The 224,976-nt window shown below is 66.2% G+C and carries 223 protein-coding genes and 2 pseudogenes (2 of these 225 cut by a window edge); 97 read left to right on the top strand and 128 right to left on the bottom strand.

Annotated features, from left to right (window positions below; all coding sequences use genetic code 11):
* Together lepA and hemW are read left to right on the top strand one after the other, a co-directional pair.
* Positions 1-1,354 carry the 3' portion of a translation elongation factor 4 gene (gene lepA, locus ACFVTM_RS06995; protein ID WP_390202670.1) on the top strand. It extends 500 nt beyond the left edge of the window, so 1,354 of the gene's 1,854 nt are visible here — the last part of the coding sequence; its start codon lies off the left edge, out of view; it ends in the stop codon at positions 1,352-1,354.
* Positions 1,355-1,399: 45 nt separating this feature from the next.
* The gene (gene hemW, locus ACFVTM_RS06990; RefSeq protein WP_390202669.1) at positions 1,400-2,638 is read left to right on the top strand and encodes a radical SAM family heme chaperone HemW; all 1,239 of its coding nucleotides are present in this window, start codon (positions 1,400-1,402) and stop codon (positions 2,636-2,638) included.
* Positions 2,639-2,772: 134 nt separating this feature from the next.
* On the opposite strand, the gene ACFVTM_RS06985 is transcribed toward hemW, so the two are convergent.
* Both ACFVTM_RS06985 and ACFVTM_RS06980 read right to left on the bottom strand, forming a co-directional pair.
* Positions 2,773-3,192, bottom strand: a complete 420-nt coding sequence (locus ACFVTM_RS06985) for a DUF4870 domain-containing protein (RefSeq protein ID WP_390202668.1) — start codon at positions 3,190-3,192, stop codon at positions 2,773-2,775.
* A gap of 146 nt (positions 3,193-3,338) precedes the next feature.
* Entirely contained in the window at positions 3,339-4,190 is an 852-nt protein-coding gene (locus tag ACFVTM_RS06980) for a DUF3097 domain-containing protein (protein ID WP_390202667.1), read from the bottom strand.
* 316 nt (positions 4,191-4,506) lie between these two features.
* On the opposite strand from ACFVTM_RS06980, the gene hrcA reads away from it, so the two are divergent.
* From hrcA to ACFVTM_RS06965, 3 genes are all read left to right on the top strand, one after another.
* Entirely contained in the window at positions 4,507-5,520 is a 1,014-nt protein-coding gene (gene hrcA / locus ACFVTM_RS06975) for a heat-inducible transcriptional repressor HrcA (protein WP_390202666.1), read from the top strand.
* 77 nt (positions 5,521-5,597) lie between these two features.
* The gene (gene dnaJ, locus ACFVTM_RS06970; protein ID WP_390202665.1) at positions 5,598-6,728 is read left to right on the top strand and encodes a molecular chaperone DnaJ; all 1,131 of its coding nucleotides are present in this window, start codon (positions 5,598-5,600) and stop codon (positions 6,726-6,728) included.
* A 2-nt stretch (positions 6,729-6,730) separates the two neighbouring features.
* Positions 6,731-7,504, top strand: coding sequence for a 16S rRNA (uracil(1498)-N(3))-methyltransferase (locus tag ACFVTM_RS06965; RefSeq protein WP_390202664.1), 774 nt, complete (start codon positions 6,731-6,733; stop codon positions 7,502-7,504).
* Between the two features lie 84 nt (positions 7,505-7,588).
* On the opposite strand, the gene ACFVTM_RS06960 is transcribed toward ACFVTM_RS06965, so the two are convergent.
* The 4 genes from ACFVTM_RS06960 to cls form a co-directional block, all read right to left on the bottom strand.
* Positions 7,589-8,509: a GerMN domain-containing protein gene (locus tag ACFVTM_RS06960; protein WP_390202663.1), complete on the bottom strand. Its 921-nt coding sequence runs from the start codon at positions 8,507-8,509 to the stop codon at positions 7,589-7,591.
* A gap of 281 nt (positions 8,510-8,790) precedes the next feature.
* Positions 8,791-9,909 (bottom strand): hypothetical protein, encoded by a 1,119-nt coding sequence (locus ACFVTM_RS06955; protein ID WP_390202662.1) that lies wholly within the window; start codon positions 9,907-9,909, stop codon positions 8,791-8,793.
* 266 nt (positions 9,910-10,175) lie between these two features.
* The gene (locus ACFVTM_RS06950; RefSeq protein WP_390202661.1) at positions 10,176-10,805 is read right to left on the bottom strand and encodes a hypothetical protein; all 630 of its coding nucleotides are present in this window, start codon (positions 10,803-10,805) and stop codon (positions 10,176-10,178) included.
* Between the two features lie 624 nt (positions 10,806-11,429).
* On the bottom strand, positions 11,430-12,896 hold the full coding sequence (gene cls, locus ACFVTM_RS06945) for a cardiolipin synthase (RefSeq protein ID WP_390202660.1): 1,467 nt from the start codon (positions 12,894-12,896) through the stop codon (positions 11,430-11,432).
* A 251-nt stretch (positions 12,897-13,147) separates the two neighbouring features.
* Between cls and ACFVTM_RS06940 the strand changes: the two genes are divergently transcribed.
* On the top strand, positions 13,148-13,453 hold the full coding sequence (locus ACFVTM_RS06940) for a hypothetical protein (protein WP_390202659.1): 306 nt from the start codon (positions 13,148-13,150) through the stop codon (positions 13,451-13,453).
* Here the strand turns inward: ACFVTM_RS06940 and ACFVTM_RS06935 are convergent.
* Positions 13,448-14,104, bottom strand: a complete 657-nt coding sequence (locus ACFVTM_RS06935; RefSeq protein ID WP_390202658.1) for a class I SAM-dependent methyltransferase — start codon at positions 14,102-14,104, stop codon at positions 13,448-13,450. The genes ACFVTM_RS06940 and ACFVTM_RS06935 overlap by 6 nt on opposite strands.
* Before the next feature lie 220 nt (positions 14,105-14,324).
* Between ACFVTM_RS06935 and ACFVTM_RS06930 the strand changes: the two genes are divergently transcribed.
* The 7 genes from ACFVTM_RS06930 to ACFVTM_RS06900 all read left to right on the top strand — a co-directional run bounded on the left by ACFVTM_RS06930 (position 14,325) and on the right by ACFVTM_RS06900 (position 21,150).
* Positions 14,325-14,840: a flavin reductase family protein gene (locus ACFVTM_RS06930; protein WP_390202657.1), complete on the top strand. Its 516-nt coding sequence runs from the start codon at positions 14,325-14,327 to the stop codon at positions 14,838-14,840.
* Positions 14,837-15,118, top strand: a complete 282-nt coding sequence (locus tag ACFVTM_RS06925) for a hypothetical protein (protein ID WP_390202656.1) — start codon at positions 14,837-14,839, stop codon at positions 15,116-15,118. The genes ACFVTM_RS06930 and ACFVTM_RS06925 overlap by 4 nt, the downstream gene beginning before the upstream one ends.
* A 518-nt stretch (positions 15,119-15,636) precedes the next feature.
* Positions 15,637-16,725 carry a PhoH family protein gene (locus ACFVTM_RS06920; RefSeq protein ID WP_390202655.1) on the top strand — a complete coding sequence of 363 codons (1,089 nt, stop codon included), beginning with the start codon at positions 15,637-15,639 and terminating at the stop codon, positions 16,723-16,725.
* A complete protein-coding gene (gene ybeY, locus ACFVTM_RS06915; protein ID WP_390202654.1) occupies positions 16,722-17,195 on the top strand; it encodes an rRNA maturation RNase YbeY in 474 nt (157 codons plus the stop codon). The genes ACFVTM_RS06920 and ybeY overlap by 4 nt, the downstream gene beginning before the upstream one ends.
* A complete protein-coding gene (locus ACFVTM_RS06910; protein WP_390202653.1) occupies positions 17,192-18,523 on the top strand; it encodes a hemolysin family protein in 1,332 nt (443 codons plus the stop codon). Before ybeY ends, ACFVTM_RS06910 begins: the two co-directional genes overlap by 4 nt.
* The gene (gene era / locus ACFVTM_RS06905) at positions 18,507-19,466 is read left to right on the top strand and encodes a GTPase Era (protein ID WP_390202652.1); all 960 of its coding nucleotides are present in this window, start codon (positions 18,507-18,509) and stop codon (positions 19,464-19,466) included. The genes ACFVTM_RS06910 and era overlap by 17 nt, the downstream gene beginning before the upstream one ends.
* 121 nt (positions 19,467-19,587) lie before the next feature.
* Positions 19,588-21,150 (top strand): LCP family protein, encoded by a 1,563-nt coding sequence (locus ACFVTM_RS06900; protein ID WP_390202651.1) that lies wholly within the window; start codon positions 19,588-19,590, stop codon positions 21,148-21,150.
* A gap of 80 nt (positions 21,151-21,230) precedes the next feature.
* Here ACFVTM_RS06900 and ACFVTM_RS06895 read toward each other — a convergent pair whose 3' ends face one another.
* A complete protein-coding gene (locus ACFVTM_RS06895; RefSeq protein WP_390202650.1) occupies positions 21,231-23,183 on the bottom strand; it encodes a M13 family metallopeptidase in 1,953 nt (650 codons plus the stop codon).
* Between the two features lie 254 nt (positions 23,184-23,437).
* Between ACFVTM_RS06895 and leuA the strand changes: the two genes are divergently transcribed.
* The 3 genes from leuA to ACFVTM_RS06880 all read left to right on the top strand — a co-directional run bounded on the left by leuA (position 23,438) and on the right by ACFVTM_RS06880 (position 26,996).
* On the top strand, positions 23,438-25,177 hold the full coding sequence (gene leuA, locus ACFVTM_RS06890; RefSeq protein WP_390202649.1) for a 2-isopropylmalate synthase: 1,740 nt from the start codon (positions 23,438-23,440) through the stop codon (positions 25,175-25,177).
* A gap of 194 nt (positions 25,178-25,371) precedes the next feature.
* Positions 25,372-26,124 (top strand): DNA repair protein RecO, encoded by a 753-nt coding sequence (gene recO / locus ACFVTM_RS06885; RefSeq protein ID WP_390202648.1) that lies wholly within the window; start codon positions 25,372-25,374, stop codon positions 26,122-26,124.
* Positions 26,125-26,144: 20 nt separating this feature from the next.
* The gene (locus ACFVTM_RS06880) at positions 26,145-26,996 is read left to right on the top strand and encodes an isoprenyl transferase (RefSeq protein ID WP_390202818.1); all 852 of its coding nucleotides are present in this window, start codon (positions 26,145-26,147) and stop codon (positions 26,994-26,996) included.
* Between the two features lie 36 nt (positions 26,997-27,032).
* On the opposite strand, the gene ACFVTM_RS06875 is transcribed toward ACFVTM_RS06880, so the two are convergent.
* Both ACFVTM_RS06875 and ACFVTM_RS06870 read right to left on the bottom strand, forming a co-directional pair.
* Positions 27,033-28,007, bottom strand: coding sequence for an alpha/beta hydrolase (locus ACFVTM_RS06875; RefSeq protein ID WP_390202647.1), 975 nt, complete (start codon positions 28,005-28,007; stop codon positions 27,033-27,035).
* A gap of 74 nt (positions 28,008-28,081) precedes the next feature.
* The gene (locus ACFVTM_RS06870; RefSeq protein WP_390202646.1) at positions 28,082-29,776 is read right to left on the bottom strand and encodes an FAD-binding dehydrogenase; all 1,695 of its coding nucleotides are present in this window, start codon (positions 29,774-29,776) and stop codon (positions 28,082-28,084) included.
* Positions 29,777-29,927: 151 nt separating this feature from the next.
* Between ACFVTM_RS06870 and ACFVTM_RS06865 the strand changes: the two genes are divergently transcribed.
* Positions 29,928-31,001 (top strand): quinone-dependent dihydroorotate dehydrogenase, encoded by a 1,074-nt coding sequence (locus ACFVTM_RS06865; protein WP_390202645.1) that lies wholly within the window; start codon positions 29,928-29,930, stop codon positions 30,999-31,001.
* Positions 31,002-31,114: 113 nt separating this feature from the next.
* Here the strand turns inward: ACFVTM_RS06865 and ACFVTM_RS06860 are convergent, their stop codons facing one another.
* Positions 31,115-31,714, bottom strand: a complete 600-nt coding sequence (locus ACFVTM_RS06860) for a DUF3043 domain-containing protein (protein ID WP_390202644.1) — start codon at positions 31,712-31,714, stop codon at positions 31,115-31,117.
* 105 nt (positions 31,715-31,819) lie between these two features.
* Between ACFVTM_RS06860 and ACFVTM_RS06855 the strand changes: the two genes are divergently transcribed.
* The 5 genes from ACFVTM_RS06855 (at position 31,820) to ACFVTM_RS06835 (ending at position 37,023) form a co-directional block, all read left to right on the top strand.
* Positions 31,820-33,250 carry a dipeptidase gene (locus tag ACFVTM_RS06855; protein ID WP_390202643.1) on the top strand — a complete coding sequence of 477 codons (1,431 nt, stop codon included), beginning with the start codon at positions 31,820-31,822 and terminating at the stop codon, positions 33,248-33,250.
* 171 nt (positions 33,251-33,421) lie between these two features.
* Complete coding sequence (locus ACFVTM_RS06850; protein WP_390202642.1) at positions 33,422-33,811, top strand: HesB/IscA family protein; 390 nt, start codon at positions 33,422-33,424, stop codon at positions 33,809-33,811.
* A 209-nt stretch (positions 33,812-34,020) separates the two neighbouring features.
* On the top strand, positions 34,021-34,893 hold the full coding sequence (gene coxB / locus ACFVTM_RS06845; protein ID WP_390202641.1) for a cytochrome c oxidase subunit II: 873 nt from the start codon (positions 34,021-34,023) through the stop codon (positions 34,891-34,893).
* Between the two features lie 10 nt (positions 34,894-34,903).
* The gene (ctaD, locus tag ACFVTM_RS06840) at positions 34,904-36,625 is read left to right on the top strand and encodes a cytochrome c oxidase subunit I (RefSeq protein WP_390202640.1); all 1,722 of its coding nucleotides are present in this window, start codon (positions 34,904-34,906) and stop codon (positions 36,623-36,625) included.
* Positions 36,622-37,023, top strand: coding sequence for a cytochrome c oxidase subunit 4 (locus tag ACFVTM_RS06835; RefSeq protein WP_390202639.1), 402 nt, complete (start codon positions 36,622-36,624; stop codon positions 37,021-37,023). Before ctaD ends, ACFVTM_RS06835 begins: the two co-directional genes overlap by 4 nt.
* A 179-nt stretch (positions 37,024-37,202) precedes the next feature.
* On the opposite strand, the gene ACFVTM_RS06830 is transcribed toward ACFVTM_RS06835, so the two are convergent.
* On the bottom strand, positions 37,203-37,496 hold the full coding sequence (locus ACFVTM_RS06830) for an HPr family phosphocarrier protein (RefSeq protein ID WP_390202638.1): 294 nt from the start codon (positions 37,494-37,496) through the stop codon (positions 37,203-37,205).
* A 261-nt stretch (positions 37,497-37,757) separates the two neighbouring features.
* Between ACFVTM_RS06830 and ACFVTM_RS06825 the strand changes: the two genes are divergently transcribed.
* Positions 37,758-38,549, top strand: a complete 792-nt coding sequence (locus ACFVTM_RS06825) for a GntR family transcriptional regulator (protein WP_390202637.1) — start codon at positions 37,758-37,760, stop codon at positions 38,547-38,549.
* A gap of 76 nt (positions 38,550-38,625) precedes the next feature.
* Here the strand turns inward: ACFVTM_RS06825 and ACFVTM_RS06820 are convergent, their stop codons facing one another.
* From ACFVTM_RS06820 to ACFVTM_RS06805, 4 genes are all read right to left on the bottom strand, one after another.
* Positions 38,626-40,302 (bottom strand): cytochrome bc complex cytochrome b subunit, encoded by a 1,677-nt coding sequence (locus ACFVTM_RS06820; protein ID WP_390202636.1) that lies wholly within the window; start codon positions 40,300-40,302, stop codon positions 38,626-38,628.
* A complete protein-coding gene (locus ACFVTM_RS06815; protein ID WP_390202635.1) occupies positions 40,280-41,353 on the bottom strand; it encodes a Rieske 2Fe-2S domain-containing protein in 1,074 nt (357 codons plus the stop codon). The genes ACFVTM_RS06820 and ACFVTM_RS06815 overlap by 23 nt, the downstream gene beginning before the upstream one ends.
* Positions 41,354-41,455: 102 nt before the next feature.
* Positions 41,456-42,244, bottom strand: coding sequence for a c-type cytochrome (locus ACFVTM_RS06810; RefSeq protein ID WP_390202633.1), 789 nt, complete (start codon positions 42,242-42,244; stop codon positions 41,456-41,458).
* Positions 42,245-42,331: 87 nt separating this feature from the next.
* Positions 42,332-42,970, bottom strand: a complete 639-nt coding sequence (locus ACFVTM_RS06805) for a heme-copper oxidase subunit III (protein ID WP_390202632.1) — start codon at positions 42,968-42,970, stop codon at positions 42,332-42,334.
* Between the two features lie 148 nt (positions 42,971-43,118).
* On the opposite strand from ACFVTM_RS06805, the gene trpD reads away from it, so the two are divergent.
* Positions 43,119-44,180, top strand: coding sequence for an anthranilate phosphoribosyltransferase (gene trpD, locus ACFVTM_RS06800; protein WP_390202631.1), 1,062 nt, complete (start codon positions 43,119-43,121; stop codon positions 44,178-44,180).
* Between the two features lie 125 nt (positions 44,181-44,305).
* Here the strand turns inward: trpD and ACFVTM_RS06795 are convergent, their stop codons facing one another.
* Positions 44,306-44,587 carry an Lrp/AsnC family transcriptional regulator gene (locus ACFVTM_RS06795; RefSeq protein ID WP_090580900.1) on the bottom strand — a complete coding sequence of 94 codons (282 nt, stop codon included), beginning with the start codon at positions 44,585-44,587 and terminating at the stop codon, positions 44,306-44,308.
* 87 nt (positions 44,588-44,674) lie between these two features.
* Positions 44,675-45,118, bottom strand: a complete 444-nt coding sequence (locus ACFVTM_RS06790; RefSeq protein ID WP_390202630.1) for a DUF3054 domain-containing protein — start codon at positions 45,116-45,118, stop codon at positions 44,675-44,677.
* A 175-nt stretch (positions 45,119-45,293) separates the two neighbouring features.
* Here ACFVTM_RS06790 and ACFVTM_RS06785 point away from each other — a divergent pair, with 175 nt between their 5' ends.
* From ACFVTM_RS06785 to ACFVTM_RS06760, 6 genes are all read left to right on the top strand, one after another.
* Positions 45,294-45,770: a VOC family protein gene (locus ACFVTM_RS06785; RefSeq protein WP_390202629.1), complete on the top strand. Its 477-nt coding sequence runs from the start codon at positions 45,294-45,296 to the stop codon at positions 45,768-45,770.
* Positions 45,771-45,944: 174 nt separating this feature from the next.
* Complete coding sequence (locus tag ACFVTM_RS06780; RefSeq protein ID WP_390202628.1) at positions 45,945-46,100, top strand: hypothetical protein; 156 nt, start codon at positions 45,945-45,947, stop codon at positions 46,098-46,100.
* A gap of 208 nt (positions 46,101-46,308) precedes the next feature.
* Complete coding sequence (locus tag ACFVTM_RS06775; RefSeq protein ID WP_390202627.1) at positions 46,309-46,683, top strand: PLD nuclease N-terminal domain-containing protein; 375 nt, start codon at positions 46,309-46,311, stop codon at positions 46,681-46,683.
* Positions 46,684-46,836: 153 nt separating this feature from the next.
* Positions 46,837-47,220, top strand: coding sequence for an SHOCT domain-containing protein (locus ACFVTM_RS06770; protein ID WP_390202626.1), 384 nt, complete (start codon positions 46,837-46,839; stop codon positions 47,218-47,220).
* 104 nt (positions 47,221-47,324) lie between these two features.
* The gene (locus ACFVTM_RS06765; RefSeq protein ID WP_390202625.1) at positions 47,325-47,561 is read left to right on the top strand and encodes a hypothetical protein; all 237 of its coding nucleotides are present in this window, start codon (positions 47,325-47,327) and stop codon (positions 47,559-47,561) included.
* Positions 47,562-47,635: 74 nt separating this feature from the next.
* Entirely contained in the window at positions 47,636-48,295 is a 660-nt protein-coding gene (locus ACFVTM_RS06760; RefSeq protein WP_390202624.1) for a cyclodeaminase/cyclohydrolase family protein, read from the top strand.
* A gap of 100 nt (positions 48,296-48,395) precedes the next feature.
* On the opposite strand, the gene ACFVTM_RS06755 is transcribed toward ACFVTM_RS06760, so the two are convergent.
* From ACFVTM_RS06755 to ACFVTM_RS06740, 4 genes are all read right to left on the bottom strand, one after another.
* Positions 48,396-48,638, bottom strand: a complete 243-nt coding sequence (locus tag ACFVTM_RS06755) for a hypothetical protein (protein ID WP_390202623.1) — start codon at positions 48,636-48,638, stop codon at positions 48,396-48,398.
* A 191-nt stretch (positions 48,639-48,829) separates the two neighbouring features.
* On the bottom strand, positions 48,830-49,543 hold the full coding sequence (locus tag ACFVTM_RS06750) for a GAF and ANTAR domain-containing protein (RefSeq protein ID WP_390202622.1): 714 nt from the start codon (positions 49,541-49,543) through the stop codon (positions 48,830-48,832).
* A 9-nt stretch (positions 49,544-49,552) separates the two neighbouring features.
* Positions 49,553-50,260 carry a GAF domain-containing protein gene (locus ACFVTM_RS06745; protein WP_390202621.1) on the bottom strand — a complete coding sequence of 236 codons (708 nt, stop codon included), beginning with the start codon at positions 50,258-50,260 and terminating at the stop codon, positions 49,553-49,555.
* 188 nt (positions 50,261-50,448) lie between these two features.
* On the bottom strand, positions 50,449-51,435 hold the full coding sequence (locus tag ACFVTM_RS06740; RefSeq protein ID WP_390202620.1) for an aldo/keto reductase: 987 nt from the start codon (positions 51,433-51,435) through the stop codon (positions 50,449-50,451).
* A gap of 183 nt (positions 51,436-51,618) precedes the next feature.
* On the opposite strand from ACFVTM_RS06740, the gene ACFVTM_RS06735 reads away from it, so the two are divergent.
* Positions 51,619-52,011: a VOC family protein gene (locus tag ACFVTM_RS06735; RefSeq protein WP_390202817.1), complete on the top strand. Its 393-nt coding sequence runs from the start codon at positions 51,619-51,621 to the stop codon at positions 52,009-52,011.
* A 181-nt stretch (positions 52,012-52,192) separates the two neighbouring features.
* The gene (locus ACFVTM_RS06730) at positions 52,193-52,450 is read left to right on the top strand and encodes a DedA family protein (protein ID WP_390202619.1); all 258 of its coding nucleotides are present in this window, start codon (positions 52,193-52,195) and stop codon (positions 52,448-52,450) included.
* Positions 52,451-52,519: 69 nt separating this feature from the next.
* Here the strand turns inward: ACFVTM_RS06730 and ACFVTM_RS06725 are convergent, their stop codons facing one another.
* The 9 genes from ACFVTM_RS06725 to ACFVTM_RS06685 form a co-directional block, all read right to left on the bottom strand.
* Positions 52,520-52,996 (bottom strand): DUF4862 family protein, encoded by a 477-nt coding sequence (locus ACFVTM_RS06725; RefSeq protein ID WP_390202618.1) that lies wholly within the window; start codon positions 52,994-52,996, stop codon positions 52,520-52,522.
* A gap of 379 nt (positions 52,997-53,375) precedes the next feature.
* The gene (locus ACFVTM_RS06720) at positions 53,376-54,326 is read right to left on the bottom strand and encodes a sugar kinase (RefSeq protein WP_390202617.1); all 951 of its coding nucleotides are present in this window, start codon (positions 54,324-54,326) and stop codon (positions 53,376-53,378) included.
* On the bottom strand, positions 54,323-55,009 hold the full coding sequence (locus ACFVTM_RS06715) for a bifunctional 4-hydroxy-2-oxoglutarate aldolase/2-dehydro-3-deoxy-phosphogluconate aldolase (protein ID WP_390202615.1): 687 nt from the start codon (positions 55,007-55,009) through the stop codon (positions 54,323-54,325). Before ACFVTM_RS06715 ends, ACFVTM_RS06720 begins: the two co-directional genes overlap by 4 nt.
* A 97-nt stretch (positions 55,010-55,106) precedes the next feature.
* On the bottom strand, positions 55,107-56,498 hold the full coding sequence (locus tag ACFVTM_RS06710) for an MFS transporter (protein ID WP_390202614.1): 1,392 nt from the start codon (positions 56,496-56,498) through the stop codon (positions 55,107-55,109).
* Positions 56,499-56,574: 76 nt separating this feature from the next.
* On the bottom strand, positions 56,575-57,627 hold the full coding sequence (locus ACFVTM_RS06705; RefSeq protein WP_390202613.1) for an NAD(P)-dependent alcohol dehydrogenase: 1,053 nt from the start codon (positions 57,625-57,627) through the stop codon (positions 56,575-56,577).
* Positions 57,624-59,147, bottom strand: coding sequence for a mannitol dehydrogenase family protein (locus tag ACFVTM_RS06700; protein ID WP_390202816.1), 1,524 nt, complete (start codon positions 59,145-59,147; stop codon positions 57,624-57,626). The genes ACFVTM_RS06705 and ACFVTM_RS06700 overlap by 4 nt, the downstream gene beginning before the upstream one ends.
* A 2-nt stretch (positions 59,148-59,149) precedes the next feature.
* Complete coding sequence (manD, locus tag ACFVTM_RS06695) at positions 59,150-60,367, bottom strand: D-mannonate dehydratase ManD (RefSeq protein WP_390202612.1); 1,218 nt, start codon at positions 60,365-60,367, stop codon at positions 59,150-59,152.
* On the bottom strand, positions 60,364-61,344 hold the full coding sequence (locus tag ACFVTM_RS06690; RefSeq protein ID WP_390202611.1) for a 2-hydroxyacid dehydrogenase: 981 nt from the start codon (positions 61,342-61,344) through the stop codon (positions 60,364-60,366). The genes manD and ACFVTM_RS06690 overlap by 4 nt, the downstream gene beginning before the upstream one ends.
* A 2-nt stretch (positions 61,345-61,346) precedes the next feature.
* Positions 61,347-62,336 carry a LacI family DNA-binding transcriptional regulator gene (locus ACFVTM_RS06685; RefSeq protein ID WP_390202610.1) on the bottom strand — a complete coding sequence of 330 codons (990 nt, stop codon included), beginning with the start codon at positions 62,334-62,336 and terminating at the stop codon, positions 61,347-61,349.
* A 219-nt stretch (positions 62,337-62,555) separates the two neighbouring features.
* Between ACFVTM_RS06685 and ACFVTM_RS06680 the strand changes: the two genes are divergently transcribed.
* The 3 genes from ACFVTM_RS06680 to ACFVTM_RS06670 all read left to right on the top strand — a co-directional run bounded on the left by ACFVTM_RS06680 (position 62,556) and on the right by ACFVTM_RS06670 (position 64,269).
* On the top strand, positions 62,556-63,332 hold the full coding sequence (locus tag ACFVTM_RS06680; protein WP_390202609.1) for a MerR family transcriptional regulator: 777 nt from the start codon (positions 62,556-62,558) through the stop codon (positions 63,330-63,332).
* 113 nt (positions 63,333-63,445) lie between these two features.
* Complete coding sequence (locus tag ACFVTM_RS06675) at positions 63,446-63,865, top strand: cupredoxin domain-containing protein (protein ID WP_390202608.1); 420 nt, start codon at positions 63,446-63,448, stop codon at positions 63,863-63,865.
* Between the two features lie 50 nt (positions 63,866-63,915).
* The gene (locus ACFVTM_RS06670) at positions 63,916-64,269 is read left to right on the top strand and encodes a hypothetical protein (protein ID WP_390202607.1); all 354 of its coding nucleotides are present in this window, start codon (positions 63,916-63,918) and stop codon (positions 64,267-64,269) included.
* A 59-nt stretch (positions 64,270-64,328) separates the two neighbouring features.
* Here the strand turns inward: ACFVTM_RS06670 and ACFVTM_RS06665 are convergent, their stop codons facing one another.
* Together ACFVTM_RS06665 and ACFVTM_RS06660 are read right to left on the bottom strand one after the other, a co-directional pair.
* Complete coding sequence (locus tag ACFVTM_RS06665; protein WP_390202606.1) at positions 64,329-64,973, bottom strand: hypothetical protein; 645 nt, start codon at positions 64,971-64,973, stop codon at positions 64,329-64,331.
* Between the two features lie 146 nt (positions 64,974-65,119).
* Positions 65,120-65,233 (bottom strand): annotated as a pseudogene (locus tag ACFVTM_RS06660) (GlsB/YeaQ/YmgE family stress response membrane protein); the annotation flags it as partial.
* Positions 65,234-65,332: 99 nt separating this feature from the next.
* On the opposite strand from ACFVTM_RS06660, the gene ACFVTM_RS06655 reads away from it, so the two are divergent.
* Positions 65,333-65,683, top strand: a complete 351-nt coding sequence (locus ACFVTM_RS06655; protein ID WP_390202605.1) for a hypothetical protein — start codon at positions 65,333-65,335, stop codon at positions 65,681-65,683.
* A gap of 19 nt (positions 65,684-65,702) precedes the next feature.
* Here the strand turns inward: ACFVTM_RS06655 and ACFVTM_RS06650 are convergent, their stop codons facing one another.
* The 4 genes from ACFVTM_RS06650 to ACFVTM_RS06635 form a co-directional block, all read right to left on the bottom strand.
* Positions 65,703-66,209: a hypothetical protein gene (locus tag ACFVTM_RS06650; RefSeq protein ID WP_390202604.1), complete on the bottom strand. Its 507-nt coding sequence runs from the start codon at positions 66,207-66,209 to the stop codon at positions 65,703-65,705.
* Positions 66,210-66,278: 69 nt separating this feature from the next.
* Complete coding sequence (locus tag ACFVTM_RS06645; RefSeq protein ID WP_390202603.1) at positions 66,279-66,704, bottom strand: GNAT family N-acetyltransferase; 426 nt, start codon at positions 66,702-66,704, stop codon at positions 66,279-66,281.
* 45 nt (positions 66,705-66,749) lie between these two features.
* Positions 66,750-69,416 carry a PEP/pyruvate-binding domain-containing protein gene (locus ACFVTM_RS06640; RefSeq protein WP_390202601.1) on the bottom strand — a complete coding sequence of 889 codons (2,667 nt, stop codon included), beginning with the start codon at positions 69,414-69,416 and terminating at the stop codon, positions 66,750-66,752.
* A gap of 452 nt (positions 69,417-69,868) precedes the next feature.
* A complete protein-coding gene (locus ACFVTM_RS06635; protein ID WP_390202600.1) occupies positions 69,869-70,402 on the bottom strand; it encodes a hypothetical protein in 534 nt (177 codons plus the stop codon).
* A 204-nt stretch (positions 70,403-70,606) separates the two neighbouring features.
* Here ACFVTM_RS06635 and ACFVTM_RS06630 point away from each other — a divergent pair, with 204 nt between their 5' ends.
* On the top strand, positions 70,607-70,963 hold the full coding sequence (locus tag ACFVTM_RS06630; RefSeq protein WP_390202599.1) for a hypothetical protein: 357 nt from the start codon (positions 70,607-70,609) through the stop codon (positions 70,961-70,963).
* Between the two features lie 2 nt (positions 70,964-70,965).
* Here ACFVTM_RS06630 and ACFVTM_RS06625 read toward each other — a convergent pair whose 3' ends face one another.
* Positions 70,966-71,601: a class I SAM-dependent methyltransferase gene (locus ACFVTM_RS06625; RefSeq protein ID WP_390202598.1), complete on the bottom strand. Its 636-nt coding sequence runs from the start codon at positions 71,599-71,601 to the stop codon at positions 70,966-70,968.
* Positions 71,598-72,566, bottom strand: coding sequence for an NAD(P)/FAD-dependent oxidoreductase (locus ACFVTM_RS06620; protein ID WP_390202597.1), 969 nt, complete (start codon positions 72,564-72,566; stop codon positions 71,598-71,600). The genes ACFVTM_RS06625 and ACFVTM_RS06620 overlap by 4 nt, the downstream gene beginning before the upstream one ends.
* A 97-nt stretch (positions 72,567-72,663) precedes the next feature.
* On the opposite strand from ACFVTM_RS06620, the gene ACFVTM_RS06615 reads away from it, so the two are divergent.
* Complete coding sequence (locus tag ACFVTM_RS06615; RefSeq protein ID WP_390202596.1) at positions 72,664-73,254, top strand: helix-turn-helix domain-containing protein; 591 nt, start codon at positions 72,664-72,666, stop codon at positions 73,252-73,254.
* 22 nt (positions 73,255-73,276) lie between these two features.
* Here the strand turns inward: ACFVTM_RS06615 and ACFVTM_RS06610 are convergent, their stop codons facing one another.
* From ACFVTM_RS06610 to ACFVTM_RS06580, 7 genes are all read right to left on the bottom strand, one after another.
* Positions 73,277-74,026 (bottom strand): GAF and ANTAR domain-containing protein, encoded by a 750-nt coding sequence (locus tag ACFVTM_RS06610; RefSeq protein WP_390202595.1) that lies wholly within the window; start codon positions 74,024-74,026, stop codon positions 73,277-73,279.
* A gap of 156 nt (positions 74,027-74,182) precedes the next feature.
* Positions 74,183-75,412 carry an arabinogalactan endo-beta-1,4-galactanase gene (locus tag ACFVTM_RS06605; protein ID WP_390202594.1) on the bottom strand — a complete coding sequence of 410 codons (1,230 nt, stop codon included), beginning with the start codon at positions 75,410-75,412 and terminating at the stop codon, positions 74,183-74,185.
* A 23-nt stretch (positions 75,413-75,435) separates the two neighbouring features.
* Positions 75,436-77,211: a glycosyltransferase family 2 protein gene (locus tag ACFVTM_RS06600; protein ID WP_390202593.1), complete on the bottom strand. Its 1,776-nt coding sequence runs from the start codon at positions 77,209-77,211 to the stop codon at positions 75,436-75,438.
* Complete coding sequence (galE, locus tag ACFVTM_RS06595; RefSeq protein WP_390202592.1) at positions 77,208-78,254, bottom strand: UDP-glucose 4-epimerase GalE; 1,047 nt, start codon at positions 78,252-78,254, stop codon at positions 77,208-77,210. The genes ACFVTM_RS06600 and galE overlap by 4 nt, the downstream gene beginning before the upstream one ends.
* Before the next feature lie 18 nt (positions 78,255-78,272).
* Complete coding sequence (locus ACFVTM_RS06590; RefSeq protein ID WP_390202591.1) at positions 78,273-79,589, bottom strand: UDP-glucose dehydrogenase family protein; 1,317 nt, start codon at positions 79,587-79,589, stop codon at positions 78,273-78,275.
* Positions 79,590-79,656: 67 nt separating this feature from the next.
* Entirely contained in the window at positions 79,657-80,688 is a 1,032-nt protein-coding gene (locus ACFVTM_RS06585) for a UDP-glucuronic acid decarboxylase family protein (RefSeq protein WP_390202590.1), read from the bottom strand.
* Positions 80,689-81,120: 432 nt separating this feature from the next.
* Entirely contained in the window at positions 81,121-81,813 is a 693-nt protein-coding gene (locus tag ACFVTM_RS06580; protein ID WP_390202589.1) for a hypothetical protein, read from the bottom strand.
* Positions 81,814-82,027: 214 nt separating this feature from the next.
* Between ACFVTM_RS06580 and ACFVTM_RS06575 the strand changes: the two genes are divergently transcribed.
* Positions 82,028-83,449, top strand: coding sequence for an MFS transporter (locus tag ACFVTM_RS06575; protein ID WP_390202815.1), 1,422 nt, complete (start codon positions 82,028-82,030; stop codon positions 83,447-83,449).
* Between the two features lie 53 nt (positions 83,450-83,502).
* Positions 83,503-83,916: a MarR family transcriptional regulator gene (locus tag ACFVTM_RS06570; protein WP_390202588.1), complete on the top strand. Its 414-nt coding sequence runs from the start codon at positions 83,503-83,505 to the stop codon at positions 83,914-83,916.
* 58 nt (positions 83,917-83,974) lie between these two features.
* Here the strand turns inward: ACFVTM_RS06570 and ACFVTM_RS06565 are convergent, their stop codons facing one another.
* A complete protein-coding gene (locus ACFVTM_RS06565; protein WP_390202587.1) occupies positions 83,975-84,841 on the bottom strand; it encodes a class II glutamine amidotransferase in 867 nt (288 codons plus the stop codon).
* 176 nt (positions 84,842-85,017) lie between these two features.
* On the opposite strand from ACFVTM_RS06565, the gene ACFVTM_RS06560 reads away from it, so the two are divergent.
* Complete coding sequence (locus ACFVTM_RS06560; protein ID WP_390202586.1) at positions 85,018-85,344, top strand: ArsR/SmtB family transcription factor; 327 nt, start codon at positions 85,018-85,020, stop codon at positions 85,342-85,344.
* Entirely contained in the window at positions 85,341-86,165 is an 825-nt protein-coding gene (locus ACFVTM_RS06555) for a cation transporter (protein ID WP_390202585.1), read from the top strand. The genes ACFVTM_RS06560 and ACFVTM_RS06555 overlap by 4 nt, the downstream gene beginning before the upstream one ends.
* 83 nt (positions 86,166-86,248) lie before the next feature.
* Here the strand turns inward: ACFVTM_RS06555 and ACFVTM_RS06550 are convergent, their stop codons facing one another.
* From ACFVTM_RS06550 to ACFVTM_RS06535, 4 genes are all read right to left on the bottom strand, one after another.
* Entirely contained in the window at positions 86,249-86,779 is a 531-nt protein-coding gene (locus tag ACFVTM_RS06550) for a DinB family protein (RefSeq protein WP_390202584.1), read from the bottom strand.
* A gap of 34 nt (positions 86,780-86,813) precedes the next feature.
* Positions 86,814-87,299, bottom strand: coding sequence for a GNAT family N-acetyltransferase (locus ACFVTM_RS06545; RefSeq protein ID WP_390202814.1), 486 nt, complete (start codon positions 87,297-87,299; stop codon positions 86,814-86,816).
* A gap of 35 nt (positions 87,300-87,334) precedes the next feature.
* Positions 87,335-87,685, bottom strand: coding sequence for an ArsR/SmtB family transcription factor (locus ACFVTM_RS06540; protein ID WP_390202583.1), 351 nt, complete (start codon positions 87,683-87,685; stop codon positions 87,335-87,337).
* A 70-nt stretch (positions 87,686-87,755) separates the two neighbouring features.
* Positions 87,756-88,496, bottom strand: a complete 741-nt coding sequence (locus ACFVTM_RS06535) for an aquaporin (RefSeq protein ID WP_390202582.1) — start codon at positions 88,494-88,496, stop codon at positions 87,756-87,758.
* A 45-nt stretch (positions 88,497-88,541) separates the two neighbouring features.
* Here ACFVTM_RS06535 and ACFVTM_RS06530 point away from each other — a divergent pair, with 45 nt between their 5' ends.
* From ACFVTM_RS06530 to ACFVTM_RS06520, 3 genes are all read left to right on the top strand, one after another.
* On the top strand, positions 88,542-89,216 hold the full coding sequence (locus ACFVTM_RS06530) for a metalloregulator ArsR/SmtB family transcription factor (protein WP_390202581.1): 675 nt from the start codon (positions 88,542-88,544) through the stop codon (positions 89,214-89,216).
* Positions 89,217-89,361: 145 nt separating this feature from the next.
* On the top strand, positions 89,362-89,784 hold the full coding sequence (locus tag ACFVTM_RS06525) for an arsenate reductase ArsC (RefSeq protein WP_390202580.1): 423 nt from the start codon (positions 89,362-89,364) through the stop codon (positions 89,782-89,784).
* A gap of 199 nt (positions 89,785-89,983) precedes the next feature.
* The gene (locus tag ACFVTM_RS06520; protein WP_390202579.1) at positions 89,984-91,360 is read left to right on the top strand and encodes an FAD-dependent oxidoreductase; all 1,377 of its coding nucleotides are present in this window, start codon (positions 89,984-89,986) and stop codon (positions 91,358-91,360) included.
* A 73-nt stretch (positions 91,361-91,433) separates the two neighbouring features.
* Here the strand turns inward: ACFVTM_RS06520 and ACFVTM_RS06515 are convergent, their stop codons facing one another.
* The 5 genes from ACFVTM_RS06515 to ACFVTM_RS06495 form a co-directional block, all read right to left on the bottom strand.
* Entirely contained in the window at positions 91,434-92,072 is a 639-nt protein-coding gene (locus tag ACFVTM_RS06515) for a LysE family translocator (RefSeq protein ID WP_390202578.1), read from the bottom strand.
* Positions 92,073-92,250: 178 nt separating this feature from the next.
* Positions 92,251-94,728, bottom strand: a complete 2,478-nt coding sequence (locus tag ACFVTM_RS06510; RefSeq protein ID WP_390202577.1) for a PEP/pyruvate-binding domain-containing protein — start codon at positions 94,726-94,728, stop codon at positions 92,251-92,253.
* Between the two features lie 39 nt (positions 94,729-94,767).
* On the bottom strand, positions 94,768-95,703 hold the full coding sequence (ppk2, locus tag ACFVTM_RS06505; RefSeq protein WP_390202576.1) for a polyphosphate kinase 2: 936 nt from the start codon (positions 95,701-95,703) through the stop codon (positions 94,768-94,770).
* A gap of 228 nt (positions 95,704-95,931) precedes the next feature.
* Positions 95,932-96,699 carry an SDR family NAD(P)-dependent oxidoreductase gene (locus tag ACFVTM_RS06500; protein WP_390202575.1) on the bottom strand — a complete coding sequence of 256 codons (768 nt, stop codon included), beginning with the start codon at positions 96,697-96,699 and terminating at the stop codon, positions 95,932-95,934.
* Between the two features lie 79 nt (positions 96,700-96,778).
* The gene (locus tag ACFVTM_RS06495) at positions 96,779-97,366 is read right to left on the bottom strand and encodes a ferritin (protein WP_390202574.1); all 588 of its coding nucleotides are present in this window, start codon (positions 97,364-97,366) and stop codon (positions 96,779-96,781) included.
* 181 nt (positions 97,367-97,547) lie between these two features.
* Between ACFVTM_RS06495 and ACFVTM_RS06490 the strand changes: the two genes are divergently transcribed.
* Positions 97,548-98,285 carry a VOC family protein gene (locus tag ACFVTM_RS06490; RefSeq protein WP_390202572.1) on the top strand — a complete coding sequence of 246 codons (738 nt, stop codon included), beginning with the start codon at positions 97,548-97,550 and terminating at the stop codon, positions 98,283-98,285.
* A gap of 116 nt (positions 98,286-98,401) precedes the next feature.
* Here ACFVTM_RS06490 and ACFVTM_RS06485 read toward each other — a convergent pair whose 3' ends face one another.
* Positions 98,402-98,749 (bottom strand): SRPBCC family protein, encoded by a 348-nt coding sequence (locus tag ACFVTM_RS06485; RefSeq protein ID WP_390202571.1) that lies wholly within the window; start codon positions 98,747-98,749, stop codon positions 98,402-98,404.
* A gap of 104 nt (positions 98,750-98,853) precedes the next feature.
* Positions 98,854-99,240: an ArsR/SmtB family transcription factor gene (locus ACFVTM_RS06480; protein WP_390202570.1), complete on the bottom strand. Its 387-nt coding sequence runs from the start codon at positions 99,238-99,240 to the stop codon at positions 98,854-98,856.
* A gap of 349 nt (positions 99,241-99,589) precedes the next feature.
* On the opposite strand from ACFVTM_RS06480, the gene ACFVTM_RS06475 reads away from it, so the two are divergent.
* From ACFVTM_RS06475 to ACFVTM_RS06450, 6 genes are all read left to right on the top strand, one after another.
* Positions 99,590-100,066, top strand: coding sequence for a YegP family protein (locus tag ACFVTM_RS06475; RefSeq protein WP_390202569.1), 477 nt, complete (start codon positions 99,590-99,592; stop codon positions 100,064-100,066).
* Positions 100,067-100,112: 46 nt separating this feature from the next.
* On the top strand, positions 100,113-100,790 hold the full coding sequence (locus ACFVTM_RS06470) for a PAS and ANTAR domain-containing protein (RefSeq protein ID WP_390202568.1): 678 nt from the start codon (positions 100,113-100,115) through the stop codon (positions 100,788-100,790).
* A gap of 138 nt (positions 100,791-100,928) precedes the next feature.
* The gene (locus ACFVTM_RS06465) at positions 100,929-101,498 is read left to right on the top strand and encodes a TetR/AcrR family transcriptional regulator (protein ID WP_390202813.1); all 570 of its coding nucleotides are present in this window, start codon (positions 100,929-100,931) and stop codon (positions 101,496-101,498) included.
* Positions 101,499-101,685: 187 nt separating this feature from the next.
* A complete protein-coding gene (locus ACFVTM_RS06460; protein ID WP_390202567.1) occupies positions 101,686-102,093 on the top strand; it encodes an ArsR/SmtB family transcription factor in 408 nt (135 codons plus the stop codon).
* The gene (locus tag ACFVTM_RS06455; RefSeq protein WP_390202566.1) at positions 102,090-103,070 is read left to right on the top strand and encodes a TIGR03086 family metal-binding protein; all 981 of its coding nucleotides are present in this window, start codon (positions 102,090-102,092) and stop codon (positions 103,068-103,070) included. Before ACFVTM_RS06460 ends, ACFVTM_RS06455 begins: the two co-directional genes overlap by 4 nt.
* Positions 103,071-103,124: 54 nt before the next feature.
* Entirely contained in the window at positions 103,125-103,463 is a 339-nt protein-coding gene (locus ACFVTM_RS06450) for a hypothetical protein (protein WP_390202565.1), read from the top strand.
* Here the strand turns inward: ACFVTM_RS06450 and ACFVTM_RS06445 are convergent.
* The 3 genes and pseudogenes from ACFVTM_RS06445 to ACFVTM_RS06435 all read right to left on the bottom strand — a co-directional run bounded on the left by ACFVTM_RS06445 (position 103,433) and on the right by ACFVTM_RS06435 (position 104,876).
* The gene (locus tag ACFVTM_RS06445) at positions 103,433-104,137 is read right to left on the bottom strand and encodes an ATP-binding cassette domain-containing protein (RefSeq protein WP_390202564.1); all 705 of its coding nucleotides are present in this window, start codon (positions 104,135-104,137) and stop codon (positions 103,433-103,435) included. The genes ACFVTM_RS06450 and ACFVTM_RS06445 overlap by 31 nt on opposite strands.
* 91 nt (positions 104,138-104,228) lie before the next feature.
* Positions 104,229-104,357, bottom strand: a pseudogene (locus ACFVTM_RS06440) (ATP-binding cassette domain-containing protein); the annotation flags it as partial.
* 54 nt (positions 104,358-104,411) lie between these two features.
* Positions 104,412-104,876: a hypothetical protein gene (locus tag ACFVTM_RS06435; RefSeq protein WP_390202563.1), complete on the bottom strand. Its 465-nt coding sequence runs from the start codon at positions 104,874-104,876 to the stop codon at positions 104,412-104,414.
* Positions 104,877-105,223: 347 nt separating this feature from the next.
* Between ACFVTM_RS06435 and ACFVTM_RS06430 the strand changes: the two genes are divergently transcribed.
* The 5 genes from ACFVTM_RS06430 (at position 105,224) to ACFVTM_RS06410 (ending at position 110,523) form a co-directional block, all read left to right on the top strand.
* Complete coding sequence (locus tag ACFVTM_RS06430) at positions 105,224-106,279, top strand: ABC transporter substrate-binding protein (protein WP_390202562.1); 1,056 nt, start codon at positions 105,224-105,226, stop codon at positions 106,277-106,279.
* Positions 106,276-107,214, top strand: a complete 939-nt coding sequence (locus tag ACFVTM_RS06425; protein ID WP_390202561.1) for an ABC transporter ATP-binding protein — start codon at positions 106,276-106,278, stop codon at positions 107,212-107,214. The genes ACFVTM_RS06430 and ACFVTM_RS06425 overlap by 4 nt, the downstream gene beginning before the upstream one ends.
* A complete protein-coding gene (locus ACFVTM_RS06420) occupies positions 107,214-108,119 on the top strand; it encodes an ABC transporter permease (protein ID WP_390202560.1) in 906 nt (301 codons plus the stop codon). Before ACFVTM_RS06425 ends, ACFVTM_RS06420 begins: the two co-directional genes overlap by 1 nt.
* Before the next feature lie 68 nt (positions 108,120-108,187).
* Positions 108,188-109,135 carry a TauD/TfdA dioxygenase family protein gene (locus ACFVTM_RS06415; protein ID WP_390202559.1) on the top strand — a complete coding sequence of 316 codons (948 nt, stop codon included), beginning with the start codon at positions 108,188-108,190 and terminating at the stop codon, positions 109,133-109,135.
* The gene (locus tag ACFVTM_RS06410) at positions 109,132-110,523 is read left to right on the top strand and encodes an LLM class flavin-dependent oxidoreductase (RefSeq protein WP_390202558.1); all 1,392 of its coding nucleotides are present in this window, start codon (positions 109,132-109,134) and stop codon (positions 110,521-110,523) included. The genes ACFVTM_RS06415 and ACFVTM_RS06410 overlap by 4 nt, the downstream gene beginning before the upstream one ends.
* A gap of 95 nt (positions 110,524-110,618) precedes the next feature.
* Here the strand turns inward: ACFVTM_RS06410 and ACFVTM_RS06405 are convergent, their stop codons facing one another.
* From ACFVTM_RS06405 to ACFVTM_RS06360, 10 genes are all read right to left on the bottom strand, one after another.
* The gene (locus ACFVTM_RS06405; protein ID WP_390202557.1) at positions 110,619-110,879 is read right to left on the bottom strand and encodes a hypothetical protein; all 261 of its coding nucleotides are present in this window, start codon (positions 110,877-110,879) and stop codon (positions 110,619-110,621) included.
* A gap of 42 nt (positions 110,880-110,921) precedes the next feature.
* Positions 110,922-111,674, bottom strand: coding sequence for an SDR family NAD(P)-dependent oxidoreductase (locus ACFVTM_RS06400; protein WP_390202556.1), 753 nt, complete (start codon positions 111,672-111,674; stop codon positions 110,922-110,924).
* On the bottom strand, positions 111,671-112,444 hold the full coding sequence (locus ACFVTM_RS06395) for an SDR family NAD(P)-dependent oxidoreductase (RefSeq protein WP_390202555.1): 774 nt from the start codon (positions 112,442-112,444) through the stop codon (positions 111,671-111,673). Before ACFVTM_RS06395 ends, ACFVTM_RS06400 begins: the two co-directional genes overlap by 4 nt.
* Positions 112,444-113,925, bottom strand: a complete 1,482-nt coding sequence (locus tag ACFVTM_RS06390; protein ID WP_390202554.1) for a gamma-aminobutyraldehyde dehydrogenase — start codon at positions 113,923-113,925, stop codon at positions 112,444-112,446. The genes ACFVTM_RS06395 and ACFVTM_RS06390 overlap by 1 nt, the downstream gene beginning before the upstream one ends.
* Positions 113,926-114,027: 102 nt before the next feature.
* A complete protein-coding gene (locus ACFVTM_RS06385) occupies positions 114,028-115,095 on the bottom strand; it encodes a proline racemase family protein (RefSeq protein WP_390202553.1) in 1,068 nt (355 codons plus the stop codon).
* On the bottom strand, positions 115,092-116,003 hold the full coding sequence (locus ACFVTM_RS06380; RefSeq protein ID WP_390202552.1) for a dihydrodipicolinate synthase family protein: 912 nt from the start codon (positions 116,001-116,003) through the stop codon (positions 115,092-115,094). Before ACFVTM_RS06380 ends, ACFVTM_RS06385 begins: the two co-directional genes overlap by 4 nt.
* A 62-nt stretch (positions 116,004-116,065) precedes the next feature.
* Positions 116,066-117,328 carry an NAD(P)/FAD-dependent oxidoreductase gene (locus tag ACFVTM_RS06375; RefSeq protein WP_390202550.1) on the bottom strand — a complete coding sequence of 421 codons (1,263 nt, stop codon included), beginning with the start codon at positions 117,326-117,328 and terminating at the stop codon, positions 116,066-116,068.
* Between the two features lie 42 nt (positions 117,329-117,370).
* The gene (locus ACFVTM_RS06370; RefSeq protein WP_390202548.1) at positions 117,371-118,156 is read right to left on the bottom strand and encodes an amino acid ABC transporter ATP-binding protein; all 786 of its coding nucleotides are present in this window, start codon (positions 118,154-118,156) and stop codon (positions 117,371-117,373) included.
* A 59-nt stretch (positions 118,157-118,215) separates the two neighbouring features.
* Positions 118,216-118,968, bottom strand: a complete 753-nt coding sequence (locus tag ACFVTM_RS06365; protein ID WP_390202546.1) for an amino acid ABC transporter permease — start codon at positions 118,966-118,968, stop codon at positions 118,216-118,218.
* 19 nt (positions 118,969-118,987) lie between these two features.
* The gene (locus ACFVTM_RS06360) at positions 118,988-119,836 is read right to left on the bottom strand and encodes a substrate-binding periplasmic protein (protein ID WP_390202544.1); all 849 of its coding nucleotides are present in this window, start codon (positions 119,834-119,836) and stop codon (positions 118,988-118,990) included.
* Positions 119,837-120,633: 797 nt separating this feature from the next.
* Between ACFVTM_RS06360 and ACFVTM_RS06355 the strand changes: the two genes are divergently transcribed.
* Positions 120,634-122,178, top strand: coding sequence for a CoA-acylating methylmalonate-semialdehyde dehydrogenase (locus ACFVTM_RS06355; RefSeq protein WP_390202543.1), 1,545 nt, complete (start codon positions 120,634-120,636; stop codon positions 122,176-122,178).
* A gap of 51 nt (positions 122,179-122,229) precedes the next feature.
* On the opposite strand, the gene ACFVTM_RS06350 is transcribed toward ACFVTM_RS06355, so the two are convergent.
* On the bottom strand, positions 122,230-123,777 hold the full coding sequence (locus ACFVTM_RS06350) for a PucR family transcriptional regulator (RefSeq protein WP_390202542.1): 1,548 nt from the start codon (positions 123,775-123,777) through the stop codon (positions 122,230-122,232).
* A 126-nt stretch (positions 123,778-123,903) separates the two neighbouring features.
* On the opposite strand from ACFVTM_RS06350, the gene ACFVTM_RS06345 reads away from it, so the two are divergent.
* The 4 genes from ACFVTM_RS06345 to ACFVTM_RS06330 all read left to right on the top strand — a co-directional run bounded on the left by ACFVTM_RS06345 (position 123,904) and on the right by ACFVTM_RS06330 (position 127,537).
* Complete coding sequence (locus tag ACFVTM_RS06345; protein WP_390202541.1) at positions 123,904-125,232, top strand: aspartate aminotransferase family protein; 1,329 nt, start codon at positions 123,904-123,906, stop codon at positions 125,230-125,232.
* A 212-nt stretch (positions 125,233-125,444) separates the two neighbouring features.
* Positions 125,445-125,873: a universal stress protein gene (locus tag ACFVTM_RS06340; RefSeq protein ID WP_390202540.1), complete on the top strand. Its 429-nt coding sequence runs from the start codon at positions 125,445-125,447 to the stop codon at positions 125,871-125,873.
* Between the two features lie 138 nt (positions 125,874-126,011).
* Complete coding sequence (locus ACFVTM_RS06335) at positions 126,012-126,635, top strand: helix-turn-helix domain-containing protein (protein WP_390202539.1); 624 nt, start codon at positions 126,012-126,014, stop codon at positions 126,633-126,635.
* A complete protein-coding gene (locus tag ACFVTM_RS06330; RefSeq protein ID WP_390202538.1) occupies positions 126,632-127,537 on the top strand; it encodes a DMT family transporter in 906 nt (301 codons plus the stop codon). The genes ACFVTM_RS06335 and ACFVTM_RS06330 overlap by 4 nt, the downstream gene beginning before the upstream one ends.
* 142 nt (positions 127,538-127,679) lie before the next feature.
* Here the strand turns inward: ACFVTM_RS06330 and ACFVTM_RS06325 are convergent, their stop codons facing one another.
* The 3 genes from ACFVTM_RS06325 to ACFVTM_RS06315 all read right to left on the bottom strand — a co-directional run bounded on the left by ACFVTM_RS06325 (position 127,680) and on the right by ACFVTM_RS06315 (position 132,607).
* Complete coding sequence (locus ACFVTM_RS06325) at positions 127,680-129,500, bottom strand: amino acid permease (RefSeq protein WP_390202537.1); 1,821 nt, start codon at positions 129,498-129,500, stop codon at positions 127,680-127,682.
* A gap of 474 nt (positions 129,501-129,974) precedes the next feature.
* Positions 129,975-131,333, bottom strand: a complete 1,359-nt coding sequence (locus ACFVTM_RS06320) for an MFS transporter (protein ID WP_390202536.1) — start codon at positions 131,331-131,333, stop codon at positions 129,975-129,977.
* Positions 131,330-132,607, bottom strand: a complete 1,278-nt coding sequence (locus ACFVTM_RS06315) for a lyase family protein (RefSeq protein WP_390202535.1) — start codon at positions 132,605-132,607, stop codon at positions 131,330-131,332. The genes ACFVTM_RS06320 and ACFVTM_RS06315 overlap by 4 nt, the downstream gene beginning before the upstream one ends.
* Before the next feature lie 173 nt (positions 132,608-132,780).
* On the opposite strand from ACFVTM_RS06315, the gene ACFVTM_RS06310 reads away from it, so the two are divergent.
* Positions 132,781-133,545, top strand: coding sequence for an IclR family transcriptional regulator (locus tag ACFVTM_RS06310; RefSeq protein WP_390202534.1), 765 nt, complete (start codon positions 132,781-132,783; stop codon positions 133,543-133,545).
* A 140-nt stretch (positions 133,546-133,685) separates the two neighbouring features.
* On the opposite strand, the gene speB is transcribed toward ACFVTM_RS06310, so the two are convergent.
* Together speB and ACFVTM_RS06300 are read right to left on the bottom strand one after the other, a co-directional pair.
* Positions 133,686-134,645 (bottom strand): agmatinase, encoded by a 960-nt coding sequence (speB, locus tag ACFVTM_RS06305; protein ID WP_390202533.1) that lies wholly within the window; start codon positions 134,643-134,645, stop codon positions 133,686-133,688.
* A 126-nt stretch (positions 134,646-134,771) separates the two neighbouring features.
* Complete coding sequence (locus ACFVTM_RS06300) at positions 134,772-136,217, bottom strand: amino acid permease (RefSeq protein ID WP_390202532.1); 1,446 nt, start codon at positions 136,215-136,217, stop codon at positions 134,772-134,774.
* Positions 136,218-136,445: 228 nt separating this feature from the next.
* Here ACFVTM_RS06300 and ACFVTM_RS06295 point away from each other — a divergent pair, with 228 nt between their 5' ends.
* Complete coding sequence (locus tag ACFVTM_RS06295) at positions 136,446-137,396, top strand: LysR substrate-binding domain-containing protein (RefSeq protein ID WP_390202531.1); 951 nt, start codon at positions 136,446-136,448, stop codon at positions 137,394-137,396.
* Between the two features lie 183 nt (positions 137,397-137,579).
* Here ACFVTM_RS06295 and ACFVTM_RS06290 read toward each other — a convergent pair whose 3' ends face one another.
* The 3 genes from ACFVTM_RS06290 to ACFVTM_RS06280 all read right to left on the bottom strand — a co-directional run bounded on the left by ACFVTM_RS06290 (position 137,580) and on the right by ACFVTM_RS06280 (position 139,957).
* A complete protein-coding gene (locus tag ACFVTM_RS06290; protein ID WP_390202530.1) occupies positions 137,580-138,173 on the bottom strand; it encodes a short chain dehydrogenase in 594 nt (197 codons plus the stop codon).
* Complete coding sequence (locus tag ACFVTM_RS06285) at positions 138,170-138,913, bottom strand: GntR family transcriptional regulator (RefSeq protein ID WP_390202529.1); 744 nt, start codon at positions 138,911-138,913, stop codon at positions 138,170-138,172. The genes ACFVTM_RS06290 and ACFVTM_RS06285 overlap by 4 nt, the downstream gene beginning before the upstream one ends.
* Before the next feature lie 126 nt (positions 138,914-139,039).
* Positions 139,040-139,957, bottom strand: a complete 918-nt coding sequence (locus tag ACFVTM_RS06280) for a DMT family transporter (RefSeq protein WP_390202528.1) — start codon at positions 139,955-139,957, stop codon at positions 139,040-139,042.
* 69 nt (positions 139,958-140,026) lie between these two features.
* Here ACFVTM_RS06280 and ACFVTM_RS06275 point away from each other — a divergent pair, with 69 nt between their 5' ends.
* From ACFVTM_RS06275 to ACFVTM_RS06255, 5 genes are all read left to right on the top strand, one after another.
* Positions 140,027-140,935, top strand: a complete 909-nt coding sequence (locus tag ACFVTM_RS06275) for a LysR family transcriptional regulator (protein WP_390202527.1) — start codon at positions 140,027-140,029, stop codon at positions 140,933-140,935.
* A 125-nt stretch (positions 140,936-141,060) separates the two neighbouring features.
* Positions 141,061-141,363 carry a DUF4193 domain-containing protein gene (locus ACFVTM_RS06270; RefSeq protein WP_390202526.1) on the top strand — a complete coding sequence of 101 codons (303 nt, stop codon included), beginning with the start codon at positions 141,061-141,063 and terminating at the stop codon, positions 141,361-141,363.
* Positions 141,364-141,457: 94 nt separating this feature from the next.
* Positions 141,458-142,210, top strand: coding sequence for a lytic transglycosylase domain-containing protein (locus ACFVTM_RS06265; protein ID WP_390202525.1), 753 nt, complete (start codon positions 141,458-141,460; stop codon positions 142,208-142,210).
* Between the two features lie 60 nt (positions 142,211-142,270).
* A complete protein-coding gene (locus ACFVTM_RS06260; protein ID WP_390202524.1) occupies positions 142,271-142,855 on the top strand; it encodes a histidine phosphatase family protein in 585 nt (194 codons plus the stop codon).
* A gap of 166 nt (positions 142,856-143,021) precedes the next feature.
* Positions 143,022-143,840, top strand: coding sequence for a CPBP family intramembrane glutamic endopeptidase (locus ACFVTM_RS06255; RefSeq protein ID WP_390202523.1), 819 nt, complete (start codon positions 143,022-143,024; stop codon positions 143,838-143,840).
* A gap of 176 nt (positions 143,841-144,016) precedes the next feature.
* Here ACFVTM_RS06255 and ACFVTM_RS06250 read toward each other — a convergent pair whose 3' ends face one another.
* The 6 genes from ACFVTM_RS06250 to ACFVTM_RS06225 all read right to left on the bottom strand — a co-directional run bounded on the left by ACFVTM_RS06250 (position 144,017) and on the right by ACFVTM_RS06225 (position 150,891).
* Complete coding sequence (locus ACFVTM_RS06250) at positions 144,017-145,741, bottom strand: CocE/NonD family hydrolase (RefSeq protein ID WP_390202522.1); 1,725 nt, start codon at positions 145,739-145,741, stop codon at positions 144,017-144,019.
* Positions 145,734-146,702, bottom strand: coding sequence for an MBL fold metallo-hydrolase (locus tag ACFVTM_RS06245; RefSeq protein WP_390202521.1), 969 nt, complete (start codon positions 146,700-146,702; stop codon positions 145,734-145,736). Before ACFVTM_RS06245 ends, ACFVTM_RS06250 begins: the two co-directional genes overlap by 8 nt.
* Positions 146,699-147,649, bottom strand: a complete 951-nt coding sequence (locus ACFVTM_RS06240; RefSeq protein WP_390202520.1) for an alpha/beta hydrolase — start codon at positions 147,647-147,649, stop codon at positions 146,699-146,701. Before ACFVTM_RS06240 ends, ACFVTM_RS06245 begins: the two co-directional genes overlap by 4 nt.
* A gap of 5 nt (positions 147,650-147,654) precedes the next feature.
* On the bottom strand, positions 147,655-148,797 hold the full coding sequence (locus tag ACFVTM_RS06235; protein ID WP_390202519.1) for an FAD-dependent monooxygenase: 1,143 nt from the start codon (positions 148,795-148,797) through the stop codon (positions 147,655-147,657).
* Positions 148,798-148,875: 78 nt separating this feature from the next.
* Positions 148,876-149,829, bottom strand: a complete 954-nt coding sequence (locus ACFVTM_RS06230) for a phosphotriesterase (protein ID WP_390202518.1) — start codon at positions 149,827-149,829, stop codon at positions 148,876-148,878.
* Between the two features lie 51 nt (positions 149,830-149,880).
* Positions 149,881-150,891, bottom strand: a complete 1,011-nt coding sequence (locus tag ACFVTM_RS06225) for a phosphotriesterase (RefSeq protein ID WP_390202517.1) — start codon at positions 150,889-150,891, stop codon at positions 149,881-149,883.
* 305 nt (positions 150,892-151,196) lie between these two features.
* On the opposite strand from ACFVTM_RS06225, the gene ACFVTM_RS06220 reads away from it, so the two are divergent.
* The 5 genes from ACFVTM_RS06220 to ACFVTM_RS06200 all read left to right on the top strand — a co-directional run bounded on the left by ACFVTM_RS06220 (position 151,197) and on the right by ACFVTM_RS06200 (position 156,179).
* A complete protein-coding gene (locus tag ACFVTM_RS06220) occupies positions 151,197-152,933 on the top strand; it encodes an MFS transporter (protein WP_390202516.1) in 1,737 nt (578 codons plus the stop codon).
* Between the two features lie 63 nt (positions 152,934-152,996).
* Positions 152,997-154,169, top strand: coding sequence for a cytochrome P450 (locus ACFVTM_RS06215; RefSeq protein WP_390202515.1), 1,173 nt, complete (start codon positions 152,997-152,999; stop codon positions 154,167-154,169).
* A complete protein-coding gene (locus ACFVTM_RS06210; RefSeq protein WP_390202514.1) occupies positions 154,166-154,360 on the top strand; it encodes a ferredoxin in 195 nt (64 codons plus the stop codon). Before ACFVTM_RS06215 ends, ACFVTM_RS06210 begins: the two co-directional genes overlap by 4 nt.
* Positions 154,357-155,538 (top strand): NAD(P)/FAD-dependent oxidoreductase, encoded by a 1,182-nt coding sequence (locus ACFVTM_RS06205; RefSeq protein ID WP_390202513.1) that lies wholly within the window; start codon positions 154,357-154,359, stop codon positions 155,536-155,538. Before ACFVTM_RS06210 ends, ACFVTM_RS06205 begins: the two co-directional genes overlap by 4 nt.
* Before the next feature lie 26 nt (positions 155,539-155,564).
* A complete protein-coding gene (locus ACFVTM_RS06200) occupies positions 155,565-156,179 on the top strand; it encodes a TetR/AcrR family transcriptional regulator (RefSeq protein WP_390202512.1) in 615 nt (204 codons plus the stop codon).
* Positions 156,180-156,278: 99 nt separating this feature from the next.
* Here ACFVTM_RS06200 and ACFVTM_RS06195 read toward each other — a convergent pair whose 3' ends face one another.
* On the bottom strand, positions 156,279-156,857 hold the full coding sequence (locus ACFVTM_RS06195; protein ID WP_390202511.1) for a TetR/AcrR family transcriptional regulator: 579 nt from the start codon (positions 156,855-156,857) through the stop codon (positions 156,279-156,281).
* Positions 156,858-156,943: 86 nt separating this feature from the next.
* Here ACFVTM_RS06195 and ACFVTM_RS06190 point away from each other — a divergent pair, with 86 nt between their 5' ends.
* Positions 156,944-157,285 (top strand): hypothetical protein, encoded by a 342-nt coding sequence (locus tag ACFVTM_RS06190; RefSeq protein WP_390202510.1) that lies wholly within the window; start codon positions 156,944-156,946, stop codon positions 157,283-157,285.
* 37 nt (positions 157,286-157,322) lie between these two features.
* Here the strand turns inward: ACFVTM_RS06190 and ACFVTM_RS06185 are convergent, their stop codons facing one another.
* From ACFVTM_RS06185 to ACFVTM_RS06165, 5 genes are all read right to left on the bottom strand, one after another.
* Positions 157,323-158,522 (bottom strand): phospholipase, encoded by a 1,200-nt coding sequence (locus tag ACFVTM_RS06185; protein WP_390202509.1) that lies wholly within the window; start codon positions 158,520-158,522, stop codon positions 157,323-157,325.
* A gap of 307 nt (positions 158,523-158,829) precedes the next feature.
* Entirely contained in the window at positions 158,830-159,579 is a 750-nt protein-coding gene (locus ACFVTM_RS06180) for a maleylpyruvate isomerase family mycothiol-dependent enzyme (RefSeq protein WP_390202508.1), read from the bottom strand.
* Positions 159,579-160,403: a fumarylacetoacetate hydrolase family protein gene (locus tag ACFVTM_RS06175; RefSeq protein ID WP_390202507.1), complete on the bottom strand. Its 825-nt coding sequence runs from the start codon at positions 160,401-160,403 to the stop codon at positions 159,579-159,581. The genes ACFVTM_RS06180 and ACFVTM_RS06175 overlap by 1 nt, the downstream gene beginning before the upstream one ends.
* Positions 160,403-161,545 carry a cupin domain-containing protein gene (locus ACFVTM_RS06170; protein WP_390202506.1) on the bottom strand — a complete coding sequence of 381 codons (1,143 nt, stop codon included), beginning with the start codon at positions 161,543-161,545 and terminating at the stop codon, positions 160,403-160,405. The genes ACFVTM_RS06175 and ACFVTM_RS06170 overlap by 1 nt, the downstream gene beginning before the upstream one ends.
* Before the next feature lie 235 nt (positions 161,546-161,780).
* Positions 161,781-162,602 carry an IclR family transcriptional regulator gene (locus ACFVTM_RS06165; protein WP_390202504.1) on the bottom strand — a complete coding sequence of 274 codons (822 nt, stop codon included), beginning with the start codon at positions 162,600-162,602 and terminating at the stop codon, positions 161,781-161,783.
* A gap of 48 nt (positions 162,603-162,650) precedes the next feature.
* Between ACFVTM_RS06165 and ACFVTM_RS06160 the strand changes: the two genes are divergently transcribed.
* From ACFVTM_RS06160 to ACFVTM_RS06130, 7 genes are all read left to right on the top strand, one after another.
* A complete protein-coding gene (locus ACFVTM_RS06160) occupies positions 162,651-164,012 on the top strand; it encodes an MFS transporter (RefSeq protein ID WP_390202503.1) in 1,362 nt (453 codons plus the stop codon).
* Positions 164,005-165,276, top strand: coding sequence for an FAD-dependent oxidoreductase (locus ACFVTM_RS06155; RefSeq protein ID WP_390202502.1), 1,272 nt, complete (start codon positions 164,005-164,007; stop codon positions 165,274-165,276). Before ACFVTM_RS06160 ends, ACFVTM_RS06155 begins: the two co-directional genes overlap by 8 nt.
* 166 nt (positions 165,277-165,442) lie before the next feature.
* Positions 165,443-166,465, top strand: a complete 1,023-nt coding sequence (locus ACFVTM_RS06150) for a LacI family DNA-binding transcriptional regulator (protein WP_390202501.1) — start codon at positions 165,443-165,445, stop codon at positions 166,463-166,465.
* 177 nt (positions 166,466-166,642) lie between these two features.
* A complete protein-coding gene (locus ACFVTM_RS06145; RefSeq protein WP_390202499.1) occupies positions 166,643-167,938 on the top strand; it encodes an extracellular solute-binding protein in 1,296 nt (431 codons plus the stop codon).
* 81 nt (positions 167,939-168,019) lie between these two features.
* Entirely contained in the window at positions 168,020-168,982 is a 963-nt protein-coding gene (locus ACFVTM_RS06140) for a carbohydrate ABC transporter permease (protein ID WP_390202498.1), read from the top strand.
* Between the two features lies 1 nt (position 168,983).
* On the top strand, positions 168,984-169,862 hold the full coding sequence (locus tag ACFVTM_RS06135) for a carbohydrate ABC transporter permease (RefSeq protein ID WP_390202497.1): 879 nt from the start codon (positions 168,984-168,986) through the stop codon (positions 169,860-169,862).
* 59 nt (positions 169,863-169,921) lie between these two features.
* On the top strand, positions 169,922-171,445 hold the full coding sequence (locus ACFVTM_RS06130) for a glycoside hydrolase family 32 protein (protein WP_390202495.1): 1,524 nt from the start codon (positions 169,922-169,924) through the stop codon (positions 171,443-171,445).
* 91 nt (positions 171,446-171,536) lie between these two features.
* Here ACFVTM_RS06130 and ACFVTM_RS06125 read toward each other — a convergent pair whose 3' ends face one another.
* From ACFVTM_RS06125 to ACFVTM_RS06090, 8 genes are all read right to left on the bottom strand, one after another.
* Positions 171,537-172,475, bottom strand: a complete 939-nt coding sequence (locus ACFVTM_RS06125; protein WP_390202493.1) for a C2 family cysteine protease — start codon at positions 172,473-172,475, stop codon at positions 171,537-171,539.
* A gap of 300 nt (positions 172,476-172,775) precedes the next feature.
* Positions 172,776-173,228, bottom strand: coding sequence for a group II truncated hemoglobin (locus tag ACFVTM_RS06120; RefSeq protein ID WP_390202491.1), 453 nt, complete (start codon positions 173,226-173,228; stop codon positions 172,776-172,778).
* 99 nt (positions 173,229-173,327) lie between these two features.
* Positions 173,328-173,939: a glyoxalase gene (locus ACFVTM_RS06115; RefSeq protein ID WP_390202490.1), complete on the bottom strand. Its 612-nt coding sequence runs from the start codon at positions 173,937-173,939 to the stop codon at positions 173,328-173,330.
* Positions 173,940-174,414: 475 nt separating this feature from the next.
* Complete coding sequence (locus tag ACFVTM_RS06110; protein WP_390202489.1) at positions 174,415-174,735, bottom strand: hypothetical protein; 321 nt, start codon at positions 174,733-174,735, stop codon at positions 174,415-174,417.
* 69 nt (positions 174,736-174,804) lie between these two features.
* Positions 174,805-175,125: a hypothetical protein gene (locus ACFVTM_RS06105; protein ID WP_390202488.1), complete on the bottom strand. Its 321-nt coding sequence runs from the start codon at positions 175,123-175,125 to the stop codon at positions 174,805-174,807.
* A 42-nt stretch (positions 175,126-175,167) separates the two neighbouring features.
* Positions 175,168-176,466 (bottom strand): Y-family DNA polymerase, encoded by a 1,299-nt coding sequence (locus ACFVTM_RS06100; protein ID WP_390202487.1) that lies wholly within the window; start codon positions 176,464-176,466, stop codon positions 175,168-175,170.
* A gap of 24 nt (positions 176,467-176,490) precedes the next feature.
* Complete coding sequence (locus ACFVTM_RS06095) at positions 176,491-176,922, bottom strand: LexA family protein (RefSeq protein ID WP_390202486.1); 432 nt, start codon at positions 176,920-176,922, stop codon at positions 176,491-176,493.
* A gap of 539 nt (positions 176,923-177,461) precedes the next feature.
* Entirely contained in the window at positions 177,462-178,052 is a 591-nt protein-coding gene (locus tag ACFVTM_RS06090) for a dihydrofolate reductase family protein (protein ID WP_390202485.1), read from the bottom strand.
* A 195-nt stretch (positions 178,053-178,247) separates the two neighbouring features.
* Here ACFVTM_RS06090 and ACFVTM_RS06085 point away from each other — a divergent pair, with 195 nt between their 5' ends.
* A complete protein-coding gene (locus tag ACFVTM_RS06085) occupies positions 178,248-179,762 on the top strand; it encodes an FAD-dependent monooxygenase (protein WP_390202484.1) in 1,515 nt (504 codons plus the stop codon).
* Here the strand turns inward: ACFVTM_RS06085 and ACFVTM_RS06080 are convergent.
* Positions 179,728-180,393, bottom strand: a complete 666-nt coding sequence (locus ACFVTM_RS06080; protein WP_390202483.1) for a dihydrofolate reductase family protein — start codon at positions 180,391-180,393, stop codon at positions 179,728-179,730. The two genes, ACFVTM_RS06085 and ACFVTM_RS06080, sit on opposite strands and share 35 nt — an antisense overlap.
* 1,343 nt (positions 180,394-181,736) lie before the next feature.
* Here ACFVTM_RS06080 and ACFVTM_RS06075 point away from each other — a divergent pair.
* Positions 181,737-182,834 carry an AAA family ATPase gene (locus tag ACFVTM_RS06075; RefSeq protein WP_390202482.1) on the top strand — a complete coding sequence of 366 codons (1,098 nt, stop codon included), beginning with the start codon at positions 181,737-181,739 and terminating at the stop codon, positions 182,832-182,834.
* A 38-nt stretch (positions 182,835-182,872) separates the two neighbouring features.
* Here the strand turns inward: ACFVTM_RS06075 and ACFVTM_RS06070 are convergent, their stop codons facing one another.
* The 3 genes from ACFVTM_RS06070 to ACFVTM_RS06060 form a co-directional block, all read right to left on the bottom strand.
* The gene (locus ACFVTM_RS06070) at positions 182,873-185,266 is read right to left on the bottom strand and encodes an ATP-binding cassette domain-containing protein (protein ID WP_390202481.1); all 2,394 of its coding nucleotides are present in this window, start codon (positions 185,264-185,266) and stop codon (positions 182,873-182,875) included.
* A 125-nt stretch (positions 185,267-185,391) separates the two neighbouring features.
* A complete protein-coding gene (locus ACFVTM_RS06065; protein WP_390202480.1) occupies positions 185,392-185,811 on the bottom strand; it encodes a VOC family protein in 420 nt (139 codons plus the stop codon).
* Positions 185,808-186,257 (bottom strand): helix-turn-helix transcriptional regulator, encoded by a 450-nt coding sequence (locus tag ACFVTM_RS06060; RefSeq protein WP_390202478.1) that lies wholly within the window; start codon positions 186,255-186,257, stop codon positions 185,808-185,810. The genes ACFVTM_RS06065 and ACFVTM_RS06060 overlap by 4 nt, the downstream gene beginning before the upstream one ends.
* 103 nt (positions 186,258-186,360) lie before the next feature.
* On the opposite strand from ACFVTM_RS06060, the gene ACFVTM_RS06055 reads away from it, so the two are divergent.
* From ACFVTM_RS06055 to ACFVTM_RS06030, 6 genes are all read left to right on the top strand, one after another.
* On the top strand, positions 186,361-187,608 hold the full coding sequence (locus ACFVTM_RS06055) for a type III polyketide synthase (protein WP_390202477.1): 1,248 nt from the start codon (positions 186,361-186,363) through the stop codon (positions 187,606-187,608).
* 98 nt (positions 187,609-187,706) lie between these two features.
* Positions 187,707-188,384, top strand: a complete 678-nt coding sequence (locus ACFVTM_RS06050; RefSeq protein WP_390202812.1) for a methyltransferase domain-containing protein — start codon at positions 187,707-187,709, stop codon at positions 188,382-188,384.
* Positions 188,377-189,540, top strand: a complete 1,164-nt coding sequence (locus ACFVTM_RS06045) for an FAD-dependent oxidoreductase (RefSeq protein WP_390202476.1) — start codon at positions 188,377-188,379, stop codon at positions 189,538-189,540. Before ACFVTM_RS06050 ends, ACFVTM_RS06045 begins: the two co-directional genes overlap by 8 nt.
* 357 nt (positions 189,541-189,897) lie before the next feature.
* Positions 189,898-190,059 carry a hypothetical protein gene (locus ACFVTM_RS06040; protein ID WP_390202475.1) on the top strand — a complete coding sequence of 54 codons (162 nt, stop codon included), beginning with the start codon at positions 189,898-189,900 and terminating at the stop codon, positions 190,057-190,059.
* Between the two features lie 46 nt (positions 190,060-190,105).
* Positions 190,106-191,110, top strand: a complete 1,005-nt coding sequence (locus ACFVTM_RS06035) for a hypothetical protein (RefSeq protein ID WP_390202474.1) — start codon at positions 190,106-190,108, stop codon at positions 191,108-191,110.
* A 9-nt stretch (positions 191,111-191,119) separates the two neighbouring features.
* Positions 191,120-191,827 (top strand): peptide deformylase, encoded by a 708-nt coding sequence (locus tag ACFVTM_RS06030; protein ID WP_390202473.1) that lies wholly within the window; start codon positions 191,120-191,122, stop codon positions 191,825-191,827.
* Here ACFVTM_RS06030 and ACFVTM_RS06025 read toward each other — a convergent pair.
* Positions 191,788-193,857: a S9 family peptidase gene (locus tag ACFVTM_RS06025; protein ID WP_390202472.1), complete on the bottom strand. Its 2,070-nt coding sequence runs from the start codon at positions 193,855-193,857 to the stop codon at positions 191,788-191,790. The two genes, ACFVTM_RS06030 and ACFVTM_RS06025, sit on opposite strands and share 40 nt — an antisense overlap.
* 180 nt (positions 193,858-194,037) lie before the next feature.
* Between ACFVTM_RS06025 and ACFVTM_RS06020 the strand changes: the two genes are divergently transcribed.
* From ACFVTM_RS06020 to ACFVTM_RS06005, 4 genes are all read left to right on the top strand, one after another.
* Positions 194,038-194,919: a methyltransferase domain-containing protein gene (locus tag ACFVTM_RS06020; RefSeq protein ID WP_390202471.1), complete on the top strand. Its 882-nt coding sequence runs from the start codon at positions 194,038-194,040 to the stop codon at positions 194,917-194,919.
* A 171-nt stretch (positions 194,920-195,090) separates the two neighbouring features.
* Complete coding sequence (locus tag ACFVTM_RS06015) at positions 195,091-195,552, top strand: NfeD family protein (RefSeq protein ID WP_390202470.1); 462 nt, start codon at positions 195,091-195,093, stop codon at positions 195,550-195,552.
* Positions 195,553-195,642: 90 nt separating this feature from the next.
* Positions 195,643-196,599 carry an SPFH domain-containing protein gene (locus tag ACFVTM_RS06010; protein ID WP_390202469.1) on the top strand — a complete coding sequence of 319 codons (957 nt, stop codon included), beginning with the start codon at positions 195,643-195,645 and terminating at the stop codon, positions 196,597-196,599.
* Positions 196,600-196,964: 365 nt separating this feature from the next.
* Complete coding sequence (locus ACFVTM_RS06005; RefSeq protein ID WP_208748926.1) at positions 196,965-197,312, top strand: RNA polymerase-binding protein RbpA; 348 nt, start codon at positions 196,965-196,967, stop codon at positions 197,310-197,312.
* Between the two features lie 117 nt (positions 197,313-197,429).
* Here ACFVTM_RS06005 and ACFVTM_RS06000 read toward each other — a convergent pair whose 3' ends face one another.
* The 18 genes from ACFVTM_RS06000 to ACFVTM_RS05915 form a co-directional block, all read right to left on the bottom strand.
* Entirely contained in the window at positions 197,430-198,167 is a 738-nt protein-coding gene (locus tag ACFVTM_RS06000) for a polyprenol monophosphomannose synthase (RefSeq protein WP_390202468.1), read from the bottom strand.
* A 533-nt stretch (positions 198,168-198,700) separates the two neighbouring features.
* Positions 198,701-200,368, bottom strand: coding sequence for an amidohydrolase (locus ACFVTM_RS05995; protein WP_390202467.1), 1,668 nt, complete (start codon positions 200,366-200,368; stop codon positions 198,701-198,703).
* 168 nt (positions 200,369-200,536) lie between these two features.
* Positions 200,537-203,485 (bottom strand): DEAD/DEAH box helicase, encoded by a 2,949-nt coding sequence (locus tag ACFVTM_RS05990; RefSeq protein WP_390202466.1) that lies wholly within the window; start codon positions 203,483-203,485, stop codon positions 200,537-200,539.
* Positions 203,486-203,509: 24 nt separating this feature from the next.
* The gene (gene tatC, locus ACFVTM_RS05985; protein WP_390202811.1) at positions 203,510-204,304 is read right to left on the bottom strand and encodes a twin-arginine translocase subunit TatC; all 795 of its coding nucleotides are present in this window, start codon (positions 204,302-204,304) and stop codon (positions 203,510-203,512) included.
* 48 nt (positions 204,305-204,352) lie between these two features.
* Positions 204,353-204,622, bottom strand: a complete 270-nt coding sequence (gene tatA / locus ACFVTM_RS05980; protein WP_390202465.1) for a Sec-independent protein translocase subunit TatA — start codon at positions 204,620-204,622, stop codon at positions 204,353-204,355.
* 35 nt (positions 204,623-204,657) lie between these two features.
* Complete coding sequence (locus ACFVTM_RS05975; RefSeq protein WP_390202464.1) at positions 204,658-205,059, bottom strand: hypothetical protein; 402 nt, start codon at positions 205,057-205,059, stop codon at positions 204,658-204,660.
* Positions 205,060-205,064: 5 nt separating this feature from the next.
* Complete coding sequence (locus ACFVTM_RS05970; RefSeq protein ID WP_390202463.1) at positions 205,065-207,113, bottom strand: helix-turn-helix transcriptional regulator; 2,049 nt, start codon at positions 207,111-207,113, stop codon at positions 205,065-205,067.
* Between the two features lie 115 nt (positions 207,114-207,228).
* The gene (locus ACFVTM_RS05965) at positions 207,229-207,624 is read right to left on the bottom strand and encodes an FKBP-type peptidyl-prolyl cis-trans isomerase (protein WP_018772903.1); all 396 of its coding nucleotides are present in this window, start codon (positions 207,622-207,624) and stop codon (positions 207,229-207,231) included.
* 39 nt (positions 207,625-207,663) lie between these two features.
* Complete coding sequence (locus ACFVTM_RS05960; protein ID WP_390202462.1) at positions 207,664-208,599, bottom strand: FKBP-type peptidyl-prolyl cis-trans isomerase; 936 nt, start codon at positions 208,597-208,599, stop codon at positions 207,664-207,666.
* Between the two features lie 111 nt (positions 208,600-208,710).
* Positions 208,711-210,075 (bottom strand): Pup--protein ligase, encoded by a 1,365-nt coding sequence (gene pafA, locus ACFVTM_RS05955; protein ID WP_390202461.1) that lies wholly within the window; start codon positions 210,073-210,075, stop codon positions 208,711-208,713.
* A 1-nt stretch (position 210,076) separates the two neighbouring features.
* On the bottom strand, positions 210,077-210,784 hold the full coding sequence (prcA, locus tag ACFVTM_RS05950; RefSeq protein ID WP_390202460.1) for a proteasome subunit alpha: 708 nt from the start codon (positions 210,782-210,784) through the stop codon (positions 210,077-210,079).
* 1 nt (position 210,785) lies between these two features.
* Positions 210,786-211,628: a proteasome subunit beta gene (prcB, locus tag ACFVTM_RS05945; protein ID WP_390202459.1), complete on the bottom strand. Its 843-nt coding sequence runs from the start codon at positions 211,626-211,628 to the stop codon at positions 210,786-210,788.
* Between the two features lie 86 nt (positions 211,629-211,714).
* Entirely contained in the window at positions 211,715-211,918 is a 204-nt protein-coding gene (locus ACFVTM_RS05940; RefSeq protein WP_026266331.1) for a ubiquitin-like protein Pup, read from the bottom strand.
* 91 nt (positions 211,919-212,009) lie between these two features.
* Positions 212,010-213,683 (bottom strand): depupylase/deamidase Dop, encoded by a 1,674-nt coding sequence (gene dop, locus ACFVTM_RS05935; protein ID WP_390202458.1) that lies wholly within the window; start codon positions 213,681-213,683, stop codon positions 212,010-212,012.
* The gene (arc, locus tag ACFVTM_RS05930) at positions 213,680-215,491 is read right to left on the bottom strand and encodes a proteasome ATPase (protein WP_390202457.1); all 1,812 of its coding nucleotides are present in this window, start codon (positions 215,489-215,491) and stop codon (positions 213,680-213,682) included. The genes dop and arc overlap by 4 nt, the downstream gene beginning before the upstream one ends.
* Positions 215,492-215,575: 84 nt before the next feature.
* Positions 215,576-216,655, bottom strand: coding sequence for a tRNA (adenine-N1)-methyltransferase (locus ACFVTM_RS05925; protein WP_390202456.1), 1,080 nt, complete (start codon positions 216,653-216,655; stop codon positions 215,576-215,578).
* A 103-nt stretch (positions 216,656-216,758) separates the two neighbouring features.
* Positions 216,759-217,946 carry a site-2 protease family protein gene (locus ACFVTM_RS05920; RefSeq protein WP_390202455.1) on the bottom strand — a complete coding sequence of 396 codons (1,188 nt, stop codon included), beginning with the start codon at positions 217,944-217,946 and terminating at the stop codon, positions 216,759-216,761.
* Positions 217,939-218,724: an HAD family hydrolase gene (locus tag ACFVTM_RS05915; RefSeq protein ID WP_390202454.1), complete on the bottom strand. Its 786-nt coding sequence runs from the start codon at positions 218,722-218,724 to the stop codon at positions 217,939-217,941. The genes ACFVTM_RS05920 and ACFVTM_RS05915 overlap by 8 nt, the downstream gene beginning before the upstream one ends.
* Positions 218,725-218,877: 153 nt before the next feature.
* On the opposite strand from ACFVTM_RS05915, the gene ACFVTM_RS05910 reads away from it, so the two are divergent.
* Positions 218,878-219,783: a PAC2 family protein gene (locus ACFVTM_RS05910; RefSeq protein ID WP_390202453.1), complete on the top strand. Its 906-nt coding sequence runs from the start codon at positions 218,878-218,880 to the stop codon at positions 219,781-219,783.
* A gap of 23 nt (positions 219,784-219,806) precedes the next feature.
* Here the strand turns inward: ACFVTM_RS05910 and mshC are convergent, their stop codons facing one another.
* Both mshC and ACFVTM_RS05900 read right to left on the bottom strand, forming a co-directional pair.
* The gene (gene mshC / locus ACFVTM_RS05905) at positions 219,807-221,096 is read right to left on the bottom strand and encodes a cysteine--1-D-myo-inosityl 2-amino-2-deoxy-alpha-D-glucopyranoside ligase (protein WP_390202452.1); all 1,290 of its coding nucleotides are present in this window, start codon (positions 221,094-221,096) and stop codon (positions 219,807-219,809) included.
* Positions 221,097-221,111: 15 nt separating this feature from the next.
* Positions 221,112-221,945, bottom strand: coding sequence for an undecaprenyl-diphosphate phosphatase (locus ACFVTM_RS05900; protein ID WP_390202451.1), 834 nt, complete (start codon positions 221,943-221,945; stop codon positions 221,112-221,114).
* Positions 221,946-221,997: 52 nt separating this feature from the next.
* Between ACFVTM_RS05900 and ACFVTM_RS05895 the strand changes: the two genes are divergently transcribed.
* On the top strand, positions 221,998-222,933 hold the full coding sequence (locus ACFVTM_RS05895; protein ID WP_390202450.1) for an aldo/keto reductase: 936 nt from the start codon (positions 221,998-222,000) through the stop codon (positions 222,931-222,933).
* Positions 222,934-223,002: 69 nt separating this feature from the next.
* On the opposite strand, the gene ACFVTM_RS05890 is transcribed toward ACFVTM_RS05895, so the two are convergent.
* Positions 223,003-223,278 carry a hypothetical protein gene (locus ACFVTM_RS05890; RefSeq protein WP_390202449.1) on the bottom strand — a complete coding sequence of 92 codons (276 nt, stop codon included), beginning with the start codon at positions 223,276-223,278 and terminating at the stop codon, positions 223,003-223,005.
* Between the two features lie 39 nt (positions 223,279-223,317).
* On the opposite strand from ACFVTM_RS05890, the gene ACFVTM_RS05885 reads away from it, so the two are divergent.
* Complete coding sequence (locus ACFVTM_RS05885; protein WP_018772920.1) at positions 223,318-223,551, top strand: DUF5703 family protein; 234 nt, start codon at positions 223,318-223,320, stop codon at positions 223,549-223,551.
* Here ACFVTM_RS05885 and ACFVTM_RS05880 read toward each other — a convergent pair.
* Both ACFVTM_RS05880 and ACFVTM_RS05875 read right to left on the bottom strand, forming a co-directional pair.
* The gene (locus ACFVTM_RS05880) at positions 223,548-224,708 is read right to left on the bottom strand and encodes an acyl-CoA dehydrogenase family protein (RefSeq protein WP_390202448.1); all 1,161 of its coding nucleotides are present in this window, start codon (positions 224,706-224,708) and stop codon (positions 223,548-223,550) included. The genes ACFVTM_RS05885 and ACFVTM_RS05880 overlap by 4 nt on opposite strands.
* Positions 224,709-224,723: 15 nt before the next feature.
* Positions 224,724-224,976 carry the 3' end of a M20/M25/M40 family metallo-hydrolase gene (locus tag ACFVTM_RS05875; RefSeq protein ID WP_390202447.1) on the bottom strand. 1,064 nt of this gene lie beyond the right edge of the window, so only the last 253 of its 1,317 coding nucleotides appear in the window; the start codon falls outside the window, past its right edge — the gene reads right to left on this strand; the stop codon is at positions 224,724-224,726.

Here is a 224,976-nt window from a genome sequence, read left to right as displayed (position 1 = left end):
CGACCCCGACGACGTGCTGCGCGTCTCCGGCAAGACGGGCATGGGCGTCGAGGTCCTGCTGGACAAGATTGTCCGCGACCTGCCGGCCCCGGTGGGAGACCCGAACGCCCCCGCCCGCGCCATGATCTTTGACTCGGTCTACGACACGTACCGCGGCGTGGTCACCTACGTCCGCGTGGTGGACGGCATGCTGCACCCGCGCGAACGCATCCAGATGATGTCCACCCGCGCCACCCACGAACTCCTCGAGATCGGCGTGAGCTCCCCGGAGCCCACCCCCTCCAAGGGCCTCGGCGTCGGCGAGGTCGGCTACCTCATCACCGGTGTGAAGGACGTCCGCCTGTCCAAGGTGGGCGACACCGTCACCAACCTCGCCAAGCCGGCCACCGATTCACTCCCCGGCTATGCGGATGCCAAACCGATGGTCTTCTCCGGCCTGTACCCGCTGGACGGCACGGACTACCCGGTGCTCCGCGACGCGCTGGAGAAGCTGATGCTCAACGACGCGGCGCTGGTGTACGAGCCCGAAACGTCCGCGGCCCTGGGATTCGGCTTCCGGGTGGGATTCCTGGGCCTGCTGCACCTGGAAATCACCCGCGAGCGGCTCGAGCGCGAATACAACCTGGACCTGATTTCCACGGCCCCCAACGTGGAATATGAGGTGACGCTGGAGGACAAGAAGGTCGTCCACGTCACGAACCCCAGCGAATACCCCACCGGCAAGATCGCCGAGGTCCGCGAGCCGATGGTGTCCGCCACCATCCTTGCGCCGAACGAGTTTGTCGGCGCCATCATGGAGCTGTGCCAGAGCCGCCGCGGCGTCATGGGCGGCATGGACTACCTCTCCGAGGACCGGGTGGAAATCAGGTACCGCCTGCCGCTGGCCGAAATCGTCTTCGATTTCTTCGACATCCTCAAGTCCAAGACCCGCGGCTACGGGTCGCTGGACTGGAAGGCCGACGGCGAGCAGGTGGCCGACCTCGTCAAGGTGGACATCATGCTCCAGGGCGAACAGGTGGACGCCTTCTCCGCCATCACCCACCGTGACAAGGCTTACGCCTACGGCGTGATGATGACCGGCAAGCTGCGCGAACTCATCCCGCGCCAGCAGTTCGAGGTGCCCATCCAGGCCGCCATCGGCTCCAGGATCATCGCCCGCGAAAGCATCCGCGCCATCCGCAAGGACGTCCTCGCCAAGTGCTACGGCGGTGACATCACCCGAAAACGCAAGCTGCTGGAAAAGCAGAAGGAAGGCAAGAAGCGCATGAAGATGGTGGGCCGCGTCGAGGTCCCGCAGGAAGCCTTCATCGCAGCCCTCACCACGGACGAGTCCAAGGACAAGGCCAAGAAGTAGCGGTGCCTGTCATGACTGTTGCTGCTGTGCCGGCGGGCCGGGCCCATGCCTAGCGTTCTTCCCCTCGGCGACCCTGCGCCGCCGGACGGGCTCCTGCCCGCCCAGGCTCGCCAGGGCGCCGATGAACGTGCCTTCGGGCTGTACGTGCACATCCCGTTCTGCGCGGTCCGCTGCGGATACTGCGACTTCAACACCTACACCGCCACCGAGCTGGGCGGCGGGGCCTCCCAGGACGCCTACGCCGCCACCGCGATCGCGGAGGTGGAATTCGCTGCCCGCGTCCTGAAGGAGTCAGGCCTGCCGGACCGCGCCCTCAGCACGGTCTTCTTCGGCGGCGGCACACCCACGCTGCTCCCGGCCGAGGACCTGGCGCGCATCCTCACCGCCGCCATCGGGGCCTGGGGCCTGCAGCCAGGCGCCGAGGTGACCACCGAGGCGAACCCGGATTCCGTCACCCCCGAGTCCCTGCAGCTGCTGGCCGACGCCGGGTTCACCCGGGTGTCCTTCGGGATGCAGTCGGCCGTGCCGCACGTGCTGAAGGTCCTGGACCGCACCCACACGCCCAGCCGCGTGCCCGACGTGGTGCAGTGGGCACGGGAGGCCGGCCTCGCGGTCAGCCTCGACCTCATCTACGGCACTCCGGGGGAGTCGCTGGAGGACTGGCGCTACTCGCTCGAGACCGCGCTGTCCTACGCGCCCGACCACATCAGCGCCTACGCGCTGATCGTTGAAGACGGCACCAAGCTCGCGGCCCAGATCCGCCGCGGCGAAGTCCCGCAAATCGACGACGACGACCACGCCGCCAAATACGAACTCGCCGACGAACTGATTTCCGCGGCCGGGCTCGCCTGGTACGAGGTCAGCAACTGGTCCCGCACGCCCGAGCAGGCCTGCAGTCACAACCTGGCCTACTGGCGCGGCGACGACTGGTGGGGCATCGGGCCCGGGGCTCACTCGCACGTCGGGGGTGTGCGGTGGTGGAACGTCAAGCACCCCACCGCCTACGCCAACCGCCTCGGCACGGGCGCCTCACCGGCCGCCGGACGAGAAACGCTGGACAGCGAAACCCGCAACGTGGAACGCGTCATGCTCGAGGCCCGACTGAACTCCGGACTCGACATCCCGAGCCTCGGAGGTCTGGGGGACACCGGCCGGCACGCCGTCGCGGGGCTGATCGCGGACGGCCTGGTGGACCCTGCCGCCGCTTTCAAGGGCCGGCTGGTGCTCACCCTCAAGGGCCGCCTGCTGGCCGACGCTGTGGTCCGCAGGATCCTGCCGGACTGAACAGCTGCCGGGCTGAACGCCTGCCGGACCGATTTGCCGTAAACAAAGAGCCGGCCGCTACGCCCTGAGGGGCAGCGGCCGGCTCTACTGTTCTGGCCTATATCGGTGCGGCCCTTTTGGCTGGGCAGGCTGGACTATTTGATCCAGCGCAGGTTGAACTCGTAGCGGTGCGGCTGGCCACGGTTGACGTGGATGCCGGCCGCCACCGAGAAGCAGGTCACGGCGATCCAGATGACGGTGGCGAGCACGGCGAAGAGGTTGCCCACCACGGGAATGAAGACCAGCAGATTCGCGAGAACTGCGGCAATGGTCGGCGGCAGCGTGAAATTGAGGGCTTCCTTGGATTCCTGCGCCGTGAACGGGCCGCGGTCCTTGAAGATGAGGTAGATCAGCAGCGAAGGCACGCAGCCCAGGATGCCGCCGAAGTGCGCGAGCGTGGCCCACTGCCGGTCCTCGCTGGCCGTCAACGGCAGCGCATTTGCCGGAACGCCATGGTACGGGGGCTGGCCTTGGCCGTGCTGGTTGCCCGTGTGTTCGCGTGCGTTATCTGCCACGGTGAAGCCCTTCGGATTGCGGTGATGCGTTGCTGCCTGGGTTGTGCCTGGAATAGCCGGGACCGTGCTGGGTGCGCGGCCGCCGTTCCAAGAATACTTGCTCGGGCGCGGAAATGGAGATCAGGGGGCGGCCGAGCTTGCGCCGGCTAAGGCACGGTGAGGAAGTCAATGACCTCTTCCACGCGGCCCAGCAGGGACGGCTCCAGGTCCGCGTAGCTGCGCACAGCCCCCAGGAGTTTCTGCCAGCCGAGGCCGATGTCCTCCTTCGTCGAGTGGGGCCACCCGAAAGCCATCAGGATCCCGGTCTTCCAGTCGACGCCGCGGGGGATCACGGGCCACTGCTCGATCCCCAGGACCGCCGGCCGGATGGCCTGCCACACATCCACGTAGGGATGGCCCACAATCAGGACGTTGCCGGCGGCGCCCGGTGAGGCCATGACGGCGTCGGCGATCCGCGACTCCTTGGAGTCGGCCACTAGGTGGTCAACGAGCACGCCGAGCCGGCGGCCCGGGCCGGGCCCGAACTCCGCCACGGCGGCCGCGAGGTCGTCAATGCCGTGCAGGGGTTCGACGACGATGCCCTCCACCCGGAGGTCATCGCCCCAGACCTTCTCCACCAGTTCGGCGTCGTGCTTGCCTTCCACCCAGATGCGGCTGGCCTTGGCCACCTGCGCGCGCTGCCCCGCCACCCGGACCGAGCCCGACGCCGTGCGGCCGGCTCCGGCGGCCGGTGTCGCCTTTTTGGGGGCCGGAGGCATGAGCCGGATCGGCTGTCCCTCCAAGAGGAAGCCAAAGCCGAGGCGGAAGGAGCGGGACTTGCCCCGCCGGTCCTCCAGCGCCACGACATGCATGCCGCCGGACTTCTCCACCCGGGTTACGGCACCCACCCAGCCGGACTGGACCTCTTCGAGGACCATCCCGCGTTCCACCGGGACTTCCGGCAAGGCGGTCTTGGCGGGGGCGGACAGGTCCTGGGGTCCCCAGTTCTGGTACGACATCTCTACACGCTAACTTTGCACTCGGAATGTACGGCGGTCAGTGGAACTCTCCGTGGCCTTCGCCGGACCACAAGGGCCCGGCGCCTGCAGCAGTTGCCACGGTCCCGGCGCCCGGTGTGACGGGAAACGCGATCCCGCGGGCCACGCCTGGAGCGAATCCAATGCTAACAACGCGGCGACTCATATTAGACTGGTTAGCACTTAGGCATGTCGAGTGCTAACACTTGACCCGTTGCGGGCCACGCGCACCAGTATTGGGCGCGAACCGGACAACGCGGGCGGCACCGACTGCGGGACAGTCGATTGGAGGTGGAGCGTGAGCGAACCGCGCAAACTCGAAGTGCTGCGCGCCATCGTGGAGGACTACGTCCATTCGCGTGAGCCCGTTGGTTCCAAGGCGCTCGTGGAGCGTCACCATCTTGGTGTTTCCAGTGCCACGATCCGCAATGACATGGCGGCGCTGGAGGACGAAGGCCTGATCACGGCTCCGCACACGAGCGCCGGCCGGATCCCCACCGACAAGGGCTACCGGCTCTTCGTCGACCAGATCTCAGCGGTCAAGCCCTTGTCCCTGGCCGAACGCCGGGCCATCCAGGCGCTGCTGGAAGGATCCGAGGACCTCGACGACGTCCTCGACCGGACCGTGCGGCTCCTGTCCCACCTGACCAACCAGGTCGCCGTCGTACAGTATCCCCTGCTGAGCCGCGCACGGGTGCGGCACATTGAGTTCGTGCTGCTGGCACCCCGGAAGGTGCTGATCGTCCTCATTGCGGACACCGGCAAAGTGGAACAGCGCGTCATCGACGTCGGGCAGGACATTCCCGACGACGCCCTCGCGGAACTGCGCACAAGTTTCCTGACGAGCCTCTCCGGAACACCGTTGAGCCTTCTGCCCCAGCTTCTGCCCACGGTGGTCGACAGCGGCCCGCCGGCGCGCCGTGGAGCAGCCCACGCCCTGGCTCGTGGCCTTGAAGCCCTGGCCACGAGCAGCCGGGAAGAGCGGATGGTCATGGCCGGTACGGCCAACCTCGCACGCTCCAACGTGGACTTCCCGCTCAGCATCGGCCCAGTGCTGGAGGCGCTCGAGGAACAGGTGGTCATGCTCCGCCTGCTCAGCGAAATGGCCGAAGACCCGCGCGGCGTAACCGTCAGCATCGGCCGGGAAAACCCCTACGACGGCCTGGCCGAGGCCTCCGTCGTGGCCACCGCCTACGGGCCGGACGCCACGGCCAAGGTCGGCGTCCTTGGGCCCACCCGGATGGACTATCCCACCACCATGGCCGCCGTGCGCGCGGTGGCCCGCTACCTTTCGAGGATCCTGGGGCCCTGACGGGCCCGGACCCAGCACGACTTCTTGCCCCGCAGGCAGTGCCCCACAGGCAGTACAACAAGGAAGAGATACACACTTTGAGCAGCCACTACGACGTTCTTGGAGTCTCCCGCGACGCAACGGGGGAGGAGATCAAGAAGGCCTACCGGAAACTGGCCCGGACCCTGCACCCCGACGTGAACCCGGGAGAAGACGCCTCAGACCGGTTCAAGGCCGTCACCCACGCCTACGAGGTCCTTTCCGACCCGCAGAAGCGCCGCGTCTACGACACCACCGGCAACGAGAACGGCACCGACAACGGCTTCGGCGGCGGCAGCTACTCGGGCCAGGGCTTCGCCTTCCAGGACATCTTCGAGACCTTCTTCGGCGCCGGCGGCGGCCAGGGCGGGCCCGCGTCCCGGGTCCGCCGCGGCCAGGATGCGCTGATCAGCGTCCGGATCGACCTCCGCGACGCGGTGTTCGGCGTCAACAAGAAGCTCGAAGTCGACACGGCTGTGGTCTGCCCCACCTGCGAGGGTTCCTGCTGCCGCGAGGGCACCCACCCGGTGCGCTGCGACATCTGTGGCGGCAGTGGCCAGGTCCAGCGCGCTGTGCGCTCCATCCTGGGCCAGGTCATGACCTCGGCCCCCTGCGGTTCCTGCGAGGGCTTCGGCACCGTGATCCAGGACCCCTGCAACGAATGCAGCGGCCAGGGCCGGATCCGCAGCCGCCGCTCGCTGACCGTCAAGGTTCCGGCCGGCGTCGGCACCGGCACCCGCATCCAGCTCTCCGGGCAGGGCGAGGCAGGGCCCGCCGGCGGCCCGTCCGGTGACCTGTACGTGGAGATCCGGGTCAACAACGATGCCACCTATGTCCGCGACGGCGACGACCTGCACGCGAGCCTCAACATCCCCATGACGGCCGCCGCCCTTGGCACCGAGATTTCCCTCGACACCTTCGACGGGCAGCAGGAGATCGACGTCAAGGCCGGCACGCAGTCGGGCGAGGTCATCACCCTGCGCGGACTCGGCGTCACGCATCTGCGCGGCCACGGGCGTGGCGACCTGAAGGTGCACCTGCAGGTGGAAACGCCGGGGAAGCTCGATGCCGCCCAGGAAGACCTGCTCCGCCAGCTGGCCAAGCTGCGCGGCGAACACTTCACGGCAGGAAAGCTCGCGGCCAGCGGCGGCGTCTTCGCGAAACTCCGGGACCGGCTCGGTAACCTGTAGCGGTGAGTAACCCGGTCTTCTTCACCGCCCCAGGCACCCTGGACCAGCAGGTCCCCGGCTCCGCCTTCGTCCTTGAGGGCGCTGAGGCCCGCCACGCCGTCACCATCAAGCGGATCGCCGTCGGCGAGGCCGTGGACATCGCCGACGGCGCGGGCAAGCGCCTGACCGGCACGGTAACCGCGGTCGCGCCCGGTGAGCTGACCGTCCAGTGCGTGGATGTTGCGGACGAGCCGCGGCCCGGGATCCGGCTGGTGCTTGTGCAGGCACTCGCCAAGGGCGACCGCGACGAACTTGCGGTCGAAACAGCCACCGAGCTGGGCATCGACGCCGTCATTCCTTGGCAGGCGGAGCGGTCCATTGTGCGGTGGAAGGCCGAACGGGCCGCGAAGGCACACGCCAAGTGGCAATCGGTGGTAACGGCGGCAGCCAAGCAGGCGCGCCGGGCCTGGATCCCGGAGGTCCGGGCGGCGGTCGACGGCGCCGGGCTGCAGGCTGCCGTGGCTGCCGCGGATCTGGCCGTCATCCTGCACGAAGACGCCGTCCGCCCGCTGCGGGACGTCCTGGAATCGTGGCTGGAAACCGCGCCCGCCGCCGACTCCGGATTCAGTGAAGTGCTGCTGATCGTGGGCCCCGAAGGCGGCATCAGCCCGCGTGAAGTGACCCGGTTGTGCGACGCCGGGGCCGTCACGGCCCTCTTGGGGAACCACGTGCTGCGCTCGTCCACCGCCGGGCCGGCCGCGACCGTACTGGCCAACGACATCCTCGGCCGCTGGTAGCCCGTGGCCGGTAGCCAGCTGACGGTATGCGGGCCGTATCTTCGTGACGTTGACTAGTTGAAAGCGGCTGTTGGACGGCGAAGGCTATTTGACTTCGAAACCGCGGGTGTCCTGGAAAACTTCCTTGGCGCTGTCCGACAAATCCACCTGGGACACATGGACCTCGTAGCGTCCGGGGCCGAGGTTCACGGACAAGGTGAACAACCCGGACTGGGTGGAATCGGACGACGCCGTCGCGCTGCCGTTGAGATAAGCGGTCTTGGCGTTGTCGCCGTCGACCTTGAGGATCTGCCAGCGGAGTTTCCCGCCCGTCACAGTGCTCCGTCCGCTGATCTTGACAGAACCATCGGCCACGGACGTGCCTTCCTGCGGATCAATGATCCACACGGGGGCCACCATCCCGGCGCTGCGTGAGGTTGGCGCGCCCAGCCGGACATGGTTGAAGGCGACGTAGTCCGTATGACCGTCAACCAGCACAACCACCTGGACCTGCTGGCCGGAATCGATTAGGCCCGCGCTGGCCGCGGCAGCCGTCGCGGTGTATACGAGCTGCTGGATGGCGCGCTCGGCCATGGCCGCATCCACGTTGCTGTTGAAGGCATCCGCGGAGACGTCCACTGTGATGACGTTCTTGCCGGATATCGACGTCGTCAGCTTCTTCGGGTTCTGCCACGGCGTAAAGAAGTCCGGGTCCAGCGGCTTCTGGGACATCATCACGCGCAGGGCGCGCGTGACAGGATTGTCCTGGTCCGGGACATCGCGAAACTCGCGGTACAGGAATGCGTTGTCGTTGCTGCGGCCGATCCAATACACCGGAGCCTTGTTCGACGTCTGGGCCGTTTCGAGCGGCGCGCTCGTGGTGGGGACGCCCGAGGCCGGGACAGGAATGAGTTCCGAGGGGCTGCTGGAGTTCGTGATGCCGCTCTGCGGTGTGGCCACGCAGCCGGACAGCAGCAGGGCGGCGGGCAGCACGAGCGCCAGTGCGCCGCGGCGGGCGCGCCCCACTGATGACTGCTGAACTCCACGCTTCCTGATGCCGCTGTGCCTTTCCTCTAGCGCCCCGCGATCCGCGGCGATGATCCGTTTTTGTAGCCGTTGTAGACCGCTGGTGGCCGCCCAACCTTGGCGTGCCGGACACCGGCACGGCGGTCTGGGGGACAACCGGATTCCAGCATGGCACACCGGCGGGGCCCGTCTGGCTGGTTTGGGCCACGGCGCCGGAACTGCAACGGGAACGATATGAGGCCGATACAAAGTTGATACCTAACTCGCTCCGGAGACGAGCGCTATCCCGCGATGAGCTCCTTGGTTGGTCCCTCGTGCAAGGCCAGGTAAGCATCGTCTCGGATCTGATTCGCCTCTGGGTCCGTCATGGTCCGAGCGAGAGGGCGGAGTACCAGTCGAATCAGCGCGTTGGCCTGGCCTGCGCGAATATGCAGGCGTTCCTGCGCTGCCGGGGGTAGCTCTCCATACGGCGTTAGGGCCAAGAGTTCGACGCTTTCCAGGTCGTCGGCCTTCTCTCGTAATGCCGTTCGCACTATGTCGCCGAGCACCTCGGTGTCCATGTCCGCGGGCACCACGATGGAGATGTCCCTGCGGATGGATGGCATTTGAGAGACCGGCTTCCACCGGGACAGGTCCAGCATCTGAAGTTTGATTCTCTGGTCCGTAGACCTAAGCAGCCTGATGTCGGGGATGCCCTTGCGGAGCATCAAGGCCCGGTCCAGACCCATCCCCAGAGCCAGCCCTGACCATTTTGCGGGATCCAGGCCAGCTTCGGAATATAGATGCGGGGCCATGAGCCCGCATTCCGCGAGTTCGAGCCACGCTCCATCCATGAGGACATCGACCTGCATGCCCTTTCTGGTGTAGGGGTGAACGGCTGGAACGGTGCGCCACTGCGCCCCCGGAAGCACCGCATGCACCAGTGTTCCGATCATGTCCTGCAGGTCGTCTGCGTCGAGTTGTTCCCGCGAACTGACCCGCCATAGGTCCACCTGGTGGGGAGTTCCCACGTGCGTGCGGTCGATAGAATCGCGTCGGTAGACCAGGCCGGGCATGGCCCACAGTTGATCCATGGAATCGTCCGTATCCAGGGCCCGCAGCAGCGACGGGATGGAAGCCGACGTGTGGCTGCGGAGCATGACCGTGGGGCTGACGTAACGGGAGTACTTTTGGTCCCGCGTGACGTCCGAGTCGCTGAACCCCAAACGGTCGTAGTTGTCGGCCACGCTCACCAAGGGGCTGTCGCGGACGATTCGTTCCGGCACGCCCCACGAGTTGCGGAGCGCTTCGATGACGCCATCCAGCAGTGCCTGCATCGCATGCGGTTGATGGTCCGGATTTGAGAGGTCGCGGATGGTCAAAGCTTCGTGGAGCTCTGACGGACTGAGATAACTGGGCATTAAAGGTCCTTAGTTCGGATTCGAGTGGCGGCTTCCTTCCCCCCGACTCAATCCGGCGCCAGGACCTAGGCGCGCGCCTCAGAGCCCTCGCGACGGGACACCGGTCGGGGGCAAGTAAATCGACGCATTGAAAGCATGCGGCGACTATACCGCACGGCGCCTCCACGGCGCGGTTTCTCGGGGCAGGATGGTCTGTTTCCAGCCGGCTCGGAGCCTACCCGAGGGCGGATTCGACCCCGCGACCAGGGCTGTCTCATCTCGCGCAGTCAGGCATTGGTTACGGCTGCCAGTTTGACGTTGTCCTGTTGTCCTTCCCAGATACCGGTCAATGTCAGCGGCCCGGCCGGTTGCGCATCAAGATCCAGCTTTCTGACTACGAGTAAGTGGAGGTCTGCGGCCTCGATTGCGGTGCCGTCGGCGGCGTCGCGTGGGGTAGCTGAAGAGACGCTGGCTACTGCCTTGAGTGTCGGCCCGGTGCTCTGCACGAAGACCGACTCGGCCAGGATTTCGAGTTTTCCCTTCACGTCGAGGTATTGCTTTGCTTGGGGGCGGCCGAGCATGATGCTCGCTGCCAATGCCGTCACGTAGACGGGATCGGCGCAGGCATCGTAAACCCATCTCTGGCCGAGAACCGAGTGCTGCATGGTTCCGACCAACCATGGTTCCGCGCCGGCCAAGGGCTGGGCCCTGTACGTGAGCGGTACTTGAAAGGTGGAGCCCGCCGCAGAGACGAGAATCGTCTCGATCCCGACCTCGCCAGCAGGGTCGTCGAACCGGTAGGAGCCGACTTTGCTCAGCCCCGCAGCGGACTCCGGGAACCACGGCTGACTGGGCAGCCACTCTTCGAGGAGTTCGAGTTTGGTTGGCTGCAGTTCTGCTTGGTGGATGATAGCCATGACTGCAAGCCTAATCGCGGCCGCCCGCACCGGATACGGCGTCGCTGGATCAGAGTTCAACCGGCCCATGGTCAAGCCTTCTTCGGCGACGGGCGGAGATCAGGTTCGCGATGACTGTTCCGATAAGTGCAAGGATGAACGGCGACGTAGCGCCGTTGATAAGACTGAACAGCGCGACCGGCTGCGGCTCCCCGTCCGTTGGGAGTGGTTGTGACGCGTTGGCGCCGGCGAAGACAGCCGTAATCAGGACAACGAGAGTCACAACTTGAGCCGCCCCAGTGCGGACCGCCACGCGGTATCCCAGAATCGCGCCCAAAGCGAGTAGCACGAATGCCGCCCGAACTAAGTACGGCGACCATTCAGCCAATCCGGGGACCGGACGTGCGTTGAAGTCCAGAAAAGGAGCGCCGGCCTCTGATAGCTGCAGCTGGATCGTTAAGTATCCGGTCAGGAAGATAACGCACAGGGACCCGACCACGGCGGCGACGATAGAAAGGATCGGTAGGGATTGGGGTCAGCGTCCGGTGACCGACTTGAGGGATGCTGAATAGGGCCGGGGGCACTCAGTAGCTGGCGCCGTTGTCCTCCTGGGCGCAAGGTCCCCCTGGCGGGTTCGCCAATTCCCTATTGGAGGGAGGCGGTCAGGCGCGCCAGGTTGTCGAATACTTTTTGGGCTATGGGCCGCCGGAGCCAGTCCTCGAGCTGCAGCTCACGACTTTCCACACGGTACCCGTCTTCGATCCCACGAATCGCGTCCACAAAACCGCGCCCGTGTACCAGTACGGATACCTCCATGTTGAGGCTGAAGGAACGGACATCCATGTTGCTGGACCCAATTACCGCAACTTCCTCATCGATGGTGAAGTGTTTCGAGTGCAGCACCTTGGGCGCCCTGTAAAGGTAGATTCTGACGCCGGCGCGGAGCAGTGCCTCGTAGTATGAACGCTGCGCATGGTAGACCATGCTCTGGTCTCCGACCTCGGAAACAAAGAGCTCGACGCTGAGCCCCCGCGCGGCTGCCGTGACGATGGCCATCAGGATGGATTCGTCCGGGACAAAGTATGGACTGGTGATGCTGACACGCCGCTCAGCTTTGTGGATGAGCGTCGCGTAGAGCTTCAAATTGTTGTCGTTGTCGAAACTGGGACCGCTGGGCAGGACTTGCGCGTCAATGAGCACGGAACTGTGGCTGACGCCTATTGGGCTTGAATCCAGTGGCAGTATCACATCCGTTTCGCTGTACCAGTCTGTCGCGAAGACCGCATCCAGTTCCCGGACCACAGGTCCCTCAACGCGCATCATTAGCTCGTGCCACTGGAGCCCGCGCTTCAGGTTGGCCTTCGTGTCGTAGCTCGCGTCGATGACATTCTGGGATCCAGTGAATCCCACGCTGCCATCGACGACCAAGATCTTCCGGTGGTTGCGCAGGTCCGGCCTCTGCCATTCGCCCCGCCACGGCCGCACCGGCAGCATGGGGCGATATTCCGCCCCTATCTCCTGGAGGAAGACCAGGGTTTCTTTCCGGCCGGGGAACTTCAGGCCAGCCAGATGATCGGACAGAACCCGGACGTCGACGCCGCGTCGTCTTGCCCGGGACAACGCCTCGAAAAACGGCGCCGTCGTTGCGTCCAGCACCAGGATGTAAAACTCCACGTGCACGTATTTGGTGGCCGAATCAATCTCAGCAATCATGGCATCGAAAGCGCCGTTGTAGTCGCCCAATAGGGTCGCACTATTGTCCGCGACCATAGGGAGCGCACCAAGGTTGCTGTTCAACACCACCGCCGAATGCAGCCAGTCCGGCCAGTCAAGGCCGCGGCTAACCAGCGGGCTGCCTTCAGTCCGAGCCAGGACCAGATCGTTAATTTTGCGCTGTTTGTCGCGGCGCGCCTTTGGCAGTTTCGAGTAACCGACAAAGAAAAACGCAACGGCGCCAAGGACCGGTATGAAAATTATGGCGAGCACCCACGCAATAGCGGAGGATGGACGGCGATTCATCGACACGAGGACAGTTGCGACGGTCACGAGGAGTATATGGAGCGCCAGGAGGAGCAAGGCAAACGTTTCAGCGTCCTGGAAGAATTCGCGCACTGATTCCTAGCCGTTCTGGCCCCTCAGCCCTGTCAGTGGAGGGTATGACCATTGTTAGCGTCAGGCCCGGGATGGGCCTCACCCGCCGCGGGTGAAATCCCGGAAATGCCGGAGGCGAATCCCGGGCCAGGGGGCTAGCATGTTGGCGGTCAGGGTGAGCCGCCAGACGCTACGTTGACGCCGCCGGCAACCACGTCAATTCCGATGTGCCGCCGCGCTTTGGTGCACCCGTTCTCGAGAGCAACCCCACCATGAGGCCCGGCGCGGGGGACTACGACTCCCGGGAAGGCTACGGCGCCCAATGCCCGACAGATCGCGGCAGCAGTCGCCCGGCACCTCGGGTGCTCAGCACGAAGGCCTCCCTTGACATCGGCTATGAACCCGTCGGGACCTACGTCCAGACCATCCCGCATCAGGTGGACTGGCTGGTGAAGGCGGCAGCAGCCGGAGCCGTGCCGGGCGCGGACGATCCCTCCTTCGGGCACTATGTCGACTACGCCCGGGAGGAGCAGTTCACCGGCAGTTGTCCCGGGCGGACACGTCACCGACCCCTATGAGGGCACACACGGTTTGTCGACGAGGATGGCGGCCTGCGGGTGCTTCTCCACGGATCTCGGTGCGCGCACAAGCTGTGCGCGCATCTTAAATCCTTGCTCGGTGAACCTCAGCGCCACGTCGTCGGGGGCGTGCAGTTCCGCACGGAGTTGGACGTCGTGTCCGTAAGCGCGGTCAACAGTGCGGTGGCCGCTGCCGGCCTGGAACGCGATGAGCGCCGAGCCGCCCGGGCGGAGCGCTCTCCAGAACTCCCGCGCGATCGCTGGCAGGGTTACCGGGGGAGAGTGGATGACCGAGTACCAGGCGAGGATGCCGTCCGCGGACGCGTCGGCCGCCGGCAGGTCAGTCAGCTCTCCCACCTCGAAGGGCAGTCCGGGATGAAGCCGTTGCGCGACCCGGACCATTTCGGGCGACAAGTCGACGCCGCTGACGTTCAGGCCGGCGTGGCTCAGGTAGCTGCTCATCCGTCCGGCACCGCATCCGACGTCGATCACCAGCCGGTCCGCCGTGGCGCGCATGTGCGCTGCGAAGTGGTCCACCATGGCCAGATCCAGAGGCGCCTCGAAGCTTGTATCCGGGATCACCGTTGAATAAGCCTCGGCAACTGTGTCGTACGCGGATCGGACGGCTAGCAGGGTCTCGTGATTTGCCATTGATCGAGCCTACCGTCCGTGGCTGGCCCATCCCTGATCCCTCACGAGGACCCGTGATCGGACTTGGGGAGCTAATCCAGGCCCCGGCCGCGGCCGAATTCTTACGTCGTGCAACGGGCGGTGACGCGCTGTGTCGCTGCGCGACTGTGCGTTTCAACCGGGCTTGGGAACCCGTGTCCGGGGTGGTTGATTAGGGCTACCAGCGTCGAAAGGACTCGCCATGACGGAACAAACGGATCTCAGCCCGAAGACACTCCGCCGCATTCTTGGACACTTCGCCACCGGACTGACGGTGATCACGGCAGCAACAAAGCACGGACCCGCCGGGTTTACGTGCCAGTCCTTCGCGTCCCTGTCCCTGGAGCCGGCCCTGGTCACGTTCAGCCCGGCACGGACCTCCAGCACCTGGCCGCTGCTGCGCGAGGCGGGCCGGTTCACCGTCAACATCCTGTCCGCAGAACACCAGCACCTGGCGGCGCAGTTCGCCCGCTCGGGAGCGGACAAATTCGCCGGCGTTGACCATGCGCCCTCGCCCCTGGGCAACCCCGTCCTGGACCAGGCGCTGGCCTGGGTCGATTGCGAACTGCACCAGGAGTACGACGGCGGCGACCACACCATCGTCGTGGCCGCCGTCCGCGCCCTGAGCGCCCGCCCCGACGCGGAGCCCCTGCTCTTCTTCAAGGGCGACTATGTGGGCGTCCGGTCCCGGGCGGGCGCGCTGGAAAGCGTGGCATGACCATGCTGCAGTCACCGTCCCGCCGCGGGGGCCGCCGCGGAACCCCGCTGCCCGAGACAACGGACGCTTGGGTTTCTCCGGAGGACTGGAGCTCAATCGAGGTCGGATCCACTGTTGAAGTGGTCATCTCGGCGCACCACTCCCATGTGGGCCGGGTGGATGCGAAGACGCCCGACTCAACCATTGTGTGGGTGGTCAGTGCAACGGGCCACGGACGCCAGATGTACGGGCACCGCGACGGAATCCGACTGCGCCCAGTGCCCCTGGGCACCGAATGAGCACGGCCTGGATCATCGTGGCTTGTGGAGTCCTGCTGGCCGGCGCAGTCCTGTGGGCGGCGTGGCCTTGGAGACCGGCAGGGCCATCCGTGCCGGTGCAGGGGCACGCTCCAGAGGATGCGGAACCGCCGTTTCCGAGGACCGGGGCTCACTGGCTTGATGGATATGTCATCTTCGGGAACACCTACCTGTAGGCACCTATTCGTCGTCCCGGGCGCCATCGGCGAATCGATGACCAACGATCCCGGGATCTTCGACGCGGCCCTCTGACGAGGCCGGCACCTTTACCACTCCCGCATGGAGATTCTTGCGGTCCCGTCCCGGTTCCGGTGCCTGTTCCCCGCCCGCCCGGCGCCCGAGGCATCACCGCATGCCGACCGGCGTCGGGCGCGCCGCGCTGGCGTAAGATGGAAGGACCCGCTGACCCGGGCCGCGGACGGTGCAAACCGCCCAGGTACGGATCGCGGCGACAGACCATATTCATACTGGAGGGGACCAGAGGCCCGCGGGCCAACACCATGACTGAAGCAGCGAACGGCAAGGCCCGGTTCAGCGCCGGAGAGCGCACCGCAGGGGAATTCCCCCACTCCCTACCAGGGTTGCGGACGGAGGTGGTCTTGTTCGACGACTCAGAACAGATGGTCCAGTCGCTGGGCAGCCATGACGAAGCCTTGCGGTTCATCGAAAACCAGTTCCCCGCCGTCGATTTCCATGTCCGGGGGAACGAGCTCGCGATCAGCGGACCGGCCGCCGACGTGCCGCGGATCATGCGGCTGCTCAACGAGGTGCGCGGGCTGGTGGCCCGGGGCACCGTCATTACCCCGGCCGTCCTGCAGCAGCTCGTCTCGCTGCTCCGCAGCCAGTCGCTGCAGAACCCGGTGGAAGTGCTGACCACCAACATCCTCTCCACCCGCGGCAAGACCATCCGGCCCAAGACGCTGAACCAGAAGAATTACGTGGACGCGATCGATGCCAACACGGTGATCTTCGGGATCGGGCCGGCCGGTACCGGCAAGACCTACCTGGCGATGGCCAAGGCCGTCCAGGCTCTGCAGCAGAAGGAAGTCAGCCGGATCATCCTGACCCGTCCCGCCGTCGAGGCGGGGGAGCGGCTCGGCTTCCTGCCGGGCACCCTGAGCGACAAGATCGATCCCTACCTGCGGCCCCTGTACGACGCCCTGCACGACATGATGGACCCGGAATCCATTCCGCGCCTCATGGCCGCCGGCACCATCGAGGTGGCGCCGCTGGCCTACATGCGCGGCCGGACGCTCAATGATGCCTTCATCATCCTCGACGAGGCCCAGAACACCACGCCGGAACAGATGAAGATGTTCCTGACCCGCCTGGGCTTCGGCTCCAAGATGGTGGTCACCGGCGACGTCACCCAGGTGGACCTTCCGTTCGGCACCCGCTCGGGGCTGAGGATCGTCGAGGAGATCCTGCAGGGCATCGAGGACGTCAACTTCTCGGTACTGGACGCCTCCGACGTCGTCCGGCACCGCCTGGTGGGGGACATCGTCAACGCCTACAGCATCTGGGATGAAGTCCAAAGGAACCGGGTCAAGCACTCCGTTGCCCGGGAATCGCGGGGAGAACGCGCATGAGCATTGAGGTCAACAACGAATCCGGCGTCGTCGTCGACGAGGCTGAACTCGTGGCCCTGTCGCGTTTCATTTTCGAACGCCTCTACATCCACCCGCAGGCGGAACTGTCCATCCTGCTGGTGGACGAACCGGCCATGGAAAAGCTCCACCTGGAACTGATGGACGAGCCCGGCTCCACCGACGTCCTTTCCGTGCCCATGGACGAGCTGACCCCGGGCACCCCGGACAAGCCGACACCGCAGGGCATGCTCGGCGATATTGCCATCTGCCCCCAGGTGGCCAAGGTCCAGGCCCGCAACGCTGGCCACTCCACTCAGGACGAGATGCTGCTGCTCACCACGCACGGCATCCTGCACCTGCTGGGCTATGACCACGCCGAGCCGGAAGAGAAGGAAGAGATGTTCGGGCTGCAGCGCGAACTGCTGACTGCCTTCACTGGCAAAGCGGCCCCGTCCGAGACGATTCAGTGACCCCACTGATCCTCGCCGGCATGGCGCTGGTGTTCCTCGGCTTTGCCGCGGTCCTGACCGCTGCCGAGTCAGCCTTCAACTTCCTGCCCCGGCACGACGCAGAGCAGGCGGTCCTGCACAGCAGGGGCACGTCGCTCAAACGCATCCTGGCGCAGCCCGTGGGGCACATGCGCGCCCTCCGGTTCTGGCGGGTCTGGTTCGAGATGGCTGCCGCCGTCGCGGTGACCGTCCTCCTGTCCAGCCTGCTGGACAACGTCTGGCTCGCCGGCCTGGTGGCCACGGGCATCATGGCGCTGCTCGGGTTCGTGATCGTCGGGGTGTCCCCGCGGCAGCTCGGCCGGGTCCATTCCGCCGCCCTGGTCCGGTTCAGCGCCCCGCTGGTCCGGTCCCTCTACGCCGTGCTCGGCCCGATCCCGGGCTGGCTGGTGCGGCTTGGCAGCGTTGTGGCCCCCGGCGCGCCCGCCGACAGTGAGGCGTTCTTCAGCGAAGAGGAATTCCGCGAACTCGTGGACCGTGCCACGGAGTCTGACGTGATCGAGGACAACGAGGCCGAGCTGATCCAGTCGGTCTTCGACTTCGGCGACACCCTGGTCCGCTCCGTCATGGTCCCGCGGACCGACATCCTCACCATCGATTCCGGGTCCAGCCTGCGGCGCGCGATGTCGCTGTTCCTGCGCTCCGGGTACTCCCGGATCCCGGTCATCGGCGAAAACACGGACCAGATCCTGGGCATTGTGTACCTCAAGGACGTCGCCGCCGCGCTGCACAACCTCGGCCCGGACGACCAGCCCCCGGTGGTGGACGAACTCGCCCGCGAGGTCCGCTACGTGCCGGACTCCAAGCTCGTCAGCGACCTGCTGCGCGAGCTCCAGAAGGAATCCACGCACGTCGCGATCGTCATCGACGAATACGGCGGAACGGCAGGACTGGTCACGCTCGAGGACCTCATCGAGGAGATCGTCGGTGAGATCGTGGACGAATACGACACCGAAAGCGCCGAGGCCGTGGCGCTCGGCGACGGAAGCTACCGGGTCAGTGCCCGCATGAGCATCGATGACCTCGGGGAGCTCTTTGACCTGGAACTCGACGACGACGAAGTGGACACCGTCGGCGGCCTGCTCGCCAAGGCCCTCGGACGGGTGCCGATTGTCGGCAGCGCCGTCCAGGTCCACGGTCTGACCCTCCGCGCCGACCGGCTCGAGGGCCGGCGGAACCGCGTCAGCCACATCATTGCGGCCGCCGTGGCAAAAGAAGAAACTGACCTTGAAGACCTCCTCGACGAGGCCGCACCAATCCAACAGGGAGTCTCACGTGAGCAAGCAGAATAAGTCCGACGGCGGCGCAGCCCAAAGCGGCTACCGCGCCGGTTTCTCGGTGCTGGTCGGGCGGCCCAATGCGGGCAAGTCCACCCTCACCAACGCCCTGGTCGGCCAAAAAGTCGCGATCACCTCGGCCAAGCCGCAGACCACGCGCCACACCATCCGCGGCATCGTGCACCGGGACGACGCCCAGCTGATCCTCGTCGACACCCCGGGTCTGCACCGCCCGCGCACCCTGCTGGGGAAGCGGCTGAACGAACTCGTCGCCGACACCCTCGCCGAGGTCGACGCGATCGGCTTCTGCCTGCCGGCCAACGAGAAGATCGGCCCCGGTGACAAGTTCATCGCCGCCCAGCTCGCCGCCGTCGGCAACAAGCCGATCATCGCGATCGTGACCAAGGCCGACACCGTGGACCGCCAGGCCCTCACCGAGCAGCTTCTCGCCGTCGCCGCCCTGGGCCGCGAGGTCCTCGGCGAGGACGGCTGGAAGGACATCGTCCCGGTCTCCGCCACCGACGGGTTCCAGGTCGACACGGTCGCCGATGTGCTGATCAGCCACATGCCGGCGTCGCCGGCGCTGTACCCGGACGGGCACCTGACAGACGAGCCCGAAGCCGTGATGATCGCCGAACTGATCCGGGAGGCCGCCCTCGAAGGCGTCCGCGACGAGTTGCCGCACTCCCTGGCCGTCGTTGTCGACGAGATCGTTCCGCGTGAAGGCCGGCCCGAAGACCGGCCGTTCCTGGACGTCCGCGTCAATCTGTTCGTCGAGCGCCCCTCCCAGAAGGCCATCATCATCGGCAAGGGCGGCGCCCGGCTCCGCGAGGTTGGAACCAACGCACGCAAGGCGATCGAGGCGCTCCTGGGCGCCCGCATCTACCTCGACCTGCACGTGAAGGTCGCCAAGGACTGGCAGCGGGACCCGAAACAGCTGGTCAAACTGGGCTTCTGAGCTGGGCCTTTACCGGGCCCCCGGCCCGCCCCGCCGCTCCCAAGAGCGGGACCATCGGGGTTTTCTCAGATTCGGACACTAAAATGGGCAGACTCCCCGTTCGTGAAGGAAGGCTCAACAAGTGGTTCGACCCCGTGACAACCGTGCCGACGGTTCCGCCCCGCCGGCCCGGGCAGCTGCCGCTGCCCGGCACACGGCCGACCTCGCGGTTGGCCCGGCACGGCACCTCGGCGCGGCTCGACGAACCCCCACGTGGCTGAAAGTCACCACGGGAGTCATCGCGGTGCTCCTGGTGGGCGTGGTCGCGTTCGGCGCCTACTGGGCCATCCGGCTCCAGGGCAACCTCACCAAGGCGCCGCTGAGCGCCGGCAGCGTCCAGTCCGGGGCCGCCGTGAACGACTCGACGGACAGGATGCAGATCCTGATCCTCGGCTCGGACACCCGTGACGGAAAGAATTCGCAGTATGGCACCAGCGATGACTCCACCGGCTATGGCCACTCGGACGTGATGATGCTCATGGACATCTCCGCGGACAACAAGCGCGTCAATGTCATCAGCTTCCCGCGCGACCTCCTGGTCGACATCCCGCAGTGCACGGATCCGAAGACGAACAAGGTCTACCCGGCCCAGAGCGGCGTCATGATCAACTCGGCGATGTCCGAGGCCGGCATCGGCTGCGCGGTGGACACCGTCAACAAGCTCACCGGCCTGCAGATCGACCACTTCATGATGGCCGACTTCAACGCCGTCAAGGAACTCTCCAACGCCGTCGGCGGTGTGGAGGTGTGCGTCAGCGACGCCGTGTATGACCCCGATTCGAAGCTGAGGCTGCCCAAGGGCACCTCCACGGTCCAGGGTGAGCAGGCGCTGTCCTTCGTCCGCACGCGGCACGCGTTCGGCGACGGCGGCGACCTTGGCCGCATCAAGGCCCAGCAGGGCTTCCTGTCCTCCCTGACCCGGAAGATCAAGGACGACGGCACCCTCACCAACCCGGCCCGGATGCTCGGCATCGCGGACGCGATCACCAAGAACCTGACCATCGACGACGGCCTCGCCTCGGTGCCGACCCTGCTGACGGTGGGCAACCGGCTCAAGAACATCGACGTCGGCAAGGTTGCCTTCGTGGCTACGCCGACCGTCCCGGCCGAAACCGACCCCAACCGTCTGCAGCTGGCCGAGCCGGCGGCGTCCGAGTTGTTCGACGCCATGCGCAGGGACGTTGACCTGACCGATCCGACGGCGACGCCGGGTGCCTCACCGAGCGCAAGCGCCACGCCGACGCCCACCGCCACGGTGCCGTCCTACGACAAGACCCTGCAGCCCATCACTGTGGCCAACGGCTCCGGCGCGCCGGCGCGGACCCAGGAAATCGTGCAGGCCATCAAGGCCGACGGCTTCACTCAGGTGGGCCAGCTGGCGGCTCGGCCGGTCGCGAAAACGGCTGTGTATTATGGCGCGGAGTACGCCGACGTGGCCGCGGACGTGGCGGCCCTGCTCGGTGTGGCGCCGGGCCAGGTGCTCCCGGCCGCCGGCGTCGCCGGAGTCCAGGTCTACCTGGGCAGCGACTTCGCCAACGGGACGCCGACGGCAGATGCCACGCCGCAGCTGCCCGCGGACATCGTCAACCAGACGGCCGGCGACACGGTCTGCCAGCAGGCGAATCCGGCGCTGATCACCCAGTAAGCCCCACCCGCGCGGAAGGCCCCCGTTCAGATTTCGACTGAACGGGGGCCTTTACGCATGGTCAGCGGCCGGACGCCGGGTCACCAGATGCTGACGCGCTCCTGTGGCTCCATCCACATGCCGTCCCGGTCGGTGACGCCGAAAGCCTCATGGAAGGCGTCCAGGTTCTTGGCGATCTCGTTCGTGCGGAACTCGTTCGGGGAGTGCGGGTCAGTCGCCAGCCGGCGGATGGCCTCTTCATTCCGGATGACCTGCCGCCATCCTGCCGCCCAGGACGCGAAGAAGCGCTGGACCCCGGTCATGCCGTCGAGCACCGCGGAATCCTGCCCGTCGAGGCTGATCAGGTAGGCCTTGTACGCAATCGTGAGGCCGCCGAGGTCCCCGATGTTCTCGCCCAGGGTCAGTTTGCCGTTGACGTTGTGGCCCGGAGCGGCGGTGGGGGAGAGCGCATCGAACTGCGCCACCAGCCTGGAGGTCAGGGCTTCGAAGGCGGTGCGGTCGTCCTCGGTCCACCAGTTGCGCAGCAGGCCGCTGCCATCGTACTGCGAGCCCTGGTCATCGAAGCCGTGGCCGATTTCATGGCCGATCACGGCGCCAATCCCGCCGTAGTTGACCGCGTCATCGGCGTCGGCCGTAAAGAACGGAGGCTGCAGGATGGCGGCGGGGAACACAATCTCGTTCAGCAGCGGATGGTAGTAGGCGTTGACCGTCTGCGGAGTCATGAGCCACTTCTCCCGGTCCACGGGCTTGCCCACCTCGTCGAGGTGACGGTCGACGTCGGCGCTGTGCGCGCGCTCCACGTTCCCGAGCAGATCGGCGGGATCAACCTGGACCGCGGAGTAGTCGATCCACTTGTCCGGGTAACCGATCTTGGCGCGGAAGGAGTCCAGCTTTTTTAGCGCCTCGAGCTTGGTGGCCTCGCCCATCCAGGCCAGCCCGGTGATGGATTCCCGGTACGCCTCAATCAGGTTGGCCACGAGGGTCTGCATGCGTGCCTTATGGCCTTCGGGGAAATGCTCGGCCACATAGATCTGGCCGACGGCCTCACCGAGTGCCGCCTCGACCACCGCGACGCCGCGCTTCCAGCGGTCCTTGATCCGCGGCGTACCGCTGAGCGTGGTGCCGTAGAACGCGAAGTTCGCGTTCACGAACGCCGAGGACAGGTACGGGGCGGCCGAGCTGACCACGCGCATGGCGAGCCATTCCTGCCAGGCCGCCAGCGGTTCGGTCTCCAGCAACGACGCGGCGCCCGAGAAGAAATCGGGGGTGCTCATCACGAGTTCGGCGCGCTTCTCCGGTTCGATGCCGGCGGCGTCGAACCAGTCGGAAAGCAGCGGGAACAGCTCCGCCGCCTCCCCGGCGGACTTCAAGTTGTACGTCTTTTGCGGATTCCGCAAGGTCACGTTGTCCCAGTGGTGCGAGGCCAGCGCGGTTTCCAGCGCCACTACGCGTGCGGCCGCGCCCTCGGCGTCGGGCACGTCCGCGAGGCCGAGCATGGCCTGGACGTGGTCACGGTAGGCCTGGACCATCGGGGCGAACTTCTCTTCCCGGTAATACGACTCATCCGGCAGGCCGAGGCCGCCCTGGCCGGTGTACAGCAGGATCCGGTCCGGGTTCCCTGCGTCCGGGGCCGGGTAGATGTAGAACAGCCCCGAGACGTCGGCGCGGAACAGCCGCCCGGCCAGGGCAACCAGCCCGGCCACGGACTCCGTGGCGAACACCTCCGCGAGCCGGGCACGCAGCGGGTCCAGCCCCTTGGCCTCCACCGCGGCTTCGTCCATGAAGCTGTTGTATAGGTCACCGATTTTCCGCTCGATGCCGGTCGCGTCGGCGCCGCGCGCGGCGGCCCGCTCGATGATCTCCTTCACGGCGAGCTCCGACGCATCGCGCAGCGCAGTGAACGTTCCCTCCAGCGGCCGGTCGTCCGGGATGACAGTGCTCTTGAGCCAGCCGCCGTTCACATGCTGGTACAGGTCATCCTGCGGACGGACGCTGGCGTCGATGGTGGACAGGTCGATCCCCGAAAGTGGCACGTAGGCTCCTTTGAGAGGCAGTCCGGCACCGGAGCGTGTGTCGGTGCATGGTCTGCATGGTGGACGTTGCGGTGGTCTGGCTCCTTCATCTTACGCACCCGTGTTACTGTGAAATGGTGCGCGCAGAACTGCTTCTCCTTAGCTGCCGCGGCGAGGCCTCAGACGCGATCTAGCGCAAGGCCCACCCTCGCTGCGGAGTTTGTGTTGCCCGGCCACCCTTTCACCAAGAATCACAGAAAAGGCCCCGATAAGTAATGCGAAACGCACAGAAGCCCTCAGGAATGCCGGTCCACCGCTACGTCCCGTTCCAGGACCAGATCACCGTTGAACTGCCGGACCGCACCTGGCCGGACAAGCTCATCACCAAGGCCCCGCGCTGGTGCGCCGTGGACCTGCGCGACGGCAACCAGGCCCTCATCGACCCCATGAGCCCGGCCCGCAAGCTGAAGATGTTCCAGCTGCTGGTCCAGATGGGCTACAAAGAGATCGAGGTCGGTTTCCCCTCCGCATCGCAGACGGACTTCGACTTCGTCCGGCAGCTGATCGAGGGCAACCACATCCCCGATGACGTCACGATCCAGGTGCTGACCCAGGCCCGTGAACACCTGATCGAGCGGACCTACGAGTCCCTGGTCGGCGCGAAACAGGCGATCGTGCACCTCTACAACTCCACGTCCGTCCTGCAGCGCCGCGTGGTGTTCAACCAGGACGAAGACGGCATCCTGGACATCGCCCTCCAGGGCGCCCGGCTGTGCAAGAAGTACGAGGAAACCCTCGTCGATACGCACATCACCTACGAATATTCGCCGGAGTCCTTCACCGGGACCGAGCTGGCGTACGCCGTTCGGGTCTGCAATGCGATCGCCGACGTCTTCGAGGCATCGGCCGACAGCCAGGTCATCATCAACCTGCCCGCCACCGTGGAGATGGCCACCCCGAACGTCTACGCCGACTCCATCGAGTGGATGAGCCGGAACCTGCACCCGCGGGAGGGCATCATCCTCTCCCTGCACCCGCACAACGACCGCGGCACCGGCGTCGCCGCCGCCGAGCTGGGCTACCTGGCGGGCGCAGACCGGATCGAGGGCTGCCTATTCGGCAACGGCGAGCGGACCGGCAACGTGGACCTGGTGACCCTGGGCCTGAACATGTTCGTCCAGGGCATCGACCCCATGATCGATTTCTCCGACATCGACGAAATCCGCCGCACGGTGGAGTACTGCAACCAGCTGCCCGTGGCCGAGCGGGCCCCCTACGGCGGAGACCTCGTCTTCACCGCGTTCTCCGGCTCGCACCAGGACGCGATCAAGAAGGGCCTGGAGGCACTCGAAAAGGATGCCGCCGCGGCCGGCAAGGACGTCGCCGACTACACCTGGCAGGTCCCGTACCTGCCGGTGGACCCGAAGGACCTGGGCCGGAGCTACGAGGCGGTCATCCGGGTCAACTCGCAGTCCGGCAAGGGCGGCGTCGCCTACCTGCTCAAGAACGAACACAGCCTGGACCTGCCGCGCCGCGCCCAGATCGAATTCTCCGGCGTCATCCAGAAACGGACCGACACGGTGGGCGGGGAAGTCAGCGGACCCCAGCTGTGGCAGGTCTTCCAGGACGAATACCTGCCCTCCGGTACCGCCGACGCGCAGTGGGGGCGCTACGCCCTCGGCTCGATCAGCACCGAGACTGACGAGGACGGCGCCATGACCCTGACCGCCGCCCTGAAGATCGACGGAAACCAGGTACGCCGGACCGGGACCGGCAACGGCCCCATCGCGGCCCTGTTGAGCATCCTGCGGGAGGACGGCGTGGATGTCCGGGTCCTGGACTACAGCGAACACGCACTTTCCGAGGGTGGCAGTGCACTGGCCGCCGCATATGTCGAATGCGCCGTGGGCGAGCGCGTGCTCTGGGGCGTGGGGATCGATGCCAACACCAGCACGTCCGCCCTCAAAGCCGTCATCTCGGCCGTGAACCGCGCCATCCGGGACGCCCGCGCCTGATTCTGTCCGCCGACACGGCAAGCACCCCTGACTGACGCCTTGCTAAGGAACACTGCGCCGCCGGATCTTCCCGGCGGCGCAGTGCTGTTCGCCAGCAGTGGTTTTGTCCAGCAGTGTTTGTGCCCGGCAGTGTTTTCGCCCCGGCAGGGCGTTGCCCATGCCGTGTTTCAACAGAGACAGTGCGAAGATTAACTGTGGCCCAACAATCCTTCGCAGCGCGCGCCTACCGTGATGACGCCGTCGTATTGCGTACCCACAAGCTGGGCGAGGCGGACCGGATCATTACCCTGCTGACGAAGTACCACGGCCAGGTGCGTGCGGTGGCGAAGGGCGTCCGCCGCACCAGCAGCCGATTCGGCGCCAGGCTGGAACCGTTCATGGTGGTCGATCTGCAGCTGATTTCCGGGCGCAGCCTGGATGTTGTCACGCAGGCCGTGGCCAAGGGCGCCTATGGCGGAAACATCGCGGCGGACTATGGCCGGTACACGGTGGCGGCCGCCATGACCGAGACGGCGGAGAAGCTCACGGACGTCGACGGCGAGGCCGGAACCGCCCAGTACAACCTGCTGGTGGGTGCGCTGGCGTCCCTGAGCCGGGGGGATCACGCCTCCGAGCTCATCCTGGATTCCTACCTGCTCCGCGCCCTCGCGACCGGCGGCTGGGCGCCCAGCTTTACCGACTGCGCCAGATGCGGTGCGCCGGGCCCGCACACCGCGTTCTCCGCGCCGCTGGGCGGCATGGTCTGCCCCGGGTGCCGGCCGCCGGGGTCCCCGGCGCCGGCCCCGGAGACGGTGCTCCTGCTGGGTGCGCTGCTGACCGGGAACTGGACGACGGCGGATGCCTCGCAGCCCGTCCACCGCCGGGAAGCGGCCGGCCTGGTGGCGGGCTACCTCCAGTGGCACCTGGAACGAGTCCTGAAATCCCTCAAACATGTGGAGCGAACGTAAAAGTGGCATTGGGAAGAAGTCTGGGAAGGAACCTGGAGAAGAGCCAGGCGAAGCAGGGCAAAGTCCGGCAGCGGACCGCGCCGGTGGTGGCTCCCTATCCGCACGCGTCCGGCGCTGTGCCGCCTGCCATCCCCGCGGAGTTCATTCCGAGGCACGTGGCGATCGTGATGGACGGCAACGGGCGCTGGGCCAACCAGCGCGGCCTCCCCAGGATCGAGGGCCACAGAGCGGGGGAGCCTGCCCTGCTGGACGTCATGGCCGGCGCGATCGAGCTGGGTATCGAGCACGTCAGCGTGTACGCCTTCTCCACTGAGAACTGGCGGCGGTCCCCCGAAGAGGTGCGGTTTCTCATGGGCTTCAACAAGGACGTGCTGCGCCGGCAGCGGAACCAGCTCGACGAGTGGGGCGTGCGCATCCGCTGGTCCGGGCGGCGTCCGAAACTGTGGGGCTCGGTGATCCGCGAACTCGAAGAGGCCGAGGACTACACCCGGGGCAACAGCACGTGCACCCTGAACATGTGCGTCAACTACGGCGGACGCGCCGAGATTGCCGACGCCGTGGCCGCGATCGCCGAGGAAGTGGCGCAGGGCCGGCTCAAGCCGGGCGCCATCACCGAGCGGACCATCCAGAAGTTCCTGGACGAGCCGGACCTGCCGGACGTTGACCTGTTCCTGCGCAGCTCCGGGGAACAGCGGCTGTCCAACTTCATGCTCTGGCAGTCGGCCTACGCCGAGTTCGTGTTCCTGGACACCCTGTGGCCGGACGTGGACCGCCGGACCCTGTGGGACGCCGTGGAGATCTATGCCCAGCGGGACCGCCGGTACGGCGGAGCTGTCGACGCCGCTCCCGCCGTGGGCAGCGAGGGGTCCTGACCGCTGCGCCGGTGATGGCCGCCGTCGTGGTTCGCGTCAGTCAAACACGTATGCCCTGAGCCACCGCGACAGCCGGGAATAGGCGTCCGCGCGGACACGGGGTGCGGACAGGAAGACGTCATGCAGGGCGCCGTCAATCCGCTCCAGCGTGACGGTGCGGCCCAGGCTCAGCGCGCGCAGGGCGATCGTGTTCACGTCCAGGACCGCGTCGGTGCGGCGCATGGACTCCTTCCAGAACATCCCGTTGGCGCTGGCACCGGAAATCAGCACGAGGATGGGCACCTCGATATTCAGGCCGCGCGCCACCTTGGACTGTCCGCTCAGCACGGCGCTGAGCCAGCCGGCGCGGACCGGAAAGGCGTGCGGCGGACGGTAGGCATCGTCCAGGGCCCATTCGCCTTCCGCGGCGTTGCTGATGCTGCGCCAGTAGAAGGCACGCTCGGGCAGCCGGATCACCGACTCCGGCCAGAACCGGGCGAACGGCTCCACCATGGTCCGCGCGGCCCGGCGCAGGGCCGGACTGCCGTGGACCTCCAGCCACGGGCTGTCCAAGACCAGGTGTGATGCCACGCCGGGATGACGGTCGGCCCACAATGCCGCGATCAGGCCGCCGGTGGAGTGGCCCATGAGCGTCAGCTGCGGCGCCGCACCGGCCGGCCGGAGCGAGCCGATGATGCCGATTGCCGCGGTGATTTCGGCGTCGTAGTTGTCCAGGTCCGCGACGTATCCGCCGTGGGTGCCGGGCCGCAGGCTGCGGCCGTGGTTGTGCATGTCGAGGGCGAAGAACTCAAATCCCTGCCCGGCCCAGAACTCGGCGAGTTCCTCGTTGAAGAAGTAGTCACTCCAGCCGTGCAGGAACAGCACGGCTCGGGCCGGCAGCGCGGCGGGCTGCGCCGGTCCGAGCGGGGTATGGCGGACCAGGGTTGCGGTGCGCAGCACGCCGTCAGGGCCGGCCGCCTCGAAGGAGCACGCCTGGAAATCCTCTCCCAGTATGTCCGTCCGCCACTGCATCGACTCTTCCTCCTGCGCTGGTTTCCTGCGCTGCCTTCTTGGCCTGCTTGCCGGGCCGCCGACCTATGCCGCCCCTATGCCGCCGACGCCGCGGCGCGGCCGGCCGAACGTCCGGAGAAGAGACATCCGCCCAGGAACGTCCCCTCGAGTGCCCTGTAGCCGTGGATTCCGCCGCCGCCGAACCCGGCGGCTTCACCGGCGGCGAACAGCCCGGCTACGGGTTGCCCGGCGGCATCCAGGACCCGCGATCGCAGATCCGTGTGCAGGCCGCCGAGGCTCTTTCGCGTCAGGACCGAGAGCCGGACAGCTAGCAGGGGACCGTGGCGCGGATCGAGCAGCCGGTGCGGCGGCGCGACCCGCATGATCTTGTCGGTGGCGAAGCGGCGTGCGGCCCCGATCGCCGCCAGCTGCGGATCCTTGCCCAGCCCACTGGAAAACTGCCGGTCCCGGGCGCGGATCAGGCGGTCGAGGGACGCGGGGTCGATGAGCTGTCCGCCTGTCAAAGCGTTCATTTGCTCGGCCAGCCCGGCGGGATCCGCTGCCTGCAGGAAGTCGATTCCCTGGTCCAGGAACCGCTGCAGCGGGGTTTCGCTGCCGGGCTTCAGCCGTGCGGCCAGCAGCCGGACATCCTTGCCGGTGAGATCGGGGTTCTGCTCCGATCCGGACAGCGCGAATTCCTTCAGCGCGATGGTCCTGTTGAGGACGAACCATGAATGGGCATGTCCCGTGGCCAGGATGTGCCGGAGTGCCCCGAGTGAATCGAAGCCGGGAAACAGGGGAGCGGGGAGCGGCCGCCCCGTCGCGTCCAGCCAGAGGGCGGAGGGTCCGGGCAGGATCCTGATGCCGTGCTGCGGCCAGACCGGGGCATGGTTGTGGATGCCCTCCGGGTAGTGCCACATCCGGTCGCCGTTGATCAGGCTGCCGCCGGCCCGACCCACGGCCGGGAGGAAGTCCCCGTCCACGGAAGCAGGCACACCGCTGAGCATCCGTTCCGGCGCCACACTGCCCGGCCACTGCTTGCGGACGGAATCGTGGTTGCCGCCGATGCCGCCGCTGGTCACCACCACGGCCGCGGCCGCAGCCTCAAAACTGCCGGCCGGGCGCCGTGACGACTGTTCGCCCCGCCGCGCGCTGCTGGCCTCGAGCAGTTCGCCGCGGACACCGCTCACCCGGCCGGCGGTTTTCAGGAGCCCGGTGGCGCGGTGCCGGAAGTGGAAGGACACGCGCCCGGCGGCTTCGCCTTCGCGCAGTTTGGCCAGGAACGGGGCCACGAGGGCAGGACCCGTGCCCCACGCGACGTGGAAGCGCGGGACAGTATTGCCGTGGCCGTCGGGGCCGTAGCCGCCGCGTTCAGCCCACTGCACCAGGGGAAACAGCCTGACGCCCAGGGCGGCGAGCCAGGCACGTTTCTCCCCGGCGGCGAAGTTCACGTACGCCGCCGCCCACTCCTTCGCCAGCGCGTCCTCCGGCCTGTCGAATCCTGCGGACGCGTGCCAGTCGGCGAGGGCCAGCTCCTCGCAGTCCCGCACCCCGAGCCGCCGCTGTTCGGGGGAGTTGACCAGGAAGAGGCCGCCGAAGGACCAGTGCGCCTGGCCGCCGACGGAGGCCTCGGGTTCCTGGTCGAGCACAGCCACCCGGCGGCCGGCGGCATAGGCCTGGGCCGCCGCGACAAGTCCGGCCAGGCCCGCACCGACCACCACCACATCGGCCTCGATCAACCGGCCCGACGCCCCGCGGCCGCCCGTTCCGACACCATCATTGCTGGTCATGGCTTCATGCTAACTCGCGCCGGCGCAGTTCCGCGGCCCGTCCTGGTGCAGTCACAACCGGCAGTCACACCGGCAGTCACACCGGGTGTCATAACCGCAGCCGCCGGTGCGTTGGTTTGGTCTGCGCGGGCCGAACCGGAAAACTAGAGGCATGCGCGTATATCCCACATTCTTCCGGCTCGCCTTCTCGTGGATGGACGCCGAACGCGCCCATAAGATCGGGTTCAAGGCGATCCGGCTCGCCCACAGCTGCGGTGCCGGGCCACTGCTGCAGAAGTTCACCGCACCCGCGGCGTCCCTGCAGACCCAGGCGTTCGGCCTGACCTTCCCGTCGCCGTTCGGGCTTGCGGCCGGCTTCGACAAGGAAGGCCACGGCATTGAAGCGCTGACCGAACTGGGCTTCGGCCACATTGAAGTCGGCACCATCACCGGCCAGGCCCAGCCCGGGAACCCGGCGCCGCGGCTGTTCCGCCTGGTGGAAGACAGGGCCGTGATCAACCGGATGGGATTCAACAACGACGGCGCGGCGGCGGTCGCCCCGCGGCTGAAGTCCGCCCGGGCAGCCCTGCAGCGGCACTACCCCGGCGTGCGGCCCGTGATCGGGGTGAACATCGGCAAGAGCAAGGTGGTTGGGCTCGAAGACGCGGTGTCCGATTACCTAATCAGCGCCCGCAGCCTGGCCCCGGCAGCGGACTACCTTGTGGTCAACGTCAGCTCGCCCAACACGCCTGGCCTCCGGCTGCTGCAGGACGTTGAAACGCTTCGCCCGCTGCTGGCCGCTGTGGGCGAGGAGGCGGACAAGGCGGCCGGCCGCCACGTGCCGCTGCTGGTCAAGATCGCGCCAGACCTCAGCGATGAGGACATCGACGACGTCGCGCGCCTGGCGCTGGACCTGAAACTGGACGGCATCATCGCCACCAACACCACAATCGCCCGCAGCGGGCTCGCCTCCAGCCCGGACAAGGTCGAAGCGTGCGGTGCCGGCGGACTTTCCGGGGCGCCGCTGAAGGCGCGGTCCCTGGAGGTGCTGGCCCGGCTCAAAGCCGCCACCGGCGGCGCGCTGACCCTCGTCTCGGTAGGTGGGGTCGAAACGGCCCAGGATGTGCAGGAACGGCTGGACGCCGGCGCCACCCTCGTCCAGGGCTACACGGCCTTCCTGTACGAGGGACCCTTCTGGGCCGCCCGCATCAACCGGTTGCTGGCCAGCCACCCGAGCCGCCGCTAGGCATTCCCGGGCGGGCCCCAGCGGAACACAGGCCCCGGGTTAAACAGGGAAGCCCCCGGCAGTTCATTGAACTGCCGGGGGCTTCCCCGTTGAAGGCTTCTAGGAGCGGATGATCAGGCGGGGAACTCGCCGCGGTTGACCTGGGGCTTGGGCAGGCGCAGGCGGCGGAACTGCAGGGAGCGCATGGAGCCGTACCAGACGGTGCCGCGCTCCACCTCGCCAAACTTTTCGCCGAGCCGCTTCTTGAGCTTGCGGGAGAGGATGAAGACGTCCACGAAGACCGCCAGGAACATGACCCAGAAGCCGCCCAGGACGTAGATCATCTGTTCGCTGGAAGCCGGCACCAGCAGCGAGATGACAACGAACAACAGGGCGCCGAACATGAGGTACTCGCCCAGGCTGAAGCGCGCGTCGACGTAATCACGGGCGAAACGCTTCTGCGGACCCTTGTCGCGCACGGGCAGGAACTTCTCGTCACCGCTGTCCATGGCCTGCCGCATCTTGAGCCGCTGGTCCGCGACGGCGGCGCGCTCGGCGGCCTTGGAAGCCTTGCGGTCCTCCGGCACGAGCGGCCGCTTCCGGGCTGCTTCCTGGGCGCTCCGCTTGGGCGTGGGTGCGCCCTTGCCGGTCACGGCGCCCCGGGCTGCTGCCTCGGCCGCCTGTTGGTCAACTACGTCCTGCGCCGTTGGCGCTTCCTTTTTACGTCCAAACACCCCTAAAGAATACCCCGCAGACACACGCGCGAGACCCAGCCCACACGGCATTGGGCCGGTGATTGCGCTGTTTGCCGTGATCCAGCGCACGGTAGTGTTTTGGCCATGACATCATCTACCGCGGGGAACCCGCAGACCGCCCTGGACCACGCCGGCACCATCGACGCCGAAGCTCTCCGCCAGGCCGTTACCGAATCGTTCGACAAAACGATCAGCCAATTGACGGATCTTGTTGCCATTCCGGGCATCGCCTGGCCCAGCTTTGATCCTGCCCCGCTGGACCGCAGCGCCGACGCCGTCGCTGGCCTCGTGCGTGCCAGCGGTTTCGACGACGTCCGGATCCTCCGCTGCGACAAGGAAGACGGGACGCCCGGCGGGCCCGCCGTCGTCGCACGCCGCCCGGCCGCCGAGGGCAAGCCCACGGTTCTGCTGTACGCCCACCACGATGTGCAGCCGACCGGCGACCTGGCGCTGTGGGACACCGACCCGTTCACCGCCGTCGAACGCGACGGCCGGCTCTTCGGCCGCGGTGCCGCGGATGACAAGGCCGGCATCCTGGCCCACATCGCCGCCTACTCGGCAGTGACGCGTGTGCTCGGCGAGGAACTGGGCCTGGGCGTGACGTTCTTTTTCGAGGGCGAAGAGGAAGCCGGTTCCCCGACGTTCCGGTCCTTCCTGGAGACCCACCGCGAACTGCTCCGCGCCGACGTGATCGTCGTGGCCGACTCCAGCAACTGGAAGGTCGGCATTCCGGCGCTGACCACCAGCCTGCGGGGCCTGGTGGACGGCACCATCGAGGTCAGGGTCCTGGACCACGCGGTGCATTCGGGCATGTTCGGCGGCCCGGTGCTCGACGCCCCGACGCTGCTGGCACGCCTGATCGCGACCCTCCACGACGACGAGGGCAGCGTCGCGATCGAGGGCCTGGTGAGCCGCGATGACGTCCTCGTGGACCTCACGGAAGAGGAGTACCGCGTCGACGCGTCCGTGCTCGACGGCGTGAAGCTCGCCGGGACGGGGACCATTGCCTCGCGGATGTGGACCAAGCCCGCCCTGTCCATCATCGGTTTTGACGCCCCGGCCGTGGACGTGGCCTCCAACACCTTGCTGCCGCGGGCACGTGCCAAGTTCAGCCTGCGCCTCGCCCCCGGGCAGGATCCCGCGGAGGCCATGGAAGCGGTCCGCAAACACGTCGAAAGCAACGCGCCGTTCGGCGCGCAGGTGGTGTTCACCCCGGGGGAGAGCGGCAACTCCTTCCTCACCGACACGGGCTCGAAGGCCGCCTCCGTGGCCATGTGGGCCCTGGGCGAGGCCTGGGGCGTGCCCGCCGTCGAAATGGGGATCGGCGGGTCCATTCCCTTCATCGCGGACCTGACGGAGCTCTACCCGGACGTGCAGATCCTGGTGACCGGCGTCGAGGATCCCGATTCCCGCGCCCACAGCGCCAACGAATCCCTGCACCTGGGTGACTTCCGGAACGCGATCGTCGCCGAGGCCCTGCTGCTGGCCCGCCTGAACGAGGAAGGTGCGCTCTAGCCGCCGACCGGTCCCGCGCGCCGGGGGAACATCCAGCCGTCTCCCACAGTTACGTCAGGAGTTAGAGCTACAGGGCTGCGCGAAGTAGCATGTAGCTATAGCCCATACCGTTTAAGTAGGGGCGGGCACCGTGCGAGCGGGGCCGCCACCACCGTTGCAAGAAGGTAGGCCATGAGCACTACAACCAATGAAAACAGCGCCGACGCCACTGCCACCGAGGCCGGGGAGCTGGCCACGCACGAGGTCATGCTGACCGACGTGGCAGCCGGCAAGGTCCGCAGCCTGCTCGAGCAGGAAGGCCGCACCGATCTGCGCCTCCGCGTTGCCGTGCAGCCCGGCGGTTGCTCCGGCCTGATCTACCAGCTCTACTTCGATGAGCGTTTGCTCGACGGGGACGCGGTGCGCGACTACGACGGCGTGGAGGTCGTCGTCGACAAGATGAGCGTTCCCTACCTCAGCGGTGCCAGCATCGATTTCGAGGACACCATCTCCAAGCAGGGCTTCACGATCGACAATCCCAACGCCGGCGGGTCCTGCGCCTGCGGAGATTCTTTCCACTAATTTCTTAGCCACTAAGGCCGGGCATTTTGCCCGGCCTTAGTGGCGCAGGATCCTCAACGAGCGGCGCCCGCAAAAAGGTCCCGACGCACGGTGCGGACATGTGGGCGAAAACTCGCGGGGAGCGGTAAGCTCTACACCGAGTAGTAAAACTTTTCGTTTGCCCTGCCCGTAATTTGCGGGGCAACAGCAACAAGTAGGAAGGGCCGTCTGTGAGTTCGCAGAACCGAACCGGCAGCCGACGCAAACAGATCACTACGATCACTGGCTTGGCACTAGCCGGCGCGTTGGCTTTGACTGGATGTTCACCAGAGGTACAGAGGGGCTGGTTGCCCACCGAGCGTGACACCACAAATCACACTGGCCTCATCATGGACCTCTGGGTCAACTCATGGATTGCGGCGCTGGTCGTCGGCATCATCACCTGGGGCCTGATGATCTGGTGCGTCGTGGCCTACCGCCGCCGCAAGGGCACCGTGGGCTTCCCCCGCCAGAACAGCTTCAACCTTCCGCTTGAAGTGTTCTACCTGACGATCCCGCTGTTCATGGTCCTGGTGTTCTTCTACTTCACCGACCGCGACCAGCAGTCGATCGATGACCGCTCAAAGCCGGCCGACGTCGTCGTCGACGTCCGCGGCAAGCAGTGGGCATGGGACTTCAACTACAAGAAGGGTGACGTCGTCACCGCGGACGTCCACGAAGCTGGCGTCCAGGCGCACCTGACCGGCAACGCCGTGGACAAGGAAAAGCTGCCCACCCTGTACCTGCCGGTCAACAAGTCGGTTGACCTCGAGCTCAACTCGCGCGACGTCATCCACTCCTTCTGGGTGCCTGCGTTCCTGCAGAAGCGGGACATGATCCCCGGCAAGACCAACTACATCCGGTTCACCCCCACCAAGGAGGGAACCTACGACGGCAAGTGTGCCGAACTTTGTGGCGAGTACCACTCCGAAATGCTGTTCCGCGTGAAGGTTGTCTCCGAGACGGAGTTCCAGGCGCACATGAACCAGCTGCGCCAGGACGGGAACACCGGCCTGCTCGGTGAAGAGTACGACCGCAACCCGGCCCCGACCGAAACCAAGTAAGGCGAGCGACGTGGCAACCTACACTCAATCCGCCGGGATCCTCGAGGCTCCCGTAGTACCCAAGTCCAAGGGGCGCATCGTCGTCAACTGGATCACCTCGACCGACCACAAAACCATCGGGTACATGTACCTGATCGCGTCGTTCGTCTTCTTCTGCTTCGGCGGCATCATGGCGCTGCTGATCCGTGCCGAGCTCTTCGAGCCGGGCATGCAGATCCTGCAGACCAAAGAGCAGTACAACCAGCTCTTCACGATGCACGGCACCGTGATGCTCCTGATGTTCGCGACGCCGCTGTTTGCCGGCTTCACCAACGTCATCATGCCGCTGCAGATCGGCGCCCCCGACGTCGCGTTCCCGCGTCTGAACGCACTGGCCTTCTGGTTCTTCCTCTTCGGTTCAACCATCGCCGTGTCCGGCTTCATCACCCCGCAGGGTGCCGCGTCGTTCGGCTGGTTTGCCTACGCGCCGCTGTCCAACACGACGTTCAGCCCCGGCGTGGGCGGTGACCTGTGGGTCTTCGGCCTGGCGCTGTCCGGCTTCGGCACCATCCTCGGTGCGGTCAACTTCATCACCACGATCATCTGCATGCGCGCCCCCGGCATGACCATGTGGCGCATGCCGATCTTCACCTGGAACGCCCTCGTGACGTCCATCCTGGTCCTCATGGCCTTCCCGCCGCTGGCCGCCGCCCTGTTCGCCCTCGGCGCGGACCGCCGCTTCGGTGCCCACATCTTCGATCCCGAGAACGGCGGTGCCGTCCTCTGGCAGCACCTGTTCTGGTTCTTCGGCCACCCCGAGGTGTACATCATCGCGCTGCCGTTCTTCGGCATTGTCTCCGAGATTTTCCCGGTCTTCAGCCGCAAGCCGATCTTCGGCTACAAGGGCCTGGTCTACGCGACCATCTCCATCGCCGCGCTGTCCGTGACCGTGTGGGCCCACCACATGTACGTCACCGGTTCGGTCCTGCTGCCGTTCTTCTCCTTCATGACGATGCTGATCGCTGTACCGACCGGTGTGAAGTTCTTCAACTGGATCGGCACCATGTGGCGGGGTTCCATCACCTTTGAAACCCCCATGCTGTGGAGCATCGGCTTCCTGGCGACGTTCCTCTTCGGTGGCCTGACGGGCATCATCCTGGCCTCGCCGCCGCTGGACTTCCACGTCTCGGACTCCTACTTCGTCGTGGCCCACTTCCACTACGTGGTCTTCGGTACGGTCGTGTTCGCCATGTTCGCCGGCTTCTACTTCTGGTGGCCCAAGTGGACCGGCAAGATGCTCAACGAGCGCCTCGGCAAGATCCACTTCTGGATGCTGTTCCTCGGTTTCCACGGCACCTTCCTGATCCAGCACTGGCTGGGTGTCGAGGGTATGCCCCGCCGCTACGCCGACTACATGCCGCAGGACAACTTCACCTGGATGAACCAGTTCTCCACTATCGCCTCGTTCGTTCTCGGCGCCTCGCTGATCCCGTTCTTCTGGAACGTGTACATCACCTGGCGCAGCAACGAGCGCGTGGAAGTTGATGACCCGTGGGGCTTCGGCGCCTCGCTCGAGTGGGCCACGTCCTGCCCGCCGCCGCGCCACAACTTCACCTCCCTGCCCCGCATCCGCTCCGAACGTCCTGCCCTGGACCTGCATCACCCGGAGCTCTCCCAGTCCTACACCGTCGACTCGCCTGCTCCGGCAGCAGCGGCTCTCGGTAACGCCGACCAGAAAGACACCGCCAAGTGAAAATCGAATCAAGGATCTTTGGCCTCGGCGTCTTCTTCTTCGTGCCGGTGGCGTTCATCTACGGCTACCTGACCCACTGGACCGAATGGGTCGGCATCCTCGGCGTGCTGCTCGTGGGCGGCCTCGCCGGCATGATCGGCGCTTACCTCGGCTTCACCGGCAGGCGCGTGGGCATGCGCCCCGAGGACCGCAACGACGCTGAAATCCACGAGGGTGCCGGCGAGCAGGGACACTTCAGCCCTTGGAGCTGGTGGCCGCTGATGCTGGGCATGTCCTGCGCTGCAGGCTTCCTGGGCCTGGCCGTTGGCTGGTGGATCGTCTTCATCGCCGGCGGAATGGCACTGGTCGCCCTGGTCGGCTGGGTTTACGAATACAGCCGCGGTGACCACGCGCACTAGCGTCCACCCGGACTAAAAGTTCATATTGCACGACGGCGGGCCCCACCATTGGTGGGGCCCGCCGTCGTTGTATGTGCCTGGCGTCAGTGTCCAGGCGTCAGTGTCCAGTCTCTGCTCTCAGGATGCGACGCGCGCGCCTCGAGGGGCGCGGAGTCGGTCCGGGTGCGGACTGGAGGGCCTCAGGCGGCTGCTGCCGACTCCAAAAGGATTCCCAGCTCCTCGAGCGCGTTCTCGGCCTCTGCGAGGCTGCAGAGGGCCGGGAGGGCTTCCGATGCGACGGCCAGCTCTACTTCACAGCCACACTCGAAGTCTTCGGTCATGACTTCCAGCAGCGAGCGGGCGTCGACGCCGGGCCTGCCGTCCTTGCTGATGGTGACCGGGAGTCCGGTGGCCGTGACGGCCCGGACAAATACGGCCGCCGGCCGGGCGTGGAGGCCGATGGCGGCCGTGACGATTGCCTTGCGAACTGGCAACGGGACTCCCTCATGCTGGTGCTGGTTTTGCAGGTGGTGCAAGTGGACGGGTGCCCTCAACGACGGGCTGGTCGGGAAGGCGGGCTTTCATCGGACTGGGCGGGCTGCGTTGCCCGGTTGCAGTCTGCAGCTTCAAGGGTAGCCGCGGGGGAGGGGCGAGCACGATTTGAGACGGCCGGTGGTCTAGACCTGCCGGGCAACGGGCTTACCCTTGAGATATGAGTGTTTTACCCGCGCCGGAGCCCAAAGGGAGGCTGAATCATGGCGCCCTCTGACGCGTCCCGGATGATTGGCGAGATCGACCGTGAGAACGGGGTGCCCATCTACATCCAGCTGCGGGAAATCCTGCGGGCGCACATCGCGGCCGCGTGCCCGCCGGGATCCGCGCTGCCGTCCGAGCGCGATCTCGCCCAGCGCTTCGGCCTTGCGCGGATGACCGTCCGCCAGGCCATCGATGCGCTGGTGGGCGAGGAAGTAATTGAGCGCGTCGTGGGGCTGGGCACGTTTGTGCGCAAACCCAAACTCGATCTCCAGGTCAAGCTGACCTCCTACAGCGAGGAGATGCAGCGCCGTGGCATGGTTCCCGCCGCCAAGGTCCTCAGCTTCGAGCAGATAGCCGCCAGCGCCTTCCTGGCCCGTGAGCTGCAGCTGGAGGAAGGGACGCCGCTGGTCCGGTTCCGGCGTCTCCTGCTGGCCGACAACGAGCCCATGAGCGTGGACGAGAACTTTATCCCCGCCCACCGGGTCCCCGGCCTGCTCGACGGCGAACCGCCCACCTCCCTCTACAACGTGCTCAGCGAACGCTATGGGCTGGTCATGGAATGGGGCGAGGACATGATCGAGGCGACGGCGGCATCGCCGTCGACGGCGAGGCTCCTGAACGTTGAGGTCGGGACGCCGCTGCTGAAGATCCAGCGCCACGCGTTCGTGGCCCGCGCCATGGTGGACTACTCCGTGTCCTACTACCGGGCCGACCGCTACAAGCTCTGGGTGCCCCTGCAGCGTCCCGGTGTCAGGCCCACGCGCAACTACGCCTCGGGGTACCGCCCGTAGGAACTGCTGTACGCCAAATACGAAAAGGCCCGGTCCCCAAGGGGACCGGGCCTTCCGGTGTTCTACTTGTCGCCGCCTAGTGGCTGAGCGACTTCGTGTCTGCTGTTTCGATCGCTTCGTGCGCTCCGTGGTGGCCGTGGGCGGCCTCCAGCTCGGCAGGAGTGGCCGGGGCAACCCGGTCCTCGAAGAACCAGCGGGAGAGGGCCGCGCGGCGCCTTTCCTTGCGGTCCACGACGCCGTGCTCGTTGGGCACTGCGGGCAGCGGTGCAGGCGACTCGAAGCCCACCAGCTTGTAGCGCTTGTATTCGTCCAGCGGGGCGTGAACCTCGATGAACTCACCGTGCGGCAGGCGTACGATGCGGCCGGTTTCACGGCCGTGCAGGGCAATCTCGCGGTCCTTGCGCTGGAGCGCCAGGGCGACGCGCTTCGTGACGATGAACGCGATAACCGGGCCGATGAAGAACAGTGCGCGCAGCCAGTAAGTCACATCGTTCAGGGCCACGTGGAAGTGGGTGGCGATGAGGTCCGAGCCTGCCGCGGCCCACATCACGCTGTACCAGACGAAACCGGCCATGCCGATCGCCGTACGGGTAGGAGCATTGCGGGGACGGTCCAGGACGTGGTGCTCGCGGTTGTCCTTGGTGATCCAGCGTTCGATCCACGGGTAGGTGAACATGACCGTGAAGAGGATGCCGGCCGGGACGAGCGCGGGCAGCAGGACGTTGAAGGTGAACATGTGGCCGAACCAGATCTGCTCGACTTGCCAGTCCCCGATCGTACCCGGCATCAGGCGCAGGGCGCCGTCAACGAACCCGATGTACCAGTCAGGCTGCGTGCCGGCGGAAACCGGCGAGGGGTCGTACGGGCCGTAGTTCCAGATCGGGTTGATGGTGAAGAACGCCGCCATGATGGCAACCACACCGAACACGATGAAGAAGAAGCCGCCGGCCTTTGCCGCGTAGACCGGTCCCAGGGGGTAGCCGACGACGTTGCCGTCGTTGCGGCCGGGGCCGGGGTATTGCGTGTGCTTGTGCACAACCACCATGAAGAGGTGCATCACGATCATCAGCAGGATGAGCGCGGGAACCAGGAGGATGTGGAGCATGTACAGGCGGCTGATGATCATGGTGCCCGGGAACTCGCCGCCGAAGAGGAAGAACGAGGTGTAGGTGCCGATGACCGGGATGGACTTGATAACGCCGTCGATGATGCGCAGGCCGTTGCCGGAGAGCAGGTCATCGGGGAGCGAGTAGCCGGTGAAGCCTGCAGCCATGGCCAGGATGAGCAGCACGCTGCCCACCACCCAGTTCAGCTCGCGGGGCTTGCGGAACGCGCCGGTGAAGAACACACGGAGCATGTGCACGGCCACCGAGGCCACGAACAGCAGGGCTGCCCAGTGGTGTACCTGGCGCATGAACAGGCCGCCGCGGACATCGAAGGAGATGTTCAGGGAGGAGCTGTACGCCACGGACATTTCGACGTTCTTCAGCGGCGTGTAGGAGCCCGCGTAGTGCGTCTCCGCCATGGACGGATCGAAGAAGAAGGTCAGGAACGTGCCGGACAGCAGCAGGATGACGAAGGAGTACAGCGCCACTTCGCCGAACATGAACGACCAGTGGTCCGGGAAGACCTTCCGGCCGAATTCGCGCAGGATGCCGGAGCCGCCAACACGCTGGTCGACGAAGTCGGTGATGCGGCCGCCTGTTGTTTTGGCGGTGAAGACGGGGGCATCAGGCGTTGATGTTGCGGACATGCTGCTCACGCTCCCAGTAAGTCGGTCCAACGGGTTCATGGAAGTCGCTCGTGGCGACGAGGTAGCCCTCGGAGTCCACTGCGATCGGCAGCTGGGGGAGAGGGCGGCTGGCCGGTCCGAAGATCACCTTGCATTGCTGGGTGAGGTCGAAGGTTGACTGGTGGCACGGGCACAGCAGGTGGTGGGTCTGCTGCTCGTACAGGGCAACAGGGCAACCAACGTGGGTACAGATCTTGGAGTACGCGACGATGCCGTTGTACGCCCAATCGACACGTTCCGGGGAAGGGTGGAGTTCGCTCGGGTCCAGCCGCATGAGCAGGACAACAGACTTAGCCTTCTCGTTCAGCTTGCCTTCGCTCAATTCGTTCAGCCCTTCCGGGATGACGTGGAAAGCGGAGCCGATGGTGACGTCCGCGGCCTTGATGGGAGTGCCATCGGGGTCGCGGGCGAGGCGCTTGAGCCTGCCGTCCGGGGCTGGCGCCCACAACGTGTGGGCCAGCTTGTCGTCCGGCCGGGGGCCGAGGTCGCCGAAGATGGCCAATGCCGGCAGGGGCGCCAGTGCGACCGCGCCGAGCAGGGTGTTGCGAATCAGCGGCCGGCGCTTGATGCCGGTTTCTTCCACAATGTCATCAACGATGCGGACGGCAGCCTGGCGGTCTTCCTCGGTGCGGATCGCGTGGCGCTCTTCCGAGACCTCGTGGTCCGGCATGAGGGCCTTGGCCCAGTGGACGATGCCGGTGCCGATGCCCAGCATCGCGAATGCGGTGCCGATGCCCAGCAAGGCATTCTGGAGGCGGATCGTCGCGATCGAGGAGTCTTGCCCCAGATCGATCGCGAAGTACGCCACCAGGAATATCAAGGTGCCAACGACCGAGGTGCCGAACAGAAGGGCTACCTGCCGTTCTGCTTTCTTTGCGGCCCTCGGGTCCGTGTCAGCCAGGCGCAAACGGTGCGGGGGAATTCCAGGATCCTGGAACTTCTCCACCTCATTCTGACCAGCCGTAGCTACGGTGCCCGAGTGGTTCGGACTGCCGTCACTATGGTTGCCCATAATTCGCCTCATCCTTCTCTCGTCTCGGCCTACATGCCGAGTTAGGTTTCAATTCAAACTGCTGACGGGTCAGCAGAAAATTCTTACAGGTGCAAGGTCCGCTTAGGACGTGCGGGATGTGAGCCAGATCGTGAACGCGATGATGACGCCCAAACCGGCAATCCAGACGAAGAGACCTTCGGAAACCGGCCCCAAAGCTCCAAGATCCGCGCCGCCGGGTGAACCGTTGGCTTCAATCTGCTTCAGGTAGGTGATGATGTCGCGCTTTCCCTCCGGGGAGATGTTCGCGTCATTGAAGACCGGCATGTTCTGGGGGCCGGTGACCATGGCTTCGTAGATGTGCTGGCCGGAGACCCCGGCAAGGGCCGGGGCGAACTTGCCGCGGGTGAGGGCACCGCCGGCAGCTGCGGCGTTGTGGCACATGGCGCAGTTGGTACGGAACAGCTCTCCACCCTTGGCGGCGTCGCCCTTCTCATCGAGCACACCCGCCTCGGGAATGGCCGGGCCGGGGCCGAGGGAGGCAACATAAGCTGCCAGCTGCTTGGTCTGTTCCTCGTTGAACTGGGCGGGCTTCTGGTAGGCCTGCGGGCCGTTCATCTGCATGGGCATGCGGCCGGTGCCGACCTGGAAGTCAACAGCAGCTGCGCCGACGCCCACAAGCGACGGCCCGGACTGCGAGCCGCTGGCACCCATGCCGTGGCAGGTGGCGCAGTTGGCGGCGAAGAGCTTGCCGCCTTCCTCTACGTCGCTTGCGCTGTAAGTGGTGGTGTCGGCCTTGGCCTGGTTGACGGTGGTGGCAACGGCGTACAGCCCACCCGTGACCAAGAGGCCCATCAGCAGCAGTGCTATTGCTGCCAGTGGGTGACGTCGCTTCTGCGAGAGTGCCTTCACGTGGTGGTTCCTTTATTCGATCCTGCGGTGGCTCCGGGAGCCGCTTCTTTAAATTCTGCCTCTTGTAGAAAAAGAGTCAAAACTGCGCTACTTGAGGACGTAGATGACCAGGAAGAGGCCAATCCAGACGACGTCCACGAAGTGCCAGTAGTACGAGGTGACAATCGCCGAGGTTGCTTCAAAGTGCCCGAACTTCTTCGCTGCGAAGGAGCGTCCCATGATGAGCAGGAAGGCAATCAGGCCGCCGATCACGTGCAGGCCGTGGAAGCCGGTGGTGATGTAGAAGGCTGAACCGTAGGCGTTGGAGGACAGCGAGACATGCTCGGAAACGAGCATGGCGTACTCGGTCGCCTGGCCGGCGACGAAGAAGGAACCCATGAGGAACGTCAGGATGAACCATCCGTTCATTCCCCACTGGGTGAAGCTGAAGCGTCCGCCGATCCGGCGCGGTTGGAGCCGCTCGGCAGCGAAGACGCCCATCTGGCAAGTAAAGGAACTTGCCACAAGGACGATCGTGTTTACGAGCGCAAACGGGAAGTTGAGCTTGGCTGTCTCTTCGGCCCACATCAGTCCGGAAGTCGAACGGAGTGTGAAGTACATGGCGAAGAGACCGGCGAAGAACATCAACTCACTGGACAGCCACACAACGGTTCCTACAGAAACCATGTTGGGGCGGTTCAGCGTCGGGTGCGCCGGGGTACTGGGGGCATGGGTCGCAGATGTCACATAGACATTATGTCTATAAAACTCCGTACTGCCCAACGCAAACCGCCTTTTCGGAGGACTTTTTCTACAAAGACGCGAATTCGCGCGGAAAAGTTCCCGGAGGGGTTCACATTCGTCATTGCAGGGCCGACCTCGATAGCATCGGGAGGTGACTTCTCAGGCATCCGCACCGGCAGCAGGCAACACCTGGCCGCGGCTCATCAACGCACTCATCAGCGGCGCGGACCTCACCGCCGGGAGCACCGAATGGGCCATGAACTCCATCATGTCGGGCGAAGCGACGCCGGCGCAGGTGGCCGGATTCCTGGTGGCGCTGCGGTCCAAGGGCGAGACCGTGGATGAGCTGTCCGGCCTGGTTGAGGCGATGATCTCCAACGCCAACCCCATAGATATCGCCGGTGAGAAGCTGGACATCGTCGGCACGGGCGGCGACCAGCAGAACACTGTCAACATCTCCACGATGGCCGCCCTCATCGCCGCCGGCGCCGGCGCCAAGGTGGTCAAGCACGGCAACCGCGCGGCGTCGTCCTCCGCGGGGTCCGCCGATGTCCTGGAGGCCCTCGGGGTCAGGCTGGACCTGCCCATTCCACGCGTGGCGCTCAACGCCGAAGAGGCGGGAATCACCTTTTGCTTCGCGCAGGTTTTCCACCCCTCGATGCGTCACGCCGCCGTCGCCCGCCGCGAACTCGGCGTCCCGACGGCGTTCAACTTCCTGGGGCCCATGATCAACCCGGCACACGTCCAAGCCTCGGCTGTGGGTGTCGCCAATGAGCAGATGGCCCCGCTGGTGGCCGGAGTGTTGGCCAAGCGCGGCAGTCGCGGCCTCGTCTTCCGAGGGAACGACGGCCTGGATGAGCTCACCACCACCGGCCCGTCGCGGGTGTGGGAGATCCGCAACGGCGAGGTCGCGGACGAGATGTTTGACCCGCGCGATCTTGGCATCCGGCAGGCCACTTTGGAGGAGCTGCGCGGCGGCGACGCCGTGGCAAATGCCGCCGTCGTCCGGGCTGTTCTTGGCGGCGCGCCGGGGCCTGCCCGCGATGCTGCGCTGCTCAACGCCGCGGCCGGGCTTGTGGCATTCGACCTCGACGCTGTGGGTCCGCTGACGGAGCGTATGGCCGCCGCGCTCAAGCGTGCCGAGCAGTCCGTTGAGTCCGGTGCCGCGGCCGCGGTGCTGGACCGGTGGGTCGCTCTGTCGCAGGCTGCCTGAGCGAGCGCAGGCAGGCCCGATCACACGGCACCCATGACGATAAGGCACTTATGACGACGAAGGGCCCGGCAGATTATGCCGGGCCCTTCGTTTGTAGTGCTGGTGCTGGTGGTGCCAGTTGCCGGCTACTGCTCGAAACCGAGGGCAAAGGCCGCGTCGAGGTCGTGCTGTGAGTACGCGCGGAAGGCGATTTGCGTGGTGGTGTGGGCGACGCCGCGAACTTTCGAGAGCTTGTCCGCGATGACTTCCGCCAGGTCTTCGTGCTTGGCGACCCGGGCGATCGCGATCAGGTCCCACTCGCCCGTTACGGAATAGACCTCGCTGATGCCGGCGATGGCGGAGATTTCCTCGGCAGTCTCCGGGATGCGTGAAGCGTCTGTCTTGATCAGGACGAATGCGGTGACCACGTGTGAGCCTTTCCGGATCGGTTGCGCCGTTTGCGGGCCTGTCGGCGGCCCTGCCCGGGCGCTGCCATCTTCTGCAAGCCTAGTGCATCAGCCCAGGCGGCGGCGTGAACGCAACCGCCGAACGCCGGCGACCACAAGACGGTATCCCAGGAGGAAAACGGCGAGGCTGAGGAGGGCCACGATGATGAACGGCAGCACCACCGTCTGGCCGGTGACTGCCCGCAGAATCATGCCGACACCGACGGTTCCGAGCCAAACGGCGACGCCGGCAGGCCACACCTGCAGCGGGTCATGCCACAGCCGGAGGGCCAGCCATGCCACGGCCGCCCCCGCCAGGAAAGGCCACGCCGTCGCAAAGACTCCGGTGATAATTTCGCCGCGCTGGTGCGCGTCGCGGCCAATCGCCGCGAAGAGCAGAATCAGGAGTGCGTCGGCGGTTGCGGCCAGGGCGGCCGCCCGTATGGGCCGGTGGCCGGTTTTTGGGGTGTCCTGGGCTGACGGGTGGGGCGGGCTCGGGGTTGGAGAAGGCATACCTCCAAGCCTAGTCCCGTCCGGATGGGCGGAGCGGGACCGGGACGACGGCCGGGGGGCCGGACGCTCTTCCAGCACCGTTGTGCGCAAGATCACCGTGCGGCTAGGCTCGGACCCACGCCACTGATCGCCGCCGGAGCCAGCCGTCGGCACGGGTGAACGCAAGGGGAGCGCTGTGAGCGAAAAGATCACCACCTGCCTGTGGTTCGACAACCAGGCCGAGGAGGCCGCGGAGTACTACGTTTCCCTCTTCGACGGCGGCAAGATCCTCGATGTCTCCCGGTACGGCGACGGCGGCCCCGGGCCCGCAGGCCAGGCCATCACCGTCCGCTTCCAGATCGACGGGCGCACCTTCACGGCGCTGAACGGGGGTCCGGCGTTCACATTCACGGAGGCGGTGTCCCTTGTCATCGACTGCGCGTCGCAGGAAGAAGTGGACCGGTATTGGTCTGCGCTAACCGACGGCGGCGAGGAAAGCCAGTGCGGTTGGCTCAAAGACCGGTTCGGGCTCTCGTGGCAGGTGGTGCCGTCCGTGCTGGGACAACTCATCGCGGGCCCGGACCCCGACGGCGCCCAGCGCGCCATGCAGGCGATGCTCGCCATGCGCAAGCTGGACATCGCCGCACTCCAGGAAGCGTACGACGGCGCCTGATGCCCGTCGTGTCCCGGGGACGCCTCTGACCTTGAGTCCGGTGCCCTGACCTCGGCGTCGTGGCTTCTGCGCCTGATTCCGGTGCCCTGACTTTCGATGCTCTGACCAATGTGTCCGTGCCCCGGACCGGCGTGGCCCCCGGGCGCAGCGGCGGTCCGCACATATGATCGTGGCATGAGTAGCGACGCCGTTCCGGAGGCTGTTGTCCCGGTGCAGCTGGATCCTCAGCTGGCCGGCCAGCTGAGCATTAACGACATCCTGCTCGAACTCGGCCAGGCCCCCGTGGTGCATCCTTCCCCGGACGCGGCCAGCGAGCTGCACTTCTTCTAGGCCCGCACGCCCAGGTCCGCCACGCGGGCAGGCTCAACTGTTTGCTGGCCAACTCGCTGACTGGCTCGTTGACAAAGAGAGCCCCCTGCGTAGGCTGGTGCCGAGCCGGGTCCTGGTGACGCACTTGGCGGCTTGCCGCGCGTGGCAGCCAGGCATTGCCGTTGAACACATCGTTGCCTCGGTGCCCGTCCCGCGAAAGGCGAAGGTCATGGGATTTTGGGATGTCGTTGGGCTCATGTTCTCGTTCGTCATGTTTGCGGCGTATTTGATTGTGCTGTTCCTCGTCCTCCGGGACATCTTTGCGGACAGCCTGCGGCCTGGGTGGGTGAAAGCCTTGTGGATTCTGGGCGTCCTGCTGTTCCCGCTCCTCGGCTGCCTGGCCTACATGATGTTCTACGGGCAGCAAATGTCCATAAGGCAATCGGCGCGGCAGGACGTAGCCAGAGACGACATGGCTGACTACATCCGTCGGACGGCCAACGCCAACCCTGCCGAACAGATCGCTGCTGCCAAGAAACTCCTTGATGAAGGAACCATCACCGGCGAAGAATTCCAGATGCTTAAGGCCAGGGCGATCGGCTAGGCGGCGCCTGGTTTGGCCGCATCCGGGGGCGGGATATTGGCTCCACCTCGGTCAATACGGGCCTTTTGGTCCTAACAGCCGGTTGCGCGGCGGACTACTTTGGCCCGTAGGGGAATGCCAGTAGGGCTTCCTCGGAACGAAAGGATGGCTCCCGTGGAGCAATTCTGGAGCGTCATTTGGCTGTTCTTTTGGGGATTCGCGTTCGTCGCCTACCTTTTCGCACTGTTTGCGGTTATCACCGACATTTTCAGGGACCGTGATCTCAACGGCTGGCTCAAGGCCGTGTGGATTCTGTTCCTTGTCTTCGTGCCGTTCCTCACCGTTCTTGTGTATCTGATCGCGCGGGGCCGCAGCATGGCCGAGCGCCAGGCCAAGGGCGTACAGGAGGCACAAGCGGCCACGGACGAGTACATTCGTTCCGTCGCCTCAGCATCCCCCACCCAGGAAATCGCAAAAGCCAAGGAACTCCTCGACGCCGGCACCCTGACCCCGGGCGAGTTCGAGGCTGTCAAGGCTAAGGCGTTGAGCCAGGCCTGACGTGCCGCGGAGTTAGCCCGCCGCTGCAGATCCTTGCGGCATCACCCACCGTGCTCTAGCCTGTGGATTCAGGCAAGAATTCGCTGCGCAACGGGGGGTGTGTCATGGCTGAAATCAACGCGGTGCTGGCAGGGCTGACGTTCGAAGAGCTCGCTGAAATCAAAGAACTTGGACCGAAGGGGCACTTGGGCCGTCACCTCATCGATGCCCTTGACCGGGCTGCCGGGGGCCAGGACGCCGGACGGGGACTCTACGTCCTGGACGGCACCGTGAACGGCAACGGAGGCCAGTTCCATATTCTCCGCAACGACGTCAGTGACAGGATCTTCCCCACCCAGTAAGTGCAGAGCCGAAGCCGTCCCCTGCTCGTGCGGCCGCCGGGCGGGCAGCCCAACTAGAGGGCACACGTAGTGACATGGCTGATTCTGAAGCGGTTACAACCCAACGCTCGACAGTTGAGGACTGGACGCGGGCCTTGGCGGAGTCCATCGGTTCGCCAGGCGGCGGGGCCGGAGCGGGCGTGATGCTTGCCATCGCCGCGTCATTGACATCGATGGTGGCCGGCTACACGGAAGCTCAGGGACGCCAGGGCATGGAACTCACCCGCCTTCACGCCCGGGCGCGTTCGCTCCGGGAGGCCGCACTTCGACTGGCAGATGACGACGCGTCAGCGTCAAAAGCCTTCGGAGCCGCATTTCGGCTGGAACCGGGGCCGGAACGCGAGGACGCTATACACCGGGCGTCTGTGGACGCGGCCAGGTCATCCGCCGTCCTCGGCGAGCGGGCCAGCGACGCGATCGCGGATCTGGCTTGGCTTGCCGCTCACGGCAACCCGGCGCTGGTTGCCGATGTCGTCGTCGCGTTCGGTGCCCTCAGGGCAGCGGTGGCAGGGGCGCGCACTAATGTGAGTTTCGATCTCGCTGCACTTGCCTCGGCGGGGACCACTCTCGAAGACATCCGGAAACAGCATCCGGCATTGTGGGCGACCGTCGAGCATTTCAATGCCGCACTGGATCGGATCGACGAACTGACCGCCGGGATAGATCACCGCGCCGCCCCAACCGACGTCGACTGATACGGCGCGCCTGGACAAACCTCGTCAGAGTTTCCGCGGATCCGACTGCGCGTGACACTGGCCGGTGTTTCGGCCGCCTGCACGCCCAGTGGCCCGGGTGCTAGTGGGCCGGGCGCCGCCGCGGGGGAACGGCGGCGCCCGAGTATGTTTGACGGTCCGCGGCGTCCAGGACTTCCAGCGCCGTCATGTGTGCCGCCGCGGCCACGTCCTTGATGGGCAGGCCCTGCATGACGGCCTCCGCAACTGCAGTTTGCAGTTGGTGGCCGGAGTGTTCGTGTTCGAAGTCCGAGGCTGGATTCGCTGTGGCCGCCAATTCAACCGCCCTGATCGCGTCAGGATTCATGGCGCGCACCAATCACGGCAGCACAACAGCCGGGGGGGTGAAAGGGTTTCGTTGTTTCGCATGACATCCCTTCCCTGGGACGCGCCAACAGTAGGTGGCGCTGCCGGGGTCTGGGGCAGCAACGCCATCTTAGGCGAGGTCGGACAGCTTGAAAAGATCCCGCGGAAAGGGCCAAGGGATGTGGCAAAGGGTCAGAGACGGAGTTCCCGGTTGATGACCTGCGATGCAGTCTCCCGGAGGCTCTGGTTGTTGGAGCGGGCAAAGCTGCGCAACCGCCTGAATGCGTCCTCCATGTCCACTCGCGATCGGTAGGCAATAACCCCCTTGGCCTGTTCGATCAGGACCCTGGTGTTCAATGCCTGCTGCAGTTGTTCATTGACCAGCGCCGACTCCCGGATGGTCCGTTCCTGCAGGATGCTGATGGTCGCCACATCCGCCAGAGCCTGGCCGATGGCTGAGTCCTCGCGGGTCAAGGCCCCCGGGTTCCTGCCGAAGAGGCCCATGGCTCCTATCGTCTTGCCGTGAACGCGCATGGGCACGGCCTGAACCGAACGGAAGCCCTGGGAAAGCGCTGCCGCCTGGAAATCGGGCCACTGCCCCTCCAGTGACGCTATGTCCTCCAAGACAACCGGCGTTCCAGTTTGATAGCACTCAACACAGGGACCCTCGCCGGCCTGCAGTTGGAGTATTTCCACGAGCTGGCTCTCTTCGCTGGTGGACGCGAGGACCTGCAGATCGCCGTGCGGGTCGGCAATAAGTAGGCCCGCGGCGGTTGCGTCGAGCAGATCGACCGAGGCTTCGACGAGCGCATGCAGCAGGTCCAGCACGTCGTAGTCAGCAACCAGGGTGCCTGTGAGTTTTACGAAAGCCGCGCTCACCCGCTCGGCGCGGCTTGTCATCACCATTTGGTCATCCTACTTCAGACCGCCTTTAGTGGATCTTCTTCCATTTCCCGGCACGAAGCTGAGCCTGCCCTGCAGAACCTCATCGGCCGCCTGGCGTAATGTCATCGAGTTCGCGAACGCGTGCGCGCGCAGCAGCAGGAGGGCCTCAGCGGCGGTGGTTTCGGCTTGCGCGAGAACCATTCCGGTAGCCTGATGGATCTCCCGTCTGGACATGAGGGGTGCTTCCACGGCCGGATCTGTGTCAGGCGAGCGGACAGCGAGGACTCTGCGCAGCAGGTGCCATGCCGTCTGGCTGGCGAGCACTCCCGCCGTCGTCGAGTCGGCGTAGCTCAGGCCGCCCCGCTCTGTGTGGTGAAGTTCCACGACTCCCAAATCCAACGCACCCAACGTCAGCGGGAAGACGAAAATCGCGGCAACCTCTGTCTCCAGGAGGGCCTTGCTAAATACCGGCCACGAGTAAGGCTGGGGGAATCGAACGTCGGGGACGAGGACGGGGAGCCGCCTGCGAAGGGCATCCCATCGCGGGCCTTCGCCAAGATCAAACTGCAGCTCATCAAGCCGGGCCGCCACTGCATCGCTCGCACAGACTAACGATTCCGAGGCGGCACCGCCGAACATGGAAACAGCAGCGCCGCTGATGGGCAACTGTTCCAGAAAGGGGGAACACAGATCATTGCCGTCAGTGCCGGCCCAAGACGGGGTGCCGGAATCAGCCATGCGCCGCACCGTGATGGATCTGGGCTGGCATCCATGCGGCGTGTGCATCGTCCATTTCGCGCCTCAGATCCCATCATCCCTGTACGGCAGAATCCGGTGCACACTGAACCGGACAACTGGTCTTCACCGCTAAGAATAGACCCACCGTGCACGACTTTGCAGGTCGCGACCAGGGCGAAGACTGCCTGCTAGCGCCCGACGAGACCCATGTGCAGGTCGTTGTAGCGGTTTCCCTGCACGCCTATCCGGCGCGCTACCGCATCCAGGTCGGCGATCTCGTCAGCGGAGAGCGCGACGGCGGCCGCGGCCGCGTTTTCCTCGAGGCGACGTCGACGCCGGGTGCCGGGGATCGGGACGATCCACGGCTGCTGGGCCAGGAGCCACGCCAGCGCCACCTGGCCGGGGGTTGCGCCTTTGGCGGCGGCGAGCCCGGCGACGTGGTCCACGAGTGCCTGGTTGGCGGCCCGGTTTTCGGTGGTGAAACGCGGGATGGTGCCCCGGATGTCGCCGTCGGCGAATGGCGTGGAGGGATTCACGGTGCCGGTGAGGAAGCCCTTGCCGAGCGGGCTGAAGGGGACAAATCCGATGCCCAGCTCGGCAAGCGTTGGCAGCACCTCCGGTTCCGGGTCCCGTGTCCAGAGGGAGTACTCGCTCTGGACGGCTGTCACCGGGAAGACCCCGTGTGCGGCCCTGATGGTTGCGGCTGAGGCCTCGGACAGCCCGAAGTGGCGGACCTTTCCTGCCTGGACGAGTTCGCCCACGGCGCCGGCGACTTCCTCGATGGGCACCTTCGGGTCGACCCGGTGCTGGTAGAACAGGTCGAGGCTGTCCACGCGCAGCCGGCGCAGCGACTCGTCGGCGACCTGTCTGATCCGCTCGGGGGAGCTGTCCAGTCCCACCGACTTGCCGTCCTCGATCCGCCAGCCAAACTTCGTCGCTATCACCACCCCGTCCCGCACCGGGGCCAGTGCTTCACCGACGAGTTCCTCGTTGACGAAGGGGCCGTAAACCTCGGCGGTGTCGAAGAAGTTGATTCCGAGACCGACGGCGTCGCGGAGCACCCCGATCATCTCCTGGCGGTCTCCGGGGTTCGGGCCATAGCTCTGCGACATGCCCATGCAGCCAAGACCGACGGCCGAGACCTGCAGGCCCTGTCCGAGAGTTCGCGTATGCATCGTGTCTCCTTTGATGGTGTGGGTGGGGTGTGGGCCCAGCGCCTCCAGTCAACTTGGGCTTGGGGCCCAGTGGGAGTCCCTGATGAAAGGTGTGCTGGCAGGGTGCCCCTAGAAGCATGCTGGGAGGAGATCCCTCCGCAGATGGAAGGAACGAACTGCGCAGGAGGAGGTACTGTGAGGCCCATGGAGATGCGCCTTGAGGTCGTACAAGTACCGGTCGCCGATGTGGACAAAGCGAAGTCATTCTACACAGACCGACTCGGTTTCGTCCTGGACCACGACGTGGAATACATACCGGGCATGAGGGTTGTGCAACTCACGCCGCCCGGTTCCGCCGCTTCCATTGTTATCGGCACGGGAATGACCAGCATGCAGCCTGGCAGCCTGGAAGGCCTGCAACTGGTGGTCCCTGACATGGCATCGGCGCGGGCTGAACTTCTTCAACGGGGAGCGGAGATCAGCGAGGTCCAGGACATGGGCGGGGTCCTGTTCGCCTATTTCAACGACCCTGACGGCAACCGTTGGGTCCTGCAGGAAGCTACGCGGCCGGACGTTAGGGAAGTCCTTCAGCCCTAGGCTCAGCCGCCCGCCGACTCGTCCACTACCTCATGATGGTCCTGGTGGTTATGGCGGCCGTGGTTGGGGATTCGGTGGATTTCAGAAGAAGCGGGCAAGACTCGACGAGGCGCAGGATTTTCTCCGCCGCAAAGGCGGGGCCGCCGTCTTCCCGGGCCGCTTTGTTGCGTTCTTTCGGGCCGTGATGCCGGCACTGGCCGGATCCGCCCGGATGCCCTATCCGCGTTTTCTCGCGTTCAACGTCGCCGGCGGCATGCTTTGGGGTGTGGGGTTCGCGCTGTTGGGGCTCGTGGCCGGTAACTCCTATGAAGCCGTGGCCAAAGCGGCAGGGCGGGATATCGCCGTCGTCGTCGGGGTGTTGGCGCTGTGTGGTGTGATCATCTGGCAGGTTCGCCTGGCGCGGCAAGGAGACGCTCGGCGCCCACGTGGGTCCGCCTAAAGCTGTCCGGGTGCCGGCGAAGGCAACTTTCTTGCCGACTGGGGGCAGGGGCCAATGCCCTCGCCGGCGTCAGCTGGCACCCGCTTGCCGGATAAGGGCAATCGTCTGGGCGATGGTGGCCACGCGTTCCTCCACCGAAGCCCGCGGGTCTGCTGCCACTTTGATCCCGCGAAAGCCGGTTCCAGTGCCTGTCCCGGCCGCGTCCAGGCACTCCCGGATTCGGGCAGCGGTCAGTAGTGATGCCGGTTCGAGGACGCCGCTCGCAGCGCCTTGCCCCGCCTCGTCCTGGATGCCATGCGGCGCCGGGGGCACGTGCACGTCCGAGATCTCCATCAGGGATTCGGCCAACGCCGCCGCCGACGCCCTGTTGCCCTCTGCCACGGGCGCAGCGTGGAGCTCGAGGGCGGTAACGGCCGATGGCGACGTGTGTGTGCCGAGCCGCCTGACCGCCTCCAGCGCCTCACCCACAAACTCGACGGCGGCCCGGCGGCCTGCCTCTGACGTCGACGCAAGGCCGAACGTGGCGTCATCCTGCAGCCGAGCCATCGTGCCCGGAATCGTGGTGACAATTCGTTCACTCCGTGGTCAGTAGGTTGGTGGCTGGACGGCAACTGGCGAGCTTATTGCAGATAGCGAAAGGCACTCCATGACTGCGTGGAGAGCACGCAGTCATGCCGGTGACGTGCGGCGAAGGAGGACGTTCGCCGGGTACCAAACCTGAACGTGGCCTGCCCGCCGCAACCGAGGCACGCCAACTGCCGGCGCCGGCGGGCTTGCCAGGTTTCATCCTTGGCGCCGTACTCCGCGGCGTCAACGGCTCGTCCATCGACAATGCTGAGGGCTCTTTTCATGGCTGGGCGCCTTTCAGTCTTCGGCTGCGGGACGAATGTCCGTCGTGACGTGTTGCGGTTCTGCGATGACTGGTTCAGCGGTTTACTGGTTCCTTGCTGGCGAGGAGGGTCAGTTCATGCCGGCGAGGGGCTCCTTCCCAGTCGCCGGGCACCAGGCACGCGAAGGCTCCGGTGGCCGCGCCAGTGCGAAGGCTCTCCGCCGGACCGCGTCCGGCAATGAGTTCCGCGAGGTATCCCGCCACGAAGGCGTCACCTGCGCCCACCGTGTCGAGGGCTTCGACGGGGACTGCCGGCTGAGAGTACAGCTCGCCGTCAACGAGGGCGAGGGCGCCGCTGGCACCGAGTTTAATGACGGCCTGCCGGGGGCCGAGTGCGGAGAGGCGCTGCGCCAGTTCCTTGGCCGCACCGGGTCCGACGGCGATCGCTGCCTCGTCGTCACCGGCGAACACAACATCGGTGAGCGGGATGATGTCCCGGTAGACACTGCCGGCGCCTTCGGGGGACCAGAGGTTGCCGCGGAAATTCAGGTCGAAGGAAACCGGCACGCCGGCGGCCCTGGCTGTGCCGATGGCGTACCTCAGGGTGGCTTCGGCCTGGGCGGACAGGGCCGGGGTGATGCCGCTGACGTGCAGGAGGGCCGCTCCGGCAATGAGCTGTTCGTCGATGTCGGCCGGTGCGATCCGGGACCCGGCGCTGCCGGCGCGGTAGTAGCTCACGCGCTGGGTGGCCGGCGTCCTGCGTTCCTTGATCATCAGCCCGGTAGGGGCGGAAGGGTCGACGGCGACGCGGACGTCCACGCCTTCTGCCCGGATTTCGCGTTCGACGAGCTGGCCGAGCGAGTCCGCGCCGACGCGTCCGCACCACACGGCCTGCACGCCCAGACGCTGGAGCCCGATGGCCACGTTGGATTCAGAGCCGCCGATACCCAGGCTCATTGTGGAAGCGTGGGCGAGCGGGCCAACGTGGTCCGCGCGCATCAGCGCCATGGTTTCACCGAATGTCAGGACGTAGGGTGCCGCGCTCACCGGCTTGCACCGATCTGCTCTGCCGCCTGGTCGACGAGCTCGCGGACGCGTTGTGCCCTGGCTGTGAGCTCCGCCAGGTCGCCTCCCTTGAAGGCGTCGCCCAAGAGCGGCCCGCCGAGGCTGACGGCCAGGGCCCCCGCCCTGATCCAGGCCGGCACGTCCTCGATGTCGACGCCGCCGGACGGGATCACCTCGATGTCCGGGAAGGGGCCCCGGAGCTGCGAGACGTAGCTGGCCCCGACGGTGGATGCTGGGAAGACTTTGACTGCGGTGGCACCAAGTTTCCAGCCGGTGTGCAGTTCGGTGGGGGTCAGGCCGCCCGGGTAGACCGGAACGCCGCGGCTGACGCACGCCGCAATGACCCCCGGATCCGTGACGGGTGTGACGATGTACGCCGCGCCCAGATCGAGGGCGGTTTCGGCCTGTTCGGCGTCGGTGACCGTTCCAACGCCGATCTCAACGGATTCCCCGAACCGGTCTTGGAGGAGCGGAAGTTCATCCCAGACGCCGGGCGTGCTGAGCGTGAGCTCGATGCTGAGCACGCCGCCGCGCTGCAGCGCCTCGATGACCGGCGCATAGTCCGAGGCGTGGCCGGCCCGAAGGACTGCCACCGCCCGGGTTGCGCGCAGTACTGCGGAGGGTGCGGGCCGGGACGTCGTTCCGGGGTGATCGAGGCGGAGCATGAGGTTCCTTTGCGTGGGCTTCAGGTGGGCTGGCTTGTAGGTCGTGCGCCTGCTGGCGGTGCCCGACGGCGGCGCCTGCCGCCGTCGGGCGCTTGCGCTACTTGGCGGTGCGGGCGTGGGCGAAGTCTGCCTGCGCGGAGTGCGCCGCCACTGCGCCGCCGTCGGGGCGGGCGTCCTCCGGGTCCGTCAGGTCGCGGTTCAGCGTTTCGGGCGAAAGACGGGTGGCAACGAAGCTGACGATCATCGTCAGGGACATGTAGATGGCCACCGGAACCCACGAGTTGCTGAACAGGCCCAACAGGCCGGCGCAGACCATCGGAGCGATGCCGCCGCCGATGATGGAGGAAAATTCGCGGCCCAGGGTCACGCCGGCGTAGCGGTAGCGGCTGCCGAAGATCTCCGGGAAATAGCTCATGTGCACACCCACGACGCCCTGGCAGGCAAGCATGAAGCCCACGATGATGACCAGCACGATGGCTACCGGGGAGCCGGTGGTCAGGAGCATGAAGGCCGGTGCCGGGAACAGAACGAGCGCTCCGGTGATGAGCGAGACGACCCGCCTGCGGCCAATTTTGTCCGACAGGATTCCGAAGGAAACAGCTGCCACACCGCCGCACAGTGCGCCGATCAGGAGCACCGGGGGAATGAACTTCGGATCCGTTCCGACCACGGTGATGAGGTAGGAGGCCATGAAGACCTGAATGGTGTACGACTGCGTGCTGACGCCGAAGTTCATCAGGATGACGCGGAGGACGTTGGCCTTGCCGTTCCTGGCGACCTCCTTCAGCGGTGCGGGGGGTTCGGTGCGGGCTTGCTTGATTTCTTCAAAGACCGGAGATTCGTCGAGCTTGCGCCGGATGACCAGGGCGGCAATGGTGACGAAGATGCTGGAGAGGAAGACGACCCGCCAGCCCCAGGTCAGCATGTCGTTCGGAGCCAGCGACTGGGCGGCGATCCACACGAGGGCCCCGAGGGCGGTTCCGGCGGCGGCGCCAACCATGATCAGGGAGGCCAGTTTGCCGCGTGTTCCGGGAGAGGCCGATTCCGTCAGCAGCGTGGCGCCGCCGGACTGTTCCGCGCCTGCGCCGAAGCCCTGGGCCGCGCGGCAGACGCACAGCAGGATCGGCGCGAGGATGCCCACTTGTTCGAACGTTGGCAGCAGGCCGATGACGAGGGTGGCGCCGCCCATCAGCAGGAGTGTGACCACCAGGACCCATTTGCGGCCGAGGCGGTCGCCGAAGTGGGAGAAGAAGATTCCGCCGAGCGGGCGGAACAAGAACCCGACGGCGAAGGTGGTGAAGCTGGCGATCAATGCGGCGGTGGGGGAAATGTTGGGGAAGAACAGCTTGCTGAATACAAGTGCCGAGGCGGTGCCGTAGATGACGAAGTCATACAGTTCCAGGGTGGTGCCGACCAGGCCGGCGAAGGCGGCCTTCCGGACCTTGCGTTGGTCAACTTCCCGGGAAGGAAGGTTTGCTGCTGTGGTCATTTCCATACTCCTTTGAATGGATGTCTTGCGCGCTGGTCCACCGCCGACGGCGTGGACCGTGTTGAACCGGTGAGTCTCAGTAGGTGATGAGGACCTTCAGGTTGGTGGGATCGGACACGGGGGCGGTCAGTGCCGCCGCGGCGTCCTCGAGCGGGAAGGTGCTGGTGATGATGGAGCGCAGGTCCACGACGCCGGAGGACGCGAGCTCGATGGCGCGGGGGAACGCATGGGCGTACCGGAAGGCCGTGACGAGGTCGATTTCGTAGCGCTGCAGGAAACCGAGCGGGATGCCGTCCACCGTGGGCCTGGCCTGGCCGACGACGGTGGCGCGGGCCGCCGGCGCGAGGGTCTGGATACCGTCACTGAGCGCGCGAGTGTTTCCGGAGCATTCGATCAGCCGGTCCATGTCCTGCAGATCCAGTGCCGTGGCTGCGGTGTTGACCGTGCGGGTGGCACCGAACCTGGCGGCTACTGCCAGCCGGTCGTCGTTGACGTCCGTCACCACGATCTCCGAAGCGCCTTTGGCCGCTGCCACCTGGGCGACCAGGAGCCCGATAGGACCCGCGCCGGTCACCAGGACGCGGTGTCCGGCCTGGACCTGGGCCCGTTCGACGGCCCAGACGGCGACTGCCAGCGGCTCGATCGCGGCTCCGATCTCGGCCGGGATGGACGCCGGGAGTTCGTGGAGCGCAGCTTCGGGCACCACGACGTGGCGGGCAAAGAGCCCGTCCGTGGGCGGAGATCCGAAGCAGGTCCCGGCCGGGCAGAGGTTGTAGCGTCCCGAGAGGCACGTGGGGCAGGTCCGGCAGGGCAGGGCAGGTTCGATGACGACGGCGGTGCCGGCCGCGATGCTGGTGTCGGCCCCGGTGGCGAGGACGACTCCGGCCCCTTCATGTCCCAGGACGGTGGGCTGGCGGAGTTCGTTGGTGCCGTTGCGGCCCTCGGCGTAGTAGTGCATGTCCGAGCCGCAGATTCCGCCGGAGCGCATCTGGACGAGGACATCGTTCGGGCCCAGGGCGGCCAGCGGCTTGTGTTCGATGCGGAGGTCGCGGGCGGCGTGCAGCACGGCGCCCTCGGTGGCGACAGGCAGCCCATGTGTAGCGGCGGTGTGAATGGTCTGGGTGGTCATGGTGTGCTCCGGATGGTGGCGTGGGGGCGTTCGGACGTGGTGCTGGCCTCGGCAATCGCGGCCAGCGGTCCGGCGGACCGGATGGTGTCGACGTACTGGCCCGTCCGTTCGATGAAGTCGTCGCGTTCGGCCAGTTCCTCGCCGAGGAGGTGGTGGTCTCCGAGGACCTTTCGGGCCAGTTCGTGGCCCGTGCGTGATTGTGCTGCCAAACGGGCCAGCAGGTCCCGGGCCGGGTCCTCCATGGCGTCTGCCTGCGGTCCGGGGGTGAACCCGCGCAGCGGGGCGATGCAGGCCAGGTATGCGGCGGCGGTGAGGGCCAGGAACTGTGGCATCCCCCCGTCGTCGAGCATCTTCAACGCCGGCTGCGGGATCCGCTGGCGGAGCTTGACGGACCCGTCGGAGCCGACCTGGCTGGTGCGGTGGCCCAGGGCCGAGTTCCGCCAGCGGGAGAAGAGCTGTTCCTCATAGGCGTCCACGTCCACCCCGGCCGGGACGGCGACGCTGGGCAGGTACTCGTTCCTCAGCACGTGGCGGGCCGCGAGCTCGATGTGGGTTTGCGCCACCGAATCGGGGATGGTGACGGCACCGGACAGGGCGCCAAGGTAGGCGATCAGGGAGTGTGTGCCGTTGAGCAGCCGGACCTTGAGTTGCTCGTAGCCGGCCACTTCGTTGGAGAACACGGCGCCGCCCGCCTCCCATGCCGGGCGCCCGGCGATGAAGTTGTCCTCGACGACCCACATGGTGAACGGTTCGGCCGGGACGGGGATGCGGTCGGCGTAGCCGCGCTGCGCGCTGACCAGGCTGCGGTAGTGATCGGTGGTGGCCGGCACGATCCGGTCCACCATGGAGGAGGGAAAGCTGGTGTGGGTGTCGATCCAGGCAAGGGTCTCCGCGGCTTCGGCCGCCGGGAGGAGGGAGGCGAATTCGCGGACCAGCCGCTGCGTATGGTGGCCGTTGTCCGCGAGGTTGTCGCAGCTAAGGATGGTCACGGGCTCGGAATGGGTCCGTGCGCGGTGCTGCAGGCCGCGGACGATCTGCCCGATGGGGGTCTGGGGTGCCGATGCGTGTTCGAGGTCGTGTCGGATGGCGGGATCCCGAAGGTTCAGTGACCCGGTGGCCGGGGTGTAGTTGTAGCCGTTCTCGGTGACGGTCAGGGAAACGATCCGGGTGCCAGCGTCGCCGATCGATGTGATCACGCGGCCCGGGTTGCCGGCCGCCGTGAAGGCGTCGGTGTGGACCTGGGGGACGGTGAACCTGGAGCCCTCCGGCGAGATCTCCACCACGGTGTAGAGCATGTCCTGGGCGTGCATGGCGTCCGGGATGGCGGACGAGCGGCTGGCGACGCCGATGGTGCCCCAGTCTCCGCCATTGGCGGTGATGGCGGCGTCCGTGTAGACGGCCTGGTGGGCGCGGTGGAAGTTGCCTAGTCCGAGGTGCACGATTCCCGCGGCCGGGGCCGCGGGCCGCCGCAGGATGCCGGGGGTGGCCGCGGAAAGAGGAGGAGTGGAGGCGGCAGTCATGGTCACCAGTCCTTCATGGAGCCGTCGAGCTCGCGGGCGATGGGCAGGTAGGCCTGCTTGTAGGGGAAGCGGGCGGCAGCTTCCTCGTCCACGTGCACGCCGAGGCCGGGTTCGTCGCCGGGGTGGAGGTAGCCGTCCTCGAAGCGGAAGCTTGAGCGGAAGACCTCGGAGACCAGGGGGTCGTAGCCCATGTATTCCTGGATGGCGAAGTTGCTGGTGGCCAAGCCCAGGTGCAGGGATGCCGAGAGGTTGATCGGGGAGACGTCGGAGGGCCCGTGCGGGGCGCCCTTGATCTGGTAGACCTCTGCCAGGGCGAGGATCTTGCGGACGTGGGAGATGCCTCCGGCATGGACGACGGCGGTGCGGATGAAGTCGATGAGCCGTTCGGTGATGAGGTGCTCGCAGTCCCAGACGGTGTTGAAAACCTCTCCGATGGCCAGCGGGACGGTGGTCTGCTGGCGCAGGGTCCGCAGCAGCCGCTGGTTCTCGGCCGGGGTGACGTCCTCGAGCCAGAACAGGTCGACATCCTCGAGGGACCTGGCCAGGCGGGCGGCTTCGGTGGGGTTGAGCCGGTGGTGGACGTCGTGCAGCAGCTTCAGCTCCGGGCCCACGTGCTCGCGGACCGCGGCGAGAATTTTGGGTGCGTGGTGCAGGTAGGCGGAGGTGTCCCAGTCCTCTTCGACGGGTCCTGCGCCGCGGCCGGCAGGTTCGTAGCTGGCGGCGCCCTTGGTAACGCCGTAGACCTTGTCCAGGCCGGGCACGCCGGACTGGGCGCGGACGGCGCGGAAGCCCTGTTCGCGGCGCTGGTCGATCGAGTCGAGCAGCTCGGGCAGGTCCCAGCCGGTGGCGTGCGTGTAGGTGAGGATCTTGTCGCGGGCCGCGCCGCCGAGCAGCTGGTAGACGGGAACACCAAGGGCCTTGCCCTTGATGTCCCAGAGCGCCAGGTCGATGGCGCCGATCGCGGCCATGGTCACCGGCCCGCGGCGCCAGTAGGCGCCGCGGTAGAAGTACTGCCAAGTGTCTTCGATGCGGTCGGCGTCGCGGCCCAGCAGCGCCGGCGCGAGGTGATCGCGAAGGTAGCTGGCGACCGAGAGTTCGCGGCCGTTGAGGGTGGCGTCGCCCCAGCCGACCAGACCGTCATCGGTGGTGATCTTGAGCGTTACGAAGTTGCGGCTGGGGCTCGTTACGAGGACGTCGACGTCGACGATTTTGCGGGTCATTTGGAGATCACTACATTCTTTAGTGGTTGGTTCGCGGACAGCCGGGTGATGTTTTCGGCGATCTCCTGGGCACGGCCGCGGAATGTTTCTGCCGTGACGCCCGAGGAGTGGGGGGTCATGATGACGTTGTCTAGCCGTCCGAATGGCAGGGCGGCTGGTTCCCCGCGCCCGTCCTGTCCGGGGTACTGGTACCAGACGTCGACGGCAGCGCCGCCGATCCGCCGGTCCTTGAGAGCTTCGTAGAGGGCGGTTTCGTCCGCGACGGGACCCCGGGCAACGTTGACCAGCAGCCCGTCCGGGCCGAGTTCATCCAGCTCGGCTGCGCCCACCAGGCCGGTGGTCTCTTCCGTCAGCGGGATGCTGATGACGAGGATGTCTGATTCGCTGAGTGCCTCTGCCAGCTGTGCCGTTGTACCGGACCAGCGGAGGGAGTTTTCCTTGGCGTCCACGCTGCCGCGGCGGGTGATGGAGATTCCTTCCGCGCCGAACGCCTGGAGGAGTTTCCATGCTGCGCCGCCAATGTGGCCAAACCCGAGGAACGTAATGACAGCGCCGCGCAAGGTTTCCGGCTGGCGGATGTCCGGGGAGTAGACAGACGAGGCCCACCGGCCGGTGCGCAGGGCGGCGTCCTGGCCGAACAGGTTCCGGCGGAGGGCAACGAGGACGGCGGCGATGTGTTCGGCTATGGAGCTTTCGTGGTGGAAGGTGTTGGCGCAGACTGCCCCGGCGGGCAGGGCGGCGGCGTCAATGCCGTCGTAGCCGGCGCCGGCCACGTGCACCAGGCGAAGGTTTCGTGCCTCGTTGCCCATGGCTTCGGTGAACTTGGGCCCTACGTAGACGTCGGCGTCCTTGAGGTCGGTCAGCACGGCGTGTTCGTTCCAGCTGTCGTGCCAGGAGGTGGCGGAACCTGGGGGGAGGGCGGCTTCGAAGGCCGCCCGGTGGGGCATCAGGTTCGGGTCTGCGATGATGATTCTCATGGTTATTTTCCTTGGAGGACTTGGTCTGCGGTGCGCGCGGCGAACGTGGAGCCGCGCACGATGAGCTGGGAACTGAGGTGGACTGCCTCGGTGGCCGTGGGTTTTCCGGCGATCTGTTCGAGGAGGAGTTCAAGGGCGAGGGAACCGCTGCGGCCGATGGGCACCCGGACCGAGGTGAGCCCGGGTTCGGCGGCGGCGGCTACATCGAGGTCGTCAATGCCGACCACGCTGATGTCTTCGGGGCAGTGGTAGCCGAGCGTGCGCGCACCTGCGAGCATGCCGATGGCAACGAGGTCGTTGTACGCGATGACGGCGGTGGCGCCGCTGGCGACAACCGATGCCGCGGCCGCCAGTCCGCCGTCGACAGTGGCGTTCTGGTTGCCTACGGCGACGAGGTCGATATTCCACTCACGGCAGAGACGGGTGACTGCCTCGAGGCGCTGCCCGTTGGCCCAGGAGGAGGCGGGGCCAGGAATGTAGGCGAGTTTGCGGTGGCCGAGGGCGTGGAGGTGTTCCACTGCCTGGCGCAGTCCCTCGCCGGCATCCATGAGAACGCGTGCGGCATGGTCGGCTTCGCCGTTGATCACGACGAGCGGTGCGTTGCCCGCAAGGTTGTGGATCTGCTCCGAAGCCAGCCGGGGTGAACAGAGGATGATTCCGTCCACGCCAGTGACGAGCGACTCGAGGTGGTCACGTTCACGGGCGGAGGATTCGGAAGTATCGGCCAACACCATGCGATGGCGCCCGTGCCATGCCTGGTCCTGGACGGCCTTGATGAGCGCCGCGAAGACTGCGTTGGAGATGTCCGGAACGATCACGCCGAACGTTCGGCTGCCGCTCAGGCCCGGGACGTCGTAGCCCAGCTGCTGCGCGGCATCCATTACCTTCTGCCGCGTCTCAGCCGCCAGCCGGCCGGGGTCGCCGAAAGCCCGTGACGCTGTAGCGAGCGAAACGCCTGCCAGCTTTGCGACGTCCGTGAGTTTTGCCGACATGGGAGTCCTCCAGTTGCTTCATTGAAACTCTTGCCCCACCAGTATGGAAAGGTTTGTACAAGCTTGTCAAGGATTTTCCATGATGCGCATCACGGCTTTCAGTGCCCTGCCCGCTGATCCGACGAGCCGTCCTCGCGCCGGTGAAGGGCCGGGGACCTTCTCAGCGGCCGGGACGGCGGGGTTGATCCTCACGCGGCGTGAGGAATTACGGTAGTTCTCATGAATGAGACGAGCGGTACGGCAGGCCAGTGGAGCATCGGCGAACTCGCCAGCGCGTGTGGCGTCACGGTCCGGACCCTCCATCATTACGACGAGATTGGTTTGCTGTCGGCAGGCAAGCGGACGGCCTCGGGCCACCGCCGCTATGCCGAGGAAGACGTGCGGCGGCTATACCGGATCCGCGCTCTGCAGATGCTCGGACTGCCGCTGGCCGATATTGGCGCCGCGCTCGAAACCCCAGCCGATGATATGGCCTCGCTGCGCGTGCTCTTGGAACGCCAACTGCTGCACATGCGCCGGCAGGCCGAGCAGGTCCAGACCGTCCAGGACCGGATACAGGACCTGCTGTCACGCATCGACCCTTCACGCATCGACGGACCAGCCATGCCGGCCCCGGAACAGTTTTTATCGACATTGGAGATGATCACCGTGCTCGAAAACCACTTCACGCCCCAACAGCGCCAGGAACTGGCCGACCGCAGGGCCGAACTCGGCGGCGACCGCATCGAGGCCGCCAAAGCCCGATGGGCCGCGTTGGTCGAGGAGGGCCTCCGGCATGTCGGGGACGGGGCGCCGGTCTCGGATTCGTCCGTCCGGGAGTGGGCCAGAGCCTGGGACGACATCGGATCCATGTTCCATTCGGGCGAACAAACCAAAGCTGCCGCCCGTTCCATGTGGCAGGACAACAGCGCGGCCCTCAGCGCCGGTCTGCCATGGTCTGCGGAGCAACTGGCCGGACTGATGGCCTACCTGGAAAAGGCAAGGTCGCAATCCTGACCACCGTCCTTTTGGCCTAGGTATTTCGCGGTGCTTTTTGGAAGCGGCGGATGCAGAATGGAAGGAATCCGGGCTGATTCCGCAGCCCCGTCCAGCGTCGAGGACTGCACATCATGACGAGCAACAGGGCACGGACTGCACTTGTGTTGGCAACGGTCTTGGTAGGGCTGAGTGGGTGTGCCGGAGGCGGCGGAACACCGGCGCCGGCCACGACGGCCGCAACTTCTGCCCCGACGGCCTCAACCGCGCCAGGAACGGGAAGCGGGGCTGCAAGCGCCGCCGCGGTGACTATCACGATCAGCAACTTCGCTTATGAGATCCCTGGCTCGGTAGCCCCCGGTGCGGAGGTGAAGGTGGTCAACATGGACACTGCCGAGCACACGGTGACCGCAGACCAGGATGCCACGCTCTTTGATGTCGAGGTCAAGGAAAACGGCGGCACGGCCACATTCAAGGCACCTTCCCAGCCGGGCACTTACGCCTTTCACTGCACGTATCACTCCAATATGCACGGCTCACTGACGGTCAAATGACCGCGACGCCGGGCGGCTGGCTCCGTCCGGCCCGGCAGTAGGATGCGCTCATGGGAGAAACCTTCCGCATGGCTGGAGTATCGGCCCTTATTCTTTTCGTCTTGTCCTCGTGCGCAACGGCGCCGGCGTCGACCGAAATTGCCAGGGAGCCGGCGTCGAGCGTGGCGTGTCATGGCGCCTATGTCGCGGATATCGACACGAGTGTTCCCGGAGAGCCGACGCCTATAGCCGCTGCCGTGGCGTGGGCCAAGTCCGTAGTCGCGCCTTCCGGCGCCCCCATCGACGGCTGGAAAGAAGTTGACCAGCAGACGGTGCGGAGCGGTGGTTGGACCGTGGGTGTGAGCCGTACCAATCCTGGCGGCTGGGTTGTTTCCGGCCTGGGTTGTGGAGTCTCCCAGAGCTAACGCGGCCGGGCGGTACCGCGCGCCGGATGTGGCCTGCTGCCACCCGCTGCCTTGGGGACCTAACCCTGCGGCGCCGGTTCGACGCACTCCACGGCGTAGGCTTTGGTGGCCGAGCGCAGCAGTGGACGACGCAGACGCACCTGGTACGGGCCGCTCCGGTAGGTGGCGCGGGGGTCCAACTGCACAACCAGGAGTGGTTCGTCGCGACCGGCCTCGACCCGCACCACCATGCCGTCCCGCCGCCCGCCCACGAGCAGCGGGGTCGCCGGCTCCACGGCGGTCTCTTTGAGGCGTTCCTGATATTCCGGCCCCGCCGCTAGGAAGAGGATTCCATGGGCGACCCCTACGACACTAAGCGGGATCACCGCGTCAGGCTCCCGGGTGGGTCCGGGAGGGAACTGGGGTTCCTGCGCGGGCGTCGCCGTGACTGCTCTCAAAGGCCGGTCGCATTCCTGGCACAGCGTCCGCGCCCCGACGTCGGCGAACAGTGTCACGAGCAGTGTCCGGGGTGCGTGATCCCATTTGTCTGCCACAATTTCGCACCAGGACGTGTGGTATTCGGTCCCGTACTTCATCACGTAGACCTGATCATCGCCGAGAAGCGGCAGCCCCTCCCGCCGAGCGGCCGGATCGACCGCCTTGAGTTCGCCGAGGCCTCCGGCAGCACGGGCGGGCTGGCCGGACTTGAGGTACTTGAGGATCAAAGGATTAAGTTGCCGTTTTGGTTTCGGAATTGCGGGGCCTTCCTGTGCGGCGGAAGTGCGTTCGGCTCTCCCTGGTTGCCCCTTATCTAGCTTGCGGGCTTTTCGGCTGAGTTGCCAGTCGGGACTGATATTCCGCTTCGGACCCTCTAGACCCTGCATCTGCGGCCGGCAACGGCGCCATAGATCAGGAGGACAATGACGGCGCCGAGAATGGACAGGAGCCACGTACGCAGATCAAAGAAATCACCGAGGCTCCGCCCCGGGCGGTTTAAGCAACCGGAGGACGGCGGCCGCAGTGCTGGCAGCCGAAGCCCGGGAACATCCCTTTTTCCAGCGTTGTTAACAACTACAGACCAAAAATGAGAACCACGTACACAGCGCTGATAATTCCATCCCGGCTCGCCGAACCAATCCGGGTCGAATCTGTTGAACCCGGCCTGCGACCCCTGCAAAGTTTGGTCGGCGGAGACATTGAAGACATCACACGGGGTGACTGGCGCGTCTTCCTCAACGCCGAAGGCGTCGCCAACAACCTTCCGCGCAACCTGCGCGCCGCGCAGCTGATGGATGACTGCGGCCTGGATCTGGCCGGGGTGGCACGAGGCACCGCGGTCTTCCTGGGCCGAGGCGACTACGGCCAGGAAGCCGACGCCCCCGGGACCCTGATCCGGCGGGCAGAACAAATGTTCGACACCAGGCTGGTTGCCTAACGGGAAATCGCGCAGCGCCTCATCCGCGGCTGGTCAGCCGGATTGTCCGTGCACGGTGGATCGCCACGAGCGCAACGGCGCTGGCGGCGAGCCTGAGGGCGTGGATCCTGTACCACCGCGTCAGCAGCGGTCTGCGGCGCATCTCACTGAGTGGTTGTGGGCTGAAGAATAGCTTGGGGTTAATGGACCGGAGCAAGTACACGGTAGCGGCCGCACCAGTCGTGGAGCCCAGGGCAGCGATTATCAGCCAGACTCTGCTGTTGGAATGCTTCCACCCGGCCACGAGGGCAGCGACGGCGGCAGGAGCGTTGATCGGTGCGATCGGGGCGTAGTAGCGGCCCGGGCTTCCTGCTCCGAAGGGGGACCGGGGGAGTTCAGGGCTTGCTTCCGAGGCGGCGACCCGGTGAGGGATCTTGACGAGGGCCTCGTAGAGGTTTCCGAAGAACCAATGGGCGTGGCTGAACTCCGCGATGCCAAGAAGGCGGTCAGCGATCAATTCCCGGCGGCCTGGGGAAATCTGTTCCATGCCCACAATCTACGCCCAGGCACCACGCCGGGCCATCCGGTTCAATCTGGTGCATGGAACGTGCCTCCGCTAGCGAAATTGGGCGAAGACGCGCACGGGCTCAGGGGTGAAGTTCGACCCTTCGGTAAACCCCAAGGCCTCGTAGAAGGCTCGTTGCCCTGGCTCATTGTCGGTGATGAGGACAATTTGACGGACGTGCTGGTATCTCGCGGCGACCTGCTCAACCAGTGCCCGCCCAATTCCCGCACCCTGGAATGCCGGGTGCACCAGGATGTCCTGCAGGTAGCAAATGGTCGCGTCATCGGAAATTGCCCGAGCGAGGCCGACGAGCCTGCCCCTCTCGTCCCGGGCAGTGACGACATGCGAAGAACTTTGGATCGCCCGGGTGAGCAGTTCGGGGTCCCGTGTGTAGGCAGTCCACCCCACGGATTCGTACAAGGACAGGACTTCGACGTCGGAAAACTCGCCGGAACTGAAAGTGTTGAACGCGGACATTCGATCAGTCTTGCACGGATTTTTCGTCCCGCGGAGGTGTTCCTGTCACGGTTCCTGCGCAGCGGCAGGTTGCTCGATCGTGACGGTGCCGGCGTCGCCGTCCACGCGGATCCGCTCACCGCTGGTAAGCCGCTGGGTGGCCACTCCGGTGCCCAGAACAGCGGGGATGCCGTACTCGCGGGCCACGATGGAACTGTGGCTCAACGGGCCGCCGACGTCGGTGACCACGGCGGAGGCCATCGCGAACAGCGAGGTCCATGCCGGCGTCGTGATGCGGGCCACCAGCACGTCCCCGGGGACCATCAGGGCGAAATCTTGAGGCCCCCTCAGGACGCGGGCAGGGGCAGTGACCCGGCCCGAGCTTGCGCCGACGCCTTTGATGATGTCGCCCGGCTGGTCCTGTGAGCCTGCGGGCATCATGCTCCCGAAGGCACGCTCCATCCAGCGGCTCTCCGGGAGCAACTGCGGTGCTGCGGCCTTGGCTTGCCCCCGCCAAAGCATCTTGCGGTCCTCGACGGCGTCCGCACGGACGGGCCGGTCCGCCCCGGTAATTGCCACTGCCACCGGTTCCCCCGGCGCGGCCAGGCCGAACTCGACGGCGCTTCGCAGCTCCTGTTCGCGCAGCCAGAACACGTCGGCCGGCTGGGCAATGACACCCGAGCCAACCAGCCGCTTCCCGAGTTCGAGCAGCATGCGCCGCAGCAGCGGCCAGGCCAGGCCGACGTCGGCCAGGGCGTCCTCGCGGATCGGCGCCGCGCTCTGCGCCCACCGGAGCAAACGGACGAAGGCGGCCCGGCGTTTTGGCCCGAGCCGGGCAATCGCCTGGTCAGTTTGGTCTTCCCTCCGTGCGGCCGAAAGCCGCTGGCGCTCGTGCGGGTCGTTGCCCTGCCCCCGCAGGTAGAACTTCACCGTCTCCAGCAGCGACGACGGATCATCGGCCGGCACCGGGCTGAGGAAATCCAGGTTGAAAACCGCATGGCCAAACCGGTCCAGGTGGACTTGGAAGCGCGTCCGCCACTGCTGCCACAGCGTTTGGTCGAAACCGGCCGGAGCGGACCCAGTGCGCTGCGAGTCCACCAGTGCCGCCGTCGGCTCATCGAGGACGGCCGGCGCCAGCCCCGGAACTCCCCGGGCCCACACTGCGAGGTCGTACAGCGACTTCTCGGCCCGGATGGGCTCGCTGTCGTAACCGAGGAGGAACGTCTGCGCCGGGGGATCCCCATCGCGCCGGACGAACCTGTCGTAGTACGCCCGGAAGGTGATTTCGCTGGTCGCAGCGATCGGAATGATCGACTGCACGGCCGTGTAGTACACCGTGCCGGCGTCCAACAACGCATGCACCGCCTCAAGCAGTTCCGCTCCGGAGAGTTCCCCGACGGGCTTCGCGGACCAGTCCTGGAGCACCCGTTCGTAGCGGGGGTGCGAAAAATCCCGCCACCCGGCCACTCCCATGTGCGCCTTGCCGCGGGCCAGGGCGCGAACCGCGGTCAGCGACTTGCCCATTACCCGCCACATACCGGAGCTGCGGTAGTAATAGTAGGCGTAGCCGTTCACTGTGGGCAGTCCGACGTCGTCCTCCCTGATGACGTTCTGGCCGACGGCCTCGGCCATCAAGGCCCTCAGCGACCGGGTGACGGAGCCGTCAATGAGGTCGGCGAACAGCGGCGAAAGGGGATCGGGCAGCTGCTCAACGATGCTCGCCCGGAAGTAGAGCCCTTTCGGGTAAGGCACCGTCCAGGTATCCGGAGTGTCAACTGCCGGTTCGGGAAGTGCGGTGATGGGCCGGGATTGCAGGATGAAGAATTCGTCTCCGGCCCGGGCCCACTCGATGTCCTGCGGTGAGCCGAAATGGTCCGCAATCCGTGTCCCGTGGCCGGCCAGAGCGACCGCGGCACGGTCATCCAGTACCGCCTGATGGCGGCGCGACGCCGGCACCGCCTGCTCCCGCGTGCCGTGCTCCGCGTAGACGGTCATGACCTCCTTGTCTGCTGTCCGGCGCGACAGCACGCTGCCCGTCGCTGCTTCCACGACGACGTCATCCGTGGTGACCGTTCCGCTGACCACGGATTCGCCCAGGCCCCACGCGGCACTTATCACGGTCTGGTCGCGGCGCCCGTTGGCCGGATTGGCGGTGAACATGACCCCGGCCGCATCGGCCTCCACCATCCGCTGGACCACAACCGCGAGGCGCACAACGTCCGGTCCGATGCCTTCACGGGCACGGTAAGCCATGGCGCGCGCAGTCCACAGGGAAGCCCAGCAATCTGTCACAGCCGCGGCCAGGGCCTCCGCCCCGCGGACGTTAAGGTAGGTTTCCTGTTGCCCGGCGAAGCTGGCCGAGGCGAGGTCCTCGGCTGTGGCAGAGGAGCGCACCGCCACCGCGGTATCTCCGTTGCCGAGAAGCGCGTAGGCGGCGCCGAGTTCTGCTGCGATCACGGCCGGCATGGATCCGCCGGCGAACAGGCCGCGGATCCGTTTCGAGGCATCCTCGTAGTCCTGTGGCCCCGCCTGCGGCGGCAGCGAGGCCAGTTCACTGATGCCGGCTCCGAGGTGATTGGCCGCGACAAAATCCGCGTAGGCGGACGTGTTCAGCACAAACCCCGGAGGGACAGGGAGCCCGGCCCGAACGAGTCCTCCCAGTCCGACGCCCTTTCCGCCGGCCAAGGCGACGTCGCCTGGTCCCACATCGCCGAAGTTGTTGATGTAGGTCATGACTGTGCGTCCTTTCTGCCCGGAGCGGGGCTGCCCTGATGGAGCCTGATTCCCAACATACTGACACCACCGCGGGCAGGAGGCCATAGCAGCACCGCGCGTCCACGATTTGCTTTGGGCTGTGCGCTTAGAGCCGGCACCATCGTGCGCCGGGGCCGTTGAATCCTCTCGGACACCACTCTGACTCTCGATCGTTTTTGCAGAGGCAATGTTGCCAGCTAAGTCGTCGCCCTCGACGATCCATCGGTAGGTGCAACGGCCTGAATCATCGGCAAGCCGAGCCAGCCATGCCTCGAATCCGGCGGCCGATTCGACGTCGTCTGTCGGCAGTAGCCCAAAGCCGTCTTCATGAACGCCCGGCCCGCATTGGCCGTGCGCCTCGCGCCAGGGGACGTGCAGACGTCTTGTTGGTGGGATCAGCCCAGGCAATGCACCACTGTTTCTACCCTTGCCTACGCGGCAACTGCCTGAACCAGGTCGTCCACCGGCACGGAACTGTCGAGTTGAAGTATGGGACAGGAAAGCGTTGCGAGCCATTGATCGTGTCGCACGCGATTCCGGCCGGGGAAATCGGGGCGGTCATAGCCCCGCGCCCAGGACATGAACTCCTCGTGGGCTGCATCGTCGATCTCGCATGGGTTGGCTGACTCACGCAACCTGACTCGCAGCCGTGACATGCGGGACTCCGGATCGAGCGTGAGGAACACTACTGCATCAATATTCTCAACGAGTTCATCCCCCCAGCCCATGATGGAGCCAGAAAGGACCCATGCACTCCGCGGCACAAAGACTTCTCGCATCAACGAAATGCGTTCGGAAGGCGCCCGCTTCTCTCGGTATGGCGGTGTTGTCGGCTGCCAGAAGTAATCGTCGGCGTCCGCGTGCGGTACAGCCCACTGGTTGGCGACTGCCCGGCCGAGCGTTGTCGTGCCAGATCCGCTGGCACCCATGATCAACAAGCGGCATGGGAGGAGGGTGTTCAACATCGTCGCAGACTACCGCTCGTAGAGAACGGGATCCGTGACGTGGACCTCGCCGGGGCGGCGCGGCGACGCCGTCGAACGTCTCTTCGCTCGGGTTTCCGCCACGAAAAAGGACAGCCGCTACGTGAATCCACGTGGCGGCTGTCCTTAATCGGTGCGGAATGCCGGAAACGTTAGTCATCGGCGCTCCGTGGCAAACTTTTCTGCATGGAGCCAATGGACTGTCTGGTCATTTACGTCCCCGCGGCAGCTGCGCAAGCGGTCCGGCAGGCGATTGGCGACGCCGGGGCGGGCAGGCTGGGCAACTACTCGCACTGCTCGTTCAGCCTCGAAGGCACCGGGCGCTTCACGCCGCTGCCGGGCGCGAACCCGGCCGTCGGCGTGGTCGGTTCCCCCGAGGAGGTCCCGGAAACCCGGATCGAGGCCATTTACCCGCGCTCCCGGCGCAGCGCCGTCGTCGACGCCGCGCTGTCCGCGCATCCGTACGAGACGCCGGCGTTCATGACCTTCCCGGTCGATGCCAGCCTTCCGCACGGCACGGGCCCCGGAGGCCAACGCAGTTGAGGTCAGCTGTGTCGGGTGGCGTGTACGACGGCGTCGTGCAGCGCTAGGGCTCGACCGCCGGGCCGGGGGATTGTGCGCGTTAGCTCCTTGGCGCTCTGGATGCTCCATACGGCAGGGTCGAGGCCCCGCGTGATGTCCGCGAGAGTGACAGTCGCCTCGGCGGGAGGACGGTGGCTGTGCCCCGTGGAAGCCGGATGGTGAAGGTGGCCGATGATCAACAGGCTGCCCCCGGGCGCTACCCATTCCGAGATGCGCCGGTAGAAAGCCAGCTGCGGCATCGCCGGGTGTGCGTAGCTGGTGGTCACAAGGTCGAACCGGTGGTCCGGTTCCCAGGAGCTCAGGTCCGCCTCGACCCACGTCACGCTGTCGGATACCGGCTCCTGTGCGGCACGCTCGGCTGCCTGCACCAGAGCAGCGGCTGAGATGTCGGCACCGGTGACCTGCCAGCCCTGCGCGGCCAGCCATGTGGCTTCCGCCCCGGTCCCGCAGCCGGCATCCAGCGCGGTGCCAGGAGCGAGTCCGGCGGTTTCGCGGGTGAGATGCGGGTTCGGGGCGTTCGCGTCCGAACCCGCCGCGGCGGCGTCGTGGGCCTGTTCCCAGTGCCCTTCCCAGTAGTCCTTGTCGAAGCTGTGCATCATCGTGCCACCTCCGCGGGCGTCAGGGCTCGACGGCGTGCGACGGCGCGGTCGGTGTCCTCGAAGATGAGGTCCGTGTTGATTCGCATCGCCACACGGGCGCCGTCCGCTGCTGCACCGCTGACCTGGGCGGCTGGATCTGTGGCATTGCCGGCGACCCACACGCCGGGCACCGACGTGCGGCCGGTAGGGTCTGCGGCGATGTGCGAGCCCATCGCATGCTCCGTCGGCACGATGCCGATGCCGGCGAAGGCCTCGGCACGGGCGACCATCCGTGAGGACACGGCCAGTGCCTCAAGCTCGACCACCCGACCATCAGCCATGCGGACGGAGACCAGCCGGTCCGCCTCGACCCCCAAGCCCGTGACGTCGCCACGGATCACCGGAATTCCGACCGCAGCCAACTTCTCCAGTTCCTCCGCACCGAATTCGAGGTCACGAGGGAAGAAACGCACCTCAGCGCTCCATTGCCGGAACATCAGGGTCTGGTGCACGGACATCGGTCCGGTGGCGAGCACGCCGATCACGCGGTCACGGACCTCCCACCCGTGGCAGTACGGGCAATGAATCACATCCTGCCCCCACCGCTCCTCAAGGCCCGGGATCTCCGGGAGCTGATCGGCCAGGCCAGTGGCGATCAACAGCACGCGCCCACAAACCACCCCGCCGTCGTCGAGGGTCACCGCAAAACCCTCCGGCGTTGCCGACACGTCGCGTACGTGGGCCGCAACGATTTGCCCGCCATAGCGTTGAACTTCTTCCCGGCCGCGCTTCAGCAGCTCCAGGGGACTCATGCCCTCGAGTCCCAGCAAGCCGTGCACGGCGCGGGCGGGGGCGTTCCTCGGTTTGCCCGCATCTACTACCGTCACGGCGCGCCGCGCCCGCGTCAGGGTCAACGCGGCGCTCAATCCTGCCGCGCCACCACCGACCACTACAACATCCCTCAATGAATCTGCCGTCTCAGCCATGTCGAACCCCTTCCGAGCTGATTTTCGTTTCAGACTCGATGGTCCCGAACAGGCAGGCGGATGTGCAAGCGGCGTTGCCAAATGGCAAAATGGGGAGATGACCCACGATCTCGACCACACTCTCGACGCCGTCGGGCCGCGCCTCAAACGCCTCCGACTCCGCCGGGACATCACGCTCGCGGACCTGGCCGAGCAGACAGGCATCTCCGCCAGCACCCTCTCCAGGCTTGAATCAGGCCTCCGGCGACCCACGCTCGAGCAGCTGCTGCCACTGGCCCGCGTGCACGGGGTCACCCTCGACGAACTCGTTGACGCGCCACCCACCGGCGACCCCCGGATCAATCTGCGGCCGGTCACCTGTGCAGACGGGTCGACGATCCTGCCGCTCACCCGCCGGCCTGGCGGCATCCAGGCATACAAGTTCATCCTCCCCAGGGCAAAGGGTGAGCAGGAGCCTGAACTGCGGACACACGAAGGCTACGACTGGGTCTACGTCCTCAACGGCACCTTGCGCCTGGTGCTCGGTGAACGCGACCTCATCCTCAAGCCCGGCGAAGCCGCGGAGTTCGATACCCGAACCCCGCACTGGTTCGGCGCCACCGGCGCCGGCCCCGTCGAATACTTGAGCCTCATCGGCAAGCAGGGCCAACGTGCCCACGTCCGCGTGGCACCCAAACTGGATGTCTAGGATGGGGTCGACGTCGTGACGCTCACCTCTCGGGTGTGGGGAGTCTCTGCGTGACAATTTCCCCACTGTTGGCGAGATGTTCGGCAACGTCCCGGAGCTTGAGGTTGGATCTGGAACTGGCACGGCTGAGGAGAAGAAAGGCCTGCTCGGCGGTGATCTTATACCGCTCCATCAGGATGCCTTCAGCCTGGCCGATCAGCTGCCTGGCCACGAGGGCTTCGCCGAGTTGACTGATTTTCTGGGAATCGGCGAACGCCACGGCGGCGTGCGCCGCGACCAGCAGCCCGATCTGTTCGGACTCGCCGTCGAACGCATCCGGTCCCGCGCCATAGAGGTTCAGTGCGCCGAGCCGATCACCCTCGACGAACAGCTGGAACGACAGCATGCTCCGCGCCCCGAGTTCCACGGCCCCCCGGGCGAAATCCGGCCACCGGTCCTCCTGGCTGAGGTCCGGGACGCGAACCACGCGCTCTTTGTAGGCCGCGTCCAGGCACGGGCCCTGCCCGGTGGAACTCTGCAAGGCATCGACCCTGCGTGGAAGGTCGCCCGAGGCGGCTTCGGAGTCAACTTGCTTCCGGCCCGTCACGAGGCTGATGGAGGCATGCGCAGTACCCGGGATCAAGTCCAGGGCGGCATAGACGATGCCGGCGAGGACGGCGTGGACGTCGTCTTCCTGCTGCAGCTCCCGTGCGAGATCGCCGAGCTGGGTAGCCAATTCGGCGCTGACGGGGCTGAATCCCTGCCCGGTATTGTTTGCATCTGGTCGGTCCACGCCCATCACTGGCCTCCGCTGCTGTGTGTTTGTTTGATCCTATACATCCGGGCCCGGCATGTGATCGGGTCAGTTCAGTACTTTTCGCCAGGCCTCTTCGAAGCCCGCGGGCTGTGGCTGCGGAGTGCTTTGAGCAATGTTCCCCTTCTGTGCCGACTAGCCGCCGGCGGCTCTGGCGGATCCGGAGGTTCCGGTGGGTCTGAAGGCATCGAGGGCTGGGAGGCCATGGCCCTGCCAGTCGAACAGCGTGAGGTTACTGTGCGCGTTGCCGGTGTGCGCGTCGGCGCCCACGCCGGGCAGCCAGCCGGGTTCCCAGATGAAATATCCGGCGCCGCGACCGTCGGGCACCTCACGAAGTAGACGGTTCAGTGCCGCGTAGAAGTTGGCCTGCCCCTGCGGGGTCGGCGGGTACTCGGCCGCGTCCGGCAGCGCCTCGGCGGACCGGACGACGCTGCGGACCCCGCCGCTGCTGGATAGGGTCCAGGGGTACGCCGTTTCCGCGACGATGATGTCTTTGTTGTAGCGGTATGCGAGCGCGCGGAGGGTGCGGTCCAGGTCGGCCAGGGATCCGTTCCAGAACGGATAGTAGGTCAGCCCGATCATGTCGAAGCCGACGCCCTGACGCTGCAGCTGGTCGAAGAAATTGATCGAGGCATCCCTGTCGCCGCCGGTGTCGCTGTGGATCATGATTAGTGGCTGATGGTCCGGGGTGGCATTCCGGGCGCCCCTGGCTCCTGCGTTGACCAGTTCGCTGATGCCCGCCCAATCCTCTCCGTCCGGCCGGTAAATCTGGCCGTATGGCCAAAGCATCCCGCGGGTGATTTCGTTGCCTATCTGGACAATGTCAACAGGGGTGCCCTGGCGGCCGAAGGCGGCAACGGTTTCGCGCGTGTAGCTTTCCACCGTGGAAACCAGCTCGTGCTTGCTGAACCCTTGCCAGGCGGCCGGAGGGTGCTGGGCGGTCCCGTCGGCCCAGGAATCCGAATAATGGAGATCCAGGAGCAGCTGCAGCCCGGCGTCGTGGGCACGGCGGGCGAGGGTGAGCGCCGAGCCCAGGTCGCTGGTGCCCGGCTGCGGGTTGACCCACAGCCGGAGCCGGACGAAGTTCGCCCCGTGGTCGGACAGGATTCGTTCCACCGGCGCTTGCGTGCCGTTGTCGGTCAGGAGCTGATTGATTGCTTCTTCCTGGAGCGTGAAGGAAATATCGGCGCCCCGGATTCTCAGCTCGGGCGAGGCCGGCGGGTGGCCAGTAGCGGCGGCGGCAACCGCGGCAACCGCGACAACGACGACGGCCGAGATGGCCAGCAGGAGGCGCAACCGGGGCCGCCGGGCTCCGGAACGGAGCCCCGCGGTCCGGCCCCGGAGGGTCGCACCCGCTTCGGTCACCTCGGCCGCCTTCTAGGATCCATTCATACGCTGGTAACAGCCTGCCAGATGGGTCCGGCAGCCGCCACAGCCGTGACCACCAGCAGAAGCATGAGCAAGCACGAGGCCGCCAACGGGACAAGCCGGGCCCGGATGCTGCGGTTCCGGGTGACGCCCGCCGTCGTCAGGGAGCGGAGGTCCTGGAACAGGACGACGGCGGTCAGCAGCCAGAAGAGCAGTGCGCCCTGAAGGGCGAAGAACAGCATGCCCTGGTTCGGGCTGTTTCCCACCGTTTCCATGTACAGCCAGCAGACCCCAAGCGATGCAAGGGCCAGGAAGAGGTGCGGTGCCAAATGTACGAGTTGGAACCGGGGGATTCCGGCCTCGGTGATGCCCTTGGACGTGATCATGTACGGCTTCTTTACGCGCAAAACGAGCTGGACGAACGCGTTGACGACGGTGACCCATCGGGAGATGTGCAGCACGACGCCGCGCCAGCTCAGCCAGAGACCTTTGGGATGCTGCCAGCGCAGGCTCCAAAGCCAGACGCCGGTGGCGGTGAGGGCCGCCGGCCAACTATGGAGGAAGAAGTCGATGAACCCCACGCGCGAGATCGGGGTGTCCGCGGCCAGCGAGATCAACGGGGCGGAGAACAGGAGAAGAGTCGTCAGCGACCACGCGACGTACCAGGTCTGGACGAAGAGGAACTGCACCGCCTGGCGGGGGGAGTAGTGCCGGATGAGCCGCGGTGTGAACTTGAAGAGGATCTGCATCATCGAATAGGCCCAGGCAAACTGCTGGGCGCAGTAGGAGCCGAACGTTTCTGGCCCGTCCCCGACGGCGATGACCTCCGGCAGGAAGACTCCTTCGTAGCCTTTGGACGCGAGAACGACCGTGTCGAGGTGGTCTTCGGCCCTGGTCGGCTGGAATCCGCCGATGCTCCGGATGGCCGCCATGTCGTAAGTGCAGTGACTGCCGATGATGAACGGTGTCCGGCAGAAGCCGAAGACGCCCATCTGGAGGGGGCCCTGGAGGACGATTTCCTGCTCCGCGGCTCCCCTCGCAGTCCAGTGCTCGTGATTGCCGTAAACGCTGGGAGCCTGGACCCACGCGACCCGCTTGTTACGGAAATATCCGAGGACGCGGTGCAGATAGTCGGGTATCGGGATGTGGTCGATGTCCAGTTGCGTGAAGTGGGTGTAGTCGGCCCCGTATTTGTCGAGCCACGCGTTGACGTTCCCGGCCTTGGTCTTCGTCTGGAAAGGCGGCACTTGCTGGTTCCAGGCTTTGACGCCGTCTGCGCCCCACGTCCGCTCGTCGTGGCGGCAGAAGTAGGAGATGCCGAGCTCGCGGGCCAGCTTTTCAATTGCCGGCGAGGGCTCCTTGTCGACGAGGATCCAGCTGTCGTGCGGATAGGTGATGTTCCGCATCGCAAGCATCTGGCGGCGGACGATCTCGATTGATTCCGACCCCGGGACGGTAAGGGCCATCACCGCGACCTTGCCAATCTGGCCGGATGGAACCTCATCAACCGTGACGCGGACGGGCAGGCGCATGAAACCCAGATAGAAGAGGTAGATCGAGGGCAGAAGGGTCATCGTGTAGAAAAGGGCAACGGACACCAGAGTGAACAGCACCGGGTTCCCGGAGTGGGCCGGTTGCAGCCACCACAGCCAGAAGTAGCCGCTCAGGGCGACCCAGGCAATCACCAGGGCTCCGTACTGGACCCGCTGGGCGGGCGTGAAGACTTTGGTCGTGTCCGTTGACGGCGTGAACCGGCGGGCGGTCGGATTTTGGCGGTCAATGAGATCGCTGCTCATCGTGAACTCCCAAGGGTGGTGATCAGGCCCTCGTATCCGAGGGGATGCAGCTGCTGAAACCTCCAGGCGTCCTGGCACATGTCTGTGAGATTCCGTCGCGCGGTCCATCCGAGTTCGGCATGGGCGAGGTCCGGTGCGGCGACAAGCTCGGGCACATCTCCAGGCCTTCTCCCGGACAGCCGGTAGGGAATCGGCCGTCCGCTTACCGCGGCGAACTTCTCGACAAGTTCCAGCACCGAGGTGCCAACGCCAGTTCCCAGGTTGTAGCGGCGGAAGCCGGGGACCGCGCCGGTTTCGAGCGTTAGCCGGTGCCCTTCCACAACGTCCATCACGTGGATGTAGTCGCGGACGGCGGTTCCGTCCGCGGTGGGGTAGTCCGACCCGAAGACCTGAACCTCGTCCAGCCGTCCTGCGGCGACCTGGCTGAGATAGGGCAGGACGTTGCCGGGTACACCGCACGGGTCTTCGCCGATCTCGCCGCTCTCGTGGGCGCCGGCGGGGTTGAAGTAGCGCAGCGCCGTCACAGACCAGTCCGGGTACCGGCTGCAAAGATCGGTCAGGATCTGCTCCGACATCCATTTGCTCTGGGCATAGGGGTTCGTTGGACGGGCCGGCGAGGCTTCCGTGATGGGAAGCTCCGTGGCGTCACCGTAGATGGAGCAGGAGGAGGAGAAGATCATGTGCTTGACGTCCGCCTTGCTCATTGCGGCCAGCAGTGTCAGCAGGCCCGTGAGGTTGTTGCTGTAGTACTCCAGCGGACGGTCCATGGAATCGCCCACCGCTTTGTAAGCGGCGAAATGCACGACGACGTCGATCTTGTGGTTCCTGAACACGGTGTCCATGGCGGCCTGATCGGCGACGTCGGAAGCATAGAAGGCCATGTCCTGGCCGCTGATCTGGCGGACGCGGTCGAGCGCAATCGCAGAGCTGTTCACGAGATTGTCGACCACCACCACCTCGTAGCCATTCATGAGCAGATCCAGGCAGCAATGGCTTCCGATGAAACCGGCACCGCCGGTCACCAGGGCAGTTGGTTTAGTCATCACGATTTTCTCCTGTTTTCACCGGCCCGGCCGGCCCATTGCACGGACCGTCCATCCGGCCGCGCGCCAGTGGTCGATGTCCAGTGTGTTCCGGGCATCCAGAATGCAGGGGGCAGTGACCAGAGTGGACAGGTGCGCCGGGTCGAGCTGCCTGTATTCCTGCCATTCCGTCAGATGCAGGGTGAGCTCTGCCCCTTCGAAGACCTTGTCGACCTCGGTGGTGTAGTTCAGGTGCGGATAAGCGCCGCGCGCGTTCTCCACGGCTTCGGGGTCGTGGACGCGGACGTGGGCGCCATGGCTTTGCAGCGCGGCGGCCACAGACAGGGCCGGTGAATCCCGCACGTCGTCGCTGTTGGGCTTGAAAGCTGCACCCAGCACCGCGATTCTCCGGTTTTCCAGGGAGCCGCCCAGCATGCCGCGGGCGAGGTCGACGGCGTTCTGGCGGCGGTTGATGTTGATGGCATCGATGTTCCTGAGGAACGTGAGGGATTCCCCGATGCCGAGTTCCTCGGCCCGTGCAAGGAAGGCCCGGATGTCTTTCGGAAGGCATCCGCCGCCGAAGCCCAGGCCAGGCGCCAGGAAGCGGTTGCCGATGCGGGCGTCGTGCCCCAGTGCCGTAGCCAGGGGCAGGATGTCCGCGCCCACCGCCTCGCAGATTTCCGAGATGGCGTTGATGAACGAAATCTTTGTGGCCAGAAACGCATTGGCTGACACCTTGACCAGTTCGGCGGTTGCCACGTCGGTCGAGATGTAAGGGGTCCCGGCGTCGAGAATGCCTGCGTACACCTCGCGCAGCGTGGCGTCGGCTTCGGGGGAAGTCACCCCGACCACTAACCGGTCCGGATGCAGGGTGTCATTGACGGCGAAGCCTTCCCGGAGGAATTCCGGGTTCCACGCCACCTCAACCTGGGCCACCGGCGAGAGTTCCGCCACCATGGTGGCAAGCCGCGCCGCCGTCCCGACCGGAACGGTTGATTTGCCGACGATCAGGCATGGCCGGCTGAGGTTCGGCACCAAACCCTGGACGACGGCGTCGACGTACTTCATGTCGGCCGCGGTCGACCCCGGGCGCTGCGGTGTGCCGACGCAGATGAAGTGCACGTCGCCGAATTCGGCGGCGTCCTTCAGCGAGGTGGAGAATTTCAGCCGGCCGGCCGAAATGTTTTGCCGCAGTAGCTCCGGAAGCCCCGGTTCGAAGAACGGGGCATGGCCGGAGCTGAGCTGCTGGATCTTGAAAGCGTCGACGTCCACCCCGAGGACGTCATGTCCGAGCTGTGCCATGCCTGCGGCGTGGACAGCCCCTAGGTAACCTGTTCCGATAACTGTGATGCGCATGCTTCCTCCTGCAAATGGGGGGCTGAGACCTAGCGGGCCCCGTAGCCTGAAGAGATCTTGGCGGCGTCTAAGCCAATTTGGCCATGGCGGGAGCGTCGCGCCAGGCCACTTTCGAGGGGGTTCCCTCAAACTGGGCCCCGGCGATGCTGCGGGCAGCGGCGGAGACTTCCCGACGGTGGGCCCGGAAGTATTCGACGGTGTGGTGCAGTCCTTCTTCGGTGGACACTTGCGGGTGCCAACCCAGCAGGGTCTCCGCGAGGCTGATGTCCGGGCGCCGCCTCGTGGGGTCGTCCTTGGGCAGCTGATGGAACTCGATGGGTGACCCAGATCCGGTTAACTCCAGGACCAGCTCCGCCAGTTCCTGTACCGTGCGTTCCACCGGGTTTCCCAAGTTGATCGGTCCGGTCTCGGAACTGTCGGTCATTGCCACGATTCCGCGCACGAGGTCGTCAACATAGCAAAAGCTGCGGGTCTGCTGCCCGTCGCCGTAGATCGTCAGAGGATCGCCGTTCAGCGCCTGGGCTATGAAACTGGAAACCACGCGGCCATCTTCAGCGCGCATGCGCGGGCCGAAGGTGTTGAAGATCCGGACGATTCCGACATTTACTCCGAGGCTTCTGGCGTAAGCCATGGATATGGCCTCGGCAAAGCGCTTGGCTTCGTCATAGACGCTTCGCGGACCGATTGAACTGACATTGCCCCAGTAGCTCTCGGCTTGGGGGTGAACGGTCGGGTCGCCGTACACCTCGCTGGTGGAGGCCAAGACGAATCGTGCGCCCTTCTCCGCTGCAAGTTCCAGGGCATTTTCGGTGCCCCGGCTACCCACAGCGAGGGTTTCCAGCGGAAGTCGGTGGTAGTCGGGCGGTGAAGCAGGGCTGGCGAGATGCGCCACCAGATCCACCGGACCGCGGACCCGCAGGGAATGGCTGACGTCCGCCCGCAGGAATGTGAACCGGGGATGCTCCTGGAAAGCGGCGACATTCTCCAGCCGACCCGTCGAGAGGTCGTCGGCGCAAACCACCGAATCCCCCCGGTTTAGCAAAGCCTCGCACAAATGGGAGCCGAGAAATCCGGCCCCGCCGGTCACTAAAGCACGCATGAGACCCCTAAAAACACCTGGATTAAGACCAGTGGGACGTGACACAGCGCCCCGCAACCCCAGTTGCGCGGGACGTCCCGAAAGGAATCGAGACCGAGTTCAGGTAGGGGTAAAAACAGATCCGTGGCCCCCCGACCGTGGTCGACTGTTGCGGCAAACCTACGGGGAGTCACTAAGGGCCTACACGAGTGACGAATACTTTATTTTCCCGCGAAGAATTCAAGTACGGCTTCTGCGTAGTACTCAGACGCGGCGCGCGAACTACCCGGCCGGATTCGCCATGACGTTCGGAATCCAGCGATAAATGGCGCCGGGCCGCCGTTGGACGTACTTACGTGCCGGGTCCAGGGCCGATGAGCTTGTGGCTGGCCGCGATCTCTCCGCGGAGGGCCTTAAATGCGGAATTCGATTTCCGTCACCACCAGCTGCACGTCATCCGGGGGTGACGAGGTTGGCCGCTGTGATGGTGAGCCATTCCTTCAGCGGGATGCTCTGGCGGTGGTCCCATTGGGGGTAGGTGACCCAAACCTTGCCCTTGCGATCAAAATCGATGTTCACCAGATTGTCGAGGGCGGTCCGGGGCCAGCGGGCAATGGCCTGGTTGTCGGAGAATTCGATCAAGCGCTGCGGGGCAACCATCCAGGCCGGCTCCTTTCCCGGTTTGCGGGAGGGCAGGGAGATCACACGGCCCGAGGGCGGGACCATGCCCCTGGGGTTGACCAGTTTCTTCACGGCGCTGCCGCCTTCGAACGTGCTCAGAACTGTGTCCACGCTCAGGAACTCGTCGCCGCCAAACGTTGTGGACTGGCGGTAGAAACAGATGCGGCCATCGATAGTCAGGAAGGCTGTGCCGTGGATCTCGCTTTCCAGGGGCCAGCCGAGGGACTGGGCCACGAAATGCCAGGCGGTCCAGTCGGTGCCGGTGGTGATGACGGCGAGGCTCGTTGGCACCGAGCCCTTGATAAGCCGCTTGCTGGCGTGGCCCAGGGTGCGTTCCATGCGGGCTGCGGCGGCGCTGCGGGCCGACTCGTAGATGCCGGGGACGGCCTCATGGGCGGCTCTTGGGGCTTCATCGGAACGGGCGGCCGCCGATTCCTGCCCGTTCACCGCATCCTCTAGCGACATCCCAGCCCTCCATCGTTGGTGCTGGGCTTCGGATCGCGCGGCTGTGGGTGCTTTTCCATTGTTGCTGCCCGTCCAGTGGGGTTGCCGGGGTTGTCGGGTTCGATCGCTGAGGCGGTGGCTTCCCCTTCAGGTTAAGGCGCTGGCGACGGCGGGAAGCTGGAGGACATCCAATGTTCATCGATCGGTCACCGGACGGGGGCAACCCTCGAGCAGGATGCGGGGGGTGTTAACTGGGAGGGTGAGTTCCCTACCGTCGGCGCGCACGCAGAGGCTTGTGCTTTGGATCGCGATTCTCGCGTCCTTCGTGTCGTTTCTCGACAGCAGCGTCATCAACGTAGCGCTGCCGGCGATTTCCCGTGAACTGGGCGGCGGCCTGACGACGCAGCAATGGGTTGTTGACGCCTACCTGATTACCCTGGGTTCGCTGATCCTGGTTGCCGGTTCCCTCTCTGATTTGCTCGGACGCGTGGTGGTTCTCCGCGCAGGCCTGATCGGATTCGGCGCGACGTCGGTGATGTGTGCGCTGGCCCCCACCGCGGAGGTGCTGATCCTGGCGCGGGCGCTTCAGGGGGTCGCGGGCGCCCTGCTGGTGCCCAGCTCCCTTGCCCTGATCACGTCAAACTTCGACGAAGCTCCCCGGGCGAAGGCGATCGGGCAGTGGACGGCCGGGACAACCGTGGCGTTCATCGCGGGCCCGCTGCTTGGGGGAGTGCTGGTGGACTCGGTGGGCTGGCGGTGGGTCTTCGGAATCAACGTCCTGCCTATTGCTGTGACGTTGTATATGTTGGGCGTCCTGCGGGCCGGGGATGTTCGCGTCGCGGGGGTGCGTATCGACTACCCGGGCGCCGTGCTTTGTGTCCTGGGGCTGGCGGGGCCGGTTTACGCGCTGATTGAACAAGGCAACTATGGGTGGGGGAACCCGCTCGTCCAGTTGCCGTTCGTCCTGGGCATCCTGTGCCTGGCAGGGTTCATTTGGAGGGAACGGACCGCGCGGCAGCCGCTCCTGCCCCTCAGTCTCTTTTCCGTTCGAAACTTTGCCGTCGGGAATGTGGCGACGGCGTTCATCTACGCCGCGTTGTCGATCGGCGGATTCATCATCGTGCTTTTCCTGCAGCAGGTTGCCGGTTTCCCGGCGACGCTTGCCGCCCTGGCTTTGCTTCCCGTCAGCCTCATCAACATTCTCCTGGCGTCTTGGTTTGGCGCACTGGCCGGGCGGTTCGGTCCGCGGTGGTTCATGGCCCTGGGCCCTGCGCTCGCCGGAGTGGGCTATCTCCTGATGCTCGCATCCGAAATACCGGTCAATTATTGGACCCAGCTGATGCCCGGGATCTTCCTGTTCGCAGTCGGGCTGTCGGCGACAGTCGCACCGCTCACCGCCGCCATTCTCGGTTCAGTATTGGAACAGCAAGCCGGCATCGGCTCGGCCGTCAATAATGCCGTCAGCAGGGTCGCGGGCCTGCTCGGAATCGCGCTGGTGGGCCTGGTAGTGGGCGGCAAACTTGAGCTGGAGGGATTTCACCGGATGCTGACCGTGACGGCCGTCCTGCTCATCCTCGGGGGCATCGTTTCCGCCGTCGGCATCCGGAACCCGCGCAAGCGGCCGACGGGCCTGATAAGACAGAGAGCCGAATCCTAAAGCACGCGCCCGCGGACCTTGCCCGGGTATGACGCTCCTGCGACGATTGCAGGGTGAACAGGCCTATCGGATACTGGGCCAAGCGCCTGGATGCCTCACTGCAGGCACAACTCGATTCCACGCTGGCCAGCGTCCACCTGACCAGAAGGCAGTGGCAGGTCCTCGACTCGTTGAGCTCCGCATCCGCCACCCCGGCGGAAATCCGGGATCTTCTGCGCCCTTTCAATACAGGCGACGGCGGACAGGAACGGGACCTGGCGGCGCTGGTTCGACGGGAGCTCGTGTTCCTGCTCGATGGTCGCCTCGCCCTGACCGGGGCTGGCTACGCCCTGCATTCGGAGGCCTCCAGACTGTTGGAAGCCACCCGCCATGAGCTCACGGCCGGCATCGGAACGGATGAGTACGCCATCGCCGTCAGCGTCCTCGAACGCATGACCAACAACGCCGACCGGCTCGCCGCGAGATAACCGTTGCGACCTCGAAGATGCCAGGGAAGCGCAGACACGCCAGCCCGCCCAGCTGCGGTCAGGGCTTTTGGGACGCCGCCGCGGACGGGTCAAGGTCGGAGAGGGTGAGCGGATGCGCCGGCGCCTCCGGGAAGGGGACCGTGGCCGTCACCGCCAAATCCGGACCGACGTGCACCAATTCACCGGGGCCCATGGGGCGCCACCCCGGGCTGGGATCCATCGGCTCGGTGGCGATAAGAACATGCGCGGAACGGGACAGGTCCCGGCTGCGGGCGTGGATGCGGGCGCTCCGGGCCTCCAAGGGGGCCGGCTCGGCACCCGCGGCAGGCTTCCGTTCCAGAACGTGCAGCTCATGGGTGGCCGGGTACCTGACCGCCCAAAGGTCCGCCGCCGTCGTCACGATGAAATTCAGGCTGAAGACTGGCAGTTCCCTGGCAACCCACCGGACGGCGTGGCTGATGCCTTCCCCGACGTGGCCGCCTGCGCGCCGGCTCTCGGCGGTGATCAGCGCAAAGAGGCGTTCGCTGTCGGTCTGGCCGTGCACCAGATCCGCGACGCCGAGCTCGGCCAGGTGCTGATTGAGCCGCCCAAGGTCACCGAAGGCGCCGTTGTGCGCGAACAGCCGCCCGTCCTGCTCAAAAGGATGCGTGTTGACCATCGTGTGGGCGCCGGTGCTGGCGTACCGCACATGGGCAAGGAAAGTAGTGCTTTTCAAAACCCGGGCCTCGCGCGCGAAGGCGTGGTCCTCCCACGCGGCAAGCGGTTGCTTTGCTACATGGGCTCTGCCGCTTGCGTCGAAGGTACCGATGCCGGCGCCGTCGGGCTCCCGCCGGCTCTGGGCCGACAAACTGTCCGGGGCGTCCAAGAGCCAGAACGTCACCCTGACCGGATTGGGCCCGGCGTGCAGGCCGAACAGTCGGCACATGCGTGCTCCTTGTTGTATGTCGGCTAGTGGTCCTGCTTGTAGTTCACGCTACTCGGAACGGCCGCTGCCCCCAACCCGCATCTGATGTACATGGGGCGATGAGCCGCGATCCCGAGGACCGTGAAGAGCCGTGGCACAGCATCGAGTGAATACACGCTCCGATGTACCATGGTTTCATGGAGACCCTCACGCACGCGCCGGTGCTGGCACGGTTCGGCTACGCGATTTCGGACCCTACGCGGGCCCGTACGTTGCTGGCCCTGGCAGACGCGCCGGCGTACCCGTCCGATCTCGCGGACTCCCTCGGAGTGTCCCGGCAAAGCATGTCCAACCATCTGGCCTGCCTTCGAGGCTGCGGGCTTGTGGTTGCCGTCCCGGATGGCCGGCGGACCCGGTATGAACTTGCTGATGCCCGGCTGGGCCACGCCATCCAGGACCTGATCGGCGTCGTCCTCGCCGTCGACCCGTCCTGCTGCGCACCGGACGGGACGTGCCTGCCATGACGGCCCTTCTGCACGCGCCGGCGGCCGAGCGCCGGGCCGTTCTGACCCGGCGGATCCGGCTGTTCGCCGCCGCGACCATCACCTACAACGTCATCGAGGCAGTCGTGGCCCTGTGGGCGGGCGGCGTCGCGGACTCTTCGGCGCTGATCGGGTTCGGGCTGGATTCCGTGATCGAGGTGGCGTCGGCCCTGGCGCTGTCCTGGCAGTTCTCCGCGAAGGACCCGGAGCGGCGTGAGCACCTGACTTTGCGGATCATCGCGATTTCCTTCTTCGCCCTGGCGGCGTTCGTCACCGCAGATTCCGTCCGGTCCCTCACCGGCGGGGGCGAGGCCCGGCACTCCGCCCCCGGCATCGTGATCGCCGCGCTGAGCCTGGCCATCATGCCTGTCCTCTCCTGGCTGCAGCGCCGGGCGGGTCGGGAGCTGGGTTCCAGGACCGCGGTCGCCGACTCCAAGCAGACCCTTCTGTGTACGTACCTCTCCGCGGTCCTCCTTGTCGGCCTGGTGCTGAACAGCACGCTGGGCTGGTGGTGGGCAGACGCAGGCGCAGCCCTGGTCATTGCCGCGATCGCAGTCCGTGAGGGCATCAATGCCTGGCGAGGAGATGTTTGTTGCGACGTCCCGCACCCTGCGGCAGCCAACGTCACCGACGCCGAGGACTGCTGCGCCCCTTCCGGAACGGAAGCCCCGCACCCGGCGAACGCCAGGGAGGCTTCTCAGGCCGATCCTGCTCCTGACGGCGGTTCGGGCTGCTGCGAGGGCTGCGGAACCGCGCCCGAACCACGGGACGTGGCTTTGACGTTGGCTCCCGGGACGGATTGAACGGCGAGACTGGCGGGTCTGGGGACTGGCGGTTCTGGCGGTCCCGCGGCTGGGTCCGCCCACTCTGCTTGCGCCGTGCCTGGCTATTGGAGCGGTTGGCCGAGGCTTAGCTGCCGGGCGTGAAAGTCGAAATGAAGTGTGGGGTAGGCGTAGACGTCGTTCAGTGTCATCGACGGCGCGAAGAACGGGTCCCACCGGTCCGGAAATGGCATCGATCTTGACAGCGCAGTGGGCTTCTCGCGTTCCAGCCGGCGCGATATGGCGGTGATGCTCTTGTCGAGTTTCCGGGCCATCCGCCGCTTGTTGTAGAGGCGGGCCGCGGCCCGGGAGCCCCAGTAGTTGATGGCGTCGAACGGGCGTGTTCCGGCGTTCAGGACTGCGGCGAAGGCAGTGCCGACGGGCCTGGGGAGCCTGCTGACGACATGGACCAGCGGAAGCAGGGCGCGGACCACCATGTAGCCGAAAACCATGTGGAAGAGCAGTTCCTCGTTAGTCCACCGCGTCCCGTTACTCTTGCGGGAAAGGTCCGGGGCGGTTGCGCTCTGCAGCAAGGCGTCGAGGGCGTGCCGGGCGCGGCGGTATCCGGCCAGGATGTCCGCCTTGGGTGGTTCCACGTCGTGCCGTCCTCCTGTTCAGGCGATGGGCCGTTCAGATGGCGGGGGAGCGGCGTTCGATCAGGACGGTGTCGCGCCACTGCCCGGTGAGCGGCCCGTGGGTCATCCTGGCGATGCGCCGCCTGCGCCCGACAACGACGTAGCCGTTGGCCAAGTGAAGTTTGAGGCTGGCTTCGTTTTCGGGGAAGACGCTGGCCTGAATGGTCCAGATCCCGTCACTCTCTGTGGAGTCTGCCAAGGCCTGCAGAAGCGCTCCGCCCAGGCCGCGACCGCGTGCAGCGGCTGCGATGTAGACGGAGTGCTCCACCACGCCAGCGTAGACAGGGCGGGCAGACACGGGGGCGACCGCGGCCCAGCCAAGGATCTGGCCTTCTGCGGTTTCGGCGACGAGCCGGTGGCGGGGCAGTCTGGAACTGTTGAAGCGGTCCCAGTCCGGCGCGTCTGATTCGAACGTGGCGTGGCCGGTGGCGATTCCCTCACGGTAGATCCCTTCGACGGCCGCCCAGTCGCCGTCGCGCATGGCACGGATCGTGACCGTGGACTGTTCGGGCGCGGTCACAGGGTCGCCAGGAGTCCGGCCGTCTGTTCCAGGGCGCCGGGAACCAGGGAGTAGTAGGCCCACGTGCCGCGCTTTTCACGGTGCAGCAGGCCCGCATCGACCAGGATCTTCAGGTGGTGGGAGACCGTGGGCTGGCCCAGGTCCAGCGGTTCGGTCAGGTCACAGACGCAGGATTCACCGGAGGGATCGGCCTTGACGATGGAGAGCAGCCGCAAGCGATTCGGATCGGCCAACGCCTTGAAGACCAGCGCCTTCTGCTTCGCCTCCTCAGCACCGAGGGCAGGCACACCTGCCGGGGTGCAGCAGGCTTCATCCGTGGCCGGCTGGAGGATAGGAAGCAAGTTCATGTACCAATTATGCCCTGATATTGATAATCATCAATGTAGCGGCGCCTCGTTCGGCCAGCTGCCGGCGAGGCTAGGAGCTTACTGTTTCCGAACTGTGCGCCAGGACGGCGTCGTCTGCCGCGCGGTCCGCGGAGGGGAACAGGATGAGGAGGAGTCCAAGCCCTGCCGCCGCGCCGATCAGCTGCGCTACCACGAAGCCGGGAACGGAGGCGGGTGCGATGCCGGCGAAAGTGTCAGTGAAGATGCGTCCTACCGTGACTGCCGGGTTGGCGAACGATGACGAGGACGTGAACCAGTAGGCGGCCCCGATGTAGGCCCCTACTGCCGGTGCCGCGAGAACGCCACGGGATGTGGCGGCCAGGGCGAAAATGAGCAGGATGAGTCCGGCGGTAGCGACGACCTCGCCCAGCAGGTGTCCCGAGGTTGCGCGCTCCTTGGTGGAGATAGAAGTGCCCACCTCAAACATTGCGTTCGCCACGACGCTGCCGCTGACTGCCCCCACTGTCTGCGCAGCGATGTACGTGCCAAGTTCCGGCAAGGGCAGCCCAGTACCGCGGCGTCGGCCCAGAATCCAGTCGGCGAGGGAGACCACGGGATTGAAGTGCGCGCCGCTCACCGGCCCGAGTACCAGGATCAGCACCGTCAGTCCCAATACCGTGGCGGCGCTGTTCTGGAGCAGCTGCAGGCCAACGTCACTGGGGGAAAGCTGCTGGGCGGTCATCCCGGAGCCCACGACGATCATCACGAGCAAACTGGTGCCGAGCAGTTCGGCGGCGGCGCGGCGCCACAGCGGCGGCTGGTTGGAAGTCATGGCAACAGCTTGACCGAGAGAATTGCCTCAGTCAAAATTGAATCAATGACTACTGACCCAGTTGAAGGTTTTCGGGCGCGGGTCGCTAAGCACGCCGCCCTCGCGGATCCTGCGCGGCTGCGCATCGTGGACTTGCTGACCCTGGGGGACCTTTCCCCTACGGAGCTGCAGGCCGAACTCGGGATGCCGTCAAACCTGCTTTCCCACCATCTGCGCACGCTGGAAGGCGCCGGTCTGGTGACCCGCCACCGTTCGGAGGCCGATAGGCGCCGCAGCTACATCCGGCTGGCTGCCGGCGCTCTCGACGGGCTGGTGCCTGGCGCTGAACACGGAGCCCGCCGCGTCCTCTTCGTCTGCACCCGGAACAGCGCCCGGTCCCAGCTGGCCGCCGCACTCTGGAACCGGGCCAGCGAAATCCCCTCGACTTCCGCGGGTACGCATCCCGCGGACCGCATCGCCTCAGGCGCCATTGATGTCGCCCGCCGCCACGGCGTCGCCCTCTCGGACCTTCCCCCGCGCCGGCTGGATGAGGTGGGGCAAGATGAAGACTTCGTCGTGACGGTATGCGACAACGCCCACGAGGAAATCCCCAGCCTGGGAGGGATCCACTGGTCCGTTCCGGATCCGCTTCGGCTGAACACCGAGGACGCCTTTGAGGGCGCCTTTACCGACATCGCCCGCCGCGTCAGCGACCTCGCACCCCGCCTGCACGCGGCCTAAATCGAAGCCTCGCAAATATTGACAAGTATCGATCTACTGGTCGATACTTCATGCATCGACAAACATCAATGTCTTAGCAGCCAAAGTGGTGCGGGGACGACGACCTCATCAAAACCGATCCGCACCTGATTCCAGGAGAAAACCCGTGAGCACCGAAACCGCCAAGAAGCCCTCCGTCCTGTTTGTCTGCGTCCACAACGCTGGCCGCTCCCAGATGGCCGCCGCCTTCCTCACCACCCTCGGGGAGGGCCGGATTGAGGTCCGCTCGGCCGGTTCCCAGCCCGCGGACAAGGTCAACCCGGCAGCCGTGGAGGCCATGGCCGAACTCGGCATCGACATGTCCGCCGAAATCCCGAAGATCCTCACCACCGAGGCCGTAAAGGAATCCGACGTCGTGATCACCATGGGCTGCGGCGACGAATGCCCCTACTTCCCCGGCAAGCGCTACGAGGACTGGGTCCTGGAAGACCCCGCCGGGCAGGGCGTGGACTCCGTCCGCCCGATCCGCGACGAGATCAAGACCCGCATCGAGGACCTGATCGCCTCCCTCACGACCGTCGCCAAGTAACCCCTACTGAGCATCGGGAGACCCGGGTTTCCCGGAACGGGGAGGAGGTGAGCTGAATGAACACCGGATGCTGCGGCGATGGCTGCTGCGACGACAATCAGGACTGCTGCTGACACCCTCCCGCCTGCCGGCCCCACCAGGGACCGGCAGGTGCCTCCCAACAGAACCGCCACACCCTACGGACGAAACAGAGGAAACCATGGATTCAGCGAAGAACCTCCCCGTCGCCGTGATCGGCGCCGGCCCCGTGGGCCTGGCCGCCGCGGCCCACCTGATCGAACGCGGCCTGGGACCGCTGATCTTCGAAGCCGGCGCCGCCGCGGGCGCCGCGATCGAGCAGTGGCGCCACATCCGGCTGTTCTCCCCGTGGCGGTTCAACATCGACGCCGCCGCCGCCCGGCTGCTCGAAGCCTCCGGCTGGGAACAGCCCCGGCCCACGGCCCTTCCCTACGGCGGGGAACTCATCGACAACTACCTAACCCCGCTGGCCGCCCTCCCGGCCGTCAGCTCCCGGCTGCAGACCGGCGCCAGGGTCATCGCGGTGACCCGGCCCGGCATGGACAAGACCCACACCCGCAACCGAGAGAGCACACCGTTCGTCGTCCGGGTCGAACACGCGGACGGGGAAACCCGCGACCACACCGTCGCGGCCGTCATTGATGCCTCTGGCACCTGGTCCACCCGCAACCCGCTCGGCACCTCCGGGCTTCCCGCCATCGGCGAAGACTCCGCCGAGGACCGGATCTCCTCTCCGCTCCCGGACATCACCGGCCGTGAGCGTGCCTCGTTCGCCGGCCGCCGAGTCCTGGTGGTCGGCGCGGGACACTCCGCCGCCAACACCCTGATCAGCCTCGCCGACCTGGCCAAAGACGAGCCGGGCACCCGGATCCTCTGGGCGGTCCGCGGCGCGTCCGCCGAGAAGGTCTACGGCGGGGGAGACGCCGACGGGCTTCCTGCCCGCGGACAGCTAGGGGCCCGCTTGCGCCGCCTCGTCGAGGCGGGAACCATCGAACTGCACACCGGCTTCGGCATCGGCTCGCTGAAATCCCTCGACGCGCACGTGACCGTCGAGTCCGTGGACGGCCGGACCCTCGAGGCCGACGTCGTCGTTCCCTGCACCGGTTTCCGTCCGGACCTGGACATCCTCCGTGAACTCCGCCTGAACCTGGACCCCGCCGTGGAAGCGCCCACCGAACTGGGCCCGCTGATCGACCCCGAATTCCACTCCTGCGGCACCGTCCCCCCGCACGGCGCAGCACTGCTGGCCCACCCGGACAAGGGCTTTTACATCGTCGGCATGAAGTCCTACGGCCGGGCGCCGACCTTCCTGCTCGCCACCGGCTACGAACAGGTCCGCTCCGTCGCCGCCGCCCTAGCCGGGGACCGCGAAGCGGCCGACACCGTCCAGCTCGAACTCCCCGAAACCGGCGTTTGCTCCTCTGACGCCGGCACCAGCTGCGACGTCCCGGCCGCCCGCCGCGTCGCCTCCGAGCCCTTGTGCTGCGCCGCCCCTGAGCCGGTGCTCGTCGGGTTCCCCACCGGACTGGCCCACGGCCGCTCCGGCGAAAACAACTAAAGCTGGCTTCCCTCCACGAACCACCACACGACGGCACCCGTGTTGCAGTCCGGGAACCGGACGGTCCCTGCGGCTACGAGCTCGCGCTCGACGCCAGCACGCCCAGTCCGAGGGCGGCGATGATGCCGCTGCTGCCGCGTTCGAGCCACTGGCTTACCCGTGGGCGCTGCAGCCATGCCATTGCCTTCGCCGCCGCGATGGCTACAGCCGCCAGATAGAGGAAGCCGATGGCGCTTTCGATGGCACCGAGCACCAGGGCGGTGTCCAGGGTGTTGCCGCCGTGTGGAATGAACTGCGGGACGACGGCGAGGTAGAAAAGGCCGACTTTGGGGTTGAGGAGTGTGGAGAGTGCGCCGGCGCCGAACCCAGTCCTCCGACTGTGGCTGCGGCGCGGAGAGCGCCCGTCCGTTGTTGAGGGGGTTGTTGTGCCGCGGGCACGGATCAGCGACGAGATTCCCAAGTACAGCAGATACAGCCCGCCCGCGATCTTTAGCCACCGGAACACCTCCGCGGAGTCCTCCAGCACGGCGGCCAGTCCCACGCCGACCAGCGCGGCCCAGACCATGGAAGCCAGCGCCGAGCCGAACGCCGCTGCCAGGCCGGCCCCGGCGCTCTGCAGCGAGATCCGCAGCACCAGGAAGGTGTCCGGGCCGGGGGTGACGGAAAGCAGCAGGCACAGCCCGGCGAAGGCCAGCAGGGTTACGGCGGTCATGAGGACCATTGTCGGGGTGCCGGCCGCCTGGTTGCAATTGCAGCGGGATGTATGTCGTCGTCGGGCCTCCGGAACGATGGGTGCCCCGCCAGGGAACCCCATCGTGACGGAACACCTCTTGAACCTCCGACCCGCAGCCATCTGGAAAGCCCGTCCTAGGTCATCGGGCCGGCTTCGGCTACGTCGCGGGCATGACCAGCCCGGTTCCGCCGTCCACGGTGACACGCTGGCCGGTCGTGAGGATGCTGGTGCCGTTGCGGGTTCCCATGACGGCGGGTATGCCATACTCGCGGGCCACGATGGCCGCATGCGAGCCGATCCCTCCGGTGTCGACCACGACGGCGGCGGCCCGTTGGAACAGGGGTGTCCAGGACGGGTTGGTGTAGGGGCAGACGAGGATTTCGCCGCTGCGCAGGTCCCCGAATTCTGCCGGCTGCAAGATAATGCGCACGGCGCCGGCGGCGGTGCCCCGGCTGGCGCCCGATCCCTTCACAAGCGCACCCGCGCCACGCGCCGTCTCCCCGAACAGGTCGATCAGGTCCAGGAGCGGAACGGCTGCCAGTTCGCGGCGTTTTGCGGTGCGCGCGATCACGAGGCTGCGCCACCGGTCCCGCTCGCCGGCGGTGAGGCGGGCAGGGTCGGCTATGGTGCAGAGTTCTTCAAACCTCAGGTGGAAGACCTCGCCCGGGCCTTCGACGATTTCCGCCGCCTGCAGCTGCTGGCCGAGGCTCAGCAGGGACTTGCGCAGCGGGGGCAACAGCGCCGTGGCGAAAAAGTGCGTGTCCTCCCGGAAGGCCATTCCTGCCTTGGCCTGCTCGACGGCGTTCAGGACGAGGCGCCGGAACCGGGGGAGCTTCATGGCCGGGTGGGCCAGGAGTTCCCGGAACGCGTTGCCGGTCTGGTCTGTTTTCGCAGGCGGGGCATCAACCAGGACCTTGACCAGTCCGAGGACAACTTCGGGGGCCTCGGACCAGGTCGGCGAACTGCTCAGCACCACGCTGGAAGTCTCCCGGTGGCCATAGGTCCGCAGGAAAGCATCGAACCGGCCCGCGAAGTCCGTGTACCGCGGATTCGCCAGGATTGACGTGATGTCCGGCGTGCCAGGCTGTTCAAACACGGCCCGCAGGCTGGGGTCGGCACGCACCAGGCCGGCCAGCGTGTCCAGCTCCTGATTCGCGGCGCTGGTTTGCGTGGGTGCGCCGGCGTTCAGCGCGGGGGCCAGCCGTGACTTGCCGAGCAGAAGCAGCACCGACCTCAGCCTGGCTTGGGAGATCAGCAGACCGGGGAAATACGAGACGCGCAGGTCTGTGATCGGTGCCAGCCCCGCGAATATGCGGCGCACATGTTGGAGGGCTTGAGCCCAGTCCAGCTGTCCGGGATCCTGCATGTTCAGCCTGTCCACCTCGGCCAGATAGGCCGCAAGCCGTAAATCGCCGGTCCACTGTGACAGTTTGAAGCGGCGGCCCCTGGCCAGGATCGAGGCCGGCGCGCCCAGGATCTTGAACGTGGGGCGGGGTACTGGTGGCACCAGCCGGACCACCACGCCGTCCTCTTCGGGCAGGATCTGCGCGACGGTGGGGAAGCCAACACCGATGCTGCCGGCCATCCGCCGGAGCATGTCGAACAGCCCGAGCCGAAGCCACCCGGAAACATCCAGCGGATAAGGCCGCTCGTTGAACATCTCGACATACGTGGGGCCGATTCTCTTCTGCAAGAAGTTCAGGTCCGCGGGTTCGGGCGGCAACGCCGTCATCGGACGTGCCTGCAGCAGAAACACGCTGCCTCCGGCCACTGCCCACTCCACGTCCTGCGGCATCCCGAAGTGGTCTACTGCCCGTCCGCAAAGCCCGGCCAGCCGGGTGAGCTGGTCGTTGCTCAGCGCAGGCTTGCTGCTCCTGCCTATTGCGGCACTGGCGCCGGGAACGGATCCGGCGCCGGTGAACACCGCAGAGCCCCCGGGCTGCCAACTCATGAGCCGGCCACGGCGGTCCATCACGTAGTGTTCGGGGGTCACGGTTCCGGAGACGACAGCCTCGCCCAAACCCCGGCCGGCGTCCAGGACAATCCGGTCCCTTCGTCCCGTAACCGGGTCTGCGCAGAACATCACGCCGGCAACATCGGCGTCCACCATGCTTTGGACGACGACGGCGATCGCCAGGCCCTCTGTGGTTATGCCCTGCCGTTTCCGGTAGGAAATCGCCCGGTCGGTCCACAAGGAGGTCCAACAGCCAGCGACCGCGATGAGCAGCGCTTCCTCTCCCACCACGTTCAGGAACGTGTCCTGCTGACCGGCGAACGCGGCTCCGGGGAGGTCCTCGGCCGTGGCGCTGGAACGGACGGCCACCGCACCGGATCCCAGACGCCGGTAGGCAGCTGCGATCGCATCGCGCACACCCGCGGGCATGGCCGCCCCGCTGAAGGCTGCCCGGATCGTTCCTCCCTCCGCATCTTCCTGCAGCAGACCGCTGAGGGTCTGGGCCAATCCTGTCTCCTCGAGCATCAATTCATAGGCCGAGGTGGTGATGACGAATCCGGGAGGCACCGGGAAACCGGCCCGTATCAGTTCGCCCAGATTCGCCCCTTTCCCGCCGGCGACGGATCTGTGGCCCGCGCCGACGTCCGCCAGGCTGGTTACGGTGCCGTCCGGAGGCGCCATCGGCCCCGCTTCAGTGCGGTCATCGGTCATGGGGACGCGCTAGTCGCCGGCGGCTTCGCGGCCGCGGCGCACTATGAGCCGGTCGGGGCTGTGGACCACAGACGTGTCCTTGTCCTCGTAGTCGAACTGGTTGAGGAAGTAGCGCATGGCGTTGATCCGTCCGCGCTTCTTGTCGTTGAACTTGATGGTGATCCACGGTGCATGGTCCGTGTCGGTTCGCACGAACGTCTCTTCCTTGGCCGCTGTGTACTCCTCCCACCGGTCCAGGGAGGCCAGGTCGATGGGGGAGAGCTTCCAGCGCCGCACCGGGTCGATCTGCCGGATCGCAAAGCGGGTGCGCTGCTCATGGCGGGTCACTGAGAACCAAAACTTGGTCAGGTGGATCCCGGCGTCCACCAGCATCCTCTCGAAGAGCGGCGCCTGAACCATGAAAGTGTCGAATTCCTGCTCCGTGCAGAAGCCCATGACCCGCTCCACATTCGCCCGGTTGTACCAGGAGCGGTCGAACATCACGATCTCTCCGGCCGTCGGCAGGTGCTGGATGTAGCGCTGGAAGTACCACTGGCCAAGTTCACGGTCGGAGGGTTTACTCAGCGCCACCGCCCGGGCCGAGCGGGGATTCAGGTGCTCGGTGAAGCGCTTGATCGTGCCGCCCTTGCCAGCCGCATCCCGGCCCTCGAAAACGATCACGTGCCGCAGCTCCTGGTCCTGGCCCCAGTACTGGAATTTGAGCAGTTCAACCTGGAGCCGGTATTTCTCCAGCTCGTACTCCTCGCGGGACATCCGTTCGTCGTAGGGGTAGTCCTCCCGCCACGTCTGCACGGCCGAACCGCCGGGGTGGATCAGCTCTGGATCCTCCCCTTGCCCGCCGCGCACCGTGTACCCCATCTCCACGAGATGGTCGATCGCCTCCCGCAGGTTTTCCCGGAGCCAGCCCTGATCCTCGGGTGTCCACGTCCTGTCCGCCTGCGACATCTCAGGCCCCCTCTCGCCTCGCTTAACCGTCACCTGAAACACATGGTGCCGACTGCGTTCGACACTCAGCTGAGACGCAACTGAGTTCATCGAATGCGACCAGCGTAAGCCGCCGGATGGAACTCAGGATAGAGACCATTTGGGTGACCGGTCGTTGCATCGCCGCTCCCGCCGGGACGGGCTGAGGCGGTGCCGCAGGAGGAGGCTGAATTCCTGGGGTTCTTCGGCTCAGAAGAGCGTGATGCCGGTCAGTTCGGCGAGTTTGTCGGCGAGCCTGTCCTGGAAGTCGGGGTCGGTGACCTCGGGTGCGGGCTTCTGCCGCCGGCGGTGGTGCCAGTAGCCGGCGGAGCCCAGGGCGGCGGGGTCGTTGCTGACGGCGAGCCAGCACTGGGTGTCGTGGCCCATGGCCAGGTCATCAGGCGCGCCCGGGCCGCCCATCTTGGTGGGGACCCAGCCGGGGTCAACGGAGTTGCTGAGCACGGAGGGCCAGTGCCGGGCGACCGAGGCGGAGAGCGCCGAGACGTGGAGCTTGCTCTCGGAGTAGGCGGCGCTGGCATTCCAGCGCCGCCCGGTCCAGTCGATGTCCTGGAGGTTGCCGCGGGCGCCGTGGTGCATGCCGCTGCTGACGTAGATCAGGCGGCGGGGGCGTTCGATCAGGGCAGTGAGAATGTAGGGGGCGAGTACGTTGACGGCCAGGGTACGGGAGTGGCCTTCCGGGGTGGCGACGCGCCCGGGCGAGAGGTAGACGCCGGCATTGTGGATGACGGCGTCCATCCGCCCGTGTCCGTTGACCTGTTCGGCGAGGTCCCGCGTTTCGGCGGCGCTGCTGAGGTCACCAATGACGACGCCGGCAGCCTGCGCGGCGAGTTCGGCGAGGACGGCGGCTCGTTCCCTGGTGCGGGCGTGCAGCAGAACCTGGTGGCCGTCCTTAAGGAGCGTCCGGGCGGTGGCGAGGCCGAGTCCGTCGGTCGAGCCGGTGATGAAAATGCGTGCCATGGGGTGCTCCAACATGTAGCCGTTCACCCCTGGGGGTGACTCGCCGCGCGCGTTGGAATGGTGAATCGGTGCCCGGCCGTCAGAGTGCTCCGCCGGCGGCTTCCGGTGTTCCGGAGTCGTGGTTCCCTCCGGCCTGTCCGGTGTGATGGCCGCCGGATCCGTGGTGCCCGCCGACGCCGCCCTGGTCCCCGACGCGCTCACGGGCCAGGAAGTTTTCGACGTCGAAGAGGTTGTCCGCCCGCCGGGCAATGTTTAGCAACGTGGTCATCGAGGCAACCTCCTCGACCTGTTCCTTGAGGAACCAGAGCATGAATTGTTCTCCCAGGGCGTCGTTCTCAGCCCGGGCTGCGGCGAAGATAGCCTTGATGTTCTCGGTGACGTCCTGTTCCTGGGCGAGGGCAAGGGCGAGTGGTTCTTCGACGGTCGCGAAGTCGTTCCGGACCGGTTCGATGCCGGGGATCTCAATCTTGAGTCCGCGGTCCAGGATGTAGCGGACCATCATCATGGCGTGGTTGCGTTCTTCGAGCGACTGCCGGTAGAAGTGTTTGGCCAGTTGCGGAAGGTCCTGCCCGTCAAACCATGCGGCCACTGCGACGTATTGGTGGGAGGCGGCGAATTCGTTGCCGACTTGGCGGGTCAGCAGTTCGGTGAAACTTGCGGTTCCCATCGGGGTCTCCTCGCGTTGTTCTGCATTTCCGCGGGCAGGGCCGGGATCGGCCGGGTTGCCGCTGGATTGGGCTCCTTCGAGACTCCCCGATGCGTGGCGACCGGTCAATACCCCTTCGTTCATGTTCCGGCACCGCGCGTCTGCCCATGCCGGGTATGACGTGGGTATAGGGTCGGGCGGTATGGCGCTGCGACTTGTTCAGGTGAATTTCAAGGCTCGGGATGACTCCGCGCTCGGCAGGTTTTGGGCGGAGGCGCTCGGCTGGGGTGTTTCCAGCGAGGGGCCCGGTGTGACCAATGTTGAACCGGTGGGCTTCGTCTACCCGGACCCCGCCGCCTTCTGCGTCGATGTGGTCACCGTCCCGGACCCCGAGGCGGTGAGGTACCGCGCGCACCTCGATCTCGCCAGCACTTCTGCGGCCCATCAGGCCGAGCTGGTGGCGCACCTATTGGAGCTCGGTGCGACGCCGGCCGACGTGGGCCAGGGTGATGTGCCGTGGACGGTTTTGGCCGACCCGGAGGGCAACCTGTTCCGCGTGCTGGAGCCGCGAGCGATCTACCGGGACACCGGGCCGATCGCCGCGGTGGTGGTCAGCTGTGCGGATCCGCGGGCCATGGCCCGGTTCTGGGGCGAGGCGACGGACTGGACCCTGCACGAGGTGACCGACGATCATGCGAGGCTGCGTTCGGCCAAGGGTGTGGGGCCGTATCTGGAGTTCCTTCGCACGCCCGCCGTGAAGTCCGTGTGGGGCCGTGTCCATCTCGATCTGAGGCCGTACCCAGGGGACGATCAAGCGGCAGAGGTGGCCAGGCTGCGGGCCCTGGGCGCCACTGACGCCGACGTCGGGCAGGGCGATGTCCCGTGGGTGTGCCTTGCCGACTCAGAAGGCAACGAGTTCTGCGTACTCACCCCGGGCTGACGGGGATGCTGGAGGCGCCGGACGCCGCCGCTAGGCTGATTCGAGAACGTTCTTGAGGTTGGCCAGTTGGGCGACCTCGGCGTTCATGGTGCGGACGATCATCGGACCCACGAGCTTCATGAGTCCCTTGGGCTGCATGTCCAAGGTGAACAGAACAGTCGTTTCGCCGGCACTTCACTGAGGTGATAGGCGCCGGCCGGGCGGGCCGGGCCAGCCACGACCTGGAAAGCCAGCTGCTTGCCGGGGTCCGCGGTGGTGATTTCGTAGTCACCTGCGATGGGCCGGCCGCCGGGGCCGGTCGGGGTCTGGCTGTACACAGCCCCAAGATCCCCGGGCGCGCCACTCTTCAGTGCGATGTCCTGAATCCCCGACCGCCATGCCGGGTTGTTCAGCCCGTCAGCGAGGAACGCGTAAACGTCATCCGGGGAGCGGCTGATGGTGGTCTGGTTCTCGGCGTGAGCCATGGCTACCCCTACTGGTTCAGTCCCGGCCGATTCCCGGCCCGTCGATGTTGTCCATACTGTACGTCGTGCGGCCGGCGCCGTCCGGCGTCGAGGTGTGCAGGGGCCTAGCGGATTGCCTCTTCCCGCGTGTCTTCGCCGGCCTCTTCCTGGGTTTCGCCCAGGGGGCTCACAGTCAAGCGGCTGGTGTGGAGAAGAGTGCCGAGCAGGGATCGGGCGGCTGCGAGCAGGACGTTCACCTCGGGGCTGGCCAGTTCATAGAACAGCCGCCCTTCACGTCGTGAGGGGACAACCAGGCGCTGGCGGCGGAGCAGGCTCAAGTGCTGGGAGAGGTTAGAGGGCTCCAGGCCTGTGTTGTCTCGGAGTCTGCTCACGGCAACCGGCCCGTCAGCGAGCATTTCCAGCAGTTGGATTCGAGCAGGGTGGCCCATGGACTTGAAAAGTTCGGCCTTCACGTCGGTGAGGACCATACCTGCGGGAAGATCATCCGGCATCGGGACCTCCCTCCTTCACATTCACATTTTCTGAGCCGCGCATCTGCGCAGAACCCGCCGCAAGGAAACTAATAACCCCGAGACAGAAAAGTCTGTCTTGTACCCTTCACGATTAGCCCGCTCGCACATACATCGTAGCGTCCGGCTGCTGTCATGTCGCCGCCGCGCCGCCGCCGGTAGACAAAGTGTTACCTCTTGCGCAGGTCAGAGCCATAGTTCAGACTTTCATGAATTCATCAATTAGATCCGGCCCCCGGTGTGCGGCTGGCGTCGTATGGGTGGATGCAGGCTGTTCCCGGTGACAACGGCGTCACCGGGAGCAATCGGGTCTCAGCTTCAGGAGGGTTCTATGACCGGCATGTTTGAACTGTTCACCGATTCCGACACTTCCTACCGATTCCGACTGACCGCCCCGGACGGGACCATCATGGCCCTCTCGAAGCCCTTCCCAGACAAGCGATCAGCGGTGGCCGGGATCGCCGCAGTGCGGGAGTACGCCGGCATGGGGCATGTGACGGAAATTGCGAAACCGCAAAACGACGCCACGGACCAGCCCGTGGCCGGCAGGCTTCCCCAAACAGCCGGCATGCACCGTGGCACCCATGAGGCACGTTCTGTTGAGGCGCGTTCAGTTGAGACGCACGCACGGGGGAGGTCGGTCGGTGGCGGAGCGTCCGGATCCCCGGGCCGGCCGCCGCGCATCCGAATCCCTTCCGCCGCGCGATTCCTGGGCGGACGGGCCGTCGTCCGGAATCAGCAGCTGATTGTGCGGTGGCGGCAGGCTCTGGAACCGCAGACCGGGGAGGTCGGGCTGAGCTCATGCTGACCGTCGTCGTGGCCCGCGACACCCGGCTGGAGAGGCAGGCGCGTCCATGACCGAACTGAAGGCACTGCAGGCCTACTCCAGCGCCCTGGCCGGAGAGGACTGCCGCGCGGGGACCTTTCACTACGATGTGGTTTCCGGGGAGCTCGAGTGGTCCGAGCAGATCTACCAGATCCACGGCTACCGCCGCGGCGAGGTTGTGCCGACACTGGGACTCTTGATGTCCCACACGCACCCCGAAGACCGGAAGCGGTGCAGGGAAATCTTTGAGGAAGTGTGCCGTGGGGGAGGATTTTTTGCCAACTACCACCGCCTGTTCGACGCACGCCGGCGGGAACGCCGCGTCCTGGCGGCGGGGGAGGGTGTTGCCGGCCGTGATGGGAACGTACTTTATGTTGAGGGCTTCATCCTCGATCTCACCAGGACGATCCAGCTGGAAACGGACCGGTCCGCCCGCGACGCCATTGCCGGAGCCATCGGCACGCGGGGCCTTATTGAACAGGCCAAGGGCATCCTGATGGGAATCCTGCACATCGGTTCCGACGCCGCCTTCGAACGGCTTTCCGCCTACAGCCAGCACCACAACATCAAGCTGGCCCATGCGGCCTCGGCAATCGTCAGGCTGGCCAACAACACGCATGAATCCGCCACCCTCCGCAGCCTTGTTCACGCACTGGACAGCCGCTGCTCGGCACGCCAGGACGCGGACCGCGTGCTTCATCCCTAGGAGGAACCGACTGTAGCCAGTCATAAAGGAATAGATCGCAACGAGGCAGACCGGTCTGTCCGCCCCCTCGCGGTGTAAAATTCTTTTATCATGACTGTCAACGATTCCGCGGGTTCTACGCTGTTGCCCGCTACAGCCATGGTCGGCCGCGATGATCCGGTGGACCGTATTCTCGCGACTGCCTATGAGTTGTTCTCCCGCCGCGGCATCCGCGGCGTCGGAGTCAACGAGCTGATCAACAGTTCAGGGGTCTCAAAGGCGACCTTCTACCGGCACTTTCCGTCCAAGGACGCCCTGGTGCTGGCCTTCCTGGAACTCCGCGACCAGGTGTGGACCGTGGACCTCATTGTGGCGGAAGCCAGGAGGCGGGGTAGTACCCCCGAGGAACAGTTGCTCGCCGTATTTGACGTCTTCGGCGACTGGTTCCAGCGTGACGACTTCGAGGCATGCTCCTTCATCAACGTCCTGCTGGAGATGGGCGCCGGCCACCCCCTGGGGAAGGCGAGTATCGACTACCTCAGCCGCATCAGGGGTCACATCCAAGCCCTGGCCGAGGAAGCCGGGCTGGACCGCCCCGAGGAATTTTCCCGCTCTTGGCACATTCTGATGAAGGGCTCCATCATCTCGGCCACCGAGGGGGACCTGCTGGCCTCCAAACGGGCCCAGCAGATGGCCCGCTGGCTCATCGAACACCACCGCGGCCTGTAGTCGCGAACCCTGAACCGGACGACTGACCCGCGACTGACCTCCGCCCGCTAGCCATAGCTAGCGGGCGTCGTCGTCGGTATGCCCCCTGCTCAGCGCGAAAACAGCTCAGCTCCCAATTCCGCTCAGCGCCCAAAACGGCGCCGCCGGGCACTGCGCCCCGATCCCGCGCCCTTCCGAAATCTTCCACTTGCGCAATACGTTAGCGAACACTAACGTATTTATCGTGTTGGATGCCTTGGAGATCGCTGCGGAGCCGAACCGGCGGCGGCTGCTTCATCTCCTGGCCAGCCATGAACAGGCGGTCGGGGAGTTGGCTGCCCATTTCACCGTGAGCCGCTCTGCCGTGTCCCAGCACCTGCTGCTGCTGGAGCAGGCCGGCCTGGTATCTGCGCGCAAAGAGGGACGCAACAGGTATTACAGACTCGACCCAGAGGGCATGGGCCGGCTGCGTGAACTGGTCGAACAGTTCTGGACCAACGAGCTGGACCTGCTGGCATCAGAGGCGGCAGCACTTGCCGCCCAGCGTCACGGGCCCCCGCAACATCACACGGCCAAAACAGACAGTTCGCTTCAAGACAAAGGACCACTCTCATGACGTTCGATAAGACCATCCACCTGCCCGTCGGCGCCGACGAGGCCTTCGCACTCATCACCGAACCGGAACGCCTGCGCCGCTGGCAGGCCGTGGCGGCCCGCGTTGACCTTCGCATCGGCGGCGAATACCGCTGGACCGTCACCCCCGGCCACCACGCCGCCGGCACCTTCCAGGAGATCGAGCCGGGCAAGCGCATCGTCTTCACCTGGAGCTGGGAAGCCGGAATGGACCTGGCACCTGGCACGTCCACCGTGACGATCACACTGGAACCCGATGCCGAGGGCACCACCCTCCGCCTGTGCCACGAAGGGCTCAATCCCGAGCAGGCCGCAGCCCACGCCGAAGGCTGGAACCACTACCTGGACCGCCTCATCGCCGCGACCACGTCCGCGGCCGGCGCCGGGCCGGACGAATGGTCGGCGGCCCCGGACCCGATCGATCACATCAGCTCCGCCGAGGCCTCACTCGCCGTGCTCCTGGGCGTGCTGCGCAAGCTCACCCCGGAAGACCGCGAGAAAGCCACACCCTGCGAAGACTTCACGGCCCACGAACTGCTGGAGCACCTGGCCGGCTCGCTGAAGCACATCGGCGGCGCGCTCGGCGCGGACCTGACAGATGACGCCGGTGCAGCCCCGGAGGTGCGCATCGCCGGACTTGCGCAGCCAACTCTCGAGGCATTCACCCGCCGCGGTGTCGAAGGCAGCGTCGATATGGGCTTCGCTGAACTGCCGGCCACTGTCGTCGCAGGGATCATCAACCTGGAGCTGCTCGTGCACGCGTGGGACTTCGCGAAAGCCAGCGGCCAGGAACTCGTCGTCTCCGACGTCGTCACCGACTACGTCGAGGGCCTTGCCCAGCTGACCATTTCCGACCAGGTCCGGAACGGCGGCAGCTTCGCCGCCGTCCAGCCGGTCGCGGAAACCGCCGGCAGCCTGGAGCGCCTGATCGCGTTCACGGGCCGATCCGTCGCCGTCTGAAGTCTTCAGAATCCACCAGTAACTAGTCGCGGAACCCAGGAAAGCAGGACCAACATGTCCAAGTTCGTCTTCATCTACCACGCCCCGATGACCCCCGCAGAGGCCGCGCCGCCCGCGCCGGAGGACATGGCGGCCGCCATGGAACAGTGGAACAACTGGGCGGCCAAGGTCGGCGACGGCCTGATCGACTTCGGAACGCCCCTGGCCAACGGTGTCCGCGTTTCCGCCGGCGGAGCCACGGCGCCGAGCCAGCGTGAAGTCGCCGGATACAGCATCATCGAGGCGGACAGCCTTGAGGCGGCCGTGGAACTGGCCAAGGTGCACCCGCACCTGAGCATGCCGGGCGGCTGTGAGATCGAGGTTCACGAGGCCCAGCAGATTCCCGGGATGTAAAAGCCCGGCCCGATGCTGGTGGCGTGTTTGCCGCGGCCCAACGGCAGCGTCGAACACGCCACCCTCCTAGGGAGAGGGTACTCAGCGGTTGGGGCTAGAACCGGATTGCATCGATGACCTTGACCCGGACCGCCACGACGGCGGGAATTGCCCGGCCTGGCACCGACGAGAACGACCGACGCCAGGCCGAGCAGTGCCGCGTCCAGAGGGAACGGCGGATACTCGGTCAGGCCCGGTGCGATCTTAGATTCGAGCCAGGGATTCTTCACCACGGCGACGGCAAGCATCACGCCGGCGACCCCGGCCACCGCCGTCGCCACAACAGACTCCATCATGACGCCCAGGAAGATGCGCAGGGACGTGGCGCCGAAGCTTCGCCGAATCCCGATTTCCCGCACGCGGTAGCGCACGGCCCCCGCGGTGATCTCCGCTGCGGCGAGCACGCCAGCATCCAGCCGGTAGCACGCCCGGGCGAGGGCCGCGACATTTACATCGTGCGTGATGGTGATCAGCGTGGCTCCCGATTCGGTCGCCACGGTATCCAGCAGCGCCATGACGGCCTGCCCGGTATCGACGTCGAGGGCGCCGGTGGGCTCGTCCGCCAGAATGAGCCGGGGCCGGCGAACCAGGGCCCGCGCGATCGCCACTCTCTGCTGTTCCCCGCCCGAGAGCATGTTCGGCAGCGTATCCGCGCAACGCCGCCCGAGCGTTGTTGCTCAGCCGTTGCACAGGGGTTCCCTGGAATCTAAGTTCCCCGCTGGTGGGCAGGTCCAGCAGCCCGAGGAGGTTCAGCAGCGTGGACTTCCCGCACCCGGAACGGCCGATCACCGCCGTGTGGTCTCCGGCGTGGACGGCAAGGTCAACGGCCCCGGAGAATGTGCAGTTCCTGATCATCGGGAAGCCGGACAGTCCGGGTCACGCCCGAAAGGGACACCAGTTCTTCCATGGTCATCCGCCCGCCGCGATGGAACCGGGCCCGGCGAACTGCTCGCCGGGCTGTCGTGCCGGGGCGCCGGGAATGAACTCCAGCACCGCTTCACCTTCGGCCAGGCCGGAGACTATCTCCACCACCGAACCGTCGTTGAGCCCCAGCCGCACCTTGCGCTCCTGAGGCTCTCCACCCGGCTCGCCGGCTGGCTCTCCACCCGGCTTTTCGGCCGGGCTTCCGGTTGAGGGATCAGGTACAGCTCCCGCGGGAGCGAGCCACACAAATCCTTCCTTCACGCTGCCGCGAACGGACGTGAGCGGCACCGTGACGACGTCGGTGGCCTGGCCTGCGGTCACTGTCAGCTGGGGACGCCGCCCATCCGGCCCGTCGGTGGTCGATGAATTGCCGCATTCTTCTCCCAATAGGCCCATCGCCGCGGAGTGATTCGCCGCCGGCTTTCTTTGCAGCGCCGGAGGGCGCAACATTCGGCTACTTCTTTGGAATTCTTTCGCGCCGGGCACGACGGCGGCGACGACGACGGCGCCGTCACCCGCCGTCGTCGGGCGTCACCACGACGTCACAGTGCCGGTCCGGCGGGTGCGGAGGTGTCCCCGGGCGGCTGCACATGACCGCGTGAGTCCGTTGGGTTACGGACTGCTTCGTGATGCGTCCATATGGGTAGCGGCAGGCGTCCGTGGCTGTTTTCGTCGCCGGGTTACGCGCGGTTTCGTTGGGTGTCGAGGGGCCTGCCGCCCGGGAGTCATCTCTGCTCTAGTGGTGGGCACAAGCCGGCTGGCCCGGTCCGCACCATCGAATCCAGGAAGAATCCGCTATGAAAAACCGACTCTTACCCGCAGGACTTTCCTCCGCCCTGGCCGTTGCTGCCACCGTGGCGGTCTCGCTGGTGGTCTCCGGTTGCGGCGGCCCTGCGAGCGCGCAGCCCGCGGCAGGAAGCGCCCCCGGCACACCGGAAGTGACCGAACTCCGCTACGAGGGCTCGGCCAACAATGTCACGTTGCCGGAACTGGCCCAGGACCTCGGCTACCTGGGCGACGTGAAGCTGAACTGGGTGGGCAACACCATCAGTGGTCCGGCGAGCATCCAGTCAGCGGCGACCGGGGCCACCGACTTCGGCGGCGCGTTCTCGGGCGCCGTGGTGAAACTCATCGAAGCCGGCGCCCCCGTCACCGCGGTGATCAATTACTACGGCGAAGACGACAAAACGTTCAACGGCTTCTACGTCAGCCAGGACAGCCCGATCCGGTCGCCGCGAGATCTGATCGGCAAAAAAATCGCCGTCAACACCCTGGGTGCCCACTCGGACGCCGTGATCAACAGTTACCTGAAGAAGAACGGACTCTCGCAGGAAGAGATCAAGCAGGTACAACTCGTCGTCGTACCACCGAACGACACCGAGGAGGCCATCCGCCGCGGACAGGTCGACGTCGGGGCGCTCGGGGGAGTGCTGCAGGATAACGCTGTCGCCAAGGGCGGCCTGCGGTCCCTGTTCAACGACTTCGAGCTCTTTGGCGCCTTCGCCGGAGGCCAGTTCGTCCTGCGCAAGGACTTCATCGAGAAGAACCCGGAAACCACCAAAATATTTACCACCGGTGTTGCCAAGGCCATCGAATGGGAACGCAGCACCCCCCGCGAAGAAGTAATCGCGAGGTTCACGAACATCATTAACAAGCGCCAGCGCTCCGAGAGCACCGCAACCCTGAAGTACTGGAAGAGCGTCGGTGTCCCGTCCAAGGGCGCCATCAGCGACGAGGACTTCACCCGCTGGTCAGCCTGGCTGAATGACACCGGCATTGTCACCGGCGATATCACCCCCTCCAAGTACTACACGAACGACTTCAACGGCCTGCTGAAGGGGGCGGCATCATGACCCGCGGCACGGAACTGACAGCGAATACACCGACACCGAACACACCGACACCAAAAATCAGCCTCCGGAACGTCGGGAAGCAGTTCACCGTCCGGCCCGGCAAGGACAACCCCGAGGGCTCCACCCTGACGGCGCTGGAGGGCATCACCCTGGACGTCGCCGCGGGCGAGTTCATCACCCTGGTCGGGCCGAGCGGCTCCGGCAAGACCACCCTCCTGGACCTCCTTGCCGGGCTCACCCGGCCTGACACCGGCCAGGTGCTCGTGGACGGCCAGGAGGTGACCGGACCCGGCCGCGACCGTGCCGTGGTCTTCCAGCAGTACGCGCTGTTCCCGTGGCGGACCGCGGCCGCCAACGTCGCCTTCGGCCTCGAAGGACCCGGCAGCGACGGCCGCCGCCTGGGCCGCAAGGAACGTGCAGAGAAGGCCCGCCACTTCCTGGAGCTCGTTGGCCTGGCCGGCTTCCAGGACCGGTATCCGCATGAGCTCTCCGGCGGCATGAAGCAGCGCGTCGCCATCGCCCGGAGCCTGGCATACGAGCCGGACATCCTGCTCATGGACGAACCGTTCGCGGCGCTGGACGCCCAGACCCGGGAACAGCTCCAGGGGGAACTCCTGCGCATCTGGCGGTCCACCGGCAAGACCATCATCTTCATCACCCACGGCATCGACGAGGCCGTGTACCTGGGACAGCGGGTGGCCGTACTGAGCTCCCGCCCCGGCCGGCTCAAGCAGATCGTCGACATCGACCTGGGGGAGCGCACCGGTGACGGGGATGTCCGCTCCGACGCCGTCTTCGTCGAGCACCGCCACAAGGTCTGGTCGCTGCTTCACGACGAGGTCCGGAAAGCCCAGGAAGCCGGGCACGCCAAGATACGGCCCGACGGGTCGGCACCCGATGAAGCACCGCAGCTAGCCAACGGAAGGGCAGCCTGATGACGGCACCAACACTGACCAAAGAGGCCACCGCGGCACCCGCCGCGGCTTCACCGGCGGCCGACACCGGGCGGACTCCGCCGCGCGCGGCGGCCCAGCCGCTGCCCTCCCTGGTCCGGTCCGGTGCCCGCAGGGCCGGTCGCGGGATCTGGGCCTCCGGCGCCATCCTGCTGTTCCTCCTGCTCTGGGAACTGGGGCCCACCTACCTTGCCTCGCCCGCCACCAGGGTGTTCCTCCCGCCGCTGCACGAGGTCCTGCGTGCCCTGGGCTCCCTCATCGCCAAGGGCCAGCTGCAGAACCACCTGGCGGCAAGCCTCACCCGCTCCGCGAGCGGGTTCGGCATCGCCGTCGTCTCCGCCGTCGCCCTGGGCCTGCTGGTCGCCTGGTACCGGTCCCTTGACCGGTTCCTGAATCCGCTGCTGGAAGTCTTCAGGAATACGGCGGCATTGGCCCTGCTCCCGGTCTTCACGCTCCTGCTCGGAATCGGCGAGACGTCCAAGATCAGCATCGTGGCCTACGCCGCGTTCTTCCCCGTCCTGCTGAACACCATCGCCGGCGTCCGGACCGTTGACCAGCTCCTGATCCGCGCCGCCCGGTCCCTGGGGCTGTCCAACTTCCGGCTGTTCCAGAAGGTCATCCTGCCCTCGGCGGTGCCGACCATTTTCACGGGCATCCGGATGGCCGGAACGTCCTCGATCCTGGTGCTGATCGCCGCGGAAATGGTCGGGGCCAAGGCGGGCCTCGGGTACCTGATCGTCAATTCCCAGATGAGCTTCCTGATCCCGGACATGTATGCCGGGATCCTCACCGTCTCGGTGCTCGGACTGCTGGTCAACTACCTGCTGGTCGCCGTCGAACGGCACTTCTCCCGGTGGCGGACCGCCGTCGGATCCCAAGCGAACTAACGCATTGAACTAAACCGCAACTAATCCAGCCAACCTCACCACCCCCACAGATCAAGGAGACCACCACCATGTCGACAGCTACCGAAACCCGCCTCGAATTCCGCAAACTCAGCGCGCGCATCGGCGCCGAGATCCGCGGCCTGGACCTCAGCAGCGACCTCAGCGATGCCACGATCGCCCAGATCCGTGCGGCCCTGAACACACACAAGGCCCTGGTGTTCCGGGACGCCAACATCCGCGACGACGAAGCCCAGGTGCGCTTCGCCAGCCGCTTCGGCCCGCTCACCCAGGCGCACCCCACCGTGGCGTCCGTCGACGGCAAGCCGGCGGTCCTGCCGGTGGACAGCGAAAACGGCAGCGCGAACAACTGGCACACCGACGTCACATTTGTGGTGAACCCGCCGCAGGCCTCCACGCTGCGCAGCATCACCCTTCCGGCCTTCGGCGGGGAGACCCTGATCGCCTCCTCGGCAGGCGCCTACCAGGACCTGCCGGAGGAGCTGCGGAACTTCGCCGACACCCTCTGGGCCATCCACACCAACGACTACGACTACTCCGTGCCGAAAAACCTCGAGCACGCCAACGCCGATGAGCGGCGGAAGGAATTCACCCGGATCCACTTCGAGACCGCCCACCCCGTGGTCCGGGTCCATCCGCTGACCGGGGAACGGGGACTCTTCATCGGCGGCTTCGCCCAGAGGCTGCGCATCGTGGGACTGTCCAACACCGAATCCAAGGACATCCTTCGGCTGCTCCAGGCCTACGTCACCCGCCCGGAGAACGTGGTCCGCGTCAACTGGGAACCGGACCAGCTGGTGCTCTTCGACAACCGCATCACCCAGCACTACGCCCCCGACAACTACGACGGCCAGCCCCGTCAGCTGAACCGGGTCACGGTCGCCGGCGACATTCCGGTGGGCATCGATGGACGCAGCAGCACCTCCATCCAGGGCGACTCCTCCACCTATTCCGAAACGGTTGTCCTTCCCGCCGACGTCGCCGGAGCCCCGCTGTGAGCGGCGAACGGCAGCTGCACCTGAACGCGTTCCTCATGAGCACCGGGCACCACGAAGCCTCGTGGCGGCTGCCGGAAAGCGACAGCTTCGCCGGGACGGACGTCGCGCACTTCCAGCGGCTGGCCCGGACGGCGGAACGGGGAACGTTCGACTCGATCTTTTTCGCGGACTCACCGGTGCTGCACGGCGACGTCGGCCAGCGCCCCTACGGCAGTCTCGAGCCGACCGTACTGCTGGCGGCCATCGCCGCCGTCACCGAACGCATCGGGCTCATCGCGACGGCCTCCACCACGTACAACGACCCCTACAACCTGGCCCGGCGGTTTGCCTCCGTGGATCACATCAGCGGCGGCCGGACCGGGTGGAACGTCGTCACCACCGCCGGCGACGCTGCGGCCCGGAATTTCTCGCTGCAGGACCAGCCGGCCCATGCCCGGAGGTACGAGCGCGCCGCGGAATTCCTCGACGTCGCCCGCAAGCTCTGGGACAGCTGGGAGGACGGGGCCGCCATCGGGGACAAGGAAGCCGGGATCTGGGGAGACAACACCCGCGTCCACCAGCTCAACCACTCCGGCACCTATTTCAGCGTCCAAGGCCCCCTGGATGTGCCGCGCTCGGCCCAGGGCCACCCCGTGATTGTCCAGGCCGGTTCCTCGGAGGACGGCAAGGACTTTGCCGCCCGCTACGCCGAAGCGGTTTTCACCGCCCAGCAGACCCTGCCCGACGCCCAGCGCTTCTACGCCGACCTGAAACAGCGGGCTGCCGCGGAAGGCCGGGACCCGGAAACCATCAAGGTGCTTCCGGGCATCGTTCCGGTCATCGGTTCCACCGAGGCCGAAGCCCGGCGGCTGGAGCAGCAGCTCGATGAGCTCATCCACCCCGACCATGCCCGACGGCAACTCGCCGGGGTCCTGAAGGTCTCGCCGGAGTCGCTGGACCTGGACGCCGAACTGCCGGATGACCTGCCCTCCGAGGACGAGATTGAGGGCGCCAAGAGCCGGTACACGCTGATCGTGGACCTCGCCCGACGGGAACGCCTGACCGTGCGCCAGCTCATCGGCCGCCTCGGCGGCGGCCGCGGACACCGCACCTTCTCCGGGACCCCCGAGCAGGTGGCCGACGCCATCCAGGAATGGTTCCTGGCCGGGGCGGCGGACGGCTTCAACATCATGCCACCCGTGCTCCCGTCCGGCCTCGATGCTTTCGTGGACCACGTCATCCCGATCCTGCGGGACCGCGGCCTGTTCAGGCGCGAATACACCGGACGGACCCTCCGAGAACACTACGGGCTGCAGCGGCCGGCCAACTCCTTCGTTCCGGCCGGCCGGTCCGGCCATGCGGACAGCCTCGGTGCGCCAAGAGGCGGTCTATTGGTCTCGGAACGCTGATCCAAGCGGATCAACCGACCCGCCGTGCGCGACTGGAAGCCCCGGACAGGAACAGCTGTCCGGGGCTTCCAGCACGTTTAGGATGCGACTGAACGTCAACTGGCTTCCGCCCGGGACGTGCTGAGGCCTTTCGTGACCTCGTAGTGCAGGCCCGTGCGATCTTCTGTTGCCCAGGCCTCGTAGAACTCTGCCTTTTCGAACAGTCTTCGGTTCTGCGCCGGGGGCCGAAGCCACAGGATGGTCCCGTCGTCGGTGACAGCGTCCACGTGGCCGCTGCAGACAGGACTGCCCTGCTGCCGGATCTCGATGCTGGCCCCGGTGAGCAGGGTCCAGTCGGTGATGCGTCTCAGGTTCATGGGGCCAGTTGTCCTTTCGGTGTGAGGGACCTCGTTTTTCGGTTAGCGCACGTAGTCGGCGCCGGTGATGTCGACTGTCGCCCCGGTCGTGTGGCGGGAGCGGCCGGAGGCGAGGAAGGCGATGACCTCAGCGACGTCCTGGGGCGGGGTGATCTCCCCGAGGGGGAGCCCGCTGAGCCGGTCGGCGTCGAGGGTCAGGTGGGAGGCGATCCCGGTGCCGACCCATCCCGGGGCGACGGCGTAGGCGAGGACGTTGTCCCGGCCGAAGCCCCGGGCAATGCCCTTGGTCAGTGCGAGCAGCCCGCCTTTGGCCGCGCCGTAGGCGAGGTGTTCGGCGTCGTCACCACGGTGCGAGGAGCGGCTGGCGACGTTGACGATGATGCCGCCGTCTTGGCGCTGAAAGTGGAGGATCGCCTCCCGGCAGAGGTCTGCCGGGGCCTGGAGGTTGAGTTGGAGATTGCGCTGCCAACCCTCTGCCCAGGAGAGCGGATCGTCCAGCGGAGATTCCAGCCACGCACCGGCGTTGTTGACCAGGACGTCAACCCGGCCGTTCCATTCCTCGGCCGCCGCCCAAACCCTCGCGGCCGCCCCCGGATCGGCCAGATCGCCCTGGACCAGCCGGATGGGGTCTCCCAGGTTTTCCTGTACAGCCTGGGCGTCGCCGGCGGCGGAGGAGTAATGGAGTACGACGTGCGCTCCTTCGCGGTGCAGTGTCTCGACGGTTGCCCGTCCGATGCCCCGGGACCCGCCGGTGACCAGTACCGTTTTGCCCTTAAGCATTCCGTCTCCGCTCATGCCACTGCCTGTGCGCCGGTGATTTCGATGACGGAACCGCAAATGTACGGCGCCTCGTCCGATGCGAGGAACGCCACGAGCGCGGCGATTTCCTCGGGTTTGCCGATGCGGCCGAAGGGCACCAGGGCATCGAGGTCCGCCACGGTACGGCCGTTGCGGGCCAAACCGGATTCGAGCATGGGCGTGTGCACCTCACCGGGTGCCACGGCGTTGACCCGGACGTTGTTCGGGGCGTAGTCGCGGGCCAGGTTCTTGGTGAAGGCCACCACGGCAGCCTTGGAGACGTTGTAGGCAATGTGCGCCGGTGCGGGGTACAGGCCCCACTGGGACGCCGTGTTCACGATGGCGCCCCCGCCGGCCTCGATCATGTGGGGCAGCGCGGCGCGGCACAGGTGGAAGAGCGAATCAACGTTCACCGAGAAGGACAGATCCCAATCGTCCTGCGTGAGGGAGAGCAGATCCCCGCGGCGGTTGACGCCGGCGTTGTTGATCAGGACGTCGAGGCGGCCGCGGCTTTCGACGATTTGCTGGACGGCGGCGGCGGAGGCTGCGGAGTCGAGCAGGTCGAAGACCAACGGCTCGGCGGACTGGCCGGCGCTGACGATCGAATCGGCGACTTCCTTCGCCGCGGCCTCGTTGGCGTCCGCCACGAAGACGTGGGCGCCTTCGGCGGCGAGGCGCCGGCTGATGGCCGAGCCGATTCCGCCTCCCGCCCCGGTGACCAAGGCTGTCTTGCCGTTAAAGCGTCCGGTGATATTCGTGTTGATCATTACTGCTGTCCTTCCAGGGAGAAGATGGTCCGGTGCCAGTCTTTGGCCTTTTCGCCCGTGAGGTCGAACATGACGTGCTTGACCACGGTGTATTCGTCCAGGGAGTAGGTGGACATGTCCTTGCCGAAGCCTGACTGCTTCACGCCGCCGTGGGGCATTTCGCTGATGATCGGGATGTGGTCATTGACCCAGACGCAGCCCGAGCGGATATCGCGGGTGGCGCGCAGGGCGCGGTAGACGTCCTTGGTCCAGGCGGACGCGGCGAGGCCGTACGGGGTGTCGTTGGCCAGCTCGATGGCTTCGTCGTCGGTGTCGAAGGGGGTGACGGCCAGGACGGGTCCGAAGACTTCGTCGCGGAAGATCTCGCTGTCCGGGGTGGCATCCGCCACCAGGGTGGGGCGGTAGTAGGAGCCGGCCGAGAGGTCGCCGTCGGGGATGCCGCCGCCAATGACGCGGGCGTAGCCGCGGGCCCGGTCGACCATGCCGGCGACGTTGTCGCGGTGGCTCTGGGAGACAAGGGGGCCGAGGTCGGTAGCCGGATCCTGGGTGGGGCCGAGCTTGACCTTGGCGTAGAGGGCGGCGACGCCTGTGATGAATTCCTCGTAAACGGAGCGGTGCACAATCGCGCGGGTGGCGGCGGTGCAGTCCTGTCCGGTGTTGATGAGGCTGCCGGCGACCGCACCGTGGATCGCCGCCTCGAGGTCGGCGTCGTCGAACACCACAAAGGGTGCCTTGCCGCCGAGCTCGAGGTGGACGCGCTTGGCGGTGGTGGCGGCGGCTTCCAGGACGGTGCGTCCCACGCCGGTGGAACCGGTGAAGGAGAGCATGTCCACGTCGGGGTGGCGCATCAGTTCGGCGCCGACCACCGAGCCGCGGCCGGTGATGACGTTGATGACGCCGTCCGGGACGCCGGCTTCGCTGGCAACCTGGGCGAACAGCAGCGTGCTCAGCGGGGTGACCTCGGCTGGCTTGAGGACGATCGTGTTCCCGGCGGCGATGGCGGGCAGGATCTTCCAGGCGGCCATCTGCAACGGGTAGTTCCACGGCGAGATGGAACCGATGACGCCGATTGCCTCGCGCCGGATGGAGGAGGTGTGGTCCGCGGAGTATTCGCCGGTCGCTTTGCCTTCGAGGTTGCGGGCGGCGCCTGCGAAGAACGCGATGTTGTCGATGGTGCCGGGCACATCGAACTCGCGGGTCAGCCGGATCGGCTTGCCGGCCTGGCGGCTCTCAAGCTGGGCGAATTCTTCGGCGCGCTCTTCCATGAGGGCCGCGAACTTGGTCAGCACGGCCGACCGCTCGGCCGGCGTCGCCCGGGACCAGGCCGGGAACGCGTCCTTGGCGGCCTGGACGGCGGCTTGCACGTCGTCGCTGCCGGCGAGGGTGATGGTGTCCACGGTGGTTCCGTTGGACGGATCGATGACGTTCACGGTTTGTCCGGTAGTGCCGTCGACAAGCTTGCCGTTAATGAACTGGCTCACAACTCCTGCTTTCAGTTGTTTTGGAAGATTTTGGTGCGCGAGTTGGCATTTGACGGCAATGTTTTGGACAAACACCGCCGTCAAATGGCATCTCGCGGGAGGTTAGGCGCCGGGCGCCCAGATGTCGCCCACGGTGTAGCCGGCGGGGAACGGGTCGGTGGGGTCAAGAAGCCACTGGCTGCGGCCGGTGACCCAACCCCGGCCCGTGATGGTGGGGAGGACCGCCGGCCGGCCGGCGACCGTCGTCGTGCCTGTCAGGCGGCCGATGAATTCGCTGCCGATAATGCTTTGGTGCGAGAACGCCTCACCCACGGCGAGCTGGCCGCGGGCGTGCAGCGCCGCCATGCGGGCGCTGGTTCCCGTACCGCACGGCGAGCGGTCCAGCGCGCCGGTCCAGGTGGACGGGTCGCTGGGGTCGAGCTTGCCGTTGGACAGCACCACGGTGTTGCGGTCCTGCCGGCCGGGCACTCGGTCGCCGGTGTGGAGCATGACCAGGTTGACGCCGGAAATGAGCGGGTTCTCCGGGTGGATGACCTGGATCTGTTCCAGGGCGGCCATCTTGATGAGCGCACCGGCGCGCGCCAGTTCCTTGCCGTTGTCAGGGTGGAGGTCCAGCCCGACGTCGGCGGCTTTTGCCTGGGCGAAGAACTGGCCGCCGAAGACGACGTCGACGGGCACGGTGCCGAGTTCCGGCACCTGCAGCGGGAAGTCGAGTTCGACGACGAACGCCGGGACGTTCACGACGGTCACCGACAGGACCTTGCCGTTCTCGACTCGGGCCACGGCCTTCACGACGCCTACGGCGGTGTCGATCGTGACCGTTGTTTCGGGGCCGCGGACAGGAACGATGCCTGCTTCAAGGACCGCGGTGACAGCACAGATGGTGTTCGACCCGGACATCGGCGTGAAGCCGCCCTGTTCGAGCACCACAATGCCAAAGTCAGACCCCTCGTTCACGGGCGGAAGGAGGATCACCGAGCACAGGCCCGGGTAGCCGCGCGGCTCATGCAGCATGAGCCGGCGCAGCCAGTCCAAGTTCTCCTTGCAGTACTGCAGACGCTCCGTCATGGTCTCGCCCTGGACGAGACCGGCGGCGGAGGTCAGGATCCGCCCCGGCTCGCCCTCTGCGTGCACCTCGATGGCGTCGAGGGCGAGCGGGGCGGCGCTCATGCCGCTACCGGAATAACGCCGGCTTCACGCAGGATCGCGGCGAAACGCTCACGCTCTTCGGCGGGCAGCGGCTGGATGGGCAGGCGTGCCGGGCCAACGGGCTCACCGATGAGTTCCAGGCCTGCCTTGATGCCGGCCACGTAGTTGACGGACTCCAGGAAGTCGCTGATGGCCCAGAGGTGCTTCCACAGTTCGCGGGCACGGACGAGATCCTTCTGCTCGGCGAGGGCTTCCCAGAATTCGACGGCGAGTTCCGGCACCACGCCGGCGGTACCCCAGACCGAGGCTTCGGCGCCGCTGGCGATGCCGAAGAACGTCAGGGTGTCCCAGCCGTTGAAGGCCTTGATGCTGTTGGTGTGGACGGCGAGCAGCTCGGCCAGCGCGATCGCGTCATCGGAGGTGTTCTTGATGTAGTCGATGCCCTCGATCTGGCCCAGTTCGGCCAGCTCCGCGGCCGTAAGCTTCACACCGGTGATCCCGGGGAGGTTGTAGTACATCACCGGGATGGAGATGGATTCGGCTACGGCGGACAGGAAGGACTTGAGGCCGGTGAAGTCCAGGGGATCGTAGAACGGCGGCACCAGCATGATCGCGTCCGCGCCGACGGTTTCGGCGTGCTGCGCGAGATCGATTGCGCCCTGCGTGGAAAGTGCGCCGATGCCGGCCACTACGGGGATGCGTCCGTCGGCGCCCTTGACGTAGAGCTCGATGACCCGGCGGTACTCCTCGGGTGAGAGTGTGGTGAACTCACCGGTGGAGCCGGTGGGGACCAGTCCGTGGATACCAGCCGAGACGAGGCGCTCCACCTGGTGCTGAAGTGCTGCTTCGTCAACGGCGTTGCCGTCCTCGGTGAACGGGGTGGTGACGGCGGCGAGGATTCCGCGGAGGTCCTTTTTGGTGCGTGACATGTTGTGGGTCCTTTCAAGACAATGGGTGGGCCCGGGAAGCGGGCAGGAATCGTGTTGGGGTCTTAGAGGGCCGGGACCGGCTGGCGCTGGACGCCACGGAAGCGGTCGGCCCTGAAGGGCTGAAGGGCGGGCGCCATGCGGCCGCGGACAATCAAATCCGTAAGTGCTGCGGCGGTGCCGGGTGCGAGCGTGATGCCCATCATTCCGTGGCCTGTGGACACATAGGTGTTCTGCAGATGTCCGAGGTGGCCTATGACCGGAAGCCCGTCCGGTGTCATCGGCCGCATGCCGGCCATCGGCGTGGGCTTTGAAACGGGCGGCTCCCAGTTGCGGAAGTACTTCGCGGGAGCGCGCAGGATAGCGTCGACCCGGACCTGGTTAATGTTCTCGTCCAGTCCGCCGAACTCCATGGTGCCGGCCAGGCGCAGGCGTTCGTTGAAGGGCGTCACCGCAACCTTGGCGTCCCAGAGGTTCACGGCGCTGCGAAGGCCAAGCGGCGCTACCTCAACGCTGTAGCCCTTGCCCGGACGCACCGGAAGCGCAACCCCGAACTGCTTGGACAGGTTCCCGCTCCAGGCTCCGGCGGCAAGGACGAAGCGGTCGCCGGTGTAACGGGTGCCGCCGCTGTGCACGGCGGTCACCCGGTCCCCGTTGCGCTCCACGGCGTCGATCGGGGAGTTCTCCGCGATCTTCACGCCCATCGCCGCAAGCCGGTGGTGCAGCGCCGTGGCCATGGCTCCCGGATCGACGTGCCGCTCCTGGGGGAAGTAGATGCCGCCAAGAACTCCGTCGGTGAGCAGCGGCTCCTGCTCATGCACCGCGTCGCGGTCCAGCACCTTCGGTTGGCGTCCGTACTGGGACGCAAGGTCCAGGTTGTCGATGTGGTGGTCGAAGTTGTCCTGCTCCATGAACGCCATGAGAAGGCCGTTGGTGTGCATCTCGAAGTCCATGCCATCGGCCCGGTACTCGTCAAAGATCTGCAGAGTGTCGGCGGCCAGACGGAGGTGACCCTCGAATCCTGCCCGCTGGTCGCGGGCGTTGGACTTGCGCCACATCCCGAACATGAACTTCAGGAAGTCCGGCTGGACGGATGGACGGATGTACAGCGGGCTGTCCGGCCGGAGCATCCACTTCATGGATTTAAGGACGACGCCGGGTCCCGGCACGGGTGCCGACTCCGCCGGACAGATCCATCCCGCGTTGACCTTCGACGCACCCAGGCCAGTGGCCCGCGCGTCGATGACGGTGACGCTCTCACCCTCGCGGGCCAGATGGTAGGCCTGCGTCAGGCCTATGACGCCGCCTCCGACTACTACGGTGTGCACAATGAATCCTTTCTATTCAATGGTCCGGCCAAATGAGCCGGTTTAGAAGCGGACGGCGTCAACAAACTTCTGCAGATCTGGATTGTCGCAGGTTTCGAACGCCAGGTCGGGGGTGGTGTTGACGGCAATTTCGCCGTTGTGGAAGAACACCACGCGGTCGGCGGCCTTGGAGGCGAAGGCCATGTCATGGGTGACCAGCGCGACGGCGATGCCTTCTTCTTCCTTGAGGCGGTGCAGGACGTCGAGGACTTCTGCCGCGACGGGCGGATCCAGGGCCGAGGTGATCTCGTCGCACAGGATCAGCTTGGGCTTCATCATCAGCGCCCGGGCGATGGCAACCCGCTGCCTTTCGCCGCCGGAGAGCTGGGTGCAGCGGCTCAGGATGTGGTGCTTCATGCCCACTTCCTCCAGTGCTGCCTCGGCCCTGTCCCGCGCTTCGGACGCGCCCACGCCCCGTGTCTTGCGGGGTGCCAGCGTCATGTTGTCCAGGACGTTCATGTGCGGCCACAGGGTGTAGGCCTGGAACACCATGCCGACCTCGGAGCTGACGGCACCCCAGTCTTTGGTGCGCCTCTTGTCGGCAAAGACGGTCTTGCCGTCGAAGGTGATCTGGCCGTCGTCCGGGTCCGTGAGCCCAGCCAGCGCCCGGAGAAGGGTGGATTTTCCCGATCCGCTCTTGCCGATGATGACAGTGATGTCGCCGGAGCGCATGTCGAAGTCGACGTTTTTCAGGATGGTGCGGTGGTGGAAGCTCTTCTGCAGGCCGCGGGCGGACACGAGGACCTGGCCGGTGTCTGCAGATGCCGGGGATTGGACCGGTGTGGTCACCAGAGTCCCTTTCTGCTGGAGATGGGTGGAATGGGCGGGTGCCATTGTGCTGTGCCGGCTCATGACACTGTCACTTTCACAGTCGACACCTTGGCGCCGGGCATCATGCGGGCCAGCAGGCTGGGGCCGGGTTTGAATCCCGGGCCCGCCGTGTTCTGCATCCGGCGCTCGATGCCGCTGGTGATCAGCGAGACCGGGAACGCGATTGCGAAGTAGATGAAAGCAGCGAGGGTGAAGACCTCCAGTGCCCGGTAGTTCTGGGCCGAGATGGTGTTCGAGACAAACATCAGGTCAGACACGGCAATGGTGGAGACCAGGGCGGTGTCCTTGAACAGGGAGATGTTCAGCGACAGGATGACCGGCAGCTGCTGGCGCATGGCCTGCGGGACGATGATGTAGCGCAGCTGCTGGAAGCGGCTGAGCTGCAGCATCCGGCCGGCTTCGACCTGCTCGACCGGGACGGACTGGAAACCGCTGCGGTAGGTCTCGGCCATGAAGGCGGTGAGGTTTGCCGTCAGAGCGATCACGGCGGAGGCGTAGCCGGGGAGGGTTACTCCCGTCAGGGCCGGCAGCGCGTAGAAGATCCAGAAGAGTTGGACGAGCAGCGGGGTGCAGCGGAAGATTTCTATGTACCCTTGCGCAGTCCAGCGGATGACCTCGATCTTGGACATCCGGCCAACCGCGACGGGGATGGCCAGAATCATGCTGATCACGATGGTGATGATGGTGATCTGGAGCGTTACTCCCAGGCCCTGGATCATGCTGGGCAAAGCTTGGGCGACTACGTCCCAATCAAAGGTGTATCCATTCATGACATTCTCCTAGTGGAGGCTATTTCTTGCGGAGGTCGCCGAGGTTGTCGAGTTCGACGTAGTTGACCTTGGCGTAGGCCTGGGGCAGTTCCCCGCTCTTCTGTGCACGTTCAATCGCGATGTTGACGATCTGCAGTGACCGCGGGTCAATGGTCGCCGGCACTCCGTAGGCCGCCGAGGCGGAGTAGATGTCCGGGGTGGGTACGACGATCTTGAGCGTCTTGTCTGCCTGCGCCTGCGACTCGGCGGTGGGAAGGTCGGTGAACTCGGCAATGGCCCGGCCTGACTGAACTGCGGAGATGGCGTTTGCGTAGTTGTCCACGGACATGATGGTCGAGGTGTGGCCCTGCAGCGCCTTTTCCGGGGCCGATCCCTGCGCTGCAGTGATCTGTCCGCCGTTGGCAATCAGGTCCTCGGCCGTCGCGAAGGGGGAGTCGGCTTTGACGACGAAGACGCCCTGGTACTGGTAGACGGGGTCGGTGAAGCCGATGGCGAGGGACCGTTCTACCGTGTAGTCGAGGTTCGCGGCGAAATCGTAGCGGTTGGCCTGGAGGCCGGCGACGATGTTCTTCCACTCAGCGGCCACAGGGACCAGCTTGACATTGAGCTGTTTGGCAAGTTCCTGAAGCGGGATGAGGTTCGGGCCGCCCAGGGTTCCGTCGGCCTGCTGGACGGTCATCGGAGGAGCGATGGCGACGCCGACCCGGAGCTCTCCGCGCTTCTTGATTTCGTCGATGAAGCTGCCCTGCGCCGCGCCGGTCGCCGCGGTGGCGGAGGTGCCGCGAAAGCCCGAGCCGATGTACCCGCCAGCGATAGCAACAAGAATCACTGCGAGGACCGCTAGGACTACTTTGCTTGTTTTGGTCATGATGCGCTCTCTTTGAGTTGTGCGGTCCGGGCTGATCAGGAGGGTGGCCGGGAACCGCTTGGAAGAACAGGCGAATGGTTTTGGGAATCTTTCGATTCGTGGTGTCGAGACTGACGCGTGGAGAACCTGACTCAACGTCGTTGTTTTATTGTCAGGCAATTTGGCGATAAGACAACGCTACTACTGTGACCTGTCCCACGTCTACCCCTGATGAATCCGGCGACGAAATGCGCCGGCAGCCCGTCGGAAACTCCACGTGCAAGGAATGTCCCGAAACCGCGCGTTTTCCGGACCAAATAGAACATCCGCCCCCCGTGGAGGGCGGATGTAACGTCTGTGTTTGATTTTCCCGGGGAGCGCCACATTGGCGTCACAGAGCCGCCCCGGCTGCTCAGCGGCCGCTCGAGACGCCTGCGGGCAGTCGGACTGCTGCCCCGGCCGGGACCTCGTCGTGAGCGGCCAGGACCCAGGATCCTGTCGTTCCACTGACCGCCGGCATAAGACTCCCTTCACTGAGGTAGCGCCAAGGCCCGCCGCTGCCCTCCGGGCTCCACCAACCGGTCGCGGGACAATGCTCGCCGGTGGCTGCTCTCGGCCGGGAAAGACTCTGGCGGATGGGCCGGGTGCCGTGCGCGGGCCTGCGTTTCATGGTTTCTCCCTAAGACGATGTGGTTTTCGCTCCCACGCTAAAGCGGCGGAGTGCACGCCGGCGCCTAAACCTTTGTTGAGCTGACGCGGTTGCGATGGACATATGTACACCACTGGCAGCTGGCTGCTCCGTCTACGTTTGACCTCAGATGATTCCCATCGCCCCACCACCGAAGAAAGAGAAGACTGTGTCTGATAACAACGAACTGCAGGTTGTCCCGCACTTTATCGGCGGCCAGGAGGTGCCCTCGTCCGGGGACCGCACAGCTCCGGTATTTGATCCGGCGCTGGGCAAGGAGACCAAGCTGGTCGGTCTCGGGTCCGCTGAGGACATCGAGACGGCCATCTCCTCAGCCCACAAGGCCTTTCCGGCCTGGCGGGACCTTTCCATCACCAAGCGCCAGCAGATCATTTTCCGCTTCCGCGAGCTCCTCAACGAGCGCAAGGGCGAGCTGGCTGAAATCATCACGTCCGAGCACGGCAAGGTGCTCTCCGATGCCCTCGGCGAAATCACGCGCGGCCAGGAGGTCGTCGAACTGGCCACCGGCTTCCCCCACCTGATCAAGGGCGAGCACTCCGAGAATGTCTCCAGCGGCGTGGACGTCTACTCCACCAAGTCACCGCTCGGCGTCGTCGGCATCATCAGCCCGTTCAACTTCCCGGCCATGGTTCCTCTCTGGTTCCTCCCCATCGCCATCGCAGCGGGCAACACCGTTGTCCTGAAGCCCAGTGAAAAGGACCCCTCGGCAGCGAACTGGCTGGCCGCCCTCTTCAGCGAGGCCGGCCTTCCGGACGGCGTCTTCAACGTCCTGCACGGTGACAAGGAGGCGGTGGACGGACTGCTGGAGCACCCTGACGTCAAGGCCATTTCCTTCGTCGGGTCCACCCCCATCGCCCAGTACATCTACGAGTCCGCAGCCCGCCACGGCAAGCGCGTGCAGGCCCTGGGCGGGGCCAAGAACCACATGCTGGTCCTTCCGGATGCGGATCTTGACCTGACCGCCGATGCCGCCATCAACGCCGGATTCGGCTCAGCAGGGGAGCGGTGCATGGCCATCAGCGTCGTGGTCGCCGTCGAGCCCGTTGCTGACGAACTCATCGAAAAGATCACGTCCCGCATGGCAACGCTCAAGGTCGGCGACGGCCGGCGCAGCTGTGACATGGGTCCGCTGGTCACCAGGCAGCACCGGGACAAGGTAGCCTCGTACATCGACCTTGCCGTGGAGGACGGCGCCAAGGTGGTGGTGGACGGCCGCGGGATCAGCGTTGACGGCGACGAGAACGGCTTCTGGCTCGGCCCGACGCTGATCGACGACGTGCCGGTCACCTCCCGCGTATACCAGGAGGAAATCTTCGGCCCGGTTCTCGCCGTGGTCCGGGCCAACTCCTACGAAGAGGGCCTGCACCTGATCAACTCCGGCGCTTTCGGCAACGGCACAGCCATCTTCACTAACGACGGCGGGGCTGCCCGCCGCTTCCAGAACGAGGTAGAAGTGGGCATGGTGGGCATCAATGTCCCCATCCCGGTCCCCGTGGCCTATTACTCCTTTGGTGGGTTCAAGGACTCCATCTTTGGCAGCTCCAAGGCCTACGGCATTCAGGGCTTCCAGTTCTACACCCGGGAGAAAGCCATCACCTCGCGCTGGCTGGACCCCAGCCACGGTGGAATCAACCTGGGCTTCCCCCAGAACTGATCCCGTTTTCGATTGATTCCGGCGTTGCCGGCAGAGGGGTGCCCGGTGCGTTCAGCGCTCCGGGTGCCCCTCCGCCATTTCCAGGAACTGCAGTGCCGTGTACAGTTCCAGCCGGTCCCGCAGCCCGTCCAGGTTCAGGCCCAGGATGCTGCCGGCAGCATCAATCCTGTTCCGCAGCGTATGCCGGTGAACGCCCAACTGCCGGGCAGTGCGGTCCCACACGCAGTTGTTTGCCAGCCACGCTGTGACTGTCGGCAGCAGCTGTGACTGTTCAACGTCGTCGTGCTTCACCAGCGGTTCAATGAGCCGGCGTGCCACCGATTCCGCCTCCTCCCGCTGGAGCAGGCCAAGCATTCCGCCGCCGGCAACTTCCGCGAAGGTCACCACCGCCCGCGACAGCTCATTGGCCCTGCCCAGGGCCTTCTCGCCTTCCTTGATGCCCCGCAACAGTCCCTCAAATGCGGTCGGCGCCGAAGTCCCGGCCGCGGCGCCATACCTTCCCAGGACCGCCTCGACTTTCTGCTGGTGCACCGGGTTGGCCAGCACGACGACTTTTTCGTCCCGTTGGGCGTAGAAGACCGCGCCACGGTGGTCATCGGAGAGCAGTTCAAGGGCCTCAAGGAGGTTCTGTCCCTGACGCGGGGGCTGGGCAACCGTAACGATCACCGGTTCACCGGGCAGTCTTCCCCAGACCTGTCGTGCCGTCCGTGCCGCCACCTCCGTATTTCCGGAGAGCATCTGCTCGAAGACTCCCGACCGCAGGTGCCGGCGCGCAGTGTCCAAGGTGCGGGCCTGCTCCAACGCAAGGCTGGCAAGGGCGATCACACTATTGATGATGTCTGTCCGTGCCGGATCCAACGGCTCGATGGCACCCAACGCCAGGACGCCCCTAAGGCTGTGCCGCCGGCCAAGGGTCTGCAAGGTGACCTGCTGGTCCTCCACCGTCAGCTGGGCCACCGACCTGTTGCCCTGCTCCAGCGCGCGCAGTACCGCGTCCCGGACCGCGGACATCAGTTCCGACGGCACAGGGCGGCTGTTGGGCATCAGGATGTGGTTCCCGGCCGCGTCGAAAAGTGCCACCCAGCACTGGAGCTGGCGTTCCAGCTCGGTGAGGATGGACCGCAGCCCATCCGGGCGAAGGGCCGCGCGGGCGATCGACCGCTGGGCCTGGAGGGACCACTCGGATCTGGCGTTCTGCTCCTTTGCCAGCCAGTCCGCCACGGCGCGGATGATGGCAATGAACGGCGTGCGGTCCGGCACCTCAAGGAGCGGCAGGCCCTGCTCGCTACAGGCCGCCTCCAGGCCCTCCGGGAGCGCTCCATGGATCACTTGGGTGGCAAAGCCCAGACCGCAGATTCCGTGATCCACAAGGCGTTTGACATAGCCGCCATATACTTCGGCGCCCGGGTCGCTGACCGGGAACTGCGTCCCGTCGGTCAGCAGCAGCTGGCCCGGGTCCAGAAAGGGCGTCGGGTCATCCAGATCCGAGCTGTGCACCCAGGACACCGGCGCATCGAGCATTTTGCTCTCGGGTCCGGGGGTAACCAGCCGCAGATTCAGGCCCTTATTGTGCAACAGCGCGTTGATGGTGGGCGGCACCTAGGACGCCTCTGCCGGATCGTCGAAGTTCATAGAGTTGAGTATACAAATGTATAAGGACGTGATGGGTTGTCCCGGCGGATTATGAAGAGGAAGAAAGAGCACCGTCCCCCGAGAGGAACAACCATGGCCCACAGCCCTACCGCCCTTGCCGCACCCGTCACCAACTCGGAAGTGGTCGCCCTGGACCGGGCGAACGTCTTCCACTCATGGTCGGCGCAGGGCGCCCTTAATCCCCTGGTCATTGCCGGCGGATCCGGCAGCACTGTCTGGGACCATGACGGCCGCACCTACCTGGACTTCTCCAGCCAGCTGGTCAACACCAACATCGGCCACCAGCACCCGCGTGTGATCGAGGCCATCAAGCAGCAGGCAGACGCGCTGGTCACCGTGGCCCCCGCACATGCCAACCACACCCGCGGCCTCGCAGCGGAAAGGATTCTCGCCCACGCACCGGCGGGCATGGACAAGGTCTTCTTCACCAACGGCGGCGCCGACGCCAACGAGAACGCCATCCGCATGGCCCGGCTGCACACCGGCCGGGACAAGGTGATCTCCCGGTACCGGTCCTACCACGGCAATACCGGCGCCGCCATTGCTGCCACCGGCGACTGGCGCAGGATTCCCAACGAATACTCCCGCGGCCACGTCCACGTTTTTGGGCCCTACCTGTACCGCTCGGAGTTCTGGGCGGAGACCCCGCAGCAGGAAGCCGAGCGCGCCCTGCAGCACCTGCGCCGGACCATCGAGGCCGAGGGGCCGCAGTCCGTGGCAGCAATCCTCCTCGAAACCGTCCCCGGCACCGCCGGCATCCTGCTCCCGCCGCCCGGATACCTCGAAGGCGTGCGCGCCCTGTGCGACCAGCACGGCATCATCCTGATCCTGGACGAAGTGATGGCCGGATTCGGACGCACCGGCGACTGGTTCGCCCTGGACGCCTACAACGTCAAGCCGGACCTCATCACCTTCGCCAAGGGCGTCAACTCCGGCTACGTCCCGGTGGGCGGCGTCATCATCTCCGAGGAAATCTCGGCGACGTTCGATGAGCGGGTCTTCCCGGGCGGCCTGACCTACTCCGGGCACCCCCTGGCGGCAGCCTCCATCGTGGCCTCCATTGACGCCTTCGAGGAAGAGAACATTGTCGAAAACGCGGAGCGCATCGGCCGCGATCACCTCGCACCCGGCCTGGCCGCCCTCGCGGCCCGCCATCCGGTGATCGGCGAGGTCCGCGGCCGCGGCGTCTTCTGGGCCCTGGAACTCGTTCAGGACCAGCAGACCCGGCAGCCCGTCACGCCGGCGTTCATGGGCCGGATCAAGGCCGAACTCCTGAACCGCGGACTGCTGCCCTTCATCGCCGACAACCGGATCCACGTCGTCCCTCCGGCTGTCGTCACGGCTGAGGAGGTCCGCAGGGCGCTGGAGATCTACGACGAAGCACTCACAGCCGCCAGCTGATCCAGACCGGGTATTTGCGGCTGGCGAAGCCCTGGATGGGCCACCAGCGGTGGCCCGTCCTCAGGCATGCCGGCCCTGAAATCCTCCGCGGACAAACCCGGAAAGCGGCTTGGACGGCACACCGATGCAGGCTGCGACCGCATCTTCCCGCGAGGGCCAAGGAACTGGACATTGCAGATATTGGCATCACTCAGTAAGGAAAGAGCAGAAGAATGACTGGAGTAATAGTCGTCGGCGTGGACGACAGCGAAACGGCCAGGAAGGCCGCGCAATCGGCAGGCCTGTTGGCTGTCGCGATGGGAGCGAGGCTCCATGTGGTCACGGCCTTTACCAGCGACCGCGCGCACGTTGTAGGTACTGGGAGTGACCGGCTGGTGGTCTCGGAGGCAGGCATAGCCGAAAAATTGGCCCGCGCCGTCGCGGTCGAACTCCGGTCCGAACAGCTGGAGGTCGATTACTTCGCCGTCCATGGATCACCGGCCCAGGCGCTGATCAAGCAGGCCGAAACCCATGACGCCACAATGATCGTTGTTGGTAACCGGCGCATGCGTGGACTCGGACGAGTTCTTGGCAGCGTCGCGAACACAGTTGCCCACAACGCTCCGTGCGATGTGTACATAGCAAAAACTGACGAAGTCTAAGAAGACAAGTTCCGCGCGTTGGCTCAAGACACCCCGCGTTGGAGTTGGGCAGCGCGCGGGTCACCTCCGGCGGCCCGTGCGCTGCGCCACTCCGGGAGCCATAATACAAGTGCACTCTAAGTGCAGTATGATGCACTTATGGATGAGAGCACAACTATCCTCGCCTTGGCGATCGGGGCCCGGGTCAGGCAGGAGCGGCAGTCCCGGGGCTGGACCCTTGATCAGCTGGCGGAGGCTGCCGGGGTAAGTCGCCGGATGGTCATCAACGTTGAGCAGGGTTCCGTGAATCCCAGTGTGGGGACCCTGCTGAGGATCAGCGACGCGCTCGGAGTTGGGCTGCCGGCGCTGGTCGAGTCGCCCCAGCCCAAGCCGGTGAAGGTCACGCGGCGTGGCGAAGGTGCGGCTTTGTGGCACGGGGAGTCTGGTGGCCGCGGGGTGTTGGTGGCCGGCACCGAACGGCCGGATGTGGTGGAACTCTGGGACTGGACGCTGGCTCCCGGGGACCACCACGCGACCGAGGCCCACGCGCCTGGCACCAAGGAACTCCTGCAGGTCCTGCAGGGCACCATCACCATGGCGGTGGCAGAGCAGTGCATCATCCTTGACGCCGGCGATGCCGTGAGTTTTCCCGGCGACATGGCACATTCATTCGCCAATCCTGGAGCGGAACCGGCAAGGTTCTCCCTCGCCGTGTTCGAGCCGGGCGTGGGATCAGGACACCGGTCGGAAATGGCCGGCAACCGGCCGGGGGAGCGGCCATGACAGGCCGAGCCTCCTACAATGTCCCGGTGCCGCCCTGGGGGTTGGCGGTGGCGGCGATGCTGTCGGTCCAGCTGGGCTCCGCCCTGTCGCTGGACCTGATTACAACCCTGGGTCCGGCCGGGACCGCATGGCTCAGGCTCAGCTTGGGGGCAATCATCCTCCTGACCCTGGCCCGCCCGCCGCTGCGCACTATCCGCCGACGGGACATGCCGACGCTGCTCGCTCTGGGCATGGCGACCGGTCTGATGTCCATCGCCTTCCTCGCTGCGATCGAGCACATCCCGCTCGGAACTGCAGTCGCCATCGAGTTCCTGGGCCCGTTGACCGTCGCTGCCATGCGAAGCCACAATGCACGGGCGCTCCTCTGGCCCGCAGCTGCGCTGCTCGGGGTGGTGCTGCTCACCGAGCCCTGGCAGAGCGGGTTCAATCCTGCCGGCGTAGGGTTCGCCGGGATCGCTGCCATCGCATGGGCGGCGTACATCCTGCTCACCCAACGGATCGGCGACCGTTTCACCGGCATCGGAACACTCTCGCTCACCGTGCCGATCGCTGCCATCACGGCCGCTGTCATCGGCATCCCGCAGGCTGCTGGCCACCTCACGCCTGGAATCCTGGCCGCTACGGCGGGACTGGCCATCCTGCTCCCCGTCCTGCCGTTCGCGCTGGAAATGTTCGCCCTACGCAGGATGACCCCCACCGCGTTCGGCACCCTGATGTCCCTTGAGCCAGCCCTCGGCGTTCTCCTTGGACTGCTGGTGCTGCACCAGCAACCCTCGGCCACGCAAATTGCCGGCATCCTGCTCGTCGTCCTGGCCGGCGCTGCCGCGCAACGCGGTGGCCGACGACGCCCACGGTCCGCCGAACCGGCCGGCCGCGCCGCGGAGCTCGACTCCGTTACCTAACCCAGACGGCTGACCAAGGTCCCTGGGAGACCGGAAGCGGCGATGATCCTTTCGCCTGCTCGCTTCTCCATCTGAGCGGCGACGTTCAGGGATGCCGAGCCTCTGTTGCTCCCGCTGACTGCAGTCAGGATCGGCATTGACGTCAGGCTCCGCTATTGGCGTTCGGAGCGGTCGTTGCCTCGATGTGGGTCACCGGTAGCCCGTAGGCGGCGCGGGCGCGGTCGACGACGTCAAAATGCTGCCACGTCGACTCGTCGGCCGGGAGGGTGGCGATGACGATCTGGTCCGGCTGGAACGACACGACCGCGTCGGCCAATGCTTGCAACGGCCGAAAGTCGCCCAGGGTGCCGGAGACCGACAGCCCGTCCGCCGATAATGTCGACATGGTGTAGTCGAGACGCTTCCGGGCGGCGCGCTCGGTAGCGTCCCGCAGGTCTAGCGGACCGTATGACGCCGCTGTCCCGGTCTCGACTGGGTTGGCGGGAACGGTCACGAAGTACGTGGCAGTTCCTTCGCGGTCGATGCGGCGCAACTCGTCGAGGAGCTGTGTGGAGGCAACTGTCTGGTTGGCCATCACGAGGACACGTCTGGGGTTGCCCGCGACTGTGCTGGCCGAGATCGGCCTCAGCTTGACGTACCAACGGTTCACGAAAAAGAGCGCGATGACGAGCCCCGTGGCCCCCAGGCTGAGCAGCAGCTGGGCGCGGGTCTTTTCTTCCAAGAACATCTGGACCAGCACCGCGAGGATAACGATGGCCGTGAGAATTGACAGGTAGGGGAAGTACCACATCTTGACGCGCAGCTCGGAGTCCGGCGTGCGCCGGCGCAATACGATCTGGGACACAATGATCACGATGTAGACGATGAGGTAGATCGCACCGATGGAGTTCAGCAGAAACACGAATACCGTATCCGGCGCGATCGCCGCAGCGATGACGCAGAGGAAGCCGATGACTGACGAGGCGAGGATCGCCAGGGCCGGAACACCCCTACGCGTCACCCGGACCATCTGCTGGGGTGCCTCTCGGCGTGCGGCGAGAACAAAGAGCATGCGCGAGGAAGTGTAGAGCCCTGAATTAAGGCAGCTGAGGACGGCCGTCAGTGCGACGGCGTTCATGACATCGCTGGCGTAAGGGATACCCATCGCGGTAAAGGCAGCAACAAACGGGCTGGACTTCGTCTCCGGGGCGTTCCACGGCAGGATCGTGGCGAGCAGGAAGATGGAGCCAACGAAGAAGATCGAGATCCGGACAATGACTGACTTCGCGGCCCTGGTCACCGCCTTCTCGGGGTCGGAGGACTCCGCGGCAGCGATGGTGGCGATCTCGGCGCCCACCATCGAGAAAATCGCGGTGACCATGGCGACAGTCAACGCAGAGGGTCCGTTGGGCAGGAACCCTCCATGGGACCACAGGTTTGAGAAGTCCATTGACTTCCCCGGCCACAGGCCGAAAACGAACATCGTGCCCAGGAACAGGAAGACCACGATTGCTGCAACCTTGATCCCGGCGAACCAGTACTCGAACTCGCCAAACGAGGCAACTGAGAACAGGTTGGTCGCCATTAGCAAGATCATCAGGATCAGCGAGGCCAGCCAAAGGGGGACGTCTATCCAGTACCGGATGATCGTTGCTCCTGCGATAGCCTCGGCACCGACGGTGACGACCCAGTTGTACCAGTAGAGCCAACCGACCGAGAACCCGGCCCAATCGCCCAAGGCGCGGCGCGAGTAGTCGGTGAACGAGCCCGTGGACGGACTCGCCACGGCCATCTCGGCAAGCATCCGCATGACCATGATGATTACGACACCGGTGATGCCGTAACTGATGAATGCTCCTGGGCCGGTCTCACTGATGACGACGCCGGAGCCGACGAACAGGCCGGCTCCGATGACGCCGCCCATTGCAATCATTGTCAGCTGGCGCTGACTGAGGGATTTCTTGAGAGTCGGGCTTGAATCCATGTCAACTCCTACATTGTCGTCCCCGCGCTTCATTGCGCGGTGCAGATATTGGACAATCCGCCGGGAACGACGTCGTCTAGGTCCTATGCGTCATTCTCAGGCTGCAGAGGCGTCCGCGGGTAAGGGCCCGCATATCTCCGCCAGCGGCATGTCGGCCGTGCTGCGCGGTCAGCACTTTGAGCGCCGCGCATATCAACGCAAACATCTCAAATTGTTTGATTGTCTGACAGTATGGATCTTAAGGTTAGTGATGTGATCTGTGCCATGTCAACGTGATGCGTCATTTCGGAATTTCACTGCTCAACAAAGCTGGAACCCACCCAGCCCCGTTAGTTCGTACCGCCTGAGTGGAGTTTGTCCTCGGTTCCGCAGCGGATGAGCTCACGTGAGGCGTCGGGTGAACGTCAATAGGGAGGGCCGGGCAGATGCCGGCCCTCCCTATCGCTATGAATCTGGTGGATTTCTTTCGGCAGGCTAGTGGGCGGCGGCGCCTTGGCGCTCGTGGTGGTGTGCCGGTTCGATTTCCTCGTCGACGGCTGCGAGGGATTCGGCTCGGGTTTCCGGAGCCCAGCGCCAGCAGACGAAGGCACCGATGAGCAGGACAGCGACGCAGGCCGTCAGGGCGGTGTTGATGCCTGAGCCGGCGACCACGACCGGGAGCAGGAAGGTACTTCCCGCGGAGCCGAGCCGGCTGGAAGCCGTGGCGACGCCGACGCCCGAGGCACGCAATTCGGTCGGGAACAGCTCGGGCGGGTAGGCGAATTCGAGGTTCGCGGCCGCTGAGAGGACGAGTGCGAACGAGGCGAACAGGACGACGGCCAGTATCGGGCTCACGGAGGCGAAGAGGACGAGGCCGAGCAACAGTGCGGCACCCAGGGCGAAGCTTCCGATCAGGAAGGTCCTGCGGGAGATGCGGTCGATGATCAGCATGCCGACGATGGCGCCCACGAGCAGGAACACGTTGTAGGCTGCGCCGGCGGCGAGCTTGCCGGAGACTCCGAGGGCTTCCATGACCTGGGGCGCGAATGTACCGAGGGCGAAGTAGGGGATGACCTGGCAGACGTAGAAGACGGCGCCGACCATGGTGCGCTTCCGGTATTTTGCGGAGAACAGTACGGCCATTCCCTTGGTCGTTTTGATGGAACTGACCGGCGGTGGCGCCACGTTGGGGCCGACGTGGCGGCGGACCACGTCGGCGGCTTCGCGCAGGCGTCCGTGCTGGGTCAGCCAGAGCGGTGATTCAGGGACGCCGAGGCGGAATCCGAAGACGATGAGGGCGGGGAGGGCGCTGATGAGGAGCATCCATCGCCACGCGTCGGGTCCGAGGTTTGAGAGCAGGAAACCGGCCAGGTAGGCGGTGACGTAGCCCAGGGCCCAGGCGACGGCGAGGAAGCTCATGAGCCGTCCGCGGAACCGGCGGGGGGAGTGTTCGGTGACCAGGGATTTGCTGACGACGTAGTCGGCTCCCAGGGCGATGCCGAGAAGCAGACGGAGCGCGAGGAGCTGCCAGGGTTCCTGAACGAAGAACTGGCTTGCGGAAAGGAGCCCGAAGACCAGCATGTCCCAGCCGAAGATTCTGCGGCGTCCGATCCTGTCGGCGATGGGGCCCGTGACGATGGCCCCGAGGAAGAGCCCGGCCAGGGTTGCTGCGCCCAGGAGCCCGATCCAGAGCGGTGTGAGGTTCAGGGCTGCAGTGGCGGATGCCAGCACGATGCCGACGATGCCCAGGACGAACCCGTCGCTGAACTGGCCGCCGGTGCCTGCAATGGCGACGCGGATGTGGAATCGGGTGAGGGGCGCGTCTTCGTATGCTGTGTGCGCGGCGGTGCTCATCGGGTTGCCTCAGCCGTGGCGGCGCGGGCTTTGGTGACTTCCAGAGTGGTGGCGTCGTAGCCCTGCTCAGCGGCCATGGTGACCCATTGATCGAAGCCGGCGGCGAGGTTTGAGTTGAGGCGGGGGCCGTCCCAGGCCAGTCCGGTGATGCACTTGCGGGTGAACGTTTCTGCGCTCGCGGTCAGGTCTTCGAGGATGTTCAGCAGCGAATCAACGATCACCGGCTCCATGATGTTCAGTTCAAGTTCCCCTGCCGCCACGGCGCATTCGACGGTGTGGGCAGCTCCCCGGATGCGGTAGCTGAGCTGCATCACGAATTCCGGGATGACGGGGTTGATCTTGCCAGGCATGATCGAGGATCCGGCCTGGGTTGCCGGCAGCGTGACTTCACCGATTCCGCCGGTGGGTCCGGAGGACAGGAATCGCAGGTCGGCGGCGATTTTGGCCATGGTGATGGCGGCACGGGCCCCGGCTGATGCCACGGCAGCGTAGGGGTCCAGGTGGGAAAGGGCATCGACGAGGTCGTCCGATCCGGTCAACTGCCGCCCGGTTGCTTCGCTCAGATCCCGGACGCAAAGTTCCCGATACCCTTCGGGTGCGCCGATGCCCGTTCCGAGCACCGTGGCGCCGATGGCAATGGTGTCCAGCTCGGCTGTCGCGGCGCGAAGCCCCTCGGTGACTCGGCGGATGGCGGTGGCGTGGGACCGGTGGGTCTGCCCCACACTCAGCACGACAGCATCCTGCAGGCACGTCCGGCCGAGGCGATGGGTGCTGTCATACTCGGCAGCTTTGGATTCCAGGGCCGCGGCCAAAGCCGTCAGTGCCTGCAGGGGGTGTTCGGCAAGGTCCCGGATGGTCAGGGCCATCGCTGTTGGATAGGTGTCGTTGGTTGACTGGGAAGCGTTGACGTGATCGTTGGGGTGAACGGGGAGGTCCGCTATCTGGGTTGCCCGGGCGGCGATGACCTCATTGAAATTCATGTTCGTCGTCGTGCCCCCGCCACCCAGAACGAGGGCGGTGGGAAACTGGCTGCCGTGCAGGCCGGCCGCTATCTCAGAGCACGCGGCCTCGATCGCCTCCGCCACCTCGGGGGCGAGGGCGCCGAGTGCGGCATTCGACCGGGCGGCGGCAGCTTTGACCAGAGCGTAGTTCCGCACGAAAACCGGCACATCTGCCACACGGCGGCCGGCTGCGCCGAAGTTCTCTACGGCCAGCCTGGACTGCTTGCCGTAGAGGATGTGACCGTCTGACGTCTCTGTCTGAAGGACTGTCATTTCAAAACCTTTCAAGTGATGTGTACCACAGTGCTTTGAAAGGTATAAGGCCGCATCGTGTGCTCCAAAAACTGTTGTTGATAAAGCAACACTCATTCAGCGAGATCAAGCAACGAACGAAACTTCTATTCGAGTAGTGTTGTTGCTACAGCAACAAGTATCAGGAGGGTGAGATGGCTGAGAGTACCGCCGAGAGGGTGGCCGCACTGCTGTTGGCATTCGAGGATCCAGGGCAATCAGGAGGTGAACACTCGGTCGGCGATCTTGCCCGAGCGGTGGGGCGCGAACGGAGCCAGGTGTCGCGGATGCTTAAGGCCTTGGCCCGCAGCGGGCTTGTCGAACAGGATCCGGACCGTCGAACCTACAGGCTGGGCTGGAACCTGCGCATACTGGCGACCGGCGCGGGAAATTATCCTCTGGTGAAGGCTGCCCGCCCGGCCCTGCAGGCTCTTGTGGCCAAGACCGGGGAAGTTGCCCTGCTTTCGGTGCAGGAGGGAAACCGGTCCCTGACCGTCCTGCGCGAAGAATCCCAGCAGTCGCTGCAGGCCGGCGGATGGGTGGGCCGCCGCTCGCCCATGCATTGCACGGCCTCGGGACGTGCACTCATGTTCGACTTTGACGACGAACTGATCGAAACGCTCACGCTCGATGACCTGAGCACGCCCACATCGGCGGCGGGGGCACCAAAGGACCTGACGGCACTGCTGCACCGAATCGAAGCGGAACGGGCCAGAGGGTATTCGGTCGCCTCCGAAGAAGTCGAAATCGGGCTGACGTCCGTCGCTGCGCCGGTCCGGGACCAACTGGGCCACATCGCAGGCGTTCTCAACGTGTCGGCACCAACCTCGCGAATCATCACACGCACCGACGCCATAGGTCAGCTACTCATGGCCGCATCCCGCGCCATCACGCAAAAACTTCGCTCCCGACCCAGCTGACCAGGAGCCAGCGCATTCTCCGACGGCGTGAGCACCAACGCGATCGAATCCGGGGGCTGCAGAGAGGATGACGCTACCCGGACGGAGGGGACGGCGCCTCGGCGCCGTCCCCTCCGCGGCTGGTGCCGGAGGGGAGGCGTTCAGTCTCCGGTAGCGGAGAGCCCCATCAACGTGAGGAGTTCCCACGCCGTGTGAGCTGCGGCAAGCCCGGTCACACCGGCGTGGTCATAGGCAGGTGCAACTTCGACAACATCGCCGCCCACGATGTTGAGGCCCTTCAGACGCCTGAGCACAGAGAAGAACTCCCTTGTGTTGATGCCTGCGACTTCCGGGGTTCCCGTGCCCGGTGCGTGAGCCGGGTCGAGCACATCGATGTCGATCGAGATGTAGACAGGACCGGAACCCAGGCGTTCGAGGATCTGAGCAGCGATGCTTTGCATCGAACGCTCCTGGAATTCCTCGGAACGGATGATCTCGAATCCTGCACGGCGGTCGTCCTCGAGTTCGCTGGGATCGTAGACGCCTCCGCGGATCCCCACGTGCTGGCAGTGCTCAAGGTCAAGCAGGCCCTCTTCGGCCGCCCGCCGAAAGGGGGACCCGTGCCAGATCGAGGCACCGTGCAGAACATCCCAAGTGTCGAGATGGGCATCGAAGTGGAGAACAGCCAGGGGGCCGTGGGCGGAAGCAGCCGCGCGCAGCAGTGGCAGGGCGACGGTGTGGTCGCCGCCCAGGGCCAGGATTCGGGTGCCTTGGCTAGTCAAGCGTTCAGCCTTGGCATGAATCGATTCCACCGCTTGGTCGATGCTGTAGGGATTAACCCCGAAGTCGCCGGCGTCGACAATCTGCTGGTTGCGGAAGGGGAAGGTTTCGTGAATCTGATGGTAGGGGTGAAGCTGGCGGGAGTGCTCACGAATGTGTGCGGGACCGAACCGCGCTCCGGGACGGAAACTCGTTCCTGAGTCGAAGGGGATGCCCACCACCGCGATGTCCGCGTGTTCCACTTCGTCGATCCGTGGCAGCAGGGCAAATGTCGCAATGCCGGCGTAACGCGGAAGGTCGGATCCCTCGCGTGGGCCCTGAATGTCTCGCTCGATGGTCAAAACGTGCTCCTTGCAATTTCGTTTTCAGCCTCACCTGTCCGGCCGGGAGTCCCTGGCCGCCAAGGTGCGGTCTTGATTGTTTCCGTTCGTAAAAGTGATGCCCTTCCGGGCGCCCGGGGCTGCGCGTCAGTTCATATCGGCCGCCATTCCCCTGCCCAGCATTGAGTTCTTCCGTCCGACGAGCAGATACCAGGCCAGCACTGCGCCGACCCAGACCGTGAATACGAGGATGGTGATCGGGCGGAGATCTTTTACGATCCAGAGGCATCCGGCGATCGAAAGAACCGGGATGAGCGGATGCAGTGGCGCCTTAAAGCTACGCTCCAGCCCAGGCTCCCGTCGCCGTAAAACCATGACGGCGGCTGAGACAACGATGAATGCCGCCAGCGTTCCAATGCTCGTCATTTCAGCGAGGAAACTGATGGGGAGCAGGCCGGCCACGAGTGCCATGCAGGCGGACACGATGAGGGTGTTGGCCGCGGGGGTCTTGCTGCGGGTGCTCACGCGCTGGAAGATCTCCGGTGCCAGCCCATCCCGCGACATGGCGAAGAGGATTCTGGTCTGTCCGAACAAGACGATCAGGGAAATACTGAAAATCGAGAGCACCGCGACGGCGGCCACGACGGTCCCGGGCCAGGATGCTCCGACGATCGTCTCGAGGATGGCGGAAAGACCTGCCGTCTGTCCTTCGAATCGTGAAGATTCCTGCGCCCCGAGAGCAGCGACTGCGACCAGGACATAGATCGCGGTCACGACGATGAGGGCTGCCAGGATAGCGATGGGCAGATTCCGGCGGGGATTCTTCGCCTCCTCGCCTGCCGTTGAGACTGCGTCCAGCCCGACGAAGGAGAAGAAGATGAGACCGGATCCAGCCATCACCCCGTTGAATCCGTTCGGAGTGAAATTCGTAAAGTGATCAGCGTTCCATCCCGTGAACGCGACGGCGATGAAGAACGCTAGGCCCAGGATTTTCACGAGCACCATAACCGTGTTCGCCAGGACCGATTCCCTGGTTCCGCGGATCAGCAACGAGGCGCAGGCTGCGATGAGAATCATCGCCGGCAAGTTGACTATGCCGCCTTCTTCTCGGGAAGACGAAAGAGCAACCGGAAGGCCGAAACCGAACAGATTCTCCAAAAGCTGATTGACATACTGCGACCAGCCCACCGCGACTGCTGCGCCGGAGACCCCGTACTCCAACAACAGACACCCCGCCACACCCATCGCGGGGAGCTCACCAAGCGTGCTGTAGGCGTATGAATACGAGGAACCGGACACCGGCACACTGCCCGCCAACTCGGCGTAGCAGATGGCGGTGAGCCCCGCGACGATGCCTGCGATCACAAAGGACCAAATGACAGCAGGGCCGGCAGCCGGCACCGCCTCAGAGAGGATGAAAAAGATTCCGGTGCCGATCGTCCCACCGACGCCGATCAAGGTCAGCTGAAAAAAGCCGATGCTGCGCTGAAGCGGACTCCCTTTCTCCTCAGTGTCACTCGGCAGTGGCTTCACCCGGAACAATTGCTGTCTGAACGACAGCGAGACAGGCCGGACTTCAGTTATTGGAGGCATCTTTGCCTTTCTGCAGGCCGCCGGCCGTGCTGATTCCTAGCATCACGGCCTCCGTGATGCACAGTGGACATCGGGGTATTTCTAAGGCGTTGCCCGGTTCGGGACCGCTTAACCCCACCCGCGCGCAGCCACTTAGCCGCGGCCGCTCCGATGTGCCTCATCCATGAGACCCCGTCGAGTAGGCTAGGTACAACCATCAAATACCAACAGAACTTGACGGATTTTCCGATGCTAGATATTCGACGCCTCTCGCTCCTCGTCAGCGTTGCCAAACTGGGTTCCATTTCGGCCGCCGCGGCCGCTGCAGGCTGTACCGCCTCCTCCGCCTCGGAACAGCTGTCTAAGCTCGAACGGGAGCTGGGTGCCACGCTCCTTGAGCGGAGCGCGCGGAGCGTTCGGTTGACGGCGGCCGGGGCGGAGCTGGCCGATCACGGGCGCAGGATCCTCACCCAGATGGACACGGCCCAACAGGCGGTCCAGGAAGTGGCCGGGCTTTCAGGTGGCCGGCTCCGGGTAGCCGCCTACCATACAGGAGCCTCACGATTCGTGATTCCAGGCATCGCCGCTTTCACCCGGAGACACCCTGGAGTCCGTGTGACTTTTGACGAAATGGAGCCCGAAACCGCCCTCCCCGCCGTGAGCAACGGCGACGTTGACCTCGCGCTGGTCAATCGATACCTCGGCCTGCAGGCTCCCGACATGAGCGGCCTGGACGTGCTGGAACTCGGAAAAGAGCCCTTCGTCCTGGCAGCTCCCGCCAGCCTGGCCGCGGGGCCCGGCCCCGCCTCCATGCGCGATCTTGCAACGGCCGCATGGGTCAGTTCCCGACCCGCCATTGGATTCCAGGCCATCACGGAACTGGCGGCCGCCCGCGCGGGATTCACCCCAAACATCGTGGCGCGAGCGGACAACTACGAGCTGATTCTAGATCTTGTCGCTGGAGGGCTGGGCGTGGCTCTTGTGCCCAGCCGCGCAGCGAAAACCCGGCCCTCGGTGCAGTATTACCAACTTGCGGAATCCTTTGACCTGGCCCGCCTGGAGTCCCTGATAGTCCGTGCATCAGACCACTCTCAGGCCACGAGCGAACTTCGCCAATTGATCGTCCAACAGTTTAGGTCCGCGACGGAACGCGGTGAAGGCGCCCCGATTCGGGCAACTCCTCGGGCACCCATGGCGTGAGTCTTCGGCTCTTGGATCCGCGGCAGCAGCCCGCGGCGTTACGAGTCTTTGGCCCCTGCAGTGCCTGAATTTCGCCGGGACTGGAGGGACGACGGCGGCGGGTCAGCCTTGGAAAGGTGACCCGCCGCCGTCGTCCTCTGGAAAACGAAGGGAACGGCGACGTTCCCCTGTCCGATCCGGATCTCAGCCGAGGGTGAAAATACGGCCGGTCTGGATTCCGTCGACGGACTTGACGTAGGCCTGGCCTACTTCGTCGGCCGGGATCCGGGCGAAGCCGGGGAAGTAGCTGTGGTAGCCGGTAGCTTCCTCCAGGACCGACGGGCTCACCGCATTGATGCGGATCCCACGGGGGAGCTCCGCCGCCGCGGCCATGACGAAGGACTCGAGGGCTCCGTTGGCCAGGGAAGCGACGACACCGGTCTGGATGGGCTCGCGGGCGAGGACGCCGGTGGTGAGGGTAAACGATCCGCCGTCGTTGACGTAGGGGCTGCCCAGCCGGACGAGGTTGACCTGGCCGACGACCTTGTCCATGATGCCGTCTGTGAAGTCTGCCTCCGAGAGGTCGGAGAGCGGCTTGAACGGGACAGCGCCGGTGCAGGCGACCACGGCGTCGACCTTGCCGACCTGTTCGAACATGCTCCCGACCGAGGCCGCATCCGAAAGGTCCACCCGGACATCGCCCGTGCGGGACGCCTCGATGACCTCGTGCCGTTCCCGGAGTGCTGTGGCGGCGGCTGTTCCCAGGCGTCCGCTTGCGCCGATGACCAGTACTTTCATGCTGTTGCATCCTCACTGCCCAGCAATGCGATCAGTTGCTGTGCGCTGTCCATGGTGTGGGTGGTAAATGCCGCTTCGATGGCTTGCATGTCGCCGGACCGCAGTGCCTTGACCAGTTGCTCATGCACTTCGTGGGCCCGGGCAGGGTCAGCGCGCGTGGCCTGGTCCTGCGCCAGGGCAATGGTCAGATGAGCCTCCGTGACGGGCCACAGGCGCAGCAGGAGCGCGTTCTCTGACGCCGCCCAGATATTGCGGTGGAACGCGATGTGGGCTTCGTGAAGCACCACGGGGTCCGGGTGGAACGCGACCTTGTCGTATGCGGCCCAGCTCGCCTCGACGAATTGCATCCGCCTGCCCGAGGTGTCCTCCAGGATCGATGCGGCGGCCAGCATGTCCAGCGCCATCCGTGTCCGGGCAATGTCCAGGATTGCGGCGGGGTCCAGGGTGGCGACCCTCAGCCCGCGGTACGGCTCCTGAATGAGCAGGCCCTCCTGCGCGAGCTGGGTCAGGGCCTCGCGGATGGTGGGCCGGCTGACGTTCAGCATTGACGACAACTTCACCTCGGTGAGCTTGTCGCCGGGCTTGATGGACCCCGACACGATGCCCCGGCGGATTTCGTTCATGACGGCATCGCGGCGGGACACCGACGCCGCGGGGGAGAGTCCGCCAACGCCGCCCGCTGCAGGCAACGCCGCGGGCAGGAAGGGGGCCGTGCCGGTGGATGGATTTTCGTGCTTCATCGGGTCCGCCTTCGAGCAAGTGCCGCATCAAGCCTCCGCTGATTGTCAGACGAAGTTACAACCAAGCCTAGCCGGTGGAGCCGAAATATGCGATTCCCCGCCCCGCGAGGCGGGGAGCGGGTCCTGTCATTTCAGGGACCGCTGCGAACGCGGCCTGCCAGGGCCAGCCAGCAGGATGGCCGCGGCATTCGTCGCGACGATCAAGCCGATGCCCAGCCATTCATGGATGGCGAGGACCTGTCCCAGGACGATCATTCCAGAGAGGGCGGCGAGAAGGGGATTGATGCTCATGTACACGCCGAAGAAAGCCGGCCGCACGTGGCGGAGCGCCATCAGGTCGGCGGCGTAGGGGATGACCGAGCACAGCACGCCGGCAAGGACCGAAAACAGCAGCGCCGGGCCGGTGAGGGACCCGGCGGAGAACAGATAGGCGGCGACCGGCAGGTAGAACACCATGGACACGAGGTTTGCGGCTGCCGGTCCCTGGAGGCCGGGCAGCCGCTGCCCGACGACCATGTTCAAAATGATGTAGGCCGCCCAGCAAGCGGCCCCGGCCGTGGCGATTCCAATGCCCAGGAAATCGCTGGAGGGTCCCGGCAGCACCAGAACGTAAACGCCAACGCCGGCACTCAGCCCGCACAACAGGTCCAGTCTGGAACCGGAACGCAGCAGGGCGATGGCCAGCGGGCCCAGGAACTCCAGCGTGACGGCCAGACCCAGCCCGATGCGCTGGATCGCGATGTAGAGGCAGATGTTCATCAGGGCGATCGCTCCGCCCAGCAGGAGCGCAGGCCACCACTGTTTCCAGGTGAAGCGATGGAGGGGCGGGCGGGCGGCGGTCAGGAGCACGGCGGCGGCAACGAGTTGGCGCACGGCGACCACCCCCGCGGGCCCGAGCGCCGGAAACGCGTGGGCGCCTATGCCCGCGCCGATCTGGTTGCTGACGCCGCTGCCCGTCATGGTCAGCAGGCCGCCGAGTATCCGCGGTTGGGATTGTGCCGGCCGGCGGTCGGGGCCCAGGCCGTCCTCTGTGTATGCCTCCATAATCCAAAGTGTGGGGCGAAATCTTCAAACCAATAAATGCTTGCGGTGGCGGTTCTATACGATGACCGTATGAATCTTGAGCTGCGCCATCTCCGGGCGCTCGTGGCCGTGGACGATGCCCGGACATTCACCGACGCAGCGATCACTTTGGGCACGTCGCAGGCAAGCATCTCCCGATCTGTTGCGGCGCTGGAACGCACGCTGGGAGTGCGTATTTTCCAGCGGACGACGCGCAGCGTGACCCCGTCAGCGGCCGGCACCCGGATCATCGAACATGCGCGGCGGGTCCTGGATGAAGCCAAGTTGCTCGAGGAGGCTGCGAGGGATCATGCCGGTGAGCTGAGGGTGGGCTACGCCTGGTCTGCGCTGGGCAGCCGGACCATAACGCTGCAGCGACGCTGGGAGGAAAGCAACCCGGCAGCGCAACTGATCTGGGTGCAGTCGAACTCCGCGGCGGCCGGACTGGCGGACGGATCCGTCGATGTGGCCGTCGTCCGGCGCCGGCTCAATGACCCCCGCTTCACGGAGACGCTGATCGGTACAGAACGGCGGGTGGCCGCCGTGGCCGCGACGGATCCGCTGGCCCGCCGGCGGTTCCTGCGCATGGCGGACTTTGCCGGGCGGAGCGTTGCCGTCGACAGCCGGACCGGAACCACGGCCGGGGACCTTTGGGGCCAGGAGTCCCAGCCTCCATTGCTGCGGCCCGTCCAAGGTGTAGACGATTGGCTGACGCTGATCTCCACAGGCAAGGCCATGGGCATGTCCTCCGAGGCGACCGCTGCACAGTACCAGCGGCCCGGGGTTGTCTACAGGCCGGTCCGCGACGCGCCACTGATATCTGTGTTCCTTGCATCCTGGAAGGACGACCCATCAGTCCTTCTTGCCGGCTTCGCGCGCCTGGCCCGGGAAGCTTTCGCCGAAAACCCTGTCCCGTGGCCTCCCGGCAAGGGTCCAGGAAAATCGCGCCCCGGCCAGTAGTGTCCGCCTTCCGCTCGCCCGGAGGTCCGCGGCGCGGGTGCGGCGGTTCATATCCCGCAGCGAGGCGCGCAATGGTGTACGTTGGCTTCCCGTTAGAACTAAACATAGGAATGAGAGTCACCCCCGTGGCAACTGATTACGACGAAGTCCGATCCGACGTCAAGGAGTCGCAGGATACTTCCCTGCAGGCGCTGCAATCCGCCAACGCCCCGGATGCCCGCAGCGTTGTCCGTGAGCTGGATGAAGCCGATGCCTTTGACGACGCGATCAGCCCGGGAGGGGAAATTGTCGCGGAGGAGCTTGTTGTCCAGGTCATCCCGCAGGCGCAGGACGAATTTACCTGCTACTCCTGCTTCCTGGTCCGGCACAGGTCCCAAGTCGCGCGCGAAAAGAACGGCCACGCCTACTGCGTCGAGTGTGTCGGCTAGGGCAATGGCCTTCAACGCATCCGGCGTCGGGGCGAATTTCCGCACGGCTAGGGATCAGCGGGTCGCCGCGGTCCGCGGCAGGTCACACTAGTCCGTGCTGCGCCTGAAACGCCTTGTGGTCCTCGGTCTCTTCGTCTTCTGCGTCATCACCGGGTTCTTGTTCTGGGCTCTCCGGTTCTCCGGCGCGGAAACCCGCGGTGCCCTGCCCGCGCCTCCGCGGGCGGAGGCAAAACTCGCAATGCTGCCCGGCGGCGTCGTCCCCGCGGTGAACATCACCCGGAGCGCGGACGCACAGTGGCTCGTCCAGGCCGCCGCGCAGACCGGCATCCCTGCCCGCGCGCTGCAGGCCTACGTGGCTGCGGCCGGTGCGGCCAATGAATCCGCTCCCACGTGCGGGATCGGCTGGAATACTGTGGCGGCCGTCGGCTTCGTCGAAACAGCCCACGGAACGTACGGCGGCGGAAGCCTGACCGCCAACGGGGAGGCGAGCGGACCAATTGTTGGCCCCAGCCTCAATGGCGACGGATTTGCCGCGATCCCCGATACCGACGCCGGTGCCCTGGACGGCGACGCCCGCTGGGACCACGCCGTCGGTCCCATGCAGTTCATTCCCTCCACGTGGCAGCTCGCCGGGCGGGACGGGAACGGAGACGGCAAAGCCGACCCGTTTAGCATCGACGACGCCGCGCTGACCGCCGCCTCGTACCTGTGCGCCCGCGGCGGTGACCTCACCACCGCAGGGGGCTGGTCCGACGCCATCTACGCCTACAACCAGTCCGAGTCGTACGTGAACCAGGTCCGTGACCGGGCCACCACCTACGCCGCGCAGGCGGGCACCGCGGGATAATTTCGCCGTGCTGACACACTGATGACGGAGCCTGCCGGCTGTCAGGGCAGAATGGACGGCATGACCCTTACGACGTTTGCCCTCGTCCGCCACGGCCAGACGGACTGGAACGCGCAGCGCCGTCTGCAGGGTTCCACCGACATTCCGCTGAACGACGTCGGCCGCGGCCAGGCGCGCGACGCCGTCGCCGTCCTGTCCGGCTACGAGTGGGATGCGATCGTGTCCTCGCCGCTGAGCCGTGCCGCCGAAACGGCCGACCTGATTGCCGACGGGCTGGGGCTCGGCGTGGCCCGGCGCGTGCCGGAACTCGCGGAGCGAAGCTTCGGACCGGCGGAGGGGCTGCAGGCCGGGCCCGAACTGGACGCGCTGCGCATCCCCGGGGGATTCCGCGGCGCGGAGGGCGAGGACGAGGCGGCCTGCCGCGGGTTGGCGGCGCTGGAAGCGCTGGCCGAGGAGTTCCGCGGCCAGCGCGTGTTGGCCGTCGCCCACGGCACGCTTCTGCGAGTCAGCCTCAGTCTCGCCATTGGCCGCACGCTGGAAAGCATCGACAATGCCGTGCTCAACCTGGCCCACCACCATGCCGTTGACGGCTGGGAGCTTGAATTCTTCAACGGTGAGCGGGTTCTGGCCGGCGTCACGGGCTGAGCTGCACCGTTCCGGTTTGGGTAAGGCGTACGACGGCGGCACGAGACTTCCGGCGCGTGCCGCCGTCGCACTTCCAGGGGTGAACCGGCGAGCCAGCCGCCCGCGGCCCAAGGTCAGTGCCCCTGAACCGTTTCGCAGCCACGGACGGCACTGGCATGCTTGTGGGGTGTCAACGATCTCAACAGAGACTCCCCGGACCGCGCTCAGTTGGAAGCTGGTGCCGGCAGCGCTTGTATCGGCGTCCGGAGTGCTGCTGTTTGGCGTTGAAAATGACCTCCTTGGCTACAGCGTGCTCGCCATGGGCCTGGTCACGGCGGCTTTCATTGACCGCGCGTTGATGCGGCACCTCGCGCTGGTCGGGGCCGGGATTTTCACCGTCAGCCTGGTTCCGCTGAACGCAGATTTGAGCATCCAGCACATGGTCCTCATGGGTGGTGCCCTCGCCCTGGCCGTGCTGGTCCCGTGGCTGGTGTCCCGGTTCGTTTACGGCGAGAACATCATCAGGTTCCCGGTGAACACGGGCCGCAAGTGGCCGTTGGCCGCGAAGCTGTACCTGGTCGGCGTGGCAGCGCTCGGATACTTCATCCTGCCCGTGTACCTGATCAGCACGGGGGTGTACCAGAACTGGCCCGATGCGTCCGATCCGACCATCTTTTGGCGGCTTTTCCTCGGAGTGAACGCCGTTGGCATCTGGGACGAGCTGTTCTTCATCTGCACCACGTTCACGTTGCTGCGGCAGCACTTTCCTGACTGGCTGGCCAACGTCCTGCAAGCTGTGGTCTTTTCGTCCTTCCTTTGGGAGATCGGCTATCAGGCGTGGGGACCGCTCCTGACGTTCCCTTTTGCGCTGCTGCAGGGCTACACGTTCAGGCTGACGAAGTCCTTCACCTGCGTCGTGTCAGTGCACCTGATCTTCGACTTCGTCCTGTTCCTCGCGCTGGTGCACGCTCATAACCGGGACTGGCTGCCAATCTTCTTGTACTAAAACTTCTTGTACTGAACGGGTTGCGGGGGAGCTGTGGGTCGGCATGATTCATGCGATAGGTGGGCCGGGAAATCCGGCCCACCTATCGTTTTCGACCTGAGGGTCTCCACGCTGCCCGACTCTCTGAGATGAGGAGCCCGGGCTACTGTGGCGAGGGCGAAGCAGTCCTCAAAAAGCTACTCAGCCTTGCGCGCGGTGAAGGGCAGGACCAGCCGGGATGGGTGGGCGGCGTCGCGGTAGATCTTGTGGGTGACGGGACGGCCCACGGGCAGGTGGAAGGCGTCCGGCGGCAGCAGCGCGTTGTGCTCGTCGGCCAGCGGCTCGCCGTTGGACAGTTCCACGGTCAGGGTGTGACCGGGTTTGAAGGTGTTCGCGAAGGGGTAGAGGCGCAGCACGTACTCCTCGATTGTCCCCGGCTCCACAGGCACGGCACGGGTGTGCGGGTGGTGCGGGCTGCCTTCGGTGGTCCGCTCGTCGAGCTCGCGGTGCGAGGCCTTGAGGTAGCCGCTGGTGATGAGCTGGCGCTTGCCGTTGGGGGAGTAGTCCCACAGGCGCAGGATGAAGTTGGTGTCCGGCTGGTCGATCTCGGCGAAGATGTGCGCGGCGCCGGCGCCGATCAGCTCCGTGGCCTCCTCGAAGACAGGGGTGGACCAGCTGATGATCTCCACCTTGTCGGTCACAGTCAGCGGCGCCTGGTAGAAGCCGTCCGGGGCGGCGTACTCCGCACCCATCGGCTCGGGCTCGGTGGACAGCTTGTGGCGGGGGCGCAGGTAGAGGGACTTGTACTCGATGTCCTTCGGCGGCCACGCCTCGGCGGTCACGACCTCACGGGAACCCTCCACGAAGACGCTGACGGCGGGTTCGTCCATGACGCCGTTGTCGATGCCCCTGATCCAGTACTCGTACCACCGGAACATCTTGTCGTGCTCCTCGATGAAGGGGCGGGACTGCATCGGCGGGTAGGGGCCGATGTCCAGCTTTTTGGGGCCTTTGAGCTCGTTGAACAGCTCGATCGTGCCGTCCATGGTCCAGCCGCGGCCCTGGTCGATCTGCAGGTAGACCGGGATATCGATGTTCGGGGCCAGGGTGATGGGGTTGCGCTCCTCGTACCAGTCCCCGTCGAGCCCGTTCATCACGATGTCGAACCAGGCTTCGTGGTTCTTCGGGTAATGCAGGACATGGACCAGGTTCGGCCACGCGGCGACGTCGGGATCCTCCAGGCGCTTGGCGACGAGCTGCTTGAGCTCTTCCGGAGAGTACTTCTCGATCATGCGGGACTTGACGTTGTCGGTGAAGGCCCAGCCGGAGTCGCCGCCGCGGCCTTCGCGGGCGGCGCGCGGCATGAACCACATGACGCCGCCGTGATACGTGGTCTCGTAGAAGTCGTAGTGCCCGCCGGAGACGAAGATCGCCTTCAGGTGCGGCGGGCGCTCGGCCGCGGCCAGCACCTGCATCGAGCCGAAGTACGAGATGCCCACCATGCCGACGTTGCCGTCGCACCATGGCTGTTCGGCGACCCACTCGATGAAGTCGTACGCGTCCTGGCCCAGCGAAACACCGCCGGCGTTGTAGTTGCCGATGTGTTCGCCGCCGGAGTGGCCGGAGCCGCGGAGGTCGCCGATGACGTGGACATAGTCCTCTTTGACGATGCGTGCGATGTCGCCGGCCTCGATGCAGCCGTCCCACATCGGGCTGGGGCGCCGCTGCGGCGGGGTGGTGAGCGCCAGGGCCTGCAGTTCCTTGCCGTAGGGGCTCAGCGCAACCAGCGCGGGGCGCGGTTTGTCCTCGGTGCCGTGGTAGGCGTCTGCGGCGAGCTCGACGCCGTCGCGCATGGGGACCCGGAGGTCCTTGCGAACGGCAATCTTCTCCCCACCGGCATTCAGTAGCTGGAAGTCATCCATGAGTGTTGATCTCCTCATCTTCGGTCAAATGGTCCAATGTCGTGCGGTAGCCGTGGAGCGTCGTGAAGAACGGGGACGGCTCCAGGGTGGGGTCCCCGGAGTAACCGAGGTCCTCGGCCACGCGTGCGAAGGGCGAATAGGGCGATTCTGTTTCCCGCAGTCCGGCAGTCAGGCAGCCGCACGCCGCAGCTTTGACGCGGGCTTCGATCTCCAGGCTCTCCTGGAGCGCTTCCTCGGCCTGCCCGGCGTCGAGCTCCACGCCGTAGGGCGCGCCGTCCGCGCGTCGGTACGGGTGGCCCAGGTAGAGGTGCTGCGGACGGATCTCGTCGCGGAGGTACTGCAGGCTTGCGCGGTAGCCGGCCGGGTCCACGAACCCGGGGAAGCCGTTGGCCGCACCGTGGACCTGCACGGCATCGCCGACGAATACGTCGTTTTGTCCGTTAATGACGTATGCCACGGAACCGCGGGTGTGCCCCGGAATCGAGTGCACGCTGACGGTGCAGTCGCCGCCGAGTGAGATGGTCTCGCCGCCCCGCACCAGCAGCGTCGGCTCCATCTCGCCCGAGATGACGGCATTCGTGGCCTCGGTCAGCTTCGCCTCGCCGTCGGGGTCATCAAGGTACTGCGCCCGTCCGGCAAGGTATTCGTCCACGTGCGCCTGGCGCGAGCGCAGCATCGGCGCGTCGGCCTCGTGGATGACCACCTGCGCGCGCCGTCCGGTGAGCTCCCACAAGGCGTAAGCGCCGCCAATGTGGTCGATATGTCCGTGGGTCAGCAGGATCCAGCGGACATCCTCAAGCCGGCGGCCGAGCGCCTCCAGAGCCGGCACCATGCCTTCGGCGGGCGAGGATGCGATCCCGGTATCGACGATCGCGGGCTCGGGGGCGTCAATGAAGAAGCTGTAGAGACCGAACCTCCCCCACGGGGAGACAAGGGGATGAACGGCGACTGACTCGGTCATTGCGCTGTTCTCCCGTTAAGCCCGGTGCTCCTGCCCAGGAAAGCGGCAGTCTCTTCGAACGCCCCGTAGAACTCTGGAATCCAGGAGAAGTACTGGACGAAGCCGTGGTTTGCCCCTTCGTAGCGGCTGACCACCGCATCGACGCCGGCCTCCCTGAGGCGCCGGCCGTAGAGCTCGCCCTCATCCCGCAGGGGGTCGTGCTCGGCGGTGATGACCAGGGCCGGCGGCAGGCCGGCGAGGTCCTGGCGCTTGATGGGGGAGACGAGCGGATCCGCCGGATCTGCTCCGCTCCCGAGGTAGAAGGAGTTGAACGGCGACAAGCCGGCCGTCTCCAGTCCGTATCCTTCGGCGTTCTCCCGCAGCGATGCGTACCGCTCGACGTCGAAGTCCAGATCCAGGGACGGGTAGAACAGGATCTGGTGCGTGATCGCAGAGAACCCGTCATCGTGCGCCCTCGCGGCGACCGCCGCCACGAAGTTGCCGCCCGAGCTGTCTCCTGCGATGGCAAGGTTTTTCCCGTCCCAGCCCAGATTGTCGCCCCGCGTGGCGGCCCAGCGGACCACGCCGTAGCAGTCATTCAGACCGGCCGGAAAAGCGGACTCAGGGGCCAGGCGGTAGCCAACCGAGATGACCTTGTGGCCGGTCTCCTTGGCCAGGGAGCGCGCGACGTGGTCGTGGGTGTCCAGGCTGCCCAGGAAGAACGCGCCACCGTGGAAGTAAACGATGACGCCGAACGAGTCGGCCTCGGCCGGCGTGTAGATCCGCACGGGCACCTCGCCCGATGGCGTCACTGCCGTGGCGTCCTCGACGGTGTGCAGCGGGAGGCGCTCTTCCAGCGGGGGAACCTGGGCGGCCTCGCCTGCACGCATGGCTTCGGGGTTCAGGGGGGAACCGTCGGGTGCCGGCAAGGTTGCGAGGATCTTGGCGATTTCAGGGTGGATGGTCATGGCGTTCAGCCCTTCGCCTGTGCTGGTGCGCTGACGCTGGCGGGATTCTGGGACGTGGGCTTCTGACCAGGGAAGACGTCGTTGACCTCTTCCTCGGACCACCCCTGCCGCGAAATGCGCTGCAGTTCGTCCGTCACCGGCTTGCGGGTCGCCTGGAACAGGGCCAGTGCCTCCTGGACCGAGCCAGCCTTGGCCAGGGCGTCGGCCAGGGCTCCGGCGTCCTCAATGGCGGAGTTCGCACCCTGGCCCTGGTGGTGGAGCATGGAGTGGGCCGCATCGCCCATGAGGACCACAGAGTCCGTGTGCCAGGTGTCGACGGGGTCGATGTCGTAGACCGCGCGGACATTCACCGTGTCCATGTCGAGGTCGCGGGTGATGTTCACCAGCCGCTCGTCGAAGCCGTTCACGGTGGCCAGGAGGTCCTCCTTGGTGACCTCGGGCGCCCACGTGCCGTCCGGGTTCAGTGCGGTGATGTCGAAGGACACCTGGTTGCGGTGGCGCAGTGGCAGCAGGTAGACCTTGGTGCCCTTGCCGATGTACATCCGGAGGTTGTCGTCGACCACCACGCCGTGGGCGTCGTCGGCGGAAATCACTGCACGGTAGGCATGTTCGCCTGAGAACACCGGGCCCTTCACGCTGAAGAGCTGCTCGCGCACGACCGACTTGATGCCGTCGGCACCGACCACCAGGTCGGCCTCGACCGTCCTGCCGTTGGTGAAGGTCAGGGCGGAGCGGCCGCCCTTGTCCGCGATGGTTTCCAGCTTGTGGCCGAGATGCACCATGCCCTCGGGGAGAACGCCCAGGAGGGCCTCGATAAAGTCGCCGCGGTGGATGAGGTAGGTCTGGGTCTGCTCGCCGAACTCAGGCCACGTGTCCTTCATGATCGGTTCTCCCGTGGCGGTGAGGATTTCGAAGTAGTCGCTCGGCGAACTTACCTTAGCGATCGCGTCGAAGATCCCCCACCGGCTGAACCGGTCCATAGTGGCCGGACGCAGGCCGATGCCGGCGCCGACCTCCCGCATCTGGGACGCCTGCTCGTACACGTTGACGTTCGCGCCGAGCAGGCTCAGGGCCTTGGCTGCCGCTGCGCCGCCGTACCCGGCGCCGACGATGGCGATGTTGAGGTTCTTGATTTCCGAAGCCTTCATGGTTTCATCTCTTTCTTGACTCTTTCTTGGCCCGGGCCATTTCTGGGGGACGGGTAAGTTGTGGTGGTCTGTCCGGGGTTAGCCGTGAAGCGACAGGAACTCGGCCGGGTTGTCCTCGAGCAGGAGTTTGAGGGTGGCGTCGTCGATGCCAGCCGCGCGCATGTCGGGGATCATGTCCTCGAAGATGTAGTTGATGGTGTGGCCCTTCACGCCCGGCCAGCCCAGCGGACTGCAATTTGCGTCGGCCGAGACGAGGAGCTTGTCCGCGTAGCCCTTGTTGACGAGGTTGACGAAGTGCTCCATGCGTTCGGCGCGTTTGCGGCCCCAGAAGGGCGGGTCCGGCAGTTCGAGGTCGTAGCCGAAGGTGTCGAACCCGATGCGGCCGCCCTGCTCGTAGATCCAATCGTGCGGGGTGATCGGAGCGTTCAGGCCGTCGTCGGCGTGGCCGAACAGCACGCGGTCCAGCGGGAGGCCCTCTTCGTTGAAGATGCTCACCGCCGGTTGGGGGTCGATGGCCAGGTGGGTCAGGATCGGCGCGCCGGTGACGACGGCGGCGCGGGCCGCGGCCCGGTAGATGCGCTTGTCCAGGTCCGTCATTCGTCCGCCACGGCTCACGCCGACCTTGATGACCCCGGCCTTGGCGCCCGTGTTGCCGATGCCGACCCTGATCTCGTGGATGAATACCTTCGTCAGGTAGTCCACGGTGGCGCGGGAGAAGTGCGGCAGGGCGGTGTCGCCGCCGACGAAGCCGGTGCAGGCGACGATGTGCACGCCTGTTTTCTGGGACAGGGACTTGTAGTAGTCGACGTCGCGGCCGTTGCAGATGCCCGTGGCGTCCACAAAGGTGCCGCCGCCGTAGTCGCGGAATTTCCGTAGCTTCGGCACAGTCTCCTCGTAGGCCTGCTCCGGCGACTTCCACCACTTGGTGTCCAGTTCTGACCCGGGCATGCCGTAGCCGATGTGTTCGTGGACCGCCACGATTTCCAGTTCTTCGGCCGGGATGGTTCCCAGCACTGTGTTGACCTTGGTCATTTCGTTCACCTCAGGGGTTCGGAAGCTTGTTGGGTGAGAGCGGACGCGTGCTTAGCGCACGGTCAGCAGGTTGCGCGGGTTGTCGACGAGGATGCGCCGGGAGTCTTCATCGCTCAGGCCGTTGGCTTTGAGATAAGGCACGAACGTGGTCAGGACGTGGCTGTAAGGCAGGTTGTATTCCGGCAGGCCCTTGGCCACGCCGATCGAGTTGCCCGAGAGGATGATCTTGTCGGCATGGCCGGCCTTGACGAGCTCGAGCACCAGTTCGGCGCGATCGCGGTCGGTGAGGTAGTCCGAGTGGTCGTTCAGGCCCACGTGGTCGATGCCGACGAAAGCCCCGCGGCCAGCCACCTCGACGGCGGAGCCGGCGGCATCCTTGCGGTCCAGATCACCAACGAGCACCCGGTCGGCCCCGATCTGCTCGTCCAGGACGATGTCCAGATCGTGCAGGGCGTCGGCGCCGAAGCGGATGGAGACAGGGACGCCGGTGTTCTTGGCGGCGCGGGCAGAGCCGCGGAACAGGCTTTCCTCGGTCGGGGTCATGCCTGCGCGGTCGGCGATGGTGGCGACGATGCCGGCGGCGGCGCGGCGCTCGACCCGGGGGACCACCATCCCCTCAGTGACTTCCTTGCCGAAGAGATCGCCGAACTTTTCGGCCGGCCACGGGGTGGGCGGGTTGGTCTGCGGCGTCAGGAAGTATCCGCCGAGCTCTTCCTCCGGCCCCAGACCCGTGGACGCAACGATGTGTACGCCGGTGGAGCGCGAGAGCGCCTCGTAGAGCTTGAGGTCCCGCCCATGGAACATGCCAGTACTGTCGACGATCGTCCGGCCGCCGTGCCCGCGGAAGTCCACAAGCTTTGCAGCCAGGGCCTCGAAGATCTCCGCCCGGTCCATGGAGATGTCCGGGGCGTACTGAGCGCCGGGGAGCACCGACAACAAGGCCTCATGGACCGCGACAACCCCCAGGTCGGAAGCAGGGACCGGGCCCAGGACCGTATTGACGGTTGGCCCGGCCGGGGCGTGGACTGCGTCGCCGGTCTCGGCGGGTATGGGGTGACTCACGTGGGTTCTCCCTAGAAGTTCGGGTTCTGAATGCAGGGCGCCGCGGAGCCTGGCCATGCCGTCGCTCCGTCGCGGTGTAGTCAGCATCACATATTTCTTTACAGCGTGTCAAAGAAATAGTCAGTGTGATTTTTTCGAAGTGTTCATGAAGCCAACGTTGCGTAAATAGTCTTGACATCATGTAAACCTTGATACCAAACTGTGGGGAACGCCACATCTACCTCCGGTTGGCCGGCTCCTGCCCGGCAGGGCACCAGATCAGGCGCGTCACCGGAGAATCCACCGGAAACAAAGGAGTTTCATCGATGAGTCAAACCAACACTGAGCAGGCGAGCGCAGCGTCGAGCCGCGGCTCTGTCCGGGCCACCTTCGTAGCCGCCTACTGTGCGGTCACACTGGCCCAGATCACCAATGCACTGCCCGGTGCCCTCAGCGGCACGTTCGCCGCGGAATTCCACACCTCGGGCGCGGGCCTGACCTGGATCGCGGGCATGTTCCTGATGGGCATCGTGGTGTTCGAGCTCAGCTGGGGCCTCCTCGGAGACCTGTTCGGCCGCAAGAAGTTGCTCTACGCAGGCGCGGCGTTAAGCGTCGTCGGCTCCGTCCTGGCTGTACTGGCGCCGACCACCGAGATGATGATCTTCGCGCAGGCGGTCGGCGGCATCGCGGCCGGAATCCTTTTTCCCATCTCGCTGTCCATGATCGCGGCGATCACCCCGGACCACCGCGCCCGGGCACGGGTTATAGCCACTTGGGCCGGGTTCCTGTCGCTCGGCGCGGTCATCTCGCCCGTGCTCGCCGGCCTCACGGCCCAGCTCTTCACCGTGCCGGGGGCCGGGGCGGGCGCGCCGAACGCGTTCAGTGGCTGGCGTGTGGCCTACGGCGTCGCGGCCGCGGTCGCCGTCGTTGTTCTCATCGTCGCGCTTCGGGCGAAGGACTCCGCAGCCGCAGAGGGGCGCAAGCTGGACCTGCCCGGCCAGTTCACCCTGGCGCTCGGCCTGATTGCAGTCCTCTTCGCGACCGTGCAGGCGGTTGACTCTGGCTTCGGCTCCTGGGAAGTTATCGCGGGCTACGTCGTCGGGGGAGTCCTCCTGGTCGCCTTCGTCGTCACCGAGATGCGCACCAAGCAGCCCCTCATCCACCTCGCCCTGTTCAGAAACAGCGCCTATTCCATCACCGGCATCGTCGCAGTTACCGGCATGTTCGCATTCCTCGCGATCTGCTTCAGCACCAGCGTCGCGGTCGGCGGTCTCGCTTTGGCCGAAACCTGGAAGGTCGGCGTGCTGTTCGTCTTCATCCAGGGACCGGCATTCGCCTTCATCCCCGTCGTGGGGTGGCTCATTCACCACGTAGCGCCCCGCTGGGTGCTCACCGCGGGCTTCGCCCTCATGGCCGTCGCCGGCTATTGGCTGTCCACGTTCTCCCTGGGCACGCCCGAGGCCTTCGGCGGAACTCCCTGGACGGCATTCATTCCGCCGCTTCTGTTGCTGGGCATCGGATTCGCGCTCACGGTCGGCTCCGTCACCGCCGTTGCCATCAACACTGTTCCGCCGCAGCACATCGGCATGGCCTCGGCCACGACCAACCTCCTGCGCGACCTCGGCTTCGCCCTCGGCCCAGTCATCGGCTCAGCCATCGCATTCGGAGTCGGAGCTACGGCCTTCGCCGGACCCCTCGCCGGAATCCTCGGTGGGGCAGGGCTGCCGGCCGAAGCCGTCGCGGGGCTTTCCCACGTGCCGCCTCTTGGCTACCTGTCAGGCTGGGATGGCGTCATTGCGCAGTTCTCCGGCCAGGCAACCGCCAGCGGTGCACCCGCCCAGGCCGTCGACGGCATGGTTAGTGCACTCACCTCCGCCCAGCAGCAGATCCAAGGCGTGGCGGGGGCCTCCCTCGGCCAAGGCTTCCAGACTGTGTACTTCGCCGCGGGCATTGCGGCAACGCTTTCCGCCGTTCTTACCCTCTTCATCTCCGCACGTTCCTCGGCGCCCACGCCCGATGCCAATTCGGAATCCACCGAAGCCACCGTCGAGGCCGCCGTCTGAGGCTGACAGCCTCGGCCCCGCCACTGTTCCATCACCCAACTGATCCTTCAAAAGGAGAACATCATGACTGCACCCATTGAATCCGACAAAGACATCTGGGACGACGACATCCTTGTTGACCCCTACCCCACGTATGCCTCGCTCCGCGAGCAGGGCGCAGTGGTCCATCTGCCCAAGAATGACCTGTACGTCCTGACGCGCTACGACGCCATCCGCGACGCGCTCGGTAATCCCGAAACCTTTTCGTCAACCAGCATCGGCTTCAACCCCATGGTCAACGAGGCGCTGCAGGGCACCTCACTTGCTTCCGATCCGCCCACGCACACGCAACTCCGCGCCACGCTGTCACAGAACCTCACCCCACGCGCGCTCCGCGGCCTGAAAGTCGTCATCGACGATAAAGCGGACAGGCTTGTCGCCGAGCTCGCCGCCAGCGGCAGCTTCGAGGCCATCGACTCCCTGGCCCGGGCCTTTCCGATCGAAATCGTTGCCGACCTCATTGGATTCAGCGGGCATGTCAAGGAAAACATGCTGCGCTGGGGCCAGGCCGTGATGCAGGTCATCGGCCCGCTGAACCAGCGCACGCAGGAGAGCTTCCCGATCGCCGGTGAGCTCTACGGCTGGTGCTCGTCCGTCACCGCCGAAGACCTCACGCCGGGCTCAATCGGGCGCGGAATCTTCGACGCCGAGACGCGCGGCGACATCCCTGAAGGCTCTGCGGGACACATCATCCACCAGTACCTGGGGGCGGGCGTCGACACGACAATCGCCTCAATCGGGAACATCGTTGCGCTGTTCGGCAAGCACCCCGAGCAGTTCGAACTGGTCCGGAAGAACCCGGAACTCGTCCCCGCAGCTTTTGCCGAAGTGCTGCGCTACTGGGCGCCGGTCCACGTCTGGGGCCGCAGGGCAACCCGCGACGTGGAAATCGGGGGAGTCACGATTCCGGCAGGCGCCCAGGTGGGCATCCTCTTCGGTGCCGGCAACCGCGACCCGCGCCACTACGAGAATCCCGACACCTTTGACATCATGCGCAACCCCGTGGACCACCTCTCCTTCGGCTACGGACCGCACGGCTGCGCCGGCCAGGGCCTGGCGAAACTCGAAGCGCACGCGATCATCGAGGCACTGGCCCGCAGGGTGAAAACGCTGACGATCTCCGACGAGGTCCGGGAACCCAGCAACATCACCCGGAGCTTCGAGTCGCTCCAGGTTGTCAAGGTGGTGGCAGCATGAGAATTGAACTTGACCGGCCGCGCTGCGAAGGTCACGGCCTCTGCGAGGAAGCCGCGCCGCTGCTGATGCACCTCGACGACGACGGCGAGCTGGTCATCGACGTCCCTGACGTGGACGGGACCGAGCTCGACGCCGCCAAAGCGGCGGTCCGGGTCTGCCCGGTTGCCGCGCTGCGGCTGGAGGCGGCATGAGCATGCGCAGGATAGTGGTGGTCGGCAATGGCATCGCAGGACTAACGGCCTGCGACTCGCTGCGCTCGGCCGGCTTCGACGGCGAGCTCACTGTTGTGGGCTCCGAGCGGCACCATCCTTACAGCCGGCCAGCACTGTCCAAGGCGCTGCTGCACGGCGACGGTCTTCAAGCCCACGAACTGCCCGAGCCGACCCACGATGCGACAGAGCTGCTTGGCGTGAACGCCGCGGGCCTGGACATCGAGGCCCGGGTGGTCCGGCTCGACGGCGGTGGCGAGCTGCCGTATGACGGCCTGGTCATCGCCTCTGGCTCCCGGGCGAAGCGACTCGCTGCAGGGCTTCGACACGACAGTTCTCCCCGGGAGCTCACGCTGCGGACCATCGAGGATGCGGTCCTGCTCAAGGAACGCGTCGCATCCCGCCCCTCGGTCATCGTGATCGGCGGGGGACCGCTCGGCATGGAGGTCGCGTCCGGTTGCCTGCATGTGGGCTGCGAAGTCACCCTCGTCTCCGACGCCAAGCCTCTGTCGCGTCAGCTTGGCGATCATCTGGCAGACCTCTTCACTTCAGCTGCCATCCGGCGCGGACTGCGCGTGTTCCTCGGGGGGAAGGCCCGTCTTGTCGATCATGGTGCCGGGGCCAGGGTTGTCCTGGCCGACGGCACCGAACTCGAGGCGGATCTCGTGGTCACCGCCGTCGGCGATGAGCCGAACATTGAATGGCTCACCGGCTCAAAACTGCTCACTGAGGGGTCGCTGCGCGTCGACTCCCGCGGGAGGGTCCGGCCGGACATCGTGGCGGCCGGCGACGTGGCCTTCTTCCCGACCCGGCGCGGCGTACAACGGATTCCCCTGTGGACGAGTGCCATCGACCAGGCCAAGGTCGCGGCCGTCGGCCTGCTTCAGGGCGATGCAGCACCAGAGTTCAACTTCCAACCCTACTTCTGGACCGAGGGCTTCGGGCTGTCGCTCAAATCGGTCGGCTTCACCCCGGTGGTGGGTGCCCCCGACTATTGCGAGCCGGGTGGGGAGAACGGGTCAGCGCTCCTGCACTGGGACAACCCGGACGGTTACGGGACCGCCGCCGCCGTCAACTACCGGATCCCGGTCCCCAAACTTCGCCGGCTGGCCGACGGCGGTCTGGCTGCAGTGCGTCCAAACGCGCCCGCCCGGGTTTGACGCCACGCCACCGCTAGGATTGATCTATGTCGTCGTTGCGAGAAGCCCAGAAGAAACTCACCCGCGACATGATTGTCGAGCGCGCGCTTGAGCTCTTTACGGAGAAGGGTTACGCCCCGACCACCATCGACGAGATCGCCGCGGCGGCCGGCACCACCCGGGCGACCTTCTACGCGTACTATCCCTCCCGTGCTGATCTGATGAGGGACTTCATGGCGCGTGTCAACGCGGTGCTGGACCGTGCCGATGCCCCGGGGAGCGGCTCCACCGCGGCCGACCTCGTTGACGTGGTGCGCGCCGGCGAGCTGCCGGGCATCCTGGCCTGGCTGGAGTCACGGGCGGCGCTCTGGCCGGTTTTCCGTCCCTACCTCGACGTGCTCGACGAGGCGGCCGCCGTCGACCGTGAGGTGCGCGCCATGGTCGAGGGATGGCATGAGGAGGTCATTTCCGACCTGGTCCGCGGGATGAAGCTGGCGGGGCGCTTCCCGGAGGAGACGCGCCACATCCGCGGAACCCTCGCCTTCACCTCGCTTGACTACGTGGCCACGCTCTGGACGCGCCGTAAGTTTGAACCAAACCGGGAACACGCCCTCGAGGTGCTCGCCGACAACTGGTACCACCTGCTGTGCGCTGAAGGCTGAGCCGGCCGTCACGTAGCCGGTCCGGTCCCACTAGGCAGTCGCCCCGTCCGGGCGGGCTCAGCCAAAGAAGAGTCCCTTAGGCGGGGGGCGTTTCTTTGTCTACTGCACCTCAGCAGCGTCACGGGCGAGCAGCTCACTGGTCCGCAGGATGGACGCGCGCCTGCGTTCCTCGTCCGCTGTTCCGGTGATCACGAGGTGGACGTTCGGGCTCGATGCCCAGGCGTGGCAGAGTGTGACGATTGTGAGCAGCAGGTCTTCCGCTGCCCGCTCGCTCACCGTGGGGAGCGCACGCCGGATCTCGGCCACTTTCTGCGCTGAGCGGAGGGCTCGGGTTTCGGCGCCGACCGGGTGGCCCAGTTCAAGCCCCTCCCAAAACGTGAGCCGCGCGAGACCCTGGGAGCTCCTGGAGAAATCAAAGTACCGTCCCGCGAAGTTGGCGATCGCAGCAGGTCCTGAGCCGACGACCGGAAGGTCGTCCAGGGCGGAGGCGAGTTGCCGGGTGAGGGCCGCTTCGAAGAGTTGGGCCTTGCCGCCGAAGTAGAAGTAGATCCGTTCGCGATTGCAGCCCGAACTTTTCGAAATCTGGTGGATGCGTGCACCGGAGAAGCCTCGCTCTGAAAACTCGGCAATGGCGGCCTCGAGGATCTTCTCCCGCGTCGCGTTTGTGTCCCAGGCCATGGCCCCATCCTATCTCCAACCGTTCGTTTGCTTTTGTGCGTCGCCGCTCAGTAGCATCAATCTCCAACCAGACGTTTGGAGATTGAGTGGAACACGAAGGCAAAGCGCTTGCCGCCGATGAAACGGACGCACATCATCATCGAGCCGTCGGCGTCGCGTCCGTCCATGTCAGGGCCGCCATGACGTGGCTGGCGATCTTTCCGCTGGCCGCCATCGGTATGAGCGTGCTGGCAGCACTGGCGCCGGGGTGGCCTCCGGTCCTTCGCGCCTTCGTGCTCACCCTTGTCGTGGTTCCCACTGCCGTGTACTTCGCGGTGCCCCGGCTTTTCTTGATCCAGGCGCGGCTAAGCCGGGCCGCGGCGCGCGCTCGGGCGCGCAGCAACACGAAACGGAACATGCGGGGTCACGAACAAGGCCGGGGCGCGTGATCATCCGGGCCGGGATGACGGCCGGGGCGCTTGAGCGTCAGAACCTTTCGGCGCTGACCCCGGTGGCGTAGGCGTGGCTGGTGGCCACCACGGCCGCGACCACGTCCAGTTCGCTTTCGTCACGCGGCCCGTAGACCATGACCATGCCCCGGGCCAGCCGGATGCCGGCCAGCGGGTGTGCCGCCGCCCAGCCCTTGGCGACTGCGTCCGCGACCAGTTCTGGCGGCAGGGCCAGGTGGAGCGAGCCGTCGTAGGGCGGGTGCTGGTGTGCAAACTCCCCAACTGAGGGCACCAGGAACGCATCGACGGGAGCCTCGGGCCCGGGCTGCACCTTGAGGCCGCGCGCACCCGGGACAGAGATCGCCGACTGTGAGGTTGCGACGCCGGCGAGCGAGCGGATGCGGGAGAACAATCTCTCCTGCAGGTCCAAAGGCGCATTGTCATTGAGCTGTTCCTGCGGGATGGTCCACGATACCGCGGGACGCTGGCCGGCCCGGACGGGCAGGCGGCCGCCGGGCAGCGCCGGCCAGTGAGCACTGTCAGCAGCGCGGTCGTTTGCCCCTGGACGGGCAAGGAAGGACAAGCGCTCGTGGATCCAGCCCGCGAGTTCACCGAGCGTCTGAGCGCTGATGTGGTGCCCCCCGGGGTCGCGGCGCGCATAGGCAGGGGCTGCAGAATCCGTGAGCAGGTACTGCCACGTGCGCTCCAGCAGCTCTGACGGAATAATCCTGTCCTGGTCGCCCTGGGCCACGAAGACCGGAAGGCCGGACAATCGGGCCGGGGTGACGGGGACGCCGGCGTCGAAGGGCAAAGTGCCGTACAGAATGGCCGCTCCATCAAAACGCCGCGGATCTGCAAGTATGAGCCCGCCAGCAAATGCTGCGCCCCCGCTGAAGCCGACGAGCACCACGGGCCGTCCGTCAGGGGCAACGGTGTCGAGCCAAGTTCGGAACCAAGACATGGTGGCGGCCAGCGACCCGGCAACCGGGCGGCCGATGCCACGGTTGGCAAACCACGCGTAGCCGCCGCCCTCGGCAATCGGGGCCCGCACTGCGGCGTAGGCGGCACTCGGCGGCAGCTGGTCAGCCAAGCCAATGATGTCGCGCTCACTTGAGCCGCGGCCATGCAGGAGCACCACCAGCGGCGCCGACGGATCGGTTGATCCGGAGGTCGCCACCACAGGTGAGGCGCTGAGGAAAGGGTCGCCCACGACTAAGGGCGTCTGGGGGATGGGCATGAAAGCTCCTGGTTGAAGTAAACACCGGACGGTTTATTGAAGCTTCAACTATCATGAAGTGTTGCGTATTCCCCGTCAACTATTTCGGGTACCGCGGAGGCTGCTGCCGAAAGGTGCGGCGGGGGCACCGGACGGGATCGGCTGCGTCCTAGGTGGTGACGACGAGCGGGCCATAGTCTTGTGGGCCACAGTCCGGGTCGTCTCGGGTTCGTTGGCTTGGAACTCCACCGGATATTTGACACACAAGCGGCGCGACCATGCCGGGAATGGGCTAGGTCGCGCCGCCTGCGGAATCGGGGCTGAGGGCCTAGATCCACTTCGGCGCGGCCGGAACCGTGCCGTTGGCGGTCGGGCCACTCGCACGCACGCCACTGGTGCCGCGGCCGGCGGCCCACTCGACGACGGCGGGCAGGAGCCCGGTGATGACCGTTGGGTCAGCGGCAGTGGTGTCGCCGCACACCAGATCTGAGCCTGCCACCTTAACCACCAGGCCCGCGTCGGTGCCGCGGGCCTTCCAGGCGCCGGTGATGTCCGCCAGGAGCCGCTCCAGCACCGGGACCGGGACGTCGGCGAAGGTGGCGCCATTATCGAGGTCGACGGCGTGCATCCAGACTTCGCGGCTGCGCATCCAGACCGTTTCGGTGGCGGGCACTTCCCGGCCCTGGATGGTGCGGACCGTGTTATGCCAGGCGTGCCCGGGCAGGTCCCGCCACTCGACGCTTAAATGCACCGCGGAGTGGTCGAAGAGGTTCCGCAGCGCGATCGGGCTCAGCGTGGCGCCGAAATCGATCTCATGGTTGCGGACCTCGGCCGAGGCATACATCGGGGTTTCCACCCCGGTCGCCGCCCACTCGACCAGCCGCGCGATGGCCCGCGCGTTGTAGCCGATGTGGGCCGTGATATGGCGCCGGGTCCAGCCCGGCAGCAGCGATTCGCCGTCGAGCTCAGCATCGGAGAGCTCGTTGAGCTTGCGGGCGAAGAACGCCGTGCCCCGGCGCGCCTGCAGCAGTGCCTGCAGGAGCTCCGGGTCCGTCGTCTGGTCCTGGCGGGCAACCATCAGGCTTCCTTGACCACGCGGTTCTTCAGCTGGCCCAATCCCTCGATGGTGGTGACCAGGACCTGGCCCTCCTGCAGGTAGCGCTTGGGATCCTGGGCGTGGCCCACTCCGCCCGGGGTGCCGGTGGCGATCACGTCACCGGGGTTCAGCGTGATGATCGTGGAGATGTAGGAGACCAGATACTCGGGGGTGAAGACGACGTCGTTGGTGGGCGTCTGCTGCTGGACGTCGCCGTCGACCGCGGAGGTCATGAGTCCGCCGCTGAACTCGTCCTTGGTGACCAGGGCCGGGCCGAACGGGGTGGACTTCTCCCAGGTCTTGCCCTGCAGCCACTGGACGGTACGGAACTGGTAGTCGCGCATGGACACATCGTTCAGCACGGCGTACCCGGCGATGTGGCCCGCGGCGTCAGCCTCGCTGATCCGGCGGCCCTTCTTGCCGATGACGACGGCGAGCTCGGCCTCCCAGTCCACGGCGTCGGATTCCTGCGGCAGGGCCAGGTCATCGTTGGGGCCGATCAGGGACTCCTGGTATTTCGCGAAGAGGGTGGGGAACTCGGGGACTTCCCGGCCCATTTCCTTGATGTGGTTGCGGTAGTTGTGGCCCACGCAGATGATCTTGCCGGGGGAGGGGACGACGGCGTCGAGGTCCGCGCCTTCGGCCGGGTGGGTGGCGCCGTTGGCGGCCTTCGCTGTGGCCTCCCAGTCGGCGGTGCGGAGCAGCTGGCCGACGTCGGCGAAGCCGTCGATTTCGGTCAGGGTGTCGCCGTCCTGGCGGACGGCCTTGGTCGTGCCGTTTCCGATGCGGAGAGTGAGGAGTCTCATTACTTGTTGCGTCCTTCGATGTAGGTGCGGTTGAAGTTCAGCCGTTCGAAAATGGGGGCATCGCTGAAGCGGAACAGGTCAAACGAGGCTTGGGAATCAGCGTCCGACTGCAGGGACCATTCCTGCCAGGACGGGACCACGAAGAGGTCGCCCTTGGCCAGGTTCCTCGTGTCGCCGTTGAGGACCACGGAGCCGGAGCCTTCGAAGACCTGCCAGACGCTGGAGCCGACCTCACGGACGGCCTGGGTGGAGGCGCCGGCGCGGAGGCGGTGGAATTCAGCCCGGATGGTCGGCATGACATCACCGCCCGTGGTGGGGTTGGTGAAGCGGACGGCGGCGTGGCCCTGGGACACGGTGGCCGGGTGACCCTCGTCCTCGAGCAGCAGCTGCTCGGCCAGGGCCCGGTCGGTGTGTTCCCACCGGTAGGCCGCGATGGGGGAGCTGGTGGTGTCGTCCAGTCCTGAGAGCGGGCGCAGGCCCGGGTGCGCCCAGAGCCGCTCGGAGCGCGAGATGTCCGGGGTGGCCTCGTCCGTGACGCGCTCGGTGCCGAACTCGAAGAACCCGGCGTCGGCGTAGTGCACGAACGGGATGTCCAGGCCGTCGATCCAGGCCATCGGCTGATCGGTGTCGTTGTGGTGGCCGTGGAAGTTCCAGCCCGGAGTCAGCAGGAAATCCCCGCGCGACATCCGCACCGGGTCCCCGTTGACCACCGTCCAGACACCTTCGCCCTCGACGACGAAGCGGAAGGCGTTCTGGGAGTGCCGGTGCTCCGGGGCGGTCTCGCGGGCGCCGAGGTACTGGATGGCCGCCCACAGCGTGGGGGTGGCATACGGCGTCCCGGCCAGGCCCGGGTTGGCGAGGGCTATGGCGCGGCGTTCGCCGCCGCGGCCGACCGGAACCAGATCCCCGGCACGAGCGGCCAGCGGGTACAGGTCGCTCCACCGCCAGACGTGCGGCACCGCCTTGGGGGCAGGGACCATCGGCATGAGGTCCGCGATCTCGGTCCAGAGGGGGATCAGGTTCTCCCGGTCAAAATCCCGGTACAGCTCCTCCAGCTGGGCAGCCTCTTCAGGTGTCGGCTCCGGAGCAGTGTGCCCCGCGGCCACTGATTCATGAGTCGTGTTCTCCGCGCTGATGGACACGTGGGCCTCCTCGATAGGTCAGAACAGTTCTTTGGCGTAGTTCGACACTAAAGATTCACCCGTGTGATCCCCAGCATATTCTGGCCTGCAGAATTATCGAACTGTTCCTGCCCCCAACTGACTGGCAGCAGGGGACGTGATGCGCCCTCAAAACGGCCCCTGCCGCCAGTCAGTTGGGTTGGCGCGGGGCGAGCCATCTGCGTGCCTGAACCGACGGTCTGAACTGCTGTGGCGCTCAGTCCCCTTCGGCCGGGTTGGCCGCAATATCGATCTCCAGCTGCCGGCAGGTTTCCCGCAGGGCCGGGACGAGTCCGGCGTCGAACACCCTGCGGAAGCGGGTCGCTGGAGTGGCGACGCTGAGCGCGCCAACGACGCTTCCGTGCCGGTTGTGCAGGGCCATTCCCAGGGCGCTTACGCCCTCTTCAGTGCCTTCGAAGTTGGCCGCGAAACCATTGCCGCGGATGGACTCAAGCTCGCGCAGGAACGCCGGAAATTCATCATCCGGGATGGTGTCACCGCCAATCTCCGCGTTGTGGCTGCGGAACAGCTGCTCGATCATCGGCGGGTCCAGTTCGGCCAGCATGGCCTTCCCGCCGGAGGTCTTATTTGCGGGCATCACCGTCCCCTGCCGGTCACCCACCCGCAACACATTGCTGCCCTCCACGGTGGCCAGGAACCGCACCTTCGTCCCCACCCGAACCATCAGGTTCACGGTCTCGTTCAGCCGGGCAGACAGGAGCTCCATATGGGGATGGGCGATGGAGCGGAGCAGCCGGGTCCAGCTCAGCCCGGCCGGCCCCACGCCCATTGCCGGACCGGGCACATAGCGGCGCGTTTCGTCCTGGACGGCGAAGCCGCGGTAGACCAGCATCGCCAGGAGCCGGTGGGCGGTCGAAGGGGCGACGCCCAGCTCGGCCGCGGCGTCCTTGAGCCGCAAGGCGCCGCCGTCGCGCAGGAGCTGGAGCAGCTGCAGCGCGTTGTCCACCGCCTCGATGGAATACGTCGGCCGCTTCTGGACGGGTTTGCGGGCGGACCTGGCCGACGGATTATTCTGCACATCAGAATTGTATTGTGGTTCACCTGCGAAGGCCATGACAGTAGTGGCATGAATCACACACCCTCCGTTGCGGTGCCGCACCGGTCCTCGCCGGGGGATCCCACCCCCACTACCGCCGATGGGCCCACGGCACGGTTCTCCAAAAGCTCGGCCGCCGCCGTCCTGGTCTGCTGGCTCCTCGTGGTCTTCGATGGCTACGACCTGATTGTCTACGGCACCGTCCAGTCCTCCCTAATCTCCGAGACCGGCTGGGGGCTGACCAAGGCCACCGCCGGAACCATCGGCTCCATGGCCTTCGTCGGCATGATGATCGGGGCGATCTTCGCCGGCCGGATGGCCGACTCCTGGGGACGCCGCCGCACCATCCTCGGTTGTGCCATCGTCTTCTCGATTTTCACCATCCTTTGCGCCTTCGCCCCCAGCGCGGCCGTCTTCGGCGGACTGCGGCTCCTGGCCGGCATCGGGCTCGGGGGCCTGGTGCCCTCGGCCAATGCCTTGGTGGCCGAACTGGTCCCCACCAAATGGCGGTCTACGATCGCCACCTTGATGATGTCCGGCGTCCCGATCGGCGGATCCATCGCGGCCCTTGTCGGCATCCAGCTGATCCCCATCTTCGGCTGGGAATCCATGTTCCTCGTGGCCGTGCTGGCCCTGCTGATCGTGGTGCCGCTCGGACTGAAGTACCTCCCGGAGACGCTGGCCCCGGTCAGCGCCCCAAGCAAGGCAACAGGCAAGGCATCTGGCAACGCATCAGGCAAGGCGGCGCGACAGACCAACGAGCCGTCCGGCTTCGGCTCCCTGCTCCGCGCCCCCTACCTGGGGGTCAGCCTGCTGTTCGCCCTGGCGACAATCGCCACGCTGTTCGCCTGGTACGGGCTGGGAACCTGGCTGCCGAACCTCATGCAGCTGGCCGGTTACAACCTGGGATCGGCGCTGACCTTCGCCCTGGCCCTGAACCTGGGGGCGGTGGCCGGCTCGGTCATTACGGCCTGGGCCGGAACCCGGTTCGGTCCGGTTCCGACGGCCATCGCCGCGGCCGCGGTCGCCGCCGGCGCGCTCGTGGTGCTGGTCGCGGGACCTCCCGTCACCGTCGTCTACCTCATGCTGGTCCTCGCCGGCGTCGGCACGCACGGCACGCAGTGCCTCATCATCGCCGCCGTTGCGAGCCACTATCCCGGACACCTGCGCGGGACGGCGCTCGGCTGGGCGCTGGGGACCGGCCGCATCGGCGCCGTCGCCGCACCCCAGGTCGGCGGTCTCCTGCTGGCCGCAGGTCTGGGCGTCAATTCCAATTTCCTGGCCTTCGCCGGTGCGGCCGCCATCGCCGCGGTCCTGCTGGCCGCCGTCGGCCTCAAACTCAAGTCAAAATCCTCAACCTCCACCTCACCAACAGGAGCAAGCAATGTCTGAGCACGCCCCGTCCACCAGTTTCCTGTCCACCGATGTCCTCGTCATCGGAGGGGGAATGGCCGGACTGGCCGGAGCCCTCGCGCTGCGTGAAAACGGCGCCGAGGTCACCCTCGTGGAGCGGGCGCCCGAATTCGGCGAGGTCGGCGCAGGCCTGCAGATGGCCCCCAACGCCTCCCGCGTCCTGAAGCGCTGGGGACTGCTGGAAAAGGCCCTGGAAATCGGCGTCCAGCCCAGACACCTCGTCTTCCGCGACGCCGTTACCGGGGAGGAGCTCACCCGCCAGACGCTCGGCGGGGAATTCGAGGAACGCTACGGTGCGCCCTACGTCGTGATCCACCGCAGCGACCTGCACCGGGTCCTGCTCGAAGGCTGTGAGGCGGCGGGCGTCACGCTGGTCAACGACGTCATGGTCGAAAGTGTTGAAACCGTCAACGGCCGCGGCGTGGCCCACACGGCGGCCGGCGTGGACTACTCGGCCGATGTCGTGATCGGCGCCGACGGGCTCAAGTCCACCCTGCGCCCTCTCGTTGCCAGCGACCAGCCGGTCTCCTCGGCCTACGTGGCCTACCGCGGCACCGTGCCGATCACCGAAAACACGCCCACGACCGACCTCGAGGACGTCATCGTCTACCTCGGCCCGGACTGCCACCTGGTGCAGTACCCGCTGCGCAAAGGCGAACTGCTGAACACCGTGGCCGTCTTCAAGTCCGCCTCCTTTGAGCGCGGCGAGGAACAGTACGGGGGAGTGGACGAGCTTGAGGCCGCGTACAAGGACTGCGTCCCGGCCGTCCGGGAGGCGCTGAAGAACCTGGGCACCGGTATGCGCTGGCCCATGTACGACCGCGACCCGATCGAAAACTGGGTCGCCGGCCGCATGGTGCTGATGGGCGACGCCGCTCATCCCATGCTGCAGTACCTCGCCCAAGGCGCCTGCCAGGCCCTCGAGGACGCAGCGGTGCTGCAGGACGCCAGCACGGGCACCGTCTTCACCGCCGACGGCGTCAACCCGGAAGGCTGGGACCAGGCCATCAAGGAGTTCAACAGCCTCCGCGCCGGCCGCACCGCACGGGTCCAGCGCACCGCCCGCGTCTGGGGCGAATCATGGCACGTCTCCGGGCTGGCCCGCACGCTGCGCAACCTGCTGTTCAAGAGCCGGGAGGACAACGACTTCCAGTACAACGACTGGCTGTATGGCCAGGACGGCGACGGCGTGCCGGCCGCCCGTGCGGCTCAGTCACGCCTGGCGGAGCGCATTCCTGCCTGACCGGACGGCCAGCGCACTGAGAACCCCCTCGCCAGAGGGGGTTCTTGCGTTAAGCCTGCAATCCCGCCGATTCCAGGGCCTCCTTGGCACTGCCCTTGACAGTGCCAAAACGGTTTGGGTACTGTGATCCACACAACGTACCAAAACGTTTTGCAAAGGAAAGTCAATGGTGACGAAAGTCGGAATTAGGGACGTGGCGAAAGCTGCCGGGGTCTCCGTGACCACGGTGTCCCACGCCCTCAACCCCGCCGGCGGCACCCGGGTCAAAACGGAAACCCGCGATCACGTCCGGGCCGTTGCCAAGAACCTTGGCTACGCGCCCAACCGGCTCGCCAGCGGACTGCGCAACCATCGTTCGCAGATCCTCGGCCTCGTCAGCGACGAAATCACCACCACGCCGTTCGCCGGGGCCATGATCAGGGGTGCCCAGGATGCCGCCTACGAGCGCGGTTACGTGGTCATGGTGGTCAACTCGGGCCGCGACCCCGAACTGGAAAACCGCGAAATCCGGACGCTGCAGCAGCACCAGGTTGATGGGATCGTCTACGCGAGGATGTACCACCAGGGCGTCAGCCTTCCGGAAGGACTGGGCACGCTGCCCACGGTCCTCCTCGACGCCGTTGCCGCAGACCAGTCCATTTCCTCCGTGGTCCCGGACGAGGTGGCCGCGGCGGAAACGGCAGTGGAGGCACTCGTCCAGGCCGGCCATACCAGGATCGGGATGTTGAACAACGTTGACGACATCCCGGCAACGCACGGACGGCTGCAGGGCTACCGAAACGCGCTGGCCCGCCACGGCCTCCAGTTCAACCCGGAGTTGGTGACCTCTGGCGTGGCTGATACTCCCGGCGGGCGGGAAGCTGCGCTTCAGGTGCTGCAGCGTCCGGACCGGCCGACTGCGCTGTTCTGTTTCAGCGACCGCGTGGCCATGGGCGCCTACCAGGGCGCTGCCACGCTGGGGCTCCGCATTCCCGAGGACCTGTCCGTTATCGGCACGGACAACCTGGAGCTGATCGCCGCCGCACTCTTGCCGGGACTCACCACTGTGGCGCTGCCGCACTACGAGATGGGGCGTTGGGCGGTCACCCGGCTCCTCGACGACATCGAAGGCTCCGAGGCGGCCGCCGTGCAGGAGATGTTTTCCTGCCCGCTCATTGAGCGAGGGTCCGTCGGCCCGCCGCCGGACTGAACCCCGGACTGAACCCGCCGGCACAACAGCCGCGGCCAACTAAACAGCACCCAAACGCTTCCCCGCACAGACCCATCCCGTGCCCTGCAAAAAAGGGGGCGCAGCCGTTGCACCGGCCGCGCCCCCAAGGACCCGGGCTAATCATCCGCGCATAAAAATAAGCAGAAAGACTCACTCATGAACAAGCGATTCACCCGTATCCTGGCCACCAGCATAACGGCGGCCGCCCTCGTCGGCAGCCTCGGCGCGTGCGGCAAGGGCAGTGCCTCGGCCGCGTCCGAGGGCACCAAGGAAATCACCATGTGGACCCACAACGCCGGCAACCCGGAAGAGCTGGCCTCGATCCAGGGCATCGTCGACTCCTACAACAAGAGCAGCGGCGCCAAGGCCAAGATCAAGGTGCAGGCCTTTCCGCAGGAGTCCTACAACGACTCCGTGGTCTCTGCGGCCGCTGCCGGCAAACTTCCCTGCATCGTCGATATCGACGGCCCCAACGTCCCCAACTGGGCATGGGCCAAGTACCTGACCCCGCTCAAGCTCTCCACCGACCTTTCCGCCAACCTGCCCAGCACCGTGGCCAAGTGGGAGGGCCAAACCTACGCCGTCGGCTATTACGACGTTGCACTGGCCATGCTTGCACGCGCTTCGGACCTTAAGGCGGCCGGGGTACGCGTTGCAACAATCGAGAAGCCGTGGACCAAAGAGGAGTTCCAGGACGCGCTGACCAAGCTCAAGGCCCTGGGCAAGTGGGAATACCCCCTGGACATGGGGACCGCCGGCAGCGGCGAATGGCTGCCCTACGGCTACTCGCCGTTCCTGCAGTCCTTCGGCGCCGACCTCATCAACCGCGACGGGTTCCAGAGCGCGGACGGTGTCCTCAACGGTGACAAGGCCGTGGAATGGGCCAAGTGGTTCAGGGGACTGGCCGACCAGGGCTTCATGGCCACCAAGAGCGGCAAGGACTCCACCCAGGACTTCCTGAACAACAAGAGCGGCGTGCTGTACACCGGCTCCTGGGCCGCGGACAAAGCCCGCGCCGCACTCGGCGACGACTTGGTGGTCATGCCCACTGTGGACCTCGGCAACGGTCCCAAGATCGGCGGCGCCTCCTGGCAGTGGGGCGTCACCCAGGGCTGCGCCAACACCGACGCCGCCATGGACTATCTCTCCTACTCACTGAAGCCGGAGAACCTGGCCGCAGTTGCCAAGGCCACGGGCACCATCCCGGCCACGGATGAGGCCGCAGCCTTGGTCCCGTCGTTCGCAAAGGGCGGCACCAACCGGATTTTCATGGACTTCTCCCGCCAGTACGCAGTGATGCGTCCGGAGACGCCGGCGTACCCGTTCATTGCCACCGAATACGGCAAGGCCGTCCAGGACGTCCTGGCAGGCGCCGACCCCCAGGCTGCCCTGGACAAGGCCGTCAAGGCCATCGACGCCAACATCAAGTCCAACGGCGGCTACAAGAACTAGCAGCCCTCCGCGGAGGACGACGACGGCGGCCGAGTTCCGCCGTCGTCGTCCCCCCGGTGCTGCAGGTCAACGGAGAATCCCATGACAACCAGCCCACTTCCCACCCGTACCCGCCCCGCCGCCGCACCGGCGCCACGGCCGCTGGCGGCCCCGCCGCGCCGCCGCCGGGCAGGCTTCCTGCGCGAACAGATCAGCGGCTGGGGCATGATCGCCCCCGCAGCGGTACTGTTGCTGCTCTTTGTGTTCCTGCCGGCCATCCTGGGCTTCGGCCTGGCCTTCACCAACGCCCGGCTGATCTCGCCCCGCCCGGTGGAGTTCGTCGGCACGGACAACTTTGCCCGGCTGTTCGCGGATCCCACCTTCTGGCGGTCACTCCTGAACGTCACCTACTTCGCCGTGGTGGTGGTCCCGGTGCAGTCGGCCCTGGCCCTGGCCATGGCGCTGCTGATCAACAAAAAATTCCGCGGCGTGAACTTCTTCCGCACCATCTACTTCCTGCCCGTGGTCACGTCCATGGTGGTGGTCTCCCTGCTGTGGCTGTTCATGTACCGCAAGGAAGGCCTGATCAACGAGCTGCTGTCCACCTTCAGCTTCGGCCTCATCCAGGGCGCCGATTGGCTCAACGACCCCGCCACGGCCATGCCTGCCATCATCGCCCTGTCCATCTGGCAGGCGGCCGGATTCCACATGATCATCTGGCTCGCCGGGCTGCAGAGCATCTCCGGTGAACTGTATGAGGCGGCCCAGCTGGACGGCGCCAGCCGCTGGCACCAGTTCCGGTACGTCACCTGGCCGGGCCTGAAACACACCCGCAGCCTGGTCCTGGTGACCATCACCATCCAGGCCCTCGGCCTGTTCGACCAGGTCAGTGTCATGACCCAGGGCGGCCCGCTGGACTCCACCACCACCATCATCTACGAGGCCGTCCGCTCCGGCTTCAAACAGCAGGAAACCTCCTACGCCTCCGCGATCTCGCTGGTTTTCTTCGTCCTCGTGTTGCTCATTTCAGCTGTGCAGCGCTATCTGACCCGAGAGAAGGACTGACGTGAAAAATTCACTTCGACTCAACAGTGCGGCAACCATGCTGGTGCGGGTCCTGTTCGCCGCTGTCGCCGCCTTCCCGATCGTCTTCATGCTGGTGTCGTCGCTCAAGCCGGACACCCAGATCTTCGGGGACATGTCCTCCGTGGCCGCGTTCCTGCCCGTGGGCAACATCTCCTTCGACAACTACGCGGCCGTGTTCGACCGGGTCCCGGCCGCCCGGTTCCTGGTCAACTCCATCGGGATCTCCGCCGTCACGGTGATCCTGGGCATCTTCATCAACAGCCTCTGCGCGTTCGCGCTGTCCCGCATGGAAGTGCGCGGCAAGCGGGTGGTGTTCACGGTTATCCTGGCCACGCTGATCGTGCCGTTCCAGACCCTGGCCCTGCCCCTGGTCTGGTGGGTCAACCAGTTGCCCTATTTCGAACTCAACGGCTTCAGCCTGGAAATCTCGAAGGGCTGGCTGGACACCTACCAGGTCCAGATCATTCCGTTCATCGCCAATGCGTTCTCCATCTACCTCTACCACCAGTACTTCGAATCCATCCCCAAGGAACTGGACGAAGCCGCCCGGATCGACGGTGCCGGCTGGTTCAAGATCTACCGCCAGGTCGTCATGCCACTCGCCGGTCCCGCCACCGCCACGGTCGCGATCCTGACATTCCTGCCGGCCTGGAACTCCTACCTGTGGCCGCTCATGGTGGTCCAGTCCGAGGAACTCCGCCCGGTCATGATCGGCATCCAGTACTTCTTCCAGCTCAACGTCTCCTGGGGCGAAGTGATGGCCTACGCGTCGCTCATCACAGTTCCCGTGGTGGTCCTCTTCATCGCGTTCCAGCGCTCCTTCATCAACAGCATCGCGTCCAGCGGCGTCAAGGGCTAACCACCCGCCGCTCCGGCCCCACCGCTCCGGCACACACCGTGAAAGCAGACAGCACACCCATGACAACCTCCACCGCGCTCGGCTGCCAGTACCGGCCGCAGCACCACTACACCGCGGACCGCAACTGGCTGAACGACCCCAACGGGCTGCTCTACGCCAACGGCACCTACCACCTCTTCTACCAGCACAACCCGTTCGGGAACGGGTGGGGCAACATGTCCTGGGGGCATGCCACCTCCCCGGACCTGCTGCACTGGGCCGAACAGCCCGTGGCCATCGCGTGCGATGAACACGAAGCCATCTTCTCCGGTTCGGCCGTGCTGGACACGGATAACACGAGCGGATTCGGCACGCCGGACAACCCCCCGCTCGTGGCCATCTACACCAGCGCCTATTCGCTCGCATCCCCGCTGGGCGGCCGGCAGGCGCAGTCCCTCGCCTACAGCACGGACGACGGCGCCACCTGGACAAAACACGCCGGGAACCCCGTGCTGGACCGCGGTTCCGCAGACTTCCGCGACCCCAAGGTCTTCTGGTACGACGGCGCGGCCGGCAGCTACTGGGTGATGGTGGCCGTCGAAGCGATGGACCGGGAAGTAGTCCTCTACAAGTCCGCCGACCTCAAAGCCTGGGAGTACCTGAGCACCTTCGGCCCGGCGAACGCCACCGGGGGAGTGTGGGAATGCCCGGACCTGTTTGAGCTTCCGGTGGACGGCCATGCTGGAAACACCAAGTGGGTGCTGGTGGTGAACCTGAATCCTGGCGGAATCGCCGGCGGTTCCGCCGGCCAGTACTTCCTTGGAACGTTCGACGGCGTCGCGTTCGTTTCGGAGACCACGGTCACCGAGGGCCTCCAGCCCGATGACAGCCGCATGGCCGAGTACGGCTGGCTGGACTGGGGACGGGACTACTATGCGGCCGTCTCCTTCAGCAACGCCCCGGACGGGCGCCGGCTCATGGTCGGCTGGATGAACAACTGGCAGTACGGCGCCCTCACACCCACCAACGGCTGGCGCGGCGCCATGTCCCTGGTGCGGGAAGTCAGGCTGGCCACCCGCAGCGGCCGCGTGGTGCTGATTCAGGCGGCCCTGGACCCCCTGGAAAACGTCGAGGCCACTGAAAACGCCGGGGCCGCCGCCTACGCCGAGGCCGGCCGGCCCCTTGATGCCGGGACGCGCTGGCTCCCACCAGAAGCCTCCGGGGCGGTGCTCCGGATCGACGCCGAAATCGAGCCCGGCGCCGCCGGAGAAGTTGGCCTGTTGCTCCGGGCAGGTGGCGGCGAACGGACCGTTCTTGCCTACAACTGCAGCACCGGCGTGCTCAGGCTGGACCGGACCGCTTCCGGCAACACGGGCTTCCACGAATCGTTCGCCTCGGTGGAAAGCGTGCCCGTGCCGCTGGAGGACGGCCGGCTGCGGCTGCGGATCTTCCTGGACCGCTGCTCGGTGGAGGTCTTCGCGCAGGACGGCCTCGCGACCATCACGGACCAGGTGTTCCCCGCGGAATCCAGTTCACAGGTAGGGCTGTTCGCGGACCGCGACGGCGGCAGGCTGGTGAGCCTGGACATCGTCGGCGGTGCCTGAGTGGCGGGAGCCCTGCGCGGCTGCGCAGGCTGGGGACAAAGGCCCGGCCTGGCGGTCGTTCCGGCCGTTTAGCACCGCCGTCGTTCAGCAGTCAGGCTTTGGGATAGGTCGGGATCGCGATGTACTGGTTGATGTTCGTGGACTGGAAGGCCTCGAACGACAGCGTCTCCTGGCCGCCCTCCGGGTCTCCCACCACCACGGTCTGGTCGGAGGAATTCACGCCCAGCAAAGCGTAGGAATGGTCGGACACGAGCTTGCCGTCGTCGTTGGAGGTCCCGAGCGTTATGAGGCCGTTCGTGAAATCCTGCTCGATCTGCGCAAAGCTCACTCCTGTCATGGGGCCGCCGGGATTGCGGTCGACGCCCTCTTTGCCGGTGATGGCGTAGAGGGCATTGTGCACATCGTGATCCTGGGCGTTGCTGAGGTCGGTTCCATCGATGCCGTCATAGTGGTTGCCGTTGGCGGCCGCCCACCCTTTCTCGATGATTGCGGCCCACGAGACGTTCTTGCCGTCGATGTTCTCGATGCCGTTCTCGAAAGGAGTGCCGCGGCGGAACGGAAGGTCCCCGTTGACCGTCACCGTCACCGGATTGGGTACGCCGTCGTACCTGCTGTGGAACGAAATGGTGTAGGTGCCGTCGCCATTGTCGCGGACCATATTCAAAATGGTTTCGGGCGATTGCGCGGCAACTGTCATTAGCGCTGCCAGGAAATAGCAATCGCCGGCGTCGCCCTGCTTGATATTCGTCAGGTTCCCGGAGATATTCGGTTTGCCGGCACTGTCGAGCGCGTACAGGACCTGATTGGGGATCTTCTGGTACGTCGCGCGCCCAGACACTGCAGGATTACTCACCGAAACCCCAGACCCTCCCGGAGCCGATGTTGTGCCGGGAGTCGACGTCGCGCCCGGAGGCGGCGTAACGGATGACCGGGAAATGAAAATAAGGGCAATTACCAGAATTACCACGGCAATAATCGAGGAAATGACGATGGCGCGAATCTTGGCCTGGCTGGATGCTGCACCGTTCATGGTACGTGCCTCCGGTTCTGCGGGCTCCTGCCCAGCGGCGGTTTCGCGACGGCAAGGTCCCACGGCACCCTCGCAGTCGGACCCCTGTGAAGATCAATTCTTCAGATGTTCAACAGCTTGCCGCAGGCAACCAGACTCGCGCAAGGAACGGCGGATGATTCACAGCCGAAACACTGGAAAGTCACAGCAAGATCCGGCTAACTCTCGAGGGGCCCGGCGCGGCGAAGCCAGGAGTCGGTGTCCGGTCCGGGGCCTTGCGGGCCTTGCACAGCCTCATGTGCGTTCAGATGTCGCCGGGCCTCAGCCGCTGACGGGCCCGTCCCAGGACCATTGCCGGATGGCAAGACCGTCTGGAACATCGTCCGCGGAGCGGTGGTAGCGGGACATCGTGGTGGTGGTCGCCCAGGAAAAGTAGTCGTGCAGCGCCCTGCTGAGCGGGCTGTCGTCGCTGAGTCCGACGTCTGTCAATGCTTGATCGAAGCAGGCGATCGCCCTGCGGTCCATGTCCTCGTGCGGGCCGTTGCCGCTGTGCATCCGCACCACTGATGTCTCGTCGCCATAGGAGTCCGAATAGGTCGTCGGGCCGCCCAGCGCCTCCGCCCAATAGGCGGCCAGTCGCCGTGTGTGCTCGGGATGGAACCCATGGCTGAAGGCGTGCCCCACCACCTCGTCCGCCAGTACCCTGGCATGCCATGCCTCGGCCAGTGAAAGGAAAAAGCCGGCACCGCCGGCAGCCTCATACACCGTCTGCATGCTGCAACGATTGCACGAGGCACCCGTGCGCGGAAGGGACGCACCGAAAGCCGGTAGCAGATCGGGACGCGGGATAACGACGTCGACGCCGTCACCCGCTCACGCTGTGGCGCCCTCCCAGGCGAACCCGTCCGGGTCGGTGAACGGGCCGGCGTCGCTGCCGATGGCAAGTCGGTGCGAGCCGGTGCCGTCGGGGGAGACGCCGGCGTCCTTGGCGAGGGCGCGGCGCCCGTAGAGCCCCAGTTTGATGGGACTGGACGGCATGGCGAACTCGACGTACTTGCCGAAGCTCTTCCCGACGGCGAGGCCGTGCTCGACGTAAAACCGTTTGCTCGCGGCTACGTCGGCGGCCCCCATCAGGAGCACGATCTGGTCGACCTGCCGGGTGGCCGGGCCGGTGTCCTTCTTCGCCGACGTCGCGACCTTCCAGATCGCGCCGTCCGGAGCCTGAACGACGCCGCCGGTGCCCCACAACGACTTCTGGACCGGCTTAAGCGTCGTGGCGCCAGCCCCCACGGCAGAGTCGACCAGGCTGCTGACGGTGGACGGCTGCGACACGATGAGCGAAAGGGTGAACGAGCGGAACCCGGTGCTCGGGGCATCGGAGGCTCGCACGCGCACGTGCGTGCCCAATCCGAAGGCGGCAGCGTAGAAAGCCGTGGCGGCCGCGACGTCATCTACTTCGAGGGTGACTGATTCGATGGAGGTCATGACAGGTCCTTCGGTGAGGGGACTGGTTGTGCTGTTGACATTATGCCGCGGCCTGGCTGATCGCTTCTTCAATCCTGATCAGTCCGCATCTGCGCACCTTCCACAAGGACCACCATGAGTCTGCGCCCGGACCTGCGGATCGACGGCCGAGGGCAAAGAGCAGGACCCCCGCCTGGACCTCTACGGGTTCAGGCGGGGGTCCTGCTGCGATATTGTCGCCTCGGCGACATTGGCCCGCCCCCGATAGTGGTTGCCCCGGGCCACTTATATGGCACTACGATAGGCATGTTTGTCGCGACCCGCAACGATTTGCGTGTACCGAATCCTCGGAGCAGCCCCTCCAGGCCGGCCCGCGCCTGGACGCGGAACCGGCCGTCGGAGAGCCGGCAAGAGGCGTGTGCCGGGGCCCGCGTTCGCTGGCGAGTCTCCTCCCAAGGCCACCTTAAGCGTTGATAAGCATGCTTTGCAATCGTCATCACACCCTCCATCGGCTGGATTCCAGCGCGCGAAGTAGGGGAGCGGGACTCCCTTTCAGGAGGTCAACTGGGCGGGATCCGGCAAGTTCGCCGGACGCAGTGACCATCCAGACCGTGAAGTAGTTGTGCGGGATCTCCAGCTCCAGCGCACGTTGAAAGAGCTCCAGGACCTGCGGGCGGAGTTGCCCGCCGGGGAGGAACTGGAATCCCGGGCAGAATGTGCCGTCGTCGATGAAGACGCGGACGAGTTGCCGCATGACGGGTTCGGGGTCTTCCATGAGCTCGGAGAGCCGGCGGTGCACGTGCGCGAGGGCCGGCATGGTGAATTCTGTCCGGATCCTTTCCCACGTCTGGTCGCTGATGGGTTGGCGGTTAAGCTGCACGGTTGCCTAGCCGCCGTCGCTGATGTTTTCCAGTCCCCACTGGTTGGAGAGCGGCTCGCGCCGGAGGGTGAAGGTCCGGAGTGCAGAGGTTGACCCGAGGCGGGCCTGGACCCGCCAGGATTCGATGGTGTCCAGCTCGCCGCCGCGCACCGATGCCGCACGTCTGGTGGTTCTGCAGGCATCCGCTCCGGGCTGATGCTGGGACTCCGTGTCGGGATCGACCAGCCAGATTTGTCCGTTGTGGCGGATGGCGAGGGGTTTGCCTGTCGGGTCGGTGCGGACCTGGACGTTTTGGGTCATTGCTGGGGCGTCCGTGCTGATGCTCATGGGGGTTGTCCTTCGTGGTGCGGCGGTGCGGGTGTGTTTAGTTCAGGCGGCTTTGACGAGGGGGAGTTCGTCCCAGTGGGTGGTGTACCGGGGGGAGAGCATGTCCCTTTTCATGCTCCAGTCCGGTCCTCCGCGGATTCCGCCGTGGCCCAAGCCGATGGAACCGCGGCCGTAGCGCCGGGTCACGTCCTCAAGGAGGGTTCCGACGCGGCGTTCCTCGTGCGGGTTTTCGAACAGGGCCAGCGGTGACTGGTTGCCGGTGGGCCGCAGGTCGGTGACCATGATCCCGGCCCTGGCGTACCTGATGCCCTCGCAGATACGGGGCAGGAGCGCGTGGGCGGCCCGGGTGAGCAGGACAGGATCAGCGGTGGGCATCGGCAGCGGCACGCACACCGAGGGGTAGGAGATGTCCTTGGGGTTGAAGTGTGACGTGCCGGCGAAGGCGGTGAGGAGTTTCGCCTGGAGGCCGTGTTTGGCCAGCCGCGTCGAAGCCTGCTGGCCGTAGACGCTCAGGACCTGCCGCATGCCGGCCGCGGTGGTGATGGGGGTGGCGAAGGAGCGGGAGAAGATGAGCTGGTCCCGGCCGATCCGCTCCTCCTCCATCGGAATGCAGGCGGTGCCCTGCAGTTCCAGGACGGTGCGCATCATGACCACGGAGAAGCGGTCCCGGATCATGACGGGATCGGCGCGGGACAGGTCCAGGACGGAATGGATGCCGAGGCCATTGAGCCGTTTGGTCAGCCGGGTGGCGACTCCCCAGATCTCGATCACGGGCAGGCGCTGCATCAGGGAGTCCCGGACGGCGGCGGGCATGGAGTCCCAGTGGCAGACGCCGTCGAAAACCGGGTTGTGCTTGGCCCATTTGTTGGCCAGTTTCGCCAGCGTCTTGGTTCCGGCGATCCCCACGCAGACCGGCACACCGACGTTGCGGCGCACGGCGGCCTTCATGATCCGGCCCAGGGCCAGCAGATCCTCCGCGGAGCCTTTGACGCCGAGGAAGGCCTCGTCAATGCTGCAGACCTCCAGCCACGCCGAGTACCTGCCGAGCAGTTCCATCACCCGTGCGCTGATGTCGCCGTAGAGTTCGTAATTGCTGGAGAGGGCAACAAGTCCCCACTCCTTGGCCCGCGGGGCGATTTTGAACCAAGGTTCACCCAGCGGGATACCGAGGGCTTTGGCTTCCGGGGACCGGGTGACGGCACAGCCGTCGTTGTTGGACAGGACGACGACGGGCCGGCCTTCCAGGGACGGGTCGAATGCACGTTCGGCCGAGGCGTAGAAGCAGTTCACGTCCACGTGCGCGATCTGCGGCATCTGCCGCATCGTGGCGGGCTTAGACATTGTTTTCCTCAGGCATTGCGGGTCTCAGACATGGTGCAGGCACCTGGTCGCGACGCCCCAGATCACCAGGTCCGCGACCGACGGGACCCGGATGTCCGGGTACGCCGGATTCTCCGCCTGCAGCACGACGCCGGCGGCCGTGACCCGCAGCCGCTTGATGGTGAGCTCGCCGTCCAGGACTGCGACGACGACGGACCCGTCTTTGGGTTCCAGGGCACGGTTGACGATCAGTTCATCGCCGTCGCTGATCCCGGCACCTTCCATCGAGTCCCCGGATACCCTTACGACGTAGGTGCTGGTGATGTCCTTGATGAGGTGCTCGTTCAGGTCGATCCGGCCATCAAAGTAGTCCTGCGCGGGCGACGGATACCCGGCAGCGACGGGGACCGGGGAGATCAGCACCGACAGCAACGACATGCCCGCGTCTATCACGCGGGGACCGACAAAAACGCCCACAACACACCTTTATTCGAATATATGTTCGATTAATCCAGTGTAGCCGCAGGGGCGGACAAAAGACTCTTTCCCACCCCGTTGCATGTGATACCCGTTCGCGGATGCAAAGTAGGGGAGGGCGCCGACAAAGAACACCCGACGGACCCCGGGTACTTGGACCCGCGGATATTCCTGGAGAACGCTTGCCTCAAGCCCCAGGAGATGCCGGCGTGCAGGTGTGCCAGACGGTCTAATACCGCGTCATGCGGCGAAAGCGCCCGGGGTGGGTGTGCGCGGGGTAGGCGTGCTGCTCGAACTGGCAACTAGCCGGCCCGTGGTACGGCGATCGCCTGGAGCCCGAGTTCCAGCCGCACAGCCGCGAGCGCAACCAAGGGCTCCTGGATGACTGCGGCCTCACGGGCCCGTTCTGGCATCTGCCCTGAGCGGGACGAGGGGATACCCCGATCACCGCCCCTCTTGGTGGGCCGCGGCTAACTGTTGACGGCGCCTCGGGCAACCCAACGTCCGGTCAGTGCCCTCCGGGGGTTGAGCTCAGCATTTCAACGGATGATCCGATAGCGCACGTGGGTGACGAGGCTGGTACCGCTCACTTCCGTCGGCTCAAGCTTGAGGTTCTCGACGCCGTCGAGCAGCCGCTCGCCCGCTCCCAGGACCATCGGCGCGATGTGGAGCCGCAGCTCGTCGATCAGCCCCGCCGAAAGGTATTGGCGAACGGTATCCGCCCCTCCTGCAATGGCCACGTCCTTGCTGCCAGCGGCCTTCCGCGCCTGGGCCAGCGCAGATTCGATGCCATCAGCCACGAAGTTGAACGTGGTGCCGCCCTGCATCTCCAGGGGCTCACGTTGTTGATGGGTGAGGACGAATACGGGCGCGTGATAGGGCGGCTCTTCGCCCCACCATCCCCGCCATTGTTCATCCCACGTCCCGGGGCCTGCGAACATGTTCCGTCCCATGATGTAGGCGCCGGCCGCCAGGATGCCTTCACGCGCAGCAGCGTTGGCCTCGGGTTCTTCGAACTGCCATCGGTGCAGGCGCTCGCCGCCCTTGCCCAGGGGCTCCGCCAGGCTTTGGTTCGGGCCGGCAACGAATCCGTCAAGGGAGATGGTCAGATCGCAGGTGACTTGGCTCATGCGCCCATCATGCCACCACCGTGAGGTTTGAGTTCGTCTGGGCGGCCCGGAGTTGTCGCCCTCTTGACCAGCAGAGCGAGGTTAGGCCAGTAGTGCTTCCATTTCCAATCTATCCTCCGCCCCGGGGCTTGTGGCAAGGCCCGGGTGGTGCCGGATAATCACCGCAGGCCAGAACCTAGGGACGGGAGAAGCGAAATGACCGAACATGCGGTGGTGATCGTCGGGGGAGGCCCGACAGGGCTGATGTTGGCGGGCGAGCTGGCGCTCGCGGGCGTCGACGTCGCCATTGTCGAGCGGCGCCCCGACCAGGACCTCCCTGGTGCGCGCGCCGGCGGTCTGCACTCCCGCACCATCGAGGTCCTCGATCAGCGCGGAATCGCCGATCGCTTCCTCTCAGAGGGACAGGTGGCCCAGGTCGCAGGGTTCGCGTCCAACCGTTTGGACATCAGCGACTTTCCCACCCGGCACCCCTACGGGCTCGGGCTGTGGCAGAGGCACATCGAGCGCATACTGGCCGGCTGGGTCGAGGAACTGGCCGTTACCGTCTACCGCGGACGCGAAGTCGCCGGTATCGCGCAGGACGACGCCGGCGTCGACGTCGAACTGTCCGACGGCAAATCGCTGCGGGCGGAATACGTCGCCGGGTGCGACGGCGGCCGCAGCCTGGTCCGCAAGGCATCCGGCATCGAATTCCCGGGGTGGGACCCGACCACCAGCAGCCTGATCGCCGAGGTCGAAATGGCCGAGGAACCAGAATTGGGCATCCACCGCAATGCCTTTGGCATTCATTCCTTCGGCAGGCTGGAGTACGAGATCCGCGACGGCCAGGTGATCTACAAGGAAGGCGGCCCGGTGGGGGTCATGGTGACCGAAGAGCACGTCGGGCCCGCGACACAACCCACCCTGCACGACCTCAGCGAGGCCCTCATCGCCGTCTGCGGGACTGATTACGGGGTCCACAGCCCCACCTGGATTTCCAGGTTCACGGACATGACCCGGCAGGCGGCGGCCTACCGCGACCGGCGCGTGCTCCTGGCCGGCGACGCCGCGCACGTACACTCCCCGGACGGCGGGCAGGGCCTCAACATCGGCGTGCAGGACGCGGTGAACCTGGGCTGGAAGCTGGCCCAGGTGGTCAACGGGACAGCCCCGGACAGCCTCCTGGACACCTACCACGCAGAGCGTCACCCGGTGGCTGCCCGCGTGCTGCGCAACACGATGGCTCAGACAGCGCTTCGCCGCGCGGATGACCGCATCAAGGCCGTGGGCGAGGTCATTGCCGAGCTCCTCGGGATGGAGGAGCCGCGCAAGCGCTTCGCCGGGATGCAGTCCGGTCTGGATGTCCATTACGACGTCGGCCATGACGACGCCGGCGAAGGTCACCCGCTGCTGGGGCGCCGCATCCCCGATCTCGACCTGATCACCCCGGACGGCCCGCTGCGGCTCTTCACCCTGCTGCACGATGCACGGCCCATACTTCTCAACCTGGGTGAGCCGGGCGGCTTCGACGCCCTTCCGCGGCCGGTTCGGGTCAAGCTGATCGACGCCAAATACGTGGGCACCTGGGAGCTCCCGGTGCTCGGGGAGGTTCCCGCTCCCACCGGTGTGCTGATCCGGCCCGACGGCTATGTGGCCTGGGTGGGGGAGCAAACCCAGGTGGGGCTCGCTGACTCGCTCACCTCCTGGTTCGGACCGTCGGCCGCGGGGTAGCACCTCGAGGGTGCCGTTGGCCCCGGCTGATGTCGATTCCCGTGATCGGCTCGCCCACGCGCTCGTATACAAGCGAGATGGCGCCCTTGGGGAACGCCTGCGGCGGCTGCGCGAATCGGAACGCCGCGGGCATCCCGGTGCCATCCGGGAACAACCGCTTGCCCGATCCGAAGGTGAGCGGGTAGAGGAAGAGGTTCAGCCGGTCGACGAGGTCGGCGTCGAGGAGCGACCGTGCGAGGTCGCCGCTGCCGATGACGTGAATGTCGCTGAACCGGTCTTTCAGCGCGGCCACCTCTGCGACATCCGACAGCGCAGTGGTGCCTTCCCAGGACGGGTCGGTCAGGGAGCGCGACACGACGAACTTGGGCAGGGCGTTGAACGTCACCGCGATCGGATCGTTGTCGCCCCGGGTGGGCCAGAACGCCGCGAAGATGTCGTAAGTCTTGCGTCCGAGGAGCAGTGCATCCATGCGGTTGATGCCGGCGACGATCGCCTCGCCCGTCTCGTCGTCGGAATACGCCGCCTGCCACCCGCCGAACTTGAAGCCGCCCTCAAGGTCCTCGTTGGGGCCACCGGGCGCCTGGTACACGCCATCGAGGGTGATGAACAGGTCGACGGACAGGATTCCCATGGTGTGCTCCTACGCGTGAACGACAGCCGGATGCCGCCCCTACCAGTGCGTTGATCGCATTGATCCGGAATCGGCGTCTCTGTGTGCCACACTCTAGCGTCGAGCGCATGGCAGGTCGAGATGAACAGGGCTGCGAGGCTTTGCCCCCCATGGATGGCGGACCGGGGGTGCCGTGCGGGCGGGGGAGAGGTCCGATGCTTCATCGCGATTGCTGACTCTGCAGAGTGCTGTGGCTGGCGACGTCGATGTCGTGGTCCCCGGCCACGGGTCCGCCGGCGGAGTTGACCTGGTGCGCGCAAGGATCGACCAAGCCCGGCTGGGAATGGGTGAGTGACGTGCACGCAGGGCAACTGCAACGCCTCGCCCAACGAAGCGAGCGCGACGAAAGGCCCGACTAGCGGTTGGGGGAGCGCCGTTGCTACTGGCACCTCTGCGGATCATGTTGGTGCGTATTCTGCTCCCCGGAGTGATCGAAACGTAGCCGGACGAGGACGCGCCTGATCTTCCGGTGCTGAAGAGCCGATCACCGGTCCGGTAGCCTGACAGCTTCCTTGGTTACCTTGGTCGCTACCCTCGAGTCGATGCAATAAATGAGTTGACCATGTTGAGGACGGGGCCGGCGGGAATTAGAGTCTGGCCGTGATTGCTGGCAGGTAGAGCATTGAATTGGGCGTTGGGCATCAGTTGGTGGGGCCGGCCCCTGATTCCTGGAAGGAAATCCGGACGCCGTCCCCGGCGTTGAATGCTTCACCCATGACTTGCTCCTTCTTGAGGGGGACCATTACCGTGATGCTCCAAATCGTTTACTTGACATAATGTTGATTATCGGCGTTCCATAATCAGCCGGAAGGGGCTGATTATGGACGCTGGAGATGTGCCATTTCGAATCGTGCCGTACCAGTGAGCCAGCGATCTCTCAGTCCCGTAATCAAGCCAGCAGCGCCAGTCGGACGCATCGACCTGCATTTCGTGCGTGCAGTTCCTAGAATCCATCGACATTGGCCGCGGTCATCTCAGCCGGCTGCACAAGAACATATCCGGCTGCCAATTGTCGCCAGCCGGGATCGCCGTCGTCAGACTCCACAATAAACGGCTCGAGGCGGCGCATATCCGGCTTGGATGCCTGCCCGGGCTACCTGTTGAGCGTTGCGCCGCCGGTGCGGCGCGTTCCGGAGAAGCATCGATGTGAATGGTCAGACCAGGCGCGCTCTGGCGCATTACTCCCCCGCGGCCTCGCGCCGGAACGTCCAAACGGAGCCAATACAAGCGGGATCACCGGTGGTAGGCTGGGCCAAGATTCACCAGATTCACCAGTTTCACCTACTTTCACCCCGGAGGCGTCGGTGCAGAACCCGTTTAAGCCCACTGCTGGAGCCACGCCGCCGGCCCTTATCGGGCGCGCCGGGCTCCTGGACGAATTCGAATACGGCCTGCGCCAGGGTTCGGGCGCTCCCGGGCTCCTCACCATCATCACCGGCTCCAGGGGCATCGGCAAGACCGTCATGCTGAGCGCTGCCGAGGCGATCGCCAGGAACCAGGGGTGGGCCGTGGTGTCCCGGACGGCCAATCCCGGTTTCCTGGCCAGAATTGGTGATGACATGCTCCGCCTCATCGACGAGTTCGGCGACGGCCCGCCCACACGGAAGATCACCGCCTTCTCCGCGGCGGGATTCGGGTTGACCACCCAGCTCCCCCAGGAGCGCGTACCCGACTGGCGCCGGACCGGCGAGGAACTGCTGCGGCTGCTGGATGAGAAGGGTACAGGCCTGGTCATCACCATTGACGAGATCCACGCCGTCGACCGGACTGAAATCTCGCAGCTGGCCGCCGACGTGCAGCACTTCATCCGCGACGGGCTGCCCATAGGCCTGGTCTTTGCCGGATTGCCGTCTGCCGTGTCCGATCTGCTCAACGAGGGCGTGGCCACCTTCCTGCGGCGGGCTGACAGGATCAATCTTCACGAGGCAGCAATCGCCGAGGTCACCGCGTCCTACCTGGAACTGTTCCGTGAAGGAGGCATAGAGGTTTCGCCGGGCCTGATGAGCGAGGCGGCGGAGGCAACTGAGGGCTACCCGTTCCTCATTCAGCTCGTTGGCTACTACCTGTGGATGGAGGCCGACAGGGCAGGCTGGACCTTGGGCGCGGACAGCGTCCGCACCGCCATCACAGCCGCGCAGCGGCGGAATACCCTGGTGGTCGTCGAGTCCGCCCTGTCAGACGTCTCCGAAAAGGACCGCGAGTTCCTCGATGCCATGGCGGAGCAGGACGGCCCCTCAACGGCAGCCCAGATCGGCCACATCATTGAGTCCAGGCCCAATCTGGTGTCCAAGTACCGCAACAGGCTCATTGCGGCCGGCCTGATCGAATCAGCCGGGTACGGCAAAGTGGACTTCGCCATACCCGGCCTTCGTCAGTACCTCCGCGCCCAGGCTCGGCCCTAAACCGTGTAGGGACGCGACCCGGCCGATCCCCCCGTTTGTCAGGCCCCGACGTAGGCCGCGAGGTGTTCGCCGGTGAGGGTGGATCGTTTCGCGACGAGCTCGGCGGGCGTGCCCTCGAAGACCAGCCGTCCGCCGTCGTGGCCGGCGCCGGGGCCGAGGTCGATGATCCAGTCGGCGTGGGCCATGACCGCCTGGTGGTGCTCGATGACGATGACGGACTTTCCGGACGCGACGAGCCGGTCAAGGAGGCCCAGCAGGTTCTGGACGTCGGCGAGGTGCAGGCCGGTGGTGGGCTCGTCGAGGACGTAGACGTCGCCCTTCTCGGCCATCTGGGTGGCCAGCTTGACGCGCTGCCGCTCGCCGCCGGAGAGCGTCGTGAGCGGCTGGCCGAGGGTGAGGTAGCCGAGCCCCACGTCCACGAGCCGGTCGAGGATCTTGTGGGCCGCCGGTGTACGGGCCTCCCCCTCGCTAAAGAACACCTCGGCCTCGGTCATGGACATTGCCAGCACTTCGGCGATGTTGCGGCCGCCCAGCTTGTATTCCAGGACCGGTGCCTGGAACCTGCGGCCCTCGCAGTCCTCGCAGACGGATTCCACGGTGGCCATGACACCCAGTTCGGTGAAGATGACGCCCGCGCCGTTGCAGGTGGGGCAGGCGCCTTCCGAGTTGGAGCTGAACAGTGCCGGCTTCACGCCGTTGGCCTTCGCGAACGCCTTGCGGATGGGCTCGAGGAGGCCTGTGTACGTCGCAGGATTACTGCGCCGTGAGCCCTTGATGGCGCCCTGGTCGATCACCACAACACCGTCGCGGCCGGCCACGGAGCCGTGGATCAGCGAGCTCTTGCCCGAACCCGCGACACCCGTGACCACGCACAGCACGCCGAGCGGAACGTCGACGTCGACAGCCTTGAGGTTGTGCGTCGAGGCACCGCGCACCTCGAGCTTGCCGGCCGGCGTACGCACCGATTCCTTCACCGCGGCCCGGTCATCGAGGTGGCGGCCGGTGATGGTGTCGCTCCCCCGCAGCCCCTCCACGCTTCCCTCGAAGCAGACGCGGCCACCCTCGGTGCCCGCGCCGGGCCCGAGGTCGATGATGTGGTCAGCGATGGCGATGGTCTCCGGCTTGTGCTCGACGACGAGGACGGTGTTGCCCTTGTCCCGCAGCTGCAGGAGCAGCTGGTTCATCCGCTCGATGTCGTGCGGGTGCAGTCCGATCGTCGGCTCGTCAAAGACGTAGGTGATGTCCGTAAGGGACGAGCCCAAGTGTCGGATCATCTTGGTTCGCTGCGCCTCTCCCCCGGACAGCGTGCCCGCCGGCCGGTCCAGGGAGAGGTAACCCAGCCCGATTTCGGCGAAGGAGTCCAGCAGGTGCTGCAGGCCCTTGAGGAGCGGCGCGACTGAAGGCTCATCGAGCTCGCGGACCCACGCGGCGAGGTCGCTGATCTGCATCTCGCACAGGTCGGCGATGTTCTTGCCCTGGATCTTCGAGGATCTGGCCTCCGGGCTGAGCCGCGTGCCGTCGCATTCGGGGCAGGACTGGAACGTGATGGCGCGTTCCACGAAGGCCCGGACGTGCGGCTGCATCGCCTCGACGTCCTTGGAGAGCATCGACTTCTGGATCTTGGGGATCAGCCCCTCGTAGGTGAGGTTGATGCCCTCGACCTTGATTTTGGTCGGTTCCTTGTAGAGGAGGTCGTCCAGTTCCTTTTTGGTGAACTTGTTGATCGGCTTGTCCATGTTGAAGCCGGCGCCGCTGAAGATGCGCCCGTACCAGCCGTCCATGCTGTAGCCCGGGATAGTGAGGGCGCCCCCGGCGAGCGATTTGCTGTCGTCATACAACGCAGTGAGGTCGAAGTCGGAGACCGAGCCCATGCCCTCGCATCGCGGACACATGCCGCCCAGATAGACCGCACCGTGCACCACGCTCTTCTCCACCCGGCCACCGGCCTTCTCGGTGCTCATCACGCCGCTCGCCTTCCGCGTCGGGACGTTGAAGGAGAACGCCGTGGGCGGTCCCACGTGCGGCGAGCCCAGCCGGCTGAAGAGGATCCGGAGCATGGCGTTGGCGTCCGTGGCAGTGCCCACCGTTGAACGGGGGTTCGCGCCCATCCGCTCCTGGTCGACGATGATGGCTGTCGTCAGCCCTTCGAGATGATCGACGTCGGGCCGGGCCAGGCTGGGCATGAATCCCTGCACAAAGGCGCTATACGTCTCGTTGATCATCCGCTGTGACTCGGCGGCGATGGTGGCGAACACGAGCGAGCTCTTGCCAGAACCGGAAACGCCCGTGAACACCGTCAGACGGCGCTTCGGGATCTCGACGCTGATGTCCTTGAGGTTGTTCTCTCGCGCGCCCTGCACACGGATCAGTTCATGGCTGTCCGCTGCGTGCAGCGCAGGCGACTGCGTGTCCGGGCTCGTGGCAATGCTCATCGTGTCTCCATCTGTTAAGCGGGCTGCCCCAGGCGCCCCCGCCAGCGTCACTTTGCTCTATCTAACCAGCATCGGGCAGCTTGTCTGCAGGTCTGGTTCTCTGGTGTTCCCGGTCGCCGGTCGGCTCAGTGTGGCTGCTGGATGCGGATCAGGTTGCCCGCGGGATCGCGGAATGCGCAGTCGCGAACCCCGTACGGCTGATTGGTCGGCTCCTGGACTACCTCGGCGCCGCTGGACTGCAGCCGCTCGAAGGTGGCGTCGACGTCCTTGGTGGCCAGGAGGATGCGCGCGTAGGTGCCCTTGGCCATCATCTCGTCGATGGTGCGCCGCTCGTCCTCGGTGACGCCGGGGTCGGCGGCCGGGGGCTCCAGGACGATCGATGTGCCTGGTTGGTCGGCGGGGCCGACCGTGAGCCAGCGCATTCCGCCGTAGCCGACGTCGTTGCGGACCTCGAAGCCGAGGGTGTCGCGGTAGAACGCCAGGGCGGCGTCGGGATCGTTGTGCGGGAGGAAACTAGCGTGAATGTTGATGTCCATGGCACTCATGCTAGCTGCGGCTCCAGGGCCGGCACTTCTCGATTCCTGACCGGTCTGGTGACCTGTTTCGCCACGCAGGACGGCATCCCCGCGGTCGCGCGCACCGCCTCGCGCCGGTAGACGCTGGGCGGGACGCCGACCAGTTCGGTGAAGCGGGTGCTGAAGGTGCCCAAGGACGAGCAGCCGACCGTAAAGCAGACCTCGGTGACACTAAGGTCGCCGCGCCGCAGCAGCGCCATCGCGCGCTCGATGCGCCGTGTCATCAGATAGCTGTACGGCGACTCGCCATAGGCCCGGCGGAACTCGCGGCTGAGGTGCCCGGCGGACATGTGCACACCGCGGGCGAGGGCCTCGACGTCGAGCGGCTGGGCGTACTCCCGGTCCATCCGGTCACGGACGCGGCGCAACAGCGCGAGGTCGCGCAGGTGCTGCGCCATGTCGGGTTTGCTGGTCACAAGTGAGATCGTGCTACGTCGCGCCGATGTTGTCCACCCCGCACCCCAGCCAAATCCCGGGTCCGTCCATTGTCTTTGGCGGCGGGCTCGCTGAGAATGAACCATGACGGTCTACCTGAGGTCCTTAGAAACTGCAGTCCCGCCAACCATTCTGGTCCAGCCCGAGGCCAGGGCCGTGTTCGCCGCCCAGCCGGGGCTCACGCGGCTCGGGTCCCGGCTCGTGAACACGTGTTTTGACTCCGCAGCCATCGACACCCGGCATACGGCCGTCGAGGAACTCACCAAGGACAGCCGGGCGGAAAATCCCCAGTTCTTCGACCCGGCCACCGGCCTGGTGCTTAGCCCCAGCACCAAGATCCGCAACGGTATCTTCGCCACGGAAGCGACCAAGCTCTTCATTGAGGCCGCCCAGAAGGCCCTGGATGCCTGTCCGGGAATAGACGCCCCGGAGATCACCCACCTGATCACCGTCTCCTGTACGGGATTCTTCAACCCGGGTCCGGACTACAAGATCGTCCGGGCCCTCGGCCTGAACCCGGCCGTCCAGCGCTACCACCTCGGCTTCATGGGCTGCTACGCCGCTTTCCCTGCGCTCCGGGCCGCGAAGGCGTTTTGTGAGGCGGACACGGAAGCGACGGTCCTGGTGGTCTGCGCCGAACTGTGTTCCCTCCACGTCCGGACTTCCAATGATCCGGACACCATCATGGGATCGGCCCTGTTCGCCGACGGCGCCGCTGCCGCCATCATTACGGCCCGGGACATCCCCGGCGGACCTGCCCTGCTGCGGCTGGACCACTTCGAAACCGTCCTGACCCCCGTCGGGGAGGACTCGATGGCCTGGAACATCGGCGACGAGGGCTTCGAGATGGTTCTGGGAAACTATGTCCCGCACATCATCGACGACCACATCATCGGCGCCCTCGAACCCCTCCTGTCCCGCGACAGTTCCCTGCAGGGGCTCCCCTACCGGGACATCCAGCACTGGGGCATCCACCCGGGCGGCCGGAGCATCCTGGACAAGGTCCAGTCCAGGCTCGACCTCAGCGATGAACAGCTGGTCCCCGCCCGTGAAACCCTCCGAAATTACGGCAACATGAGCAGCGCCACGGTCCTGTTCGTCATCAGGCACATCCTGGACCTGCCGGCCGCGGACGGCGGCGGCAGCACAGGCAGCCAGACCAGCCAAAGCGGTCCCGGCGAGGAACGGATCTGCTCGATGGCCTTCGGCCCGGGCCTGACCGTAGAAACGGCGCTGTTTACCAGGCTCGCCGCCCCGCGCTCCGCTGCGGCCGCACGGCAGGAGCTGGCGGAGCCCGCTGAACCCGCGGAACCGGTATCGGTGCAGGCCTGAAAGCGGCGACCCTGAAACCGTTCGGCGTGAAGAAGTTGAGCACGGAGCGTCTCCGGGCGGCCCTCTTGCGGGACCGCGCGTGGGACGCCGTCGAGGAGATGGACCTGCCCGGCTGCGATCCCGGCCGGCTGGAGCGCACCTACGCCCAGTTCGCGCTCGTCAACCGCGCAATCGCCGGCTGGCACGGCATTTATCGCGCACGGGTGCGGCCACGGCTGTCCCCCGACTCCCCCACATCCCTGCTGGATGTCGGCTGCGGCGGGGGCGACGTTTCGGTGCTGCTTGCCCGCTGGGCCGCCCGTGACGGACTGCGCCTCGAGGTCACCGCCATTGACCCGGATCCGCGGGCCATCCTGTTCGCACGCGGCCGCCACGCGGCAGAAGGTGTCACCTTTCGGCAATCGACCGCTGCGGAGCTGATCGAAGCGGGCGACCGGTACGACGTCGTGGTGTCCAACCATGTGCTGCACCACCTGGACGGGCTGCCGGCGTTCCTGGCCGAGTCGGCCAGTTTGTCCCGGGGCGCGGTGGTCCACAACGACCTCCGCCGCAGCCCCGCCGCCTACGCCCTCTTCTTTGCCTCCTCCTGGGTGTTCACGGGCTCGTACATCCGGCGGGACGGGCTGACCTCGATCCGGCGGAGCTACACCGCCGCCGAGCTGGCCGCCGCCGCTCCCGCCGGCTGGACCGTCGCCCGCCACGCCCCCTTCCGGAATCTGCTGTCGCTGGACACCTCCCGCGGCGGCTACCGGGCAAGGCCCGCAGCCAATGGCTGACGTTCTGATCATCGGCGCCGGCCCGGTGGGACTGTTCATGGCGGCGCTGCTGCTGCAGGACGGCGTGGAGGTGCAGGTCCTGGAACAACGGAGCGCCCCGGAACCCCATTCGCGGGCCATCGGCATCCATCCGCCGGCGCTCGCGGCCCTGGCGCGGGCCGGCGTTGCCGAGGCCCTTGTTGCGGAGGGGGTCCAGATCCGCCGCGGCGTGGCCCTGGCCCGCGGGAAGACTCTTGCCGAGATGTCCTTCGCCGGCGTCTCGGACCGGTTTCCGTTCGTCCTGTCCTTGCCCCAGAGCCGGACGGAGGCGCTGCTGGAACGGCGGGTCAACCAGCTCGACGACGGCGCCGTGCATCGCGAGGTCCGCCTCACCCGGCTTTCCGACGACGGCGCCCGGGTCACCGCAGAAGCGGCATCCCCGCTCGGCGCCCTGCGATATTCGGCGCCGCTGGTCATAGCCGCCGACGGCGTGCGCTCCACGGTGCGGGCGGGCCAGGGCATCGACCTGAGATGTAAGGCGTACCCGGACAGCTACCTTATGGGTGACTTCGCCGACGGGACCGGCTTCGGCCCGGACGCCGCGCTGTTCCTGGCCAGCGCGGGCATCGTGGAGTCGTTCCCGCTGCCGGGTCAGCGGCGGCGCTGGGTGGCGCGGCTCGGGCCCGGCGATTCCATGGCCACCGACCCCGCAGCAAACGGACCGGGCGGCGACGCGCGGTGGTTAACGCGCTGCGTGCGGGACCGTACGGGGCTCGAGATCGACACCGGGACCAACAGCATGCTCAGCAGCTTCGGCGTCCGCACCCGCATGGCCCGCCGGATGGTGTCCGGACGGGTGGTGATGATCGGGGACGCAGCCCATGAGGTCAGTCCCATCGGCGGGCAGGGCATGAACCTGGGCTGGCTGGATGCAGCGATGCTCGCACCGATTGTGACGGCGGCCGTGCGCGGCCAGGATGTGACCGGTGCCCTCAGGACCTTCGAGCTCCGGCGGCTGAGGGCCGCGGGCAGGGCTGCCCGCCAGGCGGAGATCAACATGGCACTGGGCCGGCCACTCACCGACAGCCTCTTGGCGGTGCGGAACCGGGTTATCGGAGGCATCGCTGCTGTGCCGGCGGTGAATTCAGTGATCGCGCGCCGGTTCACGATGCACTAGCCGCCTCGCGTCGCGTGCCGTCCCCTCTGTGCTCGTTCGCAGTAGTGTGCAGCTATGGGGCGCGGCCGGAACAGTAGCGGGAAAAGACTGTCGTTGTGCCTTGTCGTCCTGGCCATGTTGTCGACGACTTCGGTTGCGGCGTGCTCGGGGCAACCCGGACCGCCGCCGCGCACCGCCGTGCCGCCGGTGGCGGAGCTTCCCGCACCCACGGGGATAACGACGATCCAGCCCATCTATCTGGAGCTTCCGCTGGACCGGGCCGCCTCAGAACCGGCCGCGACAGTTCCTTGGCATTTGATCCGCGTGGACCGTCAGGAGAACCGGGTCTACCTTTCTGCGACTTCCGTAGATTGCACGGTGCCGGAGAAGGTCCGGCTCGCCGAGTCCTTTACGGAGATCACAATCACCGTGACCGGCTCCGGCGGCAGCGGTCCCTGTACGGCCCGGAGCATCAGCATGGTCGGCTACGTTCAGATCGGCTCAATCGGTGAGCGACGGGTAACCGGCGACAGCGGCTAGCTCGCGTTCCCTGAAGAGAGCCCGTGCCCCGGAATAGACTGTGCGCATGGACGGCCTCCCTGTGACGCGCCGGTGCCGGATCCTGTTGCGGATCGTGGCTGCCATGACCGTGCTTGGGGCCGCGGCGTCCTGCAGCGCGGGCACGGGCACCGGGTCCGCAGGCACAGTCCCACCAGCAACAACGACGGCCACGGCCACGCCGACAGCCGCCGGGCCCGTGACCGCGGAAATCAGCCAGTTCCGCGACAACTACAGCAAGCAAATCATCGAAATCCAGCTCACAAACACCACCGGGAGCACCCTGGCCGTCCTGGGCGCGGAACTGACCAGCCCGCTGTTCGCCGCCGCGATCGCGTGGCCGGCGCACGCCGGCGGGATCGACCTTCCCCCCGGACAGACGAAGAGCCTGCCGGCACCGCTGCCCGCACCGGAATGCGGCAGCCCGGGCGCAACCACGGGACCGCCAGGGACAGGAACCGCATCCGGCAGCGCCACGGGCGCCGCGTCCGTCTCCCTCCGGCTGGCGCAACCCCAAGGCGGTGCGCCGGGCCAAGCCGATGCCACCGCCCCCGCGGCAGACCCATTCGGCGTCCTGGCCCGGAACAATGCCGAGATGTGCCTGACCCGGGAGGCCTCTTCTGTGGCCACGATCCGCCTGGCTCCGGATCTTGAGGTCGCCGCGGACGGGCGGACCGCCGTCGTGCGTCTGCTGCTGCAACCGCGTGCCGCCGACGCAGCAAACCCCGGCGGCGCCGGCGCCGGCGAACTGGTGATCGACCGGATTGACGAAACCACCCTCCTGGCCGAGGCCCCGCAAGCTCCATGGCCCCGGTCCGTGACGCTCCGCGCCGGCGGGCCCCCGCAGGAAGTGCGGCTCGGGATCCGGCCCGCCCGCTGCGACCCGCATGCCGTGGCCGAGGACAAGGTGGGTACGCTCCTGCCGCTGCGGGTCAGGGTGGCCGGCCGGGAGGGCGTCCTGAAAATCGGTGCGGGCGACCAACTTCGCGGCCGGATCTACGACTTTGTTACAACGGCGTGCGGCCGCCAGTAGTCTGGGGGCATGTCCTATGACGCCAAGCCCACCGACTTCAGCGCCGCCCGGATTAGCGAGACGGTCCAGGAGATCCTCGGCGCGGGTATCCTTCCGCCGATTGTCCAGGCGGGGCATCCGGTGCTCCGGCACGTGGCGGCGCCGTACGAGGGACAGGTGACGGACGCCGAACTCGGTCACCTCCTCGACCTCATGCGCAGCGTGATGCACAAGGCCCCCGGGGTTGGCCTGGCGGCACCGCAGCTGGGGATTCCGCTGCAGGTCGCGGTCCTGGAGGACCAGTTCGACGTCGACGCCGAGGTAGCTGCCGTCCGTGGCCGGGAGCCGCTGCCGTTCTTCGCCATGGTGAACCCGAGCTACCGGGTCCTTGGCGCCAAGTCCGTAGCGTTCTACGAAGGCTGCCTCTCCATTGGGGGGCTGCAGGCTGCGGTGATGCGGCCGGAATCGGTCCAGCTCGACTTCACGGCGCCGGACGGCACGCCGATGCAGCGGTCCTTCTCCGGCTGGCAGGCACGGATTGTCCAGCATGAGACCGACCATCTGCACGGCGTCCTGTTCCTTGACCGAGCCGAGCTGCGCTCCATCAGCAGCAATGCCGAATACTCCGCCCGCTGGGCCCAGCCGGACATCAACCGCGCCCGGCAGGAACTGGGGTTCCTGCCGGGCCCGGCGGCGGACTATGGCTGCGGTGCCGGATTCCCGGCGGATGGCAGGTAGCGGGCCCACCACTTCAGGATCTCGTCGAACCGCTGCTTGCGGTGGTGCGGCGTGCCGGAGCGTGACAGCTCGTGGTTCTCGCCCGGGAAGACCAGAAACCCGGTCTCGATGCCCTGCTGCTTGAGGGCGGCGAAGTACCGCTGACCCTGCTCCACAGGGCACCGGAGGTCCTCCTCGCTGTGGATCACGAGCGACGGCGTCCGCACGTTGTCCACGCGGGCCATGGGACTCTGGGCCTCCATTTGCTCCGCGGAACCTCCGGTGTATTCGCCGCCGAAGAACCAGCCGATGTCGGAGGAACCGGTGAAGCTCACAGGATCGAGGAAACCGCGCTCGACGATGGCTGCCCGGAAGCGGTGATCGTGGCTGATGGTCCATGCCGTCAGGTAGCCGCCATAGGATCCGCCCATGATGCCGACATTGTCTGCGTCCAGGTCCTCGAACTTCTCCACGGCCCTGTCGAGGAAGGCAAGAACGTCCTGCATGTCCAGGGTGCCCATCCGCTCTTTGATTGAGCGTCCGTGCTCCTGGCCGTAGCCGGCCGAACCCCGCGGATTGCACATCAGTACGGCGTAGCCGGCCCCGGCGTAGACCTGGGCTTCATCGAACAAGGCCACGCTGAACTGGGCAAAGGGGCCGCCGTGGATGTTCAGCAGGACCGGGTGCGGGCCGGGGCCCGCCGGCTTCACAAGCCAGCCATGGACCGGGTACCCGTCGGCTGAGGGCAGGGTCAGTTCCTGCGGCTCGCTGATGCCCGCGACGCTCCGCAGCGGCGCGGAGAAATCCGTCAGGCGCCGCAACTGCCCGCCGTCGAGCACGGCAAGGTCGCCTGCCGTGGACGAGTCGGTGAAACTGACCACGAGGGATTCACCGCCGTCCGCGGCGCCGGTCACCACCCGGTTTCCTTCGAAGAGGACCGTGTGGCCTCCCGTCGCACCGAATTCGTGCAGCTCGACGGTTCCCCGGGCATTGTTGAGCACCAGCGCGCCCGCGGCGCCGCGCAGCTCGATCCGGCTGCCACCGGACAGGTCAAGGGTCTCGACGTCGCTCAGCGCGGTAGCTTGTCCGCCGCCGGCCGGCATGGCGTACAAGGCGGTGTTCCGGCCAACGAAGTCCCGGCCGGATGGCCCGAGGTCCTGCGCGAGGAAGAACAGCCACTTCCCGTCGGCGGACTGGCGCGCGGCGCTGACCGTCTGCGGCCGGGCATTGGCCGGCGTGATGGCCTGCGGCTGTCCTCCTGCGGCGGGAATCGCGTAGATCTTGCTGATGAGATCGGTGTCCTGGGCTTCGTGGAGCGCCGCGGTGAAGTAGATGGTGCCGCCGTCGGCGCTGAAGCTGGCGTCGTTGTGGTCGGCTGGCCCGGTGGTGAGCTGCTTGGCTGCCGGCAGCAGGCGGCCGGCAGCCTCCGTGGGATCGGCCGCGGCGCCGAGGGCCTTCAGCGCGCGTCCGGCCGGAGCCACCTTCGGTTCGGCATCGAGTTGCGGCACTTCGAGGAGGAACAGGTGCAGGGGCTTGTCAGCGGTGTAGCCAAGACCGTTCATCCGGTACTTGAAATCGGTGATCAGCCGGGCGTCCTCACTGCCCGCCCCCACGCCGTCGACACTGCCGTACCGGCCCTCATCCGGAGTCCTGGCGCTGAAGACAATGCTGCGGGAATCGGGCGACCAGGCGAAGGTGCTGACTCCCAGTGGGGCTGCGGTCAGCGGCTGCGGTTCGCCGCCGGTTGCCTCCACCACGTGCAGCTGCGGCTTTCCGCCGGGGGCCGCACGCAGGAAGGCAAGGGCCCGGCCGTCCGGCGAAAAGTCCGGTGCCGTGTCGCGGAATCCGCGGGTCAGCCGGCGCGGCCGTTGGGCAGATTCGTTGATGTCAGGGCTATCCAGGTCCGGGTCCAAGGGGACGGTCCACAACTGTCCCACGTAGGCATCGGCGTCGAAGTCCGGCCGGATCACGGACACCACGGCGCGGGAGCCATCAGGGTGCACGGCGGGGGCGGAGACGGAATTGAGCAGCGGAAGTTGTTCAGATTTCACGCTTGCGAGCCTAGCCCGTGGTGCGCACGCTGTGAAATACCTCACGCCCTGCGGTGCGGCGCGGACGCCCCAACCGTCCCGCCTGCCGTGTGGCGGCCCCGGCCGGGACCGCTCCGACGTAGCCCACCACGGATGCCCCGCGCCGCATGGCGGGCGGGGACACCCGCTTAGGATGAAGCTATGCCTCCCGCCCCCGACTTCCCCCTCTTGTGCCCGGTGTGCCGGAACGTGCTCCGGCCCGGCGGGGGCGCTGCCCGCACGCTGGTCTGCGAGGCCGGCCACAGCTTTGATGCTGCCAAGCAGGGGTACTTCAACTTCCTGGTCGGCAAGGGAACTGTGTTTGAGGCAGACACCGCCGACATGGTGGCCGCACGGTTCGATTTTCTCGCCGCGGGGCACTACCGGCCGCTCGCCGATGCCGTCGCCGACCTGGCCACGCCGGCGCTCAGGGACGCCTCCGCCCGCGGCCCGGTGGTGCTGGACGCCGGAACGGGAACCGGCCACTATCTCAGGGCCCTGCTCGATCGGATGGCACTGGATCCGAAGGACGGTATTTCGGCCCCGGCAATCGGCTTGGACATTTCCAAGTTCGCGCTGCGCCGCGCCGGAAGGCTGAACCCGGAAGCCGTGAACGTGGTCGCCGACGTGTGGCAGCCGCTGCCCGTCGCGGAGAACGCCGTCGACGTCGTCACGGTGGTCTTTGCGCCGCGCAACGCGCCCGAGTTCGCCCGGGTGCTCCGACCCGGCGGCCGGCTGGTGGTGGTCACGCCGCGGCCCGGCCACCTGGAGGAGGTCGCCGGCCAGACAGGGATGCTGGGGATCGAACCGAGCAAGGACGAGCGGCTCGCGGCATCCCTGGGCCTGCACTTCGTCCCCGTCGAATCAAAGGATCTGGACCTGCCGTTGTCCCTGAGTCCGCGCGACGTCGCCAACCTTGCGTTCATGGGACCGGCAGGCCATCACCTGGACCGTGCCGCGCTCACCGCCCTCGAGGCCGGGCTTCCGGCGTGGACCGCCGTCTCGGCACGTTTCCGGGTCAGCGTTTTTGAACCGACACCCTGAACACCCCAAAACAATGATTCCGGGCGGGGAAATCGGCCCGGGAAATAACGACTTGGCCACTTTGGCCATGAATTTCCGCCCGCCGGTCCCAGCCCTCTGCCTTCCGCTTAGGATGGAATGACAGTTACTGGGGAGCTGTGCCTTCAGCTCCCGGAACTCAAGGGGGAATTGATGTCTGAATGGCTGGTCGAGAATTGGTGGGCGCTGTGGCTCGCGCTCTTTCTCCTGTTTGCTGTGGTCGAGATGCTCACCCTGGACCTGTTCTTCATCATGCTCGGCGGCGGCGCCCTCGCCGGACTGGTAGCTGACTTCGCGGGCGCGGATCTGTGGCTTCAGATCATCATCTTCTGCGTGGCATCCCTGCTGATAATCGGCTTCGTCCGGCCGGTGGCACTTAAACACCTCCACAGAGGCCCCGCAGATCGACGCACAAACATAGAACGACTCATCGGCGAATCCGCCGTCGTCATGGAAGCGGTGAGCGAAAGCGGCGGGCTCGTCAAAATTGGCGGAGACGTCTGGAGTGCGCGGTCCGAATCAGGAGTACTGGCGCCCGGCCAGCAGGCGGTGGTCAGCGCCATCGACGGCGCCACCGCAATCGTGGCACCGCAGCCGGAATCGGCCATCCAATAAGGGACACCAGTTCTGCGGGCACCTGCTGGCAGCAGACCGCGGAACTGCAAGAGCGAGACCAAAACCAAACAACTGGGGAATAGGTGAAGTATGGACATCGCAGTCGCAATTGTGCTGCTGGTACTAATTGTGTTCGTAATTATTGTGCTGGTCCGGTCGGTCCGGATCATTCCACAGGCCCGGGCCGGCGTCGTTGAACGGCTGGGCAAATACCAACGCACCCTGAATCCCGGCCTTACCCTGCTGATTCCCTTTGTGGACCGCCTGCTGCCATTGCTGGACTTGCGGGAGCAAGTGGTTTCCTTCCCGCCGCAGCCGGTCATCACCGAGGACAACCTGGTTGTTTCGATCGACACCGTGGTCTATTTCCAGGTCACTGACGCCCGCGCCGCGACCTACGAGATCGCCAACTACATCCAGGCCGTTGAGCAGCTCACCACCACCACGCTGCGCAACGTGGTCGGCGGACTCAACCTCGAGGAAGCGCTGACATCCCGCGACCAGATCAACGGCCAGCTCCGCGGAGTCCTGGACGAGGCGACCGGACGCTGGGGCATCCGTGTCTCCCGGGTGGAGCTCAAGGCGATCGATCCGCCCCACTCGATCCAGGATTCGATGGAGAAGCAGATGCGGGCCGAACGTGACCGCCGCGCTGCCATCCTGACCGCGGAAGGAACCAAGCAGTCCGCAATCCTCACCGCTGAAGGCCAGCGCCAGTCCTCCATCCTGAAAGCCGAAGGCGACGCCAAAGCCGCGATCCTGCGGGCCGACGGCGAGGCGCAGGCCATCCAGAAGGTCTTCGACGCCATCCACAAGGGAAACCCGGACCAAAAACTGCTGGCCTACCAGTACCTGCAGACCCTCCCGAAGATCGCCGAAGGCAGCTCAAACAAGCTGTGGATCGTTCCCAGCGAGATTGGCGAGGCCCTCAAAGGGATCGGCAGCGTACTGGGCGCCGGCGCGGCACAAGGGCAGGAACCGTTGACGCCGGAGGTTGCGCCGCAGTCAGCGCCTGCCGGGGCTGACGGCCAGGTAAACCGGCCCTAGCCCCCAGCGCCTGTTGGCCCCGCAGCCAGGCCGAAACGGCCTGGCTGTGGGGCCAACCTGCTTGAGGCCTGATAAGTCGGGTACAGCCTACGCAGTGCTCGCTGCAGGGGTACTCGCTTTACCTCACACGCACCACTCCCGTATACTTGAATATTTGTCCGGTCGGTTCAGTCGTCCGGAACAAATACGCTCCGCACAGCGTTGATTCCAATGACGTTCCAAACAGTTTTTGTTCACCGGTGACTGTCATTTGGCCGGGCCACACGGGCCCGGTACGGTACAGCGCGGTGCAACCAGAAGTCCGGCGCCTGACGGTCCCCGGACACGCAGGGCTGGACCCTGCGAACCGAATAGAGGGAGAAAAGATGAGCGATCGCAGCCTGCGGGGTATGCGCCTTGGCGCACAGAGCATGGAGACCGAATCCGGCGTCGAACCGGCTCCGCGCCAGCGGGTTGAATACCGTTGCGAGGACGGCGAGCAGGTGTTCGTAACGTTCTCCTCGGAAGCCGAAATCCCCCCGGTCTGGGTTTCGAAGACGGGCAAGGAAGCCTTGCTGGTGGACGGCGAACGCCCCGTCAACAGCAACGAAAAGGCGGTGCGCACGCACTGGGACATGCTGCTGGAGCGCCGCACGCTTCCCGAGCTTGAGCAGATCCTCGAAGACCGTCTCACGATCCTGCGCGAACGCCGCGGCGAACGCCGCTCGGCCTAGAGCCCGGCGCACGCACTACGGCTAAGGGCCGGGCCCGCATCACTTGTTTGATGCGGGCCCGGCCCTTTTCTGTGGGAATGGCCGTGCGGGACGGGAGCCGTCCGCGCTGCGTGGGTCCTACTTGCCGTCCTGCTTGCCGCGGAGCTTGTTCCAGCGCGCAGTGAGTCCCCATTTGGTGACGTTGATCATCGCTTCAACCACGATGTTGCCGCTCATTTTCGAAGCGCCGAGCTCACGCTCAACGAAGGTGATGGGGCGCTCCACGATCGTCAGCCCGAGCTTGGCCACGCGCCAGGCCAGGTCCACCTGGAAGCCGTAGCCCACCGAGTCCACCGCATCCAGGTTCAGCTTCTCGAGGGTGGTCCTGCGGAAGGCGCGGAAGCCGCCGGTGACGTCCTTGATCTTCACGCCCAGCATGATCCGGGCGTAGGTGCTGCCGATCCGGCTGATGGCCTGCCGGTAGAGCGGCCAGTTGACCACGCTGCCGCCGGGAACCCAGCGCGACCCCATGGCGAGGTCCGCGCCCTGCTCCACGGCCTCAATCAGCTGGGGCAGCTGCTCGGGCTGGTGCGAGCCGTCGGCGTCCATTTCCACGAGGATGTCGTAGCCGGCGTCCAGGCCCCACTTGAAGCCCGCGATGTACGCTGCGCCGAGGCCGGCCTTTCCAGCGCGGTGCAGGACGTGGACCTGGCCGTCTTCGGCGGCCATCCGGTCCGCCAGCTGTCCCGTGCCGTCGGGGCTGTTGTCGTCGACAACCAGCACGTCGGAGGCAGGCACGGCTGTGCGCAGGCGACCGAGGGTCTTGGGCAACGATTCCAGCTCGTTATAGGTGGGGATGATGGTGAGGACACGCACAGCGAGGCCTTTCCTTGAAGGGAGCGGTCGGTGCGCCGGAAGACGATCGTTCTGGATATTCAGGCGCAACTTCCCATTATAGGGAGTTGCGCGCGCGTGACGGGCCCGCAATGACCCCCGGGCAGGTCCACCCGCTTCGGGCCAGTTCCGGCAGGCCTGACAATTGCGGCGCCGGAACCGTTTTCTGCTGCGAAGTAGACCCGCCCCCTGGGGGTGCCCGTGGTCATGACCAGATAAGCTCCCGCGGGTGCGGCAACCTGGGATGGACCGGGGACTGCCGGGGCCTGCACCGTACGCAAGCCTCCGTTGACCCTCAATGCTACGGGGGCGGCCCGATCTGTCAACCGAGCCGTGACCTGCCATTTTGTCCGTCGTTCCAGTTCAGGGTCATGCAGCGCGAGGGGAATGTTTTGGTTCCGGCGCCGCGCAAACGGGCCCTGATGACGGGCCCGGATGACGGGCCCGGATGACGGGGCGCAACGGCGGCGACGGCGGCGGGGCCCGACGGCGGCCGCCGGGATCGGGCGCCGAATTCAGGCGCCCAGGGCGCCACTGGCATAGAGCTCCTGGCCGTCCCGTACGGTCAGGAGGCAGGTAGGGTCGCTGCCCGTGTCCAGCGCCGGCAGGAGCGGTGTGCGGGCGCGCGGGTCAGTGCTCCAGGACTGCACGCGGCCGTCGGAGACCTGGACCATGAGCTCCTCGACCTCCCAGACCGCGAAGCTGGCCGGAGCTCCCGGCACCAGTTGTCCAGCCATCGGGTTGGGATAGCGGGCTGCCCGCCAGCCGGCCCGCGTGTGGCCCAGGAACGCGGCCCGGGCGGAGATCTGCTCCGCGGGGTTGGAGTGCTGCAGGCAGGCCCGCACGCTGGACCACGGCCGCAGCGGCGTCACCGGGCTGTCGCTGCCGAAGCAGATCGGCACGCCGGCCGCGTAGAAGCTTCCAAAGGGGTTCATCCCCTGCTGGCGGGAACCGAGGCGCTGCTGGTACAGGCTGTTCTCGCCGCCCCACAGCGCGTCGAAGACGGGCTGCGCGCTGACAGTGACCGAATAGTGTGCCAGCCGGCTGATGGCCGCCGGGTCCGCGAGTTCGACGTGCTCGAAACGGTGCCCGGCGGCGCGGACGCGCTGCTCCCCCACCTCGGCCGCGGCCAGGTCGAGGGCGTCCAGGGCCGCGTCCAGGCCGGCGTCGCCGATCACGTGGAATCCTGCCTGGATGCCCAGCAGCGAGCACGCCGTGACGTGGGCCGCTGCCTCGGCGACGGAGAGATACAGGCTGCCGCGCTCCCCTGGGGCGTCGGCGTAGTCCGCGCGCAGGGACGCAGTCCGTGAGCCGATGGAGCCGTCGATGTTGAGGTCGCCGGCCAGGCCCAGGACCGGAAGGCCCAGCCCGTCCAGGATGGAGCGGGCATGTTCCGCGGATGTGGCGAGCTCGCCCCAGTACGGCAGGATCTCCGGCACCGGTGCACCGGCTGCCTCGCCGGGAGTGGTGTTCCAGGCCGAGGCAACCTGCAGGTCCTCGATGCTCCCGATGTGCGGTGCGGCCATTTCGGCGAGGGCAACATAGCCGTTGGCGGCCGCCTCCGTGAGGGCCCGCTGCTGGTAGGCGCGCAGGGCGGCCGCCGGGAGTTGGCGGGTTGCCAGGCGGGCGGCGGTGTGCGCGCCGCGTTTGACCTGGCTGCCGGCGGAGTCGCCGTCGAGCCCGTCCAGCCCTGCGGCTGCCGCCAGGGAGCTGGACACGAGGGCCGAGTGGACATCCACGCGGGACAGATAGACCCGGCGGCCGCCGGCCGCGCGTTCGATTTCCTCCCGCGTGGGCAGGGTGGGATCAGACCACGTGGTCTCGTCCCAGCCGTGGCCCAGGACAGTGCCGCCCGCGCCGGAAACGGAGGCGCGGGAAGCCGCGACGGCGTCGAGCAGTTCGGCCGCCGAGCGAACGCCGGTCAGCTGGAGCCCGTCCAGCGCGATCCCGGTTTCCGTCAGGTGGGCGTGGGAATCGACGAAGCCTGGGGCCAGGAGCGCGCCCTGCAGATCGATCACCTCCATGGTGGAGTCCGCGATCGAGGTGGCGGCCTGCTCGGAACCAACCCAGGCGACGGTGTCGCCGTCGACCAGCATCGCGGTGGCAAAGGGATCGGCCGCCGTGTAGACGGAGCCGTTGCGGTACAGGGTGACTTTACGGGCGGCGGCCGGCGAATCGGTCATGGGGTGGAAACTCCTTGTGGCAGGTGGCCGGACCAACGCCGGCGGGATCGAAAATTCGGCAAACTCAGAAGACTCAGAAAACCCAGAAAACGCAGAAAACGCAGAAAACGCAGAAAACCCAGATGACTCAGTAGCGGTCCCACGAGTGGGTCGTCGCGGCCCGCGGCCCTAGGCCACGGAGGAATAGGCCACGACGCCGCGTTTGACGAGCTTGATGGCCTCCGCACAAAGCCGGACAATCCGGGGATCGAGGTTCGGGATGTCGGCGAGCTGGTCCAGCAGGTCAATGACCTGTTTGACCCAGCGGACAAAGTCGCCCGCCGCCAGGTCGGTGCCGCTCAGCACGTCCTGGAGGTGCCGGCCCTTGGCCCATTTGAAGATCGGCCAGACGAGGCCGAGTTCGGGCTCGCCGGTGAGCGGCAGCTTGTTGGCCTCCTCCACATCCTCCAGGGCAGACCATTCGTGGACCACGGTATCCACCGCGGATTCCAGCGAGACGCTGGGCATCTTGGGCCGCAGCCCGCGGTCCTCCCGTTTGGCCTGGTAGACCAGCACGCTGGCCAGGGCGGCGATTTCGGCGGCGTCGAGGTCGTTGAACGCGCCCATCCGCAGGGACTGCGAGATCAGCAGGTCCTTTTCGCCGTAGATCCGCCGCAGCCGTTGCCCGTCGGCGCTGATGGAGAGCACGCCGGTGTCCGAGGTCTCCAGGTAGCCGTAGCCCGTCAGGACGCCGCACACGCGGTCGAACGTTTTGGCAATGGTGTTGGTCCGGCCTTGGATCTGGCGTACCAGCCCGTCCGTTTCCTGGCGCAGCTTCCACCAGCGCTCCGACCACCGGGCGTGGTCCTCGCGTTCGCTGCAGCCGTGGCACGGGTGGGCGCGGAGCTCCCGGCGCAGCTCGGCGATCCGCTTCTCCTGGTTGGGCGCGGCCGAGGCCCGGCCGAAGTCGTCGTCGCGGCGCGGAGGTGCCGGCGGCCGGTGCTCCCGGATGGCGTTGCGGACGGAGGACGCCAGGTCACGGCGTGATTTGGGCACCTTGGCGTTGAAGGACTTGGGAATGCGGATCCGCGTGATCGGTGACAACGGACCTTCCACGTCGTGCAGGCCGATCCGGCGCAGCTGGTTGTCCAGGGTCATGACGGCGGGGCGCGGTTCCCGGGACTCGTGGTCGGAACTGAGCACCACGGCGAGGCCCGGCGACTTGCCGGCGGGAACGTCCACCACATCGCCCGGAAGCAGCCGGCTCAGGGAGTCCTCTGTGAGGGACTTCCTGGCCCGCGAGGTGCTCCTGGCGGCGGTCGTCTCGGCGTCGCCAAGGGCCCGCCGCAGCCGCGCGTATTCGGTGAAGTCCCCCAGGTGGCAGGTCATGGCCTTGCTGAACCCGGCGATGGATTCCTCGCGGCTCCTGACCTGACGGGCCAGTCCAACCACGGAACGGTCCGCCTGGAACTGCGCAAAGGACGATTCGAGGATCTCCCGGGCCCGCGGCCGGCCGAACTGTGCCAGGAGGTTGATCGACATGTTGTACGTGGGCCGGAAGCTGGAGTTCAGCGGATAGGTCCGCCGGGAGGCGAGGCCCGCGACGGCGGCAGGATCCGTGCCCGGCTGCCACAGGACGACGGCGTGGCCCTCGACGTCGATGCCGCGGCGGCCGGCGCGGCCCGTCAGCTGGGTGTACTCCCCCGCTGTGATGTTGACGTGCGCCTCGCCGTTGAACTTGTCCAGTTTTTCCAGCACGACGCAGCGGGCCGGCATGTTCACGCCGAGGGCGAGCGTCTCAGTGGCGAAGACGGCTTTGACCAGACCGTCGACAAACAGCTTCTCCACCACCTCCTTGAAGGTCGGCAGCATGCCGGCGTGATGCGCGGCGAGTCCGCGCATCAGGCCGTCCCGCCAGCTCCAGAAGCCGAGGACGTCGAGGTCGTCCGAGGGGATGTCCTGGGCGGCTTCGTCGACGCGCTGGGCGATGAGCTGTTGTTCCCGCTCGGTGGTCAGCCACAGTCCGGCCGCGACACACTGGGCAACCGCGGCGTCGCAGCCGGCCCGGGAGAAGATAAACGTGATGGCGGGCAGGAGGTCCTGCCGGTCCAGGCTGGCGATGACTTGGGGCCGGCTGGCCTTCCGGACCGGGCTGCGCTGGCTGTTCTGCGGTTCATCGCGCTGACTGCGCTGGTTCCGGCGCTGGCTGCGGCCGCCGTGGCCGAAGCGGCCACGGAAATTCATTTGGCTCTCGGCCCGTGCCATGGACAGCAATTCCGGATTGACCTCGAAGCCGGCCCGGTCCGGCAGCTCCGCTGTGATGGCTGCGGTGCCTTTGGCGGCAAATTCTTTGCCTGCAGCGGCCCGGCCGGTTGCGGTGTCTATGGCAGCGGCCTCGCTTCCGCCCTCGCGGGCCGGGGCGATCTCGTCAAAGCTGGTGTCGCCGGCAAACAGGTCCACGATCTTCCGGCCCACCATGACGTGCTGCCACAGGGGCACCGGGCGGTGTTCGGACACGATCACGTCGGTCTGCCCGCGGACGGTGTCCAGCCACGCGCCGAACTCCTCGGCGTTGGACACGGTCGCGCTCAGCGACGCCACCTGGACCTCGCTGGGCAGGTGGATAATGACTTCCTCCCACACCGCGCCGCGGAACCGGTCGGCGAGGTAGTGGACCTCGTCCATGACCACGAAGCCGAGGTCATCCAGGGTGTCCGAATCCGCGTACAGCATGTTGCGGAGTACCTCAGTGGTCATGACCACCACCGGGGCGTCGCCGTTGATGCTGGTATCGCCGGTGAGCAGGCCCACTTGGGCGGAGCCGTACTTGGCGGCCAGCTCGGAGTACTTCTGGTTGCTCAGCGCCTTGATGGGCGTGGTGTAGAACGCCTTGAGCCCGCGCTGGAGGGCCAGATAGATGGCGAACTCCCCCACGATCGTCTTCCCGGCCCCGGTAGGGGCAGCCACCAAGACGCCGCGGCCGGCCTGCAGGGACAGGCAGGCTTCGCGCTGGAAGTCATCGAGCTCGAATTCGAGCGATCGGATGAATCCGCCCAGATAGGTCTTGGCTTCGGCGGCCCGCTCGACGCTGGCGCGGTAACGTTCGGACGGTGATTCCGGCCCGGGGTGTGACGACATGCTTCCAGCCTAATGCGCGAAAGGCTAGAGATTCTCCAGCTCGGAGCTGGGGGTGGCCTGGTCGGCCGTGGCCTCGGTCTCGGCCTCGCGCTTGACGGCACGCCGTTCGCGCCGGCGGTCGTTGAGCAGGCAGAGCCCGATCGCGGCGAAGAACAGCGCCAGCATGGGGCCGGCCAGGTAGAACATGCTCATGGCGTCGGCGCCGGGCGCGGCCATTGCGGCGAACAGGCAGACCAGGAACACCGTGATCCGCCAGCTCTTGAGAAGCTGCTGGCCCTTGATGAGGCCGGCCAGGTTCAGCCCGAACAGGACCACCGGGAGGAGGAAGGCAATGCCGAAGGCCAGCAGCAGCCGCAGGACGAAGGACAGGTACACCTGGGCGCTGATGAAGTTGGAGCCGCCCGACGGCGTGAAGTCCGTCAGGACGCGCACCGCGTTCGGCAGCACGAGCCAAGCCAGCAGGACGCCGCCGAGGAACAGCGGCACGGCAGCCGCCACGAAGGACAGGGCCAGGCGCCGTTCCTTCTTGTGCAGCCCGGGCACGATGAAGGCCCACAGCTGGTAGATCCAGACCGGGCTGGCGATGATCAGGCCCAGGAACACGGACACCTGGATCATCAGGTCGAACGAGCTCGCGACGCCGTCGAAGTTCAGCGTGGCCTGGCGGCCCTCGTGTGTGTTCAGGTCGCGGATCGGCTTGATCAGCGCCGACAGCAGCGGCTGGTAGACGAAGAAACCCACCACTGTCCCAAGGACGACGGCGATTGCCGCCTTGAAGAGCCGGTTGCGCAGCTCTTTCAGGTGGTCGAGGAGCGCCATCCTCCCCTCGGGGTTCGATCGACGGCTCATGGTTACTGCCATGCGGTCTTAGGCGCGGGTCGAGGGCGGAACGTCGGTTCCGTCGCCCGTGCGGCTTTCCGGAGCGCCGGCCTGCGGGTGGTTGATGACCCGGCCTTCGACCGGCTCGGAGCCATCCTTGGCGTCGGAGGAGCCGTCCTTCTTCATTTCACGGACTTCCGACTTGAAAATGCGCATCGACTGGCCCAGGCTGCGGGCCATGCCCGGCAGCTTCGGCGCAGCGAACAGCACCAATGCCAGAACGATGATGATGATGAGATGCCAGCCTTCAAGCCTCATGAGGGGAGGTCCTTTCGTTTGAATACATCCTATGTCTAACGCGTTTCGATGTCGCGCAGCGCCTGGGGTTGCCCGAGGTCCTTCTTGCGTTGGATGCGGCGCAACCGGCGGGCGTTCTGCCGGGAGAACTTGGATGCGTGGTAATCATGACGCATCCGGGCAGGCGAGGCAAAAACGGCGCTTCCGGGTTCCGGCCGGGGGGCCGCGTCCGCGCCGTCCGGGGCGTCCGGGGCGTCCGGGGCGTCGGCGTCGGCTGCTGTGGGCCCGGAACCGGGGTCCGCAAGTGACGGCACGTGGGAAAAACGGTCCGCGGCTTCACCCAGTTCCCTAAGCGCCGTTGTGGCTTGCCGGTACAGCCGCACACCGAGCACGCCGTAGAACAGCAGCGAAATCGCGACGAGCGCTATCCAAATCAGGATCCAGGACCACCAAGGCATGCGGATCAGTCTATCGGGCGATCCGAGGAGTCTTCGTATTGCGTCAGGGCGGCGGCGAGCCACTCCCGGGACGCGTCCGCGACCGCGCCCGGCTGCAGGATCCGCACCATCCCGCCGTGCTGGGCCACGAACATGGGCAGCCAGTCGGTGCTGCCGAACCGGATTTCGGCGAGGAGGCCGCCGTCGGGCAGGGCCGCGGTCCGCTCGGCGTAGTAGTCGTCGGCGAGGCCGGTGCCACGAGGCGCAAGTTCCACGACCACTACCGTGTCGTCGTCGTTCGGGGTGAAAAGTTTCACCGGGAAGCTGTCCGCCGGGTTCGCCGTCGCGGCCACCGGCCGGCCGTTGGGCGCCAGGGCCTCGATCCGGTCCAGCCGGAAGTTGCGCAGGCCGTTGGCGGAGTGGCAGTACGCCTCGAGGTACCAGGTGTTGTCCAGCGAATAGAGCCGCAAGGGGTCCACGTCGCGTTCGGTCACGGCGTCACGCTGCGGCGAGAAGTACGTCATGTGCAGCTGCGCGCCGGCCACGATGGCCGCGCGGGCGGTTTCGAGGGTTTCGGTGTTGCCCGGGGCCACCTCGGGGCCGGAGAGCGCGGCCGCCTTGAGCCCCTCCTCCCCCGCCGCGGCCATGAGTTTGAGCGTCACGGATTCCAGCGCGCCGCCCTCGGCGATCTCGGGCAGGCCGTTGAGGGTCTCCAGACCGGTCAGGAGGGCGCAGGCCTCGTCCACGGTGAACCGTACGGGGCGGGTCAGGTCCAGGTCCTGAGTGATGAACACGTGGTCATCGTCCCACTGAATGTCCAGCAGATCGTCGGGGTAGCCTTCCGGCAGGCCCGAGCAGATCAGGATCCGCAGGTCATCCTCCAGGGCCTTGCGGGTGATCCCGAACCTGGCGGCGACCTCGCTGATGTGCAGTCCCTGGTTGTGGACCAGGAAGGGCACCAGTTGCAGCATCCGCTTGAGCTGATCCTCGGAAGTGCGTTTGCGGGGCCGGCCGGCGCGTCCGGTCTCCGGGAACGCCACCTCCGGCGCAGGCCTGGCAGCGAACGCGGCGGCGGCGCTAAGGCGGCGGCGGACGGCGGCGGCAACTTCGGGCGGTGAAATCACGGTGACCCGGGGACCGTAGGAGGCCAGTTCCTCGCCCAGCGTCTCGGCGTCGCGGAAGGTCACCGCGAGGCGGTCGGTGCCGGCCGCGCGCGGCCGTTCCCCAGCTTGGTGTGCCCCAAATTCCAGCGCCCCAAGTTCCAGAGCCCCGGCCGGAACCGGCAGGGCGCGTTTGCGGAGCCCCAGGAGCCGTCCTTTCTCGACGTCGACGACGGCGGTCTGCACGGGCAGTTCGGCCAGGCCGGCCAGTTCGGCGCGGACGTTGAAGCCGGCCGGGGGCGTGAAGCTCTCCTTGTCCATCACCGTCACGGCGGACGTCAGGCGGGACAGCCGGAAGAACCGTTTGTCCGCCCGGTCCCGGTCGTGGCCCACGAGGTACCACTGGCCGAAGCGGCTGCCCAGGCCCCAGGGCTCCACAAGCCGTTCCTGCTCCTCTCCCGTGCTGCCGGCCAGGTAGCTGAACCTCACCGGGTGCTGGGCGTGCATCGCTGCGACCAGGTCTTCGAAGGCCTGGCCGGCGGGGCGGATGCGCGGCTGGACCCCGGTGGGAAGTTCGGCGTCGACCAGGCCGCCGGCGGCCTGCAGCTTGCGGACGGCGTCCACGGCGGCGGAGCCGAGCGCGGCGTGCTCCCAGAGCTGCGCCGCGAGGATGAGGACTGTGCATTCCTCCGGGGTGAGGCTGACGTCGGGCAGCCGGTTGGATTCCTTGCCGATCCGGTAGCGGGTGGTCGCCGGGTCATCGGAGCCCCAGCCCGTGTCCATGACGGTTTCGACGTCGAAGCCGAACTGGCGCAGCTCGCCCTTGTCCCGTTCGAACATGCGGCCGAAGGCCACGTCGGTGCTCGTGGTGTCGTGGTAGACCTTTTCGCGGAGCTCGCTGCGGCGCAGGCCGTACTTGGTGTTGAGCAGGGCGATGAGCAGGTTCAGGAGGCGTTCTGTACGTGAGGCGGACACCTCGCAAGGGTACTAAAGCCGATCCCGGAAAATGAGGAAAGCGCGGCAACAGCCGGAAGAACTTTTCCGATTGTTACCGCGCTTCCGCAGCACAGTGGCCCCGGGGTGTCGTCCGCTAGCGGACGGCGACGAGGTCCACGACGAAGATCAGGGCTTCGTTGGGGCCGATCGCCCCGCCGGCGCCACGGGAGCCGTAGGCAAGCTCGGACGGGATCTCCAGGCGGCGGCGGCCGCCGACCTTCATGCCCAGCAGGCCCTGGTCCCAGCCCTGGATGACCTGGCCGACGCCGACCCGGAAGTCCAGCGGCGCGCCGCGGCCCCAGGAAGCGTCGAATTCTTCACCGGTGGACCAGGCGACGCCCACGTAGTGGGTGGAAACGGTGTCGCCGGGCTTGGCCTCGGCGCCGTCCCCTTCGATCAGGTCGGTGATGACCAGTTCGGTGGGGACGTCTCCTTCGGGGAAGTCAATTTCGGGCTTTTCGCGGTCGAGGTTGCGCTGTCCAAATGACATGGTTGCTCCTTTGAGGTGACGTGTGGTGGATGCGGTGGATTACTTGACGCCGAGGATGTCGACGACGAAGACGAGGTCGCCCTTGGCGTCGCCTTGGCCCTGATCACCGTAGGCGAGGTCCTTCGGGACCACCAAAAGGACGCGGGAGCCGACCGTCTTGCCGGTCAGGCCCTGGGTCCAGCCCTTGATGACGCCGGTCAGCGGGAAGGTGGCCTTCTTGCCACTTTCGAAGCTGGAATCGAAGACCTTGCCGGTGGCGAGGGCGACACCGACGTAGTTCACGGTGATGGTGTCGGTTTCCTTCAGGGCCTGGCCCTTGCCCTTGATGAGGTCCTGCGAGACCAGCGCGGTCGGTGCGGCGACGCCGGCGACCGAGATCTCCGGGATGCCCTTGTCGTTTTCCTTGACGGTCGGCAGGCCGGCCGGCGGCGTGACGGCGTCGCCCTCAGGCTTGTCCAGGACCGGCGGTGCGTCCTTGGCGGCGAGCACCTTGACGATCAGGAGCTGCGTCGGCTTGGCCTCGGTACCCTCGGCGGCGGCCTGGCCGGGTACGGCCAAGGCAATGTGGGAGCCAATCTTGGCGCCCACGAAGGCGTTGTAGATCACGGGGCTGCTGGTCTTGAGCTCATCGTTCAGCTCCAGCGGCTCGGGATCGTTCGGGAACGTGTCCTCGAGGGTGGTGCCGTCCGTGCCGTTGAAGGCCACGATCGAGATGTCGGCGATCTGGTTGGCTTTGACCCGGTCGCCGCCGCCCTCGGTGACCACCTTGACAGTGGGTTCCTTGACGTCGAGCGGCTTGGTGAAGTCGACACCGGGGGCCTTCTTGTCACCGTTCTCCGTCAATTTGACCGAGTCCAGCTTCGCGACCTCACCCGCGGACTGGCTGGTGGGTTCCGGAGCCGGAGGCGCTTCGCCGCCGCCGCAGGCGGTCAGCAGCAGCAGTCCGGGAAGAAGAATTGCTAGTAGTCGGCGCACTTGGAAACTTTCGTCGAGGCAGGGTGGACTCAGTGCCGATCGGTTTCCCGTGGCAAAGAAAGCAGCGGCCGCAAGGCGGCCCTACCTCAGAATAACGTGCAAAGCTGGGTATCAGCCCATCGAGTCCAGCAACGCATCCACCCGGTCGTCCACGCTCCGGAACGGATCCTTGCACAGGATGGTCTGGTGCGCGCGGTCGTTCAGCTTCAAATGGACCCAGTCCACCGTGTAGTCGCGGCCCAACTCCTGGGCGCGCCGGACGAAGTCGCCGCGGAGTTTGGCCCGGGTGGTCTGCGGCGGGGCATCCACCGCATCCTTGACGGCCGTGTCGTCCACTATCCGGCGGACGGCCCCTCGGGCCTGGAGCAGGTAGAACAGTCCGCGGCCGCGGGAAATGTCGTGGTAGGTCAGGTCCAGTTGCGCGATCCGGGGCGCGTCCAGCCCCAGCCCGTGCCGTTCCCGGTAGTTGTCCATGAGCTTTTTCTTGATGGCCCAGTCCACTTCGGTGTCGATCGTGCTCGTGTCGCCACTTTCGATCGCGTCCAGCGTGCGCTCCCAGAGGTCCAGGATCAGCGGCACGTGTGCGTTGTGGGCGCCGTGTTCGGCCACGAACGCCGTCACCTTGCCCAGGTACTCGCGCTGGATTTCCAGGGCCGTGAGCTGCCGGCCGTTGGCGAGCCGGACCAGTGCCCGGCCGCTGAGGTCGTGGGAGATTTCCCGGATGCTGCGGATCGGGTTCTCCATGCGCATGTCGCGCATGATCACCCCGGCCTCGATCATCCGAAGGATCAGGTCCACCGTGCCGATCTTGAGCAGGGCTGTCGATTCGGACATGTTGGAGTCGCCCACAATCACGTGCAGTCGGCGGTAGAACTCGGCGTCGGCGTGCGGCTCGTCCCGGGTGTTGATGATGGGCCTGGAACGGGTGGTGGCGGAGGAGACGCCCTCCCAGATGTGGTCGGCCCGCTGGGAGAAAGCGAAGGTGGCGCCGTGCGGGGTCTTGAGGATCTTGCCGGCCCCGGCGATCAGCTGCCGGGTCACGAGGAACGGGATGAGGATCTCCGCGAGCCGGGAAAATTCGCCGCGGCGCGGGATGAGGTAGTTTTCGTGGCTGCCGTAGGAGTTCCCGGCCGAGTCCGTGTTGTTTTTGAACAGGTACACGGTGCCGTTGAAACCCTCGGCTGCCAGGCGTTCCTGGGCTTCGTCCACGAGGTCGCACAGGATCAGTTCGCCGGCGCGGTCATGCGCGATCAGCTGGGCGAGGTCGTCGCACTCGGCCGTGGCATACTCCGGGTGGGACCCCACGTCCAGGTAGAGGCGCGAGCCGTTGGTCAGGAACACGTTGGAGGACCGTCCCCAGCTGACCACCTTGCGGAAGAGGTAGCGGGCTACTTCCTCGGGCGCCAGGGGCCGGGACTCCGGGCTTGAATAGGAAATTCCGAATTCGGTTTCGATGCCGAATATGCGCTTGTCCATCTCACTTCTCCTCAGCCAGCAATGCCACGATGTCCGGGTCCTCGAGCCGGCGGAATGCCCGCCGGGTGCCGCGTCCGCTCTCCGAGGCCCGGTCCAGTACCGCGACTTCCAGTGCGGAGACTGGCAGCGTGGTTGTTTCTTTGTCCGCCACGAGTCCGGCGAGGGCCAGCCGGATGGCGCCCGCGAAGTCGAGTTCGCCCTGCCAGCCCGCCGCGACTGCTTCGGACACCTTGTCCGCCTGGCCGCCCATGACGATGAAGCCATGTTCATCGGCGATGGAGCCGTCAAAGGTCAGCCGGTAGAGGTGGTCCGCCTCCTGGGTCTGAGCGACCTCGGCCACGGCAAGCTCCACCTCGAAGGGTTTCTGTTCGGCTGTAAACACCGCGCCGAGGCTCTGCGCATAGACGCTCGCGAGGCCGCGGGCCGTGACGTCCTCGCGGTCATAGGAGTAGCCGCGGACATCGGCGTAGCGCACCCCGGCTTGCCGCAGGCTTTCGAACTCGTTGTACTTCCCGACGGCCGCAAACGCGATTTTGTCGTAGATCTCGCCGATCTTGTGCAGTGACGGAGACGGGTTCTCGGCAACGAGGGCAATCCCGTCCCTGCAGCTGATCACCACTACCGAGCGTCCGCGGGCGATGCCCTTCCGTGCGAAATCCGCACGGTCCTTCATCAGCTGTTCGGGCGATACATAGAATTGCTGGGTCATGTCAGGCCTCCCGCTGGGCGACGGCCCGGGATTCGATGACTCTGCCGGCCACAGCGGCGAGCTCGCGCTCCGGCACCCGGACGGCACCTGAGCGGTTCACGACGTACACCACGGGCCATAATTGCCGGACCGGATCCGGCCCGCCCGTGGCGGAGTCGTCGTCGGCGGCGTCGTACAGTGCTTCGACGGCGACCGCCACCGCGTCCTGCTCCGAAAGGCCCGGGCGCCACAGTTTCTTCAGCGCGCCGCGGGCGAACATCGAGCCGGATCCCACGGCATGGTGCTCCTGCTCCTCATAGCGGCCGCCCGTGACGTCGTAGGAGAACAGCCTGCCGAAGCCCGCTGGCCGATCAAATCCAGCGAACAGCGGGACGACGGCGAGGCCCTGCATCGCCATGGGCAGGTTGCCGCGGACCATGGCGCCGAGCCGGTTCGCCTTGCCGTCCAGGCTGAGCAGCGTGCCCTCGATTTTCTCGTAGTGCTCGAGTTCAACCTGGAACAGCCGGGTGATGTCGAGGGCGATTCCGGCCGTTCCGGCAATGCCCAGCACGGAGTACTGGTCGGCGGGAAAGACCTTCTCGATGTGCCGGCTCGCGATCACGTTGCCCATGGTGGCGCGGCGGTCCCCCGCCATCAGCACTCCCCCGGCATAAGTCATCGCCACGATCGTCGTGCCGTGCGGGACCTGCAGCGGCGCCGCCGGCTGGGCGGCATGCCCAGCGGCCGGCAACTGGTTGTACGGTACTTGGCCAAAGGGCATTAAGTCAGGCCGTTCGCGCTGCAGATGCTCGGTGAATGAGGACGTCGCGTTGGCTGCTACTCGGTTGGCTGTTGTTTCCTGCACTAACGCTCTCCCTCAACGTGGTGGATCAACGACTCTTCCGGCCCTTAGCCCCTCCCGCCGCCCTCATCCGGCGGCCGGCGGCGCTCCTACTGGCCGCCCTTTTGGACGAATGCGCGGACGAACTCCTCGGCATTGGACTCCAGGACGCCGTCGATCTCATCGAGGAGATCGTCCACGCCCTGGGTGGCTGCCGACGCCTGGGCGTCCGCGGGGGCCGGAGGCGCGGCGGGGACGTCCTCGTCAACCTCGGTGTCCCGCGACTGCGGCTGCTGCTGCTCCTGGCCTGCCATTGTTCTCTCCTTCATGTCCGTCCCTTTTCTCCTAAGGGACATCCTGTAGCAATAGTGCCACGCCGGGGCCGCCTGCGGGGGCCTTTTGTTCCTAGGAACCGGGGCTGAGTCCCAGCAGTTCGGCCAGGAACGTTCCGGCCTCGCGGTGCCGGGCAAACAGGCCGCCGGTGAGGGCTTCGGTTCCGCGCAGCGGCTCGCGGGTGGGGACCCGCTGGAGCCTGCCCCGGCCGGGGAGATCGAAGATCACCGAGTCCCAGCTGGCCCCCGCGAGGTCCGCGCCGAACCGGCTGACACAGCGTCCGCGGAAGTACGCCCGGGTGTCCGACGGCGGTTCGGTCACCGCACGGGCGATCGCGGCGTCGTCGACGATCCGTTGCATCCGGTCGCGGGCCAGAAGCCGGTAGTACAGCCCCTTTTCGGGGCGGATGTCGGCCCACTGCAGGTCCACCAGGCCCAGCCGCGCGCTGTCCCAGCCGAGGCCGTCACGCTGGCGGTAGCCCTCCAGCAGGGACAGCTTGGCGAGCCATTCCACCGAGGAGGCGGCCGCGGCCCGGTCACCGCCGAGCTCGGTCAGGGTGGCGGACCACCGTTCGAGCACCTCGTGGGTGTGGCCGTCGCCGTCCACGGCATCCGCGACGCCGGTGTCCTGGGCGTGTTTCGACGCGGCTTCGAAGTAGATCCACTGCAGGTCCAGGGCGGTGATCCGTCGGCCGTCGCCCAGGCGCAGGAGCGTGGTGAGCGAGGTGTCGTGGCTGATGGCCTGCAGGGCGGCGACGGGCTCGTGGACTTCGATCCGCGGCGCCAGCCCGGCCTCGATCAGGCTCAGGACCATGGCGGTGGTGCCGAACTTGAGGAAGTTGGACGCCTGGCTGAGGTTGGCGTCGCCAATGATGACGTGGAGCCGGCGGTATTTGTCCGCGGTGGCGTGGGGTTCGTCCCGGGTGTTGATGATGGGCCGGCGGATGGTGGTTTCCAGGCCCACTTCGGTTTCGAAGAAGTCTGCGCGCTGGCTGATCTGGTAGCCGGCCCGGGCGCTGTCCTGGCCCAGGCCCACCCGCCCGGCACCGCAAATGATCTGCCGGGTGACAAAAAACGGCGTGAGGCCCCGGACGATCTCGCCGAACGGCACCGAGCGGGGCATGAGGTAGTTCTCATGCGAACCGTAGGAGACCGATTTGTTGTCCGTGTTGTTCTTGTACAGGTTGACCGGCGGCAGTTCGGAATCGGCGGCCAGGCGGCGGACAGCGGCCAAAGCCACGAGGTCACCGGCGGCGTCCCACGTCACGGCGGCCCGCGGGTTGGTCACCTCGGGGCTGGAATACTCCGGGTGGGCGTGGTCGACGTACAACCGTGCGCCGTTGCCCAGCACCATGTTCATAAGCAGCGTGCCGGATTCGTCCTCGCCGTCGGCCTCCAGTTCCTGCCGGCCGTAGGCGAGGGCGATCGCCTCGGCGTCGAGGACGGGAGGCTGGTCGGTGAGCTGTTCCGGGTCAGCGCTGCTGCGCTCCAAGGTCCAGCCGCGGGCGTCGTGCAGCGGCTCCTCGTCGGTGTAGTCCCACCGCGTTTCGGCGCCGCCGGCGGCGCGCTGCCGCGTCACCTGGGCGTACGCCTGGATGACCCGGGCAGACATCATGGTGGCGTTGGCACCCGGGGCCGAGGGCGCGTGGATCCCGTATTCGGTCTCCGAACCCATCACCCGCATCGCACCGCCAACCGGCAGCCCGCCGGCCGAGTCGGCCGGCTTGCCGGGGACAACAGCCGTCACAGGTACTGCCCTGTGCTGGGCATCGTCTCGATGGACTTCCCGGGCTCCTGCCCGGCCTTGCCTTGGACAATGGTGCGGATGTACGTGATTCGCTCGCCCTTCTTGCCGGAGATCCGTGCCCAGTCGTCCGGGTTGGTGGTGTTGGGCATGTCCTCGTGTTCACGGAACTCGTCCACGACCGCACGGAGCAGGTGGTCGATCCGCAGGCCCTTCTGCCCGATGGTCAGCAGGTCCTTGATGGCGTACTTCTTGGCCCGGTCCACGACGTTTTGCACCACGGCGCCGGAGTTGAAGTCCTTGAAGTAGAGCATTTCGGTGTCGCCGTTGGCGTAGGTCACCTCGAGGTATTCGTTGGACTTCTCGGTGGAGTACATTGCCTCGACGGTCCGCTGGACCATGGCGTCCACGGTCGCCTGGACGTCGCCGTTGTGCTCGGAGAGGTCGGACTCGTGGAAGGGCAGGTCCGTGGTGATGTACTTGTTGAAGATGTCGGCCGCGGCCTCGGCGTCGGGACGCTGGATCTTCACCTTGACGTCCAGCCGGCCCGGCCGCAGGATCGCCGGATCGATCATGTCCTCCCGGTTGGACGCGCCAATCACGATCACGTTGTCCAGCCGTTCGACGCCGTCGATCTCGCTGAGGAGCTGCGGGACAATGGTCGTTTCGACGTCGGAGGAAATGCCGGTGCCGCGGGTGCGGAACAGGGAATCCATTTCGTCAAAGAAGACCACCACCGGGCTGCCCTCGGAGGCCTTCTCCCGGGCCCGCGCGAAGATCAGGCGGATGTGCCGTTCCGTCTCGCCGACGTACTTGTCCAGCAGCTCGGGTCCCTTGATGTTCAGGAAGTAGCTTTTCATGTCCGTCTTGCCGGCGCGCTCGGCGGCCCGCGCGGCCAGCGAGTTGGCCACGGCCTTGGCGATCAGGGTCTTGCCGCAGCCCGGCGGGCCGTACAGGAGGATGCCCTTGGGTGCCTTCAGCCCGTGCTCGCGGTACAGGTCAGGGTGCAGGAACGGCAGTTCGACGGCGTCGCGGATCTGCTCGATCTGCGGGCCCAGGCCGCCGATGTCCTGGTAGGTGATGTCCGGAACCTCCTCGAGCACGAGGTTTTCCACCTCGGAGCGCGGGATCTTTTCCAGTGCGTAGCCGGTGCGTGAATCGATCGAGAGCGCGTCGCCCACACGGAGCCGCTGGGCGAGCAGGGCACCGGAGAGCCGGATCACCCGCTCCTCGTCGGCGCGGCCCACCACCAGCGCGCGGTCCGGTCCGAGCATTTCCTTCAGCGTGACGAGGTCCCCGGCGCGTTCGTAGCCGAGCCCGGCGACCACCATGAGGGCCTCGTTGAGCAGGACTTCCTGCCCGACGGCCAGCTGGCTGATGTTGACCAGCGGGCTGATCCCCACGCGCATTTTGCGGCCGGCGTTGAAGATGTCCACGGATTCTTCCGTGGCGGCCTGGCCGCTGTTCCCGGCGGTCGGCTGCCGCTTGGGGTTCAGCTGGAGGATGGTGCCGAAGCTGTACGGCGGCTGTCCCTCTTGGTCGAGGGCGTTCTTGAGCCGGAGGATTTCGGCTTTGGCGGTTTCCAGCATGCTGACGAGCTTGGAATTGTTCTGCGTCGCCGCGGCAAGCTGGCGGTCAATATGGCGGAGCTTGTCCCGAAGGATATTGACCTGCCGTTCTGCGACGGACAGCTCACTGGCGGGGTACCGCTCGCCCTCGCCGGCTGCGGCCCGGGCCGCATCCGAGCGTGCGGTGGCATCCGCTGCGTCCTCGGCCGGTGTGCGGCCCGGGTCAGTGTTCGGAGTCTCCATCGTGTATCAGCCCCTTCCTGCGCTTCTGTTAAGACCATAGTCCTAAGAAGGCTGGTGCCGCTGGAGACATCCTAAATATGCTGCCTAGTTCGTTATCTCGGGGGCGTCCACGACGTTTGTTCCGGCGATTGCGTCGCGGGCGGCGCGGCGCAGTTTCTTGTCCGAGACGGCCCGCTCGCCCACGGCGCCTGGGGTCCAGGCATTGACGTCTTCTTCGTTAAAGTCGGTCTTCGAGGGGCGGCGCTTCACGGAGATTCCCGTGACGCCATCGGCCAGCCGGCGGGTTACGAGCAGGAATCCGGTGTGGGCGACCATGCGGTGATCGGGGCGGACGGCCAGGCCCTCGAGGTGCCAGCCGCGGACCATGGATTCCCACGCGTCGGGTTCGGTGAACCGTCCGTCGGCGCGGATGGCTTCGGCTGTCCGCGAAAGCTGCGTCACAGTAGCGACATAATTGATCCACACCCCTCCCGGTGCCAGGACGGTAGCGACGGCGTCGAGGCATTCCCACGGGGCGAGCATGTCCAGGACCACGCGGTCCACGGAGCCGGGCTCCTCGGTGCGCACCACTTCCTCCTGGAAGTCGCCCAGCGAGATCTTCCAGGCCGGGTGCGGGCCGCCGAAGATGGTCTCGACGTTGCCGCGGGCGATGTCCGCGAATTCCTGGCGGCGCTCAAAGGAATGCAGGTAGCCGTTGTCCCCCACCGCGCGCAGCAGCGAGATGGACAGTGCGCCCGAGCCGACGCCGGCTTCGACCACGCGTGCGCCGGGGAAGATGTCCGCCATGGTCACGATCTGGCCGGCGTCCTTGGGGTAGACCACGGCCGCGCCGCGCGGCATCGAGAGCACGAAGTCCGACAGGAGCGGGCGCAGGGTCTGGTACTGCTGCCCGACGTTGTTGACCACCACAGAGCCGTCCGGCTGCCCGATGATCTCGTCATGGTTCAGGAATCCCCGGTGCGTGTGGAAGGCGCCGCCGACTTCGAGCGTGATGGTGTTCATGCGGCCGCGCTCGTCCGTGAGCTGGACCCGCTCGCCCTCGCGGAACGGTCCGCGGCGTCGCCCTGCGCCGGTCGCGGCGGTGGAGGCAGCAGTGTCGCCTGCGGCCGTGTTGATGCCTGCGGCGGGGGCGGTGTTAGTGCCTGCGGCGGTGTCGCTGCTCATGAAGATGTTCCTCGCTCCTGTAAAGATGTGTGGCCGCGGACATGCCGGCGGTCACCGGTCCTTGCGCGTGGGGGGCCGGAAAATTCACGACCGCCCAGTAACTCTACCGGTTCTGCCCCTGGTTCTGCCGCTCGCTCCGGTACTTGCCCGTGATGGCCTTGAGCACAGCGGACTGGCGCAGCAGCCCGGTGACGACGCCGTCGCGGTCCACGACGGCGTACTCCTGGCCTTCGAGCTGGGCCAGGTACTGGACCAGCTCCTGGCCCTTGGACCATTCGGGGACATAGGCGCCGGCGCCAAGCGGGTAGGCGACCGCGGTGAGGGCAGTCGCCCCGGCCAGTGCGGCGGGCACGGTGGCCGCGGCACCGGCGTCGACGATGCCGACGGGCCGGCCGTCCCGGTCGCACAGCACCACGGCGGGCTTTCCTGCCGGCGCCCGGTCAAGGAAGTCCGCCACTGTGGCGGTTTCCGGAAGGCCGACGGCCGGCTCGGCGAGGGCCGCGGCGTCAACAAGGTACAGCCTGCCGCGCAGGCGGGCCTGCTGGATGGACGCCGACGCCCCCATCCACAGGAAGCTGCCCACGAGGGCGGTGATGAGCGTGAAGGTGATATCCGGCCGCTGGCCGCTGAGCAGGGGCAGGATAATGAACCACAGTGCCAGGGCGACCACGATGATCCGACCCGCCCAACCCGCGGCAATGGTGCCCTTTTCCTGGCTGCCTGTGACTTTCCAGACGGCGGATTCGACCAGCCGGCCGCCGTCCAGCGGAAGGCCGGGCAGCACGTTGAAGATGCCGATCAGCAGGTTGGCCCAGACGAAAATGTTGGCCAGGATATCGGCAACACCCCGCACGTCCCCGAACGAGAGCAGGAGCCAGCCTGCGCCGGCCAGGACAAAGTTCGCGGCCGGCCCGGCCATCGCCACCAGTACGGAGCGGCCGGGTGAGGCCGTGAAGCTTTGGAACTGGGTGTGCCCGCCCCAGAGGTTGAGGACAATCTTTTCCGTAGGCCAGTGGAACAGCTTCGCGGTCAGCGCGTGGGCGAGTTCGTGCGCCAGCACGGAAATCAGGAGCAGCAGGGCGTAGGCGAAGGCGACGAAGAAGGCGGTGATCCCAAGGCGCGGATTGTTGCTCTGCAGGACCGGCCCGTACGCGATCACGGTGAATGCCGCGATGATGAACCAGGAATAGGCCAAAAATACCGGGATGCCGGCAATGCGGCCCAGCGGGATCCCGTCCCGGCGGCTGGCCGTGCTCTTGCCGGGCTGTCCCTGGCTGCCGGTGTCAGCCACGGAGATGGCTCCCCGCTGCGGTCACGGTTGAGTGCAGGCCTGATCCGGTGTCTGAGTCGGCTGCGGGGCCGAAGGTGGCATCCGGGAATTCCTGCCGCAGGGCCACAAGCTCTTCAAGGTCGGCAACGGTGCGGCCTTCGAGGGTGTCCCAGGTGGCGCGGCGGGGGTCATGCGGGAGGGGCAGGATGTGCGGGATGGCGACGGTGACGACGCCGGAGGCTACGGCGGCGGCGACGCCCGGGACGGAATCCTCCAGGGCCACGCAGTGGTGGAGGCCGAGTTCGGGATCCTGCTGCTGCAGGAGTTCCACGGCCGTCAGGTAGGCCTCCGGGTGCGGCTTCCCTTGCGTGACGGTATCCCCGGTGACGAGGAACTCGAAGTAGGGCTCGGGCAGGCTCGCGACGATCTCCCGGGCCAGCGGGCCCTCGGACATGGTGACGAGGGCGCAGCGGACACCGGCGTTGTACAGTTCGTCGAGCAGTTCGCGGGCTCCCGGCCGCCACGGAACGGAGTTCCGGACCTGGCTGATGACGTGGCCAGTGAGCGTGTCGATGATCTCGCGCCGTTCCAGCTTCACGCCGGCGTCCTGCAGGATGCCCGCGGAAAACGTCAGGGCCTGTCCCACGAGCTGTAGGGCCTGCTCCTGGGACCATTGGCCCCCGTGGGCTTCAACGAGCGCGCGTTCGGCTTCGATCCAGTAGGGCTCGGTGTCGACAATCGTGCCATCCATGTCCCAGAGTGCTGCTTTAAGGAGGGGCCGGGAAGCTGAGGATCGCATGCTCTCCAGTCTACGGGGAAGCCCTCGGCCCTGAGCCCGCGCTACGCCTACGGCGAATTCCGGCCGCCCGGCCGTGGGATTCCCGGCGGAAATTCCACGCTCTCGGCGCTCCATTGCCTGCGCACGGCGGGGTGTTGGACGTAGGGTGATGGCATGAACAGCTTCGAGGCAGACCCCACCGAACCAGGCGCCGTCTCCGAGCCGGAGCGGCTGCTGCTGCCCGTCCCCGAGGGCCGGCGTATCACCGTAATGCTGGCTGCCTTCGAGGGCTGGAACGACGCCGGCGAGGCTGCCAGCGATGCCCTGCGCTATCTGAACAAGCTCTGGGGCGGCAAGAAGGCCGCGGCGATCGACGCCGACGAGTACTACGACTTCCAGTTCACCAGGCCAACGATCCGCCGGACGGCGGCCGGCGAACGGAAAATCAAGTGGCCGTCCACACGGATTTTCAAGGCCAGTGTCCCCGACTCGAACGTGGACGTGATCTTTGTCCAGGGCACCGAGCCGTCCTATAAGTGGCGTGCCTACACAGCAGAACTGCTGGTCCATGCCGAGGCCCTGCACGTGGACTACGTGATCCTGGTCGGGGCGCTGCTCGCCGATGTTCCGCACAGTCGGCCGATTCCGGTGAGCGCCTCCACGGACGACGCCGCCCTGCGCGAACGCATGGATCTCGAGGCCTCGCAGTACGAGGGCCCGGTGGGGATTGTCGGCGTGCTGGCCGAGGTGTCCCTGCTGGCCGGGCTACCCACCGTGTCGCTGTGGGCCGCCGTACCGCACTATGTCGCCCAGGCGCCGTCGCCCAAGGCCCAGCTTGCGCTCCTGCACCGGATCGAGGAGCTGCTCCAGGTCCCGCTGGACACCACGGAACTCGTGGAGGAGGCCGACGCGTGGGAGCGGGGCGTGGACGAGCTCGCCACCGAGGATCCCGAGATTGCCGCGTATGTGCGCCAGCTGGAGGAGGCGAAGGACACCGCTGACCTCCCGGAGGCCAGCGGTGAATCGATCGCCCGCGAATTCGAGCGCTACCTCAAGCGCCGGGGCAAGGACAAGCCCTAAAGGATTTTGCTGCGGGCGGACGGTTAGAGTTCGACGCCGAGCAGCGCGTTGACGGCGTCGCTCACCAGTGCGGCGTCCGTGGCGGCGGCGGTCCCCGGCGTTTCCAGGGCCGCCTTGGCCCAGGCGTCGACGGCGGCGAGGGCGCCGGGCGCGTTCAGGTCATTGGCGAGCTCGGCCCGCATCCGGCCGATGAGGTCTGCAGCGGAACCCTGAGGTGCCACGGCGAGGGCCTCGCGCCAGGTGCGGAGCCGGTCCTTGGCCTCGGCGAACCCCTCGGCGGTCCAGGACCAGTCCGTGCGGTAGTGGTGGGCCAGGATGGCCAGACGGATCGCGGCGGGCTCTTCCCCGTCGGCACGCAGCCGGGACACCAGAACAAGGTTGCCCTTGGACTTGCTCATCTTTTCCCCGTCGAGGCCCACCATGCCGGCGTGCGCGAAATGGCGGGCCAGCGGCACACCGGCCAGCGAGTACGCGTGGCCGGCGCCCATTTCGTGGTGCGGGAAGATGAGGTCCGAGCCGCCGCCCTGGACGGTAAATGGCTTGGGCAGGTACTCCTGGGCGATCACGGTGCACTCGACGTGCCAGCCGGGCCGGCCCTCCCCCAGTTCGCCGCCGGGCCAGCTGGGCTCGCCGTCGCGGGCAACCCGCCAGAGCAGCGGGTCCAGCGCCTGGCGCTTCCCGGCCCGGCCGGGGTCGCCGCCGCGCTCGGCGAAGAGTTCAAGCATTTCAGCGTCGGAGAGTCCTGAAATGGATCCCAGAGTCCAGGCGTCGACGTCGTCCACAGCGTTGGTCGAGTGTTTGCCGGCGGCCTCGACGTCGTAGTAGACGTCGCCGTCGGGCTCGCCGCCGCTGCCGGGCACGCGGTACGCGAGTCCGCTATGCAGGAGGCGCTCAATGGCGGGAACGATCAGGGGAACGGCCTCGACGGCACCGATGTAGTGGTCCGGGGCGAGGACGTTCAAGGCCTCCATGTCGGTCTGGAACAGCTCGATCTGGCTCGCGGCGAGGTCCCGCCAGTCAACGCCGGTGGCCGTCGCGCGCTCCAGGAGGGGATCGTCGACGTCGGTGACGTTCTGGACGTAGGCGACGCGCTGGCGGCCGTCCCGCCACGCACGGTTCAGGAGGTCGAAGGCGACATAGCTGGCCGCGTGGCCCATGTGCGTGGCGTCATACGGGGTGATGCCGCAGACATACATGGACTGCTCACCCGTGGCCTCCAGGGTGACGATTCCGCCCTTGGCGGTGTCGAAGAGGCGGAGTGCGGGCATGCTGCCCGGGAGCTGGGCAACAGGGCGGGAGATCCAGGATTTCACAGCCCAAGCCTAGTGCTAGGCACTGATGACATTGAAACCGAGAAGCAGGAACAGGGACATTCCCAGGATGATCCGGTACCAGACGAAGAGCCGGTAGCCGCGGGTGGAGACGTACTTCAGGAACCAGCCGATGATGACGTAGCCCACGACGAAGGCGATCGCGGTGGCCAGGGCCGTTTCCGGGAGGCCGTACGGGCCGGTGATGCCTTCCTTGGAGACCACTTTGTACAGCTGGTACAGGCCGCTGCCGAACACGGCGGGGATGGCCAGCAGGAACGAGTAGCGGGCTGCCGCCTCCCGGGTGTAGCCCATGAATAGGCCGGCGCTGATGGTGCCGCCGGAGCGGGACACGCCGGGGAACAAGGCCAGGGCCTGGGCGAGTCCGTAGTAAAGGCCGTGCTTGTAGGTCAGTTGCGTGAGCTCACGGTTCTGCCGGCCGAGGGTGTCTGCCACCGCGAGGACCATGCCGAACACGATCAGCATGGTCGCGACGCCCCAGAGGCTGCGGAGCACGGATTCGATCTGGTCCTGGAACAGCAGGCCGAGGACGATGATCGGGATGCTGCCCAGGATCACCAGCCAGCCCATCCGCGCATCCGGGTCCTGCCGGGACGTTTTGCCGGTCAGTGAGCCGGACCAGGCGCGGATGATCCGCAGGATGTCGCGCCAGAAATAGACGATCACGGCCGTCTCCGTGCCCAGCTGGGTGATGGCGGTAAAGGCCGCGCCGGGGTCGGAGGCTTCCGGCAGGAAGGCGCCGACGATCCGTAAATGGGCGCTTGAGGAAATCGGGAGGAACTCGGTCAGGCCCTGTACGAGGCCCAGAAAAGCCGCTTGTATCCAGTTCACGTTTATAGACCCTACGTTATGAAGCCGGGCGAATCCCCGTAAGCTTGCTGGCATGCAGCAGCGTTATGTCGGCAACAGTGGGTTGCGTGTGTCCGCCCTTTCCCTTGGCACCATGTCCTGGGCCCGGGAAACCGAGGAACAGGATGCCGCCGCCTTGATGCGGTCCTTCGTCGATGCCGGCGGAACCCTGATTGACACCGCGGCGTCCTACGCCGACGGTCAGGCCGAGGCGATGCTCGGCGGAATGCTCGGCGACGTCGTCGCCCGTTCCGAAGTGGTGATCTCCACGAAGGCCGGGCTGACGACGGCGGACGGCCGCCGCAGCGTCGACACGTCCCGCAACGGCATGCTCTCCGGCCTTGACGCGAGCCTGGCCCGGCTGGGAACCGACTACGTGGATCTCTGGTTCGCGCACGCCTGGGACGCAAACGTGCCGCTGGAGGAAACCCTGTCCGCGCTGGACTTCGCCGTGCGGTCCGGCCGGGCGCGTTACGCCGGCGTCTCCAATTTCAACGGCTGGCAGACGGCCAAGGCCGCCGCCATCGCGGGTTTTCCCCTCGTGGCCAACCAGTCCGAATACTCGCTCCTGCAGCGCAACGCGGAGATTGAGCTGATTCCGGCAATCGAGGACGCCGGGCTCGGCCTGATCGCCTGGGGTCCGATCGGACGCGGCGTCCTGAGCGGAAAGTACCGCGGGCACATCCCGGCGGATTCCCGTGCCGCCAACCAGCGCCTCGCCACGTACGTGGAGCCATATCTGGAGGCACCGGCGTCGAGCGTGGTGGAGGCGGTCGCCATGGCGGCGAAGGGTCTCGGACGGACGCCCCTGGATGTGGCGCTGAGCTGGCTGCTGTCCCAGCAGGGCGTGGCAACTGCGGTAGTCGGGGCGCGGACGCCGGTCCAGCTCAAGGAGATCCTGGATTCGGCCCTGGCGCCGCTGCCGCCGGAAATCGCGCAGGCACTCGAAGACGTCTCCGACCCCGCGTAAGCCCGTCCGGAGGATTCGCCGGCTGCTCAGGTTTTTGGCTGCAGGTTTTTTTGGCTGCTCAGTGTCAGCTCAGTTCTCTGAGTTCTGCAGGATCTCAAGGTCCTCTTCGTCGTCGACATCGTCCACGTCATCGTCATCGTCGTCGCCGTCGATCACTTCGAGGGGCGTCACTTCCCCATACGCCTCGTAGAGGGCGTCGTCATAAACTTCAAAGGCATCGGCGACGGCGAAGAACGCCGCTTCGACCGCGGGATCCCCGTCGCTTCTGCGGGCGGAGGCCGCCGCCAGGTGTTCTTCGAGTGCAGAGGTCAGTGACTGAAGCGCGACACGCGGATCGATGCTCATGACTTCACGTTAGTCGGAAAAAGACGAAAATGGAGAGCAATGAAAGAACATTTTCTGAGCAGCTCGGTCCGGCGGGAACGGGACTATGTGAAGCAGTACGAGTACCTCGTCCTGACGGTCGGCCCTGAGGATTCCCTGCCCGAGGCCCGCCGCCGGCTGGTGGAGCACTCCGAGTACGGCAAATGGGAACTGGAACGCAGCCGCCTCTATGTGGGCGGCGGGCGGCGGTTCTGGTTGCGCCGGAAAGTCATCCAGGTCCAGAGGACCGTCTAGGACTCCAGCGGGCCCAGCCAGGCGTTCGCCACGGTGTTGTGCGCCGATTCGTCGTCGGACGGGTGGAACATGCCGGCCAGCACGTCCCGGTACAGCCGCTCCAGCTCGGAGCCGCGGAAGTAGCTTGCTCCCCCCGATACCCGGATCGCGAGATCCACCACAGTGCGCGCCGTTTCCGTGGCCCGGACCTTGAGGCCCACGAGCCGGGGAAACCACTGGCTGCCGTGCTCGGCCAGTTCGTCGACGTCGGCGGCTACGCGGGACAGCTGCGGGTAGAGCGCATCCATGGCCATCGCCGCTTCGGCCACCTTCCAGCGGATGTCCGGGTCCTGGGCGTAGCTGCGGCCGCCGTTCTTGAACGATGTGCGGCGCTGTACGGCTTCCACGCCGAGCGTCAGGGCCCGTTCGCCGATTCCCGTGTAGACCGCGGCGAGCAGGGTCTCGAAGCAGGCAAAGATCGCAAAAATCAGGGGGTCGGCGTTCGGGCCCACCGGCAGTTTCCGGAAGATCCGTTCAGCCGGCACGACGGCGCCGTCCAGGACAGTCGTGTTGGACTGGCTGGCCCGCATGCCCAGGGTGTCCCAGTCCGGCAGAATCTGGTACCCGGGCGTTTCCCGGGTGATGAAGCCGTGGACCAGCTCCCCGTCGCCGTCCGCTGCCGCGGAGTCCTTCCCGAAGATCCCCAGCCGGGTCCACGCCGGTGAGAGGCTCGTGAAGATCTTCCGGCCGGTGAAGCTGTAGCCGCCGCCGGGCACCGGGACGGCCTCGGTGCGGGAATCGAACAGCACGGAGTCGTTGCCGGCCTCCGAATTGCCGAAGGCAAAGATCTCCCCCTGCGCGGCTTCCCGGAGGACGAAGTCCAGGGAGGAGTCGCCCCGTGCCGCCAGCACGTGGGCGACGCCGGTCCACACCAAGTGCATGTTGACGGCCAGGGCCGTGGCCGGCGCGGCCGTCGCCAGCCGGCGCTGCAGCTGCGCCGCGTCCGCCAGCCCGAGTCCGAGGCCGCCGTCGACCACGGGGACAAAGATCTTCAGGTAGCCGGCCGCCGCCAGATCCGCCAGGTCCTCATGGAAGAAGGCGTTGTCGCGGTCGTAGCCGGCGGCGCGGCCCCGGATCCGTTCCAGCAGCGGCCCGGTGAGGATGTCCTCGGGCGTCATGGCCGGGGTGCCCGATCAGTAGTTGGTGAGCAGGGTGTCCAGCACCCGCGCACCGAACTTCAGGGAATCCGCCGGGACACGCTCGTCGACGCCATGGAACATGCCGGTGAAGTCGAGCTCGTCCGGAAGCATCAGGGGGGCGAAGCCGTAGCCGGTGATGCCCAGCCGGCTCAGGGACTTGTTGTCGGTTCCGCCGGAGAGCGTATACGGCAGCACCTTGGCGCCCGGATCCTCAGAATGCAGGGCGTCGATCATCGAGTCGACGAGG

Origin of the sequence: Arthrobacter sp. NPDC058130 (assembly GCF_042884475.1) — a bacterium.
Classification (GTDB): Bacteria; Actinomycetota; Actinomycetes; order Actinomycetales; family Micrococcaceae; genus Arthrobacter.
The sequence above is the reverse complement of the archived record's forward strand: the minus strand, read 5'-3'. Positions and strand labels throughout refer to the sequence as shown.

Bases quoted from the DNA above. Each gene is read 5' to 3' on its own strand.
- hemW (WP_390202669.1), top strand. From the start codon at position 1,400: ATGCCTAGCGTTCTTCCCCTCGGCGACCCTGCGCCGCCGGACGGGCTC.
- ACFVTM_RS06980 (WP_390202667.1), bottom strand. From the start codon at position 4,190: ATGTCGTACCAGAACTGGGGACCCCAGGACCTGTCCGCCCCCGCCAAG.
- ACFVTM_RS06955 (WP_390202662.1), bottom strand. From the start codon at position 9,909: ATGCCCAGTTATCTCAGTCCGTCAGAGCTCCACGAAGCTTTGACCATC.
- ACFVTM_RS06950 (WP_390202661.1), bottom strand. From the start codon at position 10,805: ATGGCTATCATCCACCAAGCAGAACTGCAGCCAACCAAACTCGAACTC.
- ACFVTM_RS06940 (WP_390202659.1), top strand. From the start codon at position 13,148: ATGAGGCCCGGCGCGGGGGACTACGACTCCCGGGAAGGCTACGGCGCC.
- ACFVTM_RS06935 (WP_390202658.1), bottom strand. From the start codon at position 14,104: ATGGCAAATCACGAGACCCTGCTAGCCGTCCGATCCGCGTACGACACA.
- ACFVTM_RS06930 (WP_390202657.1), top strand. From the start codon at position 14,325: ATGACGGAACAAACGGATCTCAGCCCGAAGACACTCCGCCGCATTCTT.
- ACFVTM_RS06925 (WP_390202656.1), top strand. From the start codon at position 14,837: ATGACCATGCTGCAGTCACCGTCCCGCCGCGGGGGCCGCCGCGGAACC.
- ACFVTM_RS06920 (WP_390202655.1), top strand. From the start codon at position 15,637: ATGACTGAAGCAGCGAACGGCAAGGCCCGGTTCAGCGCCGGAGAGCGC.
- ybeY (WP_390202654.1), top strand. From the start codon at position 16,722: ATGAGCATTGAGGTCAACAACGAATCCGGCGTCGTCGTCGACGAGGCT.
- leuA (WP_390202649.1), top strand. From the start codon at position 23,438: ATGCGAAACGCACAGAAGCCCTCAGGAATGCCGGTCCACCGCTACGTC.
- ACFVTM_RS06875 (WP_390202647.1), bottom strand. From the start codon at position 28,007: ATGCAGTGGCGGACGGACATACTGGGAGAGGATTTCCAGGCGTGCTCC.
- ACFVTM_RS06870 (WP_390202646.1), bottom strand. From the start codon at position 29,776: ATGACCAGCAATGATGGTGTCGGAACGGGCGGCCGCGGGGCGTCGGGC.
- ACFVTM_RS06865 (WP_390202645.1), top strand. From the start codon at position 29,928: ATGCGCGTATATCCCACATTCTTCCGGCTCGCCTTCTCGTGGATGGAC.
- ACFVTM_RS06855 (WP_390202643.1), top strand. From the start codon at position 31,820: ATGACATCATCTACCGCGGGGAACCCGCAGACCGCCCTGGACCACGCC.
- ACFVTM_RS06850 (WP_390202642.1), top strand. From the start codon at position 33,422: ATGAGCACTACAACCAATGAAAACAGCGCCGACGCCACTGCCACCGAG.
- ACFVTM_RS06825 (WP_390202637.1), top strand. From the start codon at position 37,758: ATGGCGCCCTCTGACGCGTCCCGGATGATTGGCGAGATCGACCGTGAG.
- ACFVTM_RS06820 (WP_390202636.1), bottom strand. From the start codon at position 40,302: ATGTCCGCAACATCAACGCCTGATGCCCCCGTCTTCACCGCCAAAACA.
- ACFVTM_RS06815 (WP_390202635.1), bottom strand. From the start codon at position 41,353: ATGGGCAACCATAGTGACGGCAGTCCGAACCACTCGGGCACCGTAGCT.
- ACFVTM_RS06790 (WP_390202630.1), bottom strand. From the start codon at position 45,118: ATGCCTTCTCCAACCCCGAGCCCGCCCCACCCGTCAGCCCAGGACACC.
- ACFVTM_RS06780 (WP_390202628.1), top strand. From the start codon at position 45,945: ATGAGTAGCGACGCCGTTCCGGAGGCTGTTGTCCCGGTGCAGCTGGAT.
- ACFVTM_RS06775 (WP_390202627.1), top strand. From the start codon at position 46,309: ATGGGATTTTGGGATGTCGTTGGGCTCATGTTCTCGTTCGTCATGTTT.
- ACFVTM_RS06765 (WP_390202625.1), top strand. From the start codon at position 47,325: ATGGCTGAAATCAACGCGGTGCTGGCAGGGCTGACGTTCGAAGAGCTC.
- ACFVTM_RS06760 (WP_390202624.1), top strand. From the start codon at position 47,636: ATGGCTGATTCTGAAGCGGTTACAACCCAACGCTCGACAGTTGAGGAC.
- ACFVTM_RS06755 (WP_390202623.1), bottom strand. From the start codon at position 48,638: ATGAATCCTGACGCGATCAGGGCGGTTGAATTGGCGGCCACAGCGAAT.
- ACFVTM_RS06750 (WP_390202622.1), bottom strand. From the start codon at position 49,543: ATGGTGATGACAAGCCGCGCCGAGCGGGTGAGCGCGGCTTTCGTAAAA.
- ACFVTM_RS06745 (WP_390202621.1), bottom strand. From the start codon at position 50,260: ATGGCTGATTCCGGCACCCCGTCTTGGGCCGGCACTGACGGCAATGAT.
- ACFVTM_RS06740 (WP_390202620.1), bottom strand. From the start codon at position 51,435: ATGCATACGCGAACTCTCGGACAGGGCCTGCAGGTCTCGGCCGTCGGT.
- ACFVTM_RS06735 (WP_390202817.1), top strand. From the start codon at position 51,619: ATGGAGATGCGCCTTGAGGTCGTACAAGTACCGGTCGCCGATGTGGAC.
- ACFVTM_RS06725 (WP_390202618.1), bottom strand. From the start codon at position 52,996: ATGGCTCGGCTGCAGGATGACGCCACGTTCGGCCTTGCGTCGACGTCA.
- ACFVTM_RS06715 (WP_390202615.1), bottom strand. From the start codon at position 55,009: ATGCTCCGCCTCGATCACCCCGGAACGACGTCCCGGCCCGCACCCTCC.
- ACFVTM_RS06710 (WP_390202614.1), bottom strand. From the start codon at position 56,498: ATGACCACAGCAGCAAACCTTCCTTCCCGGGAAGTTGACCAACGCAAG.
- ACFVTM_RS06705 (WP_390202613.1), bottom strand. From the start codon at position 57,627: ATGACCACCCAGACCATTCACACCGCCGCTACACATGGGCTGCCTGTC.
- ACFVTM_RS06700 (WP_390202816.1), bottom strand. From the start codon at position 59,147: ATGACTGCCGCCTCCACTCCTCCTCTTTCCGCGGCCACCCCCGGCATC.
- manD (WP_390202612.1), bottom strand. From the start codon at position 60,367: ATGACCCGCAAAATCGTCGACGTCGACGTCCTCGTAACGAGCCCCAGC.
- ACFVTM_RS06690 (WP_390202611.1), bottom strand. From the start codon at position 61,344: ATGAGAATCATCATCGCAGACCCGAACCTGATGCCCCACCGGGCGGCC.
- ACFVTM_RS06685 (WP_390202610.1), bottom strand. From the start codon at position 62,336: ATGTCGGCAAAACTCACGGACGTCGCAAAGCTGGCAGGCGTTTCGCTC.
- ACFVTM_RS06680 (WP_390202609.1), top strand. From the start codon at position 62,556: ATGAATGAGACGAGCGGTACGGCAGGCCAGTGGAGCATCGGCGAACTC.
- ACFVTM_RS06675 (WP_390202608.1), top strand. From the start codon at position 63,446: ATGACGAGCAACAGGGCACGGACTGCACTTGTGTTGGCAACGGTCTTG.
- ACFVTM_RS06670 (WP_390202607.1), top strand. From the start codon at position 63,916: ATGGGAGAAACCTTCCGCATGGCTGGAGTATCGGCCCTTATTCTTTTC.
- ACFVTM_RS06655 (WP_390202605.1), top strand. From the start codon at position 65,333: ATGAGAACCACGTACACAGCGCTGATAATTCCATCCCGGCTCGCCGAA.
- ACFVTM_RS06650 (WP_390202604.1), bottom strand. From the start codon at position 66,209: ATGGAACAGATTTCCCCAGGCCGCCGGGAATTGATCGCTGACCGCCTT.
- ACFVTM_RS06645 (WP_390202603.1), bottom strand. From the start codon at position 66,704: ATGTCCGCGTTCAACACTTTCAGTTCCGGCGAGTTTTCCGACGTCGAA.
- ACFVTM_RS06640 (WP_390202601.1), bottom strand. From the start codon at position 69,416: ATGACCTACATCAACAACTTCGGCGATGTGGGACCAGGCGACGTCGCC.
- ACFVTM_RS06635 (WP_390202600.1), bottom strand. From the start codon at position 70,402: ATGTTGAACACCCTCCTCCCATGCCGCTTGTTGATCATGGGTGCCAGC.
- ACFVTM_RS06630 (WP_390202599.1), top strand. From the start codon at position 70,607: ATGGAGCCAATGGACTGTCTGGTCATTTACGTCCCCGCGGCAGCTGCG.
- ACFVTM_RS06625 (WP_390202598.1), bottom strand. From the start codon at position 71,601: ATGATGCACAGCTTCGACAAGGACTACTGGGAAGGGCACTGGGAACAG.
- ACFVTM_RS06620 (WP_390202597.1), bottom strand. From the start codon at position 72,566: ATGGCTGAGACGGCAGATTCATTGAGGGATGTTGTAGTGGTCGGTGGT.
- ACFVTM_RS06615 (WP_390202596.1), top strand. From the start codon at position 72,664: ATGACCCACGATCTCGACCACACTCTCGACGCCGTCGGGCCGCGCCTC.
- ACFVTM_RS06600 (WP_390202593.1), bottom strand. From the start codon at position 77,211: ATGAGCAGCGATCTCATTGACCGCCAAAATCCGACCGCCCGCCGGTTC.
- galE (WP_390202592.1), bottom strand. From the start codon at position 78,254: ATGACTAAACCAACTGCCCTGGTGACCGGCGGTGCCGGTTTCATCGGA.
- ACFVTM_RS06590 (WP_390202591.1), bottom strand. From the start codon at position 79,589: ATGCGCATCACAGTTATCGGAACAGGTTACCTAGGGGCTGTCCACGCC.
- ACFVTM_RS06585 (WP_390202590.1), bottom strand. From the start codon at position 80,688: ATGCGTGCTTTAGTGACCGGCGGGGCCGGATTTCTCGGCTCCCATTTG.
- ACFVTM_RS06580 (WP_390202589.1), bottom strand. From the start codon at position 81,813: ATGTCGCTAGAGGATGCGGTGAACGGGCAGGAATCGGCGGCCGCCCGT.
- ACFVTM_RS06575 (WP_390202815.1), top strand. From the start codon at position 82,028: ATGCGGGGGGTGTTAACTGGGAGGGTGAGTTCCCTACCGTCGGCGCGC.
- ACFVTM_RS06565 (WP_390202587.1), bottom strand. From the start codon at position 84,841: ATGTGCCGACTGTTCGGCCTGCACGCCGGGCCCAATCCGGTCAGGGTG.
- ACFVTM_RS06560 (WP_390202586.1), top strand. From the start codon at position 85,018: ATGGAGACCCTCACGCACGCGCCGGTGCTGGCACGGTTCGGCTACGCG.
- ACFVTM_RS06555 (WP_390202585.1), top strand. From the start codon at position 85,341: ATGACGGCCCTTCTGCACGCGCCGGCGGCCGAGCGCCGGGCCGTTCTG.
- ACFVTM_RS06545 (WP_390202814.1), bottom strand. From the start codon at position 87,299: ATGCGCGACGGCGACTGGGCGGCCGTCGAAGGGATCTACCGTGAGGGA.
- ACFVTM_RS06540 (WP_390202583.1), bottom strand. From the start codon at position 87,685: ATGAACTTGCTTCCTATCCTCCAGCCGGCCACGGATGAAGCCTGCTGC.
- ACFVTM_RS06535 (WP_390202582.1), bottom strand. From the start codon at position 88,496: ATGACTTCCAACCAGCCGCCGCTGTGGCGCCGCGCCGCCGCCGAACTG.
- ACFVTM_RS06530 (WP_390202581.1), top strand. From the start codon at position 88,542: ATGACTACTGACCCAGTTGAAGGTTTTCGGGCGCGGGTCGCTAAGCAC.
- ACFVTM_RS06520 (WP_390202579.1), top strand. From the start codon at position 89,984: ATGGATTCAGCGAAGAACCTCCCCGTCGCCGTGATCGGCGCCGGCCCC.
- ACFVTM_RS06515 (WP_390202578.1), bottom strand. From the start codon at position 92,072: ATGACCGCCGTAACCCTGCTGGCCTTCGCCGGGCTGTGCCTGCTGCTT.
- ACFVTM_RS06510 (WP_390202577.1), bottom strand. From the start codon at position 94,728: ATGGCGCCTCCGGACGGCACCGTAACCAGCCTGGCGGACGTCGGCGCG.
- ppk2 (WP_390202576.1), bottom strand. From the start codon at position 95,703: ATGTCGCAGGCGGACAGGACGTGGACACCCGAGGATCAGGGCTGGCTC.
- ACFVTM_RS06500 (WP_390202575.1), bottom strand. From the start codon at position 96,699: ATGGCACGCATTTTCATCACCGGCTCGACCGACGGACTCGGCCTCGCC.
- ACFVTM_RS06495 (WP_390202574.1), bottom strand. From the start codon at position 97,366: ATGGGAACCGCAAGTTTCACCGAACTGCTGACCCGCCAAGTCGGCAAC.
- ACFVTM_RS06490 (WP_390202572.1), top strand. From the start codon at position 97,548: ATGGCGCTGCGACTTGTTCAGGTGAATTTCAAGGCTCGGGATGACTCC.
- ACFVTM_RS06485 (WP_390202571.1), bottom strand. From the start codon at position 98,749: ATGGCTCACGCCGAGAACCAGACCACCATCAGCCGCTCCCCGGATGAC.
- ACFVTM_RS06480 (WP_390202570.1), bottom strand. From the start codon at position 99,240: ATGCCGGATGATCTTCCCGCAGGTATGGTCCTCACCGACGTGAAGGCC.
- ACFVTM_RS06475 (WP_390202569.1), top strand. From the start codon at position 99,590: ATGACCGGCATGTTTGAACTGTTCACCGATTCCGACACTTCCTACCGA.
- ACFVTM_RS06470 (WP_390202568.1), top strand. From the start codon at position 100,113: ATGACCGAACTGAAGGCACTGCAGGCCTACTCCAGCGCCCTGGCCGGA.
- ACFVTM_RS06465 (WP_390202813.1), top strand. From the start codon at position 100,929: ATGGTCGGCCGCGATGATCCGGTGGACCGTATTCTCGCGACTGCCTAT.
- ACFVTM_RS06455 (WP_390202566.1), top strand. From the start codon at position 102,090: ATGACGTTCGATAAGACCATCCACCTGCCCGTCGGCGCCGACGAGGCC.
- ACFVTM_RS06450 (WP_390202565.1), top strand. From the start codon at position 103,125: ATGTCCAAGTTCGTCTTCATCTACCACGCCCCGATGACCCCCGCAGAG.
- ACFVTM_RS06445 (WP_390202564.1), bottom strand. From the start codon at position 104,137: ATGCTCTCGGGCGGGGAACAGCAGAGAGTGGCGATCGCGCGGGCCCTG.
- ACFVTM_RS06435 (WP_390202563.1), bottom strand. From the start codon at position 104,876: ATGTTGCGCCCTCCGGCGCTGCAAAGAAAGCCGGCGGCGAATCACTCC.
- ACFVTM_RS06430 (WP_390202562.1), top strand. From the start codon at position 105,224: ATGAAAAACCGACTCTTACCCGCAGGACTTTCCTCCGCCCTGGCCGTT.
- ACFVTM_RS06425 (WP_390202561.1), top strand. From the start codon at position 106,276: ATGACCCGCGGCACGGAACTGACAGCGAATACACCGACACCGAACACA.
- ACFVTM_RS06420 (WP_390202560.1), top strand. From the start codon at position 107,214: ATGACGGCACCAACACTGACCAAAGAGGCCACCGCGGCACCCGCCGCG.
- ACFVTM_RS06415 (WP_390202559.1), top strand. From the start codon at position 108,188: ATGTCGACAGCTACCGAAACCCGCCTCGAATTCCGCAAACTCAGCGCG.
- ACFVTM_RS06405 (WP_390202557.1), bottom strand. From the start codon at position 110,879: ATGAACCTGAGACGCATCACCGACTGGACCCTGCTCACCGGGGCCAGC.
- ACFVTM_RS06400 (WP_390202556.1), bottom strand. From the start codon at position 111,674: ATGAGCGGAGACGGAATGCTTAAGGGCAAAACGGTACTGGTCACCGGC.
- ACFVTM_RS06395 (WP_390202555.1), bottom strand. From the start codon at position 112,444: ATGATCAACACGAATATCACCGGACGCTTTAACGGCAAGACAGCCTTG.
- ACFVTM_RS06385 (WP_390202553.1), bottom strand. From the start codon at position 115,095: ATGAGCGCCGCCCCGCTCGCCCTCGACGCCATCGAGGTGCACGCAGAG.
- ACFVTM_RS06380 (WP_390202552.1), bottom strand. From the start codon at position 116,003: ATGTCACGCACCAAAAAGGACCTCCGCGGAATCCTCGCCGCCGTCACC.
- ACFVTM_RS06365 (WP_390202546.1), bottom strand. From the start codon at position 118,968: ATGAATGGATACACCTTTGATTGGGACGTAGTCGCCCAAGCTTTGCCC.
- ACFVTM_RS06360 (WP_390202544.1), bottom strand. From the start codon at position 119,836: ATGACCAAAACAAGCAAAGTAGTCCTAGCGGTCCTCGCAGTGATTCTT.
- ACFVTM_RS06355 (WP_390202543.1), top strand. From the start codon at position 120,634: ATGATTCCCATCGCCCCACCACCGAAGAAAGAGAAGACTGTGTCTGAT.
- ACFVTM_RS06345 (WP_390202541.1), top strand. From the start codon at position 123,904: ATGGCCCACAGCCCTACCGCCCTTGCCGCACCCGTCACCAACTCGGAA.
- ACFVTM_RS06340 (WP_390202540.1), top strand. From the start codon at position 125,445: ATGACTGGAGTAATAGTCGTCGGCGTGGACGACAGCGAAACGGCCAGG.
- ACFVTM_RS06335 (WP_390202539.1), top strand. From the start codon at position 126,012: ATGGATGAGAGCACAACTATCCTCGCCTTGGCGATCGGGGCCCGGGTC.
- ACFVTM_RS06330 (WP_390202538.1), top strand. From the start codon at position 126,632: ATGACAGGCCGAGCCTCCTACAATGTCCCGGTGCCGCCCTGGGGGTTG.
- ACFVTM_RS06325 (WP_390202537.1), bottom strand. From the start codon at position 129,500: ATGGATTCAAGCCCGACTCTCAAGAAATCCCTCAGTCAGCGCCAGCTG.
- ACFVTM_RS06320 (WP_390202536.1), bottom strand. From the start codon at position 131,333: ATGAGCACCGCCGCGCACACAGCATACGAAGACGCGCCCCTCACCCGA.
- ACFVTM_RS06315 (WP_390202535.1), bottom strand. From the start codon at position 132,607: ATGACAGTCCTTCAGACAGAGACGTCAGACGGTCACATCCTCTACGGC.
- ACFVTM_RS06310 (WP_390202534.1), top strand. From the start codon at position 132,781: ATGGCTGAGAGTACCGCCGAGAGGGTGGCCGCACTGCTGTTGGCATTC.
- ACFVTM_RS06300 (WP_390202532.1), bottom strand. From the start codon at position 136,217: ATGCCTCCAATAACTGAAGTCCGGCCTGTCTCGCTGTCGTTCAGACAG.
- ACFVTM_RS06295 (WP_390202531.1), top strand. From the start codon at position 136,446: ATGCTAGATATTCGACGCCTCTCGCTCCTCGTCAGCGTTGCCAAACTG.
- ACFVTM_RS06290 (WP_390202530.1), bottom strand. From the start codon at position 138,173: ATGAAAGTACTGGTCATCGGCGCAAGCGGACGCCTGGGAACAGCCGCC.
- ACFVTM_RS06285 (WP_390202529.1), bottom strand. From the start codon at position 138,913: ATGAAGCACGAAAATCCATCCACCGGCACGGCCCCCTTCCTGCCCGCG.
- ACFVTM_RS06280 (WP_390202528.1), bottom strand. From the start codon at position 139,957: ATGGAGGCATACACAGAGGACGGCCTGGGCCCCGACCGCCGGCCGGCA.
- ACFVTM_RS06275 (WP_390202527.1), top strand. From the start codon at position 140,027: ATGAATCTTGAGCTGCGCCATCTCCGGGCGCTCGTGGCCGTGGACGAT.
- ACFVTM_RS06260 (WP_390202524.1), top strand. From the start codon at position 142,271: ATGACCCTTACGACGTTTGCCCTCGTCCGCCACGGCCAGACGGACTGG.
- ACFVTM_RS06250 (WP_390202522.1), bottom strand. From the start codon at position 145,741: ATGGATGACTTCCAGCTACTGAATGCCGGTGGGGAGAAGATTGCCGTT.
- ACFVTM_RS06245 (WP_390202521.1), bottom strand. From the start codon at position 146,702: ATGACCGAGTCAGTCGCCGTTCATCCCCTTGTCTCCCCGTGGGGGAGG.
- ACFVTM_RS06240 (WP_390202520.1), bottom strand. From the start codon at position 147,649: ATGACCATCCACCCTGAAATCGCCAAGATCCTCGCAACCTTGCCGGCA.
- ACFVTM_RS06235 (WP_390202519.1), bottom strand. From the start codon at position 148,797: ATGAAGGCTTCGGAAATCAAGAACCTCAACATCGCCATCGTCGGCGCC.
- ACFVTM_RS06230 (WP_390202518.1), bottom strand. From the start codon at position 149,829: ATGACCAAGGTCAACACAGTGCTGGGAACCATCCCGGCCGAAGAACTG.
- ACFVTM_RS06220 (WP_390202516.1), top strand. From the start codon at position 151,197: ATGAGTCAAACCAACACTGAGCAGGCGAGCGCAGCGTCGAGCCGCGGC.
- ACFVTM_RS06215 (WP_390202515.1), top strand. From the start codon at position 152,997: ATGACTGCACCCATTGAATCCGACAAAGACATCTGGGACGACGACATC.
- ACFVTM_RS06210 (WP_390202514.1), top strand. From the start codon at position 154,166: ATGAGAATTGAACTTGACCGGCCGCGCTGCGAAGGTCACGGCCTCTGC.
- ACFVTM_RS06205 (WP_390202513.1), top strand. From the start codon at position 154,357: ATGAGCATGCGCAGGATAGTGGTGGTCGGCAATGGCATCGCAGGACTA.
- ACFVTM_RS06200 (WP_390202512.1), top strand. From the start codon at position 155,565: ATGTCGTCGTTGCGAGAAGCCCAGAAGAAACTCACCCGCGACATGATT.
- ACFVTM_RS06195 (WP_390202511.1), bottom strand. From the start codon at position 156,857: ATGGCCTGGGACACAAACGCGACGCGGGAGAAGATCCTCGAGGCCGCC.
- ACFVTM_RS06185 (WP_390202509.1), bottom strand. From the start codon at position 158,522: ATGCCCATCCCCCAGACGCCCTTAGTCGTGGGCGACCCTTTCCTCAGC.
- ACFVTM_RS06180 (WP_390202508.1), bottom strand. From the start codon at position 159,579: ATGGTTGCCCGCCAGGACCAGACGACGGACCCGGAGCTCCTGCAGGCA.
- ACFVTM_RS06175 (WP_390202507.1), bottom strand. From the start codon at position 160,403: ATGAGACTCCTCACTCTCCGCATCGGAAACGGCACGACCAAGGCCGTC.
- ACFVTM_RS06160 (WP_390202503.1), top strand. From the start codon at position 162,651: ATGAATCACACACCCTCCGTTGCGGTGCCGCACCGGTCCTCGCCGGGG.
- ACFVTM_RS06155 (WP_390202502.1), top strand. From the start codon at position 164,005: ATGTCTGAGCACGCCCCGTCCACCAGTTTCCTGTCCACCGATGTCCTC.
- ACFVTM_RS06150 (WP_390202501.1), top strand. From the start codon at position 165,443: ATGGTGACGAAAGTCGGAATTAGGGACGTGGCGAAAGCTGCCGGGGTC.
- ACFVTM_RS06145 (WP_390202499.1), top strand. From the start codon at position 166,643: ATGAACAAGCGATTCACCCGTATCCTGGCCACCAGCATAACGGCGGCC.
- ACFVTM_RS06140 (WP_390202498.1), top strand. From the start codon at position 168,020: ATGACAACCAGCCCACTTCCCACCCGTACCCGCCCCGCCGCCGCACCG.
- ACFVTM_RS06130 (WP_390202495.1), top strand. From the start codon at position 169,922: ATGACAACCTCCACCGCGCTCGGCTGCCAGTACCGGCCGCAGCACCAC.
- ACFVTM_RS06125 (WP_390202493.1), bottom strand. From the start codon at position 172,475: ATGAACGGTGCAGCATCCAGCCAGGCCAAGATTCGCGCCATCGTCATT.
- ACFVTM_RS06120 (WP_390202491.1), bottom strand. From the start codon at position 173,228: ATGCAGACGGTGTATGAGGCTGCCGGCGGTGCCGGCTTTTTCCTTTCA.
- ACFVTM_RS06115 (WP_390202490.1), bottom strand. From the start codon at position 173,939: ATGACCTCCATCGAATCAGTCACCCTCGAAGTAGATGACGTCGCGGCC.
- ACFVTM_RS06110 (WP_390202489.1), bottom strand. From the start codon at position 174,735: ATGCCGGCCCTCGCGCACGTGCACCGCCGGCTCTCCGAGCTCATGGAA.
- ACFVTM_RS06105 (WP_390202488.1), bottom strand. From the start codon at position 175,125: ATGAGCATCAGCACGGACGCCCCAGCAATGACCCAAAACGTCCAGGTC.
- ACFVTM_RS06100 (WP_390202487.1), bottom strand. From the start codon at position 176,466: ATGTCTAAGCCCGCCACGATGCGGCAGATGCCGCAGATCGCGCACGTG.
- ACFVTM_RS06090 (WP_390202485.1), bottom strand. From the start codon at position 178,052: ATGAGCCAAGTCACCTGCGATCTGACCATCTCCCTTGACGGATTCGTT.
- ACFVTM_RS06085 (WP_390202484.1), top strand. From the start codon at position 178,248: ATGACCGAACATGCGGTGGTGATCGTCGGGGGAGGCCCGACAGGGCTG.
- ACFVTM_RS06080 (WP_390202483.1), bottom strand. From the start codon at position 180,393: ATGGGAATCCTGTCCGTCGACCTGTTCATCACCCTCGATGGCGTGTAC.
- ACFVTM_RS06070 (WP_390202481.1), bottom strand. From the start codon at position 185,266: ATGAGCATTGCCACGAGCCCGGACACGCAGTCGCCTGCGCTGCACGCA.
- ACFVTM_RS06065 (WP_390202480.1), bottom strand. From the start codon at position 185,811: ATGAGTGCCATGGACATCAACATTCACGCTAGTTTCCTCCCGCACAAC.
- ACFVTM_RS06055 (WP_390202477.1), top strand. From the start codon at position 186,361: ATGACGGTCTACCTGAGGTCCTTAGAAACTGCAGTCCCGCCAACCATT.
- ACFVTM_RS06050 (WP_390202812.1), top strand. From the start codon at position 187,707: ATGGACCTGCCCGGCTGCGATCCCGGCCGGCTGGAGCGCACCTACGCC.
- ACFVTM_RS06045 (WP_390202476.1), top strand. From the start codon at position 188,377: ATGGCTGACGTTCTGATCATCGGCGCCGGCCCGGTGGGACTGTTCATG.
- ACFVTM_RS06035 (WP_390202474.1), top strand. From the start codon at position 190,106: ATGGACGGCCTCCCTGTGACGCGCCGGTGCCGGATCCTGTTGCGGATC.
- ACFVTM_RS06030 (WP_390202473.1), top strand. From the start codon at position 191,120: ATGTCCTATGACGCCAAGCCCACCGACTTCAGCGCCGCCCGGATTAGC.
- ACFVTM_RS06020 (WP_390202471.1), top strand. From the start codon at position 194,038: ATGCCTCCCGCCCCCGACTTCCCCCTCTTGTGCCCGGTGTGCCGGAAC.
- ACFVTM_RS06015 (WP_390202470.1), top strand. From the start codon at position 195,091: ATGTCTGAATGGCTGGTCGAGAATTGGTGGGCGCTGTGGCTCGCGCTC.
- ACFVTM_RS06010 (WP_390202469.1), top strand. From the start codon at position 195,643: ATGGACATCGCAGTCGCAATTGTGCTGCTGGTACTAATTGTGTTCGTA.
- ACFVTM_RS06005 (WP_208748926.1), top strand. From the start codon at position 196,965: ATGAGCGATCGCAGCCTGCGGGGTATGCGCCTTGGCGCACAGAGCATG.
- ACFVTM_RS05995 (WP_390202467.1), bottom strand. From the start codon at position 200,368: ATGACCGATTCGCCGGCCGCCGCCCGTAAAGTCACCCTGTACCGCAAC.
- ACFVTM_RS05990 (WP_390202466.1), bottom strand. From the start codon at position 203,485: ATGTCGTCACACCCCGGGCCGGAATCACCGTCCGAACGTTACCGCGCC.
- tatC (WP_390202811.1), bottom strand. From the start codon at position 204,304: ATGGCGCTCCTCGACCACCTGAAAGAGCTGCGCAACCGGCTCTTCAAG.
- tatA (WP_390202465.1), bottom strand. From the start codon at position 204,622: ATGAGGCTTGAAGGCTGGCATCTCATCATCATCATCGTTCTGGCATTG.
- ACFVTM_RS05975 (WP_390202464.1), bottom strand. From the start codon at position 205,059: ATGCCTTGGTGGTCCTGGATCCTGATTTGGATAGCGCTCGTCGCGATT.
- ACFVTM_RS05965 (WP_018772903.1), bottom strand. From the start codon at position 207,624: ATGTCATTTGGACAGCGCAACCTCGACCGCGAAAAGCCCGAAATTGAC.
- pafA (WP_390202461.1), bottom strand. From the start codon at position 210,075: ATGGACAAGCGCATATTCGGCATCGAAACCGAATTCGGAATTTCCTAT.
- prcA (WP_390202460.1), bottom strand. From the start codon at position 210,784: ATGACCCAGCAATTCTATGTATCGCCCGAACAGCTGATGAAGGACCGT.
- ACFVTM_RS05940 (WP_026266331.1), bottom strand. From the start codon at position 211,918: ATGGCAGGCCAGGAGCAGCAGCAGCCGCAGTCGCGGGACACCGAGGTT.
- arc (WP_390202457.1), bottom strand. From the start codon at position 215,491: ATGGAGACTCCGAACACTGACCCGGGCCGCACACCGGCCGAGGACGCA.
- ACFVTM_RS05925 (WP_390202456.1), bottom strand. From the start codon at position 216,655: ATGAGCAGCGACACCGCCGCAGGCACTAACACCGCCCCCGCCGCAGGC.
- ACFVTM_RS05915 (WP_390202454.1), bottom strand. From the start codon at position 218,724: ATGCGATCCTCAGCTTCCCGGCCCCTCCTTAAAGCAGCACTCTGGGAC.
- ACFVTM_RS05910 (WP_390202453.1), top strand. From the start codon at position 218,878: ATGAACAGCTTCGAGGCAGACCCCACCGAACCAGGCGCCGTCTCCGAG.
- ACFVTM_RS05895 (WP_390202450.1), top strand. From the start codon at position 221,998: ATGCAGCAGCGTTATGTCGGCAACAGTGGGTTGCGTGTGTCCGCCCTT.
- ACFVTM_RS05890 (WP_390202449.1), bottom strand. From the start codon at position 223,278: ATGAGCATCGATCCGCGTGTCGCGCTTCAGTCACTGACCTCTGCACTC.
- ACFVTM_RS05885 (WP_018772920.1), top strand. From the start codon at position 223,318: ATGAAAGAACATTTTCTGAGCAGCTCGGTCCGGCGGGAACGGGACTAT.
- ACFVTM_RS05880 (WP_390202448.1), bottom strand. From the start codon at position 224,708: ATGACGCCCGAGGACATCCTCACCGGGCCGCTGCTGGAACGGATCCGG.